Origin of the sequence: Kitasatospora sp. NPDC058115, from assembly GCF_042884635.1 — a bacterium.
Lineage (GTDB): Bacteria > Actinomycetota > Actinomycetes > Streptomycetales > Streptomycetaceae > Kitasatospora.
This window is the reverse complement of record NZ_JBHVTL010000002.1, coordinates 56,611-282,963: the sequence shown is the minus strand read 5'-3', so window position 1 is coordinate 282,963 and position 226,353 is coordinate 56,611. Positions and strand designations below refer to the sequence as shown.

The 226,353-nt window shown below is 75.8% G+C and carries 205 protein-coding genes (2 of these 205 cut by a window edge); 108 read left to right on the top strand and 97 right to left on the bottom strand.

From position 1 onward, the window contains the following. On the bottom strand, positions 1–679 hold the beginning of the coding sequence (locus ACFVVL_RS03195; RefSeq protein WP_387670970.1) for a hypothetical protein. It extends 1,592 nt beyond the left edge of the window; only the first 679 of its 2,271 coding nucleotides appear in the window; its start codon is at positions 677–679; its stop codon lies off the left edge, out of view. Between the two features lie 13 nt (positions 680–692). Next, positions 693–1,145, bottom strand: coding sequence for a WXG100 family type VII secretion target (locus tag ACFVVL_RS03190; RefSeq protein ID WP_380288868.1), 453 nt, complete (start codon positions 1,143–1,145; stop codon positions 693–695). Between the two features lie 224 nt (positions 1,146–1,369). Between ACFVVL_RS03190 and ACFVVL_RS03185 the strand changes: the two genes are divergently transcribed. Further along, positions 1,370–2,569, top strand: a complete 1,200-nt coding sequence (locus ACFVVL_RS03185; protein WP_380288866.1) for an 8-amino-7-oxononanoate synthase — start codon at positions 1,370–1,372, stop codon at positions 2,567–2,569. Next, a complete protein-coding gene (locus ACFVVL_RS03180) occupies positions 2,566–3,096 on the top strand; it encodes a hypothetical protein (RefSeq protein ID WP_387670967.1) in 531 nt (176 codons plus the stop codon). Before ACFVVL_RS03185 ends, ACFVVL_RS03180 begins: the two co-directional genes overlap by 4 nt. A gap of 3 nt (positions 3,097–3,099) precedes the next feature. Here ACFVVL_RS03180 and ACFVVL_RS03175 read toward each other — a convergent pair whose 3' ends face one another. From ACFVVL_RS03175 to ligD, 3 genes are all read right to left on the bottom strand, one after another. Beyond that, positions 3,100–3,966: an aminoglycoside phosphotransferase family protein gene (locus ACFVVL_RS03175; RefSeq protein WP_387670965.1), complete on the bottom strand. Its 867-nt coding sequence runs from the start codon at positions 3,964–3,966 to the stop codon at positions 3,100–3,102. Further along, positions 3,963–4,598 (bottom strand): GNAT family N-acetyltransferase, encoded by a 636-nt coding sequence (locus tag ACFVVL_RS03170; RefSeq protein ID WP_380288860.1) that lies wholly within the window; start codon positions 4,596–4,598, stop codon positions 3,963–3,965. Before ACFVVL_RS03170 ends, ACFVVL_RS03175 begins: the two co-directional genes overlap by 4 nt. Before the next feature lie 67 nt (positions 4,599–4,665). Then, positions 4,666–5,676 (bottom strand): non-homologous end-joining DNA ligase, encoded by a 1,011-nt coding sequence (ligD, locus tag ACFVVL_RS03165; RefSeq protein WP_380288858.1) that lies wholly within the window; start codon positions 5,674–5,676, stop codon positions 4,666–4,668. Between the two features lie 66 nt (positions 5,677–5,742). Here ligD and ACFVVL_RS03160 point away from each other — a divergent pair, with 66 nt between their 5' ends. Further along, on the top strand, positions 5,743–6,804 hold the full coding sequence (locus ACFVVL_RS03160; RefSeq protein WP_387670962.1) for an ATP-dependent DNA ligase: 1,062 nt from the start codon (positions 5,743–5,745) through the stop codon (positions 6,802–6,804). A 55-nt stretch (positions 6,805–6,859) separates the two neighbouring features. Here the strand turns inward: ACFVVL_RS03160 and ACFVVL_RS03155 are convergent, their stop codons facing one another. Further along, positions 6,860–8,287: a serine hydrolase domain-containing protein gene (locus ACFVVL_RS03155; protein WP_387670960.1), complete on the bottom strand. Its 1,428-nt coding sequence runs from the start codon at positions 8,285–8,287 to the stop codon at positions 6,860–6,862. Positions 8,288–8,549: 262 nt separating this feature from the next. Between ACFVVL_RS03155 and ACFVVL_RS03150 the strand changes: the two genes are divergently transcribed. From ACFVVL_RS03150 to ACFVVL_RS03125, 6 genes are all read left to right on the top strand, one after another. Next, positions 8,550–9,488 carry an ATP-binding cassette domain-containing protein gene (locus ACFVVL_RS03150; protein WP_387670958.1) on the top strand — a complete coding sequence of 313 codons (939 nt, stop codon included), beginning with the start codon at positions 8,550–8,552 and terminating at the stop codon, positions 9,486–9,488. After that, entirely contained in the window at positions 9,485–10,141 is a 657-nt protein-coding gene (locus tag ACFVVL_RS03145) for a hypothetical protein (RefSeq protein ID WP_387670956.1), read from the top strand. The genes ACFVVL_RS03150 and ACFVVL_RS03145 overlap by 4 nt, the downstream gene beginning before the upstream one ends. Positions 10,142–10,527: 386 nt before the next feature. Then, the gene (tdh, locus tag ACFVVL_RS03140) at positions 10,528–11,556 is read left to right on the top strand and encodes an L-threonine 3-dehydrogenase (protein WP_387670954.1); all 1,029 of its coding nucleotides are present in this window, start codon (positions 10,528–10,530) and stop codon (positions 11,554–11,556) included. A 55-nt stretch (positions 11,557–11,611) separates the two neighbouring features. Next, the gene (locus ACFVVL_RS03135; RefSeq protein WP_380288846.1) at positions 11,612–12,805 is read left to right on the top strand and encodes a glycine C-acetyltransferase; all 1,194 of its coding nucleotides are present in this window, start codon (positions 11,612–11,614) and stop codon (positions 12,803–12,805) included. Between the two features lie 333 nt (positions 12,806–13,138). After that, a complete protein-coding gene (locus ACFVVL_RS03130) occupies positions 13,139–14,896 on the top strand; it encodes a phosphatase PAP2 family protein (RefSeq protein ID WP_387670952.1) in 1,758 nt (585 codons plus the stop codon). Positions 14,897–15,031: 135 nt separating this feature from the next. Continuing rightward, the gene (locus tag ACFVVL_RS03125) at positions 15,032–15,961 is read left to right on the top strand and encodes a LysR family transcriptional regulator (RefSeq protein WP_387670950.1); all 930 of its coding nucleotides are present in this window, start codon (positions 15,032–15,034) and stop codon (positions 15,959–15,961) included. A gap of 18 nt (positions 15,962–15,979) precedes the next feature. On the opposite strand, the gene ACFVVL_RS03120 is transcribed toward ACFVVL_RS03125, so the two are convergent. Further along, entirely contained in the window at positions 15,980–16,504 is a 525-nt protein-coding gene (locus ACFVVL_RS03120; protein ID WP_387670948.1) for a hypothetical protein, read from the bottom strand. 145 nt (positions 16,505–16,649) lie between these two features. Here ACFVVL_RS03120 and ACFVVL_RS03115 point away from each other — a divergent pair, with 145 nt between their 5' ends. The 15 genes from ACFVVL_RS03115 to ACFVVL_RS03045 all read left to right on the top strand — a co-directional run bounded on the left by ACFVVL_RS03115 (position 16,650) and on the right by ACFVVL_RS03045 (position 34,964). Next, positions 16,650–17,225: a helix-turn-helix transcriptional regulator gene (locus tag ACFVVL_RS03115; RefSeq protein ID WP_387670946.1), complete on the top strand. Its 576-nt coding sequence runs from the start codon at positions 16,650–16,652 to the stop codon at positions 17,223–17,225. 1 nt (position 17,226) lies between these two features. Further along, on the top strand, positions 17,227–19,065 hold the full coding sequence (locus ACFVVL_RS03110) for a BTAD domain-containing putative transcriptional regulator (protein ID WP_380288837.1): 1,839 nt from the start codon (positions 17,227–17,229) through the stop codon (positions 19,063–19,065). 215 nt (positions 19,066–19,280) lie between these two features. Continuing rightward, positions 19,281–19,412 (top strand): hypothetical protein, encoded by a 132-nt coding sequence (locus ACFVVL_RS03105; RefSeq protein ID WP_380288835.1) that lies wholly within the window; start codon positions 19,281–19,283, stop codon positions 19,410–19,412. 174 nt (positions 19,413–19,586) lie between these two features. Further along, positions 19,587–20,873: a glycosyltransferase gene (locus ACFVVL_RS03100; protein WP_387670943.1), complete on the top strand. Its 1,287-nt coding sequence runs from the start codon at positions 19,587–19,589 to the stop codon at positions 20,871–20,873. After that, entirely contained in the window at positions 20,779–21,732 is a 954-nt protein-coding gene (locus tag ACFVVL_RS03095) for a DUF6895 family protein (RefSeq protein ID WP_387670941.1), read from the top strand. The genes ACFVVL_RS03100 and ACFVVL_RS03095 overlap by 95 nt, the downstream gene beginning before the upstream one ends. Then, complete coding sequence (locus ACFVVL_RS03090) at positions 21,729–22,922, top strand: radical SAM protein (protein WP_387670939.1); 1,194 nt, start codon at positions 21,729–21,731, stop codon at positions 22,920–22,922. The genes ACFVVL_RS03095 and ACFVVL_RS03090 overlap by 4 nt, the downstream gene beginning before the upstream one ends. Beyond that, positions 22,919–23,968, top strand: coding sequence for a DUF6895 family protein (locus ACFVVL_RS03085; protein ID WP_387670937.1), 1,050 nt, complete (start codon positions 22,919–22,921; stop codon positions 23,966–23,968). The genes ACFVVL_RS03090 and ACFVVL_RS03085 overlap by 4 nt, the downstream gene beginning before the upstream one ends. After that, positions 23,965–25,356 (top strand): MFS transporter, encoded by a 1,392-nt coding sequence (locus tag ACFVVL_RS03080; RefSeq protein ID WP_387670935.1) that lies wholly within the window; start codon positions 23,965–23,967, stop codon positions 25,354–25,356. Before ACFVVL_RS03085 ends, ACFVVL_RS03080 begins: the two co-directional genes overlap by 4 nt. Continuing rightward, positions 25,353–28,646, top strand: a complete 3,294-nt coding sequence (locus ACFVVL_RS03075) for an AAA family ATPase (RefSeq protein ID WP_387670933.1) — start codon at positions 25,353–25,355, stop codon at positions 28,644–28,646. Before ACFVVL_RS03080 ends, ACFVVL_RS03075 begins: the two co-directional genes overlap by 4 nt. Beyond that, positions 28,643–29,527, top strand: a complete 885-nt coding sequence (locus tag ACFVVL_RS03070) for a S8 family serine peptidase (protein WP_380291608.1) — start codon at positions 28,643–28,645, stop codon at positions 29,525–29,527. Before ACFVVL_RS03075 ends, ACFVVL_RS03070 begins: the two co-directional genes overlap by 4 nt. Next, positions 29,517–30,158, top strand: coding sequence for a GAF domain-containing protein (locus ACFVVL_RS03065; RefSeq protein ID WP_380291610.1), 642 nt, complete (start codon positions 29,517–29,519; stop codon positions 30,156–30,158). Before ACFVVL_RS03070 ends, ACFVVL_RS03065 begins: the two co-directional genes overlap by 11 nt. After that, positions 30,151–31,215: a RimK family alpha-L-glutamate ligase gene (locus ACFVVL_RS03060; protein WP_387670930.1), complete on the top strand. Its 1,065-nt coding sequence runs from the start codon at positions 30,151–30,153 to the stop codon at positions 31,213–31,215. The genes ACFVVL_RS03065 and ACFVVL_RS03060 overlap by 8 nt, the downstream gene beginning before the upstream one ends. 932 nt (positions 31,216–32,147) lie before the next feature. Next, positions 32,148–33,275: an MFS transporter gene (locus tag ACFVVL_RS03055; protein WP_387671120.1), complete on the top strand. Its 1,128-nt coding sequence runs from the start codon at positions 32,148–32,150 to the stop codon at positions 33,273–33,275. 114 nt (positions 33,276–33,389) lie between these two features. After that, entirely contained in the window at positions 33,390–33,956 is a 567-nt protein-coding gene (locus tag ACFVVL_RS03050) for a hypothetical protein (protein WP_380291614.1), read from the top strand. 69 nt (positions 33,957–34,025) lie between these two features. Next, positions 34,026–34,964: a Gfo/Idh/MocA family protein gene (locus ACFVVL_RS03045; RefSeq protein ID WP_387670928.1), complete on the top strand. Its 939-nt coding sequence runs from the start codon at positions 34,026–34,028 to the stop codon at positions 34,962–34,964. Between the two features lie 7 nt (positions 34,965–34,971). Here ACFVVL_RS03045 and ACFVVL_RS03040 read toward each other — a convergent pair whose 3' ends face one another. The 4 genes from ACFVVL_RS03040 to ACFVVL_RS03025 form a co-directional block, all read right to left on the bottom strand. Then, positions 34,972–35,181 (bottom strand): hypothetical protein, encoded by a 210-nt coding sequence (locus ACFVVL_RS03040; RefSeq protein WP_387670926.1) that lies wholly within the window; start codon positions 35,179–35,181, stop codon positions 34,972–34,974. A 64-nt stretch (positions 35,182–35,245) separates the two neighbouring features. Continuing rightward, positions 35,246–35,701, bottom strand: a complete 456-nt coding sequence (locus ACFVVL_RS03035) for a hypothetical protein (RefSeq protein WP_387670924.1) — start codon at positions 35,699–35,701, stop codon at positions 35,246–35,248. A 228-nt stretch (positions 35,702–35,929) separates the two neighbouring features. Continuing rightward, positions 35,930–37,297 carry a M14 family metallopeptidase gene (locus ACFVVL_RS03030; protein ID WP_387670923.1) on the bottom strand — a complete coding sequence of 456 codons (1,368 nt, stop codon included), beginning with the start codon at positions 37,295–37,297 and terminating at the stop codon, positions 35,930–35,932. Positions 37,298–37,438: 141 nt separating this feature from the next. Then, on the bottom strand, positions 37,439–38,800 hold the full coding sequence (locus ACFVVL_RS03025; RefSeq protein ID WP_387670921.1) for a BTAD domain-containing putative transcriptional regulator: 1,362 nt from the start codon (positions 38,798–38,800) through the stop codon (positions 37,439–37,441). A gap of 309 nt (positions 38,801–39,109) precedes the next feature. On the opposite strand from ACFVVL_RS03025, the gene ACFVVL_RS03020 reads away from it, so the two are divergent. Then, on the top strand, positions 39,110–39,646 hold the full coding sequence (locus ACFVVL_RS03020; protein WP_387670919.1) for a hypothetical protein: 537 nt from the start codon (positions 39,110–39,112) through the stop codon (positions 39,644–39,646). Positions 39,647–39,709: 63 nt separating this feature from the next. Here ACFVVL_RS03020 and ACFVVL_RS03015 read toward each other — a convergent pair whose 3' ends face one another. The 4 genes from ACFVVL_RS03015 to ddaH all read right to left on the bottom strand — a co-directional run bounded on the left by ACFVVL_RS03015 (position 39,710) and on the right by ddaH (position 44,231). After that, positions 39,710–40,405, bottom strand: coding sequence for a Tat pathway signal sequence domain protein (locus ACFVVL_RS03015; protein WP_387670917.1), 696 nt, complete (start codon positions 40,403–40,405; stop codon positions 39,710–39,712). A gap of 195 nt (positions 40,406–40,600) precedes the next feature. Next, on the bottom strand, positions 40,601–41,779 hold the full coding sequence (locus ACFVVL_RS03010) for a hypothetical protein (RefSeq protein WP_387670915.1): 1,179 nt from the start codon (positions 41,777–41,779) through the stop codon (positions 40,601–40,603). After that, on the bottom strand, positions 41,776–43,224 hold the full coding sequence (locus tag ACFVVL_RS03005) for a hypothetical protein (RefSeq protein WP_387670913.1): 1,449 nt from the start codon (positions 43,222–43,224) through the stop codon (positions 41,776–41,778). The genes ACFVVL_RS03010 and ACFVVL_RS03005 overlap by 4 nt, the downstream gene beginning before the upstream one ends. A 188-nt stretch (positions 43,225–43,412) precedes the next feature. Further along, the gene (gene ddaH, locus ACFVVL_RS03000; RefSeq protein ID WP_387670912.1) at positions 43,413–44,231 is read right to left on the bottom strand and encodes a dimethylargininase; all 819 of its coding nucleotides are present in this window, start codon (positions 44,229–44,231) and stop codon (positions 43,413–43,415) included. Positions 44,232–44,545: 314 nt separating this feature from the next. Here ddaH and ACFVVL_RS02995 point away from each other — a divergent pair, with 314 nt between their 5' ends. After that, complete coding sequence (locus tag ACFVVL_RS02995) at positions 44,546–45,355, top strand: class I SAM-dependent methyltransferase (protein ID WP_387670910.1); 810 nt, start codon at positions 44,546–44,548, stop codon at positions 45,353–45,355. Positions 45,356–45,444: 89 nt separating this feature from the next. Here the strand turns inward: ACFVVL_RS02995 and ACFVVL_RS02990 are convergent, their stop codons facing one another. Further along, positions 45,445–46,446 (bottom strand): aldo/keto reductase, encoded by a 1,002-nt coding sequence (locus ACFVVL_RS02990; RefSeq protein ID WP_387670908.1) that lies wholly within the window; start codon positions 46,444–46,446, stop codon positions 45,445–45,447. 147 nt (positions 46,447–46,593) lie between these two features. Here ACFVVL_RS02990 and ACFVVL_RS02985 point away from each other — a divergent pair, with 147 nt between their 5' ends. Further along, positions 46,594–47,103, top strand: coding sequence for a GNAT family N-acetyltransferase (locus ACFVVL_RS02985; protein WP_387670906.1), 510 nt, complete (start codon positions 46,594–46,596; stop codon positions 47,101–47,103). A 69-nt stretch (positions 47,104–47,172) separates the two neighbouring features. Here ACFVVL_RS02985 and ACFVVL_RS02980 read toward each other — a convergent pair whose 3' ends face one another. Both ACFVVL_RS02980 and ACFVVL_RS02975 read right to left on the bottom strand, forming a co-directional pair. Beyond that, complete coding sequence (locus tag ACFVVL_RS02980) at positions 47,173–48,240, bottom strand: hypothetical protein (RefSeq protein ID WP_387670904.1); 1,068 nt, start codon at positions 48,238–48,240, stop codon at positions 47,173–47,175. Between the two features lie 77 nt (positions 48,241–48,317). Next, entirely contained in the window at positions 48,318–49,082 is a 765-nt protein-coding gene (locus ACFVVL_RS02975; RefSeq protein WP_387670902.1) for an SOS response-associated peptidase, read from the bottom strand. 117 nt (positions 49,083–49,199) lie between these two features. Here ACFVVL_RS02975 and ACFVVL_RS02970 point away from each other — a divergent pair, with 117 nt between their 5' ends. Next, positions 49,200–50,594 carry an FAD-dependent oxidoreductase gene (locus ACFVVL_RS02970; protein WP_387670900.1) on the top strand — a complete coding sequence of 465 codons (1,395 nt, stop codon included), beginning with the start codon at positions 49,200–49,202 and terminating at the stop codon, positions 50,592–50,594. 58 nt (positions 50,595–50,652) lie between these two features. On the opposite strand, the gene ACFVVL_RS02965 is transcribed toward ACFVVL_RS02970, so the two are convergent. Next, positions 50,653–51,024: a hypothetical protein gene (locus tag ACFVVL_RS02965; protein ID WP_387670898.1), complete on the bottom strand. Its 372-nt coding sequence runs from the start codon at positions 51,022–51,024 to the stop codon at positions 50,653–50,655. Positions 51,025–51,473: 449 nt separating this feature from the next. Between ACFVVL_RS02965 and ACFVVL_RS02960 the strand changes: the two genes are divergently transcribed. The 7 genes from ACFVVL_RS02960 to ACFVVL_RS02930 all read left to right on the top strand — a co-directional run bounded on the left by ACFVVL_RS02960 (position 51,474) and on the right by ACFVVL_RS02930 (position 63,358). Then, positions 51,474–53,204: an acyclic terpene utilization AtuA family protein gene (locus tag ACFVVL_RS02960; RefSeq protein WP_387670896.1), complete on the top strand. Its 1,731-nt coding sequence runs from the start codon at positions 51,474–51,476 to the stop codon at positions 53,202–53,204. Continuing rightward, a complete protein-coding gene (locus tag ACFVVL_RS02955) occupies positions 53,201–54,799 on the top strand; it encodes an acyl-CoA carboxylase subunit beta (protein ID WP_387670894.1) in 1,599 nt (532 codons plus the stop codon). Before ACFVVL_RS02960 ends, ACFVVL_RS02955 begins: the two co-directional genes overlap by 4 nt. A 10-nt stretch (positions 54,800–54,809) precedes the next feature. Beyond that, positions 54,810–56,849 (top strand): acetyl/propionyl/methylcrotonyl-CoA carboxylase subunit alpha, encoded by a 2,040-nt coding sequence (locus tag ACFVVL_RS02950; protein WP_387670892.1) that lies wholly within the window; start codon positions 54,810–54,812, stop codon positions 56,847–56,849. Between the two features lie 13 nt (positions 56,850–56,862). After that, a complete protein-coding gene (locus ACFVVL_RS02945; RefSeq protein ID WP_387670890.1) occupies positions 56,863–58,035 on the top strand; it encodes an acyl-CoA dehydrogenase family protein in 1,173 nt (390 codons plus the stop codon). Between the two features lie 386 nt (positions 58,036–58,421). Continuing rightward, positions 58,422–60,011 (top strand): 4-coumarate--CoA ligase family protein, encoded by a 1,590-nt coding sequence (locus ACFVVL_RS02940; RefSeq protein ID WP_380291672.1) that lies wholly within the window; start codon positions 58,422–58,424, stop codon positions 60,009–60,011. Between the two features lie 115 nt (positions 60,012–60,126). After that, positions 60,127–60,747 (top strand): TetR/AcrR family transcriptional regulator, encoded by a 621-nt coding sequence (locus ACFVVL_RS02935; RefSeq protein ID WP_387670888.1) that lies wholly within the window; start codon positions 60,127–60,129, stop codon positions 60,745–60,747. Positions 60,748–60,892: 145 nt separating this feature from the next. After that, positions 60,893–63,358, top strand: a complete 2,466-nt coding sequence (locus tag ACFVVL_RS02930) for a SpoIIE family protein phosphatase (protein ID WP_387670886.1) — start codon at positions 60,893–60,895, stop codon at positions 63,356–63,358. A gap of 83 nt (positions 63,359–63,441) precedes the next feature. Here ACFVVL_RS02930 and ACFVVL_RS02925 read toward each other — a convergent pair whose 3' ends face one another. From ACFVVL_RS02925 to ACFVVL_RS02875, 11 genes are all read right to left on the bottom strand, one after another. Next, positions 63,442–65,022 (bottom strand): MFS transporter, encoded by a 1,581-nt coding sequence (locus ACFVVL_RS02925; protein ID WP_387670884.1) that lies wholly within the window; start codon positions 65,020–65,022, stop codon positions 63,442–63,444. A gap of 53 nt (positions 65,023–65,075) precedes the next feature. Then, positions 65,076–65,630 (bottom strand): TetR/AcrR family transcriptional regulator, encoded by a 555-nt coding sequence (locus ACFVVL_RS02920; protein WP_380291664.1) that lies wholly within the window; start codon positions 65,628–65,630, stop codon positions 65,076–65,078. Between the two features lie 160 nt (positions 65,631–65,790). Continuing rightward, entirely contained in the window at positions 65,791–66,183 is a 393-nt protein-coding gene (locus tag ACFVVL_RS02915) for a cell division protein SepF (RefSeq protein WP_380291666.1), read from the bottom strand. A 352-nt stretch (positions 66,184–66,535) separates the two neighbouring features. Then, positions 66,536–67,249, bottom strand: coding sequence for a TVP38/TMEM64 family protein (locus tag ACFVVL_RS02910; protein WP_380291668.1), 714 nt, complete (start codon positions 67,247–67,249; stop codon positions 66,536–66,538). A 68-nt stretch (positions 67,250–67,317) separates the two neighbouring features. Then, positions 67,318–67,827 carry an RICIN domain-containing protein gene (locus tag ACFVVL_RS02905; protein ID WP_387670881.1) on the bottom strand — a complete coding sequence of 170 codons (510 nt, stop codon included), beginning with the start codon at positions 67,825–67,827 and terminating at the stop codon, positions 67,318–67,320. A gap of 14 nt (positions 67,828–67,841) precedes the next feature. Continuing rightward, positions 67,842–68,384: an RICIN domain-containing protein gene (locus ACFVVL_RS02900; protein WP_380295521.1), complete on the bottom strand. Its 543-nt coding sequence runs from the start codon at positions 68,382–68,384 to the stop codon at positions 67,842–67,844. A 42-nt stretch (positions 68,385–68,426) separates the two neighbouring features. Then, on the bottom strand, positions 68,427–68,960 hold the full coding sequence (locus tag ACFVVL_RS02895) for an RICIN domain-containing protein (protein WP_387670879.1): 534 nt from the start codon (positions 68,958–68,960) through the stop codon (positions 68,427–68,429). Positions 68,961–69,016: 56 nt separating this feature from the next. Next, positions 69,017–69,562 (bottom strand): RICIN domain-containing protein, encoded by a 546-nt coding sequence (locus tag ACFVVL_RS02890; protein ID WP_387670877.1) that lies wholly within the window; start codon positions 69,560–69,562, stop codon positions 69,017–69,019. Between the two features lie 67 nt (positions 69,563–69,629). Beyond that, complete coding sequence (locus tag ACFVVL_RS02885) at positions 69,630–70,187, bottom strand: RICIN domain-containing protein (protein ID WP_387670875.1); 558 nt, start codon at positions 70,185–70,187, stop codon at positions 69,630–69,632. Further along, a complete protein-coding gene (locus ACFVVL_RS02880) occupies positions 70,184–70,981 on the bottom strand; it encodes a dienelactone hydrolase family protein (protein WP_387670873.1) in 798 nt (265 codons plus the stop codon). The genes ACFVVL_RS02885 and ACFVVL_RS02880 overlap by 4 nt, the downstream gene beginning before the upstream one ends. 93 nt (positions 70,982–71,074) lie before the next feature. Continuing rightward, positions 71,075–72,337, bottom strand: a complete 1,263-nt coding sequence (locus ACFVVL_RS02875; RefSeq protein ID WP_387670871.1) for an MFS transporter — start codon at positions 72,335–72,337, stop codon at positions 71,075–71,077. A 153-nt stretch (positions 72,338–72,490) separates the two neighbouring features. On the opposite strand from ACFVVL_RS02875, the gene ACFVVL_RS02870 reads away from it, so the two are divergent. The 7 genes from ACFVVL_RS02870 to ACFVVL_RS02840 all read left to right on the top strand — a co-directional run bounded on the left by ACFVVL_RS02870 (position 72,491) and on the right by ACFVVL_RS02840 (position 78,464). After that, positions 72,491–73,699 (top strand): ROK family transcriptional regulator, encoded by a 1,209-nt coding sequence (locus ACFVVL_RS02870; protein ID WP_380295533.1) that lies wholly within the window; start codon positions 72,491–72,493, stop codon positions 73,697–73,699. A 120-nt stretch (positions 73,700–73,819) separates the two neighbouring features. Beyond that, positions 73,820–74,236, top strand: coding sequence for a molybdopterin-binding protein (locus ACFVVL_RS02865; protein ID WP_380295535.1), 417 nt, complete (start codon positions 73,820–73,822; stop codon positions 74,234–74,236). 29 nt (positions 74,237–74,265) lie between these two features. Then, the gene (locus tag ACFVVL_RS02860) at positions 74,266–74,715 is read left to right on the top strand and encodes a hypothetical protein (protein ID WP_380295536.1); all 450 of its coding nucleotides are present in this window, start codon (positions 74,266–74,268) and stop codon (positions 74,713–74,715) included. Between the two features lie 73 nt (positions 74,716–74,788). Beyond that, a complete protein-coding gene (locus ACFVVL_RS02855; RefSeq protein WP_387670868.1) occupies positions 74,789–75,505 on the top strand; it encodes a glycerophosphodiester phosphodiesterase in 717 nt (238 codons plus the stop codon). Further along, positions 75,502–76,626, top strand: coding sequence for a winged helix DNA-binding domain-containing protein (locus tag ACFVVL_RS02850; protein WP_387670866.1), 1,125 nt, complete (start codon positions 75,502–75,504; stop codon positions 76,624–76,626). Before ACFVVL_RS02855 ends, ACFVVL_RS02850 begins: the two co-directional genes overlap by 4 nt. A 126-nt stretch (positions 76,627–76,752) precedes the next feature. Next, positions 76,753–77,184: a hypothetical protein gene (locus tag ACFVVL_RS02845; RefSeq protein ID WP_387670864.1), complete on the top strand. Its 432-nt coding sequence runs from the start codon at positions 76,753–76,755 to the stop codon at positions 77,182–77,184. 140 nt (positions 77,185–77,324) lie between these two features. Further along, positions 77,325–78,464 carry an AI-2E family transporter gene (locus ACFVVL_RS02840; RefSeq protein WP_380295543.1) on the top strand — a complete coding sequence of 380 codons (1,140 nt, stop codon included), beginning with the start codon at positions 77,325–77,327 and terminating at the stop codon, positions 78,462–78,464. On the opposite strand, the gene ACFVVL_RS02835 is transcribed toward ACFVVL_RS02840, so the two are convergent. Then, entirely contained in the window at positions 78,455–79,027 is a 573-nt protein-coding gene (locus ACFVVL_RS02835) for a hypothetical protein (RefSeq protein ID WP_387670863.1), read from the bottom strand. The genes ACFVVL_RS02840 and ACFVVL_RS02835 overlap by 10 nt on opposite strands. A 115-nt stretch (positions 79,028–79,142) precedes the next feature. Between ACFVVL_RS02835 and ACFVVL_RS02830 the strand changes: the two genes are divergently transcribed. Beyond that, the gene (locus tag ACFVVL_RS02830; RefSeq protein WP_387670861.1) at positions 79,143–80,018 is read left to right on the top strand and encodes a virginiamycin B lyase; all 876 of its coding nucleotides are present in this window, start codon (positions 79,143–79,145) and stop codon (positions 80,016–80,018) included. Between the two features lie 54 nt (positions 80,019–80,072). Here ACFVVL_RS02830 and ACFVVL_RS02825 read toward each other — a convergent pair whose 3' ends face one another. Beyond that, on the bottom strand, positions 80,073–80,810 hold the full coding sequence (locus tag ACFVVL_RS02825; RefSeq protein ID WP_380295547.1) for a helix-turn-helix domain-containing protein: 738 nt from the start codon (positions 80,808–80,810) through the stop codon (positions 80,073–80,075). 54 nt (positions 80,811–80,864) lie between these two features. Between ACFVVL_RS02825 and ACFVVL_RS02820 the strand changes: the two genes are divergently transcribed. Next, positions 80,865–82,157: an MFS transporter gene (locus ACFVVL_RS02820; RefSeq protein ID WP_387670859.1), complete on the top strand. Its 1,293-nt coding sequence runs from the start codon at positions 80,865–80,867 to the stop codon at positions 82,155–82,157. 159 nt (positions 82,158–82,316) lie between these two features. On the opposite strand, the gene ACFVVL_RS02815 is transcribed toward ACFVVL_RS02820, so the two are convergent. The 5 genes from ACFVVL_RS02815 to ACFVVL_RS02795 form a co-directional block, all read right to left on the bottom strand. Further along, positions 82,317–83,141 carry an MFS transporter gene (locus tag ACFVVL_RS02815; RefSeq protein ID WP_387670857.1) on the bottom strand — a complete coding sequence of 275 codons (825 nt, stop codon included), beginning with the start codon at positions 83,139–83,141 and terminating at the stop codon, positions 82,317–82,319. A gap of 122 nt (positions 83,142–83,263) precedes the next feature. Beyond that, positions 83,264–86,257, bottom strand: coding sequence for an AAA family ATPase (locus tag ACFVVL_RS02810; RefSeq protein WP_387670855.1), 2,994 nt, complete (start codon positions 86,255–86,257; stop codon positions 83,264–83,266). Between the two features lie 305 nt (positions 86,258–86,562). After that, entirely contained in the window at positions 86,563–86,754 is a 192-nt protein-coding gene (locus ACFVVL_RS02805) for a hypothetical protein (RefSeq protein ID WP_387670853.1), read from the bottom strand. A 195-nt stretch (positions 86,755–86,949) separates the two neighbouring features. Then, positions 86,950–89,874 carry a type 2 lanthipeptide synthetase LanM family protein gene (locus ACFVVL_RS02800; RefSeq protein WP_387670851.1) on the bottom strand — a complete coding sequence of 975 codons (2,925 nt, stop codon included), beginning with the start codon at positions 89,872–89,874 and terminating at the stop codon, positions 86,950–86,952. 492 nt (positions 89,875–90,366) lie between these two features. Next, positions 90,367–91,011 (bottom strand): class I SAM-dependent methyltransferase, encoded by a 645-nt coding sequence (locus ACFVVL_RS02795; RefSeq protein WP_387670849.1) that lies wholly within the window; start codon positions 91,009–91,011, stop codon positions 90,367–90,369. Positions 91,012–91,253: 242 nt separating this feature from the next. On the opposite strand from ACFVVL_RS02795, the gene ACFVVL_RS02790 reads away from it, so the two are divergent. The 6 genes from ACFVVL_RS02790 (at position 91,254) to ACFVVL_RS02765 (ending at position 97,165) form a co-directional block, all read left to right on the top strand. Then, entirely contained in the window at positions 91,254–92,111 is an 858-nt protein-coding gene (locus ACFVVL_RS02790; protein WP_387670847.1) for a sigma 54 modulation/S30EA ribosomal C-terminal domain-containing protein, read from the top strand. After that, on the top strand, positions 92,108–92,731 hold the full coding sequence (locus tag ACFVVL_RS02785; RefSeq protein WP_387670846.1) for a pyridoxamine 5'-phosphate oxidase family protein: 624 nt from the start codon (positions 92,108–92,110) through the stop codon (positions 92,729–92,731). The genes ACFVVL_RS02790 and ACFVVL_RS02785 overlap by 4 nt, the downstream gene beginning before the upstream one ends. 409 nt (positions 92,732–93,140) lie before the next feature. After that, positions 93,141–94,946, top strand: a complete 1,806-nt coding sequence (ctaD, locus tag ACFVVL_RS02780) for a cytochrome c oxidase subunit I (RefSeq protein ID WP_387670844.1) — start codon at positions 93,141–93,143, stop codon at positions 94,944–94,946. A gap of 153 nt (positions 94,947–95,099) precedes the next feature. Beyond that, positions 95,100–95,633 (top strand): hypothetical protein, encoded by a 534-nt coding sequence (locus tag ACFVVL_RS02775; protein ID WP_380298414.1) that lies wholly within the window; start codon positions 95,100–95,102, stop codon positions 95,631–95,633. 184 nt (positions 95,634–95,817) lie between these two features. Beyond that, positions 95,818–96,552 (top strand): response regulator, encoded by a 735-nt coding sequence (locus tag ACFVVL_RS02770; protein ID WP_387670842.1) that lies wholly within the window; start codon positions 95,818–95,820, stop codon positions 96,550–96,552. A gap of 190 nt (positions 96,553–96,742) precedes the next feature. Further along, entirely contained in the window at positions 96,743–97,165 is a 423-nt protein-coding gene (locus ACFVVL_RS02765) for a pyridoxamine 5'-phosphate oxidase family protein (protein WP_380298411.1), read from the top strand. A gap of 133 nt (positions 97,166–97,298) precedes the next feature. Here the strand turns inward: ACFVVL_RS02765 and ACFVVL_RS02760 are convergent, their stop codons facing one another. Then, on the bottom strand, positions 97,299–98,996 hold the full coding sequence (locus ACFVVL_RS02760; RefSeq protein ID WP_387671118.1) for a GAF domain-containing protein: 1,698 nt from the start codon (positions 98,994–98,996) through the stop codon (positions 97,299–97,301). 567 nt (positions 98,997–99,563) lie between these two features. Between ACFVVL_RS02760 and ACFVVL_RS02755 the strand changes: the two genes are divergently transcribed. Then, positions 99,564–100,472 carry a universal stress protein gene (locus ACFVVL_RS02755; RefSeq protein ID WP_380298033.1) on the top strand — a complete coding sequence of 303 codons (909 nt, stop codon included), beginning with the start codon at positions 99,564–99,566 and terminating at the stop codon, positions 100,470–100,472. A gap of 191 nt (positions 100,473–100,663) precedes the next feature. Continuing rightward, entirely contained in the window at positions 100,664–101,677 is a 1,014-nt protein-coding gene (locus ACFVVL_RS02750; RefSeq protein ID WP_387670839.1) for an Acg family FMN-binding oxidoreductase, read from the top strand. Positions 101,678–101,693: 16 nt separating this feature from the next. On the opposite strand, the gene ACFVVL_RS02745 is transcribed toward ACFVVL_RS02750, so the two are convergent. The 9 genes from ACFVVL_RS02745 to ACFVVL_RS02705 form a co-directional block, all read right to left on the bottom strand. Next, positions 101,694–102,131: a hypothetical protein gene (locus ACFVVL_RS02745; RefSeq protein ID WP_380298030.1), complete on the bottom strand. Its 438-nt coding sequence runs from the start codon at positions 102,129–102,131 to the stop codon at positions 101,694–101,696. Positions 102,132–102,305: 174 nt separating this feature from the next. After that, entirely contained in the window at positions 102,306–103,589 is a 1,284-nt protein-coding gene (locus ACFVVL_RS02740) for a hypothetical protein (protein ID WP_387670837.1), read from the bottom strand. Between the two features lie 247 nt (positions 103,590–103,836). Then, on the bottom strand, positions 103,837–104,343 hold the full coding sequence (locus ACFVVL_RS02735; protein WP_387670835.1) for a copper chaperone PCu(A)C: 507 nt from the start codon (positions 104,341–104,343) through the stop codon (positions 103,837–103,839). 29 nt (positions 104,344–104,372) lie between these two features. Next, positions 104,373–106,682 carry a heavy metal translocating P-type ATPase gene (locus tag ACFVVL_RS02730; protein ID WP_387671116.1) on the bottom strand — a complete coding sequence of 770 codons (2,310 nt, stop codon included), beginning with the start codon at positions 106,680–106,682 and terminating at the stop codon, positions 104,373–104,375. A 71-nt stretch (positions 106,683–106,753) separates the two neighbouring features. Continuing rightward, a complete protein-coding gene (locus ACFVVL_RS02725; protein ID WP_387670833.1) occupies positions 106,754–106,933 on the bottom strand; it encodes a hypothetical protein in 180 nt (59 codons plus the stop codon). 169 nt (positions 106,934–107,102) lie between these two features. After that, positions 107,103–109,169, bottom strand: a complete 2,067-nt coding sequence (locus ACFVVL_RS02720; RefSeq protein ID WP_387670831.1) for a TerD family protein — start codon at positions 109,167–109,169, stop codon at positions 107,103–107,105. A gap of 186 nt (positions 109,170–109,355) precedes the next feature. Beyond that, positions 109,356–111,722, bottom strand: a complete 2,367-nt coding sequence (locus tag ACFVVL_RS02715; RefSeq protein ID WP_387670829.1) for a lamin tail domain-containing protein — start codon at positions 111,720–111,722, stop codon at positions 109,356–109,358. Between the two features lie 174 nt (positions 111,723–111,896). Continuing rightward, the gene (locus ACFVVL_RS02710; protein WP_380297925.1) at positions 111,897–112,334 is read right to left on the bottom strand and encodes a PPOX class F420-dependent oxidoreductase; all 438 of its coding nucleotides are present in this window, start codon (positions 112,332–112,334) and stop codon (positions 111,897–111,899) included. Between the two features lie 82 nt (positions 112,335–112,416). Beyond that, positions 112,417–113,898, bottom strand: a complete 1,482-nt coding sequence (locus tag ACFVVL_RS02705) for a D-alanyl-D-alanine carboxypeptidase family protein (protein ID WP_387670827.1) — start codon at positions 113,896–113,898, stop codon at positions 112,417–112,419. Between the two features lie 232 nt (positions 113,899–114,130). On the opposite strand from ACFVVL_RS02705, the gene ACFVVL_RS02700 reads away from it, so the two are divergent. From ACFVVL_RS02700 to ACFVVL_RS02690, 3 genes are all read left to right on the top strand, one after another. After that, complete coding sequence (locus tag ACFVVL_RS02700; RefSeq protein ID WP_387670825.1) at positions 114,131–115,471, top strand: MFS transporter; 1,341 nt, start codon at positions 114,131–114,133, stop codon at positions 115,469–115,471. A 10-nt stretch (positions 115,472–115,481) separates the two neighbouring features. Continuing rightward, positions 115,482–115,697, top strand: coding sequence for a hypothetical protein (locus ACFVVL_RS02695; RefSeq protein ID WP_387670823.1), 216 nt, complete (start codon positions 115,482–115,484; stop codon positions 115,695–115,697). A gap of 91 nt (positions 115,698–115,788) precedes the next feature. Further along, a complete protein-coding gene (locus tag ACFVVL_RS02690) occupies positions 115,789–116,784 on the top strand; it encodes an alpha/beta fold hydrolase (RefSeq protein WP_380297618.1) in 996 nt (331 codons plus the stop codon). Positions 116,785–116,835: 51 nt separating this feature from the next. Here the strand turns inward: ACFVVL_RS02690 and ACFVVL_RS02685 are convergent, their stop codons facing one another. From ACFVVL_RS02685 to ACFVVL_RS02675, 3 genes are all read right to left on the bottom strand, one after another. Continuing rightward, entirely contained in the window at positions 116,836–118,374 is a 1,539-nt protein-coding gene (locus ACFVVL_RS02685) for a VWA domain-containing protein (RefSeq protein WP_387670821.1), read from the bottom strand. Beyond that, positions 118,371–119,243 carry an AAA family ATPase gene (locus ACFVVL_RS02680; protein ID WP_387670819.1) on the bottom strand — a complete coding sequence of 291 codons (873 nt, stop codon included), beginning with the start codon at positions 119,241–119,243 and terminating at the stop codon, positions 118,371–118,373. The genes ACFVVL_RS02685 and ACFVVL_RS02680 overlap by 4 nt, the downstream gene beginning before the upstream one ends. Positions 119,244–119,435: 192 nt before the next feature. Beyond that, positions 119,436–120,134 (bottom strand): Tat pathway signal sequence domain protein, encoded by a 699-nt coding sequence (locus tag ACFVVL_RS02675; RefSeq protein WP_387670817.1) that lies wholly within the window; start codon positions 120,132–120,134, stop codon positions 119,436–119,438. 483 nt (positions 120,135–120,617) lie between these two features. On the opposite strand from ACFVVL_RS02675, the gene ACFVVL_RS02670 reads away from it, so the two are divergent. The 4 genes from ACFVVL_RS02670 to ACFVVL_RS02655 all read left to right on the top strand — a co-directional run bounded on the left by ACFVVL_RS02670 (position 120,618) and on the right by ACFVVL_RS02655 (position 124,404). After that, complete coding sequence (locus ACFVVL_RS02670; RefSeq protein WP_380297624.1) at positions 120,618–121,445, top strand: TetR/AcrR family transcriptional regulator; 828 nt, start codon at positions 120,618–120,620, stop codon at positions 121,443–121,445. A gap of 137 nt (positions 121,446–121,582) precedes the next feature. After that, complete coding sequence (locus tag ACFVVL_RS02665) at positions 121,583–122,239, top strand: DUF6230 family protein (RefSeq protein ID WP_387670815.1); 657 nt, start codon at positions 121,583–121,585, stop codon at positions 122,237–122,239. 26 nt (positions 122,240–122,265) lie between these two features. Then, on the top strand, positions 122,266–122,721 hold the full coding sequence (locus ACFVVL_RS02660; RefSeq protein ID WP_380297628.1) for a DUF6114 domain-containing protein: 456 nt from the start codon (positions 122,266–122,268) through the stop codon (positions 122,719–122,721). Positions 122,722–123,090: 369 nt separating this feature from the next. Further along, positions 123,091–124,404 (top strand): globin domain-containing protein, encoded by a 1,314-nt coding sequence (locus tag ACFVVL_RS02655; RefSeq protein WP_387670813.1) that lies wholly within the window; start codon positions 123,091–123,093, stop codon positions 124,402–124,404. Positions 124,405–124,417: 13 nt separating this feature from the next. Here the strand turns inward: ACFVVL_RS02655 and ACFVVL_RS02650 are convergent, their stop codons facing one another. Beyond that, positions 124,418–125,851: a selenium-binding protein SBP56-related protein gene (locus ACFVVL_RS02650; protein ID WP_380298235.1), complete on the bottom strand. Its 1,434-nt coding sequence runs from the start codon at positions 125,849–125,851 to the stop codon at positions 124,418–124,420. A 150-nt stretch (positions 125,852–126,001) separates the two neighbouring features. Further along, on the bottom strand, positions 126,002–126,961 hold the full coding sequence (locus ACFVVL_RS02645; protein WP_380298233.1) for an alpha/beta hydrolase: 960 nt from the start codon (positions 126,959–126,961) through the stop codon (positions 126,002–126,004). A 123-nt stretch (positions 126,962–127,084) separates the two neighbouring features. Between ACFVVL_RS02645 and ACFVVL_RS02640 the strand changes: the two genes are divergently transcribed. Next, the gene (locus ACFVVL_RS02640; protein WP_387671114.1) at positions 127,085–127,963 is read left to right on the top strand and encodes a spermidine synthase; all 879 of its coding nucleotides are present in this window, start codon (positions 127,085–127,087) and stop codon (positions 127,961–127,963) included. Between the two features lie 121 nt (positions 127,964–128,084). Beyond that, positions 128,085–128,924, top strand: a complete 840-nt coding sequence (locus ACFVVL_RS02635) for a class I SAM-dependent methyltransferase (protein ID WP_387670811.1) — start codon at positions 128,085–128,087, stop codon at positions 128,922–128,924. 92 nt (positions 128,925–129,016) lie between these two features. On the opposite strand, the gene ACFVVL_RS02630 is transcribed toward ACFVVL_RS02635, so the two are convergent. Next, the gene (locus ACFVVL_RS02630; RefSeq protein WP_380292032.1) at positions 129,017–129,187 is read right to left on the bottom strand and encodes a hydrophobic protein; all 171 of its coding nucleotides are present in this window, start codon (positions 129,185–129,187) and stop codon (positions 129,017–129,019) included. 208 nt (positions 129,188–129,395) lie between these two features. Here ACFVVL_RS02630 and ACFVVL_RS02625 point away from each other — a divergent pair, with 208 nt between their 5' ends. Further along, complete coding sequence (locus ACFVVL_RS02625) at positions 129,396–129,554, top strand: hypothetical protein (protein ID WP_380292030.1); 159 nt, start codon at positions 129,396–129,398, stop codon at positions 129,552–129,554. A 177-nt stretch (positions 129,555–129,731) separates the two neighbouring features. On the opposite strand, the gene ACFVVL_RS02620 is transcribed toward ACFVVL_RS02625, so the two are convergent. The 4 genes from ACFVVL_RS02620 to ACFVVL_RS02605 form a co-directional block, all read right to left on the bottom strand. Continuing rightward, positions 129,732–130,922 (bottom strand): homoserine O-acetyltransferase, encoded by a 1,191-nt coding sequence (locus ACFVVL_RS02620; protein WP_387671112.1) that lies wholly within the window; start codon positions 130,920–130,922, stop codon positions 129,732–129,734. Then, positions 130,919–132,280 carry a bifunctional o-acetylhomoserine/o-acetylserine sulfhydrylase gene (locus tag ACFVVL_RS02615; protein ID WP_380292028.1) on the bottom strand — a complete coding sequence of 454 codons (1,362 nt, stop codon included), beginning with the start codon at positions 132,278–132,280 and terminating at the stop codon, positions 130,919–130,921. The genes ACFVVL_RS02620 and ACFVVL_RS02615 overlap by 4 nt, the downstream gene beginning before the upstream one ends. 319 nt (positions 132,281–132,599) lie before the next feature. Further along, a complete protein-coding gene (locus ACFVVL_RS02610; RefSeq protein ID WP_380292026.1) occupies positions 132,600–133,037 on the bottom strand; it encodes an ATP-binding protein in 438 nt (145 codons plus the stop codon). A 114-nt stretch (positions 133,038–133,151) separates the two neighbouring features. Further along, positions 133,152–133,535, bottom strand: coding sequence for an STAS domain-containing protein (locus ACFVVL_RS02605; RefSeq protein ID WP_387670808.1), 384 nt, complete (start codon positions 133,533–133,535; stop codon positions 133,152–133,154). A gap of 314 nt (positions 133,536–133,849) precedes the next feature. On the opposite strand from ACFVVL_RS02605, the gene ACFVVL_RS02600 reads away from it, so the two are divergent. Then, positions 133,850–137,482, top strand: a complete 3,633-nt coding sequence (locus ACFVVL_RS02600; RefSeq protein WP_387671110.1) for a SpoIIE family protein phosphatase — start codon at positions 133,850–133,852, stop codon at positions 137,480–137,482. 22 nt (positions 137,483–137,504) lie between these two features. On the opposite strand, the gene ACFVVL_RS02595 is transcribed toward ACFVVL_RS02600, so the two are convergent. The 12 genes from ACFVVL_RS02595 to ACFVVL_RS02540 all read right to left on the bottom strand — a co-directional run bounded on the left by ACFVVL_RS02595 (position 137,505) and on the right by ACFVVL_RS02540 (position 149,509). Beyond that, entirely contained in the window at positions 137,505–138,524 is a 1,020-nt protein-coding gene (locus tag ACFVVL_RS02595) for a YdcF family protein (RefSeq protein WP_387670806.1), read from the bottom strand. A 246-nt stretch (positions 138,525–138,770) separates the two neighbouring features. After that, positions 138,771–139,112: an STAS domain-containing protein gene (locus tag ACFVVL_RS02590; RefSeq protein WP_380292020.1), complete on the bottom strand. Its 342-nt coding sequence runs from the start codon at positions 139,110–139,112 to the stop codon at positions 138,771–138,773. Beyond that, positions 139,109–140,152 carry a B12-binding domain-containing protein gene (locus ACFVVL_RS02585; RefSeq protein ID WP_387670803.1) on the bottom strand — a complete coding sequence of 348 codons (1,044 nt, stop codon included), beginning with the start codon at positions 140,150–140,152 and terminating at the stop codon, positions 139,109–139,111. The genes ACFVVL_RS02590 and ACFVVL_RS02585 overlap by 4 nt, the downstream gene beginning before the upstream one ends. A gap of 11 nt (positions 140,153–140,163) precedes the next feature. Beyond that, a complete protein-coding gene (locus ACFVVL_RS02580) occupies positions 140,164–141,837 on the bottom strand; it encodes a PP2C family protein-serine/threonine phosphatase (RefSeq protein WP_380292016.1) in 1,674 nt (557 codons plus the stop codon). A gap of 128 nt (positions 141,838–141,965) precedes the next feature. Further along, entirely contained in the window at positions 141,966–142,331 is a 366-nt protein-coding gene (locus ACFVVL_RS02575; protein WP_380292014.1) for an STAS domain-containing protein, read from the bottom strand. Positions 142,332–142,365: 34 nt separating this feature from the next. Continuing rightward, positions 142,366–144,024, bottom strand: coding sequence for a SpoIIE family protein phosphatase (locus ACFVVL_RS02570; RefSeq protein ID WP_387670801.1), 1,659 nt, complete (start codon positions 144,022–144,024; stop codon positions 142,366–142,368). Next, on the bottom strand, positions 144,021–145,817 hold the full coding sequence (locus tag ACFVVL_RS02565; RefSeq protein ID WP_387670799.1) for a hybrid sensor histidine kinase/response regulator: 1,797 nt from the start codon (positions 145,815–145,817) through the stop codon (positions 144,021–144,023). The genes ACFVVL_RS02570 and ACFVVL_RS02565 overlap by 4 nt, the downstream gene beginning before the upstream one ends. Beyond that, positions 145,814–147,049 (bottom strand): ATP-binding SpoIIE family protein phosphatase, encoded by a 1,236-nt coding sequence (locus ACFVVL_RS02560; protein WP_387670797.1) that lies wholly within the window; start codon positions 147,047–147,049, stop codon positions 145,814–145,816. The genes ACFVVL_RS02565 and ACFVVL_RS02560 overlap by 4 nt, the downstream gene beginning before the upstream one ends. Further along, positions 147,037–147,414: an anti-sigma regulatory factor gene (locus ACFVVL_RS02555; protein WP_380292034.1), complete on the bottom strand. Its 378-nt coding sequence runs from the start codon at positions 147,412–147,414 to the stop codon at positions 147,037–147,039. The genes ACFVVL_RS02560 and ACFVVL_RS02555 overlap by 13 nt, the downstream gene beginning before the upstream one ends. Positions 147,415–147,449: 35 nt before the next feature. Next, on the bottom strand, positions 147,450–147,830 hold the full coding sequence (locus ACFVVL_RS02550; protein WP_380292005.1) for an STAS domain-containing protein: 381 nt from the start codon (positions 147,828–147,830) through the stop codon (positions 147,450–147,452). Then, positions 147,827–148,669: an STAS domain-containing protein gene (locus ACFVVL_RS02545; protein ID WP_387670795.1), complete on the bottom strand. Its 843-nt coding sequence runs from the start codon at positions 148,667–148,669 to the stop codon at positions 147,827–147,829. The genes ACFVVL_RS02550 and ACFVVL_RS02545 overlap by 4 nt, the downstream gene beginning before the upstream one ends. A 477-nt stretch (positions 148,670–149,146) precedes the next feature. Next, the gene (locus tag ACFVVL_RS02540) at positions 149,147–149,509 is read right to left on the bottom strand and encodes a hypothetical protein (protein WP_380292001.1); all 363 of its coding nucleotides are present in this window, start codon (positions 149,507–149,509) and stop codon (positions 149,147–149,149) included. Positions 149,510–150,013: 504 nt separating this feature from the next. Between ACFVVL_RS02540 and ACFVVL_RS02535 the strand changes: the two genes are divergently transcribed. The 3 genes from ACFVVL_RS02535 to ACFVVL_RS02525 all read left to right on the top strand — a co-directional run bounded on the left by ACFVVL_RS02535 (position 150,014) and on the right by ACFVVL_RS02525 (position 152,366). Further along, a complete protein-coding gene (locus ACFVVL_RS02535) occupies positions 150,014–150,751 on the top strand; it encodes a DedA family protein (protein ID WP_387671108.1) in 738 nt (245 codons plus the stop codon). Positions 150,752–150,877: 126 nt separating this feature from the next. Further along, positions 150,878–151,777: a Gfo/Idh/MocA family protein gene (locus tag ACFVVL_RS02530; protein ID WP_387670793.1), complete on the top strand. Its 900-nt coding sequence runs from the start codon at positions 150,878–150,880 to the stop codon at positions 151,775–151,777. A gap of 172 nt (positions 151,778–151,949) precedes the next feature. Further along, positions 151,950–152,366, top strand: a complete 417-nt coding sequence (locus ACFVVL_RS02525) for a VOC family protein (RefSeq protein ID WP_380291995.1) — start codon at positions 151,950–151,952, stop codon at positions 152,364–152,366. A 43-nt stretch (positions 152,367–152,409) separates the two neighbouring features. Here ACFVVL_RS02525 and ACFVVL_RS02520 read toward each other — a convergent pair whose 3' ends face one another. Next, positions 152,410–153,507 (bottom strand): hypothetical protein, encoded by a 1,098-nt coding sequence (locus tag ACFVVL_RS02520; RefSeq protein WP_387670791.1) that lies wholly within the window; start codon positions 153,505–153,507, stop codon positions 152,410–152,412. Between the two features lie 166 nt (positions 153,508–153,673). Between ACFVVL_RS02520 and ACFVVL_RS02515 the strand changes: the two genes are divergently transcribed. From ACFVVL_RS02515 to ACFVVL_RS02505, 3 genes are all read left to right on the top strand, one after another. Continuing rightward, positions 153,674–154,723: a phosphotransferase family protein gene (locus ACFVVL_RS02515; RefSeq protein ID WP_387670790.1), complete on the top strand. Its 1,050-nt coding sequence runs from the start codon at positions 153,674–153,676 to the stop codon at positions 154,721–154,723. Positions 154,724–154,726: 3 nt separating this feature from the next. Beyond that, positions 154,727–155,938 (top strand): acyl-CoA dehydrogenase family protein, encoded by a 1,212-nt coding sequence (locus ACFVVL_RS02510; protein WP_387670788.1) that lies wholly within the window; start codon positions 154,727–154,729, stop codon positions 155,936–155,938. A gap of 178 nt (positions 155,939–156,116) precedes the next feature. Next, positions 156,117–157,436 (top strand): alpha/beta hydrolase family protein, encoded by a 1,320-nt coding sequence (locus ACFVVL_RS02505; protein WP_387670786.1) that lies wholly within the window; start codon positions 156,117–156,119, stop codon positions 157,434–157,436. Positions 157,437–157,443: 7 nt separating this feature from the next. Here the strand turns inward: ACFVVL_RS02505 and ACFVVL_RS02500 are convergent, their stop codons facing one another. Next, positions 157,444–157,872: a winged helix-turn-helix transcriptional regulator gene (locus ACFVVL_RS02500; RefSeq protein WP_380291984.1), complete on the bottom strand. Its 429-nt coding sequence runs from the start codon at positions 157,870–157,872 to the stop codon at positions 157,444–157,446. A 99-nt stretch (positions 157,873–157,971) separates the two neighbouring features. On the opposite strand from ACFVVL_RS02500, the gene ACFVVL_RS02495 reads away from it, so the two are divergent. Next, the gene (locus ACFVVL_RS02495) at positions 157,972–158,838 is read left to right on the top strand and encodes an NAD(P)H-binding protein (protein WP_387670784.1); all 867 of its coding nucleotides are present in this window, start codon (positions 157,972–157,974) and stop codon (positions 158,836–158,838) included. 81 nt (positions 158,839–158,919) lie between these two features. Here ACFVVL_RS02495 and ACFVVL_RS02490 read toward each other — a convergent pair whose 3' ends face one another. After that, entirely contained in the window at positions 158,920–159,678 is a 759-nt protein-coding gene (locus tag ACFVVL_RS02490; RefSeq protein WP_387670782.1) for an SDR family oxidoreductase, read from the bottom strand. Positions 159,679–159,854: 176 nt separating this feature from the next. On the opposite strand from ACFVVL_RS02490, the gene ACFVVL_RS02485 reads away from it, so the two are divergent. Beyond that, complete coding sequence (locus ACFVVL_RS02485) at positions 159,855–160,484, top strand: TetR/AcrR family transcriptional regulator (RefSeq protein WP_380291978.1); 630 nt, start codon at positions 159,855–159,857, stop codon at positions 160,482–160,484. Positions 160,485–160,717: 233 nt separating this feature from the next. On the opposite strand, the gene ACFVVL_RS02480 is transcribed toward ACFVVL_RS02485, so the two are convergent. Continuing rightward, a complete protein-coding gene (locus ACFVVL_RS02480; protein ID WP_380291976.1) occupies positions 160,718–161,056 on the bottom strand; it encodes an ArsR/SmtB family transcription factor in 339 nt (112 codons plus the stop codon). 140 nt (positions 161,057–161,196) lie between these two features. Between ACFVVL_RS02480 and ACFVVL_RS02475 the strand changes: the two genes are divergently transcribed. Beyond that, positions 161,197–162,396: an MFS transporter gene (locus ACFVVL_RS02475; protein ID WP_387670779.1), complete on the top strand. Its 1,200-nt coding sequence runs from the start codon at positions 161,197–161,199 to the stop codon at positions 162,394–162,396. 39 nt (positions 162,397–162,435) lie between these two features. Here ACFVVL_RS02475 and ACFVVL_RS02470 read toward each other — a convergent pair whose 3' ends face one another. Then, positions 162,436–163,083, bottom strand: a complete 648-nt coding sequence (locus ACFVVL_RS02470; RefSeq protein WP_387670777.1) for a ScbR family autoregulator-binding transcription factor — start codon at positions 163,081–163,083, stop codon at positions 162,436–162,438. A gap of 182 nt (positions 163,084–163,265) precedes the next feature. Here ACFVVL_RS02470 and ACFVVL_RS02465 point away from each other — a divergent pair, with 182 nt between their 5' ends. Then, positions 163,266–163,913 carry a TetR family transcriptional regulator gene (locus ACFVVL_RS02465; protein ID WP_380291969.1) on the top strand — a complete coding sequence of 216 codons (648 nt, stop codon included), beginning with the start codon at positions 163,266–163,268 and terminating at the stop codon, positions 163,911–163,913. Positions 163,914–164,049: 136 nt separating this feature from the next. On the opposite strand, the gene ACFVVL_RS02460 is transcribed toward ACFVVL_RS02465, so the two are convergent. The 3 genes from ACFVVL_RS02460 to aroA form a co-directional block, all read right to left on the bottom strand. Next, positions 164,050–164,331: a hypothetical protein gene (locus tag ACFVVL_RS02460; RefSeq protein ID WP_380291967.1), complete on the bottom strand. Its 282-nt coding sequence runs from the start codon at positions 164,329–164,331 to the stop codon at positions 164,050–164,052. 229 nt (positions 164,332–164,560) lie between these two features. Next, positions 164,561–165,496, bottom strand: a complete 936-nt coding sequence (locus ACFVVL_RS02455) for a lysozyme (RefSeq protein ID WP_387670775.1) — start codon at positions 165,494–165,496, stop codon at positions 164,561–164,563. 321 nt (positions 165,497–165,817) lie between these two features. Then, the gene (aroA, locus tag ACFVVL_RS02450; RefSeq protein WP_387670773.1) at positions 165,818–167,062 is read right to left on the bottom strand and encodes a 3-phosphoshikimate 1-carboxyvinyltransferase; all 1,245 of its coding nucleotides are present in this window, start codon (positions 167,060–167,062) and stop codon (positions 165,818–165,820) included. Between the two features lie 274 nt (positions 167,063–167,336). On the opposite strand from aroA, the gene ACFVVL_RS02445 reads away from it, so the two are divergent. Beyond that, positions 167,337–167,912 (top strand): GNAT family N-acetyltransferase, encoded by a 576-nt coding sequence (locus ACFVVL_RS02445; protein ID WP_380291961.1) that lies wholly within the window; start codon positions 167,337–167,339, stop codon positions 167,910–167,912. A gap of 65 nt (positions 167,913–167,977) precedes the next feature. Here the strand turns inward: ACFVVL_RS02445 and ACFVVL_RS02440 are convergent, their stop codons facing one another. Then, a complete protein-coding gene (locus tag ACFVVL_RS02440; protein ID WP_387670771.1) occupies positions 167,978–168,418 on the bottom strand; it encodes an NUDIX domain-containing protein in 441 nt (146 codons plus the stop codon). 295 nt (positions 168,419–168,713) lie between these two features. After that, on the bottom strand, positions 168,714–169,514 hold the full coding sequence (locus ACFVVL_RS02435; protein ID WP_387670769.1) for a hypothetical protein: 801 nt from the start codon (positions 169,512–169,514) through the stop codon (positions 168,714–168,716). A 352-nt stretch (positions 169,515–169,866) separates the two neighbouring features. Here ACFVVL_RS02435 and ACFVVL_RS02430 point away from each other — a divergent pair, with 352 nt between their 5' ends. Together ACFVVL_RS02430 and ACFVVL_RS02425 are read left to right on the top strand one after the other, a co-directional pair. Next, the gene (locus ACFVVL_RS02430) at positions 169,867–170,106 is read left to right on the top strand and encodes a hypothetical protein (protein ID WP_387670767.1); all 240 of its coding nucleotides are present in this window, start codon (positions 169,867–169,869) and stop codon (positions 170,104–170,106) included. A 137-nt stretch (positions 170,107–170,243) separates the two neighbouring features. Further along, positions 170,244–170,858: a class I SAM-dependent methyltransferase gene (locus ACFVVL_RS02425; protein WP_387670765.1), complete on the top strand. Its 615-nt coding sequence runs from the start codon at positions 170,244–170,246 to the stop codon at positions 170,856–170,858. A 38-nt stretch (positions 170,859–170,896) separates the two neighbouring features. On the opposite strand, the gene ACFVVL_RS02420 is transcribed toward ACFVVL_RS02425, so the two are convergent. Then, on the bottom strand, positions 170,897–171,688 hold the full coding sequence (locus ACFVVL_RS02420; protein WP_387670763.1) for an SDR family oxidoreductase: 792 nt from the start codon (positions 171,686–171,688) through the stop codon (positions 170,897–170,899). 79 nt (positions 171,689–171,767) lie between these two features. Between ACFVVL_RS02420 and ACFVVL_RS02415 the strand changes: the two genes are divergently transcribed. The 6 genes from ACFVVL_RS02415 to ACFVVL_RS02390 all read left to right on the top strand — a co-directional run bounded on the left by ACFVVL_RS02415 (position 171,768) and on the right by ACFVVL_RS02390 (position 179,433). Further along, positions 171,768–172,505, top strand: coding sequence for a phosphotransferase (locus ACFVVL_RS02415; RefSeq protein ID WP_387670761.1), 738 nt, complete (start codon positions 171,768–171,770; stop codon positions 172,503–172,505). 133 nt (positions 172,506–172,638) lie between these two features. Continuing rightward, positions 172,639–173,100, top strand: coding sequence for a pyridoxamine 5'-phosphate oxidase family protein (locus tag ACFVVL_RS02410; protein WP_380294120.1), 462 nt, complete (start codon positions 172,639–172,641; stop codon positions 173,098–173,100). A gap of 75 nt (positions 173,101–173,175) precedes the next feature. Next, the gene (locus tag ACFVVL_RS02405) at positions 173,176–174,150 is read left to right on the top strand and encodes a glycerophosphodiester phosphodiesterase (protein ID WP_387670759.1); all 975 of its coding nucleotides are present in this window, start codon (positions 173,176–173,178) and stop codon (positions 174,148–174,150) included. 89 nt (positions 174,151–174,239) lie between these two features. Next, positions 174,240–174,575 carry a hypothetical protein gene (locus ACFVVL_RS02400; protein ID WP_387670757.1) on the top strand — a complete coding sequence of 112 codons (336 nt, stop codon included), beginning with the start codon at positions 174,240–174,242 and terminating at the stop codon, positions 174,573–174,575. 134 nt (positions 174,576–174,709) lie between these two features. Beyond that, complete coding sequence (locus ACFVVL_RS02395) at positions 174,710–175,039, top strand: hypothetical protein (RefSeq protein ID WP_380294123.1); 330 nt, start codon at positions 174,710–174,712, stop codon at positions 175,037–175,039. A 20-nt stretch (positions 175,040–175,059) separates the two neighbouring features. Beyond that, positions 175,060–179,433 (top strand): hypothetical protein, encoded by a 4,374-nt coding sequence (locus ACFVVL_RS02390; RefSeq protein WP_387670755.1) that lies wholly within the window; start codon positions 175,060–175,062, stop codon positions 179,431–179,433. Between the two features lie 10 nt (positions 179,434–179,443). Here ACFVVL_RS02390 and ACFVVL_RS02385 read toward each other — a convergent pair whose 3' ends face one another. Together ACFVVL_RS02385 and ACFVVL_RS02380 are read right to left on the bottom strand one after the other, a co-directional pair. Further along, complete coding sequence (locus ACFVVL_RS02385) at positions 179,444–180,067, bottom strand: dihydrofolate reductase family protein (RefSeq protein ID WP_380294125.1); 624 nt, start codon at positions 180,065–180,067, stop codon at positions 179,444–179,446. A gap of 187 nt (positions 180,068–180,254) precedes the next feature. Next, positions 180,255–181,850: a M4 family metallopeptidase gene (locus ACFVVL_RS02380; RefSeq protein ID WP_380294126.1), complete on the bottom strand. Its 1,596-nt coding sequence runs from the start codon at positions 181,848–181,850 to the stop codon at positions 180,255–180,257. 163 nt (positions 181,851–182,013) lie between these two features. Between ACFVVL_RS02380 and ACFVVL_RS02375 the strand changes: the two genes are divergently transcribed. Together ACFVVL_RS02375 and ACFVVL_RS02370 are read left to right on the top strand one after the other, a co-directional pair. Then, on the top strand, positions 182,014–182,445 hold the full coding sequence (locus ACFVVL_RS02375) for a GNAT family N-acetyltransferase (protein ID WP_387670753.1): 432 nt from the start codon (positions 182,014–182,016) through the stop codon (positions 182,443–182,445). A 23-nt stretch (positions 182,446–182,468) separates the two neighbouring features. Then, complete coding sequence (locus ACFVVL_RS02370) at positions 182,469–183,800, top strand: hypothetical protein (protein WP_387670751.1); 1,332 nt, start codon at positions 182,469–182,471, stop codon at positions 183,798–183,800. Positions 183,801–183,885: 85 nt separating this feature from the next. On the opposite strand, the gene ACFVVL_RS02365 is transcribed toward ACFVVL_RS02370, so the two are convergent. Then, complete coding sequence (locus ACFVVL_RS02365; protein WP_387670750.1) at positions 183,886–186,033, bottom strand: AMP-binding protein; 2,148 nt, start codon at positions 186,031–186,033, stop codon at positions 183,886–183,888. A gap of 306 nt (positions 186,034–186,339) precedes the next feature. Here ACFVVL_RS02365 and ACFVVL_RS02360 point away from each other — a divergent pair, with 306 nt between their 5' ends. The 7 genes from ACFVVL_RS02360 to ACFVVL_RS02330 all read left to right on the top strand — a co-directional run bounded on the left by ACFVVL_RS02360 (position 186,340) and on the right by ACFVVL_RS02330 (position 193,816). Next, positions 186,340–187,206: an ABC transporter ATP-binding protein gene (locus ACFVVL_RS02360; protein WP_387670748.1), complete on the top strand. Its 867-nt coding sequence runs from the start codon at positions 186,340–186,342 to the stop codon at positions 187,204–187,206. 305 nt (positions 187,207–187,511) lie between these two features. Then, positions 187,512–188,651: an iron uptake system protein EfeO gene (efeO, locus tag ACFVVL_RS02355; protein WP_380294131.1), complete on the top strand. Its 1,140-nt coding sequence runs from the start codon at positions 187,512–187,514 to the stop codon at positions 188,649–188,651. 133 nt (positions 188,652–188,784) lie between these two features. Continuing rightward, a complete protein-coding gene (gene efeB, locus ACFVVL_RS02350; protein WP_387670745.1) occupies positions 188,785–190,092 on the top strand; it encodes an iron uptake transporter deferrochelatase/peroxidase subunit in 1,308 nt (435 codons plus the stop codon). A gap of 56 nt (positions 190,093–190,148) precedes the next feature. Then, positions 190,149–191,006, top strand: a complete 858-nt coding sequence (efeU, locus tag ACFVVL_RS02345) for an iron uptake transporter permease EfeU (protein ID WP_380294133.1) — start codon at positions 190,149–190,151, stop codon at positions 191,004–191,006. A gap of 230 nt (positions 191,007–191,236) precedes the next feature. Next, on the top strand, positions 191,237–191,893 hold the full coding sequence (locus tag ACFVVL_RS02340; RefSeq protein ID WP_387670743.1) for an HNH endonuclease family protein: 657 nt from the start codon (positions 191,237–191,239) through the stop codon (positions 191,891–191,893). A 117-nt stretch (positions 191,894–192,010) separates the two neighbouring features. Next, positions 192,011–193,135, top strand: a complete 1,125-nt coding sequence (locus ACFVVL_RS02335) for a hypothetical protein (protein WP_387670741.1) — start codon at positions 192,011–192,013, stop codon at positions 193,133–193,135. A gap of 147 nt (positions 193,136–193,282) precedes the next feature. Beyond that, entirely contained in the window at positions 193,283–193,816 is a 534-nt protein-coding gene (locus tag ACFVVL_RS02330) for a GNAT family N-acetyltransferase (protein ID WP_387670739.1), read from the top strand. Between the two features lie 47 nt (positions 193,817–193,863). Here the strand turns inward: ACFVVL_RS02330 and ACFVVL_RS02325 are convergent, their stop codons facing one another. Beyond that, on the bottom strand, positions 193,864–195,234 hold the full coding sequence (locus tag ACFVVL_RS02325) for an asparagine synthase-related protein (RefSeq protein ID WP_387670737.1): 1,371 nt from the start codon (positions 195,232–195,234) through the stop codon (positions 193,864–193,866). A gap of 258 nt (positions 195,235–195,492) precedes the next feature. Here ACFVVL_RS02325 and ACFVVL_RS02320 point away from each other — a divergent pair, with 258 nt between their 5' ends. Next, positions 195,493–196,731: a helix-turn-helix domain-containing protein gene (locus tag ACFVVL_RS02320; protein ID WP_387670735.1), complete on the top strand. Its 1,239-nt coding sequence runs from the start codon at positions 195,493–195,495 to the stop codon at positions 196,729–196,731. A gap of 74 nt (positions 196,732–196,805) precedes the next feature. Here ACFVVL_RS02320 and ACFVVL_RS02315 read toward each other — a convergent pair whose 3' ends face one another. The 4 genes from ACFVVL_RS02315 to ACFVVL_RS02300 form a co-directional block, all read right to left on the bottom strand. Further along, complete coding sequence (locus ACFVVL_RS02315) at positions 196,806–199,364, bottom strand: ABC transporter permease (protein WP_387670733.1); 2,559 nt, start codon at positions 199,362–199,364, stop codon at positions 196,806–196,808. A gap of 74 nt (positions 199,365–199,438) precedes the next feature. After that, entirely contained in the window at positions 199,439–200,203 is a 765-nt protein-coding gene (locus ACFVVL_RS02310) for an ABC transporter ATP-binding protein (protein ID WP_387671106.1), read from the bottom strand. A gap of 188 nt (positions 200,204–200,391) precedes the next feature. Next, the gene (locus ACFVVL_RS02305; protein ID WP_387670731.1) at positions 200,392–202,530 is read right to left on the bottom strand and encodes a restriction endonuclease; all 2,139 of its coding nucleotides are present in this window, start codon (positions 202,528–202,530) and stop codon (positions 200,392–200,394) included. Positions 202,531–202,671: 141 nt separating this feature from the next. Next, complete coding sequence (locus ACFVVL_RS02300) at positions 202,672–203,349, bottom strand: maleylpyruvate isomerase N-terminal domain-containing protein (RefSeq protein WP_387670729.1); 678 nt, start codon at positions 203,347–203,349, stop codon at positions 202,672–202,674. Positions 203,350–203,470: 121 nt separating this feature from the next. Here ACFVVL_RS02300 and ACFVVL_RS02295 point away from each other — a divergent pair, with 121 nt between their 5' ends. From ACFVVL_RS02295 to ACFVVL_RS02285, 3 genes are all read left to right on the top strand, one after another. Continuing rightward, on the top strand, positions 203,471–204,850 hold the full coding sequence (locus ACFVVL_RS02295; RefSeq protein ID WP_387670727.1) for a rhodanese-like domain-containing protein: 1,380 nt from the start codon (positions 203,471–203,473) through the stop codon (positions 204,848–204,850). 227 nt (positions 204,851–205,077) lie between these two features. Then, positions 205,078–205,833: a sulfite exporter TauE/SafE family protein gene (locus tag ACFVVL_RS02290; protein ID WP_380298213.1), complete on the top strand. Its 756-nt coding sequence runs from the start codon at positions 205,078–205,080 to the stop codon at positions 205,831–205,833. Between the two features lie 40 nt (positions 205,834–205,873). Next, on the top strand, positions 205,874–206,461 hold the full coding sequence (locus ACFVVL_RS02285) for a rhodanese-like domain-containing protein (RefSeq protein WP_387670725.1): 588 nt from the start codon (positions 205,874–205,876) through the stop codon (positions 206,459–206,461). A 63-nt stretch (positions 206,462–206,524) separates the two neighbouring features. Here the strand turns inward: ACFVVL_RS02285 and ACFVVL_RS02280 are convergent, their stop codons facing one another. Next, a complete protein-coding gene (locus tag ACFVVL_RS02280; protein ID WP_387670723.1) occupies positions 206,525–207,907 on the bottom strand; it encodes a HEAT repeat domain-containing protein in 1,383 nt (460 codons plus the stop codon). 138 nt (positions 207,908–208,045) lie between these two features. On the opposite strand from ACFVVL_RS02280, the gene ACFVVL_RS02275 reads away from it, so the two are divergent. Continuing rightward, positions 208,046–208,954: a DUF2797 domain-containing protein gene (locus ACFVVL_RS02275; RefSeq protein WP_387670721.1), complete on the top strand. Its 909-nt coding sequence runs from the start codon at positions 208,046–208,048 to the stop codon at positions 208,952–208,954. 114 nt (positions 208,955–209,068) lie between these two features. Then, positions 209,069–210,001, top strand: coding sequence for an alpha/beta fold hydrolase (locus ACFVVL_RS02270; RefSeq protein ID WP_387670719.1), 933 nt, complete (start codon positions 209,069–209,071; stop codon positions 209,999–210,001). Positions 210,002–210,013: 12 nt separating this feature from the next. Here the strand turns inward: ACFVVL_RS02270 and ACFVVL_RS02265 are convergent, their stop codons facing one another. Then, a complete protein-coding gene (locus ACFVVL_RS02265; protein WP_380297950.1) occupies positions 210,014–210,316 on the bottom strand; it encodes a hypothetical protein in 303 nt (100 codons plus the stop codon). Positions 210,317–210,645: 329 nt separating this feature from the next. Then, positions 210,646–211,659: a formylglycine-generating enzyme family protein gene (locus tag ACFVVL_RS02260; RefSeq protein WP_387670717.1), complete on the bottom strand. Its 1,014-nt coding sequence runs from the start codon at positions 211,657–211,659 to the stop codon at positions 210,646–210,648. An 89-nt stretch (positions 211,660–211,748) separates the two neighbouring features. Between ACFVVL_RS02260 and ACFVVL_RS02255 the strand changes: the two genes are divergently transcribed. Together ACFVVL_RS02255 and ACFVVL_RS02250 are read left to right on the top strand one after the other, a co-directional pair. Then, on the top strand, positions 211,749–212,360 hold the full coding sequence (locus ACFVVL_RS02255) for a helix-turn-helix transcriptional regulator (RefSeq protein ID WP_387670715.1): 612 nt from the start codon (positions 211,749–211,751) through the stop codon (positions 212,358–212,360). Then, a complete protein-coding gene (locus ACFVVL_RS02250; RefSeq protein ID WP_380297956.1) occupies positions 212,357–214,132 on the top strand; it encodes a sulfatase in 1,776 nt (591 codons plus the stop codon). The genes ACFVVL_RS02255 and ACFVVL_RS02250 overlap by 4 nt, the downstream gene beginning before the upstream one ends. Positions 214,133–214,188: 56 nt before the next feature. On the opposite strand, the gene ACFVVL_RS02245 is transcribed toward ACFVVL_RS02250, so the two are convergent. The 3 genes from ACFVVL_RS02245 to ACFVVL_RS02235 are packed head-to-tail and all read right to left on the bottom strand — an operon-like array spanning position 214,189 to position 217,570. Next, positions 214,189–214,926: a succinate dehydrogenase/fumarate reductase iron-sulfur subunit gene (locus tag ACFVVL_RS02245; RefSeq protein ID WP_380294269.1), complete on the bottom strand. Its 738-nt coding sequence runs from the start codon at positions 214,924–214,926 to the stop codon at positions 214,189–214,191. Further along, complete coding sequence (locus ACFVVL_RS02240; RefSeq protein WP_380294270.1) at positions 214,923–216,869, bottom strand: fumarate reductase/succinate dehydrogenase flavoprotein subunit; 1,947 nt, start codon at positions 216,867–216,869, stop codon at positions 214,923–214,925. Before ACFVVL_RS02240 ends, ACFVVL_RS02245 begins: the two co-directional genes overlap by 4 nt. Next, on the bottom strand, positions 216,866–217,570 hold the full coding sequence (locus ACFVVL_RS02235; protein ID WP_380294272.1) for a succinate dehydrogenase cytochrome b subunit: 705 nt from the start codon (positions 217,568–217,570) through the stop codon (positions 216,866–216,868). The genes ACFVVL_RS02240 and ACFVVL_RS02235 overlap by 4 nt, the downstream gene beginning before the upstream one ends. Positions 217,571–217,666: 96 nt before the next feature. Here ACFVVL_RS02235 and ACFVVL_RS02230 point away from each other — a divergent pair, with 96 nt between their 5' ends. After that, positions 217,667–218,587, top strand: a complete 921-nt coding sequence (locus ACFVVL_RS02230; RefSeq protein ID WP_387670712.1) for a LysR family transcriptional regulator — start codon at positions 217,667–217,669, stop codon at positions 218,585–218,587. Positions 218,588–218,638: 51 nt separating this feature from the next. Here ACFVVL_RS02230 and ACFVVL_RS02225 read toward each other — a convergent pair whose 3' ends face one another. Together ACFVVL_RS02225 and ACFVVL_RS02220 are read right to left on the bottom strand one after the other, a co-directional pair. Beyond that, positions 218,639–219,127: a glutathione peroxidase gene (locus ACFVVL_RS02225; protein ID WP_380294274.1), complete on the bottom strand. Its 489-nt coding sequence runs from the start codon at positions 219,125–219,127 to the stop codon at positions 218,639–218,641. 95 nt (positions 219,128–219,222) lie between these two features. Continuing rightward, positions 219,223–219,741 (bottom strand): pyridoxamine 5'-phosphate oxidase family protein, encoded by a 519-nt coding sequence (locus ACFVVL_RS02220; protein ID WP_387670710.1) that lies wholly within the window; start codon positions 219,739–219,741, stop codon positions 219,223–219,225. A gap of 542 nt (positions 219,742–220,283) precedes the next feature. Here ACFVVL_RS02220 and ACFVVL_RS02215 point away from each other — a divergent pair. From ACFVVL_RS02215 to ACFVVL_RS02195, 5 genes are all read left to right on the top strand, one after another. Continuing rightward, the gene (locus tag ACFVVL_RS02215) at positions 220,284–220,460 is read left to right on the top strand and encodes a hypothetical protein (RefSeq protein WP_387670708.1); all 177 of its coding nucleotides are present in this window, start codon (positions 220,284–220,286) and stop codon (positions 220,458–220,460) included. 83 nt (positions 220,461–220,543) lie between these two features. Beyond that, positions 220,544–222,058, top strand: coding sequence for a SulP family inorganic anion transporter (locus tag ACFVVL_RS02210; protein WP_387671104.1), 1,515 nt, complete (start codon positions 220,544–220,546; stop codon positions 222,056–222,058). Between the two features lie 90 nt (positions 222,059–222,148). Further along, positions 222,149–222,445, top strand: coding sequence for an MTH1187 family thiamine-binding protein (locus ACFVVL_RS02205; protein WP_380294277.1), 297 nt, complete (start codon positions 222,149–222,151; stop codon positions 222,443–222,445). A 67-nt stretch (positions 222,446–222,512) separates the two neighbouring features. Beyond that, the gene (locus tag ACFVVL_RS02200) at positions 222,513–223,103 is read left to right on the top strand and encodes a TetR/AcrR family transcriptional regulator (protein WP_380294278.1); all 591 of its coding nucleotides are present in this window, start codon (positions 222,513–222,515) and stop codon (positions 223,101–223,103) included. Between the two features lie 91 nt (positions 223,104–223,194). Next, positions 223,195–223,965, top strand: coding sequence for an SDR family NAD(P)-dependent oxidoreductase (locus tag ACFVVL_RS02195; protein ID WP_380294279.1), 771 nt, complete (start codon positions 223,195–223,197; stop codon positions 223,963–223,965). A 48-nt stretch (positions 223,966–224,013) separates the two neighbouring features. On the opposite strand, the gene ACFVVL_RS02190 is transcribed toward ACFVVL_RS02195, so the two are convergent. Further along, positions 224,014–224,283, bottom strand: a complete 270-nt coding sequence (locus ACFVVL_RS02190; protein WP_380294280.1) for a helix-turn-helix domain-containing protein — start codon at positions 224,281–224,283, stop codon at positions 224,014–224,016. 113 nt (positions 224,284–224,396) lie between these two features. On the opposite strand from ACFVVL_RS02190, the gene map reads away from it, so the two are divergent. From map to ACFVVL_RS02175, 3 genes are all read left to right on the top strand, one after another. Beyond that, positions 224,397–225,164 (top strand): type I methionyl aminopeptidase, encoded by a 768-nt coding sequence (gene map, locus ACFVVL_RS02185; RefSeq protein WP_380294281.1) that lies wholly within the window; start codon positions 224,397–224,399, stop codon positions 225,162–225,164. A gap of 164 nt (positions 225,165–225,328) precedes the next feature. After that, positions 225,329–226,285, top strand: a complete 957-nt coding sequence (locus ACFVVL_RS02180) for a universal stress protein (protein ID WP_387670704.1) — start codon at positions 225,329–225,331, stop codon at positions 226,283–226,285. After that, positions 226,278–226,353: the 5' end (the start) of a universal stress protein gene (locus ACFVVL_RS02175; RefSeq protein WP_380294283.1), read on the top strand. The gene runs 767 nt beyond the window's last position; 76 of the gene's 843 nt are visible here — the first part of the coding sequence; the start codon lies at positions 226,278–226,280; the stop codon falls past the right edge of the window. The genes ACFVVL_RS02180 and ACFVVL_RS02175 overlap by 8 nt, the downstream gene beginning before the upstream one ends.

Genomic DNA, 226,353 nt, shown 5'->3' with positions numbered 1-226,353 from the left:
AGAAGGCGGTGGCGAACCGGGGGTCGCCGGAGTGGTGCTGGAGCAGGGCCTGCAGCTGCGCGAGCTGGGCGTCGGTGGCGGCACTGCCGAGGCTGAGGATCTGGGCGGCCTGCTTGGCCTCCGCGTCGGCGACGCTGCCCAGCGGGTTGCTGTTGAAGCTCTTGGTGTCGTTGCCGGTGTCCATCGCCAGGGCCAGGGCGGCGGCGGAGTCGGCCTCGGTGGCCCGGTCCAGCGCCTTGCCGATCTCCTGGGCGGCGGCCTGGGCGCTCGCCCGTCGGGTCTCGGCGTAGTCGAGGTCGTGCTTGTCGGCCGGGTCGGTGGCCGGCGGCCAGTGGACGCTGCCGTCGTCGGTGACGGTCAGGCCCTGCTCGGTGGCGTGCTGGACGGCCACCTGGAGGTCCTTCTTCGCGGCGGTGAACTCGTCGTGCGCGTCGCGCAGCGTGCGCGCGATCGCCGAGGCCTCCTCGAAGGCGGCGCGGATCTGGTCGCGCGCCCGGGTGAGGGCGCCGGCGGCGGACTCGGAGCTCGGCCCGGTCCAGCCGGACTGCTGGACGGGGCCGATCACCTCGTTCTGGATCCTGGTCGAGAGGTCCCAGCCGCGGACCATCTTCTCGAAGTCGCCCGCCGCCGCGTTCAGGCCGGTGAGGTCGACCTTCTGGAGCTGGGTGTACGTCACCATGTCGGGTCCCCTCTCAGCCGTGCTGCTGGGCGAACTGGCTGTGGACCGCGCTCTCGGTGTTCTCGTAGTTCTGCGCGGTGGTGTGCAGGTTCTTGCCGATCGTGCCGACGGCTTCCCCGAGCGTGTGGGCCTGGCCCGACCAGACGCTCCACGCGGTGTTGAGGGCGGTGGAGAGGTTCCAGCCCGCCAGCGCGGCGACCGCGCCGGTGACGTGCTGCGAGGGCTGCGCGCATTCGGTGCGGACGGCCTCGCGCAGGGCCGCGGCGTTGGTACCGGCCTGGCGGATCATCCCGGGGTTCGCCTTGACGGACGGGCCGCCGGAGGCCGGTGGGACCGTGACGGGCGCCGGCGCCCCGGCGGCGGCCGCCGCGAGGTCGGGGAACTGCTTCTTCGCCTCCGCGGTGAGGTTTCCGGAACTGTCGAAGAGCCACGGGTTCATCCGTCGCTCGAATTCGAGGTCTGCCACCAAGTCCCCCCAGGACTGTTCGACTTGTGGGGACACTACCGGGGGAGCGCGAACGATCGGCCGAATTCCCGGGAATCGGCGGACGGCGGTCGGCCGGATGAATGACAGGTGAACTCAGGCCGTATTCGGGGAGGTGTGGAGGTTGCGTCGAGGGGTTCGGCCGCCCGGGGGTGTGCGCCGGCGCACGTTGCCCGGCGCTGGTGGGGCGTGCCAGAGTGCCGGGCATGGTCAACCGCAGCGTGTTCGAGGCGTCCGACGAGGCCGACGGCTCGGCCGTCGCCGATCCGGGCGCCGTCTTCGACTGGCTCGACGAGAGCGCCCGGCAGCGGGCCGGGGCCGGGCTGACCCGGACGTTGCGCAGCCGGGACGCCGACGACGCGGTGCTCGACCTCGCGGGCAACGACTACCTCGGGCTCACCCGGCACCCCGCCGTCACCCGGGCCGCCGCCGAGGCCGCGCTGCGCTGGGGCGCCGGGGCCACCGGCTCGCGGCTGGTCACCGGGACCACCGCGCTGCACACCGAACTGGAGGAGGAGCTCGCCGCCTTCTGCGGGGCCGAGGCGGCGCTGGTGTTCTCCTCCGGGTACACGGCCAACCTTGCCGCGCTCACCGCGCTCACCGACCCCGACACCCTGATCGTCTCCGACGCCTACAACCACGCCTCGCTGATCGACGGCTGCCGGCTCGCCCGCGCCGAGGTGCACCGCGCCCCGCACAGCGACCCGGACGCCGTCGCCGACGTGCTCGCCGGGCGCTCCCACCGCCGGGCGCTGGTGGTCAGCGACTCGGTGTTCTCGGTGGACGGCAACGCCGCTCCGCTCGCCGAACTCGCCGCCGCCGCCCGGCGCCGCGGCGCGGCGCTGCTCGTCGACGACGCCCACGGCCTCGGCGTGCTCGGCCCCGGCGGCGCCGGCGCCACCGCCGCGGCCGGGCTGGCCGGCGCGCCCGACGTCGTCACCACCGTCACCCTCTCCAAGTCCCTCGGCTCCCAGGGCGGCGCCGTGCTCGGCCCCCGGCGTGTCATCCGCCACCTCACCGAGACCGCCCGCACCTTCATCTTCGACACCGGCCTCGCCCCCGCCGCCGCCGGCGCGGCCCTCGGCGCGCTGCGGCTGCTGCGCGCCGAACCCCATCGCGCCGAACGCGCCCGCGAGGTCGCCCGCACCCTCGCCGCCCGCCTCACCGCCGCCGGCCTGCACGCCTCCGCCCCCGACGCCGCCGTCGTCTCCGTGCGCGCCCCCGGCCCCGAGGCCGCCGTCGCCTGGGCCGCCGACTGCCGCCGCGCCGGGCTCGCGGTCGGCTGCTTCCGCCCCCCGTCCGTCCCCGACGGCGTCTCGCGGCTGCGGCTGACCGCCCGGGGCGACCTGACGGACGACCAGATCACCGGCGCGGTGCGGATCATCGCCGCCACGGCCCCGGCATGAGGCGGCTCCGGGCGGCGGTCACGATGGTGGTCACGCTGGCGGCGGTGCTCGCGCTGCTGGTCGTCGGCGGCCGCGGCACCGCCCACGCCGGCCAGGGGCTCGCCTACGCCGGCGGCCTCGCCGGGACCAGGGGCGTGCTGGTCGCCGAGCAGTGCCTGCGCGTCAACGCCGACCGGCCCGCGCTCGGCCCGACCGGCGACTGCCGCGGCACCTTCCTCCCCGACGACGGCGGCCCGGCGAACGAGCACGCCCGGACGGACTGGCGGATCGACACCCACGAGCGCGTCCCGGTCTCCTGCGCCGCCGACGGCGAGTGCCGCCTCGCCGGCACCGGCGGGGTCCTGTACTGGCTGAGCCTGCTGCTGCTCGCGCTCGCCGCCTTCCCGGTCGCCGGATTCGTCGCCGTCCAGGGACTGCTGCGCCACCGCGACCGCACCCAGCGCAAGCGGGTGGTGCTCGGCGTGGCCACGGCCGTGCTGCTGGCCGGGGCGCTCGCGACCTTCGCGGGCGCCCTGGCCGCGCGCTGAGCGCTACAGGCCCGCCAGGTCCGCCAGGAACACCGTGCCGGCGTCCCGGCGGCCCGCGGCCAGGCGCGGGGCGGCGACCACCACGGCCGTCGCCCGGCACCAGGCGAGGACCCGCCCGGCGTCGGCCCCCGGGACGAGCGCGGTCAGGTCGCCGATCCGGGCCACCAGCGCCGCCCGGTCGGCGACACCGTCCAGCGCCCAGTCGACCAGGTCGAAGTCCGGATCGCCCAGGCACGCGCGCGGGTCGATCGCCACCGGACCGTCCGGGCCGAGCAGCACGTTCGCCGGGTGCAGATCGCCGTGCACCAGCGCCACCGGGGCGCCGGGCCCGGTCAGCTCCCGGGCCAGCGCCCGCGCCCGCGCCGTCGGCACGCCGGGCGCCCGGCGCCCGGTCAGCTCGAACAGGAACTCCAGCCGCCCGGCCAACGGCGGCAGGTCCACCCCGTCCACCGGCACCGAGCGCAGCGCGCCCAGCAGCGGAGCCACCTGCGCCGGCCGCCAGCCCCGCTCGCGCAGCGACGTCCCCGGCCGGACGTCCGCGAGCAGCAGCGCCCCCGACCCCGGGTCGTACCCCAGCAGCCGCACCACCGACGGCACACCCCGCCACGCACCCAGCGCCGCCGCCTCCTGCGCCGCCACCACCGCATCCGGCGTCAGCTTCAGCCACACCGGCACGCCGTCGGCGAGCCGCTCGCAGCGGAACACCCGCGCCGTCCCGCCCCCGCCGGCCTCCCGCACCGCCAGGCCCCAGCGCGCGGCCAGCGCGTCCACCAGACCCGGCAACCCGGCGCACCACACCCGCGCGCCCGGCCCGAAACGCACCTCCAGGCGCGCCCGCGCCTCCTCGGGCACGGCCACGAGCGTGCTCACCGCGCCACCAGCAGCGTCTCCGCCCCCACCGGCCGGTAGCCGGCCGCCTGGAAGGCCCGCACACTGGTCGCGTTCCCCGGCGCCTGCTGCGACCACACCCGGTCGCCCTGCGGCACCAGGTGCCGCGCCGCCAGCGCCAGCGCCCGCCCCAGGCCGCGCCCGCGCGCCGCCTCGTCCACCTCGATCGCGCACTCCCAGCGCCCCGCCACCCCGCGCCCCAGCACCAGCACCCCGCGCCCGCCGTCCGCCTCGAACACCCGGACGTCGTCGCGGTGGCACAGCGCCCGCACCACCCGCGGATGCTCCCGGTCCGCCACCTCCGCCACCGCCAGCGGCGGCGCGCCCGGCAGCCGGTCCGCCACCGTCAGCAGGTCGATGGTGCCGTTCACCCGCCCCGTCCGCCGCGCGAACGCGCTCAGGAACGGCGGACACAGCGGCGCCGCCAGCGGATCGCCCGGCACCGCCGCCAGCGCGGAACGCACCCACGCCGGGTCCTCGTCCGTGAACACCACCGTGTGCGCGGAGAACGCCACCACCCCCGCCTCGCGCGGCGACGGCTGCGCCACCACCGTCACCGACCCGTCCGCCGGCGGGAACACCCCGTCCGCCGCGTCCGCCAGGACCTCCCGCAACCCCCGTGCACCCACCGCAGAACCGCCCCTCCGTGATCCAAGTGACCACCCAGCCTAGAGGTCGCGCTCACACCTTCTTCCGCGCCCGGCTCGGCTGCACCCGGGTCGGCTCGCCCGCCGCCTTCGGATGGTCCGGCGGATACGGCAGCTCGCCGTGCGCCCCCTCCGCGACCTGCCGCTCGTACAGCTCCAGCAGCCCCTCCAGCCCGAACCGCTCGTCCTCCATCCCCGCGTGCACGTCCCCCAGCTCCGCGAACCGGGCCGGCAACGTCCGCAGGTCGAAGTCCTCCGGCAGCACGTCGTCCAGCTCCTCCCAGCGCAACGGCGCCGACGCCGTCGCCCGCGGCCGCGCCCGCAGCGAGTACGCCGAGGCGATCGTGCGGTCGCGCGCCATCTGGTTGTAGTCGACGAAGATCCGCTCGCCGCGCTCCTCCTTCCACCACGCCGTCGTCACCCGCCCCGGCAGCCGCCGCTCCAGCTCCCGGCCCAGCGCGATCACCGCATGCCGCCCGTCCGTGAACGACCACCGCGCCACCAGCGGCACGTACACGTGCAGCCCCCGCCCGCCGGAGGTCTTCGGCCACCCCCGCAGGCCCTGCTCCTCCAGCACCGCCCGCAACTCGTGCGCCGCCCGCACCGCGTCCCTGAAGTCCGTGCCCGGCTGCGGATCGAGGTCGATCCGCAGCTCGTCGACGTGCTCGGTGTCCGAGCGGCGCACCGGCCACGGGTGGAACGTCAGACACCCCAGGTTCGCCGCCCACAGCACCGCCGCCGGCTCCGTCGGACAGATCTCGTCCGCCGAGCGGCCGCTCGGAAAGGCGATCCGCGCCGTCGGCAGCCACTCCGGCAGGCCCTTCGGCGCCCGCTTCTGGTAGAAGAACTCGCCCTCCACCCCGTCCGGGAACCGCTGCAGCGTCGTCGGCCGGTCCCGCAACCCGCGCAGCACCCCCGGCGCCACCGCCAGGTAGTACTCCGCGACGTCCAGCTTGGTGAACCCGCGCTCCGGGAAGTACACCTTGTCCGGGTTCGACAGCCGGACGGTGCGCCCGGCGACATCCAGTTCCACGGCAGAGCCCATGCCTCTCACGCTAAGGGCGCCCCGCCCGCCGCGCGCCCCGGAACGTTCGGCGCGAGGATCGGGACCATGGACCTGCCCGTCATGCCGCCCCTCGCCCCGATGCTCGCCAAGTCCGTCGCGAAGATCCCGCCCGGCATGCAGTACGAGGCCAAGTGGGACGGCTTCCGCACCGTCGTCTTCCGCGACGGCGACGAGGTCGAGCTCGGCAGCCGCACCGGCAAACCCCTCACCCGCTACTTCCCCGAACTCGTCGAGGCCCTGCGCCGCGAGACCCCCCGCCGCTGCGTCCTCGACGGCGAGATCGTCATCGCCCGCGACGGCCGCCTGCGCTTCGAGGAACTCCTCGAACGCATCCACCCCGCCGCCAGCCGCGTCACGCTCCTCGCCGAACGCACCCCCGCCTCCTACGTCGCCTTCGACCTGCTCGCCCTCGGCGACGACGCCCTCCTCGACCAGCCCCTCGACGCCCGCCGCCACCTCCTCGAAACCGCCCTCGCCGACGCCACCGACCCCGTCTTCACCGCCCCCACCACCACCGACCGCGACCTCGCCGGGACCTGGTTCGCCCAGTACGAGGGCGCCGGACTCGACGGCATCGTCGCCAAACCCCTCGACCAGCCCTACCGGCCCGGCGAACGCGCCATGTACAAGATCAAGCACGAACGCACCGCCGACTGCGTCGTCGCCGGTTACCGCGAACACAAGAGCGGCCCCGTCGTCGGCTCCCTGCTGCTCGGCCTGAACGACGCCGACGGCCGCCTCCAGCACGTCGGCGTCTGCGCCGCCTTCGCGATGGCCCGCCGCCGCGAACTCGCCGAGGAACTCGCCCCGCTGCGCACCACCGACCTCGCCGCCCACCCCTGGGGCGCCTGGGCGGACGAAGCCGCCCACGCCGACGCCCGGCTGCCCGGCGCCACCAGCCGCTGGACCGGCGGCAAGGACCTCTCCTGGATCCCGCTGCGCCCCGAACGCGTCATCGAGGTCGCCTACGACCACATGGAGGGCACCCGGTTCCGGCACACCGCCCAGTTCCGCCGCTGGCGTCCCGACCGCACGCCCGAGAGCTGTACCTACGAGCAGCTGGAGGAGCCGGTCTCCTACGACCTGGCCCGGGTGCTCGGCGGCTGAGCGCATCCGGCGCGGGGCCGGGCGATCCCTCCGGGCGACTTCTCGGGCCGACCCGTCAGGCCGACTCCTCCGGCGGCTTCACCGACGAGGACACCGTCACCGACGCCGACGCCGACGGCTCGTCCGCGTCCGCCGGGGCGGCCGGCAGGTCGTAGACGTTCCCCGGCGAGACGACCTCCGTGATCGCCTTCGCGAACAGCGTCGACGGCGCCGAACCCCGGTATTCGACGTCCGTGTTCAGCAGCACCACCAGCGACGCCTGCGCCGACGGCAGGTACACCACCACCGACTGGTAGCCCGGCAGTGAACCGTTGTGCCCGATCCACCCGTGGTTGTCGAACACCCCCAGCCCGTACCAGCTGCCCGGGACCGTCGACGGCTGCGGCTCCAGACGCTGCGCCTGGGTCTGCGGCTTCAGCAGCGAGCCGGTGGCCAGCACCTTCGCCCACTTCTTCATGTCCCCCTGGTCCGAGATGGCCGCCCCCGCCGCCCAGCCCCAGGACGGGTTCCAGTCGGTGGCGTCGGTGATCGTGCCGTCCGCCGTCTGGTCGGTGTAGCCGCGCGCGTGCGGCTGCGGGAACGCGTTGTCGGTCGGGAACACCGTGCGGTCCAGGTCCGCGGGCTCGAACACCTCCTTCTTCAGGAACTCCCCGAGCGGCCGCCCGCCGACCTTCTCGATCACCTTGCCCAGCAGCACCGTGTTGGTGTTGGAGTACTCGAACTGCGTGCCCGGCGCGAAGTCCACCGGGTGCCGGAACGCGTACGCGAGCAGCTGGTCGGGGGTGAACGCGCGCTGCGGGTCCGCCTGGAGGGTGCGCACGAAGTCCTCGTCCTGGGTGTACGAGAACAGGCCGCTGCGCATGTTCGCCAGCTCGCGCAGGGTGATCTTCTCGCCGTTCGGCACACCCGTGACGTACGTGCCGATCGTGTCGTCGAGCCCCAGCTTGCCCTGGTCCACCAGCCGCAGCAGCGCGGTGACGGTGAACGTCTTCGTCAGGCTGCCGACCCGCATGTTGAGCCCGGTCACCATGGCCGTGCCCGGCACCCGCTCGGACACCCCGAAGGCCTTCAGGTACTCGCCCTGCGGCGTCGACACGTTGACGATCACCCCCGGCACCGAGGCCTGCGTCAGGACCCGCTGCACGGCCGAGTCCAGCTTCGCCGTCACCTCGGGCGTCAACGGCACCGTCGTCCCGCTCGCGGTGGCCGCCGGGGGCGTGGTCGCCGGGGTGGTCGGCGACGCCGCGGGCGTCGTGGGCGAGGGGCTCAGCAGGGTGCGGGTGGCCGTCGGGGAGGCCGTGGGGGAGGGGCTCAGCGCCGCCGGTGCGGCCGTCGCCGCCCCGGCGGGCGGCGGATCGGACGGCGAGCCGCCCGCACAGCCGGCGGCGGCCAGCAGGGCGGACAGCGCCAGCAGCAGCGCCGGCGGGGCGGCGGGCCACCGCCGTCGGGACGTCGTGGCTCGGGCCGTCACACGGTTCGTCATCTTCGGGACGCCTCTCTGGGCCGGACGGACCCGGAGCAGCGCTCCACGGGCCCGCAAGGGGGAGCGTTCGCCAACGTATGCGCCCCGGCAGCGCCCCGCGCGCCCACCGGCCGCCCGCTGGACCGAACGGACCCACGCGTCAGCCACCCGCCCCAACCCCGCTCGCGCGCCCACGCCGCACGCCCCCGCCGCCATTACCCGCCCCCTACCCGCCCCCGAGTAGGGTGCGCACCGCCGGACCCGACGGGAGGGGAACACCGAGGTGCTGCAGAGCGGAGCCGTCGCCGTGGCGGTCGCCGAAGCCGTGGCCGTCGGCAAGCGCTACGGACGCGGGCCCTGGATCCTGCGCGACGTCGACCTGCGCCTCGACGCCGGCGACGTGCTCGCCGTCCTCGGCGCCAACGGCTCCGGCAAATCCACCCTGCTGCGCATCCTCGCCGGGCTCACCCGCCCCACCACCGGCCGCCTCACCCACCCCGCCGCCCGCCGCCCGGCCGCCGTGGGCTACGTCCCCGACCGGTTCACCGCCCACGAACGCCTCACCGCCGCCGGCTACCTCACCCACCTCGGCCGCATCCGCGGCCTGCCCACCGCCACCGCGCGCCGGCGCGCCGGGGAACTCCTCGACCGGCTCGCCCTGGTCGGCGGCCCCGACGCGGCCCTGCGCACCCTCTCCAAGGGCAACGCCCAGAAGGTCGCGCTCGCCCAGGCCCTGCTGCTCCCGCCGGACCTGCTGGTGCTCGACGAACCCTGGTCCGGGCTCGACGCCCCGGCGCACACCGTCCTCGCCGAACTCATCGCCGAGACCGCCGCCGACGGCGGGGCCGTGGTCTTCACCGACCACCGCGAGGCCGTCGCCGAGGCGCAGGCCACCGCCACCCGCACCCTCGCCGACGGCCGGCTGAGCCGGTGCGCGCCCGTCGCCGACCCGTCCGCCCCGCCCGCCGAGATCGTCCTCACCGGCACCGGCACCGGCACCGGCCCCGGCGCCCCCGACTGGCGCGCCCTGCCCGGCGTCCTCGCCCTCAGCCGCCGCGGCCCCGAACTCCACCTGCGGGTCGCGCAGGCGCACACCGACGCCGTCCTGCTCGCCGCCCTGCGCCACGGGTGCTCCGTGCACGCCGTCACCCGCCCGGCCACCGCCCCCGCGTCGCCCGCCGCACCCGCCCCGAGGCCCGCCCCGAGGAGCGCCACCCGATGACCGCCCTCGTCCGCTACCAGCTCACCACCCTCCTGCTCTCCCAGCGCTTCCTCGCCCCGCTGCTCCTGTTCACCGCCCTCGTCGCCGTCCTCACCAGCAACGACACCGGCCCGCTCACCGCCGCCCACGGGGCCGCCTCCGCCGCGATGCTGCTCGCCGCCACCTGGCTCACCACGGCGCTCACCGGCCTGGAGGACCGGCCCCACCGCGCGCTGCTCACCGCCGCCACCGGCGGCCGGCGGCGCCTGCTCACCGGCACCGTCCTCACCGCCCTCCTCGGCTGCCTGCCGCTCACCGCCCTCGGCCTGGCCCTGCCGCTGCTCGTCGGCACCCACACCCCCACCGCCGCCGACCTGCTGCTCGGCACCGAGGCCCAACTCACCTGCGCCTGCACCGGTACCGCCGTCGGCCTGCTCGCCTCCCGGCCGGTGGTCCGCCGACCGGGCCACGGCCTGCTGCTCGCCCTCGCGCTGCTCCTCGCCCTCACCGTCAGCAAGGGCCTGCCTCCCGTCAACCTGCTGCTCACCCGGCTCTCCGCCCACCACCGCTCGGCGGACCTGCTCGCCTCCACCGCCCTGCTGCTCGCGCTCGCCGTCGCCCTGCTCGCCGCCGCGGCCGCCCTCGTCCACGCCGTCACCGCCCGCCGCGACTGACCCGTTCCGCGACCGACCCCGTTCCGCAACCGACCCCGTTCCGCGCCCGGTCCGGTGCCCCGCCCGGTCCGGTGCCCCGGCCCGGCCGCTCCGGGGGGCGTGCGCCCTCCGGGGCGGCGCCCGTACGCCCCGGACGCGCCCCACGCGCTCCGCCGTCGGAGTGCCGACCGGCACGCCGCGACGGCCCCGGACCCCTGCTCGGGCACGATCGTTTAGCCGAGCTGTCGCGGCCCTTAAGAATTCCTCGATGGACCGCACCCCCTCCCACCAGGCAGATTTCTGCCTGCCCGGAATGCGGACACCACCGGCCCCGCAGGCCGCCACCCCCCGGGCCCCGCCGGCCTGCCCACACCAGGCCGCCCCACCGTGCGTCAGGAGCCACCGCCGTGAAGGCACTCGTCAAGCAGAACGCCGAGCCCGGACTCTGGATGATGGACGTCCCCACCCCGGTGATCGGCCCCGGCGAGGTCCTCATCAAGGTGCTGCGCACCGGCATCTGCGGCACCGACCTGCACATCCGCAAGTGGGACGGCTGGGCGCAGCAGACCATCCGGACCCCGCTCGTCCTCGGCCACGAGTTCGTCGGCGAGGTCGCCGAGATCGGCGCCGGCGTCGCCGACATCGCCGTCGGCGACCTGGTCAGCGGCGAGGGCCACCTGGTCTGCGGCAAGTGCCGCAACTGTCTGGCCGGCCGCCGCCACCTCTGCCGCAACACCGTCGGCCTCGGCGTCAACCGCGACGGCGCCTTCGCCGAGTACGTCGCCCTGCCCGCCTCCAACGTCTGGGTCCACCGCGTCCCCGTCGACCTCGACGTCGCCGCGATCTTCGACCCCTTCGGCAACGCCGTGCACACCGCGCTGTCCTTCCCGCTGGTCGGCGAGGACGTGCTGGTCACCGGCGCCGGGCCGATCGGCATCATGGCCGCCGCGGTCGCCAAGCACGCCGGCGCCCGCAACGTGATGATCACCGACGTCTCGCCCTACCGCCTCGACCTCGCCCGCAAGGTCGGCGTCTCGCTGGCGCTCGACGTCTCCGAGCACACCATCGAGGAGGGCCAGCAGAAGCTCGGCCTGCGCGAGGGCTTCGACGTCGGCCTGGAGATGTCCGGCCGCCCCGAGGCACTCCGGTCGATGATCGCCAACATGACCCACGGCGGCAAGATCGCCATGCTCGGCCTGCCCGCCGAGGAGTTCCCGATCGACTGGGCCTCCGTCGTCACCTCCATGCTCACCATCAAGGGCATCTACGGCCGCGAGATGTTCGAGACCTGGTACGCGATGTCCGTCCTGCTGGAGGGCGGCCTCGACCTCAGCCCCGTGATCACCGGCCGCTACCCCGCCGCCGACTTCGAGGCCGCCTTCGACGAGGCGGCGAGCGGCCGCTGCGGCAAGGTCATCCTCGACTGGACCGCCTGATCCCCCCTCCCCGGCACCCTCGCCACCCCCGTTGCCACCCCGCTTAGGAGCAGCTGTGTTCGACACCGTGCGCGACGACCTCGCCGCCACCCTCGACGAGATCCGCGAGGCCGGGCTCTTCAAGCCGGAACGGGTGATCGGCACCCCGCAGAGCGCCGCCGTCACCGTCACCGGCGGCGGCACCCCCGGCGAGGTCCTCAACTTCTGCGCCAACAACTACCTCGGCCTCGCCGACCACCCCGAGGTGCTCGCCGCCGCCAAGGACGCCCTCGACCGCTGGGGCTACGGCATGGCGTCCGTCCGCTTCATCTGCGGCACCCAGGACGTGCACAAGGAGCTGGAGGACCGCCTCTCCGCGTTCCTCGGCCAGGAGGACACCATCCTCTACTCCTCCTGCTTCGACGCCAACGGCGGCGTCTTCGAGACCCTGCTCGACGAGCGCGACGCCGTCATCTCCGACGCCCTCAACCACGCGAGCATCATCGACGGCATCCGCCTCTGCAAGGCCCGCCGCCACCGCTACGCCAACCGCGACCTCGCCGACCTGGAGCAGCAGCTCAAGGAGAGCCAGGACGCCCGCCGCCGCCTGATCGTCACCGACGGCGTCTTCTCCATGGACGGCTACGTCGCCCCGCTGCGGGAGATCTGCGACCTCGCCGACCGCTACAACGCCATGGTCATGGTCGACGACTCGCACGCCGTCGGTTTCGTCGGCGCGAACGGCCGCGGCACGCCCGAGCTGCACGGCGTCATGGACCGGGTCGACATCATCACCGGCACGCTGGGCAAGGCGCTCGGCGGCGCCTCCGGCGGCTACGTCGCCGCACGGCGCGAGATCGTCGCCCTGCTGCGCCAGCGGTCGCGGCCGTACCTGTTCTCGAACTCGCTCGCGCCGGTGATCGCGGCGGCCTCGCTGAAGGTGCTGGACCTCGTCGAGCAGTCGAACGAGCTGCGCGAGCGGCTGGCGGCCAACACGGCGCTGTTCCGCGCGAAGATGACCGAGGCGGGCTTCGAGATCCTGCCCGGCGACCACCCGATCGCCCCGGTGATGATCGGCGACGCCGCCGAGGCCGGCCGCCTCGCCGAACTGCTGCTGGAGCGCGGCGTCTACGTGATCGGCTTCTCCTACCCGGTCGTGCCGCACGGCCAGGCCCGGATCCGGGTGCAGCTCTCCGCCGCGCACAGCACCGAGGACGTCGAGCGCGCCGTCGCCGCCTTCATCGACGCCCGCGCCGCCCTGGGCGAGTAGCCGCCCGCCCCCCTGATCGCCCGTGGCGCGTCCGCTCGGAACCGGACGCGCCACGGGCTCGCCAACGCCTGCACGGCCTCCGAACCATCTGTCCCACCCTCCCGCCACGGGAGTGGGAAGTCGGCCCGCCCGACTTCCCACTCCCGTTCGCGGTCTCCGGGGCCGTTTCCGGGGTGCCCCTCCACGACCTCTCCGGCACGGTGCCGGGCACGGTGCGAAGTGTCGGCGCGCCCCGTGGCGCCACCCGGGTGGGGGTGCTCGGGGTGCGGGGCGTCGGGTGGGCGCAGAGAGTCGGCGGGAAGGGGGCGCGGCGGGCGGCGGGAGAGGAGCGGGATGGCGGGGAGCAGGCCGGGGGCCGTGGTCACGGCGGTCTGCTGGGTCGCGGCGCTGACGGCCTGCGCGGTGGTGACGTGGACCGCCGGACGGCGGCCCGTGCTGGTGGTCGCCGCCCTGGGCGCGGTCGCGCTCGCCGGTGCGCTGGTCGCCCGGTGGCCGCCGCCCGGGGTGCCGGTTCCGGCGGCCGTCGGGCCGGTCGGCGCGGCGGCGCTGCTGGTCGGCGCCGCACTGCGGGGGAGCCCCGAGGACGCCGTCCGCGGGGTCTGGGTCGTCGCGCTCGTGCTGCTGGAGGTGCTGCCCCGGCGCGCGGGCGGTCTTGCGCTCGGCGCGGCCGCCGCCCTGCACCCCGTCGCGCTGCTCTTCGCGCCCCTCCTGCGCGCCCGGGCCGCGCTGACCGCCGCCGCCACCGCCGCGGCCCTCTGCTTCCTGCTCCGCCTCCGGTACGGATTCACCGGCCCCGGCCCGCTCGGCCCCTACGGACCGTCCGCTCCGCTGTTCGCCCTGCGGCTCGTGGTGGCCGCCGCCGTCGCGGTGCTCGCCCTGCGCCGTGCCCGCGCCCTCGCCGCCGACGGCCAGCCGCTGCTCGCGGTCGGCGTCGTCGGCTGCGCGACCGTGGCCGCCGCCCCCGTCGCCGGCCCCGCCGACCTCGGCTGGCTGCTGCTCGCCGCCACCGGCCGCCTCGGCCGCCGCCCCGAGGACCGCGCCCTGTGGCCGGTGGTCGCCGTCACCGCCGCCCTGCTGCCCGCCACCCTGTTCGACCCCGGCGTCGAGCCGGTCAGCAGCCGGCTGCTGCGCGAGACCCCCGTCCTGCTCGCCCTCGCCGCCGCCACCGCCCTGCCGTTCCGCCGCCGCACCGACCCGCGGTGGCGACTGCACCGCGCCCCAGGACCACCCCCGCCCCGGCGCACCGGCCCGCTCGGGCGCCCGGGCCCCCCGCGCCTCCCGCTGCTGCCGGCCCGGCTGCGCCCGGTCTCCCGGCCCAACCCCGTCCTGGAACTCCTGCTCATCCAGGTCGGCTACGGCGTCTACACCTACATCCGCAACGCCGCCCCGGACCGGGTCGCCGACGCCACCGACCACGCGCGGCGCCTCTACCGCCTGGAGCAGGCCCTCCACCTGGACATCGAGCCCGCCCTCAACGGCTGGGCGCTGCGGGCCGGCGACTGGGTGCGCGACCTCGCCCAGGAGTACTACCGGGTGCTGCACGTGACCGTCCCGCTGGCCGTGCTGCTCTGGCTCTACGTCCGCCACCCGGCCCGCTACCGCACCGCCCGCACCGTGCTGTTCGCGGCCACCGGCCTGGCGCTGCTCGGCTTCTGGGGCTACCCGCTCGCACCGCCCCGGCTGGTGCCCGGGACCGGCCTGCACGAGGAGCCGGGCGGAATCCCCGGCGAGTCGCCGCTCGGCGCCCTGACGGCGCTGACCAACCAGTACGCGGCGATGCCCTCGCTGCACATCGGCTGGGCGGCCTGGTGCGCGCTGGTGGTGGTCGGCACCGCCCGTACCCCGTGGGTCAGGGCGGTGGCGGTGCTCTACCCGGTGACGACCTTCCTGGTGGTGGTCGCCACCGCCAACCACTGGGTGCTGGACGCGGTCGGCGGCGTGGCGGTGCTGCTCGCCGGGTGCCTGGTGGCGTTCCTGCTCACCGGCCGGCTGCCCACCGACCGCGACCCCGCCGCCCCGCCCGGACCGCCCGCCCCGGAGCGGGTGACCCGCCCCGCCGCCCCGGCCGTCCGCCGCAGCCCTCCGGAGTAGCCCCGGAGCAGCCCCGGGCGTGTCCCCGTGGAGCGGGAAGTCGGCCGGTCCGACTTCCCACTCCACGGGGCCACTCCTTCCCCGGCTCTTCACCCCCGCCCCGGCAGGCGCGGGGGCGCTGGCAGAATTGGGGCTGTGATCGACGCGAGACGGCTGCGGACCCTGCGAGCGGTGGCGGACCACCGGACGGTGACCGCCGCGGCGGCCGCGCTCTACCTCACGCCCTCCGCCGTGTCCCAGCAGCTCGCCGCGCTGGAGCAGGAGACCGGGCACCACCTGCTGGCCCGGGAGGGGCGCGGGGTGCGGCTCACGGCCGCCGGGGAGATCCTGCTCGGGCACGCCGACGCCGTGCTCGCCCAGCTCGAACGGGCCGAGGCCGACCTCGCCGCCTACAGCGCGGGCGTCGCCGGCGAGGTGACCGTCGCGTCCTTCGCCACCGGGATCTCGCTCGTCCTCGCGCCCGCGATCGGCACCCTGGCCGCCCGTGCCCCCGGCGTCCGGCTCAAGGTGCTCGACGCCGAGGGCGACGCCAGCCTGCCGATGGTGCTCGACGGCCGCGCCGACCTCGCGGTGGCGGTCGAGTACCGGGGCGCCCCGCGCGCCGACGACGCCCGCCTCACCCGGGTGCCCCTGTACGCGGAACCGTTCGAGGCGGTGCTGCCGCTCGCCCACCCGCTGGCCGCCGGCCGGGGCCCGATCGCGGTGGCCGACCTCGCCGGAGAACCGTGGATCGGCCCCTACCCGGGCAACCCCTGCCACGACGTGGTGCTGCTGGCCTGCGAGCACGCCGGGTTCCAGCCGCGCCTGGTGCACTCCTCCGACGACTTCCGGGCCGTCGTCGCCCTCGCCTCCGCCGGTGCGGGCGTGGCGTTGGTGCCGCGCTCGGCGCTGCTCGGCGTCGACCTGGCCCGGGTCGCCGTCCGTCCCGTCGACAGTGCCCTCGCCACCCGCCGGGTGTTCGCCGCCGTCCGGGCCGGGGCCGACGGCCACCCGCTCATCCGCCCGGTGCTGGACGCCCTGGCCGACGCCGCCCCGGACGCCGGCCCCGAGGGCGACCGGCACTGACCGGAACGCCGCCGGCCGTCAGCCGGCGAAGAGCGGCTCGTACGGCGAGCCCTCCGGGGTGAAGATCAGCACAAACTCCTCGCCGGCGCCCGTGACGACCTCCCGCAGCCGCGCCAGGACCTCGGCCTCGGTCGGCAGCACCAGGCCGAGCGCGGCGGCCGCCCGGTCGCGCCGGAGCGGCAGGTCGGGCAGGTCCTCCCGGTACTCGGCGCCCGCCCGCGCGCTCTCCGCTGCGGAGAACCCGGGGCAGTCCCGCCACCAGGGCGCGACCAGCAGCAGCCGCAGCAGCTCCGGCAGCCCGATCGCGACCAGGGCCGCCCGGCCCTCGGAGTCGGCGTACAGGACCGGGCGCTCCTCGCCCCCGTCGCCGCAGAAGAAGAAGGTGCCGCCGGCCCCGTCCCCGGCGAAGCCCTCCAGCGCCGTCCCGGAGGCGAGGTGCACCTCCTCGCCGTGGTCGGCGCGGTCGAGGTCGAAGTCGCCCGGCCAGTCCAGGAAGCGGGCGGCCTCGGTGTGCTCGGCGATGGCGGAGATCAGTGCGGACATGCGGGCACGCTACCCGCCGGGACCGACAGCGCAACCGGTCCGGGGATGGCATGCTCCTGACGCGCCCGCCCTCTTGCCGGTGCCCGGTGCGGGCGTCAGCATGAGGGCACCGCAGTGCTGTGCCGCCGGAGGGGGGATCCTGTCGATGGGTGGTGGAGATCCGGTCTGTCCGGCGTGCGGGCGCCCCCGGGTGCCCGGTGGCGCGCCACGGCCGACGGCGGCCGCGCTGTCGCTCGCCGGGGCGCTGACCCCGCGCGAGAGCGCCGTGCTGCACCTGCTGGGCCTCGGATACGACAATCGGTCGATAGCCTACGAACTCCATATCAGTGAACGCACCGTCAAGCGGTTCGTCACCGCCATTCTGGCGAAACTGGGACTCCGGTCAAGACTGCAGGCCGGACTGCTCGCGCTGATTCTCGCGGAGTCCGCCCCCGCACCGGCGACCGGCGGTGATTCCTGGCCCAAAGGTCTCATGGACGGGCCCCGGGGCGGCGGTGATGATGATCTGGCATCCGAGAAGGAGGGGACCATGACCTTCGACGCCCTCAACGCCCTCCGGCAGGCGGGCAATCCGGTCGACCTGCTGACCCTGGAACAGCAGGACGTGCTGTCCCGGCTCACCGAGGACGAGGTGGCCGTCCTCAATTCCGTGAAACAGCGGCTGGACGCCGTTTCGGACGCCGAGGTGGAAGGGCATTCCTTCGTCATCAAGTTGGCGTGAGATGACGGTTGGATTCGGGATTCTCGGCCCGCTCCGCGTGCTGGAGAACGGCCGGGAGCTCGACGCGGGATCACGGAAACAACAGGTCCTCCTGACGGCACTGCTGTCCCACGCGAACACCCGGCTGTCGGCCGAGACGCTCGTCGAGGCGCTGTGGGACGACGCGCCGCCGCGCACTGCCCGCAAGAACCTCCAGGTGTACGTCTCGGGGCTGCGCCGGCTGCTCGGGGCCGAGCCCGGGAGCGCCGGGGAGCGGGCCGTCCCGGCCGTGCGGATCAGCCACCAGGCCGGCGGCTACGTCCTGCACGCCGGCGAGGACGGCCTCGACGCGCTCCGCTTCGAACAGCGGGCCCGGGCCGGGGCGTTCGCGCAGGCGCTGGAGCTCTGGCGCGGACCCGCGCTGGACGGCTTCCGGGACGTGCCGCTGATCGACGCCGCCGCGCAGCGCCTGGACCGCCGCTTCCTGGGGGTGTTCGAGGACTGGCTGGACGCCGAACTCGCCGCAGGGCGCGGGGCGGAGGCGATCGAGCGGGTCGCCGAGACCGCCCAGCGCCACCCGCTGCGCGAGCGGCTGCGGATGCTGCAGATGGCCGCGCTCTGCCAGGCCGGGCGCCGCTTCGAGGCCCTCGCCGTCTACGACGAGCTGCGCCAGCTGCTCGCCCATGAGCTCGGCCTGCCGCCCAGCCCGGCACTGGCCCGCTTCTACCGGGCGCTGCTCTGCGACGCGGGCCCGGTCCTGCCGCGCACCGCCGCCCCGTCCGGGCCGGCCGCCCCGCCCCCTCCGGCCGCGCCGTACGGGCCCGCCGCCGTCGGGGGCCCGGCGCCGCCCCACCTGCTGCCCGTCGACCCGCCCGCCTTCACCGGCCGTGCCGCCGTCCGGCACCGCCTGGCCGAGGTGCTCACCGGCGGAGCCGGCCGGCTCGCGGTGCTGAGCGGACCGCTCGGCGCGGGGAAGACCGCGCTCGCCGTGCACACCGCGCACCGGCTCGGTGAGCGGTTCCCGGACGGCCGGCTGTTCGTGCGGCTGCGCGGGGACGACGGCCGGCTGCGCCCGCCGGAGGACGTGCTGCGCCAACTGCTCGCCGCCACCGCCCCCGCCGGGCGCGGCGGCGGTGGCGGCGACCCGCGCTGGGCCTGGCAGTTGTGGCTGACCGGCCGTCGCGCCCTGGTGGTCGTCGACGACGCCCGCCGCGAGTCGGAGGTCCGGCCGCTGCTGCCGGAGGCCGGGGAGAGCGCGGTGGTGGTCACCGCCCGGCCCGGGCTGATCGGCCTGGAGGGCGCCCACCGGTTCTGGCTGCCGCCGCTCGCCGTGGACGAGGCGGTGGAGTTCCTCGGGCGGACGATCGGCGCCGAGCGCGTCGAGGCCGACCGCGAGGCCGCCGCCCGGATCGTGTGCGCCGCCGGGCTGCTGCCGCTCGGGGTACGGCTGGTCGCCGACCGCCTGGCCTTCCTGCGGCACGTGCCGCTGGGCGAGTACGGTGCCCGGCTGACCGGCGGACGCGCCCTGCTGGACGAACTGTGCGGCGGCGACCCGCTGGTGCGGGTGCGGCTGGCCGGATCGGTGGGGGAGCTGCCGGAGGCCGGGCACCGGGCGGTGCTGCGGCTCGGGCTGCTCGCCCGGCCGGTGTTCACGCTCGACCGGGCCGCGGCGGTGCTGGACTGCGACCCGGGGACGGCCGCGCGCACCCTGGAGGACCTCCTGGAGGCGAGCATCCTGACCCTGGCCGGCACGCCCGGCCCGGCGGGCACCGTGCGCTACGCGATGCCCGCGCTGCTCTACGCCTACGCCCGGGAGCGGGCCGCCCGGGCCGCCGAGCGGGTCCCGGCGCGCCACCACTGAGACGGTCCCGGCACGCCACCGCCGGGCGGGTCGCGGTGCGCCACCGCCGAACGCCGGCGCGGGCCCACGTCGAACAGCGCGTGCACCACCGGCGAACGGCGGCTGACCAACCGTCATACCGAAATCGAACCGCCGCCCAAGCGCCGCCATACCGGGCCTCCCTACGGTGGCCCCGGGCCGGCGTAGCGGACGCCGCACTGCAGAGGGAGGACACCATGCCCGAGTCCATCAACCCGGAGCCGACCGAGGCCGAGGACGAGGAGGTCGACGTCGTCGCGCACGGCATCGAGGAGGAGGACGGCCTCGTCGAGGACATCTGCATCATCAACAACAGCGCGGCGCTCTGACGCGGTCCGTAGGGACGTGGCGTCCTGACGCCTGAGCGGGCCACCCGGCCCCGGCCCGAGCCGCCGGCGGCCGGGTGGTCCGCTCGCCTCCCGTCCGGCCCGGCCCCCGACCCGCACCGCGCCGTCCGCCACGACGCCCGTACGCCACGCCCCCCGCCCCGGCCCGGAGGCTCCGTGAACATCCTGCTCTGCCCGCTCAGTGACGGCGGCTACCTCTACCCGGCGCTCGCCGCCGGGCGCGAGCTGTGCCGCCGCGGCCACCGGGTCTCGGTGCTCGGCCGCGCCGGCGCCGCACCGTTCGCGGCCGAGGCCGGCCTGCCGTTCGCGGCGGCGGAGGAGTTCGGCGGCGAGCGGGCCTTCGACGCGGCCCGCTGGGGCGTCACGGGCCTCGCGCAGTACCGGGCCGTGCTGCGCGCCGCCCGGCAGGCCCGGGCCGACCTGCTGGTCACCTCGGTGCTGTGCAACGGCGCGCTGCTCGCCGCCGAGGTGCTGGACGTGCCGGTGGTGGTGATCGGACTCTCCGTCCACCTGTGGACCTACCGCTCCGGCGGCGCCGACGAACCGCAGTACGGCCGCACCCGGGAGAACCGGACCCAGGAGACCCTGGCGCTGTACGCGGCCACCCGCGAGCAGGCCGGTCTCGCGCCCCGCCCGACGCCACCCGGCGACGCCTCACCCGCCCGCTCCCCGCTGCTCGGTGACGCGCTGCTGCTCCGCGGCGTCCCCGAACTCGAACACCCGGGCGCCGAGTTGCCGCCACAGGTCCACCACGTCGGCCCGCTCGCCTGGGAGCCCGCCGCCGACCCGGCCGAACTCGCCGCCGTCGACACCGCGTTGGCCCGCACCGGCAAGCCCGTCGTCTACGTCCACCTCGGCCGCTTCTTCGGCGGCGGCACCCCGTGGCCCCGCCTCAACGCGACCTTCACCGGCGGCCGCTACCAGGCCGTGGTGGAACAGGGCCGCACCGGGGAGGCGCGGCCCGGCCCGGACGCCGACATCCTGCTCGTCCGCAAACCCTGGCTGGGGCCGCTCGTCGACCGCGCCGGCCTGGTGCTGACCGCCGGCACCTCGGCCCCCGTCCTCGGCGCCCTGCTGCGCGGCCGCCCGCTCGGCGTCACGCCCAACGGCTCCGAGCAACCGGTGCTCTCCGGCGCCCTGCTGCGCGAGGGCGCCGCCGTCCACCTCCCGCGCCCGCCGCGGCCGGACCCGGCCGCCCTGCTCGACGCCGCCTGGCACGACGAGCGGCTGCGCGAGCACGCCCGCCGCCTCGGCCGCCGCCTCGCCGGGGCCGAGACCGGCAGCGCCCGGCGCGCCGCCGACCTCGTCGAGCAGACCGCCCAGCAGCCCGCAACCTCAAGGGAGAACCATGGGTACGCGACCAGCCGACCCGGACCTCGCGGCCGTCACGAGCCTCTCGGCGGGAGCACGGCGGTGGACCGGCCTGCACTGCGGCTTCCTTGACGAACCGGCGGGCCGCGCCGAACTGCCCGTGACCCCCAGGGTCAAGGCGCTGCTGCAACTCGCCCTGCTGCGCCGCGCCTGGGCGAAGGCCGACCCGGCGGACCCGGACCTCGCCGGAGTCACCGCCACCGTCGACCGGGTCTGGCGCAGCCCCGGCCACCCGCGCCTGCTCGCCGCCGAGCCGCGCTGGGCCCGGCAGTTCCGGCTGATGTACGGCGCGCTCGCCCCGCCCGGAGCGGCCGCCGACGGCCCGCACCGCGCGGTCCTCGCCGAGGCGGTCGCCGGCGACTTCCTGACCCCGCGCCGCAAGTCGCCCTACCTGCACCTGGAGACCCGCTACTACGCCGAACTCGCCGGGGTGCCGCACCGCCTGGCCGACTACCCGGAGCTCTACCGGATCAGCCGGCTCGCCGCTCACGGCGACGACCGGCCGCTCGCCGAACTGGACGTGTGCAACGTGACCCACACCGTCTTCCACCTCGCCGACTTCGGCTTCCGCGAGCCCGGCCTGCGCGCCGCCGACCTCGCGCACGCCCGCGACCGGGTCCTCCGCCTCACCGAACAGTGCGTCCGGCGCGAGGAGTGGGACCTCACCGGCAAGCTCCTGCTCGCCCAGCACTGCCTGGGCCTCGACCCGCTGAGCACCCCGTCCGGGGCGGCCGGCCTGCGGATGCTCGCCGAGGTCCAGCGGCCCGACGGCGCCGTCCCCGGCCGCTCCGCCGCCGACCGGGCTGGCGCGGGCGCGGACCCCGTCACGTTCTTCCGCGCGTCCTACCAGTCCACCCTGGTCGTGGCCCTGGCGACGGTGGTCCTGCTGCACCGCCGACAGGCGGTCCCGGCATCGGCGGGTGCCCGGTGAGCCCCGCGCCGGCCACCGCCGAGGGCGGCTCCCGCCTGCTGCGCGGCGAGCGGAACTGGTGGTTCCTCGGCCCCGGCGGCGGCCTCGCCCGGCTGCGCCCCGGCCAGTTGACGGCCGACGGCACCCTGCGCCCCGGCACCGAACGCGGGCTGCGCGAACGCGGCCTGCTGACCGCCCCGGCCCCGCGCAGCTACGCGCTGACCGTCCTCACCAGCACCCACTGCAACCTCGGCTGCGGCTACTGCTTCCAGAACACCGCCCAGGACGAGGACGGCGGCAGCCGCCCGCCCCGGATCGCCCGCAAGCGGCTGACCTCGCGCACCATCACCGACATCCTCGACTTCACCGAGCGGCGGATGGCCGACGCCGGCCTGGAGAAGCTGCGCATCCTGTTGTTCGGCGGCGAGCCGCTGCTCAACCCGCGCGGCTGCCTGGAACTCCTCGAACGGGCCGCCGGCCACGGCCTCGCCTCGGCCTGGATGATCTCCAACGCCACCCTGCTCACGCCCGCGCTGGCCGAACGGCTCGCCGGGCGCGGACTGCGCTCCGTCCAGGTGACCTTCGACGGCGACCGCCCCGACCACGACCGGATCCGGATCCGGCGCGCCGAGGGCGGCGGGACCTTCGACACCATCGTCGGCAACCTCGCCCGCGCCTCCGCGGCCTCCCCGCTGCGCTGGCAGCTGCGGGTGAACGTCTCCCAGGAGACCCACGAGGGCGTGGACGCGCTGATCGGCCGGCTCGCCAGCTCCCTCGACCCGGCCCGCTGCACCCTCTACTTCGCCCAGGTCGGCGACGTCGGCGTCGGCTACGGCAACGACCTGCGGCACACCCGGGAGCTGTCCGACCGCTTCACCCGCTGGCAGCGCCGGGCGCTCGACCTCGGCTTCACCGTCGTCCGCCCGCAGGCCCACCGGCCCTGCGCCACCTGCGGCCACGGCGACGGCCGCTACGGCGCGGTGGTGAGCGCCGACGGCACGCTCGCCAGCTGCTGGGAGACGGCGGGCCGGCCGGACTGGGAGGTCGGCACCGTCACCACCGGCTACCTGCCCGCCGCCCTCACCCGGGAGCGCTGGGTCGGCTGCGAGGACCTCTACCGGCGCGAGGACGACCGCCGCACCCTCGCCGCCTTCCACGACACGGTGGACGCCGCGCTGCTCGACTACCTCGACGAGACGGGGCGCCTGTGACCACGGGATCCGCCCTCCACCGCGCCCCCGGCCTGCGCCGGCTCTCCGACGGCACCCTCGGCTGGCTCGTCCGCCACCTCGACGACTTCGACCCGTTCGCGCGCCGGGGCCCGGCGCCGGGCCGGGCGGCCCGCGAGCCCGACGGCGCCCACCGCCCGGCCAAGGCCGCGCTGGAACTCGCCCTGCTCACCCACTGCTGGGCCGGGCTCGACGCGGGCGCCGACCCGCGCCGCACCGAGGCGACCGCCCGGGTCCGGGCGATCTGGTGCCACCCCGGCCTCCCGGGCCTGCTCGCCGCCGCGCCGCGCGCCGCCGCCCAGTACCGGCTGGCGTGCGCCGCGCTGGCCCCCGCCGGGACGCAGGACGCGCCCTTCCGGGCCGATCTCGCCCGGCTCACCCCGGCCGACCTCTCCCCGGCCGGGCGCTCGCCGTACCAGCGGCTGGAACTGCGCTACTACGCCGACAAGGCCGGCGTGGCGCACACCGTCGAGCCCTACCCGGACCTCGCCGAGCAGAACGTCCTCGTCGAACTCCCCGCCACCGCCCTCGCCCGCGCCGCGCGCCGGGACCGGCGTGACCGCCGGGAGCGCCAGGGCCGTCACCCCGGCCGGGCGGACGCGGCCGCCCGCCCCGAGGAACCGCCGGTCACCGTCCCCGAGGCGTACGCCCTCACCCACTCCAGCTTCTACCTCAGCGACTTCGCCCGCACCGGCCCCGGCCTGCCCGACGCGGCCGTGGCCGACGCGGCCGCGCTGGTCGCCCGGCTGCTCGGCCACTGCGTGCGGCACGACTGGTGGGACCTCGCCGCCGAACTCGTCATGACCCAGGTCTGCCTCGGCCTGGACGCCCTGGCCACCCCCGAGGGCGCCGCCGCCGTCGACTGCCTGGCCCGCGCCCAGCGCCCCGACGGCTCCGTCCCCGGCCGCTCCGCCGCCACCCGGGCGAGCGCCGCCGACCCGCCGGCCGCCTACTTCGCCACCGCGTACCACACCACCCTGGTGACGGCCCTGATGACGCTGCTGCTCGGACGGGCGGACGCCGCATGAGCGCCCTCACCAGGCTCCGGCCGACCCTCCTCGGCCCCACCTACACCCGGCTCTGGTTCGGCCAGGCCGTCTCCTCGGTCGGCGACGCGGTGTTCAGCACCACGCTCGTGCTGTGGGTGGCGACGGTGCTGGCCGAGGGGAAGTCCTGGGGGCCGCAGGCCGTCAGCGGCGTCGTCCTCGCGACCAGCGCCGCCGTGATGGCCGTCGGCCCGCTCGCGGGCGTCTTCGTCGACCGCTGGGACAAGCGCGCCACCATGCTCGGCACCGAAGTGCTTCGCGGCGTCCTGGTGGCGGCGCTGACCGCCGTCTCCTTCGTCCCGGCCGAGGACCTCCCGGCGGGCGTCTGGCTCGGCCTCATCTACGTCACGGTGCTGGTGCTCAACGCCGCGAGCCAGTTCTTCACCCCCGCCCGGTTCGCGGTCATCGCGGAACTGGTCACCGACGAGGCGGACCGCGCCCGGGCGGCCGGCCTCGCCCAGGCGACCGGGCAGACCGCCTGGATCATCGGCCCGCCGCTCGCCGCGCCGCTGCTGTTCACGGTCGGCCTGCAGTGGGCGCTGCTGTTCAACGCGCTCTCCTACCTGGTCTCCTACCTCGCCATCCGGGGGACGGACCTGACGCCCGCCGCACCCGCCGCCGCCCCGAGGCCGCGCGCCGCCGGGGCCGCCGAACGGCCGGGCCTGTTCCAGGACTTCACCGCCGGACTGCGCTTCTTCGCCCGCAACCGCTTCCTGGTCGCCCTGCTGCTGCTCACCGTCATCGGCCAGCTCGGCACCGGCGCGCTCAGCACCCTCAACGTCTTCTTCGCCACCCGGAACCTGCACGCCTCCGCCGAGCTGTACGGCTACCTGGGCATGGCGATGGGCATCGGCGGGATCGCCGGCGCGCTCGCCGCCGGCCGCGTGGTGCAGTGGATCGGCGCCCGGCGGACCACCTGGATCGGGCTGATGGTGAGCGGCGCCCTGCTGGTGCTGTACTCGCGGCAGACCGGATTCCCGGCCGCGGTGACCCTGCTGTTCGTGTTCATCGTGCCGATCACCATGCTGAACACCGCGATGGCGCCGCTGCTGCTGGCCGCCACCCCGCAGGAGTTCCGGGGCCGGGTGGTCGCGGTGTTCTACCCGGTCACCCGGCTGGCGGCGATGCTCACCGCGGTGCTGTCCGGCTGGCTCGCGGGCAGCGGGCTGCGGGACTTCTCGGGCTCGGTCGCCGGGGTGCGGCTCGGGCCGATCGACACCGTCCTCGCGGTGTCCGGCCTGCTGGTCGTGCTCGCCGGCGTCTACGCCCGGCTGGCACTGCCCGCCCCGGCCGGTGCCCCGGCGAAGGCTGCCGAGCCGCCCGCGGACGCCGCCGAACCGGCCGAACCGACCCTGGAGGGCCGGCCGTGAGCTGCGCCGCGTGCGGCCACCGCACCGCCGAGGCGGACCGGTTCTGCGCCGGCTGCGGCGCACCGCTGGCCGCCGCCGCCGTGCCCCGCGAGCCGCAGGAGTCGCGCCGCAAGGTGTCCATGCTCTTCCTCGACGTCGTCGGCTCGACCACCCTCGCCGAGCGCCTCGACCCCGAGCCGCTGCGCCGCGTCATGGACCGCTACTTCGCGAGCTGCGGCGCGGCCATCGCCGAACACGGCGGCGTGGTCGAGAAGTTCATCGGCGACGCGATCCTCGCCGCGTTCGGCGCCACCGTCGCGCACGAGGACGACGCGCTGCGCGCCGTGCGCGCCGCCACCGGCGCGCTCGCCGCCCTGTCCGGCCTCACCGCCGAACTCGCCGCCGAGTACCAGGTGCGGCTGGAGGCCAGGGCCGGCATCTGCACCGGCAACGTCGTGGTGATCACCCGGCCCGGCGACGACTTCCGGGTCGTCGGCGACTCCGTCAACACCGCCGCCCGGCTCCAGACGGCCGCCCGGCCGGGGGAGGTGCTGGTGTGCGCGGACACCGCCGCCATGGTGCGCGCCCGGGTCGGCATCGAACCCGTGGAACCGCTGGAGCTCAAGGGCAAGTCCCGCCCGGTGCCCGCCTGGCGGATCACCGCCCCCGAGGCGGCGGCCGACCGGCCCGGCCCGCTCACCCCCTTCGTCGGCCGCCGCGAGGAGCTGGCGGAGCTCGCGCGCGGCTACCGGCGGGCCCGCGAACGGCGGCAGGTCCGCCTGGTCACCGTCGTCGGCGCGCCCGGCATCGGCAAGTCGCGGCTGGTCCGCGAGTTCCTCGCCGGACTGCCCCGGGGCGAGGCCGTGGTGCTGTCCGGCCGCTGCTCCGCCTACGGGCGGGGCATCACCTACCGCCCGCTCGCCGGGATGCTCGACTCGCTGCCCGGCGGCCGGCCCGCCCTCGACCGCCTGCTCGCCCCGGACGGCGCCGCGGGCGGCGAGGACGCCCGGGACGACGGCGGGTCCGCCCGTACCCGGCGGCTGGTCGCCCGCACCCTGGCCGCCGTCGCCGAGTCCGCCCCCGCCCCCGCCCCGGGCGGTCCGGCCGCGGCCGCCGCGCCGGAGCCGGTCGGCGTCGCGGACATCGCCTGGGCCGTGCGCCACCTCCTCGCGGTGCTCGGCCGCTCCCGCCCGGTGGTCCTGGTCTGGGAGGACCTCCACTGGGCCGAGGCGACCCTGCTCGACCTCGTCGAGGAGATCGCCGGCTGGCTGCGCGACGTCCCCGTCCTGCTGCTGGCCGTCGCCCGCCCCGAGCTGTTCGAGCTGCGGGCCGGCTGGGCCGCCGGCACACCGGACGCCGTCACCGTCGACCTCGGCCCGATGACCGGGGAGGAGACCGCTGCGCTGGTCGGCAGCCTGGTCCTGCACGGCGACGTCCACCCGCAGGAGGACCGCGCCCACGACCACCAGGAGCTGACCGGGCGGGTCATCGCGCTGTGCGACGGCAACCCGCTCTTCGCCGAGCAGCTGACGGACGTCTTCGCCGAGACCGCCCCCGGCACCCAGGTGCCGCCCACCGTGCAGGCCCTGCTCGGCGCCCGCCTCGACCGGCTGCCGGGCACCGAACGCGGCCTGCTGGAACTCGCGGCCGTCGTCGGACGCGAGTTCACCCGCGCCCAGCTGCGCGCGATGGCCGAGGCCGACGGCACCGCCCCGCCCGCCGCCGACGAGGCGGCCGCCCGGCTCACCCGCCGCCGGGTCTTCGAACCCGGCCCGGTGGGCACCTACCGCTTCGCCCAGGCCCTGCTGCGCGACACCGCCTACGAGTTCACCCCGAAGACCCGCCGCGAGCGCTGGCACGGCTTCCTCGCCGACCGGCTCTCCCGCGAGCGGCCGCCGGATCCGATGGCCGTCGCCTACCACGTCGAGGCCACCGCCCTGCTCGCCCGCCAACTGCGGCCCGGCGACCAGCGGTTGCCCGCCCTGGCCGGGCCGGCCGCCGCGACCCTGATCGCCGAGGGGATGCGGGCGCTGGCCCGCAAGGACCTCCCGGCCGCCGTCCAACTGCTGGAACGCGGACGGGCGTTGCTGCCCGCGGGCGACCCGGCGCACACCGCGCTCGCGCTGCACGTCTGCGACGCCGGGATCTGGCTGCAGGACGAGGCCCGCTGCCGGGCCGCGCTCGCCGCCGCCGAGGCCGCGCTGCCCGACGACCCCCGCGCCGCCGCCACCCGCGCGGTCCAGCACGGCATCGTCGCCCTGCGGCTGGGCCTCGCCGCGCCCGCCGAGGTCGCCGCCGAGGCGCGCCGCCTGGCCGAGCGGCTGGACCACGACCCCGGCGACGACCTCAGCTGGTGCCGGCTGCACCAGCTGCGCGCCCACCTCGAACTCGCCGCCGAGCGCACCGCCTCCGCCGAGCGCTCCTTCCGCCTCGCGCTGGCCCGCGCACGGGCCCTCGGCGACCGCTACGAGGAGGACCGACTGCTCTGCGCGGTCTGCGAGTTGACGCAGTGGACCCCGACCCCGGTGGCCGCCTCGCTGGAGCTGTGCGCGCTGCTCGGCCGGCGCTTCGCCGCCAACCGCTCGCTGCTGATCCCGGTGCTGGTGGCCCGCGCCCACCTGGAGGCGCTGGGCGGCGACGTGGCCGGCGCCCGGCAGACCCTCGCCGAGGCGCTCACCCGCTCGCACGACGTGCACGCCGACCTCGCGGACGCGGTGGTGCTGGACGCCGCGGGCTTCGTGGAGTCGCTGGCCGGCGCCCACGAGGCCGCCGAGGCCCGCTACCGGCAGAGCCTCGCCGTGCTGCGCGCCGCCGAGCACGCGCCGGACACCCGGACGACCGAGGTCGCGATCGCCCGCGAGCTGTTCGCCCAGGGCCGTACCGACGCCGCCGCGGCGGCCCTGGACCTGCTGGACGTGGACGCAGACGTGGACGCGGACGTCGACGTGGCGACAGGGGCGTCCTCGGACGGCGGCGGGGCGCACGGCGGCAACCCGCGCGCCCGGCTGGGCGCGGCCGCCCTGCGCGCCCGGATCGCCTCCGCGCGGGGCCGCCACGGCGAGGCGCTGGCGGCGGCCGAGTCGGCGCGCCGGCTGAGCGCCGGCTCCGACGACCCCTGCCTGGCCGGGGAGACGCTCCTCGACCGGGCGATCGTGCTCCGGGCGGCCGGCCGGGCCGGGCGGGCGAGGGCTGAAGGGACCGAGGCGTTGCGGATGTTCGAGGCCAAGGGCGCCACCCTGCCCGCCGGAAGGGTCCGCGCCTGGCTCGCCGCCGGGCCGGCCGGGACGCCCCAGGGGGGTGACGGCCGGTGACCGGCGTCCACCTCCCGCCCTGGCGCCGCCCCGCGCGCGACCACTTCCCGGGCGTGCCCGCCTGGAGCCTGCCCGCCTCGACCGTGCCGCAGGAGCCCTTCGACATCAGCCCGCTCGGCGGCCACCTCACCCAGGAGTGGGCCTGGGGCGGCGCGGACGGCTCCGGCGTGCGCGTCTGCGTCCTCGACAGCGGCATCGACGCCGACCACCCGCTCGTCGGCGGACTCGACCGGGCGATGGACGTGGTGCGGGCCGAGGACGGCACCCTCGCCGTCGTCCCCACCGAGCCCGCCGACACCGCGGGCCACGGCACCGCCTGCGCCGGCGTCATCCACTCCATCGCGCCCGGCGCCGCGCTCACCTCGGTCCGCGTGCTGTCCGGCGGCCGGCACGGCAGCGGCGCCGCCCTGCTCGCCGGGCTCACCTGGGCGATCGAGGAGGGCTACGACGTCATCAACCTCAGCCTGTCGACCACCAAGACCGAGTTCTGCGACGCCCTGCGCGACCTCGCCGACTCCGCCTACTTCCGCCGCTGCGTCATCGTCGCCTCCGCGCACAACATGCCGGTGCGCAGCTACCCGTGGCCGTTCGCCTCGGTCATCTCGGTGGCCAGCCACGACCGCCCCGACCCGATGACGTACTACTACAACCCGTCCCCGCCGGTCGAGTTCTACGCCCGCGGCGTGCGGGTCCCGGTGGCCGGCCCGGGCGGGCGGCAGCTGCTCAGCACCGGCAACAGCTTCGCCACCCCGCACATCGCGGGCATCTGCGCGCTCATCCTCAGCAAGCACCGCTCGCTCACCCCCTTCCAGCTCAAGTCCGTCCTCTACCTGGCCGCCGAGAACGTAGCCGTACCCGATGGAGGTGCGCGTGTCGACTGACCCGCTGGAGAGTGCCGAGATCCGCCGGCGCAGACTGCTCCAGTCGATCGTGGAGGTGGCGCGCAGCGTGTTCGGCGCCGCCGCGGCCTCCGTGCTGCTGGTGGACGAGGCCGACGGCGCCCTCGTCTTCGAGGCCGTCGCGGGGGAGGGCGAGCACCACCTGCTGGGCACCCGCTTCCCGGCCGGCACCGGCATCGCCGGCTGGGCGCTGATGACGGGCCAGCCGGTGGTGGTGGACGACGTGGCGCAGAGCCCGCAGTTCGCCCGCTCGGCCGCGGAGTCCACCGGCTACGTGCCGCGCGGCATCATGGCCGCGCCGCTGATCTGCGACGGCGAGTGCATCGGCGTGCTGTCCGTGCTGGACCGCGACAGCCGGCCGCGCTGCGACCTCGGCGACCTGGCCTCGCTCGGGTTGCTGGCCACCGAGATGGCGACCGTGCTGGAGCTGCTGGTGGTGCTCCGCTCGGCCGCGCCGCCGGCGGCCCCCGCGCCGCCGGCCGCCTTCGACCTGGCGGTGCTGCAGCGCGTCGCCGACCGGCTGCCGGGCGCCCCCGAGCAGGTGGCGGCCACCGTCACCAAGCTGCTGGCGATGGCCGACGACCTGCTCGCCACCGCCGGAACCGATGTCTGAGACCTCCCCCTTCCTCCGCCAACTCGACGACCCGAAGAGCGTGTTCGACGCCGCGCGGCCGTGCCCCGAGCCCTGTGTCCTGCTGCTCAGCCGTGCCTGCGACACCGAGCTCGACCCGGTGGTGCGCCTGCTCGCCGGGGCGGGCGTCCGCACCGCCCGGCTGAACGCCGAGGAGCTTGCCGCCACCTCGCTCACCGTCGCCGCCGACGGCCGCTCGGTCGCCCTGAACGGGCGCCCGTTGTCACCCACCGTCACCTGGATCCGCCACTTCGCGCCCACCGCCGTCACCGCCGTCACCGCCGCCGCCCCGGAGAACGCCGGGCTCCCGGACGCCGCCGGACACCCGGAGACCGCCCGCACCGCCTTCCTGCGCGACTCCTGGCAGGCGGCGGCCGGGCAGCTGGCGGAGCTCTCCGGCACCGCGATCCGCCCCGACCGCCCCGGGGTGCTCGCCCAGCTGCGGCTGGCCCGGCGGCACGGCGTCGCCGCCCCGCGCACCGTGCTGACCACGGACCCGCAGCTGGTCCGCGAGGCGTTCGACGCGCCGCGGGTGGTCCTCAAGGCGGCGCACCACCACTTCGTCGAACCGGTGCCGGGCCGGCTGCACGGGATCTTCCCGGTGGTCCTGGAGCGGGCCGCCCTGGCCGGGGGGCCGCGGCCGGGCCCGCCGGTGCTCGTCCAGGAGTACGTGGAGCACGAGGCCGAGCTGCGGGTGTACTTCGTCGCCGGGCGGCTGCACGCCTTCGAGGTCGGCAAGACGGACCCCGCCGACCCCTGGACCGCCCCCGAACGGCTCGACGTGCGCGCGCTGCCCGCGCCCCCGCCCCGGGTCGCCGCCGCGACCCGCACCCTGGCCGCCGCGCTGGACCTGCGCTTCGGGGCGTTCGACTTCCTGCTCAGCGCCGGCACCCCGGTCTTCCTGGAGGTCAACCCGGACGGCGACTGGCGCTGGGCGGAGCGCCGCGCCCGTGGCACCCCGGTCACGGCCGCCGTCGCCGCGATGCTCGCCGAGCTCCACCACCGGGCCGTCCGGGGGCTGCGCGACCACGCGACGTAGTCGCTGCCGCAGGCCGGTGTCGGCGGCGGCGCACGGGGTAGCCGCGTCCGCGACGGACTGCGAGAGGAGCGAACCGCCGTGGGAACCCCGCCGAACGACCCCGTGCCGCCCAGCCCCACCCCGGCCCCCGGTCCGGGGCCCGGGCCGGGACCGGGTCCGCTGCCCGGACCGGTGCCCGGTCCCGGCGGCCCGGACCCGGTGCCACCGGGCCCGCCGCCGCTGCTGCCCGATCCGCCGCCCCCGCCGGCGCCCCGTCCGGAGCCGCGTCCGCACCCGGGACCGCTGCCCGGCCCGGGACCGGCCCCCCAACCGGTCACCCGGGCCCGTCACTCGGATCCGGATCCGGCGCCCGGGCCCCGCCGGTCCGCCGTCGCGCCGAGGTGGGCGGCGGGAAGCCGTGGACCGTCCGGCGGCCCGGCCGCCGGGGCGCTCGTCACGATCGACCCGGTCTCCAGGACGTAGCGGCGGGCGGCGCGCTCCGGCGGGGCCGCCCCGTCGGCGCGCGTCCGGCGGCGAGCCCCGGCCGCTCGCCGCCGGACAGCGTGCCGGCCTCCTGGCCGCGCCGCACGGCCGGCACCGGGACCAGGGGGAGGACGACAACCCGAAGGCGGCAGGCACGCCGGGACGCCCGCCGGGACGGCGGTTCTTGTGCGCCGCACACGCCTCCCGGGCGGCGCCTGCCCGGACCACGCCCGGCTTCGCGCCACCACCGCCACGGTCCGTTCGGGCCGGCGCGGCCCGCCCCGCCGGCCGTACGAGGGGCGCCCGGCGCGGCCGGCGGGGCCGCCATTCGGCGCAGCCCGCCCGCCGCCGACCCGCCCCGGGCCGGTCCCGGCGCCTACCGTGGGCTGGTGACCGATCGTCCTGCCGGGCGGCCGCCCGCCGCGCGCCGCGCGGCCTACCTCGGGGCCGCCGCCGCCTTCGCCGTCTGCATGGCGGGCACCACCCTGCCCACCCCGCTCTACGGCCTCTACCAGGAGGAGATCGGCTTCTCCGAACTGATGGTCACGATCGTGTTCGCCATCTACGCCCTCGGTGTCATCGGCGTCCTGCTGCTCGTCGGCAACGTCTCCGACTCCGTCGGCCGCCGGCCCGTGCTGCTCTGCGGACTCGGCTTCGCGGCGGCCAGCGCCGTCGCCTTCCTCGCCGAGGGCGGCCTGCCGCTGCTCTGCCTGGGCCGGCTGCTCTCCGGTCTGTCGGCCGGTCTGTTCACCGGCACCGCCACCGCCTACGTGCTGGAACTCGCCCCGCCGGGCCGCCGGGGCCGGGCCGCCTTCGCCGCGACCGCCGCCAACATGGGCGGCCTGGGCTGCGGCCCGCTGCTGTCGGGCGTGCTCGCCGAGTACGCGCCGAACCCCCTCACCCTGCCGTTCGTCGTGCACCTGGTGCTGCTCGCCGCGTCGTTCACCGTCACCTGGTTCCTGCCGGAGACGGTCGAGGGCGCCCGCCCGCTGCGCACCGCCCGCCCGCGCCGGCCGTCCCTGCCGCCGCAGGTCCGCGGCGTCTTCGTCCCGGCGGGCCTCGCGGCCTTCGCGGGCTTCTCGCTGCTGGGCGTCTTCACCTCGGTCAGCCCCGCGTTCCTCACCGAGGGCCTGGACGTCCACAACCACGCCGTCACCGGCCTCGTCGTCTTCACGGCCTTCTTCGGCTCCACCCTCGGCCAGCTCCTGGTGCCCAGGCTGGGCACCGCCCGGGCCGTCCCGCTGGGCTGCCTGGTGCTCATCGCGGGGCTCGCCCTGCTGGCCTCCTCGCTCGCCTGGACCGTCCTGCCGCCGCTGGTGCTCGCCGCACTGGTGGGCGGCGCCGGCCAGGGCATGGGCCTGCGCGGCGCGGTCGGCGAGATCGCCGCCGCCGCGCCCGCCGAACACCGCGGCGGCGCGCTCTCCGCGCTCTTCGTGGTCGCCTACTTCGGCATCTCGATCCCGGTCATCGGCGTCGGCCTGCTGGCGCAGCCCCTCGGCCTCCCCGAGGCGGGCCTGGTCTTCGCCGCCTGCATGGCCGTGCTCGCCGCCGCCTCCGGCCTCTACCTGCTGCGCCGCGCGCCGGGCGCGGCCGACTGACGGCGTGCCCGTTTTCGGGCTGGGTCGAAGGGCCTGGCCCGGCCGCCGCGTGCGCGAGGAGACTCTCCGAGGCAACAGGCCATTCGGAGATCCGACTTGAGGAGAGTGTCCGTCATGAGCATCGCGCGTTCCCTCGTCCCCCGCGCCGGCGTCGCGCTGGGCGCCGTCCTGATGGCGGCCGGGCTGCTGGGCGCCCCCGCCCAGGCCGCCGACGGCGCGCCCGCCGCCCCCGCCGCGTCCGGCGCCGTCACGGCGCTCGCGGCGCCCGCCTCCGACGCCAACCAGACGGTCATCCAGGCCACCGCCGGCCTGTCGCGCGGCCAGAGCTGGTCCTCGCCCGACGGCAGCACCGTCCTGTACCAGCAGTACGACGGCCACGTCGTCCTCTACAAGAACAACGTCGCGATCTGGACCGCCGTGGGCACCTACGGGGTCGGCACCTACTTCTACGTGCAGGACGACGGCAACCTCACCGCCTACGACGCCGCCTGGCGCCCGCTCTGGGAGAGCCGCACCGGCCGCCACCCCGGCGCCTACCTCGCCATCCAGAACGGCGGCAACCTGGTCGTCTACTACGGCAGCACCCCGCTGTGGTGGTCCAACTACCGCCCCGGCAGCGGCACCGGCCCGATCGACCCCGACCCCGAGTGCATCCCCACCAGCCACCAGCTCTGCCCGTAGGCTCCCCCCGGAAGGCCGGTGCATAGGGTGGGGGTGTCAGCGCCCCACCCTAGGCACCCTGGAGACCCGATGAGCCCGACCGCTGTTCCCGACGCCCCGCTCCCGGTCGGCGTGATCGGGCTCGGTGACATCGCGCAGAAGGCGTACCTGCCGGTCCTCGCCGCGGAGCCCGGCCTGGACCTGCGGCTGATGACCCGCGACGGCGCCAAGCTGGACCGGATCGGCGAGGCGTACCGGATCGCACCGCGGCACCGTTTCACCGACCTCGCCCGGCTGGTCGACAGCGGCATCCGGGCGGCCTTCGTGCACGCGGCGACCGACCAACACGTCCCGATCGTCGAGCAGCTGCTCACGGCCGGCGTCGACGTCTACGTGGACAAGCCGCTCGACCACACCCTCGACGGCGCCCGCCACCTGGTCGCCCTCGCCGACCGCACCGGCCGCTCGCTGGCGGTCGGTTTCAACCGCCGCCACGCGCCCGGCTACGCCCAGGCCCTCGAACGGCCGCGCGACCTCATCGTCCTCAAGAAGTACCGCGAGGGCCTGCCGGAGGCCGCGCGCACCCTCGTCTACGACGACTTCATCCACGTCGTCGACACCCTGCGCTTCCTGGCCCCCGGCGAGTTCGACCACGTGGACGTCCGCGCCCGGGTGCGCGACGGCCTGGTGGAGCACGTCGTCCTCACCCTCGCCGGGGACGGCTTCACGGCCCTCGGCCTCATGAACCGCCGCTCCGGGTCGACGGAGGAGGTCCTGGAGGTCTCCGGCGCCGACTCCAAGCGCGAGGTCCACAACCTCGCCGAGGTCGTCGACCACCGCGGCCAGCCCACCACCCGCCGCCGCGGCGACTGGGTCCCGGTCGCCCGCCAGCGCGGCATCGAGCAGGTCGTCCACGCCTTCCTCGCCGCCGTGCGCAGCGGCACCCCGCTCGACGCCCACGACGCCCTGCGCACCCATGAACTGTGCGAACTCGTCGTCGAGCGCATCGAGCGCATCGACGGGACCTGAGGCCCGGTCAGCCGGGGGCCGGGCGCTCGCGCCACCGGGTGACGGTGGCGGCGAGCCGGGCGCCCGGCGGGGTGGGGCGGGTGGTGAAGTCGGCGCTCCAGGCGGTGCTGCCGAGGACGAAGGGGCGGTCGAACCGGTAGCGGGTCGCTGCGCGAACCGCGCCCGTGGCGGCTCCGGCGGGTCCGTGTCCGACGATCGCGTGAAGGCTCGTCGGCACACCTCGCAGGGCGCGGCCCGGCCCGGTGGACGGGCCGGGCCGCGAAGGTGGGGCGTCGGCGGGATCAGCAGGGGACGACGACCGAGACCGTCGCCGGCGAGGGCGGCCAGCCGCCGTTGTCGACACTGAAGTTGGCGGTCACCGTGCTGCCGCAGGTCGCGGTGGTGGTGATGCTGCCGACGTAGATGCCGCCGGAGGGCACCAGGGCGGTCGTGTAGAGGGGCGGGCCCGGCGGCAGACCGGGCGCGGTGCCGGAGATCTTGAAGCCGACGGTCTGCGGGACCCAGGCCGGGTTGGTCGGGTAGGCGTGCCCGTAGAGGCGGACCTGGAGGCCGTCCACGTCGATACAGGCGCGGGTCTGCAGCAGGCCGGGTGCGCCCGGGGTGCCGCAGGTCGTGAAGGGTCCGGGCGGACCGGCGGGGCCGGTGGTGGCGGCGACGGCGGACGGCGCGGTGGTCGCGGTCAGCGCGGCGAGGACCGCGGCGCCGGCCAGGGTGGCGGCGGTGCGACGACGGTGCATGGGCGGGTTCCCTCCCTGGGAGAAGCGCGTCCGGCGGAGGCCGGACGCGCTGTGACATGTCACATCGTTCTTGAGGGATGGTGACACCGCGAAGGGCGCCGCGGTCCGTCCATCGGGAGGAATGACCGGACGGCGCCCGTCCGTTGGCCTGAACGGTGTGTCATGTGCCCCGCACCGCAGGGGTGGAGCGGCCCCTCCGGGCGGGCCGCTCCACCCGCGCGAGGGGCGTCAGGTGGCGATGCCGCAGTACTGCTGCTGCTTGCCGATCGCCCGGTAGACGCAGTCGGCCGTCTCCACCAGCCGCAGCACGGCCTCCCGGTTGCGGCTGGTCTCGCGCCCGATCACCTCGTCGGGCGGGTAGAAGCCGCTGGCGCCGTTCGGCCCCGGGTACATCTCGAAGGTGTAGGCGAAGACCCGCTGGGCGCCCCACAGCCAGTCGTCGATCGACCCGTCCGTGATGTAGAGGTCGCTGGACTGCTCGGGCGTGTAGTTGTTGGTGGAGGCCATCGACCGGCCGAGGGCGGCGAAGGTGTTGTACTCGTCGGTGGTCATGCCGGTGGTGGTGTTGGCGGTGGTCCAGCCGAACGGCCAGAGCACCAGCTCGCTGTAGGTGTGGAAGTCGATGGCGGCGGTGATCTGCTGCTTGCCGCCGACCACCCGGCTGCGGACGAAGTCGGCGACCACCTTGGTCTCCTTGGCGGACTCCGGCGCGCCGCCCCGGTAGGTCTCGCTGGAGGTCGAGCCGGAGGAGCCGCCGCAGCAGCCGAACTTGTAGTCCCAGTTGCGGTTGAGGTCGGTGCCGACGTTGCTGCTGCCCGGGTTCGGCTGCCGGTCCTTGCGCCAGCTGCGGTAGCGGCCGGTGGCGATGTCGTACTCGCCGCCGTCCGGGTTGAGGTCCGGGACGATCCAGATCTCCCGGCTGTTGACGGCGCCGGCGATCCGGCTGTCGGTGGCGTACTTGTCGCCGAACTCGTGCAGCAGGTAGAGCGACATCTCGACGGTGAGGTGCTCGCGGGCGTGCTGGTGGGCGGTGAACAGCACCTCGGGCTCGTTCTCGTCGGTGCCGACGTTGTCGCTGATTTTGACGGCGACGATCGGCCGGCCCTCGTAGGAGGTGCCGATCACCCGCTTGCTCATGATGTCGGGGTGGGCGGCGACGACGGCGTCGATGTCGGCCGCCGCCTCCGCGTAGTTGTGGTAGCCGGAGTCGGCGGACGGGAAGTCGTAGAGCGCCGCGCCGACGCCCGCCTGGCCCGGCTCGGCGCCGTACGGCGGGCCCGGCAACGGGACGGGCGACCAGCCGAGCGCGCGCAGCCGGGCGGCCTCGGCGGGGGTGGCGGTGACCGTCAGCGAGCCGGGCCGGACGGCGTCGACGGAGGCGCCGGTCGCGGCGACCTCGGTGCGCTCGGCGACGGTCCGGGGGCCGTCGACGCGGTACTGCCGGGCGGTGTCGGCGTCGGAGGCGGAGACGGGGGCGGGGGCGGCGGAGTCGGGGGCCGGCTGGGCGGTGGCCCGGGCGGAGAGCGGGACGGCGAGGGCGAGGGTCAGCAGCACGGCGGTGGCCGCGACGGGCTTGCCTCGACGGGGCAGTCGCATGACTGTCCTCCTGTGGGGGTCCGTAGGGACGGAACGGTGGAGGAGGGGTGCGGCGCCGCGAGCTTGATGGTCCGTCAATGACATGCCAACGTCAAGGAGTTGGGGAGAACGTGTCCGGCGGGAGCCCGGACGCGCGCCGGATCAGTGCCCCGTCGCGCCCCGGCCGGCCGTCGCCCCGCAGGTCGCCAGGCTGCACCAGCGCCGCCGCCCGCCCGCGTCCAGGAACAGCCAGCCGCAGTCCGCGCTCGGGCAGCGCTGGACGGTCAACCGGCGCGGATCGGCGAGGAGTTCGGCGCCGGCCCGGGCGGCGGCGTACAGCGGCAGGCGCAGCCCGGCCGACGGCGGCAGCCGCCACTGCGCGAGGCCGTCCTCGCCCCGGGTGAACACCGCGGCCCGGGTGGCCTGCTGGACCACGGCGGCCACCTCGCCGAAGGCCGCGCCGTCCTGCGGATCGGTCAGGCAGGCGTAGAGCGCCGAGCGGAACGCCCGGGCCTCGGCGAGCACGGCCGCCGCCTCGTCCGGGCGCCGGGCGGCCTCCCGCAGCAGCGCCTCGACCAGCGGCGGCGCCGCGAGGTCCTGGTGGCCGGCCCAGACGGCGAGCGTCGAGTAGCCGCGCAGCCAGTCCGAGCCGGGCGGCGCGACCGGGGCGTTCCAGCCGGCGAAGGTGTTGCAGAACTCCAGCGCCGGGTGCCCGCCCGCGCTCCACGGCAGCCACTCCTCGCCGACCCGCACCGCGTACAGCGGGGCCGGCGGCCGGTCGAGGCGGGGGTCGGCGCGCAGGATCCGCTCGTGGAGCGCGGCCAGTTCGGCGCCCGGCTCCACGCCCAGCGTCTCCACCAGCGTGCGGCGGGTGTGCCGGTAGAGGTCGAGCGCCTCGGCCTGCCGGCCCGCCCGGTACAGCGCCGTCATCACGGCCCGCACCAGCCGCTCCCGGGGCACCGGCAGGTCCGGCTCCCCCTCGCGCAGCGGGAGGTCGGCGAGCAGCCGGTCGTGCCGGCCCATCGCCAGCAGGAGTTCCGCCCGCTGCTCCAGGGCCGACAGCCGCAGCTGGAGCAGCCGGCCGCCGAGCCGGCCGCGCAGCGCGTCGTCGGCCACGTCCGCGAGCAGCGGTCCGCGCCAGAGCGCGAGCGCCCGGTCGAGGCAGCGCAGCCGCTCGGCCGGATCGCCGCTCGCCGCGGCACGGGCCGTGAGGTCGAGGAACTCCCGGACGTCGAGGCCGTGGTGGCCGGGCGCGAGGGCGTACCCGTCGTGCCGGGTGGCGATCACCACCCCGTGCGGGCGCAGCCGGGCGCGCAGCCGTCCGACGTAGGTGTGCACGGTGCCGCGCGCCGAGGCGGGCGGGCGGCCGTGCCAGAGCAGTTCGATCAGCCGCTCGGTGGCGACCACCCGGCCGTCCTCCAGCAGCAGGACGGCGAGCAGGCACCGCTCCTGGCGGCGGGCGCCGGCCAGGACGGGCTCGCCGTGGTGGTCGGCCTCGAACGGGCCGAGCAGTCGGAACTCCATGGCGGGCCACCCTACGGTGCCGTCCGTGACCGCCGCGGCGCCCGTCCCGTCCGGTGGCCGGAGGGGAGGGGCGCCGCGGCGGGCCCGAGGGCCCGGGTACGTCACCGCCGGGGCGGCGGGGCCGACGGCGGCCGGAGCGCGGCGGCGGCCGGCCGGGTGCGGCGCTTCGTGCAGGACCACCTGACGATCGGCCGAGCGCCCGACCGGAATGCCCCACCCGTCCGGATCCGGCCGGGGGATGGTGAGAATCCGGTCAGCGGCCGCTGCCAGGCTGGCCGCCGAACCGTCCGACGCCCCACGGGAGACACCATGCACCGCATCCCCCTCCGCCTCGCCACCGCCGCCACCGCCACCGCCGTCGCCGCCGCCCTGGCCGCGACCCTCGCCGCCGCCCCGGCGGCCGGAGCCACCGGCCGCGGCGGCTGGGAGCCGTGGCCCTCGCCGTCCTTCGACCTGCCGGCCGGCTCGCGCTGCGACTTCCCGGTGCGCCTCGAACCCGTCGTCGACGAGGTCGAGCGGCACGTCCTGGCCGCCGACCCCGACGGCACCGTGCGCCGCGTCGCCTACCGCGGCGCCCTCGTCATGCGGCTCACCAACACCCTCACCGGCGCCCACTACGACGCCGACGCCGGGGGCCGTTCCCACGTGGAGTACCGCCCCGACGGTTCCCAGACCTGGCGGGCCCACGGCCCGATCCTCCTCGGCTTCGGCGCCGGCGCGGGCACCCTGCCCCGCGACCTCTACACCGTCGACGGCGACTACACCGTCGACATCGGGGCCACCGGCTACCGCACCCTGACCATCAGGCACGGATCGGCCGAACCCCTCTGCGCCAAGGTCGCCTGACCCGGGCCGGGGCCGCGCCGCCGGACGCTCCGACCGGCGGTGCGGTGGGCCGGGCCGGGGCGGTCAGGTGACGTCGACGGCCGGGGCGCCGGGCCGGGTGGAGTCGGTGAGGGGGCCGTAGGTGGCGGAGAAGTAGCCCTCGCCGGGGCAGAGGGAGGAGCCGGCGCTCTTGGTGAAGCGGGCGTTGCGGAAGACCAGGGCGTGGGCGGTGTTGTCGGCGGCCCCGGTGAACGCGCCGCTGAGCTGGTAGGTGCAGGTGAGGGTGCCGAACCAGCTGTTGAGCACGGCCGAGGCCTGGATCGGGCCGGCCGGGCCGGGGGTGAGGGCGACCGGGTGGCCGGCGGCGGAGTCGAGCGCGAGGGTGTAGGCGAGGTTGCCGACGGTGAGGCTCCGGACCGAGGTGACGCCGGTGACGTTGGCCGTGCAGGAGCCGAAGGTCAGGCCGGTCAGGGAGGCGGTGGCGGTGCCCGGTGCGGCGGGGTTGGCCAGTACCTTCGCGGTGAACGGCGAGGTGCCGCAGAAGACGCCGGTCGAGCCGGTGGTGTCGGAGGAGAAGGTGGCCCGGGTCCCGGCGCCGAGCGACGCGAGCAGGACGTCGCCCGCGGCGACGGCCGTTCCGCCGGCGGTCAGCACGGATCCGGCGGCGGCGGGGGCGGGCGCGGTTGCGGGCGCGGTTGTGGGCGCCGCGGCGGCCGGGACGGCGCCGACGGCGAGGGTGGCGGTGGCCGCGGCCAGGGCAAGGCAGGGGTGCAGACGCATGGGGGTGCCTCGTTCTCGGTGGGGGTGACGAGCGGGCGGACGCCCCGGTGGGCGGAGGGGACGGGGTCCGGCGACCGGGAGCTGACTACGTTGTAGAGCGGTGTCCGGGCACCGTCAAGGCATGGCACGGCACTTGTTGACAATTCGTCAGCAAGGCCGGTGCGAACCGGCGGCCCACCGCCGCGGCGCCGGGCGCTACCCCCGCGCCGCGCGGCGGTGGCCGTCGAGGACGTCCCGGCGCAGCAGCGCACCGAAGCCGGCGCCCTCCAGCCGCACGCCGAGCTGGGCCTCGGTGAGTCCGAGGGCGGCGGCGGCCGACGGCAGGTGCCAGTCGTGCGCGGCGAGCCGGTCCAGCAGATGGCCGCGCCGCACCTGGGGCTCGGAGAGCCGGAAGGTCTTGAGGTAGGCGGTCCGGCCGTGCTCGTCGGTGATCGCCTCGCCGATGTGGTTCTCCCGGCGGGGCTTGAACTCCGGGAGGAAACGGGCGAGGGTGAAGCGGCCGAGGCGGCGGACCTCCCGGGCGCGGTAGGAGGCGTCCAGCAGGTCGCCCGCCATGGTGCGGTCGTGGAAGGCGGCCCAGGCGCGCTCCTGCCCTTCGACGGCGGCGCGCAGGTCGGCGGTCGAGCCGATCGGGCCGGCCGCGCGCAGGTCGGCGCGGAAGTCCGGGACGGGCGCGGACAGCAGGGCGTAGTGGTGGATCAGCTCGCCGTAGAGGTCCAGCAGCAGGGTGCGGTGCAGGGCGCGGTAGTCGTCGGGGTGCGGCACCACGAAGGCGGCGGCCAGGGCGTCGGCGACGTACACCACCAGGCCGCACTGGCCGGGGTGGAGCTCGAACACCCGCAGCGCGTCGGCGAGGCCCCGCACCTGGTCGCCGGCGTAGGCCTCCTCGGCACGCGGGGAGAGCCCGTGCCGCAGGGCCCGCTCGGACCACTGCTCCCAGGCGACGGACGGGCCGCCGAAGTGCAGCGCGAGGTAGCCCTCCAGCGCGAGGTGCAGCGGCAGGAAGCGCAGCCGGGTGCGGCTCTCGCGCTTGGCGAGCCGGCGCGGCGCCCGGACCCGGATGCGCTCGGGCGGCACGCCGGCGGCGCAGGCGCTCCCCGCGGGCGCGTCGAGCCGGGTGCCGTACGCGGCCGCCGGGGTGCCGTCGCGGGTCCAGTCGGCGACGAAGCCGTGCGGGATGTAGGAGTGGTACGAGGTCCGGCGGCCCACCGGGACTCCGGTGTACTCCTCCTCGTACAGCTCCCGGTGCAGCCGCAGGTCGGCGATCGGCTCGGGGCGGACCAGCGGGACCAGCCGCACGCCGCCCCACACCTGGGCGGGCCGGGTGTCCAGGCCGCCGAGGTCGAGGCGGAAGCCGGGCAGGACGGCGCTCACCGGACGGTCACCTCCGCAGCGGCGGACAGGAAGCGGGCGGTGCGGGCCGCCAGATGGGCGGTCAGCTCGGCGAGGTCGGTGCGGCCCTCCGCGAAGCGGGCGAACTCGACCAGCGCGGGCAGGTCCTCGGCGTCGCGCAGCCCGGCCGTGGGCACCGTCGGGGCGAGCCGGCGGACGTCGAAGCCCTCCGCGTCGTAGACCGGGTTGAGGTGCACCACGCTGGTCCGCCGCTCCGGGTCCAGCCGGGTGCGCCACACCTGCAGCACCTCGGCGGCCAGGCCCGGCGGGGCGTTGTCCCAGCCGTCGGAGACGATCAGCAGCCGCTGCGGCGCGGTGTCGAGCGCGTCCAGGATCCGGCGGCCGAGCGGGGTGGGGCCGGACGGGCGGGCGAGCAGCGCGTCGGTGCGCCCGGAGGTCCACAGCGCGGTGTACTCGCCGGCCAGCGCCTCCAGCAGGTAGTGGCAGGCGAGCGCGGCGGCCAGCGGGCGGCGGCGCTTGACGCCCGAGCCGTACGCCGACCAGCTGTCGTCCAGCACGGCGGTGACCCGGCCCCAGCCGCCCTCGGCGGCCCCGGCCGCCCGCGCGGCCCGGCGCGCCGAGCCGCGCAGGGCCTCGGTCAGCTCCGCGCGGCGGGCGATCCGGTCGGTGGGCGGCAGGCCCAGCACGTACGAGGCGAGCCGGGTGAGCGGCATCCGGGAGAGGTCCGCGGCGACGGCGCCGGCCCCGTGGGCCCGGGCCGACTCCTGGAGGCGCAGCCGCTCCAGGGCGGTCAGCCGGGGAGCGATGCGCTCCAGGAAGGCGGCCCGCGGGATGCCGTGCCGCCGGGCGAAGGACTCCGCGACGGTGTAGGGGAGTTCGAAGACGGCGGCCTGCTGGTGGTGGGCGCGCCGCCAGGCGTCCAGCAGCGGCGCCCGGTACTTCGCGCGCCGGCCGGGGGCGTACAGGAAGTCACCGGTCTCCGCCTCGGCCGGCCGCAGATGGGTGTGGCGCAGCGCCCGCTTCAGCCCGGCGCGGTACTTCACGGCGTCCAGGGTCTGGTCGGGACGCGCGGCCAGCCAGTCGCGCAGGATGGCGCGGGTGCGGCGGTTGTTGACCTTGGCGCGGCGCAGCTCGCCGATCAGCCGGTAGACCCGCTGCGGCGGCAGCAGCTCCAGCCGGCGGGCGATCAGCCGGCCCTCGGTGCGGCGCTGCTCCTCGGTGGCGTCGCGGGAGGTCTCCAGCAGCCGGCGGACGATCAGCGCGGCGTTGTGGTCGTTGATGTCGAGCGCGAGCGCGGCGGCGTACGGGCCGCGGTGGTTGACGCACATGTAGGTGTGCAGGAAGTCCAGCGAGAGCTGCTGCTCGGCCGCCCCGGTGTGGAACTCGCGCTGGCCGGTGCCGGTGATCGCGGCGTTGACGAACAGCAGCACGTCCTCGGCGGCGACCAGGTCCCCGTACGTCTCCACCGGCCCGTCCCCTCTGCGCGCGTCATGTCCCGGGGCCGGCCGGGGAATGGGGGCACGAACTGCGAATCATTGCGGTAGAGGCACCATCCGGAAGTCGCACCGGAGTCCCGCGGCCGGCCGGGCGAGCGTAGCACCGGCCGGCCGGGGGAGCGCATCGGGTTTTCCCCGCGCTCCGGCGGAACGGCAGGTCAGGCGGGTGCGCCGCGCAGTTCCAGGGTGCAGCACTTCACGCTGCCGCCCGCCTTGAGCAGCTCGGTGACGTCGATCCCGACCGGCTCGAAGCCGCGCGTGCGCAGCTGCGCCGCCAGCCCGGTCGCCGCCTCCGGCAGGATCACCCGCAGGCCGTCCGAGACGGCGTTGAGGCCGAAGACGGCGGCGTCCTCGGCGGAGGCGAGCACGGCGTCCGGGTACAGCGCGGCGAGGGTGGCCCGGCTCTCCGGCGAGAACGCGGCCGGGTGGTACATGATCTCGTCGTCGCCGAGCACCGCGAGCGCGGTGTCCAGGTGGTAGTAGCGCGGGTCGACCAGCTCCAGGGTCACCACCGGGCGGCCGAGCACCCGCTGGGTCTCGGCGTGCGCCCGGCGGTCGGTGCGAAAGCCCGTGCCGGCCAGGATCCGCCCGCCGACGAGCAGGTAGTCGCCCTCGCCCTCGTTGGTGTACTCGGCCTGCACCACCGACCGGTAGCCGCGGGCGCCGAACCACTCCCGGTACGCCGCGGCCTCGTCGGCGCGCTCGCGGTGCCGGAACCGGGCCACCAGGGCGGTGCCGTCGACGACGGTGGCGCCGTTGGCCGCGAACACCATGTCGGGCAGCCCCGGGACCGGCTCGATCAGCTCGACGGTGTGGCCGAGCTCCCGGAACAGCGCGTACAGCTGCTCCCACTGGGCGAGGGCGCGGGCGGCGTCGGTCGGCTTCTCCGGCTCCATCCACGGATTGATCGAGTAGTCGACCGTGAAGTGGTCCGGACGGCACATCAGGTAGTGGCGGGGACGGGCGGTACGGGACACGGGCGGTGGTCTTCCTTCCGGCGGGGTGGTGCGGAGGGGCGGTGCGACGCGCCCGGCGCGGTGGCGCCGGCTGCCCCGAGCGTGCCGGGCGCGGCGATCGTGGACATGGCCGCGACGTGCACGGCCGTCGGACGCCGGAGGTCCAGCGAGGGTCGGCGGCGCCGCGGGCGGCCGGGGCGCGGGGGCACGGGGCACGGGGGCGCGGTGCGGTGCGGGGCGGGCGACACGCGGGCAGGAACGTGCCTGCACCGGCGCCGCGCCGCGCCGGGGTGCACTGGTCCGGCGGAGCACGCCGTCGAGGAGGAGATCGTCGGATGGAGACGGAGACGGGGACGAGGGCGGCCGGAGCCGGTCCGGTCCGGGTGCTGGACGTCTCGGGCGCGGACTACCGCCGGGCGTTCGAGCTGTTCCTCGCCGGCACCGACGAGAAGCCGCTCACCCACGCCCGGCTCGGTGAGGTGGTCGCCGGGCTGGACCAGCGCCGGATGCTGCTGGACGTGGGCGCGGGCGAGGGACGGACCACCGCCTACCTGGCGCGGTACTTCGAGCGGACGGTGGCCGTCGAGCCCAGTGCGGCGATGCGCGAGAGGCTTCGCCTGGCCTGCCCCGGGGCGCTCGTCCTGCCCGAACCGGTGGACGCGGCCGAGCCGCCCGGCCCGGCGGACCTGGTCCACCTCTCGCACGTGCTGTACTACGTGCCGCCGGCCGACTGGCTGCGCACCGTGCGCCGGGTGCTGGACTGGGTGGCGCCCGGCGGGACGCTGCTGGTGGTGCTGCAGAACCCGGAGAGCCCGTGCATGCGGATGGCCGCGCACTTCACGGGCGTGCGCTACGACCTGCGGCCGCTGGCCGGGCAGCTGGCCGCCCCGGGCCCGGACCGGGCGGCCCCGGAGTGCACCTGCGCGCTCGAAGCCCTCGACCTGCACTACCGGACCGACCGGCTGGACGAGGCGGTGGACGTCGCCGAGTTCATGATCAACGTGGCCGACCTGACCACCGTGGACCCGCTGCCCGAGCGCGCCGAGCTGGCCGCCTACGTGGAGCGCCACTTCGCCCGGCCGGACGGCGGCTACGCCATCGGCCACACCCAGGACATGCTGACGGTCCGCCGCCCGCCGCGCTGACGCCGGCCGGTCACGGGGCGGGCGGTCCCCTCCGGCCCCGCCCCCGTCCGGCCCCGCCCCGTCCGGTCGGCGCCGTCCCGTCCGGGCGATCAGGCCCAGGGCAGGCCGGAGCGGGTGCGCCAGTACGCCCCGGCCGGCTCGGCGAGCGCGGCGAGTCCGGCCAGCGCCCCGTCGTCCACCGCGAGCCCGACGGCCTCCAGGTTGGAGGCCAGCTGGGCGGTGGTGGCCGCGCCGGAGAGCACCACGTCCGCCCAGGGCTGGGCGGCGACGGCGGCCAGCGCGAGGGCGTCGCAGGTCGCGCCGGTGCGCGCCGCGAGCGCCCGCAGCGCGGCGGTGTCCGGGCCGGTGGCGTTGCGGCCGGCGAGCCGGCCGTTGGCCATGCCCTCCTTGACCACCACCAGCCACCCGGCCTCGTGGGCCGCGGCGAGGGCGGGTCCCGCGGAGGGCTCCAGCAGGTTCCAGGTGGACTGCACGGCGGCGAACAGCGGCCGCCCGCCGACCGTCACCCCCAGGGCCGCCCGCACCGCCGTGGCCTGCTCGGGGCCGCTGGTGGACAGGCCCACCCGGACGCCCCCGGCGGCCAGCGCGGCGAGCCGGGCGTGCAGCGCGGGGTCGGTGAGCGCGGGGCTGTCCGGCGTGACCGAGTGCACCAGGTAGAGGTCCGGCAGCCCGCCGAGCAGTTCCCGGGTCTCCTCCAGCTGGCGGTCGAACACCTCCGTCGAGTGCTCCTTGACCTCGTGCACCGGTACGCCGGAGGCCCGCCAGCCGGCGGTGTAGGTGTAGCCCCACTTGCTGCCGACCGTCACCTCCCGCGCCTCGCGCGGCCGGGCGGCGAGCCAGGCGCCGAGGAACTCCTCCGCGCGCCCGTAGGAGCGGGCGGTGTCGAAGTAGCGCACGCCGGCCGCGAAGGCGGCGTCGAGCAGGGCGTGGGTGCGCTCGCGCAGGGCGTCGGCGGTGCGCTCGACGGGCAGGTCGAGGTCGCGGCCGAGGGTGATGTACCCGGGCCGGCCGACGGCCGCGGTGCCCAGCCCGAACCGTGCGATCGACGGTTCGGCGGCTTCGGCGGCTGCGGTGGCGGGGGCGGTCGGCACGGTCGGGCTCCTTGGGTCACGGGGGCGTGCGGGCGGGGCGCGCAGGTGGTGCGTGCCCGCCCCTTTTGTACCCTGCCGGAGCCCGAGAGGCGTGACCTATGTTGGTGAGTCGTTGCAGTGATGTGTCCACTACAGGGAGATACGGTGATGACGTACCGGATCGAACGGATCGGCCTGGAGGACTGGGAGCGCCTTCGTGAGGTGCGCCTCGCTCAACTGCTCGACGCCCCCGACGCGTTCCTGGAGACGCACGAGATGGCCCTCGCCCACGACGACGCGGAGTGGAAGGACCGGGCGCGCCGGGTGAACGACCCCGGCAGCGTCGGCCTGGTCGCGGTGACCGGGACGCCGGGGGAGTGGGTGGGGACGATGGTCGGCTTCACGCCCGCCCCCGGGACGGCGCTGCTGCTCGGCGTCTGGGTCGCCCCGGAGCACCGCGGGCGGGGGCGCGGGGTGACGGACGCGCTGCTGGACGCCGTCCTCGACTGGGCCCGCGACGAGGCCGGGGCGCAGCGCGTGGTGCTCACCGTGCACGAGGGCAACGCCCGGGCCATCGCCTACTACCGGCGTCGCGGCTTCGCCTTCACCGGCGGCGAGAAGCCGTACGCGCTCGACCCGGCCGCCCGCGAGCTGGAGATGGTCCTCCCGCTGGCCTGACCCGGCCGGGCGGCACACCCCGGCGGCCGGCCGTGTCCGCACCCGGCCGTGCCCGTTCGCGGATCGTGCTCACCTCCCGGCCGCGCTCCAGCGGTCGAGCGTCCCGCGGGCGTCGTCGTAGGTCAGCCAGGTGCCGTCCCCGAGCGGGCGCGCGTAGCTGTCGACGGGGCCGGCGGGATAGCGGACGGTGCCGCGGACCTCCAGGGTGCGGGCGTCCAGCAGCCAGTGCCGTCCGAGCTCCGGATCGCCGTCGGAGTCGAGCGTCGAGGCGAGGACGGTGTCGGCGTCGACGAAGCCGCAGTCGTGGTCCCAGCAGGGCGGGTCCTCGTCCTCGCCCTGCTGGGGCTCCCGTTGGGCGAGGACGGTGCCGTCCAGCGCGTGCAGCCGGAGGTCCGCACCGCCGTGCTCGACCGTCAGGAAGCCCGGGTGGCCGGGATGGACGTCGGCGAGGATGCGGTCCAGGCCCCGGTTGACGCCCCAGCTGCTGAGCTCGGCGCCGTCCCGGCGCGCCCAGTGGAGCAGGACGCCGTCCTGCCCCAGGCCGATGCTGAGGCCGATGTGCGCGCCGTCCGGGTGGGAGAGCTGGCGCGAGCCGGCCGCGTCCGCGTGCTCCAGCGGCAGCCGGGCCAACTCCCCGCCGTCCCGGGCATCCAGGACCACCCAGTGCTCCTGGCGGTGCTGCCCGGACGATCCGGACGCGACGTGCGCCCAGACGACGCGGCCGTCGTCGGAGACCCGGCACGAGCCGTGTGCCGGTCCGTCGCACGCCCGCTGTTCGGCGGCGGAGTGCGCACGGCCCTCCCCGCACCCCCAGCACCCGTGCGGGTACTCCCACAGCGTCGTCCCGTCCCGGGCCACGGCCAGGACGGCGCGCGGGCCGGCGAACACCGCGAACTCGCCGTCGGGGCCGACCGACGGCCCGCCGTACGGCTCGCCCGGCCGGGGCAGCGGGAAGACGGCGGCGGGCGCGAGCTCCCCGGCGAGGAGCTCGTCCAGCTCGTGGACCGCCAGCTCGTGCCCGTGCCGGAGCAGTGCGCGGCGCGAGCCGTCCCCGCGGCGCTCCAGGGCGAAGCCGCTGAGCAGTGCGGCGCCACCCGGAAGCCGCACGGAGTCGCGCAGGTGTGCGGTGAGCTGCATGCCCCGAACCTAGCGCACGGCACCGACGGCGAGTCCGTCCACCGGAGTTCGACGAGGAGGGGGCGATCCGCGCCGGCTCAGGTGTAGTGGCCCCCGGTGACCTCCGGCAGCGGGTCCTCGACGGGGTCCAGCAGGTGCGGGCCGTCGTTGCGGACGCTGTTGACGGCGGTGGCCACCGGCCGGACCAGCAACTCGCCGGCCGGGGCGTGCAGCAGGCCGCGCACCTCGCCGGGGTCGGTGGTGGCGGGGTCCAGCCAGGCGTCCAGGGCGTCGGGGGCGAGGGTGACCGGCATCCGGTCGTGGACCCGCCCGGCGGCGTCCGTCGCCGCGGTGGTCAGCACGGTGCAGGTGACCAGCCACGCGGCCGGGTCGTCGTCGTGCTCCACCGCGCGGTCGCGCCAGAACTCGTACAGCCCGGCCATCAGCAGCAGTCCGCCGTCGGGCCGGTGCAGGTAGTACGGCTGCTTGTAGGCCTTGCGTCCGTCGGCGGCCGGGACCGGCCGCCACTCGAAGTATCCGTCCGCCGGTACCACGCACCGCCGTTCCTTGAACGCCTTGCGGAACGCGGGCTTCTCGTGCGCGGTCTCCACCCGGGCGTTGATCATCCGCGCCCCGGAGCCCGGGTCCCTGGACCAGGACGGCACCAGCCCCCACCGCAGCGACCGCACCTGCCGGGTGAGCTCACCGGTCTCCCGGTCGACCCGCTCCAGCACGCTCGCCACCGGGTCCGTCGGGGCCACGTTCCAGGACGGCGCCAACGTCTCCGCGACCGGCCACACGGTGGCGCGCAGCAGGTCGGCCAGATCGGACGGGGTGGTGGTGGAGACGAAGCGACCGCACATGCGCCCCATCCTGCCCGCCCGCCCCGCCGCCCGTCACGCACCTCACGGAACCGGCGGGCACGGCGACGGCCCGCCGCCCGGTAAGATCATCCTGCAACACGACGCGAAGGGGAGCTTGTGGCGCGGGTTGCGGTGATGGGTGCGGGCATCGGCGGGCTGGGGACGGCGCTCATGCTCGGACGGCGGGGCCATGCGGTCACGGTGTTCGAGCAGGACCCCCGGGAGGCCGGGGACGACCCGCACCGGGACTTCTTCCACTGGGACCGGCCGCGCGTCCCGCAGGCCGTCCAGCCCCACTCCTTCCTCGCCCCGGTGCGCACCGTGCTGCACGCCGAGGCCCCCGACGTCCACGCGGACCTGCTGGCCCGCGGTGCCCGGGAGTACCACGACTTCGACTGGTTCGGCGCGCACCCGCCGCACCGGGCCGGCGACGAGGACCTGGTGACCCTGCGCGCCCGCCGGATCGTGCTGGAGGCCGCCCTGACGGCGGCGGTGCGGCGCGAGCGCACCGTCGAGGTGCGGCGCGGCAGCCGGGTGCAGGCCCTCGCCTTCGCGCCGGACCGCCCCGCCCGGGTCGCCGGTGTCCGGGTGGGAGGGCGCACGCACGTCGCGGACCTCGTGGTCGACGCGTCCGGCCGGCGCTCGCCCGTGCCCGGCTGGCTGGTCCGGGCCGGCTGCCGCCCGCCCGTGGTCGACAGCCACCGCGCCGGGATCGCCTACCTCTGCCGCTGGTACCGCCTGCGGCCCGACGGCCCCCGCGATCCCGGACGGGTGAGGAACGGGTCCTCCGCGCCGTTCGCGCTGGCGGGCGTCTTCCCGTCCGACAACGACACCTTCGCGGTGAACCTGGTGCTCTCCACGACCGACCCCACCCGCGGCGCGCTCACCGACCCCGCCGTGTTCGAGGCCGCCGCCCGCTGCTTCCCCGCCACCGCCGCCTGGCTCGACCTGGCCCCCGAGCCGCAGTCGGCCGTGCTCGCGATGGCCGGCCTGGACAACCGCTGGACCTCCCTCGCCGACGGCGCCGGACCCGTCGTCACCGGCCTGGTCAACGCCGGGGACAGCCTCGTCCACACCAACCCCACCCTGGGCCACGGCGCGGCCCTCGCCCTGCGCGCCGCCCAGCACCTCGCCGCCCACGCCGACGCCACGGCGGCGGACCCGGCCGGCTACCACCGCTGGACGGCGCGGGCCCTGCGGCCGTGGTTCGACGCGCAGGTCGCCGCCGACCGCGCCAACGAGCAGCGCCTCACCGAGAACCCGCCGCCCCCGGACCGCCGCGCCGCCGCCCTGGCCGACTGCGCCTTCGACGACCCGGTCGTCATGCGGGCCCGCGCCCAGGTCCGCCACCTCGTCCGCACCCCCGACGAGGCCTACGGCACCGAGGAGGTCGAGCGCCGTCTGACCGCCTGGCTGGCCGCCCGCCCGGGCTTCGCCCCCGGGCACGACGGTCCCACCCGTGCCCGGTGGGAGGCCCTCGTCGCGGACCGGCCGCTCGCCGCACGAGTGTGATCCCGGCGCGGCGGCGGCCCGGGCGACGACCGGGCCGCCGCGCCGCCGCCCGGGCCCGTCAGTAGCCGGCGTTGGCCCGGTCGTTGAACCATCCGGGCAGGCTCGGCCACCACTCGCCCGCGCCCGCGTCGAACGTCAGGCCGTCGCCCGACAGGTGCACGCCCTGCCCGGAGTGGGCCGCCCAGCTCCTGAGCGAGGAGACCTTGTGGTTGACCAGGACGGGGAACACCGTCCACGTCCCGAGCTGGAACTCCCAGCAGTCGCCCGAGTAGTTGTTGTCGGTGAACACCTGCGCGTACCCGGCCTGCCCGTAGTGGGTGCAGTTGCCCGCCGCCTGCGCGCTCGGCGCGGCCACGCCGCCCAGCGTCGCCGCGGCCGCGACCGCGATGATCCCGGCCGCGAGCCCGGGCCTCCTGAACATCGGGTGCATCCCGGTCCTCCTTCGTGACGTGGGTGGTCTCCTGTCACCAGTGATGATGACCAGTCACCCCGGCCCCGACCAGTAGGTGACCGGCCAAGGTGGTGACGCGTTCCCGCTCGCCCGGCCGGGCGCGCCCGGGCGCGCCCGAGGGCATCGGGAGCCGGACCGCGGCCGCACCCCGCGACGCCCTTCCCGACCTGCGCCGGGCCGCCTCGGCCGGACAGCCCGGCCTCCGCGGCCCCGGCGTGGTTCGGCGACCCGGGCGCCCCGGACCTGCTCCGGCCCGCCCGCGTGGGGTCTTCCGGACCGCCGCCGCTGACCGGGCCCCGACCACAGCCGGCCTCGGCGGCGCCGGGGTGGGGCGTCCCGGAGAAACAAGCAGGCGTGATTGCTTTTTCTCTCGCAGGGTGTCAACCTGCTCACCGTCGGCGAACGTTGGGCCACCTCGGGGGGCGGGCGTGCACGTGCGGGCGGAGGCGGCGGGCGGTGGGCCGGTGCTGCGGGTCGGGAACGCCTCGGGGTTCTACGGGGACCGGTTCTCGGCGATGCGCGAGATGCTCACCGGCGGGCCGCTGGACGTGCTCACCGGGGACTACCTGGCCGAGCTGACCATGCTCATCCTGGCGCGGGACCGGCTGAAGGACCCCTCGCTCGGATACGCCAGGACCTTCCTGCGGCAGCTGGAGGAGTGCCTCGGCCTGGCGCTGGAGCGCGGCGTGCGGATCGTGGCCAACGCGGGCGGCCTCAACCCGGCGCGGCTCGCGGACGCGGTGCGGGACCTGGCGAGGAGCCAGGGGCTGGACGTCGCGGTCGGGCACGTCGAGGGGGACGACCTGCTGCCGCGCCGGGCGGAACTCGGGCTGCCCGAGGGGCTGCTGGCCGCCCACGCCTACCTGGGGGCGTTCGGGGTCGCGGAGTGCCTGCGGGCCGGGGCGGACGTGGTGGTGACCGGGCGGGTGACCGACGCGGCGCTGGTCGCGGGGCCCGCGATCGCCCGGTTCGGCTGGGGCGCGGGGGACCTCGACGCGCTCGCGGGCGCCGTGGTGGCGGGCCACGTGCTGGAGTGCGGGGCGCAGGCGACCGGCGGGAACTACGCCTTCTTCCGCGAGCACGACGTCACCCGGCCGGGCTTCCCGCTCGCCGAGCTGCGCGCGGACGGCTCCAGCGTCATCACCAAGCACCCGGGCACCGGCGGCGCCGTCACCGTCGGCACCGTCACCGCCCAGCTCCTCTACGAGACCGGCGGCCCGCGCTACCTCGGGCCGGACGTGACGGCCCGCCTGGACACCGTCCGGCTCACCGAGGAGGGGCCGGACCGGGTGCGGATCGACGGGGTGCGCGGCGAGCCGCCGCCGGCCACCCTCAAGGCCGGGCTGAACCGGCTCGGCGGCCACCGCAACGACGTGGTGTTCGTGCTCACGGGGCTCGACATCGAGGCGAAGGCGGCGCTGGCCGAGCGGCAGTTCGAGGACGGGCTCGCCCCCGGGCACCGGCCGGCCGAACTGCGCTGGACCCTGGTCCGCACCGACCATCCCGACGCCGCCACCGAGGAGACCGCCTCCGCACTGCTGCGGCTCACCGCCCGGGACCGCGACCCCGCCCGGGTCGGGCGGGAACTCGGCCGGGCCGCCGTGGAGCTGGGGCTCTGCGGGTACCCGGGCTTCCACCTCACCGCGCCGCCCGGGCCGGGCGCGCCGTACGGGGTGTTCGAGGCCGTGCACCTGGACGCGGCGGTGGTCGGACACACCGCCGTGCTGCCGGACGGCCGACGCGTGCCCGTCCCGCCGGCGCCCGTCACCGCCCCCGCCGCCGCACCGGTTCCGGAGCCCTTCGACGAGGCCCCCGTCCCCGGCGGCCCCACCCGCCGCGCCCCGCTCGGCCTGGTGGCCGGCGCCCGCAGCGGCGACAAGGGCGGCGACGCCAACCTCGGCGTCTGGGCCCGCGACGAGCCCGGCCGGCGCTGGCTCACCCGGACCCTCACCACCGCGCTGCTGCGCGAACTCCTGCCGGAACTGGCGGAGCTGACGATCACCCGGCACGTCCTGCCGAACCTCCGCGCGCTCAACTTCACCATCACCGGCCTGCTCGGCGAGGGCGTCGCCGCCCACCACCGCTTCGACCCGCAGGCGAAGGCACTGGGGGAGTGGCTGCGCTCGCGCCACCTCGACATCCCGGAGGCCCTGCTGTGACCGTCCTGTCCACCCGCCTCGACCCGGGCGGCGCCGAGTACGCCGCCCACCGGGAGGCGATGCTCGCCAGGCTCGCCGACCTGGACGCCGAGCACGCCAAGGCGCTGGCGGGCGGCGGTCCCGCCTACGTCGAACGCCACCGCGGGCGCGGCAAACTGCTCGCCCGCGAGCGGATCGAGCTGCTGATCGACGAGGACTCGCCGTTCCTGGAGCTCTCCCCGCTCGCCGCCTGGGGCAGCGAGTACCCGGTCGGCGCCGCGCTGGTCACCGGCATCGGCACCGTCGAGGGCGTCGAGTGCGTGATCACCGCCAACGACCCCACCGTGCGCGGCGGGGCGTCCAACCCGTGGACCCTGCGCAAGGCCCTGCGCGCCCACGAGATCGCCCTCGCCAACCGCCTCCCGCTGGTCAACCTGGTGGAGTCCGGCGGCGCCGACCTGACCGGCCAGAAGGAGATCTTCATCCCCGGCGGAGCCCTCTTCCGCGACCTCACCCGGCTCTCCGCCGCGGGCGTCCCCACCGTCGCCGTGGTGTTCGGCACCTCCACGGCCGGCGGCGCCTACGTGCCCGGCATGTCCGACCACACCGTGATGATCAAGGACCGGTCCAAGGTCTTCCTCGGCGGGCCGCCGCTGGTGCGGATGGCCACCGGCGAGGAGACCGACGAGGAGTCGCTCGGCGGCGCCGGGATGCACGCCGGGGTCTCCGGACTGGCCGACCACTTCGCGCTCGACGAGCCGGACGCGCTGCGCCTGGCCCGCCGGATCGTCGCCCGCCTGGACCACCGCAGGCCGGGGCCGTGGCCGGACCTCGCCGCCGAGCCGCCGAAGTACCCCGAGGAGGAACTGCTCGGCATCGTCCCCGGCGACCTCAAGGTGCCCTTCGACCCGCGCGAGGTGATCGCCCGGATCGTCGACGGCTCCGACTTCGACGAGTTCAAGCCGCGCTACGGCCCCGGCCTCGCCACCGGCTGGGCCCGGCTGCACGGCTACCCGCTCGGTGTGCTGGCCAACGCGCAGGGCGTGCTGTTCAGCCAGGAGTCGCAGAAGGCCGCCCAGTTCATCCAGCTCGCCAACCAGCGCGCGGTGCCGCTGCTGTTCCTGCACAACACCACCGGCTACATGGTCGGCCGGGACTACGAGCAGGGCGGCATCGTCAAGCACGGCGCGATGATGATCAACGCCGTCGCCAACTCCGCCGTCCCCCACCTGTCCGTGCTGATGGGCGCCTCCTACGGCGCCGGCCACTACGGCATGTGCGGGCGGGCCTTCGAGCCGCGCTTCCTGTTCGCCTGGCCGAGCGCCAAGGCGGCCGTGATGGGCCCGCAGCAACTCGCCGGGGTGCTGTCGATCGTCGCCCGGCAGTCCGCCGCCGCCAAGGGGCGGCCGTACGACGAGGAGGCGGACGCGGCGGTCCGGGCAATGGTGGAGCAGCGGGTCGAGGCCGAGTCGCTGCCGGCCTTCCTCTCCGGGCGGCTCTACGACGACGGGGTGATCGACCCGCGCGACACCCGCACCGTGCTCGGGCTCTGCCTCTCCGCCGTCCACAACGCGCCGGTCGGGGGCGCGACCGGCTACGGCGTCTTCCGGATGTAGGGGGAACCACGTGATCACCAATCTGCTGGTCGCCAACCGGGGCGAGATCGCCCGACGGATCTTCCGCACCTGCCGGGCGCTCGGCATCGCCACCACCGCCGTCCACTCCGACCCGGACGCCGACGCCCCGCACGTGCGCGAGGCCGACACCGCCGTCCGGCTGCCCGGCGCCGCGCCCGCCGACACTTATCTGCGCGGCGCACTGCTGGTCGAGGCCGCGCTCACGGCCGGCGCCGACGCCGTCCACCCGGGCTACGGCTTCCTGTCCGAGGACGCCGGCTTCGCCCGCGCCGTGCGGGCGGCCGGGCTGCTCTGGGTCGGCCCGGAGCCGGCGGCGATCGAGGCGATGGGCTCCAAGACCGCCGCCAAGCGCCTGATGGCCGCCGCCGGGGTGCCCGTGCTGGACGCCCTGTCCGCGCCCACCCGGGCCGACCTGCCGCTGCTGGTCAAGGCGGCGGCCGGCGGGGGCGGGCGGGGCATGCGGGTGGTGCACGCCCTCGCCGACCTGCCGGGCGCCCTCGCCGCCGCCCGCGCCGAGGCCGCCGCGGCCTTCGGCTCCGACGAGGTGTTCTGCGAGCGCTACCTGCCCGCCGGCCGGCACGTCGAGGTGCAGCTGCTCGCGGACGCGCACGGCACGGTCTGGGCGGTCGGCGACCGGGACTGCTCGCTCCAGCGGCGCCACCAGAAGGTCGTCGAGGAGGCCCCGGCGCCGGGGCTCGACCCGGCGGTGCGCGCCGCCCTCCACGAGGCCGCGGTGACCGCCGCGAAGGCGATCGGCTACACCGGCGCCGGGACGGCCGAGTTCCTGCTCGGACCGGACGGCCGGTGCTGGTTCCTGGAGATGAACACCCGCCTCCAGGTGGAGCACCCGGTCACCGAGGCGGTCACCGGCCTCGACCTGGTCGCCCTGCAGCTCGCGATCGCCGAGGGCGCGCCCCTGCCCGGCCCCGCCGCGCCGCCCGCCGTCGGCCACGCGATCGAGGCCCGGCTCTACGCCGAGGACCCGGCGCACGACTGGCGGCCCGCCACCGGGACCCTGCACCGTCTCGAACTGACCGTCCCGCACGAGGAGTTCACCGGCCGGGGGGTGCGTCTGGACTCCGGGGTCGCGGACGGCGGCGAGATCACCCCGCACTACGACGCGCTGCTCGCCAAGGTGATCGCCTGGGCGCCGACCCGGGCCGCCGCCGCCCGCCGGCTGGCGGACGCGCTCGCCCGCGCCCGGATCCACGGGCCCACCACCGGCCGGGAGTCGCTGGTCCGCGCGCTGCGCCACCCGGCGTTCCTGGCCGGTCGGCTGCACACCGGCTTCCTGGCCGAGCACGCCGTCGCCCTGACCGCCCCGCCCGACCCGGGCCGGCCCCGGCTCGCCGCCCTGGCCGCCGCGCTCGCCGACGCCGCCGCCCGCCGCACCGCGCTGCCCTCCGGCTGGCGCAACCTGCCCTCGCAGCCGCAGCTCAAGCGCTACCGGTCGGACGACGGCGCCGTGCACGAGGTCCGCTACCGGCTGACCCGCGCCGGACTGCGGGCCGAGGACCACCCGGACGTCGAACTGGTCGAGGCGGCGCCCGAGCTGGTGGTGCTGCGCGAGGGCGGGCTGCGGCGGGCCTACCGCGTCGCCCGCTACGGGGAGCGGGTGCACGTCGACACCCCGGCCGGCGCCACCGCGCTCACCGTCCTGCCGCGCTTCCCCGACGCACCGGTGCGCTCCGAGCCCGGCGCGCTGCTCGCCCCGATGCCCGGCACCGTGGTGCGGGTCACCGCGGCCGTCGGCGACACCGTCACCGCCGGGCGGCCGCTGCTCGTCCTGGAGGCGATGAAGATGGAGCACCGGATCGCCGCCCCCGCCGACGGCGTCCTCGTCGACCTGCGCGCCGCCCCGGGCGAGCAGGTCGCGACGGGCGCGGTGCTGGCCGTCGTGAAGTCCCCCGGGGAGCCGGACGCGGAGCCCGTCGCGGAGCCCGCCGGGGAATCCGTCGCGGAGCCCGCCGAACGGTCCGCCGGACAGCCGCCGGAACACGCCACCGAAGAGTCCCCCGACGAGGTCTGAGGAAGGACCGCGCATGTCCGCCATCGGCAGCCAGCTCCTCGAAACCCCCGAACGCCGCGTACTGCGCGGCGCCGTGGCCGGCCTCGGTGCCCGCTACGGCTCCGCCTACTACCTCGCCAGGGCCCGGGCCCACGAGCCCGTCGACGAGCTGTGGGCCGAGGCCGGCAAGGCCGGCTACCTCGGCGTCAACCTCCCCGCCGCGTACGGCGGGGGAGGCGGCGGGATCACCGACCTGGCGATCGTGCTGGAGGAACTCGGCGCCGCCGGCTGCCCGTTGCTGCTGCTGATCGTCTCCCCGGCGATCTGCGGCACCGTCATCGCCCGCTACGGCACCGAGGAGCAGAAGCGCCGATGGCTGCCCGGACTCGCCGACGGCAGCCGCCGGATGGCCTTCGGCATCACCGAACCGGACGCCGGCTCCAACGCCCACCGGATCTCCACCGTCGCCCGCCGCGACGGCGGGGACTGGCTGCTGACCGGCCGCAAGGTGTTCGTCTCCGGCATCGACCACTGCGACGCCGTCCTGTTCGTGGCCCGTACCGAGGACGCCCGCACCGGCCGGCTCCGGCCCGCACTGTTCGTCGTACCGCGCGACACGCCCGGCTTCGAGTACCGGCCGATCCCGATGGAACTCGTCGCGCCCGAACGGCAGTTCCAGGTGTTCCTGGACGACGTCCGGCTGCCCGCCGGGGCGCTGGTCGGCGACGAGGACGCCGGGCTGCTGCAGCTGTTCGCCGGACTCAACCCCGAACGGATCATGACTGCCGCGTTCTCCCTGGGCCTCGCCCGCCAGGCGCTCGGCAAGGCGGTGGACTATGCCCGCACCCGCACCGTCTGGTCCGCCCCGATCGGCGCCCACCAGGGCCTCGCGCACCCGCTCGCCCGCTGCGCGGTGGAGGTCGAACTCGCCCGGCTGATGACCCAGAAGGCCGCCCTGCTGTACGACGCGGGCGAGGACGCCGCCGCCGGCGAGGCCGCCAACATGGCCAAGTACGCGGCCGGGGAGGCCGCCGCCCGGACCGTCGACCAGGCCGTGCAGACCCTGGGCGGCAACGGCCTCACCCAGGAGTACGGGCTCGCCGCGCTGCTCGCCGCCACCCGGGTCGGCCGGGTCGCCCCGGTCAGCCGCGAGATGGTCCTCAACTACGTGGCCCAGCACACCCTCGGACTGCCGAAGTCCTACTGAGCCTCCTGCCGGGACTCCCGCCGTGGGTCCTGCCGGAAGCCCCGCCGGAAGCCCCGCCGGAATCCCTGCCGGAATCCCTGCCGGAAGTCCCGTCGGGAGTGCCGCGGGCCCCGACGGCCGGTACGGCCTCGAACGGATCGTCGCATCATCGTTCTGACATCTGACCGGGTCCCCCGACCGGGGACCCCGCCGACCCCTCCCCACCTCGGAATTCGCCAGCCCGCGCCACCCCTGCGCCCCGCGCGCTCCGCCAAACGTCCGTCACTGGGGCGCACCGGACGCCCACTGTCCGTATGCTCCTGTCCCGCACGCCGCACGGCCGGTCGCCACGACCTCCAGCCGGCCGTCCCGCCCCGCGCCAACAACCGCACAGGAGGCACGCCTTGGTGTTCCACAGCGAGTTCCCGGACGTCGGCATCGTCGACCTCGCCCTGCACGACGCCGTCCTCGGCGAGGCCGAGCGCCACGGCGACCGGCCCGCCCTGATCGACGGGATCACCGGCGAGACCGTCAGCTACGCGCAACTCGCCCATGCCGTCGGGCGGGTGGCCGCCGGCCTCGCCGAGGCGGGCGTCCGGCAGGGGGACGTGGTGGCCCTGTTCAGCCCCAACAGCGTCCGCTACCCGATGGCCTTCTTCGGCGCCACCCGGGCCGGCGCCACCGTCACCCCGGTGCCCTCGCTCACCACCGCGGGCGAACTCGCCGGCCAGCTCGCCGACAGCGGCGCCCGCTGGCTGATCACCGTCTCGCCGTTCCTGCCCACCGCCCGCGCCGCCGCCGACAAGCTCGCCGCCGAGGGCCGCCCGCTCGCCGGGACCGTCGTCCTGGACGGCGCCGACGGCCACCTCTCGCTCGCCGACCTGCTCGCCGCCACCGGCCCGGTGCCCGAGATCGCGCTCGACCCGGCCGAGGCCATCGCCGTGCTGCCCTACTCCAGCGGCACCACCGGGCTGCCCAAGGGCGTGATGCTCACCCACCGCTCGATCGCCACCAACCTCGCCCAGACCGACGCCGTCTTCCGCCCCAAGCCCGGCGAGCGCGTCCTCGCCGTGCTGCCCTTCTTCCACATCTACGGCCTGGCCGCGCTGCTCCACCAGCCACTGCGCTGCGGCGCCACCGTCGTCGTGCTGCCCCGCTTCGACCTGGAACAGTTCTGCCGCACCGTCCAGGACCAGCGGGTGCAGTCCGTGCTCGCGGCCCCGCCGATCGTCCTCGCCCTCGCCAAGCACCCGGTGGTCGAGCAGTTCGACCTCTCCTCGGTGGAGTACCTGCTGTGCGCCGCCGCCCCGCTGGACCTCGAACTCGCCGAGGCCTGCGCCCGCCGGCTCGGCCTGCCGCACATCCTCCAGGGCTACGGCATGACCGAGCTCTCCCCGGTCAGCCATGTGATGGACCCCACCGACCCGGACCCCTCCCCGGGCTCGGTCGGCCGGATGGTGCCCTCCACCGAACTGCGGGTCACCGCCCTCGACGGCACCGGCGGCGACCTCGGCCCCGGCGAGCGCGGGGAACTGCTGATCCGCGGGCCGCAGGTGATGAAGGGCTACTTCGGCCGGCCCTCCGACACCGCCGCCATCGTGGACGCCGACGGCTGGCTGCACACCGGGGACATCGGCTTCGTCGACGAGCGCGGCTACCTGCACATCGTCGACCGGGTCAAGGAACTGATCAAGTACAAGGGCTACCAGGTCGCCCCCGCCGAACTGGAGGCACTGCTGCTCAGCCACCCGCAGATCGCCGACGCCGCCGTGATCGGGGTCTGCGACGCCGAGGGCACCGAGTGCCCCAAGGCCTTCGTGGTCCGCGCCCCGGGCAGCGCGCTGACCGAGCAGGAGGTCGCCGCCTTCGTGGCCGGCCAGGTCGCACCGTACAAGAAGGTGCGCGCGGTGGAGTTCCTGGACGCCGTCCCGAAGTCCCCGGCCGGCAAGATCCTCCGCCGCGAGCTGCGCGAGCGCGAGGCCGCCGCCGCCCGCTGAACCGGCCGCCGCCGTCCACCGGTGCGGCCGCCCCCCGACCGGCCGCACCGCCCCCACCGCCGTCTGCGAGGATCTTCCAGCCGCCAGCCCCGCACGGACAGGACCGCCGCCGCAGATGACCACCCACCCGGCCGCCCGCACCCCCCAGCAGGACCGCAGCCGCGCCACCCGGGCCCGGCTGCTCGCGGCGGCGGTCGACTGCCTCGCCGAACTCGGCTGGAACGGCTCCACCGTCGCCGTCGTCGCCGAACGGGCCGGCGTCTCCCGGGGCGCCGCCCAGCACCACTTCCCGACCCGCGAGGACCTCTTCACCGCCGCCGTCGAACACGTCACCGCCGAGCGGCTGACCGCCGTGCGGGCCCACGCGGACGCGCTGCCGGACGCCGGTCCGGCCCGTACCGAGGCGGTCGTCGACATGATCGTCCGCCTCTACACCGGCCCGCTCTTCCGCGCCGCCCTCCAGCTGTGGGTCGCCGCCGCCACCGAGGAGCCGCTGCGCGAGCGGATCATCGGACTGGAGGGCCGCGTCGGCCGCGAGGCGCACCGTGCCGCCGTCGAGTTCCTCGGCGCCGACGAGACCGGGCCCGGCGTGCGCGAAACGGTGCAGGCCACCCTGGACATGGCCCGCGGCCTCGGCCTCGCCAACCTGCTCACCGACGACAGCGCCCGGCGATCCGGGGTGATCCGGCAGTGGGCGAGCCTTCTGGAGAGTACGCTGCGGCCGGTAGGCCCATGACGCCCGTACACCTGGACGACCGCTGCCCCTCACCAAGGGGTCGCCGGGCGGCCGATGTCCGTGCAGTCTGGAGAAGAACCCCGGCCGCAGGAACCACGAGGACCGCCCGGCCGGGCACGAAGCCGAACCGGGGTGCAGTCTGATCATGCGGAGAGACGAGTGGGACGCCACCAACGCCACCGGCCCCGGAGCCGACGCCGGCCCCGCACGCCTGGACGGCCATCGCCTCGTCCCGCTCGCCACCGCCCTGCTCCAGGACGACGGTCTGATCCTGCACTGGAGCGAGGACGCCGAGGCCCTGCTCGGCTGGACCGCCGAGGAGGCCGTCGGCAGCCACGCCGCCCGGCTGCTCACCGACGACAGCGACCGGCCCGAGGTCCTCGAACTCTTCGAGCGGATCCTCGGCGGCAAGGGCTGGTCCGGGGTCTTCCCGGTCCGCCACCGCGACGGCCACACCGTCGAGCTGGAGTTCCGCACCTACCCGATCGCCGGCCCCGGCGGCACCCTGCTGCTGCTCGCCACCGCCTCCGACATCGCCGCCCTGCACCGGGTCGAGGCCGACCTCGCCGTCCTCGACGGCATCTTCGGCCAGTCCCCGATCGGCATGGCCGTCTACGACACCGAACTGCGGTACGTGCGGCTCAACGAGTCGCTGGCACGGATGAACGGCCTCCCCGTCGCCGACCACCTCGGACGGCGGATCAGCAGCATCCTGCCGGGCATCAACAGCACCGAGATAGAACAGATCATGAAGCAGGTGCTGACCACCGGCAGACCCGTGGTCGACGCCCGCTCGCACGGCCGCGTCCCCGGCGACCCGCGCCGCGACCGCGCCTGGTCCGCCTCCTACTTCCGGCTGGAGGACTCCACCGGCCGGGTCTTCGGCGTCTGCTCCTCGATCATCGACGTCACCGAGCGCTTCCAGGCCGAGGCCCGGGCCGCCCGCGCCCAGGAACGGCTGGCGACCATCGCCGAGGCCACCGCCCGGATCGGCACCACCCTCGACCTCCAGCGCACCGCCGAGGAGCTGATCGAGGCCGTCGTCCCCCGGTTCGCCGACTTCGCCACCGTCGACCTGCTGGAAACCGTGCTGCGCGGCGCCGAACCCACCCCCATCCCGGAGGACCGCGGCGCGCTGCTGCGCGCCGTCGCGGTCGGCGAGGCCTACGAGACCGGTCTGGCGCACGCCGTCGACGTCGTCGGCGAGGTCTCCGAGTACGCCCCCGGGCGCAGCTACACCGAGTGCCTGCGCAGCGGGCGCCCGCTGCTGCGCGCCCACGTCGACGCGGAGGTGCTGCGCGGGCTGGTCGCCAGCCCGGACCGGGTCGCCCCCGGCCTCGCGGCCGGCATCCACTCCTACCTGATGCTGCCGGTCATCGCCCGGGGCATGGTCCTCGGCGGCGCCGAGTTCATCCGGATGCGCAACCCCGAGCCGTTCACCGCCTCCGATGTCGCGCTGGCCGAGGAACTCGTCGCCCGCACCGCCCTGGCCATCGACAACGCCCGCCTCTACCGGCGGGAGCGGGAGACCGCCCTCACCCTCCAGCGCAGCCTGCTGCCCCAGGAGATCCACCGCACCCTCGGCCTGGAGATCGCCTACCGCTACCTGCCGTCCAGCGTCACCAGCGAGGTCGGCGGCGACTGGTTCGACGTCGTCCCGCTCTCCTGCGGCCGGGTCGCGCTGGTCGTCGGCGACGTCATGGGCCACGGCATCCGGGCCGCTGCCACGATGGGTCAGCTGCGCACCGTCGCCCGCACCCTGGCCACCCTCGACATGCCGCCCGAGCAGGTGCTCACCCGGCTTGACGAGACCGCCTCCGGAATCGGCGAGGGCCAGTTCGCCACCTGCATCTGCGCCGTCTACGACCCGCTGGAGCACACCCTCCAGGTCGCCTCGGCGGGTCACCTCCCGCCGGTCTGGGTCGCCCCCGACGGCACGCCCCGGCGGGTCGAGATGCCGCCCGGGGTGCCGCTGGGCGTCGGCGGGGTGGCCTTCGAGTCGGTCGAGTTCGCGCTGCCCGAGGGCGGCATGGTGGCCCTCTACACCGACGGCCTGGTGGAACGGCGCGGCCAGGACCTCGACGACGGCATCGACCTGCTCGCCCGCACCCTGTCCGGCCCCGGGCGGACCCTGGAGGAGAGCTGTGACGCCGTCCTCGGCGCGCTGGTCAGCGGCGGCAGTGACGACGACATCGCGATGATCATGGCCCGGGTGCTGCCACTGCCCGCCGACCGGGTCGCCACCCTCCCGCTCACCGGCGGCGGACGGCTGCCCGGCAAGGCCCGCCGCTTCACCCGCGCCACACTGGACGCCTGGGGACTGGGCGCGCTCTCCGATTACGCCGAGCTGCTGGTCAGCGAGCTGGTCACGAACGCCCTGCTGCACGCCGACGCCCCGCGCCGGCTGCGGCTCTTCCGTGACCGGGTGCTCACCGTCGAGGTCGCCGACGCGGGCGGCCAGACGCCCCAGCTGCGGCCCTTCGCCGAGCAGGACGAGGGCGGCCGGGGGATGTTCCTGGTCAGCGAGCTCGCCCAGCGCTGGGGCAGCCGGCTGACCAGGGACGGCAAGGTGGTCTGGGCGGAGCTGGAACTCCCCTTCGGCACGGTCTGACCCTCCGGGGCCCGCCGGACACGACGGTTCCCCGTCCCCCGGCGGTCGGGGGACGGGGAACCGCGGTCCCGGGCGTGGACTTCTCAGGCGTGCGCCTTCTCGGGCGTGCGCTCGTGCTCCGGTTCCGGGGCCGGTTCCGGGGCCGGCCGGTCGGTCCCGCGGCCCAGCCCGCGCAGCAGCCGCCAGGCCAGCACCGCCGCGCCCAGCAGCAGCGCGGCCGCCAGCATCCCGGCCACGTTCACGCCGTGCACGAACGCGTCCCTGGCGCTCGCCAGCAGCGGCCCGGCCAGGGCGTCGGGCAGCCCGTGGGCCACCTCCACCGCGCCGCCCAGCGACTCGCCGGCCTGCGCGGCCGCCGCCGGGTCGGTGCCGGCCGGGACGGCCAGCCGGCCGGCGTACAGCGAGCCGACCACCGAGCCGACCAGGGCGATGCCGAGCGCGGTGCCCAGCTCGTAGGCCGTCTCGGAGACCGCCGACGCGGCGCCGGCCTTGTCGCCCGGCGCGGCCTTCAGCACCAGGTCCGCACCGAGCGTGTAGACCACGCCCTCCGCCGTGCCGACCAGCAGGAAGGCGGCGGCCAGCACCAGGTAGGTGGTGTCCTGCTGGATCCAGCCGAGCAGGCCGATCCCGGCGCCCATCGTGAGCAGGCCGAGGGTGAGCGCCGTCCGGGCGCCGGTGCGGCGCACCAGCCGGGCGGTCAGCAGACCACCGGCCATGGCGCCGGCGAAGGCCGGCAGCTCGGCCAGCCCCGCCTTCAGCGGCGGGTAGCCGCGGACCAGCTGGAGGTACTGCGAGGTGACGAAGACGATGCCGGAGAGCCCGATCAGCGCGATCAGCGAGGCCAGCACGGCGGCGGTGAAGCGGCGGTCGCCGAAGAGCCGGACGTCCAGCAGCGGGGTCTCCAGGCGCAGCTGGCGGCGGACGAAGACGATCAGCGCCAGCGCGCCCAGCAGGCCCGCGGCCGGCACGTTCCAGCGGGCCACGCCGTGCGCCGCGGCCTCCTTGATCGCGTAGACCGCGCCGATCACACCGGTCAGCGACAGCAGCACGCTCAGGACGTCCCAGCGGCCCGGCTTCGGGTCCTTGGACTCCGGCAGCAGCCAGGCGCCGAAGACCAGCAGCAGCAGGAGCACCGGGATGTTCAGCAGGAACACCGAACCCCACCAGAAGTGCTCCAGCAGCACACCGCCGACCACCGGACCGAGTGCGGCACCGGCCGACGCGGCGGCGCCCCAGACGCCGATCGCGGTGGCCCGCTCGCGGTCGTCCGGGAAGAGTGTGCGGATCAGCGAGAGGGTGGAGGGCATGATGGTCGCCCCGGCCACGCCGAGCAGCACGCGGGCCAGGATCAGCCAGCCTGCGCCGGGCGCGTACGCGGCGAGCAGCGAGGCGGCGCCGAACGCGGTGGAACCGACCAGCAGCAGTCGTTTGCGGCCGATCCGGTCGCTGAGCGAGCCCATCGAGACCAGCAGGCCGGCCAGGACGAAGGAGTAGGCGTCGCCGATCCACAGCAGCTGGGTGCCGCTGGGGCGCAGGGTCTCGCTGATCGAGGGGATGGCCAGGGACAGGACGGTCGCGTCGACGGCGACCAGGGTGACGGCCAGCACGAGGACGGCGAGGCCGGTCCAGCGCAGGCGGGGCTGGAGGTGGACGGTGCTGCTCATGGGTATCGGTGTCCGGTTTCCGGTCCGGGGTGCGACGGATGGGGGAGTCGGGGTCAGTGCGGGCGCGGGGTGCGCAGGGCGCCGCCGAGGAGGAGCTCGGCGAGCGAGAAGGTCGCGTCGCGCGAGGCCAGCCGGCCGTCCTGGACGGCCCAGCCGATCCCGGCGAGCAGGTCGAAGAACGCCTCGCTGAGCCAGGCCGCGGAGAGCTCGATGCGGAAGACCCCCTGCTGCTGCCCGCGCAGGAAGAGCGCGTGCAGCCGGGCCATCTGGGCCTCCCAGAGGTCGTTGACCGCCTCGTCGTCGTAGAGCTGGCTCTCGCCGGTCAGGTAGGCGCAGAGCATGGCGTCCGGGACGATCTCGTCGATCAGCCGGCGCAGCGCGGCGTGCGCGTCCCCCTCCTCGACCGCGGCGGTGTCCAGCGCGGCGGCCAGCCGCTGGAGCGCGAGCATGCCGACCTCGCGGATCAGCGCGTCCCGGCCCGGGAAGAGCCGGTGCAGGGTGGCGCGGCTGATGCCCGCGGCGCGGGCGATCTCGTCGAGGTGGGCGGTCGGGCGGCGGGAGAGCACGCCGACGGCGGCTTCGAGCACGGAGTCACGGTCGGTGGCCATGGGACGAGTGTACGTCACGTGAGACGTGGATGTCTCAGAATTGATCCGGGCGTCTCGTGCGAGGCGCGGCCGCCCGGCGCGCGGACGGCAAAAAACCGGGGACGGCGGTTGCCGTCCCCGGTTCTCGGTGCCCCTGCCGGCCGGTCGCGGCCGGTGCCGGTCAGCTCTGGTTGTAGAAGCCGGTGTCGTCGAGCGGGCGGTCGATGACCATCACCTCGACGTCCGCCGGGGTGAGCAGGAACACCCGGCGGGCGATCCGCTCGATGCCGCCGCGGGTGCCGAAGATCAGGCCGGAGGCGAAGTCCACCATCCGCTTGGCCTCGGCCTCCTCCATCTCGGTGAGGTCCATGACCACCGGGGTGGCCGCCCGGATGTGCTCGCCGACCGTGCGCGCCGCCTCGAATCCGGTCGGCCGCAGGGAGACGATCTTCGCCGGGGCGGGGGACGACGGTACCGTCTCCTGCTCGACCCACTCGTCCTCGTACACCGCGGCCGGGTAGCTCCCGGAGGGCATCAGCCACCCGTTGTGGTGCTCGTCGCGAAGTGCTCCCATGCCGCGCCTCCCTGCCTCTGTTCCGATACAGGTCCCCCGGTGCGCGTGCCCTTTTGACACGTCATCCACTCGTCGGAACTGTCCGAGTATCGCACTGATCACCGGTCTCGTGCCCGCTCGCGCCGTCCGTACGAGTCGCGCCGCGCCGACGACCCGGGCGGACCCGGGCATCAGAAGCGACGCGGCGGAGGGACGTACGGTTGCGCGCGTAGAAGATATCGGTCGCGGTCGCCGCGCAATTGACCTTCTGTCAACAATGCGGGAACGATTTCACACACCACCGACAACGACCCCGGTCGGCCGAGCGCATCGGCGTGTCCCACGCCCGGCGCGCCGTCCGGGAGCCCGGCGCTCAGGCCTGGACCGCGCGCCGTCGACGGAGCGCCGCCCGCACCAGCGGGACCAGGCTCGTGAGGGCGATCACCCCGATCAGTCCGGCCGAGAGCAGGAAGCCCGTGGACCCCGGCTCGCGCGCGGTGGCCGCCGCCGCGACGTAGACCGCGGTGACCGGGATCACCCCGAGCGCGGTGGCGAGGATGAACGGCGGGAACCGGACCCCGGAGACCGCCGCGCCGTAGGTCGCCGCCTGGAACGGCAGGCCGGGGAGCAGCCGCAGCAGCAGGATGCTGCGGAACCCCTGGTGGGTGAAGCGCCGGTCCATCGCCAGCAGCACCCGCCCGCGCAGGAGGCGCCGCAGCGCGTCCCGGCCCAGCCAGCGGGCCAGCCCGAAGGCGACCGCCGCCCCGACCGTCGTGCCCAGCACGGCCAGCGCCAGCCCCTGCTGCACGCCCAGCAGCAGCCCGGCGGCCGCGTTCAGGGCCGGCCGGGGGAAGAAGGCCACCGTGCCGACCGCGTACACGGCGGTGAACAGCGGAGCGCGCCAGTACCAGGGCGTGCCGGTGAACAGGCTGCCGTCGAACAGGGCGGTCGGGTTCCACAGCAGCAGCGCGCCGGTCACCGCGGCGAGGATCACCACCAGCAGGGCGAACCGCGGCCACGGCGAACGCTCCGGCAGGTCGGCCGGAGCGGGGCCGGGCGGGGGCGGGGAGGTCACGGGTCCGGGCACGGCCCGAGCCTAACCGGGCGCCCGCTGCGCCCGGCACACGGGTGCCGGGCGCAGCGGGCGGCGGGGGATCAGTACCAGTACTGGGTGGAGCCGGAACCCGGCGGCCACTGGACCACCGGTGTGCCGCTGGTCCGGTTGGCCTCGAACAGGTCCAGGCTGAGCCCGCTGTGGCGGTTCACCGCGGACCACTCGCTGTGGGAGGGGCGGGGGACCTTCTGCCACGCCTGGTTGGTGCCGCGGTTGCAGGTCCACTGGACGAGCCGGGTGCCCGGCTCGGTGCTGTAGTCCGGGACGTCCAGGCACTTGCCGCTGTTCACGTTGACGAACTCTTCGTGGGCGGTGCGGATCCACCGCTGGTTGGCGCCGTTGTGGCAGTCCCAGATCCGGACGGGGGCGCCGTCGTCGGTCCGCCAGTCGGCGACCTCCAGGCACTTGTGGATGTTGAGGTAGCCGCTGATCGGCCCCGGGACGCCGTCGGCGTGGGCGCCGGGGGCCGGGAGGAGGACGAGGCCGGCGGTGGCGGCGAGCACGGCGGCGGCCGCGCTCGGGCGGTGCGGGGTGGTGCGGTGGGTGCGCACGGCGGACTCCCGGATCACTGGAGGCCGGCCGGCCTGGACGAGTAGAGCCACTTCTGGTTGTACCCGTGGTTGGCGTGCCACTGGATGACCGGGGTGCCGGGCGTCGGGTCCTCGCCGCGGACGTCCAGCAGGAGCCCGCTGTTGGTGTTGGTCAGGGTGTACAGCCCGACGTGGTGCACCAGCTCGGCGGTCCACTTCTGGTTGTCGCCGCCGTGGCACGGCCAGATGATGGCCTGCACGCCCTCCTCCCTGCTGCCGAAGGGGATGTCCAGGCACTTGCCGCTTCCGACGCCGACCAGTTCGTGGGCGTCGGTCCAGTACCACGTCTGGTTGGCGCCGCCGTTGCAGGGCCACTGCTCGACGGGCGCGCCGTCGTCGGTGCGCTGGTCGGTGACGTCCAGGCACTGCTGGAGCGGGGACCGGTTGATGGTGATGAGCGCGACGGGCTGGGCGGGGCCGGCCTGCGCGGTGGTGGGGGTGACGAGGCCGAGCGCGGCGGCCGCGGTGAGGACCGCGGCCGCCGCGACGGGGCGGCGGGTGGTGCGACGACGGGTCATGGGGTTCCCCTCGATGCGTACGGGAAGGAGGTCGCGGTGCGGTCAGCCGTCCCCGCCGGGCCGGCAGTCGAGGTTGTAGGTCCACTTCTGGTTCGCCCCGCCGTTCCACGGCCACTGGGCGACCTTCGCCCCGTCGGCGGAGCTGCTGCCGGCCAGGTCGAGCATGAGCCCGCTGTTGAGGTTGATGATCAGGCGGCTGCCGTCGGGCAGGCAGTTGGCGTCGCTCCACCGCTGCTCGGGCCTGCCGTTGCAGGTCCGCTGCTCGACCTGGACGCCCCACTGGGTGGAGGCGCCGGGGACCTCCAGGCACTTGCCGCTGTACGCGTTGGTCAGTTGGCCGGCGTCGCTCCAGCTCCACTTCTGGTTGGCGAGGTCGGTGCAGGTCCACTGCCGGGCGGCGGCGCCGTCGTCGGTGCGCCAGTCGGCGATCTCCAGGCACTTGGTGCTGGCGCTGTTGCGGATCTGGACGTACGAGTGGTCGCGGGCCGCCGCCGGCGCGGCGGGCAGTGCCGCCGCCAGGGCGGCGGTGAGGGCGGTGGCGGCGCCGAGGCGGGCGGTGCGGGTGCGCCGGCTCATGGGTCCTCCTTCGGGATCGGTGGGTGTGAGCGGGAAACCGGGCCCGGAGCGGGGGATCAGGAGGTCGGGCCGTCCGGGCCCGGGGTGAAGTCCGAGGGGGCCCAGATCTGGTTGTAGGCGACGGGCGTGTCGATCGGGTTCCACTGGATCACCGGCGCGCCGTTGACCGTGCTGGCGAAGGCGACGTCGAGGACGAGCCCGCTGTACGCGTTGACGTAGCGACGGCTCCCGGAGTGCATCAACTGCTCGGTCCACTGCTGGTTGGTGCCGCCGTTGCAGGTCCACACCACGATCCGGGTGCCGGGCCTGGTGCTGTACCTCGGGACGTCCAGGCACGTGCCGCTGTTGGCGTTGACCAGGGTCCGGTCGGCGGCCCAGTACCACTGCTGGTTGGCGCCGCCGGTGCAGGTCCACTGCTGGACGGGGGCGCCGTCGTCGGTGCGCCAGTCGGCGACCTCCAGGCACTTCTCGGAGCCGAGGTTGGTGATGCTGAAGGGCCGGCCCAGCTGGTCGGGGGCACCGGCCCGGGCGTGCGCGGCCGGGGCGGTGAGGGCGAGGGCCGCGGTGAGCGCGAGCAGCGCGGCGGCGGGGCGGAGGGACATGGGACTCCTCGTGGGTGATCGGGTCCGGTGCCGGGACGGCTGGCGTCCCGGCACCGATGGCCATCTGTCAGAAGGGGGGCATGGAGAACCTGGGCACGAGCCCGGCCCAGCTCTGATTGTCGCCGCCGTTGGCGCCCCAGGTGACGACCGGAGCACCGTCGGAGGGGTCGAAGCCGTACACGTCGAGGACCGTCTCCAGGAAGCTGGTCACGGGTCCGGTCGACGGTTGGCTGACGCCGGGCACGTGCCACCGCTGGTTCGGCGGGTAGCCCATGGAGGAGCAGGTGTACTGGATCAGCTGGACGCCCCAGGCGGTGCTGCGACCGGGGATGTCCAGGCACAGACTGCTGTGCTGGTTGAGGACGAAGCTGCCGTTGTTGACGATCCACTGCTGGTTGGCGCCGCCGGTGCAGGTCCACTGCCGGACCGGGGCGCCGACGTCGGTGCGCCAGTCGGCGACCTCCAGGCACTTGCCCGTGGCGGTGTTGCGCAGTTCGAAGGGGGGCGTGTAGGTGACCCCGGCACTGGCCGTGCCGGGTGCGGTCAGGACGGCCGCCGCTGCGGCGACGAGTGCGCCGAGGGCGGCGCCGAGGCGTCGTCTTCGGGCGGGAGCGGCGTGGGTCACGGGTGTCCTCCTGGGGTGCGGCGGATGGTGCGCTCGGACAGGAAGCCGAGGAGTCGGAACCACGACTCCCTTGCGGCGTCGTGGTGTTGGACAGCCGCGAGTTCGAAATAGTTGTGCGGAGTCTGAGGAAAAGTCATGAACTCGTGCGCACAGCCGGCTTCGGTCAGCGCGGCGTCGAAGGCGGCGACCGCGCTCGGCGGGATGTGCTCGTCGGCGCCGCCCCAGAAGGCGAGGATCGGTGCGCTCAGCCCGGCCGCGAGCTGGGTCGGCCCGGGGGCGCCGTTGAGGGTGTCGGGGTAGCCGTAGAAGCCGACCGCGCCGGCCAGGCCGAAGCGCGGCGCGGCGGCGCGGAAGGCCTGGCGGCCGCCGAAGCAGAAGCCGAGTGCGACGACCTCCGGGGCGCCGAGCGCGCGCAGGTGGCGGATGCCCGCGGTGAGGTCGGCGTCCAGGCCCTCGGGGGTGAGGGCGAGCAGGTGCGGCAGCAGCCCCGGCAGCTCGCCGAATTCCGCCGCGCGGTCCCGCGGGACGGCGCCGGCGGTGCGGCCGTAATAGTCGAGGACGAGCGCCGGGAATCCCTGTTCGGCGAGCCGGACGGCGGTCTGCCGGTAGAAGGCGGAAAGGCCCTTGTTGTCCGGCAGGACGAGCACGCCCGGTCCGGCGGGGTGCTCCGGGCGGGCCAGGAAGGCGCCGAACGCGGCGCCGTCGGCCGAGGTCAGGGTGAGGTCGGCGGTCTCGGCGAGGGTGTGGGTGGCGGGGGTGAAGACGGGCGGGGCGGCATCGGCCTCGTAGCACACGGGAATTCCTTCGCGACAGCGGAAACGCCGGGCGCGCGGTGGGCGCGCCCGGCGTTCCGGAATGCTAGCGAGAATTCCCCGAGGAATTTCCCATCATATCGCAGGGGTGTTTTTTTCGAAAGACTTCTTCGATTCCGGAGTGGTCACGTTTGCGGGCCCCGCACCGCCGGGGGCGTGCTCCTCGGCCCGGCGCAGCGCCCCCGCGCTCAGCATCAGGGCCGCGGCGAGGGCGGTGACCACGCCGAAGGAGACGGTGAGCGAGGTGGCCTGGGCGAGGCCGCCGATGATCGCCGGGGCGATCAGCCCCGAGGTGTAGGTGACGGTGGCGACACCGGCGATGGCCTGGCTGGGGTTGCTGCCGATGCGGCCGGCCGCGGCGAAGGCCAGCGGGACCACCACCGCGACGCCGACGCCGATCAGCGCGAACCCGGGGACGGCGAGCGCGGGGCGGTCGGCGGCGACCACCAGTACTCCGCCGCCGGTGGCGATCGCCCCGCTCAGCCTGGCGGCCCGGACCGCGCCGAGCCGGCGGATCACCACGTCGCCGGCGAGCCGGCTGACCGCCATGGTGAGCGAGAACGCGGTGTAGGCGGCCGCCGCCACGGCGGGCGACGCGCCGGTGACCTCGCGCAGGTAGACGCCGCTCCAGTCCATCGAGGCGCCCTCGGCGAACACCGCGCAGAAGCCGACCAGCCCGATCACCAGCGAACTGCGCGGCGGCAGCGCGAAGCGCGGCGGCGCCTCGGCGTGCTCGGCGGCGCGCACGTCCGGCAGTGCGCCGCAGGCCGGCTGGGTGGCGAGCAGCAGGACGAAGGCGGTGATGCCGATCTGCAGCCGGGGGTCGACGTCCTGATGGACGGCCAGGATGCCGATCCCGGCCGCGACCAGTCCGCCCGCGCTCCACATCCCGTGCAGGCTCGACATGATGGAGCGGCCGAGACGCTGCTCGATCTCCACGCCCTGGGCGTTCATCGCCACGTCCGACATGCCCGCCGTCGCGCCGTACACCAGCAGGAACAGGCAGAGCACCGGCAGCGAGGGGGCGAACGCCGGCAGGGCCAGGGCCAGGCAGCAGAGCGACAGCAGCCCGGCGACCGACGCCCGTCCGCCGTAGCGGTGGACGACCCGCCCGGCCAGCGGCATTGCGAGCGAGGAGCCGATCGCCGGCATCACCAGGGCGAGGCCGAGCTGGCCGGGGGAGAGGCCGAGGTGGTCCTTGATCCACGGGATCCGGCTGACGAAGGTGCCGCCGACGGCGCCGTGCACGGCGAAGACGAGGGCGATGGCGATACGTGCGCGCCTCGCGCCGCCCGTGCCGTCCACGGGTGGTCCTGCTGGGGTCAGGCTGGTGGTCATCCGGCTCTTCCCTCCCCGTCGCGGTCGGTGCGGCGGTGCCCTGGGGGTGGTGTGGTGGGTGTGGTGGTGCCCGTCGACGTGGCAGTGCGGCGACGGTTCGATAAATTATCAGGAAGGGACACTGATAGAAACACTCTGGAAGGATGTCCGGCCATGACCACCGCGCGAACGGCCACGCCGAGCACCGCCCGGGCGATCAACGACCGGTTGGCGCTCAACCTGCTGCTCGACCAGGGGCCACTGACGGCGACCGAGCTGCGTGACCTCACCGGCCTCTCCCGGCCCACGGTCGCCGACCTGCTCGACCGGCTCCAGCGGACCGGCCTGGTCGCCGTCGTCGGCGAACGCGGCGAGCAGCGGCGCGGCCCCAACGCCCGGCTCTACGCGCTGGTCGCCTCCCGCGCCCACCTCGCCGCCTTCGACGTCCGCTCCGGCGGTGTCACCCTGGTCGTCGCCGACCTGGCCGGGCAGACCCTGGGCGGCACCGAGATCGCCGTCGCCGGGACCGGCTCCGACGCCGCCGCCCACCGCGACGCCGCCGGGCGGATCGTCCGCACCCTGCTCGACACCGCCCGCCGGGCCGGCGTCGAGCACCTGCACACCGTCGCCGTCGGCGCCCCCGGCCTGGTCGACCCCGCCACCGGCCGGCTCCAGTCCACCGGTGAACTGCCCGCCTGGCACGCCGAACTCCTCACCGCCCTGCACGACCTGCCCGGCACCGACGTGATCCTGGAGAACGAGGTCAACCTCGCCGGGCGGGCCGAGCACCGGATCGGCGCCGCCCGCGGCCGCGACGACTTCGTCCTCGTCTGGCTCGGCCACAGCGTCGGCGCCGCCGTCGTCCTCGGCGGCAGACTGCGCCGCGGCGCCACCGGCGGCACCGGCGAGATCTGCTTCCTGCCCGTCCCCGGCACCGTCGCGCTGCCGACCGACACCAGCTGCGAGGGCGGCTTCCACAGCCTGGCCGGCAGCGCCGCCGTCTGCGGGCTGGCCCGCGCCCACGGGCTGCCCGTCGGTCCGGCCGACGACGCCCCCGCTGCCGAGGCCGCCGTCCGGGCCGCCCTCGACGCGCTCGGCGACGGGCAGCCCGGCGGGCCGTTCCTGGACGAGCTGGCCGGGCGGATCGCCCTTGGCGCCTCCGCGGTCTGCGTGGTCCTCGACCCCGGCTGCGTCGTGCTCGGCGGTGAGATCGGCCGGGCCGGCGGCGCCGAACTCGCCGCCCGGGTGGAGCGGCGGCTCGCCGGGCTCTCCCCGCTGCGCACCGAGGTCCGCCCCGGCGAGGCCGGCGGCGGCGCGGTGCTCGCCGGCGCCGTGCTCACCGCCGGCGACGCCGTGCGCCGGGACCTCTTCGGGGAACCGTAGGCCCTGTGCGCCGGCGGCCGGCCGGTACGGCAGGATGGGCCGCGGAGCCGGGGCCGGGCGGGGGCGAACCACGGCCGTCCCCCCGGCCGACCGTCCGCACCACCGTCAGGAGTCGCAACCATGGGCCAGCCCGGGGCACCGGCCAACCCGTACCGCATCGGCGAGGCCGCGGCGCTGCTCGGCGTGAGCGCCGACACCATGCGGCGCTGGGTGGACGCCGGCCGGATCGCCGCCGAGCGCGACGAGAACGGCCACCGGATCATCGCCGGTGCCGAGCTGGCCGCGTTCGCCCGGGAACTCGCCCGCCCCGAGACCGCCGCCGCCGAGGGCCGCCCCTCCTCGGCGCGCAACCGCTTCCCGGGCATCGTCACCGATGTGGTGCTCGGCGACGTCGCCGCCCAGGTGGAGATCCAGGCCGGCCCGTTCCGGGTGGTCTCGCTGATCAGCCGGGAGTCGGCGGAGGAGCTGGAGCTGGTGCCCGGGGCACCCGCCACGGCCGTCATCAAGTCGACCAATGTGATGATCGAACTGCGCTGAGCGCCGACCGCCGAGGAGAGGACGCCCCCATGCCCCACGACCCGCTGCCGTCCACCCAGAGTGCCGTCCTCGCCGTCGAGGCGATGGCCGCCCGGCACGGCCGCTCGGTGCGCGCCAGTCACGACATCGGCGCCGACCGGACCTTCGCCGGGCTGGTCGGCACCGACGGCGGCGGCCGGGACGCATTCGCGGCGATACCGCACGAGGCGCTGGTCGAGATCTCCGGCGTCCCCGAGGTCACCGTCCGCCTCTTCGTCCACGACGAGGCCGTGGTCACCGTGGACGACATCGCCTTCGACGTGCCGCGCGACAGCGTCCCGGCGTTCCTGAACTCCGTGTGGACCGGCCTGGTCCACCTCAAGCAGCGGGTCTTCCCGCCCTCCTGCACCATGATCGTCACCGTGCCGGGCGAGCGGAGCTACCGTGAGGCCGTGACCCTGTACACCCTGACCCCGTGGCTGGCCGGCAAGCTCCGCTGACCCCGGCCGCCCGCGCGAAGACCGCCGCTCCGACCCGATGAACGGACCGATGAACGGACCGATGAACGGACCGATGACCGCATCCGCCGCCCGCCGCCCCGTCCTCGCCGTCGCCCACCGCGGCGACCCGTACCGCCACCGCGAGAACACCCTGCCCTCCGTCGAGTCCGCGTTCGCCGCCGGCGCCGACGCCGTCGAGGTGGACGTCCGGCTGACCCGCGACCGGGTCCCCGTCCTACTGCACGACGAAACCCTCGAACGCCTCTGGGGTGACCCCCGCCCGCTCTCCCGGCTCACCGCCGAGCAGCTCGACGCCCTCGACGACGGCCGCTACCGCGTCCCCACCCTCGCCGAGGCGCTCAAGGCCACCGCGGCCGCCGCGCCCGGCGCCACGCTCCTGATCGACCTCGACGACGCCGGCCCGGCCGCCGCCACCTGGGAGGTCGTCACCGGCCTCGGCGCCGAGCAGCGGGTCGGCTTCTGCGGCCCCGCCTCCGCCATGCTGGCCGTGCGCGCGCTCGCCCCCGACGCCGAGATCGCCCTCACCTGGAAGCAGCCCCGGCTGCCCGTGCGCGCCCTGCTCGACGACCTGCGCCCGACCTCCATCAACCCGCCGTTCGGCCTGGCCACCCCCGGCTTCACCGCCGCCGCCCACCAGGCCGGGCTGTCGGTCTCCACCTGGACCGCCGATCTGCGCCGCACCATGCGCAAGCTGAGCGAGGCCGGCGTGGACTCGATCACCAGCAACCGGATCGCCCTGCTGCGCGCCGTCCTGGACGGCCGCCGGTGACCGGCGGCCCGCAGGGGGAGGACGGCGGGGTGCTGGGCCCGCGGGCGCTCGGCCGCGCGCTGCTGGCCCGTCAGCACCTGCTGGAGCGCACCGACGCCGCCCCGGCCGCGATGATCGGGCACCTCGGCGGCCTCCAGGCCCAGGCCGCCCCGCAGCCGCCCTACCTCGGCCTGCTCTCCCGGCTCGACGGCTTCACCCCCGAGGCGCTCACCGACCTGATCGAGAGCCGGCGCGCCGTGCGGATCGCCCTCCAGCGCGGCACCATCCACCTGGTCACCGCCGAGGACTGCCTGAGCCTGCGGCCCCTGCTGCAGCCGCTGCTGGACCAGCAGTTGCGCACCACCTTCGGCAAGCGGCTGGCCGGCCTCGACCTCGACGCGCTCGCCGCCGAGGCCCGCGCCCTCGTGGAGGCGGAGCCGCGCACCTTCCAGCGGCTGGGCGCCGACCTGGCCGCCACCCGCCCCGGCCGCGACCCGGCCGCGCTCGCCCAGGCGGCCCGCTGCCTGCTGCCGCTGGTGCAGGTCCCGCCGCGCGGCCTGTGGGGACGCGGCGGCCCCGCCGCGCACACCACCGCCGAGGCCTGGCTCGGCCGGCCGCTCGACCAGGCGCCGCCGCCCGACGGCCTGGCGCTGCGCTACCTCGCCGCCTTCGGCCCGGCCACCGTGGCCGACCTGCAGAAGTGGTGCGGCCTCAGCCGGCTCGCCCCGGTGCTGAAACGGCTCGCCCCGGATCTGGTCACCTTCCGCGACGAGCAGGGCCGGCTGCTCCACGACCTGCCCGACGCGCCCCGGCCCGACCCGGACACCCCGGCGCCGGTCCGGCTGGTCGCGCCGTTCGACAACCTGCTGCTCTCGCACGCCGACCGCACCCGGGTGCTGCCCGAGGAGTACCGGCCGCGGGTGATGACCCAGAACGGCATCGTGCTCGGCAGCCTGCTGGTCGACGGCCTGGTCGCCGGGAGCTGGCAGCTGGCCGGCGAGGGCACCGGGGCGCGCTCGGTGACGGTCCGCCCGTTCGCGCCGCTCGGCCGGGCCGACCGCGCCGCGGCGCGGGCCGAGGCCGAACGGGTGCTCGCCTTCGCGGGCGGCGGCGACGAGGTCCGCTTCGAGGACGCCCGGTAGCGCGTTCGGCGCCCGGACGGGCGTGCGGGGCGGGGTGACTCGTTGGGGTGGCCCCACGGCGGTGCTCTGTGTCCGTACCGCCGGGGCTGGCTTGAATCGAGCCACCCTATCGAAGTGGAGTCGGCCATGGCCCCTGTGCACAACGGCGTCTACGCGATCGCCAAGCCCGACGAGCAACTGCTCACCCTCCAGGCCGCCAAGGAGTTCGTGGTGGTCCTGCCCCCGACCGGCGAGCCCGGCGAGCAGGAGTGGGAGGTGAGCGGCCTCGACAACGGAAACGTCGTCATCAGGAACCTCCGGCACCAGAGCCACCTCGGCCTGGACGGTCCGCCGGAGGTGAACCAGCAGGTCCGGGGCACCGTCGAGGCGTTCGAATGGGCGCTGTACCAGGCCGCCGAGCCGTTCTCCTTCCACGTCGTCCTCCCCGGGGGCCCGGTCGACGGCCAGGAGCTGGCGCTGGACCTGAGCGTGCTGGACATCTTCCCGCAGCGGACCGCGCTGCGACCGCTGGAGGTCCAGGACCAGCGGCAGGCGTGGCTGTTCCAGTCCCACGAGTGAGTGACGGCGTGCCCGCCCCGGCCCGGTGGTTCCGCGAGCACCGGGGCGGGACGCGCCCGAAGGTGAACAAAGTGGGCACATGATCGTATTTTCTGCTGAGATGGGGCAGACCGGGACCGATCGACCGGACGGAGGAACGGATGCCGGGTCAGACTCCGCCCGAACGGCGGCCCGCCGACCACCGCCGCCCCTACCTCATGCTGCCGGCCCCCGTCCGGGCCGCCGCCGCGTGGTCCGCGGCCCTGGTGCTGCTCATCACCGTCGCCTCGCTGGTCGTCTTCGCCCTGGTCGAACTGCGCGCCGCCACCGTCCCGGTGATCCTGGCCCTGCTCGGCACCTCGCTGCTCCAGCCGGTGATGCCGTGGATGGTCCGACGCGGCGTCAGCCGGTCGATGGCCGCCGGCCTCACCTGCGCCGTGCTGGTGGCCGCCGTCGGCACCGTGATCGCCCTGCTGGTCAACTCCCTGGTGCACAGCGCCCCGCAGATCGCCGCCGCGCTCCAGGAGGCCGGGGACCGGCTCGCCGAGTGGCTCGGCCCGTTCGGCGAGAAGATCCGGCACGTGCTGGACAACGCCCAGGGCGAGACCAACACGCTCGTCACCACCCTCACCGACAGCGTGCTCTCCGGTCTCGGCCTCGCCACCCAGATCGCCACCGGCGGCGTGCTGGCCCTCGCCCTGGTCTTCTTCTTCCTGCGCGACGGGCACCGCACCGGCGACGTCATCCGCTCCTACCTGCCCGAACGCACCGCCGAGACGGTGGTGGCCTGCGGCGAGCGGGCCTTCGAGGCGATGGCCGGGTTCATGCGCGGCACCACCCTGATCGCCCTCATCGACGCCTTCTTCATCACCGTCGGCCTGCTCGTGCTCGGTGTGCCCGGTGCGCCCGGCCTCGGCGCGCTGGTCTTCATGGGCGCCTACATCCCGTTCGTCGGCGCCTTCCTGTCCGGCACCGTCGCCGTGCTGGTCGCCCTCGCCGACGGCGGCCTGGGCACGGCGCTCTGGGCGCTCGGTGTGGTGGTCGCCGTCCAGGTCGTCGAGGGCAACATCCTCCAGCCGCTGATCCAGAGCCGCACGGTCGAGCTCCACCCGGCCACCATCATGGTCGCGGTGGTGGCCGGCTCCGGGATCGCCGGGATCATCGGCGCACTGCTGGCCGTCCCGGTCTGCGCCGCCGGGCTCGGGGTCGTCTCCGTGCTGCGCGGCGACCCCGGCCGGCGGCGCCGCGCCGACCACGACGCCGACGGGGACGCCGCCCTCGCGGACGCGGCTCAGCAGTAGGTCAGCGGGCGGCCGCGCCGCAGCGCGTACTCGGCGCCGCGCAGGAAGACCGCGGCGTAGAACGCGACGTCCAGGTCCTGCGTCCACCGGCCGGGGGAGACGGCGGCCGCGGCGGCCGCGTGCTCCTCGAACCAGGTGCTGATCGCCAGGTCGTCGCAGTGCTCGGGCAGGCCCGGCGGAAGCGCCAGCAGCTCCGCCAGCCGCCGGGCGGCGGCCAGGGCCCGGTGGGCGTCGCCGACCGCCGTGACGTCGTTGTACGCGCACTCCACCGGCAGCACCAGTGGCGCGTCCAGCTCCCTGGGCAGCAGCACGTCCCAGCCGACCAGCGCCTCCAGCGTGCCGTCGGCCAACTCCCCGCAGAACTCCGAGAAACCGGAGATCGGGCGGTACATCTTCTCCTCGAAGTCCAGCCCCGGCCCCGCCCGGAGCTCCACCGGCGGCGGGTAGGCGAACGGCGGCAGCCCGCGCCCGGCCAGCGCCGCGTCGATCTCCCGGCCCACCGGCCCGAACACCTCGTCGTCGGCCCAGTCGTCGGCCGCGACACTCACCAGATAGACACCCATGGCGGCGACGCTAGACGGTGCCACCGACAATCCGCCGCCGCCGCGAAATCCGTTTGCCCGGACGGGGCGGGTCGGGGAGAGTGCCGCTGATGTGCGGAGAGGGGCGGAACGGGACATGACGATGGAACGGATCGTGGTGGCGGACGCGGCCGCCGGGCCCTACGGGATCACCGTGGGACCGGACGGCGCCCTCTGGTTCACCCTGGTGCACGCCGGGGAGGCCGGGCGGCTGGCGGCCGACGGGAGCGTCACCCGGTACGGGCTCGGCGCGCCCGGGTGCGGGCCCGCGGTGATCACGGCCGGCCCCGACGGCGCGCTCTGGTTCACCCGGATGCGTGACCACCGGATCGGCCGGATCACCGTCGACGGCGAGGCCGGTTCCTTCGCCCTGCCGACCGGGGACTGCGGGCCGTACGGCATCGCGGCGGGCCCCGACGGCGCCCTCTGGTTCACCGAGCTGAACGCCGGCCGGATCGGGCGGATCACCGTGGACGGCGAGGTGACCGAGTACCCGCTGCCGGTCGCCGGCGGCTACCCGTCGATGATCACGGCCGGGCCGGACGGCGCGCTCTGGTTCACCCTCAACCAGGCCCACGCGATCGGGCGGATCACGGTCGACGGCGAGGTCGCGCTGCACCCGCTGCCCACCGGGGGCGCCGCCCCCGTCGGCATCGCCCGGGGCGGCGAGGCGCTCCGGTTCGTCGAGATCGGCGCCGGCCGGGTCGGGCGGATCACCGTGGACGGCGAGGTGACGGAGCATCCGCTGCCCGATCCCGGCGCCCGCCCGCACGCCGTGGCCGCCGGCCCGGACGGGCGGCTCTGGTTCACCGAGTGGGCGGCCGGCCGGATCGGCTGCCTCACGCCCGACGGCCACTACACCGGCCATCCGCTCCCGGCCGGGAGCGCCGAGCCGCACGGCATCGCCGTCACGGCCGACGGCACCGTGTACGCGGCGCTGGAGACCGGCGAGATCGTCCGGCTGGTCGCCTAGGGCGGAGCCCCGGCGGCGCGGACCCGGGCTGCTCCACCGGACACGCCTCGGCCCTCACCGGTGGTGGGCGGCCGGGGTGTGGCCGAAGGTGCGGCGGAAGACGTCGATGAACGCGCTGGCCGAGGCCCAGCCGCAGCGGTGCGCCACCGCGGTGACCGGGACGTCCTCGGCCAGCAGCCGCAGCGCGTGGTGCAGCCGCAGCTGGGTGCGCCACTGCGGGAAGGTCATGCCCAGCTCCTCGCGGCAGAGCCGGCTCAGCGTGCGCTCACCGGCCCCGGCGGCCCGGCCCAGTGCGCCGAGCGTGCGGCCGTCGGCCGGGTCGGCGTCCAGCAGCGCGGCGAGGGCCGCGAGCCGCGGGTCGCGCGGCACCGGCAGGTGCAGCGGCTGTTCGGGCGCCCGGCGCAGCTGGTCCAGCAGGACGGCCAGCATCCGCCGCCCCTCCGGCGTGCCCTCGGTGCCCGGGCGGCTGTAGGCGACCAGCAGTTCGCGCAGCAGCGGGCCCACCGCCAGCACGGCCGGGCGGGTCAGCCCGAGCGGATTGTGACCCAGCGGCAGACCGACCGTGTGGAGCACGGTGGGCCCGTAGGCGCGGTGCCGGTGGCCGGTGCCGGCGGGGATCCACAGCGCCCGGGTCGCGGGGGCGACCCAGGTGCCCGCGGCGGTGGTCACCGCCAGCACGCCCCGGCCCGCGTAGACGATCTGGTGCGCCTCGTGGCGGTGCTCGGAGACGGTCGCGCCGGCGGGCAGCGGGCGGGTGACCGTCAGATCCGGCAGCAGGCGGGAATTCGGCATTGCCTGGCATTTTATCGGAAGTCCGCCACCGCCCGGCGGCCCGAGGATCGCTCCGTGACCACTCTCCGATCCTCCCGTCCCGCCCCCGGCACCGCCCGGATCGCGGTGCTGGCGGCCGGCCACGCCGCCGTCGACCTCTACCAGGGCGTCGTGCCCGCCCTCGTCCCCTTCCTCGTCGCCGGACGCGGCCTCGACTACGGCTCCGCCGCCGGGGTCGTGCTGGCCGCGACCCTGCTCTCCTCGATCGTCCAGCCGCTGTTCGGCGCGCTCACCGACCGCTGGGCGATGCCCTGGCTGATCCCGGCCGCCACCGCCGCCGCCGGGATCGGCGTCGGGCTGGCCGGGGTGGCCGGCCCCTATCCGCTGCTCTGCGCGGCGGTCGCGCTCTCCGGGGTCGGGGTCGCGGCCTACCACCCCGAGTCCGCGCGGCTGGCACGCGCCGCGAGCGGCGACAGCCACACCCGGATGGGCTGGTTCGCGCTCGGCGGCAACATCGGTTTCGCGCTCGCCCCGCTGATGGTGGGTCCGGTCCTGGCGGCCGGCGGGCTCGGCGCCACCCCCTGGCTGGCGCTGCCGGCGCTCGCCGCGGCGCTGCTCACCGCGCCGGTGGTCCGCACCCTGGCCGCCCGCGCCGCCACCGGACCCGCCGCCGACGCCGCGGACGGCGCGCGGCGCGACGACCGGACCGCCTTCCTGTGGCTCTCGGCGGTGATCGGCTGCCGCTCGGTGGTCTTCGTCGGGCTGAGCTCCTTCGTGGCCCTCTACGCCCGCCAACGGCTCGGCGGCGGCTCCGGGGTGGGGACGGCGGCGCTGTTCACCCTGTTCGCCGGCGGCGCGGTCGGCACGGTGCTCGGCGGCTGGTGCGCCGCCCGCTGGGGCCGGGTGCGGACGGTGCGGCTGTCGTACGCGGCCGCCGTCCCGGCCGTCGCCGGACTGCTGCTGGTGCCCGGCCCGGCCGCCCTCTACGGCTTCTCGGCGCTGATCTCGCTGGCCCTGTACGTGCCCTTCTCGCTCCAGGTGACGCTGGGCCAGGACTACCTGCCGAGCCGGATCGGCACCGCCAGCGGGGTGACCCTCGGCCTCGCGGTCAGCGTCGGCGGCCTCGCCGGTCCGGCCATCGGGCTGCTCGCCGACCACGCCGGCCTGCGCACCGCGCTCGCCCCGCTGGCGGTGCTGTGCGCGCTGGCCTGGCTCCTCGCCCGCCGCCTGCCCGAGCCGGGCGCCGACGGCGCCGCGCCGACCCCGGTCGCGGCGGCCGGGCCCGGTGCAGCCGACGTCCGGTGCGCCGGCGCCCCGTCCGACGCCCTCGGCGAGCCGGCACGACGAGGCCCGTCCCATGGGCGGTGATGACGAGCCGGACCCGGTCCCGGGCGCCCGGTCCGGCGAGCGACGGCCCGCACCACGCGGTGCGGGCCGTCGCCCCCTGCACAACCTCGCCCGAACCGCCTGAACCAGCAGGCCGGACCACACACCGGCCTGCCGGCACCCGGGCTTCTGGAACACGCTTCAGCGGACGTTGCCCGACTGCTGCGTCGGCCCGGCCGCCGGTGCGGCCTCGGCCTTCGGTCCGGTCCCGGCCCCAGGGCCGGTCGTCGGGCGCATCCGTGACGCGACGACGAGCGTGAGGACGACGACCGCGGCCATGGCCAGGAAGACGTCGGAGTAGGCCGAGCCGTCGGCGCCGGAGTGGAGGGGGTTGACGGCATCACCGCCGCCCTGCTGCCGTGCGGACACCAGCACGCCGAACACGGCGGGGCCGGTACCGGCCCCGAGGAACTGGGCCCCCTGGAGGATCCCGAGGCCGACGCCGACCTGATCCGGGGGCAGTGCGCTCGCCGCGGCGCCGATGACGGTGGTCATCACGACCGTGAAGCCGATGCTCAGCCCGAGGACCCCGGCTCCGGCGAAGACCACCGAGGAGCCGCCGGCGAAGGACGAGAGGAACAGCGAGAACAGCCCGAGGAGGCCGAGCCCGCAGAGCACCAGGACCCGCGCGTCGACACGGCCTGCGAGGCGTCCGATCCACGGCGACAGGAGCGCGGTCACGACCCCGGCCGGGATCATCACCAACGCGCCCTTGCCCGGGGTGAGTTCGTCGACCTCCACCAACAGCAACGGGACGAACACCAGGCCGCCGAGGTTGACGGCCATGGCCGGAAACGCGACGAGGACGCCCGTCCGGTAGACGCGGTCGGCGAACAGCGACGGCGGTACGAACGGCTGGTCGACCCGGACGGTGCGCAGCCCGAAGAGTGCGAGCGCCGCGATCGCGGCCAGGAGGCTGCCCCAGGACAGGGGGTCGGTGAAGCCGGAAACCTGCGCCCGGGTCATGCCGAACAGGACGAGACCGGCTCCGAGGCCCAGGAGTGCGCCACCGGGGAGGTCGAGCCGACCCGAGCCCCGCGCGGTCCCGTGTCAATCGGGCCTGCACGCGCGTGCTTCGGGGCGGGCGGTCACGGGGTGGCGCAGAGCTCGGTGGCAAGGGCGCAGAGGGCGGCGCGGTCGGGGCGGCCGGTCTTGGCGAGGAGGTTGGCGAGGTGCTTCTCCACCGTACGGGGGGAGATGGACAGTTTGCGGGCCAGTTCCTGGTTGCCCGGGCGGTCGGCGAGCAGGACGAGCACCTCGTACTCGCGGACCGTCACCCCGCAGGTGCGCAGGCCCGCCGGCAGGGCGTCGCGGCCGCCGCGGTGCTGGGCGACGCTCGCGCCCGCCCGGCGCAGCAGGGTGCGGCAGGCGGCGGCCACCGGCTGGACCTCCAGCTGGTGGAAGTACTCCTCGGCGGTGCGCAACCAGGCCACCGGCTCGCCCCAGCCGTCGGTGAGCGCGGCCTCGGCGGCGAGCCGCAGCGCCAGGTGGTGCGCGAGCGGGAAGGCCGCGGCGCCCGGACGGGCCTCGGCGAGGGCGCGGGCGGCCTGCTCCGGGCGGCCCTCGCGGCCCAGCACCACCGCGTCGGCGAAGCGCAGGAACTGGCGGTTCCAGGCCAGTTCGGCGGCGGGCACGGCGGCGGCCCGGTCCAGTTCGGCGCGGCCCCAGCGGCCCTCGACCACCTCCAGCAGCGGGTGCAGGCCGTGCCGGCCGGCCAGGTAGAACACGCTGGGGTGCTCCTCCTCCCAGGCCAGCCCCGCATCCAGTTCGGCGCGGGCGGCGGTGCGGTCCTCGGCGAGCAGCGCGCCGACCGCCCGGCAGAGCCCGTAGCGCAGCGGCGTCAGGAAGGACTCCTCGCCGCCGGCCTGGCGGAACCGGGTCAGTTCGCGCTCCATCTCCCGGGTGCGGCCGAGGTGGGCGGCGAGGGTGGCGGAGGAGAGCAGCAGGTAGCGGTGGGCGGCGAGGTTGTGCAGCCGGGCGGTGGCGTCCAGGCAGCGGTCGACGGTGGTGCGGGCGGTCTGCCATTCGCCGCGCATCACGGCGTTCATCGCGAGCAGGCCGTCGAGGGTCTGGGTGAGCACGATCGCGCCGAGCCCGGCGGCGGCCTCCCTGGCCCGCTCCAGGCGGGTGCCGTCGCCGGTGCGCATGAAGGCGTTGGCGCCCAGCCGCAGCATCGCCTCGACCCGCCAGACCGGCAGGGCGTGCGCCTCGGCGACGGCCAGCATCCGTTCCAGGCAGGCGTCGGCGGCGTCGAAGCCGCGTTCGCGGGCGAGCAGGGCGAGCAGCTGCCAGGCCTGGCAGGCGACCACCGGGAGGCCGGAGCGTTCGGCCACCTCGGCGGCGCGACGGGCGCGGTGTTCGGCCCCGGCGAGCCGGGCGGCGGCGTCCGGGGCGTCCGGGGCGCCGTCCGGGCGGCCGTCGGGGGCCGCCGGGGCGTGGTCCGGCAGCAGCGCGAGGTGCCCCTCGACGACGGCCAGCGCGGCGTCCTGCTCGGGGCGGGGCCGCCCGGCGGTGAGGGCGCGCACGGCGGCCACCTGGGCGGCCGCGTCGGCGGAGCGTTCGGCCATCACCGCCGCCCAGGCGAGCCGGGTGTGCAGCTCGATGCGGCGCTCGACCGGCGGGGCGCTGCCGGCGGCGGGCGCGGGCGCGACCGGCGGCAGGGTGCGGACCAGGTCGAAGGCGCGGTCCAGCTGCCCGGACTCGGCCAGGGCGGGCAGCAGCCGCTCGGTGATGCCGGCCCGTTCGGCGTCCCCGGCGAGTTCGTGCGCGCGCTCCAGCAGGACCACCGCGGACCCGGCCGCGCCGGCCTCCAGCACCCGCCGGCCGGCCTCCGCGAAGTGCACCGCCGCGCCCGCCCGGTCGCCGCCGTCCAGCAGCAGCGAGGCGACCAACTGACGGCGTTCGTCGGCGAGTTCGGGATCGGCGCGGAGGATGGCGTGGGCCGCCCGGCGGGCCAGCGCGGCACGTTCGGCGGGGGCCAGGGCGGCCGTCACCGCGTCGGCGGTCAGCGCGTGCCGGAAGGCGTAGCGGTCCGGGGCGGCGCCGTCCGGCACGATCACATTGGCCTCGGAGGCCGAGCGCAGATGGCTGAACAGGGTGCGGTCGTCGTAGCCGGTGATCAGTTGCACGGTGGTCACCGAGAAGCGGCTGCCCAGGGTGGCCGCGGTCAGCAGCAGGTCCCGCACCTGCGGGTCGAGTTGGTCGATCCGGTGGCCCCAGCTGCGGACGATGGTGCTGGGCACGCCGGGTCGCGAGCCGTCGGCGAGCGCCCAGCGGCCGTCCTCGCCCCGGCGCAGCGCGCCCGAGTCCAGCAGGTCGGCGAGCAACTCCTCGACCAGGTACGGGCAGCCGTCGCCGCGTTCGGTGAGGTGCTCGACCAGCGCGGACGGCAGGTCGGCGCGCTCGCCGTCCAGGATCGCGGCGGCCAGCGCGGCCACCTCGGCGGGCGGCAGCGGCCGCAGCTCGGTGACGGTGGCGGCGCGGCGGCGCTCGGCGGCCCGCACCAGCTCCAGCGCCGGCCCCGGTTCGGCGCGCAGGGTGGCGAGCAGCAGCACCGGCAGGCCGGCCAGGTTGTCGACCAGGTACTCCAGGACGGCGACGGTCTCCGCGTCGGTGTCGTGGAGGTCCTCCAGGAGCAGCACGCAGCCCTGTTCGCGGCCGAGCACCGCGAGCAGCCGCAGCAGCGCCTCGGCGAGCTCGACCACCGTCTCCGGGTAGCCGCCCGCGCCGGGTGCCGCCGCGCCGTCCCGCCACTCGGGGACCAGCCGGGCCAGCGCCGGCCGGTAGGGGGCGAGTTCGGGGTCGGTGGGCGGGCCGGCGGCCCGGAACCGGGAGGAGAGCGCCTCGATCAGCGGCCGGAACGGTGTCACCGTGCCGGTGGAGCTGCCCCGCCCGCGCAGCACCGGAAGGCCCAGCCCGTACGCCTGGTAGGCGCATTCGCCGGCCAGCCGGCTCTTTCCGATGCCGGCCTCGCCGAGCAGGAAGACCGCCCCGCCGCCCTGTTGGCGGGCGGTGGCCAGCGCACCACCGAGCATCGCCAGCTCGGTGGCACGGCCGACGGTGATCGACGACGTGGTCCGCATGGCCGCAGGCTACTTGACAGGGTATCGGTTCTGAAGAGTGGTGGGTCGGACACGGAGCGGACACGGCACCACCACCGGGTGGTTGCCGTACGACCACATGCGGAGCGCGGGCCCCGCGGGCGGCGTCGGCGGGGCCGTCGTCCGGTCGGTCCCCGGCTCGTCGTCGGCCCCGGTCCGTCGTCGGCTCCGGTCCGTCGTCGGGTCCGCCGCCGAGGGGCTGCCCGTTCCTCGGCGGCGGAGGTCCGGCCGGTCACGGCCGGGGTGGTGCGGGGTGGTGCGGGGTGGTGCGGTGGTGCGGGCCGTTCTCAGAAGGGCGTGGTCATCGTCGGGAACTCGACGATCGGCGGGATGGCCCCGCCGGTGCCGGCGAGCAGACGCGAACGCAGGCCCAGGCCGCTCCCCGGGCGCAGGCGGATCTCGCCGGCCGGGTGCTCGGCCGTCTCGCCGGGGCGGGCGGCGGATTGCGGCGGGGTGAGCCGCTGGTCGTGGTCGTGCATGGGTCTTCGCTCCGTTTCGGGTCGTGGAGGTCGGTCCGGATGTGGTGCGGACCGTGCGGATGTCCGCTGGCAAGGACGTCGCACGGGTGGCGCCGGTTCGGTCGGGACGACAGGGACGGGTGGTGCGGGCCGCGTGTGGGGGCGCGAGCCGTGGTGCGTGGGGGCGTGGGGGCGGGCGGGGCCCGCTCGGGCGGGTCAGCCGAGCGCGGCCGGGCTGTGTGGGGCGGAGCGGGACGCCGCAGGCACCCGGGGGCGCAGCAGCAGGGCGGCCGGCACCTGTTCGGGGAAGCCGAGGCGGAGCAGCCCGTGCCCGATCCCGGCGAGGCCGGTGAGCAGCCCGGGGTGGGCGACGTGGTCGGGGGTGCCGGAGCGCGGACCGTCCTGGTCGACGGCGGCCAGCAGCGCCCCGGCCCGGCGGACCCACGGGGTGCGGCCGGCGGCGGGACCGTGCCGGCCGAGCAGTTCCAGCACGCCCAGCTCGCCGTGGCAGAGACTGTGGTCGCCGAGCGGTGCGGCGCGGGCGGTGTTCCGCACGGCGCGCTGGGCCCAGTCGGCGAGCCGGCGGTCGGCGAGCGCGAGCGGACTGTCCACCACGGCGAGCGCGACGCCCGGGCGTCCCCGGCACCAGGAGCCCTCGCGGGAGCGGACGGCGGTGGCGGCGTGCAGGGCGGCCAGACCGGCCCGGTGGTGCGGGCCCGCGGCGGGTTCGCCGACGGCCTCGGCGTAGCGCAGCAGGGCCCAGCCGACCCCGGCCGAGCCGTGCGCGAACCCGGCGGCGGCGGGGGCGGGCCGGGCGGCGAGCCGCTCGGCGCAGCGGCCGGCGGCGGCCAGGGCGGCGGCCGACGCGGGCCCGGTGGCATCCGCGGCGTGCACGGCGAGCAGCGCGGCGAGCCCGCCGGCGGTGCCGCTGTGCACACCGGCGTCGTCCTCGCCCGCGGCCGCGGCCGCGGTGAGCGCCACCGCCGGGCCGGTCCAGGCCGCGACCAGCGGATCGCCGAGCAGCCGGGCGAGTTCGGCGAGGGCGTAGGCGATCCCGCCGAGGCCGGCGAAGGCCCCGGAGCCGACGGCGGCCGGGTGGCCGGGGTGGGCGCCGAGCGAGTCGAGCAGCCCGGGGACGGGCGCCAGCGACCGGCGGGCGACCTCGGCGTAGCGGTCGGTCCCGGTGAGCGCGGCGAGCTGGGCGAGGAACAGCGCCGTGCCGGTGTAGCCGCCGGCCAGGTCCGCGCCGAGCGGCCGCACCCGCCAGTAGCGGTCGGCGAGCAGTTCCAGCCCGAGCCAGTTGGTGCGGGAGCGGCCCTGGTAGGCGGCGGCGACGAGCTGGTCGCCGAGGCCCCGGGCGGCGGCCAGCAGCTGTTCGGGCTCGGGGGCGGTGGCCCAGACGTTCTCGGGCACCGGGCGGCCGGGCCGGTGGGCGGGAGTGCCGGCGGCGCCCGCCATGGCCGCGCGGACGATCCACTCCTGGTCCTTGCGGTCGACGGAGCCGAGCGCGGCGAGCTTGGCCTCGGCCCGGGCCAGTCCGGTGGCGGCCAGTTCGCGGGGCAGCCGGCGGCCGTCGGAGGTCCACAGGTCGCGCGAGCCGGGGCGTGCGGTGAAGAACGGGACGTCGCCGGTCCACAGGTCGGCGACCTCGTGGTCGGCCAGCCCGGGGCGGCCCGGGTCGTCGACCGCGTCGGTGCGCAGCAGGTCCAGCACCGCCTGCCGGGCGCCCGCCTCGCGCAGCACGTCCGGGTGGGTGGACTCGTCGAGCAGCCGGGCGTAGACCCGGGTGGCCCGCGGCACGACCCGCACCTCGGCGTCCGCGAAGCAGCGCAGCAGCCCGCGCGGGCCGGTGAGGTCGTCGCGCCCGGCGGCGAGCGCGGCGTACCCGGCGCGGAAGCCGTCCACCAGCGCCTCGGTGTGCTCGGCGGGGTCGACGGGCGCGCCGCCCAGCCGGGGCCGGTTGTGCGCCTCGCCGAACGGGCGGGGGCGGCGCACCAGGCGCATCTCGTCGGTGCCGGCGGCCGACCAGTCCACGCCGTCCACGGGGGACAGCCGCCGGCCGGTGCAGCCGCCGCCGATGCCGGAGACGTCCACGGCGCCGTCGTCGCCGATCAGCAACTGCGGCAGCAGGCCGACCCGGTGGACGGACTCGGCGAGCGCGCGGGCCGCCGGGTCCTCGGCGGGGCCGGAGGCGGAGTCGGGAGCGGAGGCGGAAGCGGCACCGGAGGCGGGAGCGGTGCCGGAGGCGTCGGCCGGTGGATGGAACAGCGTCTCGACGTCCACCAGCACCGGGTGGTCCCCGCAGGCGACCAGGTTCTCGAAGTGCAGGTCGGTGCCGTCCAGGACGTGCAGCAGGGCGAGCAGCGCGCCCTGACGCCGGTAGAAGCGCTCGACGTCGTAGCGGGTCAGGCAGGGCCGGGCCTCGGCGTACTCGGTCCAGCCGTGCGAGCCCCGGTCGAGCAGGCCCAGCGCGCGCAGCCGGGGCACCCCGGGGCGCCCGCTGTACCAGCCGAGCAGCGCGTTGAAGTGCCGGTGCGCGGCGGGCGGCCGGGGCCGGTGGACCACGGCGGTGCCGTTGGCGAAGTGCAGCACGGCGACGGCCCGCCCGCGCCGGTGGCGGTCGCCCGCGTCGGCGGTGACGGCGACCAGCGCGCCCGGGTCGCGGCCGCGCAGCAGCCCGGCGACCAGCAGCGCCCGGTCGGTGGTGAACCGGTCGAGCAGTTCGGCGTGGGCGTCGGCGGCGTCCAGGCAGGCCCGGGCGAGCAGCCGGGCCAGCACCGGGTACGAGCGCAGCAGCGCGGCCAGGCCCTCACGGCGGGCGGTCAGCGCGAGGAACGAGCGGAACCGCTCCTGCGGGGTGCCGCCGGCCAGCCGCCCGGCGGCACGGGCGGTGTGGAGCTCCAGGACGAGGGTGCGCGCGGCGGTCCGGGCCAGCCGTTCGGTCAGCCGGGCGGTGAACTCGGCCCGCAGGGCGGCCAGATCGATCCGGCCCAGCTGGTCGGCGGCGCGCACGGCGGGGGAGAGCGAGGTCAGCAGCCGCACCTGGGCGCGTTCGGCGAAGGGCTGCAGGACGAGCGCAAAGCCGCTCAGACCCGGGTAGGCCGCGCGCGGCACCATCGGGCGCACCGGTGCGGCGGCCACCGCGGCCTCGGTGAAGGCGGCCCAGTCCGGGCGGGCGGCCGGGACCGGCCGGCCCGGCGTCAGGCCCCGCTCCCACCACGGGGGGCCACCGGCACGGGGGGACCGGAGCCGACCGGGGTGGGAGCGGGGAGTCTGTGCGGGTGACGCGACCGGTGCTGCGGTCTCTCCTGCGGTCGGTGGTGCGGGGAAGTCGCCGGGCATCGGAGTGTGCGGGAACGGTGTGGCCGAGGGGACCGCCGCTGCGACCGGGCCCTGAACCGGTCCGGCGCCCCCGTCGGGGCGCGTGCTGCGCACGGCGTCCACCTCTGCCACCACCGCACCTCCGATGCCGGGAGAGGGCGGCGCTGCCGTCGAAGGCGCCGCCCTCGCTGCTGATCCTGTCGCCGCGGTGGCCGTCGGGGCATGGGGGACGGGCCCCCATCTTTGTGACGGCGGGCCCGCACGATCCGCCGCGCCCCCGCCCATCGGCGGGGTCGGCCCGGTACCGCAGAGCTACCGCCGCGCGAACAGCAGCTGCGTGGCCACCGCGGGACGCCCGTTCATGGTGAGCACCGGGAGCTCGCGTTCACCGGCCGGTTCGAACGCGGCGAACAAGGCGTCCAGCCACGCCCGGGTGTGATGGCGGCAGACCGCGCCGTCGCTCGTCGTGAACACCCCGAACCGGCCGTGGTGCGCCTCGTCGCGCCGGTAGCGCTCCTGGTTGCGCTCGTCGGGCTGGAGCAGGTAGTCGCTGACCTGGAGCAGGCCGCCCGGGCGCAGCACCCGGTGCAGTTCGGCGACCAGGGCCCGCTGCGCCGCGTCGCCCGGGACGCAGGTGAGCACGGCGAACAGGAAGGCCGCGTCACAGGTGCCGTCCGGCCGTTCGAGGAGTGGCGGGCGGTCCAGCACGGTGAAGCGGGCGGCGGGCTGTTCGGCGCGGGCGCGGGCGATCAGCCCGGGGGAGACGTCCACCCCCTCGACGTCGGTGAAGCCGAGTGCGGTGAGCTCCCCGGCGAGCCGTCCGTAGCCGCAGCCGTAGTCGAGCAGGGCGGCGTCCCGGGCGAGGCGGTCCGTCCAGGCGGAGTGCAGGGGGTGACCGAAGGTCTTGGTGGTTCCGGTGGAACTCCAGTACGCGGACTGGTCGTCGGAGGCCGGCATGGGCCGATGATGCCACGGGTGGACGCAGGGCCGTGCGCCCGGGGTGCGCCGGGGCGGTCCGGGGGGCGTTGCGGAGTGTTCCGGGGACGAAGGGGCCGGTGGGCGCGGGCCGATGGGGCCGTTCGGCCCTTGTGAGCGGCGGACCGGGGCGGGAAGGTGATCGCCGCGCCGCAGTGCGGGGACCGCAGGGGGCGGATCGGCGCGGCAGGACCGGAGCGCGGTGGAACGGGAAGAGGCCTGAGGTGGGCGAGTTGGTCACGGTGCGGGTGTGCGAGGGGATTTCGCGGGGCTTCGCGGCCGATGCGAGGGCCCGGATCGCCGCCGTGGTGGGCGGGGCGGACGCCCTGGTGGAATCGTTGCGGGTCCGGGTCGGGACCATCGGCGCGGCGGGCTCCCCGGACGGGGCGGACCGCGCGGGAGTCCTGGCCCAGGTCAACGCCGAGGTGGACGGCCGGCGGATCCGCGTCCAGGAGGCGGCCGCCGACCTCGGCGAGGCGCTGGACCGGCTCGCGGACGGCCTGCGGGCCCGGATGACCGCCGTCACCGCGGGCTGGACGCCGCGGCCGTGGCCGCGCCGGATCCGCACCCGGGCCCTGCCGACGGCCGCCGGGCCCGGGCTGCCGGAGGACCGCCGGACCGCCGTCGCGCGGACCGCGGTCGTCGAGGCCGCCGCCGCGGAGGCCGCCGTCGCACGCGCCGGACTCCCGTACCCGGCCCGGTCGCAGCGCATCGTCCGGCGCAAGCAGGCCCAGCTGGTGTGGTGCTCGCCGGACGCCGCGGCCCGCACCATGGACGCGATGGACTACGACATCCACCTGTTCACCGACCCGGCCACCGAGACCGACGCGGTGGTCTACCGGGTCGGCCCGACCGGCTACCGGCTGGCCCGCACGGTGGCGGCCGGTCCGCCCACCCGCCCGGCCGTCCCGCTGACGCTGAGCCCGTGCGGCGCGCCGGAGCTGACGGAGGATCAGGCTGTCGGCCGGCTGACCGCCGCCGAACTGCCCTACCTGTTCTTCGCCCAGCCCGGTTCGGGTCGCGGCCGGGTGCTCTACCGGCGCTTCGACGGCGGCCTCGGTCTGATCGCGGCCGCCTCGTGAGCGACGACTCCGTGCGCCGCCGGCTGCGCGCGCGGCGCCGCTCCCGCGGGTCGCAGCCGCAGGCCCGCCGCTCCGCGTCGGTGGTCCGCCCCCGGACGCCCGTCGAGCCGCCCTCGCGTGAGCCGGCGCAGCGCGAGCCGGCGCAGCGCGAGCAGGTGCCCGCCGAACCGGCGCGGCGCCCGTCCGCCCCGCCGCGCGAACTCGTGCCGCTGGAACGGGCCGAGGCGCTGCGGCTGCTGGGCGGTGCGCCGTTCGGCCGGATCGTGTTCACGGTCCGGGCGCTGCCCGCGATCCGCCCGGTCAACCACCTCCTGGTCGACGACACCATCGTGATCCGCACGCACGACGGTGCCGCGCTGAGCGCGGTCGCGCTGGGCGGCGAGGAGCCCGGGGTGGTGGTCGCCTACGAGGCGGACGCGATCGACCCGGTGACCAGACTCGGCTGGAGCGTGGTCGTCACCGGCTTCGCCCGGCCGGTCACCGACCCCGTCCGACTGGCGCGCTACCGCGCCCTGTTGAGCCCCTGGGTGGACGCCTCGATGGACCACACGGTGGCCATCCAGCCCGACCTGGTGGCCGGCTACCGGCTCGTCGCGGGCGGGGGCGCCGCCGCTTCCTGACCCCGGGGCCCGGCCCCGGACGACGGGCCACCGGCCCCCGACCCCCGACCACTGGACCCGGGGTCCGCGATCCGCCCCGACGCGGGCCCCGCCCCCGGTCCCGGCCGCCGTGCGCCCCCTTCCCGGGCGGGACGTCCGGCCGGCCGGGACCCCGGCGCGGAAGAACCCTTCCGCGCCCCGCCGGCGCGGCCGGGAGAACGTCAACTCTCCTGGCCGCGCCGGTTTTTCGTCGTTCCCGGGGCCGGTGGGCCGGCCCGGGCGGCCGGGCGGACAGTGGTCCCGCCCGGGGGCCCGGATCCGAGGCCCACCGGCCCCGGGCCGCTGGGTCCAACGGCCCTAGGGCGCACGGGTGGTGCTTTCCGATCATGGATCGCCATCCATCCGCAGAAGTTTTCGAAGGAGTGCGTCCTTGAGCGCCATCGAGGCACAGGGCGACAGCGCGCTGCCGCCGTCGGCCGCCCGGCCGGGACAGGCACGGGTCAAGCGACCCGGCTCGTCCCTGGTCCGGCTGCTGACGACCACCGACCACAAGACGATCGGCACCATGTACCTGGTGTCGTCGTTCGGTTTCTTCCTGATCGGCGGCATCCTCGCCCTGGTCATGCGCGCCGAACTCGCCCGGCCGGGGACGCAGATCCTCTCCAACGAGCAGTTCAACCAGGCCTTCACCATGCACGGTTCGGTGATGCTGCTGCTCTTCGCGATGCCGCTGTTCACCGGCTTCGCCAACTGGATCATGCCGCTGCAGATCGGCGCCCCCGACGTCGCCTTCCCGCGGCTGAACATGCTGGCCTACTGGCTGTTCATGTTCGGCTCGCTGATCGCGGCCGCCGGCTTCGCCACCCCGCAGGGCGCCGCCGACTTCGGCTGGTTCCTCTACGCGCCGCTGTCCGACGCGATCCACTCGCCCGGCGTCGGCGCCGACATGTGGATCATGGGCGTGACGCTCTCCGGCTTCGGGTCCATCCTCGGCGCGGTCAACTTCATCACCACGATCATCTGCATGCGGGCCCCGGGCCTGACCATGTTCCGGATGTCCATCTTCTGCTGGAACGTGCTGCTCACCTCCGTCCTGGTGCTGCTGGTCTTCCCGGTGCTGGCCGCCGCGCTGCTGGCCCTGGAGTGCGACCGCAAGTTCGGCTCGCACGTCTTCGACCCGGCCTCCGGCGGGGCGATGCTCTGGCAACACCTGTTCTGGTTCTTCGGCCATCCCGAGGTGTACATCCTGGCGCTGCCGTTCTTCGGCATCGTCTCCGAGGTCATCCCGGTCTTCAGCCGCAAGCCGATGTTCGGCTACGGCGGCCTGATCGCGGCGACCGTCGCCATCGCCGGCCTCTCGGTCACGGTGTGGGCGCACCACATGTACGTCACCGGACAAGTGCTGCTGCCGTTCTTCTCCTTCATGACCTTCCTCATCGCGGTGCCCACCGGCGTGAAGTTCTTCAACTGGGTCGGCACCATGTGGAAGGGCTCACTGAGCTTCGAGACCCCGATGCTGTGGACCGTCGGCTTCCTGGTCACCTTCCTGTTCGGCGGCCTCACCGGCGTGCTGCTCGCGGCCCCGCCGATCGACTTCCACGTCTCCGACTCCTACTTCGTCGTCGCGCACTTCCACTACACCCTGTTCGGCACCGTGGTGTACGCGATGTTCGCCGGATTCCACTTCTGGTGGCCCAAGATGACCGGCAAGATGCTCGACGAGCGGCTCGGCCGGATCTGCTTCTGGACGCTCACCGTCGGCTTCCACACCACCTTCCTGGTGCAGCACTGGCTCGGTGCCGAGGGCATGCCCCGCCGCTACGCCGACTACCTGGCCTCCGACGGCTTCACCACGCTCAACACGGTGTCCACCATCGGCTCCTTCCTGCTGGGCCTGTCGCTCCTGCCGTTCCTCTACAACGTCTGGAAGACCGCCAAGTACGGCGAGAAGGTCACCGTCGACGACCCGTGGGGCTGGGGCCGCTCCCTGGAGTGGGCCACCTCCTGCCCGCCGCCGCGGCACAACTTCGTCACCCTGCCGCGGATCCGCACCGAGTCCCCGGCGTTCGACCTGCACCACCCGGAGATCGCCGCCCGCGACTACCTGGAGCACAACGGCGTGCCCGCCAAGCACCTGGCCGGGGTCACCCCCGCCGCGTACGACGTGCCCGCGCCGCGCCGCGCCCGCGCGCTCGACGGCGGCACCGGGTCCGGGCGTCCGGACGGCGACGGCTGACGGTCCGACCACGGTCGGCGGCCCGACGACGGCCGCCGACCGACGGGCCCTGACGGCCCGGCCCCAGAACGCCGCTCCCGCCCGCGCGTCGCCCCCGGGCGGGCGGGAGCGGCTCCCTCCGAACCGCCCCGGGCTTGAGGAGTGCACGGCACCATGTCCCACATCGTCCTGGCCATCGGCACCGCCGCGATCACCGCGTCCGGCTGCGTCTGGTACCTGCCCGCCATCGCCGACCTCCAGGCCGGCGACGACCGCCCCCGCTCGGCCCGCACCGCCGCGGCCGCCTGCGTGACCTGGTGGGCCTGCCTGGCCCTGGCCGGCGGCCTGCTGCTGGCCGTCCCCGCCTGGCAGCCCGCCGCCCAGATCGCGCTGGCCGGCCTGGTCGCCGGGGTGCTGATGCGGGTCCGCGCCCGCCTCCAGAGCCGGACCGAACAGCGCGAGGCGGCCGTCCGCTGGGCGCTGATCGACCCGGCCCCCGCGCCCCTGCCGGTGCGCCCCTCGCCGCGCGCCCTGCTCGGCTGGCTGCTCGTCGGCCTGGCGATCGCCTCGCTCGGCGCCGCCTCCATCCTGCTCGCCGGCGGCGGCCCGCTCGCCCCCCGCCTGGCCGCCGCCGCGGGCAGCGCGGTCGCGGTCTCCACCGCCTTCCTGCTCATCGGCCTCGGCAACGCCCGCCGGCACCGCGCCTGACGCGCCCGCGCGGGGACGCCGCCCGGCCCGCCCTCCCCGGGCGGACGACGCGGGTTCGCGGACGGGATCCCGCGCCGGTGGCCGGAATGGGGTCGTTCGGCCCTGGGCCCGGGCCGGGTGGTGCGGCATGATGCGATGGACCCGGCGTGTGGTGTGCCGGGCGAGGAGAGGGTGGAGCCACGACATGGCGAGCGAGACGACCGGGAGCGGGACACCGGCACCGGTCCGGGTGTTCCTGCTGGACGACCACGAGGTGGTGCGCCGCGGCGTGCACGACCTGCTGGACGGCGAGCCCGACCTGGAGGTGGTCGGCGAGGCCGGAACCGCCGAGCAGGCCCTGGTCCGGATCCCCGCGCTGCGCCCGGACGTCGCCGTCCTGGACGTGCGCCTCGGCGACGGCGACGGCGTGGCCGTCTGCCGCGAGCTGCGCTCCCGGATGCCCGACCTCGCCTGCCTGATGCTCACCTCCTTCGACGACGAGGAGGCACTGCTCGACGCCGTGATGGCGGGCGCCGCCGGCTACGTGCTCAAGCAGATCAGCGGCACCGACCTGATCGCCGCCGTGCGGACGGTCGCCTCCGGCCGCTCGATGCTCGACCCCGGCGCCGCGACCCGCCTGCTCAACCGGCTGCGCAGCGAGGCCGAGCCCCAGCAGCCGAGCGCCGGCGGCCCGGAGCTGACCGCGCGCGAGCAGGAGGTGCTCGCGCTGATCGGCGAGGGCCTGACCAACCGGCAGATCGGCGAGCGGCTCTTCCTCGCCGAGAAGACGGTCAAGAACCACGTCTCCCGGCTGCTCGCCAAGCTCGGTGTGGAGCGGCGGGTGCAGGCGGCGCTGATCGCCACCGAGCTGCGCCAGTCGGCCGCCGCCGACCGCTCGGCCCACCACCCGCGCGTCCTCGGCCACGGCCCGCGCGGCTGACGCCGCCGACCCCTCAGCCGGCCCCGGTCGCCCGCCCGCCTGCGGCGACCGGGGCCGTTCGCCGTCCGCGCGTCGGCGCCGCCCGGCCTCTCCCGTTCGCCCCCGGGACGTTCGCCGTAGGCCTGCCGGGACCCTCGGCGGGACCATCGGCCCTCGCCCCGTCCCGGCCCCGCGGGCGACGATCGGTGCCATGAACGCCGATCCTGAAGCCGCGTCCGTGCAGGTCGAGCCACGGGTCCGGGCGCAGCCCCGCCGCACGCGGGAACTCGACGAGACCAGGGCGCTGGAGCTGCTGGGCCGTACCGGGGTGGGCCGCGTGGTCTACACCGTCGGCGCGCTGCCCGCCGTCCTCCCGCTCCGCTTCCGGCTGGACGCGCTCGGTGGCGTCCTGCTCGCCGCGGAGGCCGACTCCGAACTGGCCCGCGCCGTCGACAACGCGGTGATCGCCTTCGAGGCGGACGAGGTGGACGGCACCGACGGCACCGGCTGGTGCGTCACCGTCCTCGGCCGCGCGGAGGTCCGCCGGCCGTCCCCGGCCCCCGGCGCCCGGGTGGAGATCCGCATCGCGCCCGAGCTGGTCGTCGGCCGCGAGCTGACGCCCGATCTGTCCTGAGGCCCCGCCCGTCCCGAGGTCCGGCCCCTCCCGGGGGCGAACCGTCCTGGAACCGGCCCGTCCTGGAACCGAACGGCCCTGGAACCGGACCGCCGGCCGGCGGTTCGCGTCGGGTCCCCCGGGCCCTGCCGGGTCACACGCCCAGCGGGGCCTGCCACACCAGGCGGGTGCCGCCGCCGTCGGCCGGGAGCAGCTCGAAGGTGCCGCCCGCCCGCTCGGCGCGTTCGGCGAGGTTGCGCAGTCCGCTGCGGCGCCCGCCGGCCGGGACGCCCACGCCGTCGTCGGTGACGGTGAGCGTCACGGTGCCCCCGGCCGCGCGCAGCGCCACCTCGACGCGGTTCGCCCGGGCGTGCCGGGCGGCGTTGCTGAGCGCCTCGCCGAGCACCGCCATCACGTGCTCGGCCAGCTCCTGCGGCACGTCGGTGTCCAGCAGGCCCTCCATGCTGAGCCGCGGCGCGAAGCCGAGGGTGGCCTGCGCCTCGCCGACGACCCGGGTGGCGCGGGCCCGCAGCCCCCGGTCCGGCTCGCTGTGGGCGCGCAGGCCGAAGATGGTCGAGCGGATGATCTTGATGGTCTCGTCGAGGTCCGCGACGGCCCGGCTGACCCGGTCGGCGGCGCTCTGGCTCTCGATCAGCCGGCCCGCGCTCTGCAGCGTCATGCCGGTCGCGAACAGCCGCTGGATGGCCAGGTCGTGGAGGTCCCGGGCGATCCGGTCGCGGTCCTCCAGGAGCGTCAGCTGCTCGGCGTCCCGGCGTCGTTCGGCCAGCTCCAGGGCGAGGGCGGCCTGGTCGGCGAAGCCCAGCAGGGGGCCGGTCTCCTCGGCGGTGAACGGCGGGCGCCCGCTCTCCCTGGCCAGCAGCAGCACGCCGCGCCCGAAGCCCTCGCCGGTGCCCAGCGGCACGGCCACGGCCGGGCCCAGCCCGGTGAACCGCCCGGGCGGACCGGCGGGGAACCGGGTGTCGCCCTCCAGCTCGTCGCTGGTCGCCGGCGAGCCCGCGGCGTACGCGGCGCCGGACAGCGTGCCGTCCACCGGCACCGTCACCCCGAGCCGGGCCTCCGGCCGCCCGCCCAGCGCCACCTCGACCGTCAGCTCGGCGGCCCGCTCGCCCGGGTCGGCCAGCGCCACCGAGACGTCGGCCAGCTCGGCGCCCGCGATCTCCCGGGCCCGGCGCGCGATCAGCTCCACGACCTCCAGCCGGGGCGCGCCCGACAGCAGGCTCCGGGTGATCTCCGCACTCGCCCGCAGCCACCGCTGCTGGCGGTGCGCCTCCTCGTACAGCCGGGCGTTGTCGATCGCGACCCCGGCGGCCACCGCCAGGGTCGAGATGACCGCCTCGTCGTCGGCGTCGAAGTCCAGGCCGCCGCGCTTGTCGGTCAGGTAGAGGTTGCCGAACACCTCGCCGCGCACCCGCACCGGCACCCCGAGGAAGGTGTGCATCGGGGGGTGGTTCGGCGGGAAGCCCACCGAGGCGGGGTGCTCGGAGAGCACCGGGCAGCGCAGCGGCTGCGGGTCGCGGATCATCTCGCCGAGGATGCCCCGGCCGGTCGGCTGCGGGCCGATCGCGTCGATCTCCTCCTGGGTGAGGCCGACGGTCAGGAACTGCGAGAGGGTGTAGCCGTCCGCGCCGATCACGCCGAGCGCCGCGTAGCGGGCGTCGACCAGGTCGGCGGCGGCCTCCACGATGCGGTGCAGGGCCTGGGAGAGGTCGAGCTCGCGGCCGACCGCGAGCACCGCCTCCAGCAGGCTGTGCACCCGGTCCCGGGTGCCGCGCGCCGCGTCGATCCGCCACTGGAGCTCCTCCAGCAGCTCGTCCAGCCGCAGCTGCGGTATCCGCGGACCGCCGGGGGCGGCCGACGCGGGCGGGGCCGCCGGGACGACGGAGGGGCGTGCCGGTGCGGCCGCGGCGGCCGGGACCGGGGTCGCCCGGGGCGCTCCCGCGTGGGCGGGGCAGCCGGGCGGCGGGGCGTCGTCCGCCCGTTCGCGCCGGTCTCCGCCGGTGCCCGCCCGCGTGTCCTCCGCGCCGCCCACCGGCGTCCTCCTCGTGTTCACATGCTGCTCGTCCGGGTCCGTGACCGGTCGGGAGACCGGGCGGATTGCCTGATTCACGTTAGTGCCGCGGGCATGTGCACGGAACGCCGGGGTCGGTCATGCACGCGCCGGACGGAGTGCAATCGGCCACGCGCGCGCCGGTTGCGCGCTGTTCGCGCCATTCTCGCGGCCGGCCGGGGGACCAACGGCCCCCGGCCGGGGGGCCCTGCGGCCTCTGGCGGGCGGACCGGCCCGGGGCCAGGGTGGGAACCGGGGCCGACGGAGCGTCAGCGCGCACCGGTCGCCCCGTCGGACAGCCACCCCGAGACCCGCCCCCGCAGGGCGGGCCCGCAGCGGAAGGAAACACCCATGACCCCCGCAGTCCTGGCCGGAGTCGACGGATCGCCCGAGAGCACCGCCGCCGCCCACTGGGCCGCCGAGGAGGCGCTGCGGCGCGGGACCGCGCTGCGGCTGGTGCACGCCTGGCCGTGGCTGACCGACGGCCGCGCCGCGTTCGCCGACGCCCAGGACCTCCCGGTCGCCGCCCAGCGGATGCTGGTCGCCGCCGCCGAGGACGTCCAGGCCCGCCACCCCGGCCTGACCGTCGAGACCGACGCGGTGCTGGACGCCGCCGTGGACGGCCTGGTCGCCGCCGCCGAGGACGCCGCCCTGCTGGTCCTCGGCTCTCGCGGTCTGGGCGGCTTCAAGGGGCTGCTGGTCGGCTCGGTGAGCATGGCGGTGGCCGGGCGCGCGTCCGTGCCCGTGGTGGTCGTCCGGCCGGTGGATCCGGCCGCGGAGCCTTCGCAGGGGCCGGCGGACGAAGCGGTGGACGGGACGGCCGGGCAGCCGGCGGTGCCCGAGGTGGTGGTCGGCGTGGAAGCCACCGCGCCCGACGACGCGGTGCTCGACTTCGCCTTCCACGAGGCCGCACTGCGCGGCGCCCGGATCCGCGCCGTCCACGGCTGGGACCTGCCGCCCGCCTTCGCGGTCGTCGGCTTCCTGCCCTCCGGCACCGAGGTGGCCCAGCTCCAGGCGGCGGAGGAGAAGGCCCTGGCGGCCGCCCTGGCCGCCCACCGCGAGCGCCACCCCGAGATCGAGGTCGTCGAGCAGGCCCGTCTCGGCGCGGCCCGCACGCTGGTCGAGGACTCCGCGGGCGCCGACCTGGTCGTGGTCGGCCGCCGTCGCCGCCCGCACGACCTCGGCCCCCGGCTGGGCCGGATCGCCCACGCCGTGCTGCACCACGCCCAGGCGCCGGTGGCGGTCGTCCCGCACGACTGACCGCCCGCGTGGCCGGTGACCTCGCGTCGCCGGCCGCCGGGAGGGCGCGGGGACCGCCGCCGACCGGCATCCGGGCCGTTGGACCCTGTCGCCGGTGACCGGCCCGGCGCACCCTCGGGAGTAGCGGGACACGTGGCCGAGCCGGCCGTGGCGACCGGCTCCGGAGCGTCGAGGCAAGGAGAAGGATCACCATGACCCGGTCAGCCCTCACTCCGGCCGACCTGCGGCTGCTCGCCGCCGCCGGCGGCGCGGCGCCCTCGCTGCACAACAGCCAGCCGTGGCGGTTCCGCCCCACCCCCGGCGGGGCCGGGGTGGAGGTGCTCGCCGATCCGGACCGCGCCGTCCCGCTCGCGGACGCCAGCGGCGCCGCGGTGCACATCGCGGCCGGCGCCGCGCTGTTCAACCTCCGGGTCGCCGCCGCCCGGCTGGGCCGGGAGGCCGCTGTCCGGCTGCTCCCGGACCCGGCCGACCCGCGGCTGCTGGCCGTCCTCGACCTCTCCGCCCCCGTCGCCGGGGCCTCCCCGGCGGGCGGGCCGTTCGGACGGGACCTCTACCCGGCGATCGCCGAGCGCCACTCCAGCCGCCGGCCGTTCACCAACCGGGACGTCCCCGAGGCGGTCGCCGCCGAGCTGATCGAGGCCGCCCGGGACGAGGGCGTGACCCTCGCGGTGCTGGAGGAGGCCGGGGTGCGCCGGGTGCTGGAGGTCACCGCCGAGGCCGAGGACCGGATCGCCCACGACCCCGCCCGGCAGGCCGAGACCCGCTCCTGGCTGCGGCCGGACGCGGGCACCGCCGCCACCGACGGCCTGCCGTACGCCGCGCTCGGCCCGCAGGACCACGACGCCCGGGTGCCGATGCGCGAGTTCGCCGGGCGTCCGCCGCACCACGAGGGGCCGCCGCAGCCGTCGCAGCGCTTCGAGGCACTGCCCCAGCTGTGCACCCTCGCGACCGCGGGCGACGGCCCCGCGGACTGGCTGCGCACCGGGCAGGCGCTGGAGCGGGTCTGGCTGCTGGCCACCGTGCACGGGCTGCGGCTGACGGTGTGGCACCAGGCGGTCGAGTGGCCCGACCTCCGCTGGCGGCTGCGCGACCCCGCCGAGGGGCCCGGGCACGTCCAGCTGGTCCTGCGGGCCGGCTACGGCCCGCCCGGCGCCGCCACGCCGCGGCGCCCGGTGGAGGACGTCCTGGATCTGCCGACGGCGTAGCGGCGGGGCGGGGGACTCAGGAGATCCGGGCCCAGGCGGTCCAGCTGCCGTCCGTGCCGTGGCGCCGGGCCCACAGGTTGCCGTCCGTGCCGCGGGCGGCGATCTCGAACCGGCCGCCGCCCGTGTCGGCGGCGGTGATGCCGACCCCGCCGATCAGGTAGCCGCCCAGGGACGACCAGGAGCCCTTCTTGCCGGACGCGCTGCTCGAACGCGTCCACACGGCGTGGTCGGTGCCGATGACGAACACCTGGCGCCGGCCGTCGCGGTAGGCGTACTCGGTGATGCCGGGCTCGCCGTACTCGCCGCCGCAGAGGTACTCCCCGCCCCAGACCGGGCTGACGCAGTTCATCGGCTGGGCCGCCGCGGCGGACGCCGCCGAGGCGGTGGAGGGCGCCGCGGTCATCGCGACACCTGCGAGAACGGCGGCGGCCACCGCCGTCTTGATCTTCTGCACGGACACTCCTCAGTCGGTCCCGACCGGGACCGCCCGCCGACCGGGCGGCCCCTCGGTCGGGGACACGGGAGTCCGGAGCCGGTGGGTTCACCCGTGGACGACACGTCCGCCCCGCGGCGCCCCTTCGGGCACGGCGGGGCGGACGTGGCGCGCGGTACGGCACGCCGGCCGGGGTCAGGAACCCATGGCGGCGAGGTCCTTGATGTCCTGGTAGCTCATGCCCAGCTTGTTGTAGAGCCGGACCTGCTCCTCGTTCAGGGCGCCGCCGGCGGTCAGCTCCTTCACCTGGGCGTCGGTGAGCGGCGCGCCCGCCCCGCCCGGGCCGTCCGAGCCGTCGGATCCGTCCGAGCCGTCGGAGCCGTCCGAGCCCTCGGCCCCGGCGCCCATCAGGCCCTGGGTGAACCCGGCGGCGAACTCGCCGAAGGCGCTGCCGAGTTCCTCCGCGCTGATCGTGGCGGCGTCGGCGGGGGCCTGGACGGCCGGGGCGTCCTTGGCGAACGTGATCCGCAGCGGCAGGGGGGTCGCCGTGCCGGCCTTGGCGTCCAGCTGGGCGAGGTCGAAGGTCATCGCGGACAGCGCGCCGCCGTCGAGGAAGACGTCCAGGGCCAGGTTGCGGTCCGGCACGCCCGACGGGGCGGTCTTCGGCAGCTTGCCGAGGTTCGGGATGTCCTTGGTGAGCGGCTCGAAGGCCTTCAGCAGGTCGTCCGCCACCTTGCGGGCCGGGGCGGTGACGGTGATCCGCTCCTTGCCGTCCTGCTTCCCCTTGTCCTCGAAGGACAGGTCGTGGGTGAGGATGTCCTTCAGGGACGTGACCAGGCCGTCCTCGACCCCGGGGGCGAGCGTCGGGACGGCGGAGGGCCCGGTGCCGGCCGGCCCGCCGGTCTCCTTGAGGTCCTCGGTGTCGAAGCCGACCCACTTGCCCTTCAGCGCGCCCTGCAGGGCGGCGGGCAGGTCCTTGGTGAACGCGTCGAGTTCGGCCGGGTCCTCGCCGAAGAGGCTGCCGAAGGCGGCGAGGTCGGCCCGGGCGAAGGCCCGCTCGCCGACCTGGCGCAGCTCGACCAGCGACGCGCCGTCCTTGCCGGTGAGGGCGAAGGAGGAGGAGAGCGAGGCGTCCGGCTTCGGGGCCTCGCCGTCGGCGGCGCCCTTGGACGGCTGGACGTCCTTCAGCGGCTTGTCCGCGCTGAGCGCGACGGACAGGCTCACGGCGGCGAGCGCGGTGGCGCTCTCCTTGTCGATCTTCTCGCCGGCGGCCGCCCCGAACGCCTCGATCTGCTCGGCGGTGGCGTCGAACGACACCTTGGCGCTCAGGGACTTGCCCCGGCCGAGCTTGTCGAAGGCCGTCGACACCTTGTCGGCGGCGCTGAGCTGCTGCACGGTGCCGCACGCGGCGAGCCCGGTGGCGAGGACGGCGCTGCAGGCGGCCGCGACCAGGGTGGTGCGGGCGGACCGGCGTATCACGGTGTTGATGGGGTGCTCCTGGGTGCGGCCGGCGGGTGCCGGTGCGGCGGGTACGGGTGTGCGTCCGTGTACGACGTGACGGCATGACGACGTGACACAGACAAGCACAGGAACCCTGGTTCGGGCACCCCGTTTCCCGGCGCCCTCCTCAGGACGGGCACAAACTACCGGACGGGACCGACAGTCCCGCGCGGACCCCCGGTATCCGGGGGCCCGGCGCGGGGCGGCCGGCCCCGTCCGGTCCGTCTCAGCGGCTGCCGCGCCGTCCGCCGGGTGGCAGGACCTCCGCCTTGACCCGCAGCTGCGGACTGTTGCGGAAGCTGAGCGTGAACTCCACCCACTGCCCGACCTTCAGCGGAGGCGGATTGATGATCATCAGATCGGCGTCCTCCGGGGACATCGCCAACTCGCCGCGCTCCGGCACCGGCAGTGCCGCGACCGGCTCCCACCGGCCCGCGGCGCCCTGGTGCAGATGCCGCTTCAGCGTCACCCTGCCGCCGAACTCCCAGTCGGCGCCGGTGAGCTCGTCGGGTATGTCGCCGGGGTTGCGGACCGTGAAGAAGGCGGCGGTGGCCGGCACCCCGCCCGCCGTCGGCAGCAGCAGCCAGCCCGGCCCCACCTCGACCGGCCGCGCCGTCCCGGCCCCGCCGACCGCCGTCCACCCGGAGAGCAGCGCGAGCGCCACCGCGGCCGCCGCCACCGGCGGTCCGGCCACCCGCAGCCGCTCGGCCGCCCGGGACCGTCCGGCCGTCACCGCACCCACCACCCCGCGCACCGGCCCGCTCACCACGCCGCACCCGCCGACCGCCGCGCCCGGGCCGGCCGGCGCGCCGCGCCCGCCGTGCCACCGGGGCCACCGGCGTCCCTGCCGCCGTTCCCGGGCCCACCGCCGCGCCCGTCCGCGGCGCCCCGCCCGGGACGCCAGGTCCGCAGCCGCAGGCTGTTGCCCACCACCAGCAGCGAGCTCAGCGACATCGCCACCGCCGCCAGCATCGGGTTCAGCAGCCCCACCGCCGCCAGCGGGATCAGCACCACGTTGTACCCGAATGCCCACAGCAGGTTGACCCGGATCGTGGCCAGGGTGCGCCGGGCCAGCCGGACGGCGTCCACCACCGCCTCGATGTCCCCGCGCACCAGCGTCAGCCCGGCCGCGCCGATCGCCGCGTCGCTGCCCGAGGAGAGCGCCACCCCGAGGTCCGCCGAGGCCAGCGCGACGGCGTCGTTGACCCCGTCGCCGACCACCGCCGTGGTCCGCCCGGCGGCCTTCAGCTCCGCGACCACCTCGGCCTTGCGCTCCGGCGAGGCCGAGTGGTGCACCCGCTCGATGCCCAGCTCCGCCGCGACGGCCCGCGCCGCGCCAGGCCCGTCCCCGGTCAGCAGCACCGGCTCCAGGCCCATGCCGCGCAGCCGGTGCAGCGCGCGCCAGCTGCCCGAGCGCAGCGTGTCACCGACCGCCAGGACGGCCGCCGGGCGCCCGTCCAGCTCCACCAGCACCGGCGTGCGGCCCGCCGCCGAGGCGTCCGCCAGCGCCCGCGCCAGCTCCTGCGGCAGCGGCCCGTCCGCCTCGTCCGGGCGCACCACCCGCACCCGGTGGCCCTCCACCTCGCCGGACACCCCCACTCCGGCGGCGGCCGCGAAACCGGCCACCGCCGGAAGGGGCTCGGAGCCGCACCGGGCCCGGGCCGCCCCCACGACGGCCCGCCCGATGGGGTGCTCCGACCGGTGCTCGACGGCTCCCGCGAGCCGCAGCACCCGGTCCTCGTCGACCCCCGCGCCGGCGGCCACCGCCACCGCGGCGAGCTCCATCCGGCCGGTGGTCAGCGTGCCCGTCTTGTCCAGCAGCACGGTGTCCACCCGGCGCAGGCTCTCCAGCACCTCCGGGCCGCGCACCAGCACGCCCAGTTCGGCGCCGCGCCCGGTCGCCGCCAGCAGCGCGGTCGGCGTGGCCAGGCCCAGCGCGCACGGGCAGGCCACCACCAGCACGGCGACCGCCGCCGTCACCGCCGCCTGCGGATCGGCGCCCGCGCCCAGCCAGAAGCCCAGCACGCAGACCGCCACCGTCAGCACACAGGGCACGAACACCCCGGCGACCGTGTCCGCGAGCCGCTGCGCCTTCGCCTTGCCCGCCTGGGCGTCCGCCACCAGCGCGGTGATCCGGGCCAGTTGGGTGTCCGCGCCGACCGCCGTCGCACGCACCACCAGCGCCCCGCCGACGTTCACCGTGGCGCCCGCGACCCGGTCGCCCGGCCCGACCTCCACCGGCACCGACTCCCCGGTCAGCAGGCTCAGGTCGAGCGCCGAACCGCCCTCCACCACCACCCCGTCGGTGGCCACCCGCTCGCCCGGCCGGACCACGAACTCCTGCCCCGGCAGCAGCCGTTCGATCGGCAGCAGCCGCTCCTCGCCGCTCCGCGGATCGCGGACGCAGACCTCCTTGGCGCCGAGCTCGGCCAGCGCCCGCAGCGCCGAACCGCTGCGCCGCCGCACCCGCCCCTCCAGCAGCCGCCCGGCCAGCACGAACAGCGGCACCCCGACGGCCGCCTCCAGGTAGACGTGCGCGGTGCCGCCGCCGTCCGCGGTCAGCGAGAACGGCATCCGCATGCCGATCGCGCCCGCCCCGCCGAACAGCAGCGCGTACGCGGACCAGCCGAACGACGCGACCACACCGAGGCTCACCAGGGTGTCCATGGTCGCCGCGGCGTGCCGCAGCCCCTGCCGGGCCCGGCGGTGGAACCCGGCCGAGCCCCAGCTCACCACCGGCAGCGCGAGCCCGAAGCAGACCCACTGCCAGGCCGGGAACTGCAGCGAGGGCACCATCGACAGCACCACCACCGGCACCGCCAGCAGCGCCGTGATCACCAGCCGCCACCGGTCCCCGGCCTCCTCCGCCGCCGGGCCGGACGCCGGAACCCCGTCGGGGGCCGGCTCGGCGGTGTACCCGGCCCGTTCGACCGCGGCGACCAGCTCCTCGACGCCCACCGCGGCCGGGTGCAGCACCCGCGCCCGCCCGGTGGCCAGGTTCACCCCGGCGGTCACGCCCTCGATCCGGGCCAGCCGCTTCTCGACCCGGCTCACACAGGCCGCGCAGGTCATCCCGCCGACCGCCAGATCGGTGCTCACCAGCGCGCCGGTGTCCCCGCTCCCGGCACTCTCCGTCACGGACGTCACCGGCCCGCCCCCATCTCATGGCCCGTCCCGGGCTTGCCGCCGCCCCCGCCGCCGGGCGTCAGCCCGGGCGTCACCGGCCCGGCTCCGCGCCCCACCGCGAACGCCACGACGAACACCACCACCAGCAGCAGGGCGAACCCCGCCAGCACACTCAACGGCCGGCCACCCGGCGTCATCCCACTCACCCCCCACCAGTCGTCCCACCACCCCGCCGAGTTCCCGAACACCCCGAATGACCCGAATCACATACCCCCACCCCGTGCCGCCGCTCCCGCCCCGGACACGACGAGGGCCGGGGCGCGCACGGTCTCCCGCACGCGCCCCGGCCCGAAGCCGGCGGCCCGGTTACGCCCGGCGGCCCGGCCGCTGGTCGAGGTGGGCCAGGACGCCCGAGTGGAACCGCTCGACGGCGGCGTCGACACTGCGGATGAAGCCGCTCTCGGCGTTGCCCCGGGTGCTTCCCGTGCTCTTGGACAGCGAGAGCCGGAACCCGGTGATCCGCGAGGAGTCCTTGGGCAGCAGGTCGCCCGGCTCGGGCCGCAGCTTCTCCAGGGTGCCCCGGGGACCGGCCGCGTCGCCGTCGGTGAGCGTCTCCACGTGCAGGTCGGCCGGGGCCTCGCCGAGCTGCCGGACCAGCCGCTTGACCCAGCTCAGCGGGTAGCCCTGCTCGGGCGCCGGGACCTCGGTGGAGGTCCGCAGCTTGCCGACCCGCAGGTCGGCGGTGATCGCGAGGGTGCCGACGGCGCCCTCGATCCGGATCTCCGCGTCCAGGCGGCCGTCCGAGCAGAGCCGGTCGGCCAGGGCGGCCCGCAGCACCGTGGGGTCCTCGCCGCGCCGGCCCCGGGGGACCGGCAGCACCTTGACGCCGAGTTCGCCGCCGAGCTGGAAGCAGACCTGGCGGATCAGCCGCTCCCAGCTCTCCACCACCTGCACGGCGCGCCCGTCCCCGACGACGAGCGTCTCCTCGTCGACGGCCTTGCGGACCGGGACCCAGGCCGGGCCCATGTTCTGGAAGCCGTGGCAGCCCGAGTTGTCGTGCTGGAGGTAGTGCAGCAGCTCCTGGAGCAGCCAGGCGTGCGCGGGGTTGCCCACGCCCTCGTGCCGGATCAGCATCTGCGCCTGGTAGGCGACCTCGGCCCAGGAGAGGTGGCCGAGCAGCACCTTGTGCTTGCGCCGGCCGTCGATCTTGACCTGGACGAGCGGGCTCCCCTCCAGGGCCACGTCGTTGGAGAGGGTGATGACGGCCTCGTAGCCGCGCCGGGCGGCGATGTCCATGTAGTCCTGGACCTGCTCGGACTTCAGCGGGTTGCCGTTGGTCTTGCTCTCGACGAGCGCCGTCCACAGCCGCCCGGCGCGCTCGACGCGGATCACGCCGTCGGGGCGCTTCGGGGAGTCCCCGTGCGGGAGCGAGACCTCGGTGAAGGTCTCGGTGCGGCCGGCGGGCGCGCCGAACTTCGCGGTGAGGCGGCGGCCGAACTCCGGCACCTGGGCCATCACGGAGAGCAGGACGGAGGTGGCGCGGACCTCGCGCTCCAGGTCGCTCTTCAACGAGGTGGCAGGGAACAGCCGGGCGGTGCGCCAGCCGTCGTTCTCGGCGAGCGAGGGCTTGGCGGCCCGGGGCAGGGTGACCTTCTTCTTGGCCGTGCGCAGGCGCTTGGGCGCCGGGGCCGCCGCCGGCGCCTCCTCCGGGGCCGTCCCGGCGGCCGGGGCCTGCGGCTCGGGGGTCCGCTCGGGGGCGGCCGGGGGAGCCGGGGCGGACACCGCCGGCTCGGCGGGCGCGTCGACGGCCGGGCCGGCCGGGCCGGTGGCCTCGCGGGTGGTGTCCGCCGCGGCCTCCCCGCCCTCGCCGTTGGCGGTGTCGCCGTCCGTGTTCTCGTCGTCCTCGATGTCGATGCCGAAGTCCGTGGCCAGCCCGGCGAGTCCGGTGTCGTAGCCCTGGCCGACGGCGCGGAACTTCCACTCCTGGTTGCGGCGGTAGATCTCGCCGAAGACGAAGGCGCTCTCCGCGCCGGCGTCGGTGATGGAGAAGCCGAGCAGCCGCTCGCCGCCGAGATCGGCCAGTTCGAGCCGGAGGTCGTCCAGTTGGCCGAAGGGCGCGCGGTTGGGCCGGCTCGCGGCGACCACCAGGCGCTCGACGTCGGCCGGCACGGCGGTGAGGTCCAGCTGGATGCGGTCCTCGGTGCCGACGTCGGTGGAGGCGCCGTCGAGCAGTTGGACGCTGCCGTCCTCGGCGGTGGGGTTGTTGTAGTAGAAGAAGTCGGCGTTGTCGCGGACCTTGCCCTCGGCGGTCAAGAGGAGGACCGACACGTCCGCGTCGCCGTCGCCCCCGGGGCTGTTCCACCCCAGGATCACGGTGACGGAGTCGGTGCTCTCGCTCAGCGTCGCGAGCCCGACGTTGGCTCCCTTGACCATTTCCTGCACGGATGTCCCCCAGAGGAACGGGCCGCGCCGTCGGCAGGGGCGCAGCCTTGATGTGTGGTGACCTGCTGATGTGACCGGATTGCGAGGTGATTGTACGCACGCAATCGGACCGTTCGGGCCGTCGGGTACGGCGCTGCCCCGGCGCCGGGGGTGACGCCGGGGCAGCGGGGGAGGGGGCTACGGGAGCGGGATGCGGACGACCTGCGGGTCGTGGTCGCTCAGTTGGGTGGCGAACTCGCTGTTGAGGTGGACGATGTCGTAGCTGTACGGCTTGGCGGCGAGGGCGGGGGAGATGAGGATGTGGTCCAGGACCTGGGAGTTGCCCTCGTAGACGTAGGTGTAGCGCTCGGCGAGGGGCAGGGTGCGGGGGAGGTCGACCAGGGAGCCGCCGGCGGTGAGGAGGTCGGCGGTCCCGGAGAACTCGAAGTCGTTGAGGTCGCCGAGGACGATGACCGCGGCGTTCGGGTCGACCGCGAGGATCTGGTCGGTGAAGTTCTTCACCACGGTGGCCTGCGCGTGCCGCTGGGTCTCGGAGGGGCGGGACGGCTGCTGGTAGCGGCCGAAGAGGGGCTGGTCGCCGCCCTTGGAGTTGAAGTGGTTGGCGATCACGAAGACCGGGCGGCCGTTCCAGCGGAACTCGCCGGCGAGCGGCTTGCGGCTGGCGTTGAACGCGGAGTTGGCCGGGTCGATGCGGCCGGGGGAGTAGGCGAGGGCGGGCGTGCCGGCGTTGTTGACCACCGAGTCCGCGGTGGTGGAACCGGCGCCGGGGCGGTCGGTGAAGGTCAGTCCGCGGTCGGTGCGGTAGAGGAAGACCTGGCGGATGTTGCCGCCGGGCTGGCCGCCGTCCTGGTCGTTCACCGGGTTGATCTGGCGGTAGGAGTAGGCCGGGCCGCCGGCCGCGGCGATCGCGGCGACCAGCTTGTCCACGGTCTGGTCGGCGGCGGTGACGCCGTTGTCGGTCGCGCCGGAGTTGTCCTGGATCTCCTCCAGGGCGACCAGGTCGGGCGAGCGGAGGTTGTTGACGACGGCGGCGGCGAGGCCGTCGAACTTGCTCTGCGGGTCGCCCGGGGCGAGGTTCTCGACGTTGAAGGTCGCGGTGGCGAGCTCGCCGGCGGCCGGGGCGGCGGTGGTCTCGGCGGCGAGGCCGCCGGGGACCACCGTCGGGGTCGCGGTGACCAGCAGCTTGAAGTTGCCGAAGGAGTAGTCCAGGACGCCGACGGTGGCGCCGGAGAGGGTGTCGCCCACGTTGGCGGCGGGGGTCGGGGCGAGCACGTCGTCCAGCAGGACCCGCTCGGGGTTGCCGTCGCCGGCCTGCAGCAGGATGCCGCCGCGGTTGGTGCGGGTGGCCGAGCCCTGCGGGACGACCGGGATCTCGCCGAAGGAGCTGCTCGGGCCGACCACGGCGGCGTTGTTCAGCTGGACCCGCATGCCCTCCAGGGACTCCCAGAAGTCCAGGCCGTCGGTGGCGGGCTGGAAGCCGCCGGCCGTCTCGACGTCGCCGGTGGTGACGCTGGAGATCACCGCGGCCGGGGGTATCCGGCCGCCCGCGCCGACCACCGTGGCGGCGGGCAGCGCGACGTTGTGGGCGAGCACGGTGGTGGTGGGCGCGGTGAGCTCGGTGGTGGCGAGGTTCGTGGTGCCGCCGGTGCCGCCCGGGCGGAACTCGCTCACCGTGCCGCCGACCTTGACCGAGTCGCCGACGGCCACGCCCGGCGCGCCCGCGGTGTAGACGTAGACCGCCTCGCTGGTGGCCGGGTCGGCGTCGGGCTGCGGGTCCTGGAACCAGTAGCCGCTCGGGCCGACCGCCGTGACCACGCCGGGCACGGCGGCGACCGCCTGGCCGGCCAGCGGGGAGGTGCGGGCCGCGCCCTGGATGTCGTGGATCCGGGTGCCGCCGGTCCCGCCCCCGGTGGAGGAGGAGTTGCGCGGGACGGGCGCGGTGACGGCGAAGTCGGCCGCGTTGTTGTCGGTGTCGGTGGCGCCGCCGCCCGCCCGCAGCGCGGCGGTGGTGTTGGCGAGGTTGCCGGTCGGCGAGCCCTCGGCCGAGCTCGCGGTCGTGCCGTAGCCGACGAAGTCCTTCACCCCGGGCTGGGTGGCGCAGCCGGTGGAGCAGGTGAGCGCGGTGGCGTTGGTGACCAGCGCGACCTTTCCGGCGTTGGCGCCCAGGGCGATGGTGCCGGTGGCGTCGGGCGCGGGGAGGGCGGCGCCGGAGCCGGCCCCGGCCGCCTCCTGCACCAGGTAGTACTTCCCGGGCGCGATGGTGCCCGCCAGGGTGGTCTTCGACCACGAGGAGCCGGCCGCCGAGGCGTACTGGACCGTCCAGCCGGTGACGGAGACCGGGGCGGTGCCGCGGTTGTACAGCTCGATGAAGTCATTGGTGTACGGGGCACCGGAGTTGCCGCCGCCGCCGAACACCTGGCTGATCACGATGTCCGGCGACACGGCGTGCGCGGTGCCGGCCGGCAGGGCCGTCAGCGCTCCCACGACGGCGGCGGCCGATGCCACCGCCAGCGCACGGAGCCGGACTCGATCGGTTCGCCGCATGGGGCGTCCTCCTGACGCGCGAACGGATGATGGTGGGGCGCTGTGTGTTGTAGCAGCGCCACCGTTGCCATACCGCGCGCTCCGGCGGACGGCCAGGCGTACAACGGAAGAACGTTGTGCCTGGCATGAACCGGACGAGTCACCCGTGGCGGGAGGGGCCGGGGAGGCGGGAGGTCAGTCGTCGGCGGGCCCGGTGAGGGTGAGCCGGATGCCGACGGTGCCGCGCTCGCCGCGCCGCAGCCGGCTGCCGAACAGGGTGAGGACGCCGACCAGGCCGTACTTCTGGCGCAGCAGCGTCCGGTAGGCGGCGGTGCGCCCGGGGCCGAGGATCTCGGCGGTGGCCGGGAAGGACCCGCCGGTCGGGTTGCCGCGCACGTCGCAGGGGCCGACCAGGACGTCCGGGCGGTTGCGGATCCGCTTGACCTTCCAGGAGTCGGCGACGGTCCAGATGCCGAGCGCCTCGCCGTCGCGCACCACCCAGACCGGGGTCGGCACGGCGGTGCCGTCCTTCTTGAAGGTGGTGACCAGCAGATAGCTCCCGGAGGAGAGGCTGACGAGGCGTTCGAGCCGCTCCTGCCGGTGCGGGTCGGGGTGGGGGGTGGCGGCGCTCATGCCGGGCATTCTAGGGCCCGGCAGGAGCGCCCTCGGGTGTCACCGCCGCCGAGGGCCGGCGCCGCAGTCACCGCCGCCGCAGTCACCGCCGCCGCGGGCCGGCCGGCGCCAGCCGGGCGCGGGCGGTGCGGGCCAGGCCCCGGGCCCGGCGCGCGAGCCGGCGCCGGCCGCGGCCGCCCACCGCCGTCGACCCGCCGACCGCGGTGGCGCCGCGCGGGGCGGGGGCACCGCCGGGGGCGGCGCCGGGGTACGGGGCGGCCGGGGCGCGGTACGGCGCGGCGGCGCCGGGCAGCACCGCGGGCCGGACGGCCTCGGCGGTGCGCGGGTGCGCCCGCCGCCGGCCCCGGACCCGGGCCGCCGCCCAGAGCGCGAGCGCCCCGCACAGGGCGGCCGCCGTCCAGCCGGCCGGGCCGGGCTCGTGGTCGCCCTGCCGGTCGGCGCCGTCGGCCTCCCGGGCGCCGTTCGGCAGCACCCCGGAGTCCGGGTCCTCGGCCGGGTCGTCCGGGGCCGCCCCGCCGTCCTCCTCCACCAGGCTGCCGACCGGTTCGACCTTGCCGGCCGCCGCGAAGCCCCAGTCCAGCAGCGCCGCCGCCTCGTCGTACACCTTGGACTGCTGCTCCGGGTGCATCACCGTCACCAGCAGGGTCCGGCCGCCGCGTTCGGCCGCGCCGGTGAAGGTGGCGCCCGCGTTGGTGGTGTAGCCGTTCTTCACCCCGATCAGGCCCGGGTACGCGCCCAGCAGCCGGTCGGTGTTGGCGATGTCGAAGGCGGTGCGCTGCCCGGTCGTCAGATCGAGGCCGCCGGGGAAACGCGCGGTGCGGGTGGCGCAGTAGGCGCGGAAGTCCGGGTTGCGCAGCCCGGCCCGGGCGAACAGCGTGAGGTCGTACGCCGAGGAGACCTGGCCGTCCTGGTCGTAGCCGTCCGGGGTGACCACCCGGGTGTCCCGGGCCTGGAGGGCCTCCGCCCGCTCCTGCATCTGCTCGACCGTCGCGGCCAGCCCGCCGTTCATGTGGGACAGGACGTGCACGGCGTCGTTGCCGGAGGCGAGGAAGACCCCGCGCCAGAGGTCCTCGACCCGGTAGGGAAGGTTCTCCTTGATCCCGACCAGACTGCTGCCCGCGCCGACCCCGGCCAGCTCGGCCGGGGTCACCCGGTGCTCCAGGGAGCGGTCGAACTTGGGCAGCACGGTGTCGGCGAACAGCATCTTGAGCGTGCTGGCGGGCGGCAGCGGGAGGTGGGCGTTGCGGGCCGCCAGCACCTCGCCGCTCGCGGCGTCCGCGACCAGCCAGGACCGCCCGGTCAGCCCGGCGGGCAGCTCCGGCGCCCCGGCCCGGGGCGCCACCTGGACGGTCGGACGGCCCAGCCGCTCGCCGCCGACCACGGTGCTGGCGTCCTGCGCCGCCCCGGCCGCGGCGGGGGCGCCGCTCGCCCCGGGCGGGGCGTCGGCGGGGCGGGCCGGGGCGACCGGCGCACCGGCGGCGAGGAGCAGCGCGGCGAGGGCGCCGGCCGCGGCCGGGATCGCGGCCCGGCGGCGCCCGCTGACGTGGGGTGGCCTCTGCTGCACACCGCGAACGTACCCGGGCCGCCGCCGCCCCGCGCTGCCCGCTGCTCCGTCCGGGCCCCGGCGCCGGGCGGGGCCTGGTACGGTACCGGGCATGTTCGTTCCCTGTGTGTAGTGCGACCCGTCGTGACCGCCCCGGCCGTTGCCGCCGGTGCGGTCCTCCGGTGTCCCCGCACGCCTCCGGCGCCGCCGGGCCGTCCGCGCCCGCCGCCGGTCCTCCCCGAGGAACGTTCCCATGCCCTCCTCCACCCCCGTACCCGCGCACGCCTCCGCCGCGCGCCCCGGCTACCGCGCCGTGCTCGCCGCCCCGCACGCCGCCCGCACCTTCGGCGCCGCACTGCTCGGCCGGCTCTCCTACGGCGTGGTGCCGCTCGCCCTGCTGCTCGCCGTCCGCGATGCCACCGGCTCCTACTCCGCCGCCGGCGCGGCGATGGCCCTGTTCGGCCTGGCCAGTGTCGCCCTCTCCCCGGTCAGGGCCGGACTCGTCGACCGCCACGGCCCCCGGCGGGCGCTGCCGCCGATGGCCGCGCTGTACACCGCGCTGCTGCTCGCGGTGGCCGCCGCCGCGCGGCCCGGTACGCCGCCGGCCGTCCTCGCGGCGCTGGTCCTCGCGGCGGGCGTCTGCACCCCGCCGCTCGGCCCGGTGATGCGGACGCTCTGGCGCCGGCTCCACCCCGATGCCGCACTGCTGCGGCGCGCCTACAGCCTCGACGGCGTCTCCGAGGAACTGCTGTTCGTCGCCGGACCGCTGCTGGTCGGGCTGCTGCTGCCGGTCACCGGCCCCGCCGGTGCGGTCGTCGCGGGAGCGGGCCTGCTGCTCACCGGGGCCCTGCTGATGGTCGCCTCGCCGCTCACGGCGCAGGGCACCCGCGAGGACGGCGCGGCCGGCGGCGAGGACGCCGCGGGCGAGGGGGAGGGCGCCGCGACCGGTGACCGGCGGTCACGCCGGTCACGCCGGTCACGCCGAGCCGGTCGCGGCCGGCTCGGCGGCGGCCGGGCGCTGCGCCGCGCGGTGCTCGCGGCGGCCGTCACCGGCCTGGCCCTGGGCGCACTCGACCTCATGGTGGTCGCCTCCGCCGAGCGGCAGGGCCGGCCGGAGGCGGTCGGCTGGATCCTGGCCGCGCTCTCCGTCGGCAGCGCGGTCGGCGGCCTCGGGCTCGGCGCGCTGGACCGTCCGCTGCCGAACGCCGCCCGGCTGCCGCTGTTCACGGCCGGTCTCGGTCTGGCGCTGGCCGCGGCCGGGCTCGCGCCGGGCCTGCTGCTGCTCGGCGCGGCCGTCGCGCTCGCCGGGCTCTTCGTCTCGCCCGCCCTCACCACCGCCTACCTGGTGGCGGACGAGGCGGTCGCCCCCGGCGCCCGGACGCGCGCCGGTGCCTGGGTGAACACCGCCGTCAACGCCGGGTCGGCCGCCGGCGGCGCGGCCGTGGGCCTGATGGTCGGTCACCTGCCGCTGCCGCTCTGCTTCGCGCTGGCCGCCGCACCGGCCCTGGCGGCCGTACCGGTGCTGTGGACGCGCGACTTTGGTGACGCCGGGTCGCGCCGAAAGTCGGATCCCGCCCGGGACGCCGCTGCCTAACGTCGTCGGCATGAAGAACTTCCTCGGCTTCGTGAGCTTCGTCCTGATCGTCGGCGGGATCAGCGGGCTGCTCGCCGACCACCTGTGGGGTCTGCGGGTGTTCGGCTTCGTCCGCTACCTCGTTCCCGCCGGCCACCAGACCGCGGGCTACTTCGCGCTGATCGGGGTGGGCGTCCTGCTCGCCCTCGGCACCGCGCTCCTGGACCGGTTGGGCGCCGGGGACTGAGCCGGCCGGGGGCGGGCGCGGCGAGCAGGGAACACGCCGTCGGGCGCTGCTCGTTGGAGCTGGTGACGGGCCGTCGACGAGGAGGAGCCGGATGACCAAGCAGGCCTACGGACGGATCGCGCACCACCACGTCGAGGTGAATGGCGTCCGGTTGCACGTCGCCGAGCAGGGGGAGGGACCGCTGGTCCTGCTGCTGCACGGCTTCCCGGAGAGCTGGTACTCCTGGCGGCACCAGTTCGCCCCGCTCGCCGAGGCCGGCTACCGGGTGGTCGCCGTCGACCAGCGCGGCTACGCCCGCAGCGAGCAGCCCGCGTCGGTCGACTCCTACACCCTGCTCCACCTGGTCGGGGACGTCGCCGCCCTGATCCGCGCGCTCGGCGAGGAGCGCGCGGTGCTGGTCGGCCACGACTGGGGCGCCCCGGTCGCCTGGACCACCGCGACCCTGCGGCCCGACCTGGTGCGCGGCGTGGCCGGGCTCAGCGTCCCGCCGGTGCCGACGCTCGGCCTGCCGCCGCTGGCGCAGGCCAGGGAGCGGTTCGGCGACGGCTTCTACCAGATCTACTTCCAGCGCCCCGGGATCGCCGACGCCGAGCTCGTCCGGGACCCGCACCTGACGTTCCGCCGCCTGCTGTACACCGGCTCCGGCGACCGCCCGAGCACCGGGGGGTCGCGGGCCTGGGTGGTCGGCGAGGGCCAGACCCTGCTGGACGGCCTCGCCGAACCGGAGAAGCTTCCCGCGTGGCTGTCGGAGGCGGACATCGAGGCCTATGTCGCCGACTACGCCGAGCACGGCGAGCGGGCGTTCACCGGCGGCCTCAACTGGTACCGCAACATCGACCGGAACAACGAACTGCTCGCCGGGCTCATCGGCCTGCCCGTCGGCGTCCCCGCCCTCTACGTGGCCGGGGACCAGGACATGGTCGCCACCCTGATGCCGGAGGAGGCGATGCGGCAGCTGCTGCAGCACCTGGCGCCCAAGCTGTACCGGCGCGTCACCCTCCCGGGCGTCGGGCACTGGACGCAGCAGGAGAGCCCGGCCGAGGTCACCGAAGCCCTGCTGGACTTCCTGCGGCACCTGGACGGCTGAGGCCGCCGGGCGGCGGGGCGGGACCGCTCCCGCCCCGCCGGCCGGTGCGGATCAGACCGGCAGCAACCGGGCGATGAACTCGCCCAGCCGGCGGGCGTTGCGGCAGCAGTGCATCTCGACCACCCCGGCGTAGGCGGGGGCGGCGGAGTCGCCGGTGCCCCAGAGGGCGGGCTGCTCCGGGTTGAGCCAGTGGACCCGGCGGGCCCGGGCGGCGATGAGCCGCAGGGCGGGCAGTCGGGGGTCGCGGTGGTTGTTCCGGGCGTCGCCGAGGATCAGCACGCTGGTGCGCGGGCCCACGGCGTCCAGGTGGCGGTCGGCGAACTCGGCGAGCGCCGCGCCGTAGTCGCTGTTGCCGTGGTAGCCCGTCACCTTGGCCTCGGTGAGGATCCGCCGGGCCAGCGCGGCCGGATCGCCGCCGCCGCGGGTGAGCAGGGCGGTCACCTCGGCGGTGCGGTTGACGAAGGCGAACACCCGGACCCTGCTGAACTGGTCGCGCATCGCCTGGACCAGCAGCAGGGTGAAGTCGGAGAAGCCCGCCACCGAGCCGGACACGTCGCAGAGCAGGACCAGCTCCGGCCTGGCGGGACGGCGCAGCCGGTGGGCCGGGCGCAGCGGGACGCCTCCGGTGGACAGCGAGCGCCGCAGGGTGCGCCGCAGGTCGATGTGACCGCGCGCCGCCCGGCGTCGGCGCGCGGTCAGCCGGGTGGCCAGCTTGCGGGCCAACGGGTGCACGGTGCGCCGTAGTTCGGCGAGCTGGTCGTGCCCGGCGGCGAGGAAGTCGATCCGGTCGGCGCTGGGGGCGACGGCCCGCTCGGCGACGTGCTCGGTGCCGCGCAGCTCGGCCGCCCGCCGGCGGGCCTCGGTGGCGACCAGGGCCCGGAAGTCCTGGATGCGGCGGCGGATCTCGTCGGGCAGGAGGTCGCCGGCCAGGTCCGCGGTGGCGGGGCCCGGGCCGTCGGCGCCGGCGCGCAGGGCGGCCAGCACCCGGGCCAGCAGGGTCTCCGGGGCGAGCCGGCCGAGGGTCTGGTGGGCGGACCAGCCGTCGCTGCCGGGCCGGCCCGGGCCGCCCGCGGCGCCGTACCGGCCGAACGCGGCCACCGCCTCACCGGCGAGCCGGGCCAGGGCGGCCCGGTCGTCGGCGGCGAGCGCGGCCGCGAGCCGTGCCCGGAGGTGCTCGCGCAGGGCGGCCGGGTCCGGCGGCGTCGGGTCCGGGGCGCCGGGTTCCGGGCCCCCCGCGCCCGGGGCGGCCAGGTCCCGGGCGGCCGGACCGGGCCCGGCCGCGGCGGCCCGGCGCACGGCCTCCGGATCGCCCACGCCGAGCGGGAAGAACAGGTCGAAGGCGGCGTCGAAGACCCCGCGCTGCCCGTCGGAGCGCAGCAGGGCGGCGGCCAGCCCGGCCCTGACCTGTGCGCGGTCGGCGAGGCCGAGGACCTCCAGGACGGCCGCGGCGTCGACGGTCTCGGCGGGCCCGATCGGCAGGCCGTGGGTGCGCAGTGCGCGGACGAGGCCGGTCAGCCGGGCGGCGAGGTCGGCGGGCGGGGCGCCGGGGGCGGGCGCGGTGCCGTCGGCGGCCTGCGGCGGGACGCTCATGCGGGGGTGAGCTTCCGGGTGGCCGTCAGCACGTCGTCCTGGTGCTTGAGGACCACGCCGAGGGTGGCGCGCACGACCGTCTCGTCGAGGGTGTCGGCGCCCAGGGCGAGCAGGGTGCGGGCCCAGTCGACGGTCTCGGCCACCGAGGGGGCCTTGCGCAGCTCCATCGCCCGCAGCGCGCCGACCACCCGGACCAGCGACTCGGCCAGCGCCGCGTCCAGGCCGGGCACGCGCAGCCGGACGATCCGGCGCTCCAGCTCGGCCTCCGGGTAGCCGAGGTGGAGGAAGAGGCAGCGCCGGCGCAGCGCCTCGGAGAGCTCCCGGGTGGCGTTGGAGGTGAGCAGGACGAAGGGGCGCCGGCTCGCCGTGATGGTGCCCAGCTCGGGCACGGTGACCTGGAAGTCGCCGAGCACTTCGAGCAGCAGCGCCTCGACCTCGACGTCGGCCTTGTCCATCTCGTCGATGAGCAGCACGGTCGGTTCGTCGCCGCGGATGGCGGTCAGCAGCGGGCGGGGGAGCAGGAACTCCTCGGCGAAGATGTCGGTGCGGGCCCGGTCCCAGCCCTCGTCGCGCCCGGCGGTGATCCGCAGGAGCTGCTTGGCGTGGTTCCACTCGTAGAGGGCCCGGGCCTCGTCGATGCCCTCGTAGCACTGGAGCCGGACCAGCCGGGCGCGGCCGGTGGCGGCGACGGCCTTGGCGAGTTCGGTCTTGCCGACGCCGGCCGGCCCCTCGACGAGCAGCGGCTTGCCGAGCCGGTCGGCGAGGAAGACGGTGGTGGCGATCTCGGTGGAGGCCAGGTAGCCGGCCTCGGCCAGCCGGGCGGTCGTGTCGGCCACCGACTCGAAGAACTGCGTGCCCTCGCCGACCATGCGTGCCCCACATCCCCGTCGTCCGGTGCCTGTCGCCAGCACCCTACCGGTGGGTCACTTCGCTGTCCCGGACACCGCGACCACGGACGGACGGACGGACGGGGGCGGGCGGACGGGGGCGGCCGCGCTCGGCCGGGGCCCGGTCCGCGGCCGGGGCCGCGGACCGGGCGCGTCACCGGCGCCGCGGGGGCGTCAGTTGACGAAGACGACCGGGCTGCCGGCCACCGAGACGTCGCGGACCGGACCGTAGGTGGCGCTGAAGTAGCCGACCGGGAAGCAGGTGCTCGGGCCGGAGACCTTGGGCAGCGCCTGGGCGTTGAACCCGATGGTCTGGCCGACGTTGTTGGTCGTGCCGGCGAGGCCGCCGGGGGCCCGGTAGACACAGGTGATGGTGCCGAGGATGGTCTTCAGCACCACCGTGGTCTGCACCGGCCCCGCCGTGCCCGGGTCGAGCGAGACCGGGTTGCCCGCGGCGTCGCTGACCGAGTTGACGTAGGCGAGGTTGTTGACGGTGATGCTCTGCACGCCGGTCACGCCGATCACGTTGGCGGTGCAGGAGCCGAAGGTCTGGGTGTTGAGCGACTCGGTGGCGGTGCCCGGGGCGGCCGGGTTGCTGAGGACGGTCGCGGAGAACGCGGACGTGGCGCACTTGATGCCGCTCGTCCCGGTGGCGCTGGAGTAGAAGTTGGCGGTGGTGCCGGCCACCAGGTCGGCGGCCAGCACGTCGCCGACGGAGACGTTCGGTCCGGCGAGCACGGTGTGGGTGAGCACCGCGACGGGGGCGGCGGCCGGGGCGGTGGCGTCGGCGGCCTGGGCGGGGGCGACGGTGCCGGCGGCCAGGACCGCGGTGGCGGCGAGGGCTGCGGTTCCGAGGGTACGGCGGATGCGCATGAGGGTGTGCCTCTCCGGGCGAGTCGGGTGGGGGCCCGTGCGGCCGGTGCGGGGGCGCGCGGCGGCGTCGACCGCGGGCCGGCCCGCGGGCCGGCTGCGACGGGGTGGTGCGGGGTGGGGCACCGCGGACGGCGACTCGGCGGGCCCGGCGCCACGGGCCCGCCCGTACGGGCGGCGGTACCGGCGGCACGACGCTGTGCGGCGGGTACGGCGGCCGGACCGGCCGCGCACGGCCGGTTCGGGGCCGGCTGCGGGCGAGTACGGCTGAGTACGGCGGGATGGAGCGGAGGTGGAGCGGGTGGGGCGAGGGGTACGTGCGGTGCCGGGTGCACGTCGGCGGCTGCCACCGCCGGGCATGCGTTCGCCATACTGAGCAGTCGGAACGCGTGCTGGCTTCCGGCGGCGTCCGCCGCGGATTGGAAACCCGCCAGTGTTGTAAACCGGACGTCACGTCAATGTCAAGAAGATGCGCAGGAGTTGGCGATGAGACCGGAACCCCTCCGGAAGTCCGAGACCGTCCTGCTGCCCGGGGCGCGCACCGGGCGCGACCCCGCCCGGTCGATCAAGCGCGGCCCGAGCCGGCTGCCGCCCGGAGTGGTCGCCGCGACCCAGCGCGAGCGGCTGCTCGACGGGCTGGTGCTCACCGTGGCGCAGCACGGCTACCAGCGCGCCACGGTGAGCGACATCTGCCGCGCCGCCGGGGTGACCAGGCCGGTCTTCTACGAGCTGTTCACCGGCAAGGAGGACGCCTTCCTCGCGGCCCACCGGCACGGCACCGGAGTGGTGATCCGGCGGATGGCGGCGGCGTTCGCGGCGGCGCCGGACTGGTGCACCGGGATCCGTGAGTCGCTGCGGGCGATGCTCGGACTGCTGGCCGGGGTGCCGGCCTTCGCGACCATGGCGGTCATCGAACTCGACGCGGTCGGCCCGGCCGGGCGCCGCGAGCGCGACCAACTCCTCACCCGTTTCCGGGCGTTCTTCGCGGAGGTGCCCGAACTCCCGGCCGGGGTGGCGACGGAGGCGATGGTCGACGCGGTGGTCGGCGGCGTCTACGGCACCCTGCAGCGCTGCATCGACGCCGGTCGCACCGCCGAACTCCCCGACCTGCTGCCGCTCCTGAGCCTCTTCTGCCTGGCCCCCTTCCTCGGCCCGGCCGAGGCGGCGCGCCGCCTGGCCCTGGACCCGGCGCCGTGGCGAAGCCGCGCCGGGGGCCGGGCCGGGGATCGGGCCGACGGCCGGGCCGCGGGCCGCCCGGGAGCGGACGATGATCCTTCGTGCACCCGTATTGACCCGCTCAATACTGGGCAGTAGCTTCCCAGTTACCCACTGAGGCCCGACCCGCCCGCCCCGCTGCCGAGGGGCGGTCCCTCCCGGTCGTGCCGCAGAACGCTGTCCGCGCCAGGGCAACGTGCCAGTGACTGCCCGTCCCCACCATCCAGGGAGCACACATGGCCACGTCCGAGGACGCCGCCCGGAACGACGAGAGCACCACCGACGCGGAGGCGCCCGCGCAGCACAGGGGCCGGGTCCGGCTGAAGCGCACCGCGCTGATGGCCGTTCCCGCCGTCGCCGCCGGCGCGGTGCTGATGACCCTGACCGCGCAGGGCGTGCTCGCCGCCCAGTTCTCGATCTCCGGCATGCCGTTCACCGTCACCGCCGACAGTCTGGACGGCGTCGGGTTCGAGCAGTTCGGCAGCCTGGACCACATGATCGAGGACAGCCCCAACGCCGGGGACACCGGCGGGCAGGTGCTCGTCGCGGTGTCCGCGATCAAGGAGGCCTCGCTCACCAAGCTCTGCCAGAGCGTCGAACTCGGTGGCATCAACCTGCTGATCAAGGCCGGTGACGGCGGAACGCCGGTGACCGCCACCGACCTCACCACCGACTCCGACCTGCTCACCGGTGACGCCGAGTTCAAGAACATCGAGATCGGCGGCGACGCCAGCACCTTCACCAAGGCCGGCGTCAAGGGCCTGCCCGGCGTCTTCGGGCAGCAGGCGGACACCGTCAAGATCCGCAACCTGCGCCAGCACAACTACGCGACCACCGCCGGCGCCTTCAAACTGCCCAACCTGCGGCTGAGCTTCAGCTCCGAGGGCTGCTGACGGTGGCGGAGCCGGAGCCCGGGACCCTGCCCGCGGCCGCGCCCGACGCCGAGCCGCGGGCCGCGGCCGCCCGGAGCCGCCCGTCGTGGCGCGGCTGGCGGGGCCGGCGGCCGTTCTGGGGCGGAGTGCTGGTCCTGTCCGGCGGCGCGGAGATCCTCTTCACCCTGCGCGCCCCGCTGCCCGTCGTCCTGCACATCGGGCTCCAGGGGCTGTCCGGCTACCTCGTCCCGACCGTGATGGTGGTCTGCGGCCTGCTCGTCCTGTTCAACCCGGCCCAGCGGCTGTTCTACTCGGTCGTCGCCGTGCTGGCCTCGCTCGGCAGTTGGCTCACCTCCAACCTGGGCGGATTCCTGATCGGCATGCTGCTCGGCGTGATCGGCAGCTGCCTGACCTTCGGCTGGGTACCCGACCAGCCCCCGCGCCGCCGCCTGCTGCGCCGGGGCCGGGCCCGCCGGAAGGCCGCCGGTCCGGCCGGCGCCTGAGGCGGTCGCGGCCGGCGCCCCGGCGCACACCCCGCGTCCGGCGCGGCCGCGGCCCGGCCCGGCCCGCCGCCGTCGGCCGGCCGACGGGACCCGGGGGCCGGTGCTCCGTCCCCGGCGAAGGGAGAGCGCCGGGGGCGGGCCCGGACCCGGCCCGTCGACGGGCCGGTGGTCCCCTTCGTGGACGGCCCGGCGGTCCGGTGGTCCCGGGTCGGCCGGGACCACCGGCCCTGTCCACAACCCCCCGGGCGGCCGTTTACTGGACCTGCCGCCGCTCCTGGCCACCCCCTGCCCGGAACCGGGCCGCAAGCCGTCCGAACGGTGAACATCCGCTGTACAACAGGCGGCTGACGGCTGGTTAGGCTGCGCTCCATGGACCTGGACAGCACCACCAGCACCACCGAGTACGACCGGTTGATCGCCCGCCACCACGCCATGCGCCTGCGCCGGCAGATCCTGGCGCCGGCGCCGTCCTTCGCCGCAGCGCCCACCGGTCCGCACGGCGCGCCCGACGCCCGTCCGGCCCCCGGCGGCCCCGGCCCGCAGGGCGGCTACGACCGGGACCACGACGGTGCGGCGGACCAGCGGCTGATCCTCGGCGGCCTCGGCCCGGTCGCCCCGTTCGCCGACCTCATCGACCACCTGTACGCGTTCATGTTCCGCCGCCGCCCCTACCTGCGCGCGCTGTTCCCGGAGTCCATGGAGTTCCAGCAGGTCCACCTGGAGCGGATGTTCGACTACCTGATCGAGCACCTGCACGAGCCCGACCGGCTCGCCGCCACCCTCACCCAGCTCGGCCGCGACCACCGCAAGCTGGGGGTCCGCCCGGTCCACTACGAGGCCTTCGAGGAGGCGCTGTGCGAGGCGCTGCGGCACCGCGCGGGCCGGCACTGGAGCGCCGGACTTGAGGGCGCCTGGGTGCGGATGCTGCGCTTCGCCGTCCGGTCGATGGTGGCCGGCGCCGACTCGGCGCTCACCGAACCCCCGTACTGGCACGCCACGGTGGTCGGCCACGAGCGCCGCCGCGACGACCTGGCCGTGCTCCGGGTGCGCACCGGCGAGCCGTACCCGTACCGGGCCGGGCAGTACGGGAGCGTCGAACACCCGCTGCTGCCGCACACCTGGCGGCAGTACTCGATGGGCTGCGCACCGCGCACCGACAACGAGCTGGAGTTCCACGTCCGCCGCACCGGGCCGGGCGGGGTGAGCGAGGCACTGGTCGAGCACACCGCCGTCGGCGACCGGCTGCGGCTCGGCCCGCCGCGCGGCACGCTGATGCCGCAGGACGACACCCGGGACCTCCTGCTGGTGGCCGGAGGCACCGGGCTCGCCCCGATGAAGGCGATCGTCGAGGAGCTGGTGGAGCACCGTCCGCGCGGGCGACGGGTCCACCTGTTCGTCGGCGCGCGGGCCCGGTCCGACCTCTACGACTGGCCGGCCCTCGCCGAACTCGGTGGCCGCAAGCCCTGGTTGGAGCTGGTCCCGGTCGCGGACGACGCCGCCGACGGCCCCGCCGTCCCGGGCGGCCGGCTGGCCGAGGCGGTCAGCCGGGCCGGTGACTGGTCGCAGCACCTGGCCTGCGTCAGCGGCCCGGCGGGCCTGGTCGACGAGGTCCGCACCCGGCTGGTCGCCTCCGGCCTGCCGTCCGCCCGGATCCACCACGATCCGGTGCTCGGCCGCCTCTGAGCGCGCGCGCCGCCTACCGGTAGCAGTAGGAGTCCGAGGAGGCGTCCCCGCCCGCCAGGTGCGTCTGGTGCACCCGCAGCCCCCGGAACTCCTCGCCGTGCGGGAAGAACCGCGGGTCCACCGAGAGTCCGCCGCGCTGCGGGTCGGCGTCCAGCTTGACGATCCACGGCTCGATGCCGTCCGGGTAGAACTGGTCGTCCCAGGAGCCGTACAGCGAGTTGGTGAGGTAGAGCCGCCGGCCGTCCCGGCTGATCTCGACCATCTGCGGCGCACCGCTCAACGGCCGCTCCGGCGCGGCCGGGTGGGGCGTGCGGGCGGTCACCCCCCCGAGCCGCACGGACCCGGTGAGGCGCGGGTGGAACGGGTCCGCCACGTCGTACTGCAACAGCTCGCCGGTGCCCCAGGCGGAGACGTAGAGCCAGCGGTCGTCGACCGACAGGTTGATGTCGGTGACCAGCGGCGGCACCGCGCCGAACGGCTGCAGGACGGGCGGCAGGTCCTCGGCCTTCGCCGGCTCGGCGGGGATCTCGATCACCTTGCGCGCGGTGAACGCCTCGCCCTCCCGGTACCAGAGCCAGACCGAGGCCGAGAGATCCTCCACGTTGGTGACCACCCCGGCGAACCCCCACTCGGCCTGCGGGTCGTGGGCCGGGCGCAGCTCCAGCACCATCTGGTACTGGTCGCCCAGGTCGATCCGCTGCAGGTGGCGCCCCGTGTCCAGCTCCCAGAAGTGCAGCGCGTGCCCGTACTTGCGGCCGAGCAGCAGCTCCGGCACCACGCCGTCCTCGACCATCCACGGCGTGCCCCACTCGCTGGTGACGCCCACGTTGGTGCCCAGGTGCCACCACACGTCGTAGGAGAAGTTCTGCGGGCCGCGCTCGGTCTCCCAGGGGCGCAGCACGTCGAAGGTGGTGTGGTCGAGCAGCGCGACCCCGCCGGGGCCGTCGCCGCCGGCGGCCGCGCCCAGGCAGGACAGGAAGACGCCGTCCGGTCCGCAGTGCAGGGTGTGCGGGCGCGAGTAGCCGGCCCTGGCCGCCAGCTCCTCGGCCGCCACGGTCTTCACGAGTCTCGGGCGGACCGGGTCCGGCCGGGTGTCCAGGACGTGCAGCTGCGAGGAGCGCAGTCCCGGCAGCAGCAGGTAGCGCCGCTCGGCGTCGTGGTGACCGGCGTGCGCGAGCGCGCTGGAGCAGGCGTTCCAGCCGAAGTGGTGCAGCTCGTCGCCCACCCCGGGCATGTCGGTGACGTTGAGCACGCGCCCGTAGGTCGCCGACGCCGGGTCGGTGTCGACGGTGATCAGCGCGTCCGGCCGCTGCGCCGACCGGTCGAAGCCCGCCACGTAGGCGAGCTTCTCCGGTGGGGCGGCGATCGCCTCGGCGGGCGTGCGGTACAGGGAGGGATCGCTGTGGCCGGGCTGCCGGTCGTGCTGCGGGCCGTGTCCATGCGGCATGCTGGCTCCTCAACTCGCCTTTTCGGCAAGGGAAGTGACAGGGGCCCGGGTAGCCTTCCACAGACTCACGGGCGCACAGCAGGCGCACGGGGAGCGGCTGGGGGGCCGGGGGCGGCGCGCCCCGGGCCCCCGCACGGGCGCCCGGCCGGCTCAGTGCACGGCCGCCGGGAAGTACGCCCCGAGCCAGCGGTCGAGCTCGGCGAACACCTGGGTCCGGGCGGTCTCGCCGGACAGCACCAGGTCGTGCATGCCGCCCTTGATCCGGACGATCGTCACATGGCGGCCCAGGTGCGGACCGGCCGCCGCGATGTCGTCGGCGCGCAGCACGGCGTCCGCGTGGTGCAGGGCGGCGTGCCAGCGGGTGGTGGAGATGGAGGCGGTGGAGGCCATCAGCAGCACCGGCACGTCGATCCCGAGCCCGCGCCGCAGCTCCCGGTGGCCGCGCTGGACGGCGGCCAGCCAGCCGGCGAACAGCGGCACGCCCTCGGCGGGCTTGAGCTTCAGGTCGAAGTCCCACTCGCCGCGGAAGTCGCGGTGCAGGCTGTGCACGTAGTGCGGGTTGAGGGCGGAGGGCAGCACCCGGGTCGGTGCGAGGCGGCCGATCGCGTCCAGCGCCGGGGCGCCGAGGGTGCGCACGGCGGGGGCGGCCGGCATGGACAGGAACGGGCTGTTGAGGAAGAGGCCGTCGACCAGGCCCCGCCCGGTGCGGCGCCCGGCCCACAGGGCGGCGATCAGCCCGCCGGTGGAGTGGCCGTTGACCAGCAGCCGGCTGTGGCCGTCCTGCTCCCGGACGATCCGCACCGCCGCGTCCAGTTCCTCGTCGTACGTCGCGAGGTCGCGCACGAAGTTCGGCGAGTGGTGCGGGCGCAGCGAGCGGCCGTACTTGCGCAGGTCGAGCGCGTAGAAGGAGAAGCCGGCGGCGGTGTAGTGGTCGGCGAGGTGGGTCTGGAACCAGTAGTCGTTGTAGCCGTGGATGTACAGCACGGCCCGCTCCGAGCCGGGGACCGCCCGGCGGACCAGGGTCGCCGAGACCTCGCCCTCCTCGTCGGGCCGCAGCGGCAGCTCGACGGCCTCGTAGGGGGCGCCGAGGATGTCTTCGCGGAACTCCATGGCCACGTGCACCCGCTTTCTGCTCGGAGACCGGGTTTCCCGGGGAACCCCGACGATACCGGCCGGTAGCCTCCGGCGTGACGGCGACTCGGGCCGGGCGCCTATGCTGCGGACATGCCCGAGATGCCCGACCCGTCCAGCCCGCCCGACGAACCCGTGCCGGTGGCGCGGCGCACCGACCTCGGGCAGGCGAAGCTGCTGCCCGACGTCGACCACGACGGCGGGTGGCTGCTGACCCTCGACGACACCCCGCAGTCCTACGTCGACCTCGGCGACCCGACCCACCTGGAGTTCGAGTACGTCCAGCGCCTCGGCCACCTGGTCGACGCGCTCGGCGAACCGGGCCTGCCGCTGGACGCCCTGCACCTGGGCGGCGGCGCGCTGACCGTGCCCCGCTACCTGGCCGCCACCCGCCCAGGCTCGCGCCAGCGGGTGGTGGAGGTGGACGGCCCGCTGATCGACCTGGTCGAGCAGCACCTGCCGTGGCGCGGGCCCGGCGTCGACATCACCGCCGAGGTCGGGGACGCCCGCGCCGCGCTCGCCGCGACCGCGTCGGACGCACCCGGCTCGCTGGACCTCGTCGTCGCGGACGTCTTCCACGGCTCGCGCACCCCCGGGCACCTCACCTCGGTGGAGTTCCTGCGGCTGGCGGCGGCCGCGCTGCGCCCCGGCGGCTGCTACGCGGCGAACCTCGCCGACGGCCCGCCGCTCGCCTTCGCCCGCGCCCAGGCGGCGACGGTGCGCGCCGTCTTCCCGCAGGCCTGCCTGATCGCCGAGGCGCCGGTGCTGCGCGGGCGGCGCTACGGCAACATCCTGCTGGTCGGCTCGGCCGGCCCGCTGCCGGTCGCGGACCTCGCCCGCCGGCTGGCCGGGGACGTCTTCCCGGCGCGGCTCACCGAGGGCGCCGACCTCGCGGCGTTCACCGCCCGCACGGCGCCGGTCACCGACGCCACCGCCGCCGACTCCCCGCCGCCCCCGGACGGCGCCTTCGGCATCGGCTGAGCACGCCGCGGGGCGCCCCGGCGCGCCGGGACCGCGCGCACCCCCGTCCGCGCGCTGCCCGGTGTCAGAATCGGCGGGTCCGTGCGGGGACACCCGCCACCTCCGAGGGAGCGAGCGAGAGATGAGCAGCGTGGAGCGGCCTGAGCTGGCGGCGGTGCCCGAGACGGCGCTGTGGACGCTCTGGCAGCGGGCCGTCGAGGCCCGCCGGCCGGACGCCGTGCTGCACGACCCCGTGGCGGTGGACCTGGTCGGGCGGATCGACTACCCCTTCGCCGAGCGGTTCGGCACGAGCGGCTTCCAGTCCCAGTTCCAGGCGCTGCGGGTGGCCTGCTTCGACCGCGAGGTGGCGGACTTCCTGGCCCGTGAGCCGCGCGGCACGGTGGTCTGCCTGGGGGAGGGCCTGGAGACGCAGTACTGGCGCGTCGACAACGGCCGCGCCCACTGGCTCACCGTCGACCTCCCCGAGATGATCGCCCTGCGCGAGCGCCTCCTCCCGCCGGGCCCGCGCCGGCGCCTGCTGGCCGCCGACGCCACCGACCTGCGGTGGGCCGACGAGGTCGACCGCGACCGCGCGGTCCTGGTCACCACGCAGGGCCTGTGCATGTACCTCCCCCCGGCCCGGGTGAAGGCCCTGATCGCGGGCTGCGCGGACCGGTTCCCCGGCGGCTCCATGGTCGTGGACGCCGTCCCGCGCTGGTTCGCACGGCTCGCCGTGAGCGGGAGGATGCGCACCGCCGCCTACCGGGTGCCCGCCATGCCCTGGGCGATGGACGCCGGCGAGCGCGACAAGCTCCGCACCGCGAGCCCGGCGGTGACGGCTGTCCGCGACGTCCGCCCGGCGGGCGGACGCGGTCTCCTCGGCGCCCTCCTGCCCCTGGCGCTGACCGCCCCCTGGCTGGCCTCGCACCGTCCCTCGGTGACGGTCCTGGACTTCGCCGAAGACCCCGGACCGGGACGGTGAACCGCCCGCGGCCCACGCCCGCGCGCCGGGTGCGCGCGGGCGTGGGCCGCGGACGCCGGGCGTTGCGCCCGGCCGGATCCCGGTGGCCGGGACTACCAGCGGTACCAGCGGTGTCGGCTGCCCGAGGGATGCGTGCCGCGGGCGACGAAGCCGAGCAGCCAGACCACGAGCACGATGACGGCGGCCCACCACAGGATCTTCAGAGCGAAGCCCGCGCCGAAGAGGATCAGGGCCAGGAGCAGGACCAGCAGAAGGGGAACCACGGTGACCTCCCAAGTGTGTGGCCCCGCAACTGCCCGGTGCGCGCGAGGATATGCACGGGTCAGGTGTTCCGTTGCGGGCCGACGGCAGGGGGAGGGCGCGTCCTCCGACCCCGGCTGCCGGCTCCTGCCGGGCCGATGACATGACATCAGCCGGACCGGGCAGGCGGTGTCCGAGGCCGATGCCGTCCCGACATCCCTGGAGGCACGCGTGATCGTGTTCATGGTGTTCCTGCTCGTTCCGCCGGCGCTGGCGATGGTCCTGGTCGCGACCGGGCCCTCGGCCGCTCGTCCGCGCCACCGGCCGACGGCCGCCGCCGTCCGGGCCGACCGCGTCCGGCAGCCGCGTCACGCCCGTGCGCCGCGCTGAACCGTCCCGGCGGCGCCCGGCCGGGACGCACCTGCCCGGCCGCTCCCTGCCGGAGCGGCACCGACCTGCGGTGACCCCTGTGCGGTCCGCCTCGGTGGTGACGGCGCGGTGTTCACCGTGCGGCCGCCCGGCACGCCGGGACCGCCGGGACCCCCCCCGAGGCCCCCGCCGGGGTCCTCACCCGGCGGGGGCGGTGGCCGACGGCTCCCGCACGTCGTCCACGAGCTCCCGCAGCAGCGCCGTGACCTGCGCCGTCTCGATGAGGAACCCGTCGTGGCCGTACGGCGAGGAGATCACCCGGGCCCGGTCGGCGGAGGGGATGCCGGCGGCGAGCTCCTCCTGCTGGGCGAGCGGGTAGAGGCGGTCGGTGTCGACCCCCGCCACCAGGGTCCGGGCGGTCACCCGCGCCAGGGCGGCGCGCGTGCCGCCGCGCCCCCGGCCCGTGTCGTGGGCGTTCATCGCCTCGGCCAGCACCGCGTAGCTGGCCGCGTCGAAGCGCCGGACCAGCTTGGCGGCGTGGTGGTCCAGGTAGGACTCGACCTGGTGGCGGCCGCCCGTCCGGGGGTCTTCGCCGTCCTGGGCGCGGTTGCCGAAGCGGACGTCGAGCTCCTCGGCGCCGCGGTAGGTGATGTGGGCGATGCGCCGGGCGGTCCCGAGACCGGCGTGCGGGCCCTGCCCGGCGGCGGCGTCGTGATAGTCGCCGCCGCGCCAGTTCGGATCGGCGCGGATCGCGTGGAGCTGGGCGCTCGTCCAGGCGATCTGGTCCGCGCTCGCCGCCGCCGTCGTGGCGAGCAGGAACAGCGAGGCGACCCGCTCCGGGTGGGAGACGGCCCACTCCAGCGCGCGCATCCCGCCCATCGAGCCGCCGACCACCAGGGCCCAGCGCCCGATGCCCAGCGCGTCGGCGAGCCCGGCCTCGGCCAGGACCTGGTCACGCGGGGTCAGACGCGGGAAGGACCCGCCCCAGTGCCGGCCGTCGGGGCGCAGCGACGCCGGTCCGGTGCTGCCCTGGCAGCCGCCCAGGACATTGGGGGCCACCACGAACCAGCGGTCGGTGTCGAGGGCGCGGCCCGGCCCGACCAGCGCGTCCCACCAGCCGGGGGTCGGGTGACCGGGCGCGGCCGGCCCGGCGACATGGCTGTCGCCGGTGAGCGCGTGCAGGACGAGGACCGCGTTGGAACGGTCGGGCGCGAGCCGCCCCCAGGTCTCGTACGCCAGCCGCACGCCGGCGAGCCGACCGCCCCCTTCGAGCGGCAGGGGCTCGGTGCGGTCGTACCACCGGCGGCGCCCGGGCGGGTCCCCCTCCCGCCACGCACCGGTGGCGGGAGGGGGAGCGGCCTGCGGGGCGGCCCCGTCGGCGGTGTTCAGAACGCCCCCTTCGCCGCGCGGAAACCGGCTTCGAGGTCCGCCTTGAGGTCCTCCACGTTCTCGATGCCGACCGACAGCCGCACCAGGCCGGGGGAGGTGCCGGTGGCGGCGAGCTGCGCCTCGTCGAGCTGGCTGTGCGTGGTGGAGGCGGGGTGGATGATGAGGCTGCGCACGTCGCCGATGTTGGCGAGGTGGCTGAAGAGCTCGACGGCGTCCACGAACCGCTTGCCCGCCTCGACGCCGCCGCGCAGCTCGAAGCAGAACACGGCGCCGGCTCCGCGCGGGAGGTAACGGCGCCCGGCCTCGTACCAGCGGTTGGAGGGCAGCCCGGCGTAGTGGACGGCGGAGACCTCGTCGCGCTGCTCCAGCCACTCGGCGAGCGCCTGGGCGTTGGCCGAGTGACGCTCCATGCGCAGGCTCAGCGTCTCCACGCCCTGCAGCAGCAGGAAGGCGGAGTGCGGCGCGATGGCCGGCCCGAGGTCGCGCAGCAGCTGGACGCGCAGCTTGACGGCGTACGCGCCGGGCCCGAGGGCGGGCCAGTAGCGCAGGCCGTGGTAGCTGGGGTCCGGCTCGTTGAAGTCGGGGAAGCGCTCGGCGTGGGCGCCGAAGTCGAAGGTCCCGGCGTCGACGACGACACCTCCGAGGGTGGTGCCGTGGCCGCCGAGGAACTTGGTCGCCGAGTGGACGACGACGTCGGCCCCGTGCTCGATGGGGCGCAGCAGGTAGGGGGTGGGGAGGGTGTTGTCGACGATCAGCGGGATCCCGGCCTCGTGGGCGACGTCGGCGACGGCGCGGATGTCGAGGACGTTGCCACGCGGGTTGCCGAGGCTCTCCGCGAACAGGGCCTTCGTCCCGGGCCGGATGGCGGCCCGCCAGGCGTCGAGGTCGTCCGGGTCCTCGACGAAGGACACCTCGATCCCGAACTTCGGCAGGGTGTGCCGGAAGAGGTTGTACGTGCCGCCGTAGAGGGAGGCGCTGGAGACGATGTGGTCACCGGCGCTCGCGACGTTGAGGACGGCGAGGGTCTCGGCGGCCTGGCCGGAGGCGACCGCCACCGCGGCGACCCCTCCTTCCAGGGCGGCCGTCCGCTGCTCGAAGACGTCCTGGGTGGGGTTGTGGATGCGGGTGTAGATGTTTCCGGCCTCGGCGAGCGAGAAGAGGTCGGCCGCGTGCTGGGTGTCACGGAAGACGAACGCGGTGGTCTGGTAGACCGGGACCGCCCGGGCCCCGGTCGTGGGGTCGGGCACGGCGCCGGCGTGCACCTGCTGGGTCTCGAAGGACCAGGCGGGGGCGGGGGATCCGGCGGATCCGCCGTCGGGCGTGCGGTCGGCGGTGACGTCTTCGGTCGGCTGGCTCATGCTTCTCCTCGTACACGTGTGGAGCCCGGCGGGCCGGGCCGGCGCCGGTGTGAGCGGCGGGTGCGGGGAACGGAGGTGCGGGCGCTCCGGACGGAGCGGCCACGCGGATTCGCGGCTAGGGCTGCGGAGGGATCACCAGGCGCCGCGTCAGCGGGCGGTGGGACAACTCATGGTCGTGACGCGCGTGTAGTCCACGTGGCGCCGGGTCACGAGCATGATCATGGGCACAGGGAACCACAGGCGCGCGGCGGACACCACTGCGTCCCACCATGCGGACAGCGCGGCGGTCCGCCGGCCCTCCCCGGCCGGGCGGTGCCGCTCACAGCGGGAAGGTGACCCGGATCCGCTTGCCGCCGCCCGGCAGCGGCTTGACGTGGCAGGTTCCGGAGAGGTGCTGGACGAGGGCCCAGCCGCGGCCCCCGGGCGCCGCCGGATCGCGGCGGTCGAGGGCCTCGCCCGACGGGTGGGCGTCGTGGCCGTCCTCGACGTCGACGACCAGACAGCCGAGCGCCAGGTCCAGACGGGCCGCGAAGCCGGTCATGCCGCCGCCGTGGGTCCGGGCGTTGACGACGAGTTCGGTCACCGCGAGCTGCGCGTCCGCGAGGACGCGTTCGGTGTCCCGGGCCACGGCGTCCAGCAGTCCGGCGAGATGGGCGCGCGCCTCCCTCGCGGTGCGCACGATGGGCTCGACGCGCTCGGGGACCCGGCTGCCGGGGTTCTCCTCCGGGTGCGGGGCCAGCTCATCGGCGTGGGGCATGTGACGGCCTTTGATCAGGTGGTACGCGGCATGGACAGGTGGTGTTCACGAGCGTGGGACCGGGGCGCGTCTACCCCGCAGGGCGCGGAGGATCCCCGTGCGGACCCACCGGCGTCAGGGTGTCCCGGAGTGCGCCGGGCCGTGGCCGGCCACCGCGCGCTCGGCCGCGGTGACGCTGTCGGCGAGGGTGAAGTGCCTGTCGGTGGCGGTGATCTCCAGCAGCCTGCGCACGGACGGCGCGAGCTGCCCCACGAGCACCATCGCACCCCCCGCCTCCTGGAGCCGCAGGTGCGCCAGGACGAGGACCCGCAAGGCGAAGGAGTCGGCGAAGGTGACCTCGGAGAGGTCGACCGCCAGCACGGCCGGCCGCTCGGCGACGGCGGCGTCCAGGCAGGCGGTGAGCTCCCGACCGGTGTCGTAGTCCAGTTCACCGCTCAGCCTGAGCACGGACGTCCTGCCCGGTCCCGGGGGACGCACCGGGCTCGTGTCGTCGGTCATGCCATCATGCTAGCCGTACCGGCTCCGGGCGGCTGAGGTGAGCGCCGCCCGGAACCCGCCCTCGTCGAGGGCCTTCCCGGCCCGCCGCCGCGGGAGGGTTCGAGGACGGCACAGGCGGTCCTGACACGGTAGGGAGCGATGCGTTGGCCGACGCGCTCGGGCACGACGAGGTGCCCAGTCCGTTCGCCGCCGACCCGCTGGTCGGCGCCGACCTGGCACGGGTGGACTGGTCCGCCACGCCGTTGGGGGATCCCCGGACCTGGCCCCAGAGCCTGCGCACGGCGGTGGGCGTCCTGCTGTCCTCCCGGTTCCCCATGTGGATGGCCTGGGGGCCCGAGCTCACCTACTTCTGCAACGACGCCTACCGGCGCGACACCCTGGGGCACAAGTACCCGTGGGCACTCGGCCGCGCCTTCGACGAGATCTGGCCGGAGATCCGGGACGACATCCGCCCGCGCATCGACACCGTCCTGCGCGACGGCCGCTCGACCTGGGACGAGGCACTGATGCTGCTGCTCCGGCGCGCCGGGTACGCCGAGGAGAGCTACCACACCTTCTCCTACAGCCCGTTGCGGGACGAGGACGACCGGGTGGCCGGCGTGCTGTGCGTGGTCAGCGAGGAGACCCAGCGCGTCCTCTCGGAACGGCGGATGGCGACCCTGCGCGACCTGGGCTCCGACCCCGGGGCCGTGCGCACCGAAGGGCAGTTCCTGGAGTTCAGCTCCGAGCAGCTGGCCCGCAACCCCTTCTGCCTGCCGTTCACGCTGACCTACCTCTTCCACGACGACGGAACCGCCGGGCTCGCCGCGGCCTCCGGCATCGCACCGGGGCACCCGGCCGCGCCGGCCGTGATCGGGCCGGACGCGCAGCTGCCGTGGCCGGCGGCCGCGGCCCGCCGGGGCCGGACGTCGCTGGTGCCGCTGACCGGGCCTCCGTTCGCCGAACTGCCCGGCGGGGCCTGGGCGGAACCGCCCCTGGAGGCCCTGGTGGTGCCGCTGAGCGTGGCGGGCGGCGAGCCGAGCGGGTTCCTGGTGACGGGGCTGAACCGCTTCCGCCTCCTGGACGACGACTACCGCGGCTTCGTCGACCTGATCGCCGGCCACCTCGCCGCCGGGATCGCCAGTGCCCGCAGCCATGAGCTCCAGCAGCGCCGCGCCCAGGAGCTGGCCGAACTCGACCGCGTGAAGAGCGCGTTCTTCTACAACATCAGCCATGAGTTCCGCACACCGCTGACCCTCGTCAGGGGACCGGTCGAGGAACTGGGACGGCGGCTGGCGGACGCCGACGAGGACGTGCGGGCGGACCTGGAGACGGTGCACCGCAACAGCCTGCGGCTCGGCAAGCTCGTCAACTCCCTGCTGGACTTCTCCCGCATCGAGGCCGGGCGGATGCCGGCCCGCCTCGAACCGGTCGACCTGGCGGCCGTCACCGCGGACCTCGCGGCGGTGTTCCGGTCCGCCGTCGAACGGTCCGGCCTGGTCCTCGACGTCGACTGCGCGCCGCTGGACCAGCCGGTCCTGATCGACCTCGGGCTGTGGGAGAAGGTGCTGTTCAACCTGCTCGGCAACGCCCTCAAGCACACCTTCGACGGCACGATCCGGGTCCGGACGGGCCGGGCGGGCGGCCTCGCGCGGCTGACGGTCGAGGACACCGGAGTCGGGATCCCGGCCGCCGAGGTTCCCCGGCTCTTCGAACGCTTCCACCGCGTCGAGGGGAGCCGGGCCCGGTCGCACGAGGGCAGTGGCATCGGTCTGGCCCTGGTCAAGGAACTGGTGGAACTGCACGGCGGCACCATCGCCGTCACCTCCGAACCGGAGCGGGGCACCTGCTTCACCGTCGACCTCCCGTTCGCAGCGGTGCCGCTGCCGGCCCGCGGGGCGGGGGACCGCGGGCCCGCCGGGGCCGAGCCCTTCCTGAGCGAGGCACTGAGCTGGCTGCCCGGCGAGGGCGGCGGCGCCGAGGGCGAGCAGCCCCGGACGGGCGGCGCCCCCGAGGGCGAGCCGGTACCCACCCACGTGCTGGTCGCCGACGACAACGCCGACATGCGCCGGTACCTGACCAGGATCCTGCGCGGCGCCGGCCACCGGGTCACCGCGGTCGCCGACGGCCTGCAGGCCCTGGCCGAGGCCACCCGGGACGTCCCCGAACTGGTGATCAGCGACGTGATGATGCCGGGCCTGGACGGCCTGAGCATGGTGACGCGGCTGCGCGCCGACCGGCGTACCGCAGCGGTGCCGGTCCTGCTGCTGTCCGCGCGGGCGGGAGTGGAGGCGTCCCTCGAAGGGCTCGGCTCCGGTGCGGACGACTATCTCGCCAAACCGTTCGCCGCCGCCGAACTCCTCGCCCGGGTGCGGTCGGCCGTCGCACTGGCCAGGATGCGCAGCCGCCACGCGCGCTGGCGCACCGCCCTGACCGACTCGCTCCAGGACGCCTTCTTCGTCTGCGAGGAGAACGGCACGGTCGTCGAGATCAACGAGGCGTTCACCACCCTCCTGGGGTACGGCCCGGAAGGCCTGCCCTACGGGCCGGCCCACCCGTGGTGGCCCTCCGCCGCCGAGGACCCCGAAGCCCACCACCGGGCGGCCACCGCGTTCGCCGGCCTGACCCGCGACGGCAGCGGCCGCACCGACCTGCCCGTCCGCCGCGCCGACGGGCAAGCCCTGTGGGTCCAGGCCGCCTTCAACCGCGTCCGGGACCCCGACACCGCACGCACCGTCGTCGTCGGCACCCTGCGCGACGTCACGGCCGAGCATCACGCGATCCGGCGTGAGAGCGCCCTCGCCGCCCTGGGCGAACGGCTCGCCCGGGGCCGCAACGCCGACGAGGTCCTGGCCGACGCGGTGGACGGGCTGCGTGACCTGTGGCGGGCCCGCCAGGTGCTGGCCGTCCGCTTCACCCACGGCGGCCACGGCGCGCCGCCACCCGAGGTCCGCGGGGCGGGCGACGGGCCCGGCCGTGGGCCGTCCGGCTGGCCGGACCTGCCGGAGGACCGCCGGGCCCGGCTCACCTCGCTCCTCGACGCACCCTTGCTCACCCCCGTCCTCCACCCCGGCGGGGTCGGCATCCTCCTGGAGCACCCGGCGGGTCCGCTGGTCCTGTCCGTCGACCTCGGCGACCGGCGTCCGTTCACCGCGGAGGACGGACTGCTGCTCTCCCTGCTGGCCGGCCGCCTCGCCCAGGGCCTCACCCGGGCCCACCAGGCCGACCAGCAGCGCGAGACCGCCATCGCGCTGCAGCGCGCCATCCTCGGCCCGGCCGGCCTGCCGCCGGGCTTCGCGGCCCGCTACGAACCCGCGATCCGCCCCCTGGAGGTCGGCGGCGACTGGTACGACACGATGGCGCTGCCGGACGGGCGCGTCGGCATCGTGGTCGGGGACTGCGTGGGCCGGGGGCTGGAGGCGGCCAGCGTCATGGGCCAGCTGCGCAGCGCCTGCCGGGCCCTGCTCCTGCAGAACCACGCTCCCGCCCGTGCCCTGAGCGCGCTGGACACCTTCGCCGCCACGATCCCCGGCGCCCTGTGCACCACGGTGTTCTGCGCCGTCCTCGACCCCGCGAGCGGCGCGTTGTGCTACTCCTCGGCCGGCCACCCGCCCGGCCTCCTGGCGCTGCCCGACGGCTCCACCGTCGTGCTGGAGGGCGGGCGCTCGCTGCCCCTGGGCGTCCGGCCGGGACTGCCGCGTCCCGAGGCCGGTGCGGCGCTGCCCCACGGCGCCGTTCTCATGCTGTACACCGACGGGCTGGTCGAGCGGCGCAGCGCCCCGCTGACCGAAGGGATCGAGCGGGCCGGCCGCGCGCTCCGGGCCGGCGCGGACCTCCCGCTCGACGACCTCGCCGAGCACCTCACGGCGTCGCTGGCTCCGGCCCGCGGCTACGGGGACGACGTGGCCCTGCTGCTCTACCGCCACGGCTCCGCCACCACGCCGGCGCCGGACCGCGGCAGGCCGTGACCCGCCGGGAGGGCGCCCGGGCTCACCCGTGCCAGCGCGCTCGCAGACCCGCGGCGACGAGCACCGCGCACACCGCCAGGTTCGTGGCCGGGTAGGTGGTGAGGACGGCGGCGAACTCCCGCAGCGCCGCACCGGGCCGGTAGTACGCCGCGGTGGGCGCGCCGACGGCCTCGCCCCGGACGCCGGCCCGGCGCGCGGTGATGGCGGCCCGCAGGGCGTGGAAGTCGTTGGTGACGATGACGCAGCGGTAGCCCGGCCGGAGCCGCTCCATCAGCGCCCTGCTGAACTCCAGGTTCTCCCGGGTGTTCGTCGAGGAGCGTTCCTGCACGACGAGCCCGTCCGGCACCCCGCGCGCCAGCAGGTAGTCCGCCATCGCCTCGGCCTCCGGGACCCGTTCGTCCGAGCCCTTGCCGCCGGAGACCAGCACGACCGGCGCCCGGCCGCGCGCCGCCTGACGGCGGAACAGCGCCAGCGCCCGCTCCAGCCGCGCCGCGAGCAGCGGCGGGACGGTGGACCCGTCGGTCAGCCCCGCGCCGAGCACGACCACGAAGTCGACCGTGCGGCGTGCCACCACCCGGTGGTAGAGCACGGCGTAGCCGACGAAGCAGGCGAGGAGGAAGGAGAGGTAGCCGGCCACCAGCAGGACGGCGGTGGCCAGCGCGCGGAACGGGCCGTTCTCGGTGACGGCGGTGGCCGCCAGCAGGCCGAGCGCCCCCAGCACGGCGGATCCGGCCAGCAGCGCGAGCAGGTTGGCCGGGCGGGTGCCTTCTCTGCGGACCGTCCGGACCCCGTTGAGCAGCAGGAACCCCGCGACGGCCGCCGCGCTCAGCGGAACGGCGACCACGACGCTGCTGGTCACCGCCCGGCCCAGGGGGTGCGGGAACCGGCCGAGCTCGACCAGGGCGCCGAGCAACAGCAGGAGCGTGCACGAGCCCAGGAGGACGCCGTTCCCGAGGCGGCGCCGGTCCGCCCGGAAACGGCGCCGGAAGACCAGGAGGACGGCGCCGGCCGCCAGGTAGTACGGGACGAAGGACGAGGTCATGACGCCACCCCGGCGGGTTCGGCCGCCGGCCGCTCCACCCGGTCCGGCCCCCTCCTCGCCGCTGCGGCCCCTCGGCCGCCCGTCCGCGCCCGCGTTGCGGCCGTCACCCTGCCTCCCTCGACGTGGTCCGTCCGGCGTCCGGCCGGAAGCTCCCGGACGACTGCCCGGGCAGCGGCGGAACATGCCTCTCCCCGGGGGACGGCGCCCGGTGACCGTCGCGGACCGCCGGCCGGTCCCTGCCGGCGGTCAGGCCTCCCCGGCGGTGAGGTGGTCCCGGACATCGGTGAGGGTGAGGATGCGCTCCAGGATCGTGGGCCGGTTGTCCAGGTGCAGGACCGCGCCGCACCCGGTGGTGCGGCGGTGGACCATGATCAGTGCGGAGAGTCCCGAGGAGTCGATCCAGGTCATCCCCCGGAAGTCCAGGCGGACCTCCTGCAGCGCCGGCCCGTGGTGGGCGAGGTGTCGCGTGACGGTGTCGAGGAACTCGTCGCACGTGTCGTAGTCCAGCTCGCCCGCCACCCCCACGCTCAGCGTCGGGGGCGTGGCGTGGACGGTGACGGCGAAGTCGGCCGGCGACGGCCCGGTCATGAGCGGGGCCCCGGGACGGAGCGGGTGCGCAGCGCCGCGCCGCCGCGCCGGAGCAGGGCGAGTGCACGGGGGAAGTCGCGCAGCTGTCCCGCGAGCAGGCCCACGGCGGCGGCGAGGGACTGCGCCGGCACCTTGCGGACGGCGAGGATGTCGGCGGTCCAGAGGAGGAAGTCGGCGAAGACCTCCGCGTCGTCGACGTAGAGGGCGGCGGTCAGGAAGTCCACGATGTGGGCGATGTCCTCGGCCGTGCGTTCCCGCTGGTCGTCGTCGTAGGCGCCGACGGCCGGGACACGGCCCGCCAGGTCGGCCAGGGTCTGTTTGACCAGGCGGGACCGCGTCTGGCTGACCAGGGTGAACTCCTGGTCGGACAGGTGCGGCAGGTCGTCGATGACGTGGCGGACCGCCGCGGGCGAGGGCCGGGTGAGTCCGGCCTCCAGCACGGCGGCCGCGCCGCGGGCGTCCGGCGCCCACCGGTCGGCGCCCAGGGCGCGGGCGTGGCGGCCGTCGGCCCCGAAGGCGCGCCCGCCGACCATGACGGGGACGCCCACGGCCTGGCAGGCCGTGATGGCCGTGTGGGCGGCGGGCAGGTGGACGGGAAGCGAACCGGACAGCAGGACGGCGTCCGGGTCGGTGTGGTGCAGATGGGCGATCAGCTGCGCGGTGGGGGTCTGCGCCCCCAGGAAGTCCACCTGCCAGCCCCGCAGCCGCAGCGTCTCGGCGAGCAGCCGCGCGGGGAAGGCGTGCCACTCGCCGTCGACGCAGCTCACGGTGACGCGCCCGCGGGGGGCCGGTGCCCGCTCCGCGGGCCGACGGTGGGCCAGCGCGGCCATGGCCCGTTCGTTGATGGCGGTGGCGGCGTGCTCCTGGGCGACGGTGAGGCGGTCGGCCGCCCACTCCGCGCCGACCCGGTGCTGCACCGGTGCGATCACGTCCAGCAGCAGGGACTCCTCGTCCAGGCCGCCCTCCAGCGCGGCACGGAGCAGTTCGACGGCGGCGTACTCGTCGCCGCCGACCACCGCCGACCACAGGGCGGTCTGCACGTCCGCCGCCCTCACCGGTGGTGTCCCGTTCCGCCGCCGGACCCGGCGGACGTTCCGCTCCCGCCGGCCGCCCCCGTGCGCGGGGCGCTGATGGCCACGGCGGCCATGTCGTCGTGGCGTCCGCCCCCCAGCCACTGCGCGGCGAGCATCTGCACCCGCTCCAGCACGGCCTCGGCCGGGATGCCCGCGCATTCGGCGAGCGCCTTCCTGAGCCGGCGCTCGCCGAACAACTCGTCCCCGAGCAGCCCGCCGCGGGCCTCGGTGAAGCCGTCGGTGTACAGCAGGCAGGTGTCCCCGGGGTCCAGGACGGTGTGCACGGTCTGCGTGCGCACGGCCGGGAGCACGCCGACCAGCGTGCCGCGCGTGGGGACGTCCTCCACCCGGCCGTCGGCCCGGACGATCAGCGGTGGCGGATGCCCGGCGGAGGTGAGCCTCAGCCGCACCTGGCCGTCGTGGCATCCCACCGAGGCCAGCACGAGGGTGGCGAAGCGGGTGTGGCCGGAGGTCAGGAGGGCGCCGTTGAGCAGTTCCAGGACCCGGTGGTGGTCGTCGGCCAGGGGGAGGAGGGCGTGCAGGGTGTTGCGGATCTTGCCGGTGAGCACCGCGGCCTCCAGGCCCTTGCCGGCGACGTCGCCGAGCACGACCAGGGTCTCGCGGCCGGGGTCGGCACCGGCGTGGACGTCGTAGAAGTCGCCGCCGATGCGCTCGTGGGCCTTCGAGGTGCGGTAGCTGCCGGCGTAGTCCACGCCGTGCACCCGGTGCAGCGAGGGCGGCAGGAGCTCCTGCACCAGGGTGGCGGTGACCGCGGCCTGCTCGGTGTAGAGGCGGGCGGCCGAGAGCGCCGCCCCGGCGCGGGCGGCGAACAGCCGGGCGAAGACCTCCTCGCCCTCGGTGAAGGCCTGCTCGGTGCTGGAGCGCAGCAGGATCAGCGCGCCGGCGGGCACCCCGTGCCCGGGGAGCGGGGTGACGATCACCGAGCCGACCGCTCCGGCGAAGCCGTCGGGCACCACCCAGTCCGGCAGGGCGGCGGGATCGATCCAGCGCGCGGGCACCGGGGGGTAGCCCCGGAGGGCCTCGCCCAGCCCCGGAACGCCGCCCGGATCGATCGGCCGGCCGGTGCGCACGGTCGGGCCGCCCCGCAGGGCGTGGGTCAGCGGGTACCGCCGGCCCTGGGCCGGGGCGACGAGCACGGCCGCCTCCGCCAGGTGCTCGGCGGCCATGCCCGCGGTGAGTTCCATGCACCGCGGCACGTTCAGCGTCGACAGCAGGATCGAGGAGACCTCGGCCAGGATCCCGGACCGTTCCCGCGCGTCGCGCAGGGCTTCCTGGGCCAGCCGGCGGTCGGTGTCGTCGACCAGCCACCACACCACGTCGCCGTCGGCCGAGGCCGTCGGGTGGGCTTCGTAGACCCGGTCCCCGATCGTCCCGGACAGCGGGCCGGCGCCCGCTTCGTGCGAGCCGTCGACGACGCGCCGGTGGGCCTCGGCCAGCCAGGCGGGCGCGTCCTCCGCCAGCCGGCGGCCGCCCTCCGCGCCCGGCAGGAGGCCCCTGCCGGCCCTGTTGACGCTCACGAGCGTCCCGTGCCGGTCGACGACGAGCACGGGATGGGGGGCTTCGCCCCAGGTCGCGCCGACCCTGCGATCGGCGTCGGACGGATGGGCGGAGGAACCGCGGACAACAGACACAGATGAAGGCACGCGCCGGTGCGCACCCCACCGCCTTCCCGTTCTGGGGGACCGGAGAAACTTGCCGTTCGCAACCGTTCCGTATTCGTGCCGATGATGCAAGCCGCTGCCGCGCACCGGGCCGCCCGTCAGCCGGAGCCCGGATCCGGGCGCAGCGCCGCGGCGGCCTCCTCGACCGTGTCGTACCTGGTCAGGAGGGCCTCGACGCCGATCATGGCCAGCAGCTGGCCGACGTCCGCCGTGGTGCCGACCAGGGCGAGGAAGGTGCCGGACTCCTGGGCCCGCCGGAGCAGGAAGAGCAGTTCGGCCATGCCCATGGAGTCGCAGAACCGCAGGCGGGCGAGGTCGAGGATCAGGGGCCGGGCCTCGGACGTCCGCTCCAGGGTGCGGTGCAGCCGTGGCGCGGTGTGGTAGTCGAGTTCGCCGGCGAGTGCGATGACGGTCGCCCCGCCGGGGTGGGTGCGGACCTCGATGGTCAGGGTGTAGTCGGGCACTCGTGCTCCGCGCGGTGGGGAAGGGGCGAACCGGTCAGTGGAGGTGGGCGATCAGCAGGGCGACGTCGTCCGCGTGCGCCCGGGCGAAGGAGGAGAGCAGCAGATCGCCGGTGGCGTCCGGATCGCCGGGGGCGTCGACGAAGGTCTTCCGCAGGGCCGTCAGGCCGGCTTCGAGGTGCTCGCCGGGGACCTCGACGAGGCCGTCGGTCACCAGCAGGAGGGTGCTGCCGGGGGGCGTGGCGTGCGTGGTGGCCGGCGGCTGGCGCATGTCGAGGCCGAGCAGGATGCCGTGCTCGGTGAGGTAGCGGGTCGTTCCGTCGGGCAGCTTCAGCAGCGGGGGCAGGTGGCCCGCGTTGGCGACGTGGATGCGCCGCCGGTCGGGTTCGATCAGCACCAGGCAGACGGTGACGGTGGTGCCCGGCCGGAGCTGGACGATCAGGGAGTCCAGGCGTTCCAGCAGGGTCCGCGGGTCGTGCCCCTCGGTCGCGTAGGCGCGCAGCGCGTGACGGATCTCGCCCATGGCCATCGCGGCCTCCAGGGAGTGGCCGGCGACGTCGCCGATGGCGAGCAGCAGCCCGGCGGGGGTCGCGACGGCCTCGTAGAAGTCGCCGCCGATCTCGCTGTGGGCGGAGGCAGGTTCGTACCGGACCGCCAGCTCGACGCCGGGGACGACGGGCAGCCGGCCGGGGAGGAAGCTGCGCTGCAGGGTGAGGGCGAGGGCGTGCTCCTCGGCCTGGCTGCGCATGGCTTCGAGGGCGAGGGCGGTGGCCTGGGTGAGCTGGGAGAGCAGCCGGCGTTCGTCCAGTCCGTCGACGGCGCCGGCGTCCACGGCCAGCGCCACCAGCGGTCGGCCCGGCTTGGTGCGGGCGACGACGAGGGCCACGGGTCCGGGGGAGAGGTGTTCCTCCGGGACGTCGTGGTCGGCGAGCGCCCGGCGCCACTCGTCGGCGGAGAGCACCGCGGTGTCGGTGCCGGTGGCGTCGCCGAGGGTGTGGTGGGCGATGGTGTCGAGCAGTGCGGGCGGGGCGTCCAGGAGGCGGACCGGCCGGTCGCCGTCCGCCGGCGCGGCCGTCCCCTCGGGGATCGCCGGACGGTGGGCGAGGTGGAGCGTGTTGCGTCCGGGGCCCTGGACGACGACGGTGGCGTGCAGCGCGGCGAGGTCGATGGCGCCGAGCGCGGCGGTGCCGACGAGGGCGTCGGCGTCCACGGCGCCGTAGAGGGCGAGGGTGCTGCGGTGGAGCGCGGCGACCCGTGCGGCCAGTCGCTCGGCCCGCCGGCGGGCGCGGGCGTACCGCAGCACGGCGGTGACGGTGGCCTGGAGTTCCGCGGGGTCGATGGGCTCGGTCAGGTAGGCGTCCGCGCCCCGGTGCAGGCCCTGGGTCCGGTCGCTGGCCTGGATCGCGGTCGCCGAGATGTGGATGACGGGCGTCGCCTCGGTGCGCGGCCGGCTCTTGATCCGCTCGCACACCTCGAAGCCGGTCATGTCCGGCAACTGGACGTCGATGATGGCGAGTTCGGGCAGGGAGGCGACGGGGGCCCGGTCCAGGAGGGCCAGGGCCTCGGTGCCGTCCCGCGCCTCGGTGACGGTGTGCCCGGCGCGGCGCAGCCAACTGCCGACGATGTAGCGGGTGGTGTCGTTGTCGTCGAGGACCAGGACGGAGGCGGGCTCGGCGTCCGGGGTGCTGTGCGTCACGGAACGTCCTCGGGCAGGGTGGGGCGTGGCGGTGGCGGTGCCGGTCGTCCGGCGGTCAGGGCGGCGGCGAGACGGCCGCTGGTCAGGGTGGGCTTGTGGAGGACGGCCCGCGCGTGGGCGAGCCGGGCGCGGTCGGCGGCGTGGAGCGTGGCGGAGGTGACGATGACGACGGGTATCCGCCGCAGCTCGGGGTCGGCGTGCAGCCCGGCGAGGACGTCGTAGCCGTCGACGTCGTCCATGTGCAGATCGAGGACGATGCCGTCCGGCCGTTGCCGCCGGACGACGGCGAGCGCGCTGCGGCCGTCGGCGACCTCGACGACGGTGTCGGCGATCTCGTGCAGCAGCGGCTTGACGACGGCCCGGAACGCCGGGTCGTCGTCGACGGTGACGAGGACGGGCAGGCGGGTGGCGGTCCGCCGGTCGTCGGCGGGCGGGCGGAGCGGAAGGCGGACGGTGATGGTCGTGCCGCGGCCGGGTTCGCTCTCCAGACGCAGGGTGCCGCCCAGCAGTTCGGTGAGGCGCCTGGCGTAGGGCAGCCCCAGCCCGGTTCCCGGCCTTCCCCGCTGGTGCTGCCCCTTGACCTGGTAGAACTCCTCGAAGACGCGTCCCTGCTGGTCGGCCGGGATGCCGACACCGGTGTCGGCGACGGTCAGGACCAGGTGGCCGGGGCCGGTGCTGCCGGGGGCGCCCTCGACGGCGGTCTCCAGCCGGACGGATCCCGTCTCGGTGAACTTGAGGGCGTTGGAGAGCAGGTTGCGCAGGATGCGGACGAGCATCGTCTCGTCGCCGAGCACCGGGGTGACGACCGCGGGCGGTGCGATGACCAGCGTCACGCCGGGCCGGGCCAGCCCGCGCAGGGTGCCCTCCAGGTGCGCGAGCACCGCCCGCAGGTCCAGCGGGGCCCAGGCGGGTTCGAGGTTCCCCGACTCCGCCTTGGCGACGTCCAGGAGCTCGTCCACCAGGGCGAGCAGGGTGCGGCCGGAGTCGGCGATCAGGGAGAGCTGGTGCCGGCGCGCACCGTCCGGGGTGTCCGGGGCGCCGAGGAGCAGCCCGGCCAGCCCGACGACTGCGTTGACGGGTGTGCGCAGCTCGTGGCTGACGTTGGCCCAGAACCGCGTCTTCGCCTCGCTGGCCTCGCGCAGCTGGCGGGACTTCTCGTCGAGTTCGGCGTACAGGGCGACGACACCGCGGTTGGTCTCCTCCAGCTCCTCGGACAGTTCCGAGTAGAGCGCGAGGACACCGCGGTTGGTCTCCTCCAGTTCGCCGTTGAGCCGCTGGAGCTCCTCGCGCTGGGCCCGGGTCTGCTCCAGTGCCGCGATCAGATCGCGGGTCTGCGCCTGCGCGTCCTCCGAGGCGGTCGACCCGCCGTGGGCCCGGAGGAGGCGCTGGGCCCGACCGTGCCGGGCGAGGGCCTCGTCGGCGGTCACCGCGAGCCGCTGCTCGACGCGCACCCGGCCGCTCCCGGCGCCCTGTGTGCGGGTGGTCGGCAGCAGCCGCGCGGAGGCTTCCAGCGCCTCGGCGGAGGGACCGGGGCCGCCCCTCCAGGCCAGGGTCACCCGGAGGACGGACGGCGGATCGGGCCGCAGTTCGAAGTCGGCGCTCAGCGTGCCCGAGCCGAGCAGGTCGCGGCTGAGTTCGCTCAGGGCGGTGGCGAGCCTGATGGCGTCCTGGCCCTCGGCACCCAGGAGTTCCGCGACCTCCTTGGCGCTGCGGCGCAGGGCGAAGGTCTCCTGGACGCTGGTGATCACCACTCCGGCCAGGTGGACGGGCGCGTACCGCGGCGGGGCGTTCACCAAGACCCCTTCGCCACGACCACGCCCGCGTCGTCCCGGCGGACCCCGGCCTCGCGCAGCAGCAGTGCGGCGGCCGTGGCGGGCAGGTGGGACAGCAGCCCGGGGACGGCCGGGGCCTGCCAGCGCGCCGTCAGCCCGTCGGAGTGCAGCACCACCGCGCTGCCGGGCGGGAGGTCGTACCGGATGCCGTGCAGGCTGGGCAGCTGGTGGCCGACGATGCCCGGGGTGGACGGCAGCGCGCGCCGGGCGCCGGTGGCGGCGTCCACGACGAACGTGCTGACGTTGCCCACACCGCAGAAGCTCAGCCGCCGTACGGCGGGCTCGACCAGGGCGACGGCGACCGCACCGCCCCGGCCCCCGCGCAGGGCGCGGTGGATGTCGGCGAGGACGGCCTCCGGGGTCCGGGCGGAGCTGGCGCGGAAGGCCGTGACGGCGTCCGCGGCCGCCCGGAAGGCCAGCGGGCCGTGGCCGAGGCCGTCGCAGAACATCAGCAGGAACGGGTCGCCCGCGCCGGGGGCGGATCCGGGAGCGGGGGAGGGGCCGGTCGGTGCGGTCCGGGGGAGGGCGGACGCCGCGGGAACGGTCGTCGCTCCCGGCCGGGGACCGCGGCCGGCCAGCGTCGACCAGTCCAGCCGGGCACCGGGAGCCGGCCGCTCCCCGGGCCGCGGCTGCGGCGCGGGGGCGGTGACCGGTGCCACGGCGCGGGCGGCCCAGGCGTCCCCGCAGACGTCCTGACCGCTCATCGGCCGGGTGATGCCCGCGGCGACGGGCTCGCCGGCCGCGGCGGCCCGCCGTCCGCCGGGCGTGCGGTTCCAGAACCGCGCCGTCAGCACGGTTCCCCGGTCCGGCAGCGAGTGGATGTCGAAGGCGTCGGCGAGCCGGGCGATGGCGCCCAGACCGATGCCGAGCGTGCCGCCCGAGGAGTAGCCGTCGGACATCGCGACCGGCACGTCCGGCATGCCGGGGCCGCTGTCCACGGTGAGGAACTCCACCGCCGCCTCGGTGTCGGTGCGCACGACGCGCAGCAGCAGTGCGCCGTCCACCGCGTGGCGGCGCAGGTTGGTCGCCGCCTCGCTGACCGCCAGCCCGACCTCGGCGGCACGGTCCGGCAGCAGCCCGATCCGGCGGGCCAGCTCCCCGGCCGTGCTGCGCGCCGCCGCCGGGAGGGAGTCGGCGTGGCGGAACCAGGCCGAGTCCTCGCACTCGAACAGGCAGGTGTTCAGCGGGCCCATTTGGTCACCGACACCCTCGTACCGGCGTCGGCCTCGCTCGCGAGGTCGAAGTCGTCCACCAGCCGGCGGGCGCCGCTCAGCCCCAGGCCCAGGCCGCCGCCGGACGTCCAGCCGTCCGTCAGCGCCAGGTCCAGATCGGGGATGCCCGGCCCGCTGTCCTCGAAGTCCGCCCGCACCCCGCGCCGCCCGTCACGGTGCACCAGGGCGCAGCGCATCAGGCCACCGCCGCCGTAGACGAGGGTGTTGCGCGCCAGCTCGCTGGCGGCGGTGACGAGCTTCGTCTGGTCGACGAGCGAGAGCCCGCACTGCTGCGCGAAGGTCCGGACCGTCTGCCGGGCCCGCACAACGTCGTCGTTGGTCACGATGGGAACCGTGTGTTCCTCTCCCGCACCGGGCGCGCTCACGGGCGGCGGCCCGCACGCGCGGTGCGGTCACGTTCGAGGAGCGCCAGGCCCTTCTCCAGGGTGAGCGCCGTGCGCACGCCTCCCAGCGAGAGCCCCAGTTCGACCAGGGTGATCGCCACGGCGGGGCGCATGCCGACCACCACGGTCTCGGCGTCGAGCATCCGGGAGATCGCCGCGGTGTTGGCCAGCATCCGCCCCACGAAGGAGTCGACGATCTCCAGCGCGGTGATGTCGATCACGACACCGTCGGCGCCGGTGGCGACGATGCGTTCGGCGAGGTCGTCCTGGAGGTCGAGGACGGTCTGGTCCTCCAGGTCGATCTGGATCGAGACGAGCAGGACGTTGCCGAGCTTCAGGACGGGGACGCGGTCGGTCACTTCTCGCCACCGGCCGCGTACCGCTGGACGCCGCTGAGCTGGAGGACGTGCCGCAGCGCGTCGGCCAGGGTCGCCTTGGTGACGATGTCGCCGAACTGGACGCCCAGACCGACGAGCGTCTGGGCGATCTGCGGCCGGATGCCCGAGATCGTGCACTCCGCGCCCATCAGACGGGCGGCGACCACGGTCTTCAGCAGGTGCTGCGCCACCTCGGTGTCCACGGCCGGGACGCCGGTGATGTCGATGATGGCGTACTCCGATCCGGAGTCGACCAGGCTCTGCAGCAGCTTCTCCATCACGACCTGGGTGCGGGCGGAGTCGAGGGTGCCGACGAGCGGGACGGCCACCACGCCCTCCCAGAGCTTGACCACCGGGGTGGAGAGCTCCAGCAGCTGCTCCGCCTGCGCGCTGATGATCTCCTCGCGGGTGCGTGCGTAGGCCTCGATGGTGAACAGCCCCAGCGCGTCGAGCAGGCGCGTCAGCTGCAGGTAGGCCGTGATGTCCTCGGCGGAACTGCCCGTGGTGGGGGCCAGGACGTCCTTGCAGGCGAACACGCTGGTGGCCGTCTCGCCGGGGGTGAAGCCGTGCCGGGCGCGGTTGCGCGAGAGCTCCACCAGCAGGGCGCGCACCTCGGAGAACCCTTCGCCCTGCCAGTCCAGTCCGGCCTGCTCGACGGCCTGGGTCAGGCCCCGGGAGAGCTCCGTCAGCTCGCGCTGCACCTCGGCGCGGCTGATCCGGCCCCGCAGGGTCTCGGTGACCGCCTGCACCCACTGGTCCAGCACCGTGTCGTCCCGGGTCAGCAGCTCCACGAGCCGGTCGGACGATTCCTTCACCGCCATGAGGGCGTTCTCCTTGATCGCTGGCTTCCCCCGCCCCGGAAGCCTCGGCCGTCGCGCCGTGCGCCCGGCCCGACGCGGACCGGTCAGCCGGGTCCAGGTCCGCGGGGCGTGCGGCGACCGGGTCGGCGGCGCTCGGTTGCCCCGAACACGGTGGGGTATGCACGGGCACACCGACTTTTTCGTCCGGGACCCGACGGCGGAGCGCGGCCCCGCTCCGGCCGCAGGAGAGACGGTTCGCGGAGCGCGCCGCGGGGCGGCGCGCGGGGCGGCCCGGGCTTCGCCGCCGCCGGGGCGGAGGGGCCGCGGTGACCGGCGAGGGGCCGTGGTCGCTGTCGCGGCCCAGGGGGAGGGGTGCGGAGCCGAGGACCGCGGATCCGGCCGGGGCGCTGTGCGGGCCCGCCGGTCGGTTGGCACGGCGCCCTGCGGCGCGTGCCGTCGTTGCCGGGGCGGGAGCCGCGCTCCCGCCCCGGCAGGGTGTCACTGGTCCGTGTAGCTGAGGTCGCCCACCGTCCAGCTGCTGATGTCCGCGATGGCGATGCGGTACATGCCTCCGCTGTGGGGCAGCCCGTAGCTGCCCTGAAGGATGCGGGCGACGTGCAGGTGCAGGTGGGTCGGCCGGGCGGGGGACGAGGTGGCGGGATCGGAGAACAGTGCGGCGAAGGGCTTCAGGTGGTCGGAGGCCGAGAGGACCTCGCCGACCCGCTCGTGCCACAGCCGCTGCGGTGCCAGGCGTCCGGTGATGACCGCGCCCGGAACGACCACGGTCAGGGGCATCTGGTTGCTGTGCTCGGACTCCACCATCGCGGCGATGTCGACGAGCAGTGCATCAGGGTTCGACATGCTCCCGAAGGATAGTTCCGGCCGTGGCCCGAGCGCACGGCCGCCGCAAGGATCGACCGGAGGATCCGTCCGGAGGGACGTCCGCGACCGGGCGACGGCGCACCCCGTGGGCCACGGCCGGTGGGCCGCAGCGGCCGGGCACCCGGCGGGGGCGGCGGCGGGCCCGGACGGCGGAGGGGGGGCGGCCGCCGTCCGGACCCGCGCTCTCGCCCACCCGGCTTCCTTCTCACCCCGATCCTTCCCCGCAAACATCCAGGTCCCGCCCTGCGGCGGAGTGGCGTCGAAAGCGGCCGGTCCCGGAACCGGGACGCGGTGGCGGACGTCGTAACCAGCGGTGATCGGCCAGGGGGACGGGCCGCCCGGCACGTTAGGCTGCATCCTCGGGGAGCGGCCTGGTGCCGCCATTCGGACGACGTCGGGACCGGCGTGCGGGCCGCGGGGACCGGATCGGGCCCCGTCCGGGGCCGCCGTGGGCCCCGTCCTGCCACGGAGGTACTGGCCTTGCTGCACATCGACGCCTGGATCGAAGGCGTACCACCGGGCGCGGTGTACGCCCTGGTGGCTCTGATCATCGGACTGGAGTCGCTGGGGATCCCGCTTCCCGGCGAGATCGCCCTGGTCTCCGCCGCCCTGCTGTCCGCCCGCGGCGTGGTCAGCCCGGTCTGGGTGGCGGTCTGCGCGATCCTCGGCGCGATCATCGGTGACTCGGTCGGCTACTCGATCGGCCGCAAGGGCGGCAAGCCGCTGTTCGAGAAGCTCGGGCGGAAGTTCCCCAAGCACTTCGGCCCGAACCACCTGGCCACCGCCGAGCGCTCCTTCCAGAAGTGGGGCATGTGGGCGGTCTTCTTCGGCCGCTTCATCGCCCTGCTGCGCATCTTCGCCGGGCCGCTCGCCGGCGCGCTGCGGATGCCGTACTGGAAGTTCCTGATCGCCAACGTCCTCGGTGGCATCGTCTGGGCCGGCGGCACCACCCTGCTGGTCTACCAGGTCGGCAAGGTCGCCGAGCAGTGGCTGTCCAAGTTCTCCTGGATCGGCCTGCTGGTCGCCGCGGCCGGCGGCGCCCTCTCGGCCTGGCTGATGAAGCGCCGGGCGGCGAAGACGGCCGAGGCCCACGAGGCCGAGGACGCGGCGGCGCAGGCGACCGTGGCGCAGACGACCGTGGCGCAGGGCACCGCGGCGAAGGACACGGCGGCCCAGGACGGGCCCGCCACCCCGACGGTCACCGCGCCCGCCGCGGACTGACCGGCCAGGACCCTCCCGGGTCCGCCCCGGCCCACCCGGACCGGGACGCGCGCCACTGCCCGGACACCCTCCCGGCAGTGGCGTTCGCGTGAACAGCACCGAACACGACGGAGAAGTGGGAACAGCATGCGGATCGGACTCCTGGGCACCGGACCCTGGGCGGAGCGGGTGCACGCGCCCGTCCTGGCGGAACACCCCGGCGTCGAGTTCGCGGGCGTCTGGGGCCGCCGCCCCGAGGCGGCCGCCGCGCTCGGCGCGACGTACGGCGTGCCCGGCCACGCCGACCTCGACGGGCTGCTCGCCGAGGTCGACGCCGTCGCCATCGCGCTGCCCCCGACCGTGCAGGCGGGCCTCGCGGTGCGCGCCGCCGAGGCCGGCTGCCACCTGCTGCTCGACAAGCCGGTGGCGCTCACCGTCGCCGACGCCCGCCGGGTGGTCGAGGCCGCCGAGGCGCACCGGGTCGCCTCGGTGGTGTTCTTCACCGTCCGCTTCGGCGGCGAACAGCTGCCGTGGATCGAGGAGCAGGCGGCCGTCGGCGGCTGGTTCACCGGCCGCTCGGACTGGCTCGGCTCGGTGTTCGCCCCCGACTCCACCAGCCCGTACGCGGCCTCGCCCTGGCGCCAGGAGAAGGGCGCGCTCTGGGACGTCGGCCCGCACGCCCTCTCCGTGCTGCTGCCGGTCCTCGGCGACGCCACCTCCGTCACCGCCGTGGCCGGCCCGCTGGACACCGTCCACCTGGTGCTGCGCCACGTCGGCGGCGCCTCCAGCACCCTCGCGCTGAGCCTGACCGCGCCGGTGGCCGGCGGCGGCACCGGGATGGAACTGCGCGGCGAGTCCGGCACCGTCCAGCTGCCGGAGCGCGGGGAGGGACCGCTCGCGGCCTACCACCGTGCCCTGGACGCCCTCACGACCGCCGCCCGCACCGGCGAGCCGCACCCCTGCTCGGCCGCCTTCGGCCTGCGCACCGTCGAGATCCTGGCCGCCGCCGAACGCTCGCTGGCCACCGGCGCCACCGTCGAGCTCTGACCCGCCCGGCACGGCCCGCCGGTCGCGGCGGGCCGTGCGAGGACGGCGGGGCGGCCCCGGCGGACCTCGTCCGGCCGTGCCCGGGCCCGTGACGCGACGCGACGGACCGCGGCCACGCGCCACCGCCGGACGTGAGGAGCGGAACTCCCGCCCCGCCCGTAGCGTGAATCCCATGGACATCAAGCTCTCGCAGTGCTTCATCGCCGTCGACGACCACGACAAGGCGCTCGCGTTCTACCGTGACGTCCTCGGCCTGGAGGTCCGCAACGACGTCGGCTTCGAGAACATGCGCTGGGTGACGGTCGGCGCGCCGTCGCAGCCGGACGTCGACATCGTGCTGGAGCCGCCGCTGGCGGACCCGAACGCCTCGCCGGCCGACCGGAAGGCGATGGCCGAGCTGCTGGCGAAGGGTCTGCTGCGGGCGGTCATCTTCGCCACCGAGGACTGCGACGCGACCTTCGAACGGATCCGCGCCGCCGGCGGCCAGGTGCTCCAGGAGCCGATCGACCAGCCCTACGGCGTGCGTGACTGCGCCTTCCGCGACCCGGCCGGCAACATGCTGCGCTTCACCCAGCGCCGGGCCGGGTAGCCCCCCGCCCGGCGCTCAGCGCCCCGCCCCCACCGCCCCGGGCTCAGTCCCCCCGCCCGGCCGCGGGCCGCCGGTCGGCGGGGCGGGCCGGCGCGATGGCCGGGGCCCGGAAGTCGCGCGGGCCGGTCCACAGCGCGGGGACGGCGTCGCTGCGGCGGGCCAGTTCGTAGGCCAGGTGCTCGTAGTTGACCCGCCACCCGTGGAAGTGCGGCCAGGCCTCGGCGGCGGGCCGCTCGTGCGGGAAGCCGGCGGCGGCGAGCATGGCCACGGCGGCGTCGAACTCGGTGTAGCCCAGTCGGATCGGCGTGTCCGGGGCCGGGTCGGGGTCGTAGCCGACGCGCAGCGCGCGGGCGATGTCGCGCAGCGCGGTGAACCCGGCGCGCAGCACCAGCCGGGCCTCGGGCGGGGCGCTGCGCGGGCAGACGGCCAGGTGGACGGCGGCGGCGTCCATGACGGCGATCAGCCCGACCACCCAGCTGCGGTGCGGCTGCGGGGAGCGGAAGGCGATCAGCACGGGGTAGTTGGAGTGGCTCTCGCCGAGGTCGGCGGCGAGCCGCTCCCAGTCCCGGTAGAGCTGGGGGAGGGCGGTCTCGGTGTCCACCAGGGACTGCCGGGCGAGGAGCTCGGGGCCCCAGGCGGGTTCCCCGGCCCGGGACTGCAGCAGGGTCACCTCCAGTTCGCGCCGGCCGTAGGCGGCGTAGAGGGTCGGCAGGTAGGCGATCTGCAGGGCGATCACCAGGGGTCCGCTGGCGGCGGCGAGGAAGTCGATCAGGGAGAGGTGCAGGCGCTCGCCGCTGGCGAAGCCGAGGGTGAAGAGGCTGGAGCCCGCCTCGCGCACGGAGACCGCCCAGTCCAGCTCCGAGGTGCCGTGCAGTATCAGGGTGTAGGCGACGAGCATGCCGCCGAGCCAGACCGCCAGCATGCCGGTCAGCATCAGCGGCGCCAGCCAGGTCTGCGCCCGGTCCTGCGCGCGGTAGGTGCCGAACGGCGCGGCGGAGAGCCGCAGCAGCGTCCGCAGGGCCCGCCACAGGCCGTGCACCAGGGAGGAGTACAGGCCGCGCGGGACGACGAGCGTGCGCAGGATGCTGGCGACGGTGAACAGCAGGAGCAGCGCGCCGGCGACGGTGTGGATCAACCTCATGGCGCTCATTGTGACGGTCCGCCGGGGTCCGTCGTGCCGGGTCGGCGGGTGTCCGCGGGCCGGGGCGGGCGACGGTGGGGATTGACAGGGCGCCGCCGTCGACTGAATGCTGAGCAAGCGCTTAGTCACCCGCCCGGCGCCGCCGGTCGACGAATGGAGAGTGCCCGTGCCCGAGACCCCGCCGGAGCCCGCCACCGCCCCGCCCGGGCCGGACCTGGAGCGGCTGCGCGCCCACCTCGACCGCGCCCTGCCCGGCACGGTCGCCGGCCCGCTGCGCGCCGAGCTGATCGAGGGCGGCCGCTCCAACCTCAGCTACCGGCTGACCGACGGCACCACCCACTGGGTGCTGCGCCGGCCCCCGCTCGGGCACGTGCTCGCCACCGCGCACGACATGGCCCGCGAGTACCGGGTGATGACCGCCCTGCGCGACACCGACGTGCCGGTGCCCGCCACCGTCCACCTCGACCCGGGCACGGAGGTGCTCGGCGCGCCCTGGTACCTGATGGCCCACGTGGCCGGCACCGTGCACCGGGACGCCGCCGCGCTCGCCGCCCTCGGCGAGCGGCGGGTGTGCGGCATCGGCGAGGCCCTGGTGGACACCCTCGCCGCCCTGCACCGGATCGACCCGGAGGCCGTCGGACTGGCCGGCTTCGGCCGCCCGGAAGGCTATCTGGAGCGGCAACTGCGCCGCTGGTCAACCCAGTTGGACGCCTCGCGCAGCCGCGAGCTGCCCGGTGCCGACCGGTTGCACGACCTGCTCACCGCCACCCGCCCCGACTCCCCGGCGCCCGCCCTGGTGCACGGCGACTACCGGCTCGACAACGTCCTCGTCGCCGAGCGCGACGGGCGGGACGCCGTCGCCGCCGTCCTGGACTGGGAGATGTCCACCCTCGGCGACCCGCTCACCGACGTCGGGCTGCTGGTGATGTACACCGAACTGGCCGGCGTCGGCGGCGGCCTCATCCCCTCCGCCGCGACCGCCCCCGGCTTCCCGCGCAGCACCGAACTCGTCGCCCGCTACGCCGGGTCGACCGGCCGGGACGCCGCCGCCCTCGACTGGTACGTCGCCTTCGCCTGCTACAAGCTCGCCGTCGTCGCCGAGGGCATCCACTACCGCTACCGGCAGGGACGCACCCTCGGGTCCGGCTTCGAGCGCGCCGGCACCATGGCGCCCCTGCTCGTCGAGCACGGCCTCACCACGCTGAAGGGACACTGACCGATGGACTTCGCCTACGACCGGCGCACCCTCGAACTGAGCGAGCGGCTCACCGCGTTCATGGAGCGGCACGTCCACCCCGCCGAACCGGTGCTGGCCGCCCAGCTCGCCGACCCGCGGCGGCCCGCCTGGGAGGTGCCGGCGGTGGTCGCCGACCTGCGGGCGGAGGCGCGCGCCCAGGGACTGTGGAACCTCTTCCTGCCCGGGAAGCACGGCGCCGGGCTGACCAACCTCCAGTACGCCCCGCTCGCCGAGATCACCGGCCGCAGCCCGCACCTCGCCCCGCCCGCCCTCAACTGCGCCGCCCCCGACACCGGGAACATGGAACTGCTCGCCGAGTTCGGCAGCGACGAGCAGCGCGAACGCTGGCTGGAGCCGCTGCTCGACGCCCGCATCCGCTCCGCCTTCGCGATGACCGAGCCCGAGGTCGCCTCCTCCGACGCCGCCAACATCGCCACCCGGATCGAACGCGACGGCGACGCGTACGTCGTCAACGGCCGCAAGTGGTACATCAGCGGCGCGATGAACCCGGACTGCCGCATCCTCATCGTGATGGGCAAGACCGACCCGCGGGCGGACGAGCACCGTCAGCAGAGCATGATCCTGGTGCCGCGCGACACCCCCGGCGTGACCGTGCGGCGCGGCATGACCGTCTTCGGCTACGACGACGCCGACCACGGCGGCCACGCCGAGATCACCTTCGAGGACGTCCGCGTCCCGGCCGGGAACCTGATCGGCGAGGAGGGCTCCGGCTTCGCGATCGCCCAGGCGAGGCTCGGCCCCGGCCGGATCCACCACTGCATGCGGCTGATCGGCACCGCCGAACGCGCGCTGGAGCTGACCTGCCGGCGCGTCCTGGAGCGCACCGCCTTCGGCGCGCCGCTCGCCGACCAGGGCGTGGTGCAGGACTGGATCGCCGAATCCCGGGTCCGCATCGAGCAGTTGCGGCTGCTGGTGCTGAAGACGGCCTGGCTGATGGACACCGTCGGCAACCGCGGCGCGCACACCGGGATTCAGGCCATCAAGATCGCCACCCCGCGCACCGTCGAGTGGATCCTCGACAAGGCCGTCCAGGCGCACGGCGCGGCCGGCGTCAGCCAGGACACCCCGCTCGCCGCGCTCTGGGCCTTCGCCCGGACGCTCCGGCTGGCGGACGGCCCGGACGAGGTGCACAAGCGCTCCCTGGCCCGGCGGGAGCTGCGCCGGTACCGCTGAGCCCGCGCCCCGGTGTAGCGCCGTGGTGCGATGCCCCCGGCCGGGTCATACCGGGGTAGCACCCGGCGGGTTGGCACCGCGGTATGACGTCCGCGCACCGGTCCGGCCCGTACCGTCGCCGTACGGGCCGGCCGCGAAGGGCGGCGGGCCGCCGCAGGTCGGACGGGAGTTGGGGACCATGCGCGAGTGGGGCCGGGGACAGGACGCGCGGGGCCTGCGGGGCCTGCGCCGGGGCGTGGCCGTCGCCCTGGCGGCCACCACGGTCCTGGGCGGGGGCGGCGGGGCGGCGGCCGTGCCCGCCTCCGCCTCCGCCGCCCCGGCCGTCGCCGAGCGGCTCGCCCGGGCCGCGCTGCCGCGGCCGACCGGCCCCTACCCCGTCGGCACCACCGCGCTGCGCCTGGTCGACTCCGGCCGCACCGACCCCTGGCAGCCGGGGCGCGACCGCGAACTGATGATCAGCCTCTGGTACCCGGCCACCCGCCCGGTGTACGGCAGGGAGCGCGCGCCCTACATGGCCTCGCGCGCCGGCCGGCACTTCGGCGGCCCGGACGGCGCCGCCGTCCTCAACTACGGCGCGCTGCCCGACCGCACCGACTGGACCTGGGTCCGCACCCACGCCCGCCCGGACGCCCCGCCGCTGCTCGGCGCCGGGCCGCGCCCCGTGGTGCTCTGGTCGGCCGGGCTCGGGGACCCCCGCACCTGGGGGACCGCCCTGGTCGAGGACCTCGCCTCGCGCGGCTACGTGGTGGTCACCGTCGACCACCCCTACGACGCCTCCGAGGTCGCCTTCCCGGACGGCCGGCTCGTCACCTCCGTCCTCCCCGCGCTGGCCGGCCGGCCCGGCCTCGACATCGGCGCGCTGCTCCGCAAGGCGATGGACACCCGGGTCGCCGACATCCGCTTCGTGCTGGACGAACTGGCCGCGCTGCGCAGCGACGGCCGGCTCCCGGCGGCCCTGGCCGGTTCACTGGACCTCGACCGGATCGGCATGGCCGGCCACTCCGCGGGCGGGTTCACCGCCGCCCAGGCCATGCACGACGACCCCCGGATCAAGGCCGGCGTCAACCTGGACGGCCAGCTGCACTTCCCCGGCCCCGACGGCACCGGCGTGCACCTGGGCGGCGTCGCCGAGGACGGCCTGGACCGCCCGTTCCTGCTGATGGGAACCGAGAGCGAGGACTCCGGCCCCTACACCGCGCAGCCCGGCTGGGCGGCCTTCTGGCAGCACACCCGGGGCTGGAAGGCGGACGTCACCCTGCTGGGATCGCGGCACGGCTCGTACACCGACGCCCAGGCGCTGCTGCCCCAGCTGGCCCACCAGGGCGCGGTGCCGCAGGAGGCCGTGCGCGGCGACATCGGCGACGTCCGGCCGGAGCGGGCGGTGGCCGCCACCCGCGCGTACGTCGGCTCCTTCTTCGACCGCTGGCTGCGCGGCCACGACGACCACCTGCTGGACGGGCCCTCGCCGCGCTTCCCGGAGGTCCGCTTCGAGCGGTGACGGGCCGTCAGTGCGCCAACTCGGAACCGGGGTTGGCGGCGTCCCAGGACTGCCGGGAGGCGGCTATGGCGTCGTGGTGGTCGTAGGACCAGTCGGCCATCGCCCGCACCAGGTGGGTCAGACTGTGCCCGAGCGGCGTCAGCGCGTACTCCACCTGCGGCGGGATCGTGGGGTGGACGGTGCGGGAGACCAGGCCGTCGCGCTCCAGACGGCGCACCGTCAGGGTGAGCATCCGCTGCGAGATCCCCGGCACGGCGCGCTGCAGCTCGCGGAACCGCCGCACCCCCTGCGCGAGTTCGACCACCACCAGGACGGTCCACCGGTCACCGAGGCGGTTCAGCAGGTCACGGATCCCGCAGTCCACGCCGTCCTCGCACCAGACCACCGGACGGTCGGTGCCGTCCGGGGTGGTTACCGCGGTGTGCCCCACTGACATCGAAGTGCCTCCTTACGCCGGACCTCCAGGCTACCGAGGATGGTCACCGGGCCGCCGCGCGGGGACGCGGGCCCGGTCCCCGACTTCCTGGAGGAAACGATGCTTCTCGTCACGGGTGTGAACGGCGGTCTCGGATCGCTGGTGCTGGAGCGGCTGGCCGCACGGCCCGGCGGCCCGGGGGACGTGCTGGCGGGCAGCCGCACCCCGCAGCTGGCACCGGAGGCCGGCGTCCCGGTGCGGACGGTGGACTTCGACCGGCCGCAGACCCTGGACGCCGCCTTCACCGGGGTGCGCACCCTGCTGCTGATCTCGGCCGGCTACGGCGAGGACGACGTGGTGATCGCCCGGCACCGGGCGGCGATCGAGGCGGCCGAACGGGCCGGTGTCGAGCACGTCGTCTACACCAGCCTCTCCGGCGACGGCGACCACCTCGCCTACGCCCTGGCCCACCGCTGGACCGAGCGGCGGCTGCGCGCGTCGGCCACCCTGCGCTGGACGATCCTGCGCAACGGCCTCTACGCCGAGCTGCTGGGCCTCCTCGCCCGCCCGGACGCCGAGGGCGTGATCACCGCCCCGCTGGGCGACGGCCGGCTGGCGGCGGTCGCCCGGGCCGACCTCGCCGAGGTCGCGGCGACGGTGGCCCTGGCACCGGCCGGACACGCGGGCCGGGTCTACGAGCTGGTCGGCGAGGAGGCGGTCGGCGGCGCCGACGTCGCCGCTGCGCTCACCCGCGCCACCGGCCGCCCGGTCGAGTACCGCCCCGCCACCCTGGCGCAGGCCCGGGCGGCGGTCGCGGCCTCGGGCGCCGAGGCCTTCCAGGTCCCGATGCTGACGGGCACGTGCTCGGCCGTCGCGCACGGCTTCCTGGCCGGGCCCGGCAGGCCCGGCGACCTCGCGGCCCTGCTCGGCCGCGCCCCGCGCCCGGCCCTGGACGTCATCGCGGCGGGCACCGACGCGGCCTGGTGATCCGCGGGCGGGTGCGGGTGGCCGCCACGCCCTGCCCGGCGGGCGGCGCGGCCGCCGGGACGCCGCCCGCCGTGCCGTCGGTCACAGGCCGCCGCCGAGGGTCACGCCGCCGTCCACCACCACGGTCTGCCCGGTGATCCACGCCGCGTCGGGGGAGAGCAGGAAGGCGACGGCGCCCGCGACGTCCTCGGGCACGCCGAGCCGGCCGAGCGGGTAGGCGGCGGCGACCTGCTCCTCGCGGCCCTCGTACAGGGCCTCGGCGAACCTCGTCTTCACCACGGCGGGGGCGACGGCGTTGACCCGGATGCCCTGCGGGCCCAGCTCGGCGGCGAGTTCGGCGGTGAGCCGGATCAACGCGGCCTTGGAGACCCCGTACATGCCGATCCCGGGGGAGGCGCGGATCCCGGCCACCGAGGCGACGTTGACCACCGAGCCGCCGTGCTCGCCCATCCAGGCGGCGTGCGCGCGGCGGGTCCAGGCCAGCGGGGCGAGCACGTTGACGGCGAGGATCTTGGTGGCGGCGGCGTCGTCGACGGTCAGCACCGGGCCGTGGACGGGGTTGATGCCGGTGTTGTTGACCAGGTGGTCGAGGCGGCCGAAGGCCTCCAGGGTGCGGGTGACCGCCTCCTCCTGGTGGGCCGGGTCGTCGGCGCGGCCGGCGACACCGATGGCGACCTCCGGGCCGCCGAGGTCGTGGACCGCCTCGGCGAGCGGTTCCGGGGTCCGGGCGGTGAGGCAGACCCTGGCCCCCCGGGCGATCAGCTCGCGTGCGATGCCGAGGCCGATGCCCCGGCTCGACCCGGTGACGACGGCCACCCGGCCCTTGAAGGAGTTCACCACGGGGGTCCTTTCGGCCTGGAGTGCGGCCGACCGGGCCGCCGACCAGACGAACGAGGCTCTGACCAAGCGCTTGCTCAGCATGGTGCCGGTGCGGGACCCTGTCAACAGTCCGCGGCGGCCCCGCGGGCCGAACGCCCGTGCGGCTGCCCGGCCGACCGATCTGCGAGGATGGCGCCATGACCAGCACGCCCATCGCCGACCTCTGGCCCGCCCTGCCCGGCGGCGCCGACTCCCGCCCGGAGGCGGCGTACCGGCTGCTCCAGGCCGCCGTGGAGTCCTTCGCCGAGCGCGGCTTCCACGCCACCACCACCCGGGACATCGCCACCGGCGCCGGGATGAGCCCGGCCGCGCTGTACATCCACTACCCCTCCAAGGCGGCCCTGCTGGCGGAGATCAGCCGGGCCGGGCACGCCGCGACGCTCGAACTGGTCCGCGCGGCGGTGGCCGGCGAGGGCGGTCCGGTGGCGCGGATGCGGCACCTGGTCGAGGAGTTCACCGCCTGGCACGCCCGGGCCCGGACGGTCGGCCGGGTGGTCAACTACGAGCTGCACGCGCTTCCGCAGGACGCCTACACGGTGGTCGCGGCGCTGCGGCTGGACATCGAGCGCGAGGTCGCCGAACTCATCGAGGCGGGCCGGGCGGCCGGGGACTTCGAGGTCGCCGAGGTGCGCACGGCCGCCCGCGCGGTCACCTCGCTGGGGATCGACGTGTCCCGCTGGTACACCGACCGCAGCAGCGAGACGCCGGAGGAACTCGGCCGCCGCTACGGGGAGCTGGTACTCAGGATGCTGGGCGCCGCGCTCTGAGCGCGGCTCCCCTCGGCCGTCCTTGACGGCGGTGCGGTGGCGCGGTTCGTGCGTCTCCGCCGTGGAGCGCGGCCCGGGGCGGCGCCCGGCCGACCCGAACCGCCGCGGCACCGGGTGCGGTGCACCGGGACCGCCGGCGTCCTGGACCGTCACGGCCGCCCGCCGCCGTGCCGATCCGCGCCGCCGCCGTCCCGGCCGCGGCGTCCGGCCCGCCGGTGCGGGCTCCGGCGCGCTCAGTCCGCCGGCGCGGGTGCCGGGGCGGCGGCGAGCAGGGCGTCCAGCAGGCCGGGGAAGCGGGCGTCGAGGTCGGTCCGGCGCAGCGAGACGTACCGGTGGCGCCCGGCGACCCGGGTGCTGGTGACGCCGGCCTCGCGCAGCACCCGCATGTGGTGCGAGACGGTCGACTTGTGGAGGTGTTCGAGGCCGAGGTGGCGGGGGTCGCAGGAGTGCTCGGCGCCGTCCGCGTAGCTGGTCAGCAGGCGCAGCCGGACCGGGTCGCCGAGGGCGTGCAGCACGGTGACCAGATCGATCTCGGCGGGGGCGGGCTGGGGCAGCCGCTCGTCGTCGGACATGGCCGGCGGCCTCCTCGGGGTGGGGCGCGGGGTGGGCGCCGGAACAGGACGGTTTGACAATCATCCACCAATCCGTACTGTTTGGCGAGCATCAAACTGTTGCCCACGCGTCCAACAATGTCCGTCCTGGGGGGATCGACGTGCCCGTCCGCCTGCTCCTGCTCGCCCTCGGCACCTTCGCCGTCGGCACCGACGCCATGGTCGTCGCCGGCATCCTCGGCCCGGTCTCCGACGACCTCGGGGTCTCGGTCACCGCCGCCGGCCAGCTGGTGACCGTCTTCGCCCTCGGCTACGCGCTGCTCGCCCCGCCGCTCGCCGCCCTCACCGCCCGCTGGCCGCGCCGCCGCCTGCTGCTCACCGCACTGACCGTGTTCGGCGCCGCCAACGCGCTCAGCGCGCTCGCCCCCTCGTTCGGCACGCTGCTGGCGACCCGGGTGCTGGCCGCCGCCGGAGCCGCGCTCTACACCCCGACCGCCAACGCGGTCGCCACCACCCTGGTCGCCCCCGAGCGGCGCGGCCGGGCGCTGGCCACGGTGCTCGGCGGCATGACCGTCGCCACCGCGCTCGGCGTGCCGCTCGGCACCTGGGTCGGGCGCACCGACTGGCGGCTGACGATGTGGCTGGTGACGGCGCTGAGCGCGGTCGCGCTGACCGGGCTGGCGCTGCTGCTGCGCGAACTGCCGGTGCCGGCCGCCGCCCCCGGTCTGCGCGACCGGCTGGCGCCGCTGCGCGACCGCCGGGTGCTCGGCGCCGCCTCGACCACCCTGGTGTTCTTCCTCGCCTTCCAGTCGGTCTACATCTACCTGGCCACCGCCGTCGCCCCGGCCACCGGCGGCCGGGCGGAGCGGCTGAGCCTGGTGCTGCTGGTCGCGGGCGTCGCCTCGGTGGCGGGCAGCTGGCTGGGCGGGCGGCTGGTGGACCGGGTCGGCGTCCGGCGGGTGCTGCTGGTCGGCAGCACGGTGGCGGCGGCCGCGTTCACCGCGCTGCCCTGGGCCGGGCGCTCGATGCCCGGCGCGCTCGCCTACGCCGTGGTCACCCCGCTGGCCGGGTGGGCGATCTCGGTCGCGCTGCCGCACCGGCTCGCCTCGCTGGACCCGGCCAACGCCCAGCTGCTGATCTCGCTCAACAGCAGCGCCCTCTACCTGGGGACGGCGGCGGGCGGCGCGGCCGGCAGCGCGGCGATCGCCCTGCTCGGCGAGCGCTGGTTCCCGCTCGCGGCGACCGTGCTGGCCCTGGTGGCCGCGGCCACCGCCCGGGCGACCACCCGGGGCGCGGCGCCCGCGCCGGCCGGTGCGGGCGCGGAGCGCGTCCCGGCGGCGGGCCGGCCGCCGGTGCGGTGACCGGCGCGGCGGGCGGCCGGAGGCGCCCCGGGCCGCCCGCTACGCCCGGATCGCCCGGAACAGCAACTCGGAGGTCTCCGCCCAGCGTTCGGCGATCTGCGACCGCTCGTGCAGGACGTCGGAGATCTGCTGGGTGCCGAAGAGCGCGGCCACCAGCGACCGGGCCGCCGCCTGCGGGCAGACCCCGGCGCGCAGCTCGCCGGCCGCCTCGGCGCGTCTCAGCAGGGCGGCCAGCAACCGGGTCCAGTCCACGTACGGCGTCGGCAACTCGGCGTCGATCTGCGGCCGTTCGATCTGCAGCCGGGCCCCGGCCCGGACGACGATGTCGTCCCGGAAGGCGGCCGCCGCCCCCGCCAGCAGGCGCGCCGAGGTCTCCAGCGGTCCGTGCCCCGCGGCGGTGACCTCCGCGAGCAGGGCGGGCCAGCGCGCGTAGTGCTGTTCGACCACGGCCACCGCGAGGGCCTCCTTGGTCGGGTAGTGGAAGTAGACGGCGCCCTTGGTCATCGCCACCCGGTCGGCCACGTCCTTCACCGAGGTCTGGCGGAAGCCCCGGGCCGCGAACAGTTCGGCGGCCGCGGTGAGCACCAGCGTCCTGGTGCGTGCCGCCCGGTCCTGCTTGGGGTCGGGGCCCCGCCGGGTGACGATGGGCCGCACCAGGAACGGGGTGGCCTGGTCGGACTCGGGCATGGTCGGCTCCTGGGGGGCGGGGTGGCGGGGGCGTCGCAATGTAGCGGTCCGGCCGCGGCCCGCGCGAGCGTGCGGAAGGAAGAATTCATGAATGTTCTGTCATCAGTTGTGTCCGCTGCGCACATCGGGTACCGCTGAGAACATTCGTTCAGAAAGGTATGTTCTTCCTCCAGGGAGGGCACATGATGAAGCAGGAGCGGGCGCGGCGCACCAGGGAGAAGGTGCTGGACGCCGCGGCCGAGGAGTTTTCCGCCCAGGGGTACAGCCGGGCCACCCTCAATGCGGTGGCGCAGCGGACCGGGATGACCAAGGGGGCGTTGTACGGGCACTTCGCGTCCAAACGCGCGCTCGCCGGTGCGCTGATGTCGCATTCGCGCAAGGTCTGGGACGAGATGCGGCTGACCCGCGACGTCCCGGGCGTCGAGGCCGCCGCCGTGCTGGAGGGGCTGGTGCTGGACCTCGCGCACCGGCTGAAGGAGGACGTCCGGCTGCGGGCGGCGCTGCGGCTGGCCACCGACATCCCGGACCCGGCGCAGCCGCACCCCGTCCGGCCGTCCCCGGCCGAGGCGCCGGACATCTTCGAGGACGTCCAGCGCGGTCTGGTCGTGCTGATCCGCCGGGCCCAGGGCGAGGGCGGCATGGCGCCCCGCCCGCCGGAGCTGGTCGCCCAGCTGCTGCTGGCCGTGCTGCACGGCGCCCCGCACGTCTCCTTCGGCCCGCCGGAGGCGGCCGGTCCGGCCGGCTACGACGCGGCCTGGCGGCTGCTGCTGGAGGCCCTGACCGGCGCCGGCCGCGGTCCGGCACCGGCCGGTGCCGCGCCCCGGGTCTGACGGCGCCGTCGGCCTGACCGCGCCTCAGGTCCGACCGCGCCTCGGACTTGATGGTGCCTCGGGCCCGACGGGGCCCGGGCGGGCGCGGAGACGGTTCCGTGCCCGCCCGGGCCGCCGGACGCGCGCCGGGCCGGCGTCAGTGGACGAAGTAGCTGAACCCGAGCGTCGCCGCGGACATCCCGGCGGCCACCGACCGCGTCACCACCCCACCGCAGTTCGGCGCGGAGTAGACGTCGACCGTCGCGTCCGTGAGGTTCTCGACGATCACGGGTGAGATGGTCGGGTAACACCCCGATGCCGGGTCCTTCTGCGGCAGGCCGTTCACCACCAGCACCCCCGTGGCCGCCTGCGCGGGCACGGCGAGCGCGAGCGCTCCGGCGGCGGCCAGCATCCCGGCCACGGCGATCCGATGACGCATGACTGTTCTCCCTTCCGAGGGCGCACAACCGGTAGGCGCCCTTCCGGGCCATGGATTCCCCGGCCGCCCGGTTCGTCCCGCCACCCCGGTCGCAATCGCCCGAACCGGGGACGGCGCACGGGTGCGGGCCGCCGCCGCGCGCAGCCGTCCGGGGCGGCCGGGGCACACGGAGGCCCGGGTGGCTGCGGAAACGATTCCGCAGCCACCCGGGCCGGTGGCCGGGCCGGGATCAGCCGTTGGCGAGGGCCTGGACGCGGTCGAAGGCGCCGTTGAAGAGGTTCTGGTCGCCCGGGAAGGTGCCGGAGTCGGCGTACTGCCAGATCGTCTGGAAGCTCCAGCCGGCCGGGAGGGTGCCGACGGTGGAGGCGTACCGGGCGATCCACAGCGGGTTGGTGGCGCCGAAGGAGGCGTTGTTGCCCGTGCAGGTGGTCCACCAGTTGGTGGTGGTGTAGATGGTGGGGTAGCGGCCGGTGCGGGTGTGCACGGTGGTGCTGAAAGCGCGGATCCAGCTCACCATGGCGCTCTGGCCGAGGCCGTAGCAGGTGGCGCCGTAGGGGTTGTACTCGATGTCGAGCGCGGGCGGGAGGGTCTTGCCGTCCTTCGACCAGCCGCCGCCGTGGTCCACGAACCAGTTGGCCTGGGCGGTGCCGGAGGAGCGGTCCGGGAGGGCGAAGTGGTACGCGCCGCGGATCAGGCCGGCGTTGTAGGAGCCGTTGTACTGCTGGGTGAAGTACGGGTTGGTGTACGTGGTGCCCTCGGTGGCCTTGACGTAGGCGAACCGGGCGCCGTTGGCGCGCACGGTGGACCAGGCGACGTTGCCCTGGTAGCTGGAGACGTCCAGGCCGGGCGTCTGGGTGACGGCGAGGGCGGCGGCGGGGGCGGCGCCGGGACCCCGGCCCTCGTGGGCGGCGACGGTGGAGCCGGCGAAGTCGAGCTCGGGGTGGATCGGCGGCAGCTCACCGCCGTGCCGGGCGGCGGAGTTGTCGGCGGGGACCGCGCCGGAGGGGGACGCGGTGCCGGGCGCGGGCTCGGCCGCGTACGCCGGGGCGGCCACGCCGACGGCCAGGGCGACCGCGGTGGCGAGGGCGGCGAACGCGGGGAGCCGGCGGTTCCCCGGTCTTCCGGCGCTGCGGGTGGGGCTGGCGGAGCGGGAAGTGCTGGGCATGACACTCCTCTGGTCCGTGATGACGACCCGTGGGACTTGCGGACAGCCGGTGCGCCGGGGACGGCGACCGGCTGGAGCAGGGTAGCCATGGACGTGCCGGCCCGCCAGGTACCCGTGGCCCCATCCTGAACGGGGGTCACAGGGCGGTGGCCCCCGTCGGTCCGCCCCCCGTTCGCACGCTGCGCACCGCTGGCCCGTCCCGCCCCGGGCGCCGCCCACCTGGGCGGACGCGGGTGCGGCGGGCGGGGGACCCGGGGGTGGTGCGGCAGCCCGGGGGCGGTGCGGCCGGCGCCCCCGGACCGCCGGGTCTTTCCGCCCCGGTCAGCCGGCCGTCGCCCACTCTTCGCGCAGCTGTCCGAACACCTCGTGGAAGGCGGGGAAGGTCTTGCGGACGCAGCCGGGGTCGTCGAAGGTGATGCCGGGCGTGCGCAGCGCGGTGACGGAGAACGACATCACCATCCGGTGGTCGCCGTACGAGGCGAGTTCGGTGCCGCGCGGAGTGCCCGGCCGGATCTCGATCCAGTCGTGGCCGGTGGCGACGCCGATCCCCAGCCGGCGCAGGTTCTCCGCGCAGGCGTCCAGCCGGTCGCATTCCTTGATCCGGGTGTTGGCGACGTTCTCGATCCGCACCGGCCCGTCGGCGAACGGCGCGAGGGCGGCGAGCGTCGGCATGGTGTCGGAGATGTCGCGCATGTCGACGGTCAGGCCCGACAGCCGGCCGTCCCGGGGGCCCCGGACGGTGACCCGGTCCGCGCCGGTCTCCACCCGCGCGCCCATCCGGGCCAGCACCTCGGTGAACCGCAGGTCCCCCTGGAGGGCGCCGCGGCCCAGCCCCGGGACGGTCAGCTCCCGCCCGGTGAGCGCGGCGGCCGCGAAGAAGTAGCTCGCCGTCGAGGCGTCCGGCTCGACGGGGTAGCGGGTGGCGCGGTAGCCGCCGGGCGCCACCTCGAAGACGCTGCCGGTGCGGGTCACGGTGGCGCCGAAGGCCCGCATCATGGCGACGGTGATCTCCACGTACGGCGCGGAGACCAGATCGGTCACCGTGATCCGCAGGCCCTGCTCGGTGAGCGGGCCGAGCAGCAGCAGCGCGGTGAGGTACTGCGAGGACAGGCTCGCGTCCAGGCTCAGTTCCCCGCCGCGGACGCCGTCGGCGGTGATCCGCAGCGGGTGGTGGCCCTCGGCCTCCTCGTGCCGCAGGTCGACGCCCAGGGTGCGCAGCGCCGTGGTGAGCGGGCCGAGCGGACGCCGGCGCAGCTGGGCGGAGGCGTCGAAGCGGAAGGAGCCGCGGCCGGCCGCGGCGAGCACGGGCAGGAAGCGGCCGGTGGTCGCGCCGTCGCGGCAGTACACCTCGGCGTCGTGGGCCGGGCCCTGCGGGCGTCCCCCGATCGTCCAGCCGTCCTCCTCCCGGGTGAGCGCGTAGCCGAGCGCGCGCAGGCCCTCGGCGAAGCCCTCGGTGTCGTCCGAGCTCAGCGGCCGGAGCAGGGTGGTGGTGCCGTCGGCGGCGGCGGCGAGGAACAGCGCCCGCGCGGTGACCGACTTGGAGCCGGGGATCTCGACGGTCGTCATGGGGCCTCCGGGGTGAGTGGGCCTGGTGGGAGGGGTGGGGCGGTCGTCCCGGCCATCCTGCCGGAGGGGGTGCGGGGCCCGGGGAGGCGTCCGGCTGCTGGACGCCCCGCCCGGTGGCGCGCCCGGGCGGGGCCGGCCGCGCCCGTCGGGGACGCCGGCGGGGGCGTCGGGGCAGGTCGGGGGCCCGGCCGGCTGTGGCACCATGCCAGGGATCGGCCGAACGGCCGCCGCCCGCCCGGGCCGTTCGTCCGGGACCGCCCGAGAAGAGGCCCCCGTGCCCGAGAGCAGCACCCGAGCGGCCGCCGAGGCCGTCGCCGCCGACCGGCTCGGCTTCCGCACCGCGACCACCGCCGACGTCCCCGCCCTGCTCGCCCTGGTCGAGTCCGCCTACCGGGGCGACGCCAGCCGGGCCGGCTGGACCACCGAGGCCGATCTGCTGGAGGGTCAGCGCACCGACACCGAGGGCGTCACCGCGGCCGTCACCCACCCCGACGGGGTGGTGCTGCTCGCCGAGCTGGACGGCGAACTGCTCGCCTGCTGCCAGCTGGAACGCCGGGGCGAGCACGCCTACTTCGGGATGTTCTCGGTGCGCCCCGGCCGGCAGGGCGGCGGCCTCGGGCGGGCCGTGCTCGCGCGGGCCGAGCGGTACGCGGCCGAGGAGTGGGGCGCGGTGGAGATGGAGATGACGGTGATCGAGCAGCGCGCCGAGCTGATCGCCTGGTACGAGCGCCGCGGCTTCCACCGCACCGGCGTCCACGCGCCGTTCCCGTACGGGGACGAGCGCTTCGGCATCCCGCTCCGCGCGGATCTGCGGTTCGAGAAGCTGACCAAGGCGCTCACTGCCCGGTAGCGGCGGTGACGGGCCCGGACCGGGCCGGGGGCGCCCCCGGCCCGGTCCGGGCGGGGCCCCGTGGATCAGGCCCGGGCCGGCCCCGGCAGCAGACCGCGCTCGCGCAGCAGCGGGAGCAGCTGGTCGCGGACGGCGGGAGCCAGCCGCAGGTCGGGGTCGAGTCCGTCCGTCCAGCGCAGCGCGGCGAGTTCGGCCGCGGGGGCGGGCGCGCGGTCGAGCCCGGCCTCGAACACGGTCATCCGCATCGGCACGCCCTCCAGTGCCGCGACCGCATTGATCTCGGCGAGGTGGCGCGGTCCGACCGGGGCCGCGCCCAGCTCCTCCGCCAGCTCGCGGGTCAGCGCCGAGAGCGGCCCCTCCCCGGCGTCCGGCTTGCCGCCGGGGAGGTAGTAGACGTCCGGTGCCGCCCTCTTGCTGACGACCAGGAGCCGGCCGTCCTCGACCACGGCGGCGGCCACGACGGTGAGCGGTGCGGGATCGGTCTCCGGTGTTTCGTGTTCGAACATGATCATGATTGTCCCGGTCGCCGCTCACCCGGCTCCACCCGGGGCCCGTGCGGCCGGTCCCGTGCGGCGACCGGATGCCCCGCGGCGACGGCGTTTCCGTGCGGCGGGCCGGGCCGCGTACACCCGGCGGCACGGCCGGCGCCCGGACGAGCCCCGCAGCCCGCCGGCCGCTCCGGCGGACCGTTGCGCGCCGTCCTCGCCGACCCACCCCGCACCGCGAAGGGACCGTGCAGGCACCGTACGGGACGCGTCTGCGGGCGCCGCGCGACGCAGACCCGGCGGACCCGCCGCCCGCTCAGCCGTAGATGCTGCGGCACAGCCGGGCCTGCTCGGAACCGGCCGCCCACCGGCCGAACCGCTCGGCCTGGTCGCAGATCGTGTCCGCCGCCGCGCCCGCCGCCGCACCGGCCGGCGGAGCGCTCGCGGCGGCGGAGGGCGCGTGCGCGGCGCCGGACGCCGGCGCGGGAACCGGGGCGGGACCACCTGCCGGGGCGCCCGCCGACCGGCTCGGCGCCGGGCGCGGCGAACGGCTCGCCTTGGGCCGCGGCGACGCGGGGTGGTCCGCGCCGTCGGCCCGGGACGCGGCCTCCGGCTGCGCCCCGCCCGCCGTGCCCGCCGTCGCGCTCGCGACCGGGCTCGCGGCCGCGGCGGTGGGCGCGCCCTCGCCGCTGGTCGTCGGCGGCGGCAGCGGGGACGGCGCCGGTACCGGCAGCCGGTCGGCCGCCGCCGAGGCCACCGGGGACGGCGGCAGCGGAGGGGTCGCGGACGGCGCCGGGAACGCCACCACCCCGGACGACTCGTCGCCCGGCCCGGGCCCGCACATCGCCAGCACCGCCGCCAGCCCGGCGACGATCCCCGCCGAGCCCGCCATCCACATCCGCCGGCGCCGCCGACGGGCGGCCTCGGCGGCCTGCGCCAGCGCCTCCCAGGCCGGCGGCTCACCGGGCGGCGTCGTGGGCGGCGCCGGCACCGGCGGAGGCTGCCACGCGTGCGCCGGCCACTGCCACTGCACCGTGCCGGACGGCTTGGTGACGCCCGGGCCCGCCGTCCGCTCCCAGCCCGCCGCCGGTCTGCCCGCCGCCGGTCTGCCGGTCACCGGCCCGCCCACCACCGGTCCGCGCGGCGGCGGGGGACCGCCGCTCGCCGGTGATCCGTGCCCCGCCGGTGCCCCGCTGCCTGCCGTTTGCCCGCTCATGTCCTGGTCCTCCTGCCATCGCCTGCTCCGGCACCCCGGCGGTTCGCCCGGCGCCGGCGCCCGGTCGTACGGGGACGGGGCCGGTCCGGCGCCGCCGCAGGGCCCCGCTCGCCGTGCTCAACGAGCGCGCCGACGGCGGGACATGACCCGGAAGAGGGGCCCCGGGGCGCGCCCGGGCCGCCTCGCGCCCCGCCCGTACGCTGCCTGCCCTGCCCCGGGTGCGCTCGCCGGGGGTCCACCACATGCTGGGGGCATGGAAACCAACAGCCCGTCCGGATCGGCGCAGCCCCAGGTCGAGGTCGCCGAGTTCCGCACCGACAGCCGCTACCGGCTGGTCCACTTCGAGGGACACGGCTGGGAGCCGCTCGGCCCCGAGGAGTTCGAACCACGGCTCCACCAGCTGTTCCCCGACCTCGACCCGCGCGACCCGGTCCGGGTCCGGTGGGAGGACCGTCCCTGGGAGTGGCCCGCCTGGCACCCCGGCGAGGCCTGACCGCAAGCGTGACCGCCGTCCGGGGTACGGTTGACGCGGCCCGTTGACGGCCCCGGCGGCACGGGGCGACTCCGGCCGGGCCCGTCCGGACGACTTGAGGGGGAGCGGCCGTGGGGGAAGCGCGCACGAACCGCCCGGTGGGGACCACCGGCTACGGTGCGCAGGCCGACCAGCTGGCGGCGCAGTACGAGAGCGTCACCTTCGCCGAGGTCCACCGCGAGACCCTGCACCTGCTCCCGTCCCGCCCCTCGGACGTCCTCGACGTCGGCGCCGGCAGCGGACGCGACGCCGCCGCGCTGGCCGCCCTCGGCCACCGCGTGGTCGCCGCCGAGCCGACCGGCGAGCTGCGCCGGATCGGTGAGCGCCTGCACGCCGGCAGCGGCGTGCACTGGGTGGACGACGCCCTGCCCGCGCTGCCCCGCCTCGGCGCGGCCGGCCGCCGCTTCGACGTCGTCCTGCTCACCGCCGTCTGGATGCACCTGCCGCCCGGGGAACGCCCGGCGGCCATGGCCGCGCTGGCCGGGCTGCTCGCCCCGGCCGGGCGGCTCTTCCTCCGCCTGCGCCACGGCCCCGTCCCGCCGGGCCGCCGGATGTACGAGGCCGTGGCGGCCGAGGTGCTCGCCCTCGGCTCCGCGCACGGGCTGCACCCGCTGCTGCACACCGAACGCCCCGACCTGCACGGCCGCTCCGACGTCCGCTGGAGCGACCTGGTCCTCGCGGACGCCGCCCCGGCCGGAGCCGCCCGCTCCTGAGCGGAGCCGCCGCCGCACCGGCGGGCGACCCCGCCCGTTCAGCCCGCGAAGCCCCCGTTGCTCATCAGCAGCTGGCCGTTGACCCACTGGCCCTGCGGCGAGCAGAGGAAGGCGACGAGGTTCGCGGTGTCCTCGGGCGTGCCGAGGCGGCCGAGCGGGGTGCGGCCGAGGACCTCCGTCCGCACCTCCTCGGTCATCCAGCCGGTGTCCACCGGGCCGGGGTTGACCACGTTGGCGGTCACCCCCAGGTGGGCGAACTCGTGGGCCGCCGCCAGGGTGATCCGGTCGAGCGCCCCCTTGCTGGCGCCGTAGGGCAGGTTGCCCGCCGTGTGGTCGCTGGTGAGCGCGACGATCCGGCCGCGGCCGGCCGGCCCGGCGAACCGGCGTCCGAACTCCCGGATCAGCAGCCAGCTCGCCCGGGCGTTGACCGCGAAGTGGCGGTCGAAGCTCTCCGGCGTGGTGTCGAGGAGACCGGAGTCCACCGACTCGCAGTGGCCCAGCACCAGCGCCGTCACACCGCCGAGCCGCGCCGTCACCTCGTCGAAGACCCGGCCGGGAGCGTCCGGTTCGGCGAGGTCGGCCTCCACTGCCGCGCTCGCCGCACCCCGCTCGGCGAGCGCGCGCCCGACGGCCTCGGCGGCGCCGGCCTCGGCGCCCCAGGCCATCCGGCGGTCGTAGGGGGTCCAGTAGGTGAAGGCGACGTCCCAGCCGGAGGCGGCGAGGCGGGACGCGATGCCGGCGCCGATCCCGGCCGTCCGGCCGACGCCGGTGACCAGGGCCACCGGACGGGCGGGGTCGGGGGAGCGCGGGGGTTCGTGGGCGGCGGTCATGACGAGTGATCGTCCGCGCCGCCCGGCGGCACGTCAAATCGTTGGCGCACGAGCGCGGTTGTCCCGGACAATGGCCGGCATGGAGGAGGTCGAGGTCGTCGTCGCCCACAGCGAGCGCGCCACCCTGCGCGTCGGCGATGTCTTCCTGAAGGTCGACGCGGACCGGACGCGCACCGACGTCGAGGTCGCGGCGATGGCCCTGGCGCCGGTCCCGACCCCGGCGGTGCTGTGGCGCAGGCCGCCGGTGCTCGCGCTCGCCGCCCTCCCGGGGGCGGCGCTCGGCCGGCTCGGCGAGCCGTCGCCCGCGTCCCCCGCGGCGTGGGCCGCCGCCGGGGCCGCCGTACGGCGGCTGCACGACGCGCCGCTGCCGCCGTGGCCGGGGCGGAGCCGCGAGGAGTGGGCCGCGCGGCTCGACGCCGAATGCGGGTGGCTCCTCGCCCATGACGTCCTTCCCGCCGGCCTGGTCACGCGCAACCGCCGGATCGCCGAGGCCGCGCTCCGCCCGTGGGCGCCGGTGTTCGTCCACGGAGACCTGCAGCTGTCCCACGTGTTCGTCGACGGTGACGCGGTCACCGGCGTGATCGACTGGTCCGAGGCGGCCCGGGGCGACGCCCTCTACGACCTCGCCCTGCTGACCCTCGGACACCCGGAGCACCTCGGCGACGTCCTCGCCGGCTACGGCGCCGACGCCGACCGCGAGGTGATCCGCGCGTGGTGGTCGCTGCGCAGCCTGGTGACGGTCCGCTGGCTGGCCGAGCACGGCTTCGACCCGGCCGCGCCGGGCTGCGAGATCGACGTGCTGCGGTCCCGGGTGTGACCCGGGTGTGAAACCGGGCGGCCCGCGCGGGCCGCGGCCGTCCCCGGGCCGGAGACCGAGGGGCTCCTCGGCCTCCGGGCGTAGGTCCCCGGCCCCATGCGCGCTCCCGGCCCGCCGGTTAGGGTCCGTGATCATGCAGAGTACGGAGATCGTCCGCCGCACGACGGCGGAACGCAGGCGCGACACGGTGGAACGGCTCGTCGCCGAACGCGACGTCTGGGTCTCGACGGCGCACCCCGATCACGGGCCGCACCAGGTGCCGCTGTGGTTCCTGTGGGACGGCCGGGCGGTGTGGATGTGCACCGGTGCCGGGTCCGCGACCGCGCGCAACGTCCGCGTGGAGCCGCGGGTGCGCCTGGCCCTGCCGGACAGCTACGACGTGGTGCTCCTCCAGGGCGAGGCGCAGTGGTTCACGGACCAGGACGTGCCCGCGGACGCGGCGGAGGCGTACACCGCCAAGTTCGGCTGGGACCCGCGGACGGAGGAGGGTCCCTTCGTCTACGTGCGCGTGGTGCCGGAGATCGTGCGCGCCTGGCACGGCGAGCGGGAACTGCGCGGCCGGGTCGTCATGCGCGACGGGACGTGGCTGGAGTAACGGGGCACCCCGTCGGAGCAGGGGCGAGGGGGCGCGGTTTCCCCGGTGGCACCGCGATCGCATACCTTTCCGCACATGACCATGTGTCACCTGTCGATCCTGGAACCGGAGAACGGCCGCTGCGGACTGCGCGCCGCGCTGCTCCTCTCCGCGCTGGGCGTCACCACCGTCGCGCTGACCGCCTCCGCCCCGGCCTCCGCCGGCACCGGCCGCGACCTGCGGGTCGACGCCGGGGCGCACGGCACCACCGCCCGCTGGCTGGTCGACGGCCTCAGGGCCGCCGCACCCGCGCCGGGGGTCCCCCTGCGCGGGCCGGGTGCGCCGCTCACCGTGTACGCCCATCGCGGCGCCTCCTCCGCCGCGCCCGAGAACACCCTCCTCGCCGACGAGGTGGCCCGCCGCTCCGGCGTCGAGTGGATCGAGAACGACGTCCAGCCCAGCAAGGACGGCGTGCCCTACGTCCTGCACGACGAGACCGTGAACCGCACCACCAGCGGCACCGGCCGCATCCGCGACCTGACGGCCGCCCAGCTGGACGCCCTCGACGCGGGCTCCTGGTTCGCCCCGGCGTTCGCGGGCGCCCGGGTCCCGAGCCTGGCCGCCCAGCTGGACGACCTGCACGCGCGCGGCGGCAGCCTGCTGCTGGAGATCAAGGGCCCGCACAGCCGCGACGAGGTCGCCCGCGTCGTCAAAGACATCCGCGACCACGACATGGCCGGCCGGGTCCTCGTCCAGAGCTTCGACGCCGACGCCCTGCGCCTCACCCGCGAACTCGCCCCCGACCTGCCGCTCGCCCTGCTGCGCAGCGAGCTCGACGCCGACCCGGTGGCCGTCGCCGGGGAACTCGGCCTGTCCGCCTACCACCCGTCCGACAGTGCCCTCGCCTCCCGCCCGGAGATCGTCACGGCGCTGCACGCGGCCGGCGTCGCGGTCAACGTCTGGACCGTCGACGCGGCCACCCGCTGGAAGGCCCTGGACGCCGCCGGGGTCGACGGCATCATCACCAACCACCCCGCCGAGCTCGCCGGCTGGCTCTCCGCCCGTCCGTAGCCGCCCACGGAAGGGTGGACCGGGAGGCCACGAGGACGGCGGCGACGACGGAGACGGGGACGGCGACGGAGAAGGAGAAGGAGGAAGCGATGGAACGGCGTGCGACGACCGGCCGGACACCCGACGGGCGGCTCACGGTCGACTTCCACGCCCGGCGGGCCGTGGCCGACGGCCGCGTCGTGGACCTGACCTACGGCGACTGCAGGCTCCTGCTCGGCCTGATCGAGCAGGGCGAGGAGTACCGCGACGCCCGTGACCTCGGCCGCCGGGTCTGGAACTCCTCCTGGGCCGGCGAACGCGAGGTGGCGGTCCGCCTCGGCCACCTCCGTGCGAAGCTCGGCCGGGACTGGGTCGAGTCCACCGCCCGGGGCCACCGCCTCGGCCGCCCGCCGCTCCCGGACGCCGCCGGCCCGCAAGAAACCTGACGGCGCGTCAACTCCACGGGAAAAACGGGAGATCGACTTCAACCCCGGGTGCCCGGCGGCTATCCTCGCCCTGCGGCGCGGCGGCGCGCCGGCAGCAGCCTGAACACGGATCGCTGGGTTGGGTGGGGGAAGACATGGCGGACGAGCCGGAGATCACCGGACCGGACTCCCTGGAGTTCTGGGTCACCGAGGACGACACGGATGACGCCGACACGATGGGCGTCTTCGGCCGCGACCGCGAGGCCGTGCTGCGCCGCGTCCCGCTCGGCGCCCTGCGCGAGAACCTCACCGAGACCGTCGACGCGCTGCAGGCCGTGTTCGAGCGGATCGCGGAGCGCGGCGGCCCGCTGCCGCTCAAGGAGGTGCAGCTGAGCTTCCAGGTCTCCGCCTCCGGCGGCGTGCAGCTGATCGGCAGCTCCCAGGTGCAGGGCACGCGCGGGATCACCTTCGTCTTCGGCCGCTGACGCACGACGGAACGGACTCGATGGCCGGCTTCGCCGCGCTGCTGATCGGCGCCAGCGACTACGACCTCGCGGGCTGCTCCCCGCTGCCCTTCGTCCCCCGGGACCTCGAACGGCTCGGCCGGGCGCTGCGGGACCGCGGCTTCCGGGTCGTGCGGCCCATGCCCTTCGGCCGGGTCGGCGCCAACTTCGTGAACGGCGAGGTCGGCGACTTCCTGCGGACCGCCCGGCGCGGCGAGACGGTGCTGGTCTGCCTGAGCGGCCACGGCCTGCACGCGGAGGGCCAGGACTACCTGATCCCCGAGGACCTGCACTCCGGGGTGGAGCCGCCCTGGGCCGGCTGCATCGCCATCGACTGGCGGCGCGAGGTCGAGCGGACCCCGGCCGCCCGGGTGCTGTTCCTGATCGACGCCTGCCGCAACGGCGTCCGGCAGGACTTCATGAGCGGCACCGTCGGCTGGGCCACCCGCGACGCCCTGGTCGTCGCGGGCCGGCAGGTCGCCCACCTGTACGCCTGCTCACCCGGCGAGTACGCGCGGTTCGTCGGTGCCGGCGAGCCCGGGCGGGGGCCGGACGGCGGCTCGTTCAGCCTGTTCTCGCGGGCCGTCCTGGACACGCTGCTCGCGCACGACGGCCCGCTGAACCTGGAACAGCTGCGCGTCGCCACCCAGGCCCGGATCGAGGAGTTCCACCAGGGGTACGGCAAGCAGGGCCGGGCGCAGAGCGTCCGGGTGCTCACCGACGTCGACCAGACCGCGTTCGTGGTCGCGGGGCCGGCCCGCCGCGGGGCCGTCCCGTACGCCCCCGCGGCGGTCCCCGCCGTGAGCGGACCTGCGCCGGTGCTGCAACCGCTCGCCGCCGACCCGGGCCGGCTGCTGGGGCGCGCCGTCTTCGAGCTGCAGACCGCCCGGCGGACCGAGCTCCTGGAGGAGTACGCCGCCGTCGCGCCCGCGGCCGAACTGCTCGTGCTGGGCTCCCTGCCGGCCGTCCCCGAGGCCGTCGCCGCGATGTGGAACGCCGCCGCCCTCCGCAGGCCGCCCGCGTCGCTGGCGGAACTGGCCGCCGCCCTCTGCACGGCGGGCCGCACCGAGCTCGCGCACCGGGTGCTGGCGGTGGCGGCCGGCGGACGCCCGGTGGACGAGCTGCTGCGCGCCCTCGCCGCGGCCGGCCTGTCGCCGGAGACGGCCGAGGAGCTTCGCGCGACGGTGCTCCGGACGCTGGGCGGCCTGCCGCCGGCCCTCCTGGTGGCGGGCGTGCTCGCCCTGAAGCGGGCGGACCTGGAGGCCGAGGCGGCTCGGGTGCTCGCCCTGCCACGTCCGGTGGCGGACCTGACGCCGCTGCTGAGCGCCCTGCACGCGGCGGACCTGGCGGCCGAGGCCGACCGGTTGCTGCGGGAGTCGGTCGCCGCGTACGGTCCGCAACCGGTGGACGACCTCTGCGAGGCGCTCGCGCGCGACGGTCGGACCGAGGACCGCACCGCCGTGCTGACGCTCCTCGCGCTGTGGCCCTCCGAGGCGGTCGTCACCTGGCTGGCGTCGGGCCGTCCGTACGCCGGCTCCGACGCGGACGCCGCCTTCGTCGTGCGGACCGCCGTGGTCCGGCGTGAGGACCGGCACGCCCTGCTGGAGGCCCTGCGTGACGGCGGTCTGCCGTACCACCTCGAAGCCGCCCTGGAGGAGTGCTGCCGGCTCGCGGTGGCGGACGTGCACGCGGTGCTGCGGCACTTGGCGGCGCGCGGTGCGGTCGAGGACGCCGACACCGTCCTGGCCCGGGCGCTCCGCCCCTTCCACCCGGACACGGCGGCGCAACTGGCCGTTCTGCTCGACCGCCACGGACCGGACGCTCTGCTGGAATCCCTCTTCCGGCACCTGACCGAGGAACCCCCGGCCCAGGTGGCGGCGTTCGTCGAGCACACGGGGATGACCGGCGCGCTCACCACGGCGATCGCGTCGTCGCTGGGGCGCTCGTATCCACTGGACAAGGCCGTGCCGCTGATAGCGGAGTTCCGGGAACACGCGGGCCCCGGATTCGCGACCCGCTTCCAGCGCGAGCTGGTCCTCGGCCGACCGCCGGCGGACCTCCTTCCGGTGCTGGCCGCGGTCACCCACTGGGAGCGGTCCGTGATGCAGGAGCAGATCATCACCGCCCGTCCGTCCCCGGCGCAGCTCGCCGAACTGCTCCACCTGGCCTGCGACGGGGAGCGCCGTGGCGGCGGTGAGGAGCGGGCGGCGCTGGAGGTCGTCGCCGGGAGCGGCGACGGGACGATCGCGGCCGTGCTCGCCGAGCTCGGGGCGCGCGGCTGGGCGGTCGCCCAGGAGGTGCTGCTCCGGCAGCTGGCGTTCAGCAGGGGCGGCCCGGACCACCCGGAGGGGTTCGTGCAGTGGCTGCTCTCCCACGGCCTGCACGATCACGCCGCCGCGGAGCTCGCCCGGACGGCGAAGGAACGCGGGGCGCCGGAGGTGGCCCGCCTCTACACGCACCTGCGGGCCTCGGCGGACCCCGAACTCGCCACGCGTCTGCTGGTGCAGGCGACCCGGAAGCGGCCCGTGGTCTTCCTGGCCGAGCTGGTCGAGGCCCTGACCCGTGACCCGGACGCACCGCACGCGGTGGCCGGGATCCTCCGCCTGGTGGCCGAACGGCGCTCGCCCGCGGAGGTGGTGGACCTGCTGGTGGTCGCCGACGGCGGACGGCCGGATCTCCATCTGCCCGCCGACGTCACCGATCTGCTCGACACGTTCCTCCGGGTCAGAGCGGCCGACGAGACCGCGTCACTGCTGCGGGAACTGGAGGCCCGCAACGCCGGGTCCGGGCCCGGCAGCCGTCTCGCGGAGGCCGTCCGGGTCCACGCGCCCGTGCTCTTCCACGTGGCCAGGACGAGCAGGTCGGAGGCCGCCACCCGCTACGTGCTGGACGCCTTCCGCGACGAACCGCCGCTGCGGATCGACGAGGTGGACGACCTCGTCAGGACGCTGTACGGGAACGGCAGCGGTCGGGAGGCCCTCCACGTGCTCGACCGGCTGGGCCGCCTGCAACCGCCCTCGGTCGTGGCCGGGCTGCTCACCCACTACCCGGGCGGGCCGATCGGCACGGCGGTGTACCGGGCGGCGGCGGAGCGGCCGCCGGCGGTGGTCGCCGAGATCCTCGCGCTGCTCGGGGACGCGGGGGCGCCGGACCACGCGCTGGCCAGGACCGTCGGCCGGTTCGCCGCGCCGGACCGCTGCCGGGCCGTGCTCGTCGAACTGCTCGCCGCCCGCCGCGGCCCGGTGGCGGGCGCCGTCCTCGCCGCCGCCCCCTGGTCCGGGGTGACGCAGGAGCTCGCCGGGCTGCTGAGGGCCCTGGGGCGGGAGGGCGGGGAACGGCGCCGGGCCGCGCTGGAGACCCTGGCCCTGGAGCCGCTCACCGGCGAGCAGACGATGGAGCTGCTGCACCATGTGCACCGGGACGGGCCGCACGAGGCGGTCCTGACCGTCCTGCGGGCGGTCGCGCCCACCCCGGACGCCCCGTCCGTCTGGCTGCAGCTGCACGCACTCGGCCGGTACCGGGACGCCGCGGTCCTGCTCGACCGGCTCCCTCCGGACACCGATGTCGTCCCGTGGTTCCGGAAGCTGCCGGACACCCCGGATTCCGACCGGGAGGCGCTGCTGCGGGAGAGCGGGGCGGACGGCCCGCTCGGCGAACTCGCCGGGGGCGCCGGGCCGGCCAGGGCGGCCCTGATCACGGCGGTCCTGCACCGGCCGCCCGACGACGTCGTGACCCTGCTGGCCGCGCCGCCCGGCGAACCGGCCCGGTGGACGGAGCTGCGGCGGATCCTCGCCGCCGTCCGGCGGAGCGCGGAACTCGTGTCGATCCTGCAGTCGTTGGCCGGGCAGGGGCACGACGACGAGGCCGGGCTGATCACCGACCGGCTGATCGCCGAGGAGCCGGTCAGCAGGATCGCCGACCTGCTGGGCGGCGGACCGGTGGCGGCGGGGCTGACCGCCCGGTCCGCGCTCGGCCGGGGCGCGACCGCCGGTCTCGCCGACCGGCTGCTGCGGGCCGGACACGACTGGAGCGCCGAGGCGTTGATCGACGCGACCGTGATCCCCGCGCGCGACGCCGCCCAGCTCGCGAAGGTGGTGGTGGGCCTGGCCCGTGCGGGGTTTCCGCCGGGGCTCCGGCAGCGATTGATCCGCGGGTTCTGCCGCTACCACGAGTCGCAGGCCAACATCCTTCTGATCCTCCTGATCCGGGCGGGTCTCACCACGGACGTCGAGGAGTCGCTGACGGCGGTCTACGCGATCGGCCCCGACCGGCGGGACGGGCTCATGGGGATGCTGATGGGCTTGGCGGAGGCGGGGGAGGAACGGAAGGCCCCGGCCCGGTGGCGCCCCTGGCGCAAGGACACCCACGGCCCGTGACCCCCGGCCGTCAGAACGTCCCGAAGCGTGCCGGACCCGTCGGCCGGTAGGTGTTCGCGGTGACCCCGGACGGGGTGGTGCGGGTGCCGACGAGGCGGAAGGCGGTGGGCGGACCGGCGTCGGGGAACAGGCGGTGGCCGGTACCCAGCCGGACGGGCGCGGTGACCAGGTGGTACTCGTCGATGAGGTCATGCGGCATCAGGGCGCGGGCGAGGGCGCCGCTGCCGTGGATCTGGATCTCGGCGTCCCCCAGCCGGTCCTTCAGTGCGGCCACCTCGCCCGCCAGGCCGCCCGGGGCGGTGCCGGTCAGCACGGTGGTGTTGTGCCAGGCCGGGTCGTGCAGGGTGGTCGAGGCGACGTACTTGGGCAGCGTGTTGAGCGGGACGGCGATGGGGTGGCCGGGGTCGGTCACCTTCGGCCAGTAGTCCGCGAAGATGTCGTACGTCCGGCGGCCGAGCAGGAAGGCCCCGGCGCGGGCGAGCACACCGTTCATCAGGGCGCCGAACTCCTCGTCGGCGAACGGGAAGAGCCAGCCGCCGTGCGGGAAGCCGTTCTCGCGGTCCTCCTCCGGCCCGCCGGGGGCCTGCATCACGCCGTCGAGGGTCAGGAAGGTGGTCAGGACGAGCTCGGCCATGAAGGGTCTCCCCGGTTCGGCTGGGTCGGCCTCCGGCCGGGTCGGCTGCGGCCCCCGGGACCCAAGATCCCAGAGCCCCGCCCGTGCCGCCGTCCCGCCACGCCGTACGCGACGACGACCGCCCCGTCCCCGCCCCGCTCGCGGGACGGCGGCGGGGACGGGGCGGGCGGCGGGACGCGTGGGGCCGTCAGGCGACCGACACGGCGCTCCAGGCGGCGGCGACCGCCTTGTACTCGGTGCTGGTGAGGCCGTAGAGGTCCTTGGCGGCGTTCAGGGAGGCGACGCGCGCGCCCTTGTAGTCCGTGGTGGACGTCATGTAGACGGTCAGCGCGCGGTACCAGACGGCGGCGACCTTCTGGTTGCCGATGCCGGTGACGGTCGAGCCGTTGCAGGTCGGGCTGTTGTAGGCGACGCCGTTGACGGTCCTGGCGCCGCTGCCCTCGCTGGCGAGGTAGAACCAGTGGTTGCCGACGCCGGAGGAGTTGTGGACGTCGAGCTGGCCGACCTTGCGGCTCCAGCAGTCGGCGGACCGGCCGTCGAGCGAGGGCTTGTCGAAGCGGCGCAGCCACGGCGGGGTGGACTGGTCGCTGAACAGGTAGTCGCCGGTGTCCACCGCGTTGTGGGCGTACCACTCGACCATGGTGCCGAAGATGTCCGAAGTAGCCTCGTTGAGGCCGCCGGACTCGCCGCTGTAGCGGAGGTTGGCGGTGGCGCTGGTGACGCCGTGGGTCATCTCGTGGCCCATGGTGTCGAGGTCGACCTGCTCGGGGTCGGTGGTGCCGTCGCCGTCGCCGGTCATCATGCAGAAGCAGCTGTCGGACCACTGGGCGTTGTCCCAGTTGGTGCCGACGTGCACGAAGACCGTGGCGCCCTTGCCGTCGTTCTTGATGCCGCTGCGGTTGAAGGTGTTCTTGTAGTAGTCGTACGTCCAGGCGGTGTTGGCGTGGGCGTCGACGGCGGCGGTGGCGCGGTCGGTGGAGAACTTCCGCCCGTCGCCCCAGACGTTGTCGGCGTCGGTGTAGGGGGTGCCGGAGCCGGCGTTGAGGGCGTTGGCGGAGACGTTGTGCGCGTCCTTGGTGACGTGGCCGCGCAGCGGGTCGGTCAGCGTGTAGCCGCCGGTGCTCTGCGCGGTGGTGTCGATGGTGATGTCCCCGGTGTACTCGGAGTGGCCGGTGCCGCTCGCCCGGTGCTCGGCGTCGTACGCCTCGATCTGCTCGCCGGTGGTGGCGTCGGTGACGACGACCCGGCCGGCCGGCCGGCCGTGGTCGCCGGTGCCCCGGACGGTGGTGCGCCAGGCCAGGCGCGGGGTGCCGTCGGCGGCCCAGACGACGAGTTCGGGGCTGCTGCTGGCGTCGGCGATGCCGGGGGCGGCCTCCAGTGCGCGCCCGGCGGTGAGCTGGGCGGGGACCTTGGGGACGATCGTGCGCACGGCGGCGTCGTGGGCGGCCGCGCGGGTGGAGTCCTTGAGCCGGCCGCGGGCGTCCTGGTGGACCACCAGGTCGCCGCCGACCACGGGCAGACCGAGGTAGGTCCGGTCGAAGCGGACGTGCTGGGTGCCGTCGGCGTCGAGCACGACGTCCTTGACGACCAGGTCCTGCCCGTCGGCGAAGCCGAAGACCGCGGCGTTGCGGGCGACGTTGGTCCGGGCCCGGTCGACGGCGGCGTCACGGCCGGAGGGGGCGGCCGAGGCGGTGCCGGCGGTGACGGTGGCGGCGACGAGGGCGGCGGTGGCCGCTATGGCTCCGGCGGTGAGACGGCGGCGGGGCGAGGAGGAGGGGCTCACTCTGACTCCAGTCGGGGATGCTGCGTGGTGCAGGGATGAGGGTTGCGAAGAGATTGACGGTGAACAGTCAGTCAGGGCTAGAGCAAACGTCGGATTTTTGCCAAGTCGTGTCCTGTACTGATCAAGGGTGATCAGCCGTGAGCAGTCTGTTTACGCTCCTGCCATGACGACCCCCCAGCCCTCGCCCCCGGACCTCCACTGGCGGGGCGGCTTCACCGACCGCGAACTCGACGCGCTGCACGCCGCCGCCTTCGGCGGGTCCCACGACCCGGACCGCCCCGCCACGCCCTGGCGGGCCCGGCTGGAGCGCCACAGCCTCGGCTGGGTCTGCGCCCGCCCGGGCCCGGGCGGCCCGCTGCTCGGCTTCGTCAACGTCCTGTGGGACGGCGGCGTCCACGCCTTCCTCCTCGACACCGCCGTCGCCCCCGCCGCCCGGCACGCCGGCCTGGGCACCCGCCTGGTCGCCGCGGCCGCCGACAACGCCCGCGCGGCCGGCTGCGACTGGCTGCACGTCGACTTCGAGCCCCACCTGCGCGACTACTACCTCGACGCCTGCGGCTTCCGCCCCACCGACGCCGGCCTCCTCCGCCTCTGACCGCCGTCCCGTACGCTCGCGCCATGGACGGATGGGTGGGGGCCTGGACCGGCGGGCGGCGCGCCGTGCACATCGGCAACGTCGCCGACTTCAACGAGCAGTTCCTCGACGGCGACGAGCGGCGCCGGGACGCCCGCCGCCTGCGCCGGGCGCACCACTACGCCGGCCTCGCCGTCGCCTACGGCCCCGACCCGGCCGCCCTGGTGCTGCCCGCCGAGGTCGACCGGGCCTGGATCGACCTGCTCGCCCGCGAACTCGACTGGGGCCCGGTCGAGTCGTACACCGGCATCGCCCCCGGCACGACGGTGGCCCGTGCGCTCGCCGCCCGCCCCGCCCTGGCCGGGCGGCTCGCCGGCGCCCCCGGCCCGGTGCTGCACTGGGGCCGCACCCCCGACCAGGGCGACGGCCCGGAGCTGGCGGCCGTGCGGCGCTACGAGTCCAAGGCCGCCGCGCACGAGCTGTTCACCGCCCTCGCCCCCGGTCACCCGGGCGTCCGGGTGCCCCGCCAGGAGCACGCCGACGGCCCGCGCCGCGCCGCCCGGCGGCTGTCCGCCCGGGCCGCCCGGGGACTCACCACCGTGCTGAAGTCCCCGCACGGGGTCGGCGGGTACGGCACCGCCGTGATCACCCCGCAGGACGTGCTCGCGGCCGGCGGCGCCCGGGCGCTGCTGCGCCGCCTGGTCCGCGAGGACGTGCTGCCGCCCGGCGGCGAGCTGCTGGTGGAGGAGTACGTGGACGGCGGACCGGCCGGCTCGGGCCGGCTGCGCGACCTCACCTTCGACGCGGTGATCGGCGCCGACGGGCGGGTGCACCCGGTCGGCGTCGGCGAGATGGCCGTCGACGGCACCCGCTACCAGGGGGTGACGGTCGGTCCGGGCGTGGTGCCGCCCGGGGCGGCGGCCGTCGCCGGACGGTTCGGCCTCGCGGTGGGGGAGCGGCTGGCCGCCGCCGGCCACCGCGGCTGGTACGACGTCGACTTCGTCACCGACCGGGAGCGCCGGCTCGCCCCCACCGAGGCCAACCTGCGGCTCACCGGACCGGCGGCCGCCTTCGTGCTGCGCCACCGGCTGGACGAGGTGCGCGGCCCCGGCCACCTGGTCCGCACCCTGGACGCCATGCCGCTCGGCGCCCGGCTCTCCCAGGAGGCGCTGTTCGGGCACCTGGAACGGCTGCGCCCGCGGTGCGCGCGGCTCGGCGCGAGCGTCCTGCCGCTGATCGTGACGGCGTGCTATGAGCCCGAGCCCTACGTCGGCCTGGCCCTCGCCGCGCGCAGCACCGAGGCGCTGGACGCGGCGCAGGCCCTGCTCGGGGCGGCCCACCACGCGCTGGGGCGGATGTTCGAGGCCCTGCGCTGACGGACCGCGGCGCCCTCGGCGGACCGCGGCGCCGCCGGCGGACCGGACCGGCGCGGCCGTCCCGGATCGCTGCGGCCGTCCCGGATCAGGGCAGCCGCTTCGGCTGCCAGGCGAGGAAGCGCACCAGCACCGCCGCCGCGGCCATCAACGCGATGTTGAACACGTAGACCAGCCACACCTCGGTGGACAGGACCGAGCGGTCGGCGGTCCGGTACAGGTTGTCCTGCGGCCACCACGAGGCCAGCAGCCAGAACACCGAGAGGTGCGCGGCGACCGAGAGCCCGGTCGGCCGCCCGAGCCGGGCGATCACCCCGGCCCCGAGGAGCAGCCAGGCCACGCCGAGCCCGAACGAGGCCCACTCGCACAGGTAGAGCACCCGGAAGAAGTCGTCGTACGGACCCGGAACCGCCGAGACGTCCGTCGACCCCGGCCAGAGCTTCCCGGTGAGCAGCCAGGCGAGGAACGCGACGGGCACCCCGACGAAGGCCGCGCCGCAGCCGAGGAGGGACTCCGCCCCCGCCCCGTCCCCGGACCGGCCGCCGCCGCCCTTCCCCCGGTACCCCTTGCCGCCGCCCGCCCGCCGCGGCGCCGCGTGGTCGGGCGGCGCGGGCAACGGCAGCGCGCCCCGGTCGAGCTTGCCGGCCCGGGTGCGCGGCAGCTCCGGCACCGGGACCACGGCGGCGGGCGTCCCGCCCTTCGGCAGCCGGGCGCCCAGGTGGGAGGAGAGCGACCAGCCGTCGGTGTCCGGGGCGCCGGGCTCGGTGACCGCGTACCCGACCAGCTCGCGCCGCCCGGGGGCCACCGCGACCTCGGCGACGGCCGCCTCCCGCACCCCGGGGTGCGCCCGCAGCTCGGCCTCGGCGCGGGCCGCCACGCGCGCCCGGGCGACCACGGCGGTGGACGAGGGCGGCTCGGCGGGCCCGGACACGTCCGCCGCGCGGGCGACGAAGTGCAGGGTGCCGTCCTCGGCGAGGCGGCCGAGGTCCCCGGTGCGCAGCACCCGTCCGTCCGGGTCGAAGTCCACCCGGACGAACCGCCGCGCGGTCTCCTCCGGCCGGCCCGGGTAGCCCCGGCCGAGGCCCGGTCCGGCGAGGGCGATCTCGCCGACGGCCCCGGGCCCGACCGGGTGGCCGTCCGGACCGAGCACGTGCACCCGGGCGCCGGGGAACGGGACGCCGACCACCGAGAGCGCGCCGCTGCCCGCCACCTGGTCGACGCCCCGGACCTCGAAGTACGTGCTGTCCACGGCGGCCTCGGCCAGCCCGTAGACGTTCACCACCCGGGTGCGGTGGCCGAGCAGCCGGTGCATCGCCAACTGCTCGTCCAGCCACCACTTCTCGGCGCCGACGCTGAGCAGCCGCAACCCGGGGAGCCCCTCCCCGCCGCCGGTCGCGGCGAGATGCTCCGCGAGGCGGCGCGCGGTGCGCGTGTTCAGCTCCAGCAGGGTGATCCGCTCGGCGGCCACCAGCGCGGGCAGATCGGCGATGTCGGCGCCGCGGTCCAGGGTGAGGTCGCGCGGGGCGACCACCAGGGTGGCGCCCGAGCACAGCGCCCGCACCCAGTCGGCGGTGAAGACGTCGAACTCCAGGCTCGCGGCGCTCAGCAGCCGGTCGGCGGGCGTGATGCCGTAGACGGTGAGCCAGCCGTGGTGGGCGGCCAGCAGGTTGCGGTGCTCGGCCACCGCGCAGCGGGGCGCGCCGGTGGTGCCCGAGGTGGTGAACACCACCGCCGCGTCCTCGGGCCCGAACACCGCCGGCGGCGGCCCGGCGGGCAGCGCCGCCAGTGCGGCGGCGGCCGAGTCCACGCAGACCAGCGTCCGGGCGCCCGCGTCGGCCAGCCGGATCCGGTGGCCCTCCTCGGTGACGACCACGGCCGGGGAGGCCTCGGCGAGCACGTGCCGCAGCAGCGCGTCCGGTGCGCCCGGCGACACCGGCACGTAGGCGGCGCCCGTCTTCAGCACGGCGAGCAGGGCGACGTACACCTCGGTGCCCCGGCCGAGCGCCACCGCGGCCCGCTCACCGGGGCCGAGCCCGAGGGCGGCCAGGTGGCGGGCCAGCCGGTCGGCCCGCGCGTCCAGCTCGCCGTAGGTCAGTTCCCGCCCCTCCCACCGGACGGCGACCGCCGCGGGGGCGTTGCGCGCCTGCTCCTCGAACCGTCCGGGCAGCGTCCCCGCGCGTCCCGCCCCGGCCCGGGCTCCGGCCCCGGCCCCGGTCCGTTCGTCCGTCCCCGTCATGCCCGCCCCCTTCGACCCGACCCGCACCGCTTCCACGCCCCGCCGCACCGCCTGCGGTGCTCCGTCCGCACCGCTTCCACGCCCCGCAGCCCTGCTCCGGTTCCCCGATCCTGCCGCCAACTCCCGTGCCGCGACAGGGGCGTGCGCCGATCGGCCGGCGGGCCGGGGTGTCCACCGCTCGGACACCGGAACCGCCGTCCGGGCGAACGGTTGTACTCTGCACGCGGACGGTCGGCGCCGGCCCGTCCGGTGCGGCGCCGTGCCCGTGACCCTGCCCGGCACCGGACCCGTAGGAGGCCCGCCCGCATGAGCACGACCGACCCGCGCACGCCCTCCGGCCCGCCCGCCGCGGACCCCGCCACGCAACCGCTGCTGCGCGCCCGGGCCGTCGACGTCCTCCGCGACGGACGCCACCTGCTGCGCGGGATCGACCTCACCATCCGCCCCGGCGAGCACTGGGCGCTGCTCGGCCCCAACGGCGCCGGCAAGTCCACGCTCCTCGCCCTGCTCGGCGCGGTCTCCCACCCCACCCGCGGCGAGGTGGACGTGCTCGGCCGCCGGCTCGGCCGGGTCGACATCCGTGAGCTGCGCGCCCACCTCGGCCACGTCAACCCGCGCCACCCGCTGCGCTCGCCGCTGACCGTGCGCGAGGTGGTGCTCACCGGTGTCACCAACACCATCGAACCGGATCTGCACCGCAAGCCCGCGCCGGAGGAGCTGGACCGGGCCGAGCTGCTGATCGACACCCTCGGCATGGCCGCCGCCGCGGAGTCCCCGTGGACCACGCTCTCGCAGGGGGAGCGGGGCCGGGCGCTGATCGCCCGCGCGCTGATGCCCAGCCCGCGGCTGCTGCTGCTCGACGAGCCGGCCACCGGGCTCGACCTGACCGCCCGGGAGCTGCTGCTGGACAGCCTGGACCTGCTGCGCCACCAGCACCCGGAGCTGGCGAGCGTGCTGGTCACCCACCACCTGGAGGAGCTGCCGGAGTCCACCACCCACGCGCTGCTGCTGCGCGGCGGGGAGACGGTCGCGGCCGGGCCGGTGGACGCGGTGATGACCACCGAGCTGGTGAGCGCCACCTTCGGGCACCCGATCCGGATCGCCCGGCACGAGGGCCGCTGGACCGCCCGGGCCGCCGCGCCCCGGAGGTCGGGGCGCACCGCGGAGGTCTGAGGGGGCTCGGCAGCACTGGAGGAGCGCGCACCGCCGGTGCGCGCTCCTTTACCACTTCTTTGCCTTGTTTTCCACGCCCCCCTGCGCCCCCGGTGGCCGGAAATCGTCGGTGAACCGATCGTCGGGGCGCCGCTGCCCCGCTCCCACCTGCACCGTTTCGTGACCGACCCCGGTGTAGACGGCAAAATCCGATATCCCTAAGGTATGCCTTAGCTAAGCAGGTGGTCGGGCGTCGACGGCGTCATTGCTCCCCACCCGCGCTGAGCCCTGCCCTGAAACGCCCTGCCCCGACCGCTGGAGCCCGCATGTCCGCCCGTCGTTCCACCGCAGCCACGCTGCTCACCCTCGCCGTGGCGACCGCCGCACTGGCCGGCTGCTCGAAGAAGGACGACAAGGCCGCGGCCGACGCCGTCAAGGTGAACGCGACCGACACCGCCTGCGAGGTCTCGAAGACCAGCTTCCCGGCCGGTCACGTCGTGCTCGACATCGCCAACAAGGGCTCGAAGGTCACCGAGGTCTACGTCTACGCCGAGGGCGACAAGATCGTCACCGAGCGCGAGAACATCGGCCCGGGCACCAAGGCGAGCATCACCGCCGAGATCAAGGCCGGCTCCTACGAGATCGCCTGCAAGCCGGGCATGGTCGGCGACGGCATCCGCCAGAAGATCACCGTCACCGGTGACGGCGCCCCGGCCGCCCCGGCCGACCCGCGGCTGACCGCGGCCGTCACCGCCTACCGGGCCTACGCCCAGGAGCAGGCCGACGCCACCATCCCCGCCGTCGAGGCGTTCGCCGCCGCGATCAACGCCGGCGACCTGGAGAAGGCCAAGTCCCTCTACGCGCCCTCGCGCACCGGCTGGGAGCGCACCGAGCCGGTCGCCGAGAGCTTCGGCGACGTCGACCCGAAGACCGACGCCCGCGAGGACGGCCTGGAGCCGGGCCAGGAGTGGACCGGCTGGCACAAGCTGGAGAAGTCGCTCTGGGCCGACGCCACCATCGGTGACGCCGAGAAGAAGCTCGCCGACCAGCTGGTCGCCGACCTGAAGGACTGGCAGAAGAAGATCCCGGAGGCGGAGATCACCGCGACCAGCATGGCCAACGGGGCCAAGGAGCTGCTGGACGAGGTCGCCACCGGCAAGGTCACCGGCGAGGAGGAGCGCTACAGCCACACCGACCTGGCCGACTTCGCCGCCAACGTCGAGGGCGCCAAGAAGGCCTACGAGCTGCTGAAGCCGGTCGCCGCCGAGAAGGACGCCGAGCTCGCCAAGACGCTGGACTCCGAGTTCGCCGCGATCGAGACCCTGCTCGCCAAGTACAAGCAGGCCGACGGCGGCTACCTCGCGTACGACAAGGTCGCCGAGACCGAGCGCAAGACCCTGTCCGACGCCGTCAACTCGCTGGCCGAGCCGCTGTCGAAGCTGGCCGCCGCGGTGGTCGTGAAGTAACGCCCGCCGCCCGGTGCGCGCCCGTCCGCGGTGCGCGCACCGGGCACCGCGCACCGCACCCGCACTCCGCCGTGGCGGCCCCCGTGGCCGTCACGGCCTCCGTGAGTCCAGCACAGAGAAGGGCCGCCCGCCGATGGACGCCGAGAACCAGCAGCAGAACGGGACGCCGGCCGCCGCCGAGGACACCCCCGCCGGCCGCACGCCGGTCAGCCGCCGTGCCGTGATCGGCTGGGCCGGTGCCGGCGTCGCCCTGGGCGCGGCCGGCGTCGGCTCGGTCGCCGCCGCCACCCGCCAGGACGACGACGACCGGGCCGCCCCGGCCGCGGCCACCGCCGACGTCCCGTTCTACGGCGACCACCAGTCCGGCATCGCCACCCCGGTCCAGGACCGGCTGCACTTCGCCGCCTTCGACGTCTCCGCGAGCGCCACCCGCGAGTCGCTGATCAGGATGCTGAAGGAGTGGACCAAGGCCGCCGCCGCGATGACCGGCGGCCGCGAGGTCGGCAGCGGCGCCGCCAGCGGCCTGCCGGAGGCGCCGCCGGACGACACCGGCGAGGCCCTGGGCCTGCCCGCCTCCCGGCTGACCCTCACCATCGGCTTCGGCCCGAGCCTGTTCGAGAAGGACGGCGTGGACCGCTTCGGCCTGAAGGCCAGGCGCCCCGAGGCCCTGATCGACCTGCCCCGGTTCAAGGGCGACAACCTCGACCCGCAGCGCAGCGGCGGCGACCTGTGCATCCAGGCCTGCGCCGACGACCCGCAGGTCGCCGTGCACGCGATCCGCAACCTGGCCCGGATCGGCATGGGCACCGTCAACATCCGCTGGTCCCAGCTGGGGTTCGGCAAGACCTCCTCCACCACCCCGGACGCCCAGACCCCGCGCAACATGATGGGGTTCAAGGACGGCACCCACAACATCGCCGGGACCGACACCGCCAAGCTCGCCGAGCACGTCTGGGTCGCCCCCGGCGAGGGCCCGGAGTGGATGACCGGCGGTTCGTACCTGGTCGCCCGCCGGATCCGGATGCACATCGAGACCTGGGACCGCGCCCCGCTCAAGGAGCAGGAGGACGTCTTCGGCCGCACCAAGGGCGAGGGCGCGCCGTACGGGCGGACCAAGGAGCACGACGACCCGGACCTCAAGGCGATGCCGGTGGACGCCCACGTCCGGCTGGCCCACCCGGACTCCAACGACGGCCGGATGATCCTGCGCCGCGGCTTCTCCTTCACCGACGGCACCGACGGCCTCGGCCGCCTGGACGCGGGCCTGTTCTTCCTGGCCTACCAGCGCGACAGCCGCACGGCGTTCGTCCCGCTCCAGCAGCGGCTGGCGGCCTCGGACGCGCTGAACGAGTACATCCAGCACGTCGGTTCCGCCCACTTCGCCTGCCCCGCGGGCGTCCGCAAGCCCGGCGAGTGGTGGGGCCAGGCCCTCTTCGGCTGAGGCCGACCCCCCACCCGTCTCGCCCGTTCCACCTCTTCACCCCCCAGGGAGCCAGCGTGTTCGCCAACTACCTGATCGGCCTGCGCGAAGGACTCGAAGCCAGCCTGGTCGTCTGCATCCTGATCGCCTACCTGGTCAAGACCGGCCGCAAGGACCGGCTCCCCCCGGTCTGGGCGGGCATCGGCGTGGCCGTCGCGCTCAGCCTGGCGTTCGGCGCCGTGCTGCAGTTCGGCTCGACCCAGCTGAGCTTCGAGGCGCAGGAAGCGCTCGGCGGCACGCTGTCGGTCATCGCCGTCGGTCTGGTCACCTGGATGGTGTTCTGGATGCGGCGCACCGCCCGGCACCTGAAGACCGAGCTGCACGGCAAGCTGGACGCCGCGCTCGCGATGGGCACCGGCGCGCTGGTGCTCACCGCCTTCCTGGCGGTCGGCCGCGAGGGCCTGGAGACCGCGCTGTTCATCTGGACCGCGGTGCAGGCCACTTCGGACGGCTACAACCCGGTCATCGGCGCGGCGCTCGGCCTGCTGACCTCGGTGGTGCTGGGCTGGCTGTTCTACCGGGGCGCGCTGAAGATCAACCTGGCCAAGTTCTTCACCTGGACCGGCGCCATGCTGGTCGTGGTCGCGGCCGGCGTGCTCGCCTACGGCGTGCACGACCTCCAGGAGGCCGGCTGGCTCGGCGGCCTGGACAAGATCGCCTTCGACATCTCCTCGACCATCCCCAAGGACAGCTGGTACGGCACCCTGCTCAAGGGCGTGTTCAACTTCCAGCCGGACCCGACCGTCCTCCAGCTGGCGGTCTGGGAGGCGTACCTGGGCCCGGTGCTGACCGCGTTCCTGGTCGGCACCGCCACCGGCGGCGGCCCGGCCAAGCCGGTCGCCCCGAAGCCCGGCGCCGCCAAGTCGGCCGCCTGAGCGAATACTTCGCGCCTTCGCAGCACACCCGATCGCCCCGTCCGGCCACCCGCCGGGCGGGGCGATCGGCGTTCGCGGACGCCTCCGGCGGGCGCGGCGGCTGACGCGGAGTCAAAGTTCACCTCGCGGCTCTACCCGCGTAAACCCCCGGGGTCGCATGCTGGTCGGCAGGCCCGGGCCGGTTCCCGCCCGGGGGCTTTCCCCTGCCCTCCTCGACCCAGGAGTCCCCCATGTCCGCGACGTCCGCCATATCCGCGTCCCGCCGCACCCCGGCCGCCGTCCTCGGCGCCCTGCTGCTCGCCCTCACCGCCGTGCTGGCCGGCGCCGGCACCGCGCAGGCCGCACTGCCGACCCCGGTCTCGGCCGCCACCGCCCGCGGCTACCTCGCCACCCTCGCGGTGGCCGCGGAGTCCCACACCACCACCTACGACCGCGCGCTCTTCCCGCACTGGATCACCGTCTCCGGCACCTGCAACACCCGCGAGACGGTCCTCAAGCGCGACGGCAGCAACGTCGTCACCGACGCCAACTGCGCCGCCGTCAGCGGCAGCTGGGTCTCGGTCTACGACAACGCGACCACCACCTCCGCGTCGGCCTTCGACATCGACCACCTGGTGCCGCTCGCCGAGGCCTGGCGCTCCGGCGCCTGGGCCTGGACCACCGCGCAGCGCCAGGCCCTCGCCAACGACCTGACTCGCCCGCAGCTGGTCGCCGTCTCCGCGAGCTCCAACCGCTCCAAGGGCGACCAGGACCCGGCGAACTGGCTGCCCCAGGCCTCCTACCGCTGCACCTACGCCCGCGCCTGGGTCCAGGTGAAGTACTACTACGGCCTGTCCGTCGACAGCGCCGAGAAGAGCGCCCTCTCCTCGATCCTCAACGGCTGCTGAGGAAACGTTCGCTCGCTGTGACGCACCGGCGCCCCACCGTCACCACGGGGGCGCCGGTGCCCCGATGCGGCCCGAATGGGCCTACGGTGGAGGAAGAGAACGTCTCGACTTGGGAGCGTGGTCGAGATGGGTACCCCGGCGGACGAACGGTCCGAGCGGTTACCGCGGGAGCGGCGGAGACAGAGATCCGCGTGGCGCGAGCGCGTCCTCGCCCGGGTCGCCTACCTGCGGGCGCGGCTCGACCGGCAGGAGTGCGAGGCCGACGAGGCCGACTGCCGGCCGGCGCAGCTGATCGAGGGCGCCCGCCGGTGCCTGGACCGGGCCACCGCGGCGGCGACCGAGAAGCACGGCTGGCGCAAGCTCTGGTCCGGGGCCACCGCCCTGGAGGGCAGCTGGTCCAACGTCCGCTCCGCCGACGTGCTGCTCCTGGAACTCGTCCCGGCCGGGTCGCTGTCCGCCCGGGCCGTCGACATCCTGGCCATGGCACGGCTGCACCTCGGCAGGAAGGACCCCCGCACCCTCGCCCTGGCCGCCCGCGTCGGGTCCAAGGACAAACCCGTCGGCGAGGCGGACCGGAGCCTGCTGGTGCACACCCTCGACGCGGCGTACGCGGCCCTCGACGCGGAGTACGCGCGGGTGCGCAGCCTGCGCAACATCCTCTGGGCGGCCAGCGCCTGCGTCCTGGTCGGCGTGGTCTCGCTGGCCGTCTTCGGCGCCGTCTACCCCACCTCGCTGAGCCTCTGCTTCAGCCCGGTGCCCTCCACCCCGCCGGGCCCGTCCACCGCCCGGATGGTGGTCTGCCCGTCCGGGGAGTACCCGTGGGCGGCGACCAGGCCGATCCCCGGTGACTACGCCTCGCGGCTGGACATCGTCACCGTCGAGGTGGCCGGCCTGGCCGGCGCCGCGCTCACCGTGATCGGCTCGCTGCGCCGCATCCAGGGCACCAGCGCGCCGTTCATGCTGCCGCTGGCGGCCGCCGCCCTGAAGTTCCCCACCGGGGCGCTCTCGGCGCTGATCGGCCTGCTGCTGATCCGCGGCGCGTTCGTCCCCGGCCTGAGCGACCTCGACAGCCGGGCCCAGGTGCTCGCCTGGGGCGTGGCCTTCGGCGCCGCGCAGCACCTGGTGACCCGGCTGGTCGACGAACGGGCCCAGTCCACCCTGAAGGAGGTCGGGCACCCACCCGGCGGCGACGCCGCGCCGGAGGACACCACCGGCAGCCCGCCACCCCACGCCGCCCCCTGAACCACAGCGCCCGACAGCGCGGCGCCCGCCGGGAGTGATCCCGGCGGGCGCCGTGGGTTCCGCGGCGGGGGCGGCTACTCGCTCTTCACCGGAACGCGGCCCAGGGGGGTCTAGGCTTCGAGCGGGTGTGCCGGAGGGAGAGTAGCGATGTATCGGATGCGCGAGGCGACGGCCGGGGATGCCGGACCGATCGCCGGCATGGTCCGGGAACGGTCGGCGTGGCTGTCGGCCCGTGGGCTCGGAGAGTGCGAGGCCGCGGCCGACGAGTTCGCCTCGCAGGCCGGCAACCCCGCTGTCCCGGTGTGGGTGCTTGAGCACGAGCGGGACGGTGTGGTCGGATGCACGACCGTCCTCGGTACCGAGGCCCTGCCGGCGTGGGGGTTCACCGAGGAGGAGCGGGCGGAGTCGTCGTTGTTCCTCGCGACGACATTCACCCGGCCGAACCCGCACCGCCTCGGCCGCCTGGTGGCGTGGTGGATGCTCGACCGGGCGGCGGCCGAAGGCCGTGTGTGGGTGCGGCGCGGGACCGCTCAGGAACGGCTCTCCCGCTACTACCAGGAGGCGCAGGGGTGGACCCTCGCCCGGGTGGTCGACCTCGAAGAGGCGAAGGTGTTCCTTCTGCAACGGCGCGCGGAGCGTGTTCCGCAGCTGGCCGACCTGTTGGCCGGCCGGGGCCTGTGAGATTCGCGTCGGGCCCGGGGAGAGGCGTCTCCCCGGGCCCGACGGGCTCAGCGGCCGGTGAGTGCCGAATCCGCGAGGAGAGCGAACACGACCTCCCGGTCCGCGCGGGAGTCGTCCCGGCGGCAAAGGCGGTCGGCGACGGCCTTCAACTCGACGGGGTCGGTGATCCCGGCCTCGATCAGGGGCGACCCCTGATCGAGGAGCCGGTGGATACGGGCCGGGCCGTGGCGGCGCATCGCGAGCGTCATGACGTGGCCGAAGTTCTCCGGGATCGGCGGTCGGGCGATGTGTGGCGGGAGGCCGGCGCGGTCGATGGTCTCACGCAGGAGGCACTTGTCACGGCGCCACTCGGCGGGCATCCACTCGGAGAACCGGATCAGAGCCGGGTCCGTCAGAGGGTGTACGGGCCAGATCCCGCGCCGCAGGAGCGGGGCCGCGACGCCGGCCTTCGCCATGAGCGCCGTCTCGGGGACCACGGCTGCCGGGGTGATGCCGCGGTCCACCTCCGCGAGCAGTCCGCGGGCGGTGGGGCCGAGCCATGGTGGAACGCCGAGGTCCGGACCCGTGACGCCTCGGGGCTTCTCGGCGGTGGTGAAGGACATGAGTTCGTCACCGCCGATGCCGGTGAAAAGGGTCTTGACCCCACGGCTGGACAGGAGGTCGGACAACCGGTCGATCGCGTCGAGGTAGAGGTCTCCGTACGGGGAGACGCGGCCGGGGCGCGAGTACCAGGAGGTCGGGCCGTAGGGGAGGTGATCCATGGCGGGGACCAGGACATCGCGCCAGGAGGCGCCGATGTGCCTGAGGATCACGGCTCGGCGCTCGGTCTGTTGCCTGCCGCGTTCGCCGTCGAGGACGACCGCCCCGGCGGTGACGTGATGACCCGGAAGGGCGGCGGCGAGGGCGAGGGCGATGTTCGTGGAGTCAAGGCCTCCGGAGAGCTGAACGCCGGTGCTGGGGCCTTCCCATGGATGCCGGGCGACGAGGTGACCGAGTAGCCGGATGAACGCGGGGACGGGGTCGGCGTCGGCCCGCAGGGTCCGGGCACGGGTGTGCTCGGCCGGCTCCGGAAGCCGGAGGGTGAGTGCGCCATCCCGGGCGAGGTGCGCGGTCGCCCGTTCGGTCAGGAGGTGGATTCCCCGCCAGAACGTCGCGGGTGTGTACCGGGTCCGCAGGGACACCCGGCGGGTGATCTCCAGCAGATCGAGGCCGGTGTCGGCGGCCTGCTCGTGAACGCTGAGCAGGTCCCACGATCCGTAGAGGGTGCCGGCCCTGGTGGTGAGGTGGATCGGCGCGGTGCCGGCGGTGCCGGTGGCGATCTCGGCGGTGCCGGTCCGGGTTGTTTCGACGGTGATCCAGTCGTCGCGTTCGGCCCGGGCCGTCGCGAGGGCGGAGTCGTAGGAGCCGGCGTCGACCATGAGGGGGCCGACATCGGCTCTGCCGGATCCGGCTGCGGTAGCGCTCGTGATGAGTGCGGTTCGGGTCCCGTCGGTGATCGCCCGGGCATCGGTCATCGGGTGCGCGTACGGCTCGGCCCACGAGGCGCCGCACCGCCACCGGCTTCGTGACCACTGCCACGGGTAGCGGGCGATGTCGGACGGATCCAGTCGGAGGTTGAGCATCGTTCACCGGGCAGTTGAGTACTGCCTGATGGCGGCTCAGCCGAGGAGAGGCACATGTCCGAACTGCCCGAGGAACTGTCCATCGGTGAGCGCATCCGCGTCCTGCGCGAACGACGTGGGATGACACGCCCTGTCTTGGCCGGCCTGGTCGGCCGGAGCACGGACTGGCTGAAGAAGATCGAGAGCGGCGAGAGGCCGCTCTCCTCGCACAACATGCTCCTGAAGGTCGCCCTTGCCCTGCGCGTCAGTGACCTCACGGCGATCACAGGACCGTCCGCAACCGCACAGCCCGTCAACACCGGTCGTCTGTTCCACCCGGCGTCGGCCGCCGTGTGGGCGGCACTCCTGGAACGCGGTACCCGTCCACCGGTCGCGTTGCCGCCGGGGGCAACGGCCGCCGACTACTCCGCCGACGTCGACGCCGGGTGGAGACTCTGGCACAACACGGCGAACAACCGGACCGACGTCGGCCACATCGCCCCCGACCTGATCCGTCACGGTGAAGCCCTCACCCGGGTGGTCACCGGGGAGGAACGGCGAACCGCGCTGGTCGCCCTCGCCGCCGCGTACCGGCTGGCCCAGCAGGTCATCGCCTACATCGGGCCGGCCGAGGCCGTGTGGATGCTCGGTGACCGGGCGATGGCCACCGCCGCCGAAGCCGACGACCCCGCCGCCATGGGAGCCGCCGCGTGGAACCTCGCGAACACCATGCGTGCCGTGGGCGAGTACGAAGGCGCGATGATGTTGGTGACCACCGCCGCCGATCGCCTCCGTACGCACCTCGCCGAGGCTCCGCCGCACTGGCGAGGCGTGTACGGAGCACTGCACTTGAGTGCCTCGATCACCGAAGCCCGCGACGGCCGCGACGGCTCCGCGTGGAACCACTGGGACACCGCCGTCCAGGTCGCGAAGTCCCTTCCGACCGGATATGCCGAACTCTCCACCGTCTTCGGCCGGGCGAACGTCGACCTCCACGCCGTCAGCATCGCCACCGAACTTCGCAGCTCGGGCAAGGCCCTGACGCTCGCGGACGAGATCGACCCCGACTCGATCCCCTCGGCCGAACGCCGTACCCGACTATGGGTGGACGCGGCCCGCTCCCACTTGGACCGCGGCGACCGCACGGCCGCGCTGCACGTCATGGGCGTCGCGCTCAAGATCAGCCCGGAGACGGTGAAGTTCACTCCGCAAGCGCGGTCGGTCGCGGCCGACCTCTGGCGCAAGGCCCCCCGCTCGATGCGACAGGAGACGCTGGAGCTCGCCGAGACGGTCGGCATCCTCACTGGCTCCTGAACCACAGCGCCCGACAGCGCGGCGCCCGCCGGGAGTGATCCCGGCGGGCGCCGTGGGTTCCGCGGCGGGGGCGGCTACTCGCTCTTGATCGCGCCCAGGATGTCCATCCGGGCGGCGCGGCGGGCCGGCCAGAGGGCGGCCAGCAGGCCGATCACGGCGGCGGCGGCCAGGAAGAAGGCGATCTTGCCCGGCGGGACCACCAGGGTCATGTTCTTGAACGAGTCCGCGAGGGTGCGGGTGCCGGCCCAGGCGGTGACGATGCCGAGCAGGATGCCGACGACGCCGCCGAACAGCGCGATCATCAGCGACTCCAGCCGGACCATCCGGCTGATGCCGCGGCGGTCCAGGCCGATCGCCCGCAGCATGCCGATCTCCCGGCGGCGCTCGAACACCGACATGGCCATGGTGTTGATGACGCCCAGCACCGCGACCACCACGGACATGCCCAGCAGGCCGTACATGATGTTCAGCAGGGCGGTCACCAGCTGGCTGTTCTCGGCCTTGATGTCCTTCTCGCCCTTGACGCTGATCAGCGGGTTGCCGCCGGTGGCGTCGCGCAGCGCCTGCTTGAGCTCGGGGGTCGCGCCGTCGGCGCCCTTGACCAGGACCTTCTTCAGGCCGGAGCCGGCGGCGGCGTGCGCGCCGACCACCTGCTCGGGGGCGATGACCCCGGCGACCTCGGTGTTCTGCTCGACCAGGCCGCCGACGGCCAGGGTGCCGCGGCTGCCGTCGGGGTAGGTGATGTCGAGCGTCGAGCCGACCGTCAGGTCGTTGCGCTCGGCGTAGCCGGTGGTGGCGAGCAGCTTGCCCTGCCGGAGGGAGTCGGCGGCGCCGGTGGTGACCCTGAGGTCGACCAGCTGGTCGAAGGTGGTGGCGTCCACGGCGGTCAGCCAGGTGGTGTCGCCGTCGGCGACGGCCTTGACCGGCACCTCGCGCACCGCGCTGACCATGGTGACCCCGGCGGTCTTCGCGATCTGGCCGGAGACCTCGGGGGAGAGCATGGAGAAGTTCTCCATGGCGACGGCGTAGTCGGCCTTCAGGTCGACCTCGGTGGCCTCGTCGACGGCCTTGTTCACCGAGGCGCCGACCACGGTCAGCGCGGTGATCAGGGTGACGCCGATGGTGAGCGCGGAGGCGGTGGCGGCGGTGCGGCGCGGGTTGCGCACGGCGTTCTCGCGGGCCAGCTTGCCGGGCGTGCCGAACAGCTTGCGCAGCACCGGGGCGAACAGCGCGATCACCGGGCGGGACAGCAGCGGGGTGAGCACGAACACGCCGATCATCAGCGCGCCCGCGCCGAGCGCGACCACGTTGACCTCCTTGGCGGCCGCGCCACCGAACAGGGCGGCGACGCCGGCGGCGGCGAAGAGCAGCCCGATGACGTTCCGCACCAGCAGGGACTTCTGGGTGGCCGGCTGCTCGGCCGAGCTCATCGCGGCGACCGGGGCGATCCGGGAGGCGCGCAGCGAGGGCAGCCAGGCGGCGAGCACGGTGACCACGGTGCCGACGAGGATCGAGGCGATCACCGTGGACGGGGCGATCACCAGCGGGCCGGTGGGCATGCCGGTGTCCAGCGAGCCGATCACGGCCTGCAGCCCGGCGGCGATGCCGATGCCGGCGACCAGGCCGCCGATCGAGGCGGTCAGGCCGACCAGCACGGCCTCGGCCAGCACGGAGAAGGTGATCTGCTTGCGGCTGGCGCCGACGGCGCGCAGCAGGGCCAGCTCCTTGGTGCGCTGGGCGACCAGCATGGTGAAGGTGTTGGCGATGATGAAGATGCCGACGAAGAGCGCGATGGCGGCGAACATCAGCAGGGCGGTGGACATGCCCTTGGTGCCGGCCTCGATCATCCGGTCCTGCTCGTCGGCGAGTTCGCGGCCGGTGCGGGCCTCCAGGTCGTCGGAGGCGGGCAGGGTCCGCTCGACGGCGGCGAGCAGCGCGTTGTCGTCGGTGCCGGGCTCGGCCTTGACGTCGATCTCGGCGAAGCGGTCCGGGGCCAGGTAGAGCTGCTGGGCGGTGGCGGTGTCGAAGGCGGCGAGCGAGCCGCCGGAGAGCACCCGCGGGTCGTTGGTGGTCACGGTGCCGGTGAGCTTCAGCTCCATGACCGGCCCGTTGACGGCGATCCGCACGGTGTCGCCGACCTTGTAGTCGCCCTTCTCGGCGGTCTTGGCGTCCAGCGCCACCTCGCCGGAGGTGCGCGGGCCGCGGCCGTCGACCAGCGGGTAGCGAGGGTCGGTGCCGTCGGCGCCGGGGACGTAGTTGGTGCCGGTGGTGGAGAAGCCGTTGCCGATCAGCGCACCCTTGCGGTCGGCGATGCCGGCGAAGCCGCTGACCACGCCGCGGGCCTCGGCGGCGCCGGGCAGCGCGGCGATCGCCTTGCGGGTGTCCTCGGTGAGGGAGGGGCCGCCGCTGGTCCGGTTGCCGTGGTCGTACCCCTTGCCGACGGCGGCGCCGTCGCTGACGGTGACGGCGATGTCGGTGTAGCTCTTGGCGCTCTGGGAGCGCATGGCGTTGCCGAAGGTGTCGGTGAAGACGAGGGTGCCGGCCACGAAGGCGGTGCCGAGCAGGACGGCGAGCGCCGTCATCAGCAGTCGGGCCTTGTGGGCCAGCACATTGCGCAGTGCGGTGCGGTACATGGGGTGGTGTCAGTCCTGGGGGTCGTGGGGACGGCGGCCGGTTCGGGGCCGGGTCGGGCGGCGGACGGGGGGCGTCAGCTGGTGCGGCCCTTGGCGTCGAAGCGGCGCATGCGGTCCAGGACGGCGTCGGCGGTCGGGTGGGTCAGTTCGTCGACGATGCGGCCGTCGGCGAGGAAGACGACGCGGTCGGCGTAGGAGGCGGCGACGGGGTCGTGGGTGACCATGACGACGGTCTGGCCGAGTTCGCGCACGGAGTTGCGCAGGAAGGCGAGGATCTCGGCGCCGGAGCGGGAGTCGAGGTTGCCGGTGGGTTCGTCGGCGAAGATGATGTCGGGCTTGCTGGCCAGGGCGCGGGCGCAGGCGACGCGCTGCTGCTGGCCGCCGGAGAGCTGGCTGGGGCGGTGGGAGAGCCGGCCGGACAGGCCGACGGTCTCGACGACCCGGTCGAGCCACTGCTTGTCGGCCTTGCGGCCGGCGATGTCCATCGGGAGGGTGATGTTCTCCAGGGCGGTGAGGGTGGGCAGCAGGTTGAAGGCCTGGAAGATGAAGCCGATGTGGTCGCGGCGCAGCTGGGTGAGCTGCTTGTCCTTGAGGCCGACGAGTTCGGTGTCGCCGATGGTGGAGGAGCCGGAGGTGACGGTGTCGAGGCCGGCCATGCAGTGCATGAGGGTGGACTTGCCGGAGCCGGAGGGGCCCATGATCGCGGTGAACTCGCCCTGGGGGAAGGTGACGCTGACGTTGTCGAGGGCGACGACGCGGGTCTCCCCCTCCCCGTAGACCTTGTTCAGGCCGGTGGCGCGGGCGGCCGCCCGGCCGGTGCGGACGGCGGTTGCGGGCATCGTCACGGGGAGACTCCTGAGGGTGCGGAACGGAAATCGGAAGATCGTCTTCCCGTCCATTCTCGCAACCGGTTCGTGTCCGGTTTGTCGCCCCCGGGTACACGGGCCCCCCGCCGACCCGGCGGTCCGGCGGGGGGTCATCTCCTCCTCGGGTATGACACCTGACCCTGAGATCCGTGCTGCGACGGCTACTCCACCGCGACGCCCCAGCGCACCGCGAGCCCGGCGAGACCGTCCTCCACCGGCGTCCCGCCCGGCGTGAACCGCCAGACGCCGCCGCGCCGCCGGAAGGACCCGAGGACCATCGCGCTCTGCGACACCCCGCCGGTGGCCGCCTCCCACGCGGCGGGACCGTCGGCGTCCGGGCCGAACGCGCCCGTCAGCGCCAGCCCGTGCACATAGCCGAGCGGCAGCACCGGCGGCTCCTCCTCCTCGGTGGACACCGCCACCACCACCTCGTCCACGCCCGGCGCCAGCCGCCCCGGCTCCAGGGTGAGTTCGGCGCGGCGGACCGGTTCGCCCGGCACCGAGCGGGTGGGGTGCAGCCGGACCGCGCCCTGCGGGTCCTGCGGGTTGTTGAAGAACACGAAGTGCTCGTCGTCCAGCACCCGGCCGTCGGCGCACAGGAAGGCCGAGACGTCCAGCTCGACCGGGTCGCCGCCGGCCGTGCGGCTGCGCCACGACAGCGCCAGGGTGGTCGTCGCGGGCGCGGGCCGGGCGGTCCCCGCCGCCGGCCCGCCGCCGTTCGTCCGCTCGCCCAGCCGCCCGCGCAGCCCCTGCTCCGCCAGCAGCTCCACCAGCTCGGGACCGCTCACCAGGGTCAGCGGCTTGTTGCGGATGTACTCGTAGGAGCCGGGCCCGAAGCCCGCGGTGGTCACCAGGATGCCCTTGATCGCGCCGTGGTGGCGCACCGTCGAGTCCAGGTCGCGCACCGCGGTGGGGGAGACCGTCGAACGGTAGCGCTTGGCCTGGATGACGATCCGTCCGCCGGTCACCGGATCGAGGTCCTCGGCGACCACGTCCACCCCGGCGTCGCCGCTGCGCGCCGTCGTCATCACCCGGAAGCCGCGCAGCCGGAACAGCTCGGCGATCAGCTCCTCGAACTCGATCGGGTCCATCGCGAAGAGGTCCGGGTCGTCCTCGCCGCCCTGCCCCGCCACGCTGCCGCCGACCGTCTCCGGCAGCCGGTCCGGCCGCACCTCGTCCAGCCGCTCGGGGCGTGCCGACAGCACTCCGCCCAGGCCCTGGAAGCACTCCACCGCCGCCACCCGGTCCAGTGCCAGCCCGGCGAACTCGCCCCGGTCGACCGTCACGGTGGTGAGGAACCGCTCCGCCTCCCGGCCGGTCGCCGGGTCGATGCCGCGGACGAAGCCGTTGAGCACCACCGAGGCCAGCAGCCCGTCCCCGTCCGCCCGGTAGAGCTCGGTCACCACCCGCAGCGCCGTCTGCGCCAGCACCTCGCGGTACAGCGCCTTGCGTTCGGTCGCCGGGCGGGCCACCTCGGCCTCCCGGTCGTCCGACTTCACGTACCGCACCCGGGCCGTCGCCGGGACCACGTCGGCGCCCGGCAGCTCCCAGTTCACCACCAGCTGGCGGCTGGACGCCTCCCAGGCCGCCACCAGCCGGTGCGGGAAGCCCTCCGGCCAGCCCGCCGAGGCGTACAGCACGGCGGTGAAGTACTCCTGCACCGCCTCCGCCTCGCCGGCCCGCAGCCGGCGCAGCAACTCCTCCGTCCGGGCGGCCCGTTGCTCGTCCTCCCGGCGGCACCGGGCCACCCACTCCAGGTACTGCCCGTGGTACTCGGCCAGCCGCCGCTGCCGGTCCGCCTCCGCCGCCTGCGCCGCGTACCAGTCCTGCTCGAAGCGGGCCCGGGCCTGCGCCACGTACTGCTCGTACTGCCGCCACACCCCGGGATTGCGGGCCTGCACCGGGTCCGGCGGCGGCACCTGGTAGCGGGACTGGTCCGGCATCGGCACCGGCTCGCCGAGGCGCCCCGGCTCGAACGGCGGCACCGGGCGCGGGGCCAGCAGGCTCTGCGCCCGGAACGCCGCCCCGCCCAGCCCGGCCGCCAGCAGGCCGCGCAACTCCTCCACCCGGGCGTCCAGTTCGGCCGTCCGCCGGGCCGCCTCGGCCTCCCTGGCCTGCTGGTACGCCTTCTGCGCCTCGCGCTCGGTGCGGGCCGCGGCCTTCTGCGCCTCGCGCTGCTCCCGCTCCCGCCGGCGCAGCTCGGCGGCCTCGGCGCGCCACCGGGCCTCCTCCCGGCGCTGCTCCTGTCGCTGCGCCTCCGCCCAGACCGCCAGCACCCCGTCGTTCCGCCGCCCCGCCACGTCCACCCCTTCGTTCCACCGCCGGTCCGCCGCGGCGTCCGCCTCCCGGCCGCGCCGCCGCCGCGCCGCCACAATAGAACGTGCACCGGGGGAGTGCGCAAAGGCCCTGCGACCTGCGGCGTCGACGGGGGTGAGGCGGCGTCAGGCCCGGGCGCCGGGCTCCCGCACCTCCGCGTACCAGCGCCAGCCGGTGCGCGGCGGGCGGCCCGGCAGCGCGGTGCGGCCGGTGGCCCAGAGCAGGGTCGGCCAGGGCCCGGCGCCGGGATCGGCCGGCACGTCCGGGAAGAGCCGGGCGAGGGTGCGGCGGCAGACCTCGGCGGGCGGCTCCCAGGGCAGCCCGAGCCCCTCGGCGACGTCGTGCAGGTGGACCAGCACCTCCACCAGGCTCATCGCCACGAACCCCGCCGGGTCGGCGAGCCCCCAGGGGTGGAAGGCACGGACCTCGGGCGTCCTGGTCCGCGCGACGGCGACCATCAGCCCGCCGCTCGCCTCCAGGACCTCCAGCAGGCCCTCGGGGCCGTCCTCGCGCCGGGCGAAGACGAAGCTGTTCGGGCCGCCGGGGAACGGGCGCCGGGCGAGGAAGGGGACGTAGCGGTCGCGGGGCGGGTGCTGCGGGCCGAGCTGGGCGGCGTAGGCGAGCAGGTCGTCGGCGAGGTGTTCGACGGTGCTCCAGCAGTCCCAGTCGACGGCGCCGGCCGGGCGGGACCAGTCGGCGTCGGCGGGGGCCGCGCGCAGGGTGTCCACCGCGAGGCGGAGCACGGCGGCCAGGTCGTCGGGGGTCACGGGGCCGGGCGCGGGCGTGGGGTCGGTGGTGATCATGCACGGGACCGTATCCGGTCCGCCGGACTTCGCCCAGCGATGCCCCTGGGGGTATCTCTGCTACAGTCGATGGCAGAGGGAAGATACCCCCGGGGGTAAGGGATCAGAGAAGGAGAGGCACGTGTTCTTCGTCGACACCCTGGAGATCGAGGGCCTCGGCAACCGCAGCTACCTGGCCGGCGGTCCGGGCGGAGCGGTCGTCGTCGACCCGCCGCGCGACATCGACCAGGTCATCGCCGCGGCCGCCCGCCGGGGCGTGCGCATCGCCTACGTCGCGGAGACGCACGTCCACAACGACTACGTCACCGGCGGCCTCGAACTCGCCCGGGTCACCGGCGCGCACTACCTCGTCCCCGCCGACGCCGCCGTCTCCTACCGGCGGGTGCTCGTCCACGACGGCGACGACTTCGACGTCGACCCCGCCGCCGGCCTCACCCTGCGGGCCGTCGCCACCCCCGGCCACACCCCGCACCACACCTCCTACGTGCTCGCCGAGGCGGGCCGCCCGGTCGCCGCGTTCACCGGCGGCTCGCTGCTGATCGGCACCGTCGGCCGCCCCGACCTGGTCGAACCCCGCCTCACCGAGGACCTCGCGCGCGCCCAGCACGCCTCCGCCCACCGGCTCGCCGACGGCCTCGCCGACGACGTGGCCGTGCTGCCCACCCACGGCTTCGGCAGCTTCTGCTCCGCCGGGCAGAGCGCCGGCACGGCCACCACCATCGGCGCCGAGCGGCACCGCAACGAGGCCCTGGTCAAGGACGTCGACACCTTCGTCGCCGACCTGCTCGCCGGGCTCGACGACATCCCCGCCTACTACGCCCACATGGGGCCGCTCAACGCCGCCGGCCCCGCCCCGGTCGACCTCACCCCGCCCGCCCCGGCCGACGCCGCCGAACTCGCCCGCCGCCTCGCCGCCGGCGAGTGGGTCGTCGACCTGCGCGCCCGCACCGCCTTCGCGGCCGGGCACCTCGCGGGCTCGTTCAACATCGAGGCCGAGGGGCAGCTGGCCACCTACCTCGCGTGGCTGATCCCGTGGGGCAAGCCGGTCACCCTGCTCGCCGGGAGCCCCGAGCAGCTCGCCGCCGCGCAGCGCGAACTCGCCCGGGTCGGCATCGACCGCCCCGGCGCGGCCGCCACCGGCGGTCCGGAGAACTGGCTGCTGCCCGGCGAACGGCCGCGCGCCTTCCGCCGCGCCACCTTCGCCGACCTCGCCGCCGCGCTCGCGGCCGGCGACGGCGGCCCGGCCCCGGTCGTCCTCGACGTGCGCCGCGCCGCCGAACGCGCCGCCGCCCACCTCGACGGCACCCACCACATCCCGCTGCACCAGCTCCACCGCCGCAGCACCGAACTGCCGGACGGCCCCGTCTGGGTCCACTGCGCCGGCGGCATGCGGGCCGCCATCGCCGCCTCCCTGCTGGACGCGGCCGGGCGCGAGGTGATCGCCGTCGACGACGCCTTCACCTCCGCCCCCGAGGCCGGCCTCACCGTCGTGACCGGCTGACCTCCCCCCGGCACCGTCCCCAGCAGGAGCACCACCATGCACCACCACTCCTTCCCGTCCGCCCCGATCCATGCGCTCTGTATACGCACCGCCCCGGCAGTGTCCGATGCACCCGGTGCCCGCGGGCATGTCGCCGGGGTCCGGGGCCTGGGCGCGGGTGCGCCCGGCGAACCGCCCCGCCCGGCCCTGCGGGTGACCGCGGCCGCCGCACTCCCCGGGGCGGTCCGATGACCACGCTGCTGCTGGCGCTCGCCGCCGGGGCGGTGGTCGGGCTGGTGCTCGGCGGGCTCGGCGGCGGTGGCGGCATCCTCGCCGTCCCCGCGCTGATCTACCTGCTCGGGCTCTCCCCGGCCGAAGCCAGCACCGCCGCCCTGCTGATCGTCCTCGCCACCTCGATCTCCGCGATCGTCGCCCACACCAGGGCCGGCACCATCCGCTGGCGCACCGCCCTCGCCTTCGCCGCCGCCGGGCTGCTCCCCGCCGCCCTCGCCGGCGCGGCCGCCGCCAGGCTGCCGCAGAGCGTGCTGACCGGCGCCTTCGCGCTGGTCGCCGCGCTCGCCGCGGTGCGGATGCTGCGCCCGGCCCGTCCGGCCCCGGCCGACGGACCGGCGCCCGGCGCCCGCCCCGGGCGGGCGGCCGCCTCCGGGGCCGGGCTCGGCGCCCTGACCGGCCTGCTCGGCGTCGGCGGCGGCTTCCTGGCGGTGCCGGCCCTGGTCGGCGCGGTCGGGCTGACCATGGAGGCCGCCGTCGGCACCAGCCTCCCGGTGATCGCCGTCAACGCCTCGGCCTCGCTGGTCACCCGGGGCGGCGGCGCGGCCGGACTCGACTGGGCGGTGATCGCCCCGTTCACCGCCGCCGCCGTCCTCGGCGCCTGGGACGGCAAGCGGCTCGCCGCCCGCCTCTCCGGGGCCGTCCTCCAGCGGATCTTCGCCGTGCTGCTGCTCGGCGTCGCCGCGGTGATGGGCGCCGACGCCCTGCTCTGACCCCTTTCCCCTTCCCTTTCCCCTCTCGCAAGGAGACCCCATGGCCACGCTCACCGAGATCACCCCGGCCCAGGCGCACCCGCGCCTCGCCGCGCTCACCGTCGTCGACGTCCGCAGCGCGGGCGAGTACGCCGCCGGACACGTCCCCGGCGCCCTGAACATCCCGCTCGACCAGCTCGACCGGGCCCTCCCGGCGCTGCGCACCGTCGCCGCGCGCGGCGAGCTGCTCATCGTCTGCGCCTCCGGCAACCGCTCGGGCCGGGCCTGCGAGTCGCTGGCCGCGGCCGGCATCCCGGCCGCCACCCTGGTCGGCGGCACCAGTGCCTGGGCGGCCGCCGGGCACGAGGTCGAGCGCCCCGAGGGCGCCCCGGCGCGGGCGCCGTGGGCGATGGACCGGCAGGTCCGCTTCGCGGCCGGCGGCCTGGTCGTGGCCGGCCTGCTCGTCGACCGCGTCCGGCCCGGCACCCGCTGGGTCTCGGCGGCGGTCGGCGCGGGCCTGGTCTTCTCGGCGGCGACCAACACCTGCGCGATGGGCAACATGCTGTCCCGCCTCCCGTTCAACCGCCCCCGCCCCGGCCAGGTCCCGGACCTCGACGCCACCCTCGCCGCCCTCACCGGCGCCCGCTGACCTCCCGCCCCGTCGCCCGTCCGGGAGCCGGCATCCGGCTTCCGGGCGGGCGACGGGGCCCGGTCAGTGCCCGCCGGGCCGGTTGCGCGACCGGTACTGCCAGTGGGCGCTCACCCGGTGGTCGTGCTCGAACCCGGGGCCGAGCGGTCCGACCCGGGCGTAGGCGTCCTCGGTGCGCGGATCGTCCCGCCGCGCGAGCGCGTAGGCGGCCTCCAGCCGCAGCGTCCGGTGCTCCTCGTCCAGCAGTGCGGCGAGGGCCTCGGTCACCGCGGCCGTCCGGTCGCCCGACCCGGCGAGGGTGGCGGCCGCGCGGGCCCGCACGGCGAGGTCCGAATCCCGGAGCAGGCGCAGCAGTGCCTCCCGGACGTCCGGCGCGAACACGCCCGGTGTCTCCAGGGCGTCGGCGACGGAGGCCCGCACGGCACCGTCCGGGTCGTCGGCCAGGACGAGCAGTGCGGCGGTGGCGGCCTCGCCCGGTCCGGTCAGCTCCGGGCTCAGCAGGTACGGGACCTCGCGGCGGACCCGGGGATCCGGGTGGCCGGCGTGGCGCAGGCCGAGGGTCTCCCCGGCGGGGTGGCGGCGGCCGAGGAGGGCCGCGAGGACCCTGCCGAGCACCCGGCCGTCGGGTTCGTCGAACGCCCAGGCCGCCAGCATCCCGACGTCCCGCGTGCTGTCGGAGCCGTCCATGACGGCGCCGGCCAGGAGGACGCGGTGCCACAGGACCTCGGCGAGGAACAGACGGCGGACGGGATCGGGGTGGTGCCGCAACGACGCGAGCTCGGACCGGGCCCGTTCGCTCCGGCGACCCGCGAGGGCGTGCGCGGCGGTGAACCACGCGTCGTCGTCGTCCGGGCGGCGGATCCCGCGCGCCACCACCTCCGCGACGGGCGGGAGGACGCCGAACCGCTGCTCCAGGAGAGTGAGGACGCTGCCGTGGCCGGCCCGGACGGCATGCCTGCCCGGCGCGACCTCCTCGGCCTGCACGTGGTCGCCGTCCCGCATCCGCCGCCGTACGGCCGGTCCGTCGGCCCCGGTGCGGCGGCGCAGCTCCTCCTCCTCGCCGGTCTCGTACCGGCGCCGGGCGAGGTCGAGCAGGCGCTGCCGCGCCGGGGCGGGGATCCGCAGGGCGGGGTCCTTGCCGAGCACGGCCTCGACCAGGGCCGGTGAGCCGAGGTCGACGGCCCGCAGCAGCGGCGTGGTGCCGTCCGGCAGCTCGCGGTCGGGGTCGGCGCCGGGGTCGGCGTCGGTCAGCGCCTCGGCCGTCGCGTGGTCGAACCCCGCCACCGCGAGGCAGAGCAGGGGCAGCCCGTCGGGCCCGCGGGTGTCCGGATCGGCGCCCTCCTCCAGGCAGGCCCGCACCGCGGCGGCGTTCCGCGCGATGACGGCCGCCACCAGCCGCCGCTCCGCCATCAGCCGCCGCTCCGCCGCCCGCTGTTCCCCCGCCACGAACCCCCCTGGTGGACCGTCGGGCGGAAGGGTAGCGCGGCGGCGATCGGTCGTGCCCGGCATTTTCCCGGCCGTCGGTGACCGGAGGTAGCCTCGGGGGCTCGGACCGGTGTGCGGCGGGGTGAGGTGCGGGTGAGCGTGTCGGGCGGATGGGTCTCCACCGGGCTGGGGTGGCGCGACGGGCGGGCGGTGCTGAGCGCGGTGCACGGGCGCCGGGTGCACGAGCGCGAGGTGCTGCCGGGGGTCGAGGTCGGCTGGCTGCTCGGCGGGCCGCGCCGGTGCACCGGGGCCTGGCTGGCGGGCCAGGACGAGCGCACGCCCTGCCCGCACCACGCCGTGATCGCGCCGGACGGCGCCGCCGTGCAGTGCGCGTCCTGCCAGAGCGTGGACCGGGGGCTGGCGCTGGCCCGGGACCAGATCCTCGACGACGGCCGCACCTACCGGCTCTACCTTGCCTGGTTCGGCGAGGGGCTGCTCAAGGTCGGCCTCACCGCCGAGCAGCGCGGCACCAGCCGGCTGCTCGAACAGGGCGCGCTGGCCTGGACGTTCGCCGCCCGGGGCGCGCTGCCCGCCGTCCGGCGGGCCGAACTGACCGTGGCCGCCTCCGGGTTGGCCCGGGAGCGGTTCAAGAGCCGGGTGAAGGTGGACCACTGGTGGGAGCACGGCGACGCGGACCACCGCCGCGCGCTGCTCACCGACGCGCGGGCCCGGGCGCACGAACTGCTGTGCGGACACGGGGTGGAGCTGCTGGCGGACCACCCGGTCACCGACCACGTCGGGGTCTTCGGGCTGACCGAGGGCGCCCCCGCCGTCTACCGGGCGGTCGAGGCTCTCGCGGACGGCGCGGTGCTGGCCGGGCGGCTGCGCCCGCCGATCGGCCGGCACCTGCTGCTCGACCAGCCGGACGGCGGCGCGCCACTGCTGCTGGACACCCGGCTGCTGACCGGCTGGACGCTGGCCCCGGCGGCCGGGCGGCCGTCCGCGGGGCTGGCGCTGAGCGAGCGGGTCCGCCCGGCCGAGCCGGACACCCAGGAGGCGCTGTTCTGACCCGGCGGGCCACCGGCGGCAGTTGCATATAAAAACCAGCACCCCTAGGCTCGGGCCTGCCTGGTTTCACTTTGCTACCGCAGCTTCGCCACCGTCCCGCGCGAGAGGCCCGCCATGATCCCCGCCCACGAGACCTTCGACGCCACCTTCCCCTACCGCCCGCACTTCAGCACCGCCCCCGGCTTCCCGATGCACTACGTCGACGAGGGCGCCGGCCCGGTCGTCCTCTGCCTGCACGGCGAGCCCACCTGGGGCTACCTCTTCCGGGACCTCGTGCGCCGCCTCGCGCCCACCCACCGGGTCGTCGTCCCCGACCACATGGGCTTCGGCAAGAGCGCCACGCCCGCCGGGCGCGACTACCGGCTGCAGGACCACGTCGACAACCTGGAGGCGCTCGTCCTGGACCTCGGGCTGCGGGCGGTCACCCTCGTCGGCCACGACTTCGGCGGTCCGGTCGGCATGGGCCTCGCGGCCCGCCGGCCCGGGTTGATCGCCCGGGTGGTCGGTGTCAACGGCCCCACCCCGTTCGGGCAGCCCGGCCTCGGCGACGCGCTGGCCGCCAACGCCGCCGACTCCCCGTGGTTCCGCTGGACCGCCCGGGCGCACGCCGACGGCACGCTGGAGGCGGTGCTCGGCGCCCTGGACGTCACCGTGCTCAGCATGCTCAGGCTGAACGGCTTCGAGAACCCCGCCCTCGCCACCGACACCTGGCTGCGCGCGTACGGCGCCCCGTTCCCGACCCCGGCCGAGAGCGTGGGCGCGATCGGCTGGGTGAAGGGCTTCGCCACCGGCGCGCACCGCTTCGAGGAGCCGGACGCGGCGGCCCGCGCCGCGCTGGCGGCCGTCCCGGCGCTGGCGCTGTGGGGGACCGCGGACCGGACGCTGAACGCCCGGCACTTCCTGCCGCTGTTCCGGGAGGCCTTCCCGGACGGCCGGGTGGTCGAACTGCCGGGCGCCGGCCACTACAGCCCGGAGGACGCCCCGGACGCGGTCGCCGACCACCTCCTGCGCTTCCTCGCGGAGACGGACGGCGCGGTCGGGCGCTGAACCGCGGGGCGGTCAGGCGAGCTTGCCGCGCAGCACGCCCGGCCCGGAGCGGCCCCGCCGTGAGACCGGGGGGCGCGAGGGCCGGACGTCGGCGCGCGGTGCGGCGGGCTCCTCGGCGGCCGTCCTGGCGCTCGCCGCCCGGGCGGCCGCCAGCGCCACCCGCGCCAGCAGCGGATCCTCCCGGACCCCGGCCGCGCGCTTCGCCGTCTGGCACCCCGTGCACCAGATCGGCGAGGCGGGCCCGTCGGGGTACGCCATCGCCTCCGGCGGCAGGTAGTGGCTACCGCACTCGACGCACTCGAAGACCAGCCTCATCCGACGATCACCGTTCCGGATCCGTGGCACCGACGGCACGGTGACCAGTAGACGTGGATCCTGGGCACCATGCTCCCTTCCTCGTCCCGTTCGACCGTGGCTTCGGTCTTCTGGGTCCCCCCGGACCCGCCGCAACCGGAGCAGGACTGGACCTCGGGCATATGCACACTCCTTCGCGGCGGGGACCACGGTAGCGCGAAACCCGACCGGTCAGCACCGGACCTGACGAACAGTCGAAGAAGCGGGGCGCGTGTCGGCGCGCCGCACGCCGCGTGCGAACGTTCGATGGCGCCCCCTGGTGCGGTGCGCGCCCCTGTGCGCGCCCCAGGTCAGCAGGCCACCGTCCGGAAGCCGCAGTTGCCGCTGGTGGAGTCCGGGGTGTTGCCGGTGCGCGCGGCCACCCGGTAGCGGTTGCAGTAGGAGTCGTGGCACAGGTACGAGCCGCCCCGCAGCACCCGCCGGTCCCCGTCGCCGCTCCCGCCCGCGCCCCCGCCGTCCCCGTCGCCCCCGCCGCCCCCGTCGGTCCCGTCGGCCCCGGGCCCGCGCGGGTCGAAGCGCGGCGAGCGGGCGTAGTAACCGGGGTCGAAGCGGTCGGCGCACCACTCCCAGACGTTCCCGGCCACGTCCACCAGGCCGAAGCCGTTCGGCGGGTACGTGCCGACCGGCGCGGTCGCGAACCAGCCGTCCTCGCCGGTCGGCAGGTCGGGGAAACGGCCCTGCCAGATCCGGCAGCGGTGCGCGCCGTCCGGGCGCAGCTCGTCGCCCCAGGGGTAGCGGCGCCCGGCCAGCGGGCCCCGGGCGGCGTACTCCCACTCGGCCTCGGTGGGCAGCCGGCTCCCGGCCCAGCGGCAGTAGGCGAGCGCGTCGCGGTGGCTGACGTGCACCACGGGGTGGTCCTGGAGGTCCCCGGCGTCGCCGAGCGGGCCGTAGGGGTGGCGCCAGTCGGCGCCGCGCACCTCCACCCACCAGGGCGCGGCGGGGGAGCGGCCGAGCACATCGGCGGGGTCGGCGAGGACGAACAGGTGGAAGACGGCGGAGGAACCGGCCCGTTCGGCGTCGGTGCGGTGGCCGGTGGCCTCGACGAAGACGGCGAACCGGGCGGTGGTGACCGGCTCGGTGTCGATGCTGAACGGCGCCAGCTCCACCTCGTGCACGGGCGTCTCGCCGTCCGCCGGACAGCCCTCCCCGAAGGCGTCCCCCATCGCGAACACCCCGCCGGGCAGCGCCGTCCGGGGGTGCCCGGGCCGCCGCGCCGCCGTCCCGGGCGGCGGCAGCGGGACGGGCCCGGCCCCGGCCGGGGCGGACGGCAGGCAGCAGGCGCGGGCGGCGCGGGGTTGACTCATGGGCCCAAGCTATAGCACTTTGCACCTAGGTGAGAATGCACCTAGCAAGCATCCGAGGCGCCGGCGGGAGCCGGGGAAGAGGGCATCCGGTGAAGTTCGACCACGTCCTGCTGGGCCTGCTGGCCCTCCATCCGCGCAGCGGCTGGGACCTCAAGGAGTGGCTCGCGGGGGAGGGGCAGTTCGTCCGCTCCAACGCCCACCCCAGCCAGATCTACCGGCTGCTCAAGCGGATGGCCGAGCAGGGCTGGGTGGTCTACGAGACCGACCCGCGCGACGGGCGCCCGGACGCCAAGGTCTACCGGCTGACCGACGCCGGGCGGGCCGAGCTGATCCGCGAGGCCCGCTCCCCGTACCGGCCGACCAGCCGCTTCCAGGACCCGGACTTCATGGCCCGGTTCTACTGCTCCGCCCAGCTCGCACCGGAGCAGCTGCTCCCGCTGGTCGACACCGAGCTCGCCTACCGCCGCCGCCAGGTGGCGGTCATGCGCCCCCGGGACCGCACACTGGCCCTCCCCGAGGGCACGCCGGAGGCCGACGCCCGGCGGCTGCGGATGATCCGCGAGCTCACCCACGCCTACGGCACCTCCGCCGTCGACGCATGGCTCGACTGGCTGGAGCACGTCCGCCGGCTGCTCGCCGACGGAACCGTCCCCACCGCCAACCCCGCCCCCGCCACCGCCCCCGAGGAGACGCCCCGGTGAAAGCCGTCCTGGTCATGTTCGACAGCCTCAACCGGCGGTTCCTGCCGCCCTACGGCTGCGACTGGACCGTCGCCCCGAACTTCGCCCGCCTCGCCGCCCGCGCCGCGACCTTCGACAACTGCTACGGCGGCTCCATGCCCTGCATGCCGGCCCGCCGCGAGATGCACACCGGCCGCTACAACTTCCTGCACCGCTCCTGGGGCCCGCTGGAGCCCTTCGACGACTCCGTCCCGGACCTGCTGAGCAAGGCGGGCGTCTACACCCACCTGGTCACCGACCACCAGCACTACTGGGAGGACGGCGGCGCCACCTACCACAACCGCTACGACAGCTACGAGTTCTTCCGCGGCCAGGAGGGCGACAAGTGGAAGGGCCACGTCGCCGACCCGGACGTCCCCGCGACGCTCTCCTGGCGCGAGGGCCCGGCCTGGCGCCAGGACTGGGTCAACCGCCAGTACCTGGCCGACGTCGCCGACCACCCGCAGACCCGCACCTTCGACGCCGGCCTGGAGTTCATCGCCACCAACCGCGAGCAGGACCGCTGGTTCCTGCAGATCGAGTGCTTCGACCCGCACGAGCCGTTCTACTCCTACGCCGAGCACAAGAAGCATTACCCGCACGACTGGGACGGCCCGCACTTCGACTGGCCCGACTACAAGCGCGTCACCGAGAGCCCGGAGGCCGTCGAGCACGCCCGCAACGAGTACGCCGCGCTGCTCACCATGTGCGACGACTCGCTCGGCCGCGTCCTGGACGCCTTCGACGAGCACGGCCTGTGGGACGACACCCTGCTGATCGTCTGCACCGACCACGGCCTGCTGCTCGGCGAGCGCGGCTGGTGGGGCAAGAACGTCCAGCCCTGGTACGACGAGAACATCCACACCCCGCTGTTCGTCTGGGACCCGCGCAGCCGGGCCACCGGACGGCGCGCCTCCCTCGTCCAGACCGTCGACCTCGGGCCGACCCTGCTGGAGTACTTCGACGTCCCGCGTACCCCCGACATGCAGGGCCGCCCGCTGGCCGGCACGGTCGCCCACGACACCCCGGTCCGCCGGCACGGCCTGTTCGGCGTCTTCGGCGGTCACGTCAGCATCACCGACGGCCGCCACGTCTACATGCGCGCCTGCAAGGACCCGTCCAACCGGCCGCTGTACGAGCACACCCTGATGCCCACCCACATGCGGGGCCACTTCACCCCGCGGGAGCTGGCCGGCGCCACCCTGGCCGAGCCGCTGCCGTTCACCAAGGGCGTGCCCGTGCTGCGGATGCCGGCCGACTCCTGGGGCAACCCGTACGCCTTCGGCACCCTGCTCTTCGACCTGGAGACCGACCCGGGGCAGGAGAACCCGCTGGTCGACGACGCGCTGGAACTGCGGATGGCCACCCTGCTCACCGAGGCGCTGCGGGAGGGCGACGCGCCCGCCGACCAGTTCGAACGGCTCGGCCTGCCCGCCGAGGGGCCGGTCACCGCCGGGCACCTGCTGGCCCGCGCCCAGCGGCCGCAGGCGCTCGCCGCCGCCGAGCCGCTGCCGAACGCCGAGGACTTCGCCGAGGCCCCGCTCTCGGTGCACACCCCGCTGCGCGCCCTGCTGGCCCACGAGGGCGCGCGCGGGGCCGTCCTGGACCGGCTGCCGATGCTGGCCAACCCCGGCCTGCAGGCGATGCTCGGCGGGCTCTCCCCGTTCCGGCTCGCCGCCATGGGGCCGTCCGTGCGTCCCGCGGACCTGCACGCCCTCGCCGCCACCCTGGCCGCGCTGCCGGCCGAGGCGTAGCCGCGCACGCCGACGGCGCCCCTCCCCGGCCGGGGAGGGGCGCCGTCGGCGCGGCGTCAGCCCAGCGAGCTGCGCAGGAACTCGCGGTTCATCGCGGCGATGCTCGGCAGCGGGATGCCCTTGGGGCAGGCCGTCGCGCACTCGCCGGTGTTGGTGCAGCCGCCGAAGCCCTCGGCGTCCATCGTGGCCACCATGTCGCGCACCCGGGACCTCCGCTCCGGCGCGCCCTGCGGCAGCACGTTGAGGTGGACCACCTTGGCGGAGGTGAAGAGCATCGCCGACCCGTTCGGGCAGGCCGCCACGCACGCCCCGCAGCCGATGCACTCGGCGTGCTCGAACGCGGTGTCGGCGGCCTCCTTGGGGACGGGCGTGGCGTGCGCCTCGGGGGCGCTGCCGGTCGGGGCGGTGATGTAGCCGCCCGCGCCGATGATCCGGTCGAAGGCGGAACGGTCCACCACCAGGTCCTTGACCACCGGGAAGGCCGCCGCCCGCCACGGCTCGACGTCGATGGTGTCGCCGTCCCGGAAGTGCCGCATGTGCAGCTGGCAGGTGGTGGTCCGCTCGGGGCCGTGCGCCTGGCCGTTGATGACCATGCCGCAGGCGCCGCAGATGCCCTCGCGGCAGTCGTGGTCGAAGGCGACGGGGGTGTCGCCCCGGGTGATCAGCTCCTCGTTGAGGGTGTCCAGCATCTCCAGGAAGGACATGTCCGGGCTGATCCCGCTGACCTGGTAGGTGGTCATCGAGCCGGGCGTGTCGGGGCCCGCCTGGCGCCAGATCCGAAGGGTGAGGTTCACGCGTAGCTCCGCTGGGTGGGGTGGACGTACTCGAAGTCGAGGTGCTCGCGGTGCAGCACCGGTGCCTGCCCGGTGGCGGTGAACTCCCAGGCGGCGGCGTAGGAGAACTCCTCGTCGCGCCGGGCGGCCTCGCCGTCGGCCGTCTGGCTCTCGGTGCGGAAGTGGCCGCCGCAGGACTCGGCGCGGTGCAGCGCGTCCAGGCACATCAGCTCGGCCAGCTCGAAGTAGTCGACGAGCCGGTTGGCCTTCTCCAGCGACTGGTTGAGCTCCTGGCCGGTGCCGGGCACCTTGATCCGGCGCCAGAACTCGTCCCGCAGCTTCGGGATCCGCTCCAGCGCGCGGCGCAGCCCGGCCTCGTCGCGGGCCATGCCGCACTCGTCCCAGAGCAGCTCGCCCAGCTCGCGGTGGAAGGAGTCGGGCGTGCGGTCGCCGTCCACGGCGAGGATGAGGTTGAGCCGGTCGGCGACCTCGGCCTCCGCCGCGGCGATCTCCTCGTGGCCGGCCGGGACGGCGGGCAGCTTCTCGCGGGCCAGGTAGTCGTTGAGCACCGGCGGCAGCACGAAGTAGCCGTCGGCCAGGCCCTGCATGAGCGCGCTGGCACCGAGCCGGTTGGCGCCGTGGTCGGAGAAGTTGGCCTCGCCGATCGCGAACAGGCCCGGGATCGTGGTCTGCAGGTCGTAGTCGACCCAGAGCCCGCCCATCGTGTAGTGGATCGCCGGGAAGATCCGCATCGGCACCCGGTACGGGTCCTCGGCGGTGATCCGCTCGTACATCTCGAACAGGTTGCCGTACTTGGCCTCCACCGCGTCCCGCCCCAGCCGGCGGATGGCGTCGGCGAAGTCCAGGTAGACGCCCTGCCCGCCGGGGCCGACGCCGCGGCCCTCGTCGCAGACGTTCTTGGCGGCCCGGGAGGCGATGTCGCGCGGCACCAGGTTGCCGAAGGCCGGGTAGATCCGCTCCAGGTAGTAGTCCCGCTCCTCCTCGGGGATCTCGGCCGCCGGCCGGGTGTCGCCCTTGGCCCTGGGCACCCAGATCCGGCCGTCGTTGCGCAGCGACTCGCTCATCAGGGTGAGCTTGGACTGGTGGTCGCCGGAGCGCGGGATGCACGTCGGGTGGATCTGGGTGAAGCACGGGTTGGCGAAGTACGCGCCGCGCCGGTGCGCCCGCCAGATCGCGGTGGCGTTGGAGTTCTTGGCGTTGGTGGAGAGGTAGAAGACGTTGCCGTAGCCGCCGGAGGCCAGCACCACGGCGTCGGCGGTGTGGCTGGTGATCTCGCCGGTGACCAGGTCCCGGGCGACGATGCCGCGCGCCCGGCCGTCGACCACCAGCAGGTCCAGCATCTCGGTGCGGGCGTGCATCTCCACGTTCCCGGCGGCGATCTGCCGCGACAGCGCCTGGTAGGCGCCGAGCAGCAGCTGCTGGCCGGTCTGGCCGCGGGCGTAGAACGTCCGGGAGACCTGCACCCCGCCGAACGAGCGGGTGTCCAGCAGACCGCCGTACTCACGGGCGAACGGCACGCCCTGCGCCACGCACTGGTCGATGATCTCCACCGACACCTGGGCCAGGCGGTGGACGTTGGACTCGCGGGCGCGGAAGTCGCCGCCCTTGACCGTGTCGTAGAACAGCCGCCGGACCGAGTCGCCGTCGTTGCGGTAGTTCTTGGCGGCGTTGATGCCGCCCTGGGCGGCGATCGAGTGGGCCCGCCGGGGGGAGTCCTGGAAGCAGAACTGGACGACGTGGTACCCCTGCTCGGCCAGCGTGGCGCCGGCCGCGCCGCCCGCCAGGCCGGTGCCGACCACAATGACCGTGTGCTTGCGCCGGTTCGCCGGGTTGACCAGCTTGGCCTCGAAGCGCCGCTGGTCCCAGCGCTGCTCGATCGGCCCCTCGGGGGCGCGGGTGTCGGCGATCGGGTCGCCGACGGTGTAGTCCGGGTACTCGCTCAACTCACCACTCCGGTCATCACGGCCACGGGGACGGACAGGAAGCCCGCGGTCAGCAGCAGCGCCAGGCCGTTGGCGGTGAGCTTCAGCGCGCGGTCACGGCGGGCGTTGTTGGCGCCGAGGGTCTGCGCCGCGCTCCAGAAGCCGTGCCGGATGTGCAGGCCGACGGCGAGCATCGCGACGATGTAGATCACGCAGGAGTACCAGTTCCCGAAGGACGCCACGATGTTCTGGTACACCCGGCCGTGCTCGGCGTTGGGGTTCACGGTCAGCGTGGTGAGGTCCAGGATGTGCCAGACGATGAACAGCGCCAGGATCACCCCGCCCCAGCGCATCGTCCGGGTCGCGTAGCTCGCCCGCCGCCGCTGGTGGGCGTACTTGCTCGGCCGGGCGGCGAGGTCGCGCCGGCTCAGCTGGTACGCGGCGACCCCGTGCAGCACGACGGCGGCCAGCAGGCCCGCCCGGGCGATCCACAGGAACCACTCGTGCCCGAGGAAGGGCTGCCCGAGGGTGCGCAGCCAGGCCGCGTAGCCGTTGATGTCGTCCGGCCCGAAGAAGACCTTGAGGTTGCCCAGCATGTGGGCGACCAGGTACAGCAGCATGACCAGTCCGCTGACGGCCATGACCGCCTTCTTGCCGACGGTCGACCGCCACAGGGTCCCCAGGGTGGACGGGTGCCGGGCCGTCCGAGTCGCGGTTGTCATGGCGACAACGGTAAGGAGGCGGGCTACGGTGCGTCCAAGACATGATGCGGCTGGTCACCATAGGCGCTTCCTATCGGTGCGGCCTATCCTGGCAGGGTGCAGCTCCAGCAACTCCGCTACTTCGTGGCCGTCGCCGAGACCCGCCACTTCACCCGCGCGGCGGAGGCGGCCCATGTCGCCCAGCCGTCACTCTCGCAACAGATCCGGGCGCTGGAGCGGGAGTTGGGCGCCGAGCTGTTCCACCGCACCCGCGGCAACATCGCGCTGACCGATGCCGGGGACGCCCTGCTGCCGCTCGCCCGGCGCATCCTCGCCGACACCGAGAGCGCCCGCCTGGCCGTCCAGGAGACCGTGCAGCTGCGCCGCGGCCGGGTACGGCTCGGTGCGCCGCCGAGCCTGTGCACCAGCCTGGTGCCGGACGTGCTGCGGGTGTTCCGGGACCGCTACCCGGGCGTGGCGCTGATGGTGCGCGAGGGCGGCTCGCGGGACCTGGTGCGCTCCCTGGTGGCGGGGGAGCTGGACCTCGCGCTGATCATCACCCCGCCGCGCGGGGAGGAGGAGCCGGCGCTGGCCGTCACCGAGCTGCTGCACGAGGACCTGGTGCTGGTCTCGGCGGAGCGCCGGGCCCGGCGCACGGTGCGGGTGGCCGAGCTGCGCGGATGGCCGCTGGTGATGTTCCGGGAGGGCTACGACGTGCGCGAGGCCACCCTCGCGGCCTGCCGGGAGGCCGGCTTCGAGCCGGAGTTCGCCGTCGAGGGCGGGGAGATGGACGCCGTGCTCGGCTTCGTCCGGGCCGGGCTCGGGCCGGCCGTGCTGCCGGGCATGGTCGCGCACCGCTCGGGCCTGGCGGTGACCCCGTTCGCCGGCCGCGGCCTGGGCCGCACCATCGCCGTCGCGCACGGCCACGAGGTGCCGCCCACCCGGGCCGCCGAGGCGCTGCGGGCGACCCTGCTGGCCCATCTGCACGATGCCGCACGGGACGGCGAACTCCCGCCGGGGACCGAGCTGTTGCTCTAGGCGCCGGGGCCCGGGGCGCGTGCTGCGCCGCGGGCCCCGGCGGGCGTGCGGTCAGCTGGGCAGCACGGCCTCGATCGCGGCGATCACCTCGTCCGCCTCCGGCTCGGTGCGCGGCCGGATCCGGGCGGTCACGGTGCCGTCGGGGCCGATGACGAACTTCTCGAAGTTCCAGGCCACGTCCCCGGCCTGGCCCTCGGCGTCGGCCGTCCCGGTCAGCCGCGCGTAGAGCGGGTGGCGGTCCTCGCCGTTCACGTCGGTCTTCTCGAACAGCGGGAAGGTCACGCCGTAGGTGGTGGAGCAGAAGGTCTGGATCTCCTCCGCGCTGCCCGGCTCCTGCCCGGCGAACTGGTTGGAGGGGAAGCCCAGCACGGTGAAGCCGCGGCTCGCGTAGCGCTCCTGGAGCCGCTCCAGGCCGGCGTACTGCGGGGTCAGGCCGCACCGGGAGGCGACGTTGACGATCAGCAGCGCCTTCCCCTTGTAGTCGGCCAGCGAGGCGGCCTCGCCGGACAGCGTGCGCAGCGGGATGTCGTACAGGCTCACGGTGGGGTGCCCCTTCGGAGGAGGTCGTCGTCGGTGGTGCGGTGCGGCGGGCGGGCCCGCGCGGGTACGGTATCCCGTCCGGCCCGCCCACCTGCTCAACCGCGCCCGGACGCCGGGTGTTCCGGTCCGCGGCCGGGCCCGGGGTCCGGGCGCCGCGGCGTCGACCGTTCCAGGGCGGCTATCTGCTCGGTGACGACGGAGAAGTCGGCGCTCAGCCACCGCTCGGGCCGCATCCGCACGGTGATGTCCGCCGTCAGCTGCTCGGCGGTGGCCACCAGGTAGGCGGCGGCCGTGGCGGGCGGCAGGTAGCGGTGGGCCAGTGCGGCGCGCTCGTCCGGGTCGACGTGGTCCTCGATCGCGACCACCGGTCCCGCCACGCTCACGTACCGGCAGGGCGGCTCCTCCTGCTGGGCGCAGAGCGTGAACCGGCCGGCCGCCCGGATCCGGCGCGCCTTGGCGGATTCCCGCCCGGTCAGTACGGTGATCAGTCCGCCGGGGCGGTAGGAGTACCAGATCGGCACGGTCAGCGGGGCCTGGCCGGCCTCCGCGCCGGCGACGGACAGGACGCCGACGTGCACGGCGGCCAGGAAGCGTTCGCACTGGGAACGGGTCATCGCGAAGGACACGGTGGGCCTCCCGGGTGGGAAAGGCCCGCGCGCGGCCGTCGCGCGCGGGCGGTTCTTGGTACGTACCCGTACCGCCTGCGGCCGGAACGCCCGGAGGTGCCGGGGCGGGCGCGGGGCGGCGGGCGGGCGCGGGTCGACCGGCTGCTCGACGGGCGAACGTGCGTACCCGCAGGAGGCCGGGATTCCGGCCCGGAAGCGCCCCCCTTGTGTCGCTCGCGTGAAGGGTCGGTGTGCGAGGTTGGCCGGCTCCGGGGTGCTGGGTACCGTCGGTGGCACGCCGGACCCGTCATGGTTGCCATGTTCAACACCGGGTCACGGCAAGGGGGTTCGGGACCGTCGGGGGAGCGGGGGAGCTCCGGCCGCCGGGTTCCGGGCAGCACGCCCGCCGCGCCGGCCGGCCCGTCCCGCGCGTCCCAGCCGCCATCGCAGCACCGCAGTCACCAGCAGCAACGCACCCCGCAGCAACGCACCCGCAGCGATGCGCCGCCCGCGGCGCGCCGCCGCGCCGGGTGCGCGGAAGGAACCTCCCGATGCCTCGACGCCGTGCCCTGCCCGCCTGCCCCGCCGCTTCCGCTCCCGCCACCGCGTCCGCCGCTCCCCACCCCGTGCGCATCGTCCCCCTGCCCGCCGTCCCCCTGCCCGCCGTCCCCGTGCCCGCCGTCCGCGTCTGCGCCGCCCGCGCCGACTCCCCGGCGGTGCGCCGGTGAACGGCCTGCCCCGCCCGCGCAAGCGCCCGCCCGCCGCGCCGCGCCACAGCGCCCCGCCCGGTCGCGCCCGCCCCCGCCGCACGCTGCGCCACGCCTCCCCGGCCGCCGTCCTGCGCGCCGTGCCCTGGCGCCACGACCTGCCCGCCTCGCTGGTGGTCTTCCTGGTCGCGCTCCCGCTCTGCGTCGGCGTCGCCGTCGCCTCCGGGGTGCCCGCCGAACTCGGCCTGGTCACCGGCATCGTCGGCGGCCTGCTGGTCGGCGCGCTGCCCGGCAGCAGCCTCCAGGTCAGCGGCCCGGCCGCCGGTCTGACCGTCCTCGTCCACGAGGCCGTCCAGGAGTACGGCGCGGGCGCCCTCGGTGTCCTCGTCCTGCTCACCGGACTGCTCCAACTCGCCATGGGAGCCCTGCGGTTGGGCCGATGGTTCCGCGCGATGTCGGCCTCCGTGGTGCACGGCATGCTGGCCGGCATCGGCCTGACGCTGCTGCTCGGCCAGCTGTACGCGCTCGCCGACCGCCGTGCCCCCGGGACGGGGCCGGAGAAGATCGCCGGCCTGCCCGTGCTGCTGCGCGACGCCGTCACCGGGGCCGCCACGCCCGCGGCGGTGGCGCTCGGCACGGCCACCCTGCTCGTGCTGGTGGCCTGGACGTACCTGCCGCCGCGTCTCGCCCGCGCCCTGCCCGGCCCGCTCGGCGCCGTCGGCCTGGCCGCCGCCGTCACCGCCGTCGCCGACCTGCCGGTGGCCCGGGTCGAGGTGGCCGGCCTGCTCGACGTCGTCCAGCTGCCCGACCGCGCCGCGCTCGGCGCCCTGGCCACCACGGCCGGCGTCGGCACCGTCCTGGCCTTCACCCTGATCGCCTCCGCCGAGACCCTCTTCAGTGCCGCCGCCGTCGACCGGATGCACCACGGCCCGCGCACCCACTACGACCGCGAGCTCACCGCCCAGGGCGTCGGCAACGCCCTCTGCGGACTGCTCGGCGCGCTGCCGATGACGGCCGTGATCGTGCGCAGCGCGACCAACGTCCAGGCCGGTGCCCGCAGCAAGGCCTCCCGGGTGCTGCACGGCGGCTGGCTGCTGCTGTTCACCGCCCTGCTGCCGGGTGTGCTCGGTCTCGTCCCGCTGACCGCGCTGGCCGCCGTCCTGGTCCACGCGGGCGCCAAGCTGATCCCCGTGCGCAGGGCCGCCGCGCTCTGCCGCGACCACCGCGGCGAGGCGGCGGTGCTCGTCGTCACCACCGTCTCGGTCATCGTCACCGATCTGTTCGAGGGGGTGCTGATCGGCATCGGCCTCGCCGTCGTCAAGTCCGCCTGGCAGACCTCCCACCTGCAGATCGCCGTGGAGGAGCCGGCGCCGCTGCCCGGCGCCGGGCAGCGCCCGCTGCGGGTGCGGCTGAGCGGCAATGCCACCTTCCTGCGGCTGCCCCGGCTGCTGGACACCCTCGAACGCCTCCCGGCGGACCGACCGGTCGAGCTCGACTGGTCCGGGCTGCGCCATCTCGACCACGCCTGCACGGTCGCCCTCGCCGCCTGGGCGGCGCAGCACCGCGCCCGCAGCTCCGCCCCGCTGGCGGTCGACCCGCCGCTGCCGACCGTCGTCTGAACCCGTCCAGGAGAAACACCCTAGCCTGGTGGCCCGGAGACCGGTGGCCGGCCGGGCCGCCGTCGGGCCGTACTGGGAGGAGACGCAGCCGTGATCGCAGCCTTTTCGGTCACCCCGCTCGGGGTCGGCGAGGACGTCGGGGAGGCGGTCGCCGCCGCCGTCAGGGTGGTCCGCGCGAGCGGGCTGCCCAACCGCACGGACGCCATGTTCACCAGCGTCGAGGGGGAGTGGGACGAGGTGATGCCGGTGATCCGGGAAGCGATCGAGGCGGTGAAGGCCTATAGTGGCCGGGTCAGCACCGTCATCAAGATCGACGACCGGGCCGGGGTCACCGACGGCCTCACCGCCAAGGTCGCCTCGGTGGAACGCCACCTCGCCGGGGGCTGAACCGTCGCGCGCCCCGCGCCCCGACCCTTTCTTGACCGACCGATCTGGAATCGACTACCTTTCAGACATGGCGCGCACCAAGGAATTCGACCCCGAGGCCGCACTCCAGTCGGCCCTGGAGCTGTTCTGGCGGTGCGGCTACGAGGCCACGTCGATGGCCGACCTGGTCGACCACCTGGGCATCGCCCGCGCCAGCATCTACGCCACCTTCGGCAGCAAGCGCGAGCTGTACCTGCGCGCGCTGGAGCGCTACGGCCGGCAGCAGCAACCCGCGCTGCTGGCCGAGCTGTCGCAGCCCGGCCCGGTCCTCCCGGCCGTCCGCGCCCTGGTCCGCCGGTTCGCCGGCGAGTCCGCCGCGGACGGCGAGGGCGGCCCGCGCCGCGGCTGCTTCGTCACCAACACCGCGGTGGAACTCGCCCCGCACGACCAGGACGCCGCCCGCCGGGTGGAGGCCAGTCTGCTCCACCTGGAGACCGTCCTGACCGCGGCGCTGGTGCGGGCACGGGCCCAGGGTGAACTGCCCGAGGGGCGCGACCCGCAGGCGATCGCCCGGATGCTGCTGGTGCTGTTCCAGGGCATGCGGGTGATCGGCAAGGCCGGTGACGGCTCGGCCCGGCTGGGGGACGCCGCCGAGCAGGCCCTCGCGCTGCTGGACTGACCCGCCGTCGGGGATGCCCGTCCCGGTGTTTTTTGCTGTCTCTATTCTGAACCGAACGGTCAATATAGACCCTCGATCGAGGAGCACTCAGATGACCCGCAGCACCACCCGCTTCACCGGCAAGTCCGTCCTGGTCACCGGTGGCGGCAGTGGCATCGGCCGCGCCGTCGCCCTCGCCTTCGCCCGCGAGGGCGCCCGCGTCGCCGTCGCCGGCCGCACCGCGAGCGCCCTCGCCGAGACCGTCGCCCTGGTCGAACGCGAGGGCGGCACCGCCGTCGCCCTGACCGGCTCGGTGTCCGACGCCGCCGACGCCGCCCGGCTGGTCCGGGAGACCGTCGAGCACTTCGGCGCCCTGGACGTCGCGGTCAACAACGCCGGTGTCTTCGGCGGCGTCGGCCCGATCGCGGACGTCGCCGACGAGGAGTGGCAGCGGCTGATCGACATCAACCTCACCGGCACCTGGTACGCGATGAAGCACCAGATCGCCCAGCTGCGCGCCAACGGCGGCGGGGCGATCGTCAACATCTCCTCGAACCTCGGCACCCACCTGCGGGTCGAGAACATCGGCGCCTACGCCGTCTCCAAGGCCGCCGTGGCCACCCTGACCCGGGCCGCCGCCCGCGACCACATCGGCGAGGGCGTGCGGATCAACCTGGTCAGCCCCGGCCCGATCGACACCACGATGTCCTCCCGGCCCGGCGAGAGCGCCGCCGACAAGGCGGACCGGATGAAGGGCAGCGTCCCGGCCGGGCGCGCCGGTGCCGTCGAGGAGGTCGCCGCCGCCGTCCTCCACCTCGCCTCCGAGGAGTCGGCCTTCACCGTCGGCGCCGACCTCGTCCTCGACGGCGGCGTCACCGCCTGAGCCGCCGCCCGGGCCGCTGCCTGAGCCGCTGCCCGGGCCGGCCGCCGGTCAGGCCGACAGCGCCTCGTCCTCGGCCGGGGCCGCGCAGGCGGCGGCCAGCTCGTCCAGCGAGAGCCCGAGCGCGTACGCCAGCGCCGCGACGGTGAAGAACGCGGGCGTCGGGGCCCGTCCGGTCTCGATCTTGCGCAGCGTCTCGGCCGACACCCCGGCCGCCGCCGCCACCTCCACCATGCTGCGCTCGCCCCGCGCCTCGCGCAGCAGTGCGCCGAAGCGCTCGCCGCGCTCGCGTTCCCCGGGAGTCAGCGGAGTCCTCACCATGCCCCCGATGGTAGGCCACGGCGGCCGGGGCGACCCGGCGTGCCCCGGCATGCCCTCCGAACCGTGATACAAATACCGGTATAAGAATTGGATCGAGCCGGTCGGAGGACCCCGTGGTGGAGCTCAAGTCGGAGGCGGCGCTCGCCGCGATGCGCGAGGCCGGGCGGGTGGTCGCCACGGCGCTGGCCGCGGTGGAACGGGCGGCCGGCGTCGGGGTGAGCCTGCTGGAACTGGACGAGACGGCCCGGGCGGTGCTGCGCGACGCGGGAGCCACCTCCCCGTTCCTCGGCTACCGCCCGGCCTTCGCCCCGGTGCCCTTCCCGGCCGTCATCTGCGCCTCCGTCAACGACGCCGTGGTGCACGGCATCCCCGACGGCTACCGGCTGCGCGACGGCGACCTGGTCAGCATCGACTGCGGCGCCGTGCTGGACGGCTGGGCCGGCGACGCCGCCGTCAGCTTCACCGTCGGCACGCCCCGCCCCGAGGACCTCCGCCTGATCGACACCACCCGCCGCGCCCTGGAGGCGGGCATCGCGGCGGCGGTGGCCGGCCACCGCACCGGGGACATCGCCCACGCGGTCGGCACCGTCGCCCGCACCGCGCGCTACGGACTGCTGGAGGGCTACGGCGGCCACGGCATCGGCCGCCGGATGCACGAGGACCCGCACCTGCCCAACGAGGGCCGTCCCGGCCGCGGCTACCCCCTGAAGCCCGGCCTGGTCCTGGCCGTCGAACCCATGCTCATCGCCGGCGGCACCGACACCCACACCACCGACCCCGACGGCTGGACCCTGCGCACCACCGACGGCAGCCGCGCCGCCCACGTCGAGCACACCGTCGCCATCACCGAGGACGGACCCCGCATCCTCACCCTCCCGTGACCGCGGGGCCGGCTTGACCCCCTTTCGGGCGAACGGCGCCGGGCGGGACCCTCGGTCGGGTGGCGGGGACTTTGGACTCTGGGTGGACTGGGAGGCGACGGGAAGGGTGGTGGTGCGGCCGGGCCCCCACCTCGCCGCTCCGTTCGAAACTGCCGGAGGTCGTCATGCCAAGGTCCGTCGTCGTCGGTGTCGATGGTTCGCCCGAGAGCCTTGCCGCGCTGGACTGGGCGGCGGAGGAGGCGGCGCAGCGGCAGCTGCCGCTGAAGGTGGTGCTCGCCTGGCCGACGGTGGTGACACCGCTGTCGGTGCTCGGCACGGTGGACCTGGCGCGCCGCCAGGCGGACGTCACGTTGCGTGACGCCGAGCTGCGGGTGCGCGAGCGGTGGCCGGAACTGGCGATCGCGTCCGTGCAGGTGCCGACCGAGCCGGTGCACGCGCTGGTCGACGAGGTGAGCGGGGCGCAGGAGCCCGACGGGGCGCCGGCCGAGCTGCTGGTGCTGGGCTCGCGCGGGTTCGGCGCGGTGGCCGGGTTCCTGGTCGGCTCGGTGAGCCAGCGGGTGCTGGCCCGCACCGACTGCCCGGTGGTGCTGGTGCGCCGCGGCGGGACCGAGGGGGAGGGGACGGCGGGGGAGGAGACCGCGACCGCGCGGGAGGTGGTGGCCGGCGTCGACCCGTTCGAGGGGGCCGACGCGGTGCTCGCCCACGCCTTCGAGACGGCGCAGCGGCGCGGACTGCCGCTGCGCGCGGTCTACTCCTGGACGCTCCCGGCGACGTACCAGTACGCGGGCATCGCGGCCAGCGTCGACGTGACCGGCGAGATGCTCGTCTACGCGAAGGGCGAGCTGGCCCGGGTGGTCCAGCCGTGGCGGCGCAAGTACCCGCAGGTCGAGGTGGTCGAGGAGGCCGTCAACGCCCGCCCGGCCAAGCTGCTCGCCGACCGGGCGTCGCGCGCGGAGCTGGTGGTGATCGGCCGGCGGGTGCGCCGGACGCCGCTGGGCGCGCACCTCGGCGCCGTCGCCCACGCCGTTCTGCACCACGTGCCCTGCCCGATCGCCGTCGTGCCCTACGAGCGGGCCGAGAAGCAGGGGCAGGACGAGCAGCAGGAGGCCGGCGATGCGTGACCAGGTGCTGGTGGGTGTCGACGGCTCGGAGACGAGCCTGGCCGCCGTGGACGTCGCGGTCCGCGAGG

Bases quoted from the DNA above. Each gene is read 5' to 3' on its own strand.
- ACFVVL_RS03185 (WP_380288866.1), top strand. From the start codon at position 1,370: ATGGTCAACCGCAGCGTGTTCGAGGCGTCCGACGAGGCCGACGGCTCG.
- ACFVVL_RS03180 (WP_387670967.1), top strand. From the start codon at position 2,566: ATGAGGCGGCTCCGGGCGGCGGTCACGATGGTGGTCACGCTGGCGGCG.
- ligD (WP_380288858.1), bottom strand. From the start codon at position 5,676: ATGGGCTCTGCCGTGGAACTGGATGTCGCCGGGCGCACCGTCCGGCTG.
- ACFVVL_RS03160 (WP_387670962.1), top strand. From the start codon at position 5,743: ATGGACCTGCCCGTCATGCCGCCCCTCGCCCCGATGCTCGCCAAGTCC.
- ACFVVL_RS03155 (WP_387670960.1), bottom strand. From the start codon at position 8,287: ATGACGAACCGTGTGACGGCCCGAGCCACGACGTCCCGACGGCGGTGG.
- ACFVVL_RS03145 (WP_387670956.1), top strand. From the start codon at position 9,485: ATGACCGCCCTCGTCCGCTACCAGCTCACCACCCTCCTGCTCTCCCAG.
- ACFVVL_RS03130 (WP_387670952.1), top strand. From the start codon at position 13,139: ATGGCGGGGAGCAGGCCGGGGGCCGTGGTCACGGCGGTCTGCTGGGTC.
- ACFVVL_RS03120 (WP_387670948.1), bottom strand. From the start codon at position 16,504: ATGTCCGCACTGATCTCCGCCATCGCCGAGCACACCGAGGCCGCCCGC.
- ACFVVL_RS03115 (WP_387670946.1), top strand. From the start codon at position 16,650: ATGGGTGGTGGAGATCCGGTCTGTCCGGCGTGCGGGCGCCCCCGGGTG.
- ACFVVL_RS03110 (WP_380288837.1), top strand. From the start codon at position 17,227: ATGACGGTTGGATTCGGGATTCTCGGCCCGCTCCGCGTGCTGGAGAAC.
- ACFVVL_RS03105 (WP_380288835.1), top strand. From the start codon at position 19,281: ATGCCCGAGTCCATCAACCCGGAGCCGACCGAGGCCGAGGACGAGGAG.
- ACFVVL_RS03095 (WP_387670941.1), top strand. From the start codon at position 20,779: ATGGGTACGCGACCAGCCGACCCGGACCTCGCGGCCGTCACGAGCCTC.
- ACFVVL_RS03080 (WP_387670935.1), top strand. From the start codon at position 23,965: ATGAGCGCCCTCACCAGGCTCCGGCCGACCCTCCTCGGCCCCACCTAC.
- ACFVVL_RS03060 (WP_387670930.1), top strand. From the start codon at position 30,151: ATGTCTGAGACCTCCCCCTTCCTCCGCCAACTCGACGACCCGAAGAGC.
- ACFVVL_RS03055 (WP_387671120.1), top strand. From the start codon at position 32,148: ATGGCGGGCACCACCCTGCCCACCCCGCTCTACGGCCTCTACCAGGAG.
- ACFVVL_RS03050 (WP_380291614.1), top strand. From the start codon at position 33,390: ATGAGCATCGCGCGTTCCCTCGTCCCCCGCGCCGGCGTCGCGCTGGGC.
- ACFVVL_RS03045 (WP_387670928.1), top strand. From the start codon at position 34,026: ATGAGCCCGACCGCTGTTCCCGACGCCCCGCTCCCGGTCGGCGTGATC.
- ACFVVL_RS03035 (WP_387670924.1), bottom strand. From the start codon at position 35,701: ATGCACCGTCGTCGCACCGCCGCCACCCTGGCCGGCGCCGCGGTCCTC.
- ACFVVL_RS03030 (WP_387670923.1), bottom strand. From the start codon at position 37,297: ATGCGACTGCCCCGTCGAGGCAAGCCCGTCGCGGCCACCGCCGTGCTG.
- ACFVVL_RS03025 (WP_387670921.1), bottom strand. From the start codon at position 38,800: ATGGAGTTCCGACTGCTCGGCCCGTTCGAGGCCGACCACCACGGCGAG.
- ACFVVL_RS03020 (WP_387670919.1), top strand. From the start codon at position 39,110: ATGCACCGCATCCCCCTCCGCCTCGCCACCGCCGCCACCGCCACCGCC.
- ACFVVL_RS03015 (WP_387670917.1), bottom strand. From the start codon at position 40,405: ATGCGTCTGCACCCCTGCCTTGCCCTGGCCGCGGCCACCGCCACCCTC.
- ACFVVL_RS02995 (WP_387670910.1), top strand. From the start codon at position 44,546: ATGGAGACGGAGACGGGGACGAGGGCGGCCGGAGCCGGTCCGGTCCGG.
- ACFVVL_RS02985 (WP_387670906.1), top strand. From the start codon at position 46,594: ATGACGTACCGGATCGAACGGATCGGCCTGGAGGACTGGGAGCGCCTT.
- ACFVVL_RS02980 (WP_387670904.1), bottom strand. From the start codon at position 48,240: ATGCAGCTCACCGCACACCTGCGCGACTCCGTGCGGCTTCCGGGTGGC.
- ACFVVL_RS02975 (WP_387670902.1), bottom strand. From the start codon at position 49,082: ATGTGCGGTCGCTTCGTCTCCACCACCACCCCGTCCGATCTGGCCGAC.
- ACFVVL_RS02965 (WP_387670898.1), bottom strand. From the start codon at position 51,024: ATGCACCCGATGTTCAGGAGGCCCGGGCTCGCGGCCGGGATCATCGCG.
- ACFVVL_RS02945 (WP_387670890.1), top strand. From the start codon at position 56,863: ATGTCCGCCATCGGCAGCCAGCTCCTCGAAACCCCCGAACGCCGCGTA.
- ACFVVL_RS02935 (WP_387670888.1), top strand. From the start codon at position 60,127: ATGACCACCCACCCGGCCGCCCGCACCCCCCAGCAGGACCGCAGCCGC.
- ACFVVL_RS02930 (WP_387670886.1), top strand. From the start codon at position 60,893: ATGCGGAGAGACGAGTGGGACGCCACCAACGCCACCGGCCCCGGAGCC.
- ACFVVL_RS02925 (WP_387670884.1), bottom strand. From the start codon at position 65,022: ATGAGCAGCACCGTCCACCTCCAGCCCCGCCTGCGCTGGACCGGCCTC.
- ACFVVL_RS02920 (WP_380291664.1), bottom strand. From the start codon at position 65,630: ATGGCCACCGACCGTGACTCCGTGCTCGAAGCCGCCGTCGGCGTGCTC.
- ACFVVL_RS02915 (WP_380291666.1), bottom strand. From the start codon at position 66,183: ATGGGAGCACTTCGCGACGAGCACCACAACGGGTGGCTGATGCCCTCC.
- ACFVVL_RS02900 (WP_380295521.1), bottom strand. From the start codon at position 68,384: ATGACCCGTCGTCGCACCACCCGCCGCCCCGTCGCGGCGGCCGCGGTC.
- ACFVVL_RS02895 (WP_387670879.1), bottom strand. From the start codon at position 68,960: ATGAGCCGGCGCACCCGCACCGCCCGCCTCGGCGCCGCCACCGCCCTC.
- ACFVVL_RS02890 (WP_387670877.1), bottom strand. From the start codon at position 69,562: ATGTCCCTCCGCCCCGCCGCCGCGCTGCTCGCGCTCACCGCGGCCCTC.
- ACFVVL_RS02875 (WP_387670871.1), bottom strand. From the start codon at position 72,337: ATGACCACCAGCCTGACCCCAGCAGGACCACCCGTGGACGGCACGGGC.
- ACFVVL_RS02870 (WP_380295533.1), top strand. From the start codon at position 72,491: ATGACCACCGCGCGAACGGCCACGCCGAGCACCGCCCGGGCGATCAAC.
- ACFVVL_RS02865 (WP_380295535.1), top strand. From the start codon at position 73,820: ATGGGCCAGCCCGGGGCACCGGCCAACCCGTACCGCATCGGCGAGGCC.
- ACFVVL_RS02860 (WP_380295536.1), top strand. From the start codon at position 74,266: ATGCCCCACGACCCGCTGCCGTCCACCCAGAGTGCCGTCCTCGCCGTC.
- ACFVVL_RS02855 (WP_387670868.1), top strand. From the start codon at position 74,789: ATGACCGCATCCGCCGCCCGCCGCCCCGTCCTCGCCGTCGCCCACCGC.
- ACFVVL_RS02845 (WP_387670864.1), top strand. From the start codon at position 76,753: ATGGCCCCTGTGCACAACGGCGTCTACGCGATCGCCAAGCCCGACGAG.
- ACFVVL_RS02840 (WP_380295543.1), top strand. From the start codon at position 77,325: ATGCCGGGTCAGACTCCGCCCGAACGGCGGCCCGCCGACCACCGCCGC.
- ACFVVL_RS02835 (WP_387670863.1), bottom strand. From the start codon at position 79,027: ATGGGTGTCTATCTGGTGAGTGTCGCGGCCGACGACTGGGCCGACGAC.
- ACFVVL_RS02830 (WP_387670861.1), top strand. From the start codon at position 79,143: ATGACGATGGAACGGATCGTGGTGGCGGACGCGGCCGCCGGGCCCTAC.
- ACFVVL_RS02825 (WP_380295547.1), bottom strand. From the start codon at position 80,810: ATGCCGAATTCCCGCCTGCTGCCGGATCTGACGGTCACCCGCCCGCTG.
- ACFVVL_RS02815 (WP_387670857.1), bottom strand. From the start codon at position 83,141: ATGACCCGGGCGCAGGTTTCCGGCTTCACCGACCCCCTGTCCTGGGGC.
- ACFVVL_RS02810 (WP_387670855.1), bottom strand. From the start codon at position 86,257: ATGCGGACCACGTCGTCGATCACCGTCGGCCGTGCCACCGAGCTGGCG.
- ACFVVL_RS02805 (WP_387670853.1), bottom strand. From the start codon at position 86,754: ATGCACGACCACGACCAGCGGCTCACCCCGCCGCAATCCGCCGCCCGC.
- ACFVVL_RS02795 (WP_387670849.1), bottom strand. From the start codon at position 91,011: ATGCCGGCCTCCGACGACCAGTCCGCGTACTGGAGTTCCACCGGAACC.
- ACFVVL_RS02775 (WP_380298414.1), top strand. From the start codon at position 95,100: ATGTCCCACATCGTCCTGGCCATCGGCACCGCCGCGATCACCGCGTCC.
- ACFVVL_RS02770 (WP_387670842.1), top strand. From the start codon at position 95,818: ATGGCGAGCGAGACGACCGGGAGCGGGACACCGGCACCGGTCCGGGTG.
- ACFVVL_RS02765 (WP_380298411.1), top strand. From the start codon at position 96,743: ATGAACGCCGATCCTGAAGCCGCGTCCGTGCAGGTCGAGCCACGGGTC.
- ACFVVL_RS02755 (WP_380298033.1), top strand. From the start codon at position 99,564: ATGACCCCCGCAGTCCTGGCCGGAGTCGACGGATCGCCCGAGAGCACC.
- ACFVVL_RS02750 (WP_387670839.1), top strand. From the start codon at position 100,664: ATGACCCGGTCAGCCCTCACTCCGGCCGACCTGCGGCTGCTCGCCGCC.
- ACFVVL_RS02730 (WP_387671116.1), bottom strand. From the start codon at position 106,682: ATGACCTGCGCGGCCTGTGTGAGCCGGGTCGAGAAGCGGCTGGCCCGG.
- ACFVVL_RS02725 (WP_387670833.1), bottom strand. From the start codon at position 106,933: ATGACGCCGGGTGGCCGGCCGTTGAGTGTGCTGGCGGGGTTCGCCCTG.
- ACFVVL_RS02720 (WP_387670831.1), bottom strand. From the start codon at position 109,169: ATGGTCAAGGGAGCCAACGTCGGGCTCGCGACGCTGAGCGAGAGCACC.
- ACFVVL_RS02715 (WP_387670829.1), bottom strand. From the start codon at position 111,722: ATGCGGCGAACCGATCGAGTCCGGCTCCGTGCGCTGGCGGTGGCATCG.
- ACFVVL_RS02710 (WP_380297925.1), bottom strand. From the start codon at position 112,334: ATGAGCGCCGCCACCCCCCACCCCGACCCGCACCGGCAGGAGCGGCTC.
- ACFVVL_RS02700 (WP_387670825.1), top strand. From the start codon at position 114,131: ATGCCCTCCTCCACCCCCGTACCCGCGCACGCCTCCGCCGCGCGCCCC.
- ACFVVL_RS02695 (WP_387670823.1), top strand. From the start codon at position 115,482: ATGAAGAACTTCCTCGGCTTCGTGAGCTTCGTCCTGATCGTCGGCGGG.
- ACFVVL_RS02690 (WP_380297618.1), top strand. From the start codon at position 115,789: ATGACCAAGCAGGCCTACGGACGGATCGCGCACCACCACGTCGAGGTG.
- ACFVVL_RS02685 (WP_387670821.1), bottom strand. From the start codon at position 118,374: ATGAGCGTCCCGCCGCAGGCCGCCGACGGCACCGCGCCCGCCCCCGGC.
- ACFVVL_RS02680 (WP_387670819.1), bottom strand. From the start codon at position 119,243: ATGGTCGGCGAGGGCACGCAGTTCTTCGAGTCGGTGGCCGACACGACC.
- ACFVVL_RS02675 (WP_387670817.1), bottom strand. From the start codon at position 120,134: ATGCGCATCCGCCGTACCCTCGGAACCGCAGCCCTCGCCGCCACCGCG.
- ACFVVL_RS02670 (WP_380297624.1), top strand. From the start codon at position 120,618: ATGAGACCGGAACCCCTCCGGAAGTCCGAGACCGTCCTGCTGCCCGGG.
- ACFVVL_RS02665 (WP_387670815.1), top strand. From the start codon at position 121,583: ATGGCCACGTCCGAGGACGCCGCCCGGAACGACGAGAGCACCACCGAC.
- ACFVVL_RS02655 (WP_387670813.1), top strand. From the start codon at position 123,091: ATGGACCTGGACAGCACCACCAGCACCACCGAGTACGACCGGTTGATC.
- ACFVVL_RS02650 (WP_380298235.1), bottom strand. From the start codon at position 125,851: ATGCCGCATGGACACGGCCCGCAGCACGACCGGCAGCCCGGCCACAGC.
- ACFVVL_RS02645 (WP_380298233.1), bottom strand. From the start codon at position 126,961: ATGGAGTTCCGCGAAGACATCCTCGGCGCCCCCTACGAGGCCGTCGAG.
- ACFVVL_RS02640 (WP_387671114.1), top strand. From the start codon at position 127,085: ATGCCCGACCCGTCCAGCCCGCCCGACGAACCCGTGCCGGTGGCGCGG.
- ACFVVL_RS02635 (WP_387670811.1), top strand. From the start codon at position 128,085: ATGAGCAGCGTGGAGCGGCCTGAGCTGGCGGCGGTGCCCGAGACGGCG.
- ACFVVL_RS02615 (WP_380292028.1), bottom strand. From the start codon at position 132,280: ATGAGCCAGCCGACCGAAGACGTCACCGCCGACCGCACGCCCGACGGC.
- ACFVVL_RS02610 (WP_380292026.1), bottom strand. From the start codon at position 133,037: ATGCCCCACGCCGATGAGCTGGCCCCGCACCCGGAGGAGAACCCCGGC.
- ACFVVL_RS02605 (WP_387670808.1), bottom strand. From the start codon at position 133,535: ATGACCGACGACACGAGCCCGGTGCGTCCCCCGGGACCGGGCAGGACG.
- ACFVVL_RS02600 (WP_387671110.1), top strand. From the start codon at position 133,850: ATGTGGATGGCCTGGGGGCCCGAGCTCACCTACTTCTGCAACGACGCC.
- ACFVVL_RS02595 (WP_387670806.1), bottom strand. From the start codon at position 138,524: ATGACCTCGTCCTTCGTCCCGTACTACCTGGCGGCCGGCGCCGTCCTC.
- ACFVVL_RS02590 (WP_380292020.1), bottom strand. From the start codon at position 139,112: ATGACCGGGCCGTCGCCGGCCGACTTCGCCGTCACCGTCCACGCCACG.
- ACFVVL_RS02560 (WP_387670797.1), bottom strand. From the start codon at position 147,049: ATGGGCCCGCTGAACACCTGCCTGTTCGAGTGCGAGGACTCGGCCTGG.
- ACFVVL_RS02545 (WP_387670795.1), bottom strand. From the start codon at position 148,669: ATGGCGGTGAAGGAATCGTCCGACCGGCTCGTGGAGCTGCTGACCCGG.
- ACFVVL_RS02540 (WP_380292001.1), bottom strand. From the start codon at position 149,509: ATGTCGAACCCTGATGCACTGCTCGTCGACATCGCCGCGATGGTGGAG.
- ACFVVL_RS02530 (WP_387670793.1), top strand. From the start codon at position 150,878: ATGCGGATCGGACTCCTGGGCACCGGACCCTGGGCGGAGCGGGTGCAC.
- ACFVVL_RS02525 (WP_380291995.1), top strand. From the start codon at position 151,950: ATGGACATCAAGCTCTCGCAGTGCTTCATCGCCGTCGACGACCACGAC.
- ACFVVL_RS02520 (WP_387670791.1), bottom strand. From the start codon at position 153,507: ATGAGGTTGATCCACACCGTCGCCGGCGCGCTGCTCCTGCTGTTCACC.
- ACFVVL_RS02510 (WP_387670788.1), top strand. From the start codon at position 154,727: ATGGACTTCGCCTACGACCGGCGCACCCTCGAACTGAGCGAGCGGCTC.
- ACFVVL_RS02505 (WP_387670786.1), top strand. From the start codon at position 156,117: ATGCGCGAGTGGGGCCGGGGACAGGACGCGCGGGGCCTGCGGGGCCTG.
- ACFVVL_RS02500 (WP_380291984.1), bottom strand. From the start codon at position 157,872: ATGTCAGTGGGGCACACCGCGGTAACCACCCCGGACGGCACCGACCGT.
- ACFVVL_RS02495 (WP_387670784.1), top strand. From the start codon at position 157,972: ATGCTTCTCGTCACGGGTGTGAACGGCGGTCTCGGATCGCTGGTGCTG.
- ACFVVL_RS02485 (WP_380291978.1), top strand. From the start codon at position 159,855: ATGACCAGCACGCCCATCGCCGACCTCTGGCCCGCCCTGCCCGGCGGC.
- ACFVVL_RS02480 (WP_380291976.1), bottom strand. From the start codon at position 161,056: ATGTCCGACGACGAGCGGCTGCCCCAGCCCGCCCCCGCCGAGATCGAT.
- ACFVVL_RS02470 (WP_387670777.1), bottom strand. From the start codon at position 163,083: ATGCCCGAGTCCGACCAGGCCACCCCGTTCCTGGTGCGGCCCATCGTC.
- ACFVVL_RS02465 (WP_380291969.1), top strand. From the start codon at position 163,266: ATGATGAAGCAGGAGCGGGCGCGGCGCACCAGGGAGAAGGTGCTGGAC.
- ACFVVL_RS02460 (WP_380291967.1), bottom strand. From the start codon at position 164,331: ATGCGTCATCGGATCGCCGTGGCCGGGATGCTGGCCGCCGCCGGAGCG.
- ACFVVL_RS02455 (WP_387670775.1), bottom strand. From the start codon at position 165,496: ATGCCCAGCACTTCCCGCTCCGCCAGCCCCACCCGCAGCGCCGGAAGA.
- aroA (WP_387670773.1), bottom strand. From the start codon at position 167,062: ATGACGACCGTCGAGATCCCCGGCTCCAAGTCGGTCACCGCGCGGGCG.
- ACFVVL_RS02440 (WP_387670771.1), bottom strand. From the start codon at position 168,418: ATGTTCGAACACGAAACACCGGAGACCGATCCCGCACCGCTCACCGTC.
- ACFVVL_RS02430 (WP_387670767.1), top strand. From the start codon at position 169,867: ATGGAAACCAACAGCCCGTCCGGATCGGCGCAGCCCCAGGTCGAGGTC.
- ACFVVL_RS02420 (WP_387670763.1), bottom strand. From the start codon at position 171,688: ATGACCGCCGCCCACGAACCCCCGCGCTCCCCCGACCCCGCCCGTCCG.
- ACFVVL_RS02415 (WP_387670761.1), top strand. From the start codon at position 171,768: ATGGAGGAGGTCGAGGTCGTCGTCGCCCACAGCGAGCGCGCCACCCTG.
- ACFVVL_RS02410 (WP_380294120.1), top strand. From the start codon at position 172,639: ATGCAGAGTACGGAGATCGTCCGCCGCACGACGGCGGAACGCAGGCGC.
- ACFVVL_RS02405 (WP_387670759.1), top strand. From the start codon at position 173,176: ATGACCATGTGTCACCTGTCGATCCTGGAACCGGAGAACGGCCGCTGC.
- ACFVVL_RS02400 (WP_387670757.1), top strand. From the start codon at position 174,240: ATGGAACGGCGTGCGACGACCGGCCGGACACCCGACGGGCGGCTCACG.
- ACFVVL_RS02395 (WP_380294123.1), top strand. From the start codon at position 174,710: ATGGCGGACGAGCCGGAGATCACCGGACCGGACTCCCTGGAGTTCTGG.
- ACFVVL_RS02390 (WP_387670755.1), top strand. From the start codon at position 175,060: ATGGCCGGCTTCGCCGCGCTGCTGATCGGCGCCAGCGACTACGACCTC.
- ACFVVL_RS02385 (WP_380294125.1), bottom strand. From the start codon at position 180,067: ATGGCCGAGCTCGTCCTGACCACCTTCCTGACCCTCGACGGCGTGATG.
- ACFVVL_RS02375 (WP_387670753.1), top strand. From the start codon at position 182,014: ATGACGACCCCCCAGCCCTCGCCCCCGGACCTCCACTGGCGGGGCGGC.
- ACFVVL_RS02370 (WP_387670751.1), top strand. From the start codon at position 182,469: ATGGACGGATGGGTGGGGGCCTGGACCGGCGGGCGGCGCGCCGTGCAC.
- ACFVVL_RS02365 (WP_387670750.1), bottom strand. From the start codon at position 186,033: ATGACGGGGACGGACGAACGGACCGGGGCCGGGGCCGGAGCCCGGGCC.
- ACFVVL_RS02360 (WP_387670748.1), top strand. From the start codon at position 186,340: ATGAGCACGACCGACCCGCGCACGCCCTCCGGCCCGCCCGCCGCGGAC.
- efeO (WP_380294131.1), top strand. From the start codon at position 187,512: ATGTCCGCCCGTCGTTCCACCGCAGCCACGCTGCTCACCCTCGCCGTG.
- efeB (WP_387670745.1), top strand. From the start codon at position 188,785: ATGGACGCCGAGAACCAGCAGCAGAACGGGACGCCGGCCGCCGCCGAG.
- ACFVVL_RS02340 (WP_387670743.1), top strand. From the start codon at position 191,237: ATGTCCGCGACGTCCGCCATATCCGCGTCCCGCCGCACCCCGGCCGCC.
- ACFVVL_RS02330 (WP_387670739.1), top strand. From the start codon at position 193,283: ATGTATCGGATGCGCGAGGCGACGGCCGGGGATGCCGGACCGATCGCC.
- ACFVVL_RS02325 (WP_387670737.1), bottom strand. From the start codon at position 195,234: ATGGTCGACGCCGGCTCCTACGACTCCGCCCTCGCGACGGCCCGGGCC.
- ACFVVL_RS02320 (WP_387670735.1), top strand. From the start codon at position 195,493: ATGTCCGAACTGCCCGAGGAACTGTCCATCGGTGAGCGCATCCGCGTC.
- ACFVVL_RS02315 (WP_387670733.1), bottom strand. From the start codon at position 199,364: ATGTACCGCACCGCACTGCGCAATGTGCTGGCCCACAAGGCCCGACTG.
- ACFVVL_RS02310 (WP_387671106.1), bottom strand. From the start codon at position 200,203: ATGCCCGCAACCGCCGTCCGCACCGGCCGGGCGGCCGCCCGCGCCACC.
- ACFVVL_RS02300 (WP_387670729.1), bottom strand. From the start codon at position 203,349: ATGATCACCACCGACCCCACGCCCGCGCCCGGCCCCGTGACCCCCGAC.
- ACFVVL_RS02290 (WP_380298213.1), top strand. From the start codon at position 205,078: ATGACCACGCTGCTGCTGGCGCTCGCCGCCGGGGCGGTGGTCGGGCTG.
- ACFVVL_RS02285 (WP_387670725.1), top strand. From the start codon at position 205,874: ATGGCCACGCTCACCGAGATCACCCCGGCCCAGGCGCACCCGCGCCTC.
- ACFVVL_RS02270 (WP_387670719.1), top strand. From the start codon at position 209,069: ATGATCCCCGCCCACGAGACCTTCGACGCCACCTTCCCCTACCGCCCG.
- ACFVVL_RS02265 (WP_380297950.1), bottom strand. From the start codon at position 210,316: ATGAGGCTGGTCTTCGAGTGCGTCGAGTGCGGTAGCCACTACCTGCCG.
- ACFVVL_RS02260 (WP_387670717.1), bottom strand. From the start codon at position 211,659: ATGAGTCAACCCCGCGCCGCCCGCGCCTGCTGCCTGCCGTCCGCCCCG.
- ACFVVL_RS02235 (WP_380294272.1), bottom strand. From the start codon at position 217,570: ATGACAACCGCGACTCGGACGGCCCGGCACCCGTCCACCCTGGGGACC.
- ACFVVL_RS02220 (WP_387670710.1), bottom strand. From the start codon at position 219,741: ATGACCCGTTCCCAGTGCGAACGCTTCCTGGCCGCCGTGCACGTCGGC.
- ACFVVL_RS02215 (WP_387670708.1), top strand. From the start codon at position 220,284: ATGCCTCGACGCCGTGCCCTGCCCGCCTGCCCCGCCGCTTCCGCTCCC.
- ACFVVL_RS02200 (WP_380294278.1), top strand. From the start codon at position 222,513: ATGGCGCGCACCAAGGAATTCGACCCCGAGGCCGCACTCCAGTCGGCC.
- ACFVVL_RS02195 (WP_380294279.1), top strand. From the start codon at position 223,195: ATGACCCGCAGCACCACCCGCTTCACCGGCAAGTCCGTCCTGGTCACC.
- ACFVVL_RS02190 (WP_380294280.1), bottom strand. From the start codon at position 224,283: ATGGTGAGGACTCCGCTGACTCCCGGGGAACGCGAGCGCGGCGAGCGC.
- ACFVVL_RS02180 (WP_387670704.1), top strand. From the start codon at position 225,329: ATGCCAAGGTCCGTCGTCGTCGGTGTCGATGGTTCGCCCGAGAGCCTT.